197 protein-coding genes, 17 tRNA genes, 3 rRNA genes, 3 pseudogenes, 4 riboswitches and 1 other annotated feature (1 of these 225 only partly in view) are annotated in these 230,686 nt (G+C 35.6%); of the genes and pseudogenes, 57 read left to right on the top strand and 163 right to left on the bottom strand.

Annotated elements, in window-relative coordinates; all coding sequences use genetic code 11:
* A protein-coding gene (locus tag MKX37_RS03045; protein ID WP_002029713.1) for an LCP family glycopolymer transferase crosses the window boundary here: on the top strand, window positions 1-345 show its end. 672 nt of this gene lie to the left of the window's left edge; 345 of the gene's 1,017 nt are visible here — the last part of the coding sequence; its start codon lies beyond the left edge, outside the window; its stop codon occupies window positions 343-345.
* A 234-nt stretch (window positions 346-579) separates the two neighbouring features.
* A complete protein-coding gene (locus tag MKX37_RS03040; RefSeq protein WP_016126541.1) occupies window positions 580-1,842 on the top strand; it encodes a VanW family protein in 1,263 nt (420 codons plus the stop codon).
* Window positions 1,843-1,896: 54 nt separating this feature from the next.
* Here MKX37_RS03040 and MKX37_RS03035 read toward each other — a convergent pair whose 3' ends face one another.
* Both MKX37_RS03035 and MKX37_RS03030 read right to left on the bottom strand, forming a co-directional pair.
* Complete coding sequence (locus tag MKX37_RS03035; protein ID WP_002091014.1) at window positions 1,897-2,169, bottom strand: hypothetical protein; 273 nt, start codon at window positions 2,167-2,169, stop codon at window positions 1,897-1,899.
* Window positions 2,170-2,183: 14 nt separating this feature from the next.
* Window positions 2,184-2,702, bottom strand: a complete 519-nt coding sequence (locus MKX37_RS03030) for an RNase A-like domain-containing lipoprotein (RefSeq protein WP_002125157.1) — start codon at window positions 2,700-2,702, stop codon at window positions 2,184-2,186.
* Between the two features lie 398 nt (window positions 2,703-3,100).
* Between MKX37_RS03030 and MKX37_RS03025 the strand changes: the two genes are divergently transcribed.
* Window positions 3,101-3,649, top strand: a complete 549-nt coding sequence (locus MKX37_RS03025; RefSeq protein WP_078203669.1) for a TVP38/TMEM64 family protein — start codon at window positions 3,101-3,103, stop codon at window positions 3,647-3,649.
* Window positions 3,650-3,712: 63 nt separating this feature from the next.
* Here the strand turns inward: MKX37_RS03025 and MKX37_RS03020 are convergent, their stop codons facing one another.
* From MKX37_RS03020 to MKX37_RS03010, 3 genes are all read right to left on the bottom strand, one after another.
* Complete coding sequence (locus MKX37_RS03020) at window positions 3,713-5,413, bottom strand: M4 family metallopeptidase (RefSeq protein ID WP_078203668.1); 1,701 nt, start codon at window positions 5,411-5,413, stop codon at window positions 3,713-3,715.
* Window positions 5,414-5,579: 166 nt separating this feature from the next.
* Complete coding sequence (locus MKX37_RS03015; RefSeq protein WP_000733136.1) at window positions 5,580-5,708, bottom strand: NprX family peptide pheromone; 129 nt, start codon at window positions 5,706-5,708, stop codon at window positions 5,580-5,582.
* Window positions 5,709-5,722: 14 nt separating this feature from the next.
* Complete coding sequence (locus MKX37_RS03010; RefSeq protein WP_002010467.1) at window positions 5,723-6,982, bottom strand: tetratricopeptide repeat protein; 1,260 nt, start codon at window positions 6,980-6,982, stop codon at window positions 5,723-5,725.
* A gap of 199 nt (window positions 6,983-7,181) precedes the next feature.
* On the opposite strand from MKX37_RS03010, the gene MKX37_RS03005 reads away from it, so the two are divergent.
* Entirely contained in the window at window positions 7,182-8,645 is a 1,464-nt protein-coding gene (locus tag MKX37_RS03005; RefSeq protein WP_002169184.1) for a nicotinate phosphoribosyltransferase, read from the top strand.
* Between the two features lie 226 nt (window positions 8,646-8,871).
* Here the strand turns inward: MKX37_RS03005 and MKX37_RS03000 are convergent, their stop codons facing one another.
* From MKX37_RS03000 to fdhF, 8 genes are all read right to left on the bottom strand, one after another.
* Window positions 8,872-11,226, bottom strand: a complete 2,355-nt coding sequence (locus MKX37_RS03000; protein ID WP_002140336.1) for a heavy metal translocating P-type ATPase — start codon at window positions 11,224-11,226, stop codon at window positions 8,872-8,874.
* Window positions 11,227-11,246: 20 nt separating this feature from the next.
* Window positions 11,247-11,624 (bottom strand): ArsR/SmtB family transcription factor, encoded by a 378-nt coding sequence (locus MKX37_RS02995; protein ID WP_002010461.1) that lies wholly within the window; start codon window positions 11,622-11,624, stop codon window positions 11,247-11,249.
* A 209-nt stretch (window positions 11,625-11,833) separates the two neighbouring features.
* Window positions 11,834-12,385 carry a class I SAM-dependent methyltransferase gene (locus MKX37_RS02990; RefSeq protein WP_002134328.1) on the bottom strand — a complete coding sequence of 184 codons (552 nt, stop codon included), beginning with the start codon at window positions 12,383-12,385 and terminating at the stop codon, window positions 11,834-11,836.
* 126 nt (window positions 12,386-12,511) lie between these two features.
* On the bottom strand, window positions 12,512-13,927 hold the full coding sequence (locus MKX37_RS02985; RefSeq protein ID WP_002063741.1) for an amino acid permease: 1,416 nt from the start codon (window positions 13,925-13,927) through the stop codon (window positions 12,512-12,514).
* A gap of 103 nt (window positions 13,928-14,030) precedes the next feature.
* A complete protein-coding gene (gene ald / locus MKX37_RS02980) occupies window positions 14,031-15,164 on the bottom strand; it encodes an alanine dehydrogenase (protein WP_002010453.1) in 1,134 nt (377 codons plus the stop codon).
* A 370-nt stretch (window positions 15,165-15,534) separates the two neighbouring features.
* The gene (locus MKX37_RS02975) at window positions 15,535-17,406 is read right to left on the bottom strand and encodes a glycerophosphoryl diester phosphodiesterase membrane domain-containing protein (protein ID WP_002169187.1); all 1,872 of its coding nucleotides are present in this window, start codon (window positions 17,404-17,406) and stop codon (window positions 15,535-15,537) included.
* Between the two features lie 154 nt (window positions 17,407-17,560).
* Window positions 17,561-18,043, bottom strand: coding sequence for a DUF1641 domain-containing protein (locus tag MKX37_RS02970; protein WP_002140332.1), 483 nt, complete (start codon window positions 18,041-18,043; stop codon window positions 17,561-17,563).
* 12 nt (window positions 18,044-18,055) lie between these two features.
* Window positions 18,056-20,998: a formate dehydrogenase subunit alpha gene (gene fdhF, locus MKX37_RS02965; protein ID WP_002010447.1), complete on the bottom strand. Its 2,943-nt coding sequence runs from the start codon at window positions 20,996-20,998 to the stop codon at window positions 18,056-18,058.
* 295 nt (window positions 20,999-21,293) lie between these two features.
* On the opposite strand from fdhF, the gene fdhD reads away from it, so the two are divergent.
* Together fdhD and MKX37_RS02955 are read left to right on the top strand one after the other, a co-directional pair.
* Window positions 21,294-22,100 (top strand): formate dehydrogenase accessory sulfurtransferase FdhD, encoded by an 807-nt coding sequence (gene fdhD, locus MKX37_RS02960; RefSeq protein WP_002125147.1) that lies wholly within the window; start codon window positions 21,294-21,296, stop codon window positions 22,098-22,100.
* 502 nt (window positions 22,101-22,602) lie between these two features.
* Window positions 22,603-23,109 (top strand): GNAT family N-acetyltransferase, encoded by a 507-nt coding sequence (locus MKX37_RS02955; protein WP_000405886.1) that lies wholly within the window; start codon window positions 22,603-22,605, stop codon window positions 23,107-23,109.
* Between the two features lie 362 nt (window positions 23,110-23,471).
* Here the strand turns inward: MKX37_RS02955 and MKX37_RS02950 are convergent, their stop codons facing one another.
* Entirely contained in the window at window positions 23,472-23,594 is a 123-nt protein-coding gene (locus MKX37_RS02950; RefSeq protein ID WP_002125145.1) for a hypothetical protein, read from the bottom strand.
* 329 nt (window positions 23,595-23,923) lie between these two features.
* On the opposite strand from MKX37_RS02950, the gene MKX37_RS02945 reads away from it, so the two are divergent.
* From MKX37_RS02945 to MKX37_RS02935, 3 genes are all read left to right on the top strand, one after another.
* Window positions 23,924-24,595 (top strand): response regulator transcription factor, encoded by a 672-nt coding sequence (locus tag MKX37_RS02945; protein WP_016126538.1) that lies wholly within the window; start codon window positions 23,924-23,926, stop codon window positions 24,593-24,595.
* Window positions 24,596-24,660: 65 nt separating this feature from the next.
* Complete coding sequence (locus MKX37_RS02940; protein ID WP_002188251.1) at window positions 24,661-26,124, top strand: sensor histidine kinase; 1,464 nt, start codon at window positions 24,661-24,663, stop codon at window positions 26,122-26,124.
* A 146-nt stretch (window positions 26,125-26,270) separates the two neighbouring features.
* A complete protein-coding gene (locus tag MKX37_RS02935) occupies window positions 26,271-26,783 on the top strand; it encodes a GNAT family N-acetyltransferase (RefSeq protein ID WP_000351210.1) in 513 nt (170 codons plus the stop codon).
* 33 nt (window positions 26,784-26,816) lie between these two features.
* On the opposite strand, the gene pdxR is transcribed toward MKX37_RS02935, so the two are convergent.
* Window positions 26,817-28,217 carry a MocR-like pyridoxine biosynthesis transcription factor PdxR gene (gene pdxR, locus MKX37_RS02930; RefSeq protein ID WP_002169190.1) on the bottom strand — a complete coding sequence of 467 codons (1,401 nt, stop codon included), beginning with the start codon at window positions 28,215-28,217 and terminating at the stop codon, window positions 26,817-26,819.
* Between the two features lie 120 nt (window positions 28,218-28,337).
* On the opposite strand from pdxR, the gene MKX37_RS02925 reads away from it, so the two are divergent.
* Together MKX37_RS02925 and MKX37_RS02920 are read left to right on the top strand one after the other, a co-directional pair.
* On the top strand, window positions 28,338-29,264 hold the full coding sequence (locus MKX37_RS02925; RefSeq protein ID WP_002125137.1) for a DMT family transporter: 927 nt from the start codon (window positions 28,338-28,340) through the stop codon (window positions 29,262-29,264).
* 181 nt (window positions 29,265-29,445) lie between these two features.
* Complete coding sequence (locus MKX37_RS02920; protein ID WP_002010428.1) at window positions 29,446-29,970, top strand: DUF4871 domain-containing protein; 525 nt, start codon at window positions 29,446-29,448, stop codon at window positions 29,968-29,970.
* Window positions 29,971-30,263: 293 nt separating this feature from the next.
* On the opposite strand, the gene MKX37_RS02915 is transcribed toward MKX37_RS02920, so the two are convergent.
* The 20 genes and pseudogenes from MKX37_RS02915 to MKX37_RS02825 all read right to left on the bottom strand — a co-directional run bounded on the left by MKX37_RS02915 (window position 30,264) and on the right by MKX37_RS02825 (window position 50,747).
* Window positions 30,264-31,466, bottom strand: a complete 1,203-nt coding sequence (locus MKX37_RS02915) for an NAD(P)-dependent malic enzyme (RefSeq protein WP_002125135.1) — start codon at window positions 31,464-31,466, stop codon at window positions 30,264-30,266.
* A 59-nt stretch (window positions 31,467-31,525) separates the two neighbouring features.
* Window positions 31,526-32,872 carry a 2-hydroxycarboxylate transporter family protein gene (locus tag MKX37_RS02910; RefSeq protein ID WP_002125134.1) on the bottom strand — a complete coding sequence of 449 codons (1,347 nt, stop codon included), beginning with the start codon at window positions 32,870-32,872 and terminating at the stop codon, window positions 31,526-31,528.
* 122 nt (window positions 32,873-32,994) lie between these two features.
* Window positions 32,995-33,702 carry a response regulator gene (locus MKX37_RS02905; protein WP_078203665.1) on the bottom strand — a complete coding sequence of 236 codons (708 nt, stop codon included), beginning with the start codon at window positions 33,700-33,702 and terminating at the stop codon, window positions 32,995-32,997.
* On the bottom strand, window positions 33,699-35,303 hold the full coding sequence (locus MKX37_RS02900) for a sensor histidine kinase (protein ID WP_002125131.1): 1,605 nt from the start codon (window positions 35,301-35,303) through the stop codon (window positions 33,699-33,701). Before MKX37_RS02900 ends, MKX37_RS02905 begins: the two co-directional genes overlap by 4 nt.
* 78 nt (window positions 35,304-35,381) lie before the next feature.
* Window positions 35,382-36,200, bottom strand: coding sequence for a methyl-accepting chemotaxis protein (locus tag MKX37_RS27395; protein ID WP_434087954.1), 819 nt, complete (start codon window positions 36,198-36,200; stop codon window positions 35,382-35,384).
* Window positions 36,201-36,320: 120 nt separating this feature from the next.
* Window positions 36,321-37,223 (bottom strand): annotated as a pseudogene (locus tag MKX37_RS27390) (HAMP domain-containing protein); the annotation flags it as partial.
* A gap of 409 nt (window positions 37,224-37,632) precedes the next feature.
* Entirely contained in the window at window positions 37,633-38,361 is a 729-nt protein-coding gene (locus tag MKX37_RS02890) for a C39 family peptidase (RefSeq protein WP_003187235.1), read from the bottom strand.
* A gap of 43 nt (window positions 38,362-38,404) precedes the next feature.
* Window positions 38,405-39,226, bottom strand: coding sequence for a hypothetical protein (locus MKX37_RS02885; RefSeq protein ID WP_003187233.1), 822 nt, complete (start codon window positions 39,224-39,226; stop codon window positions 38,405-38,407).
* 233 nt (window positions 39,227-39,459) lie between these two features.
* Window positions 39,460-40,698, bottom strand: coding sequence for a sensor histidine kinase (locus MKX37_RS02880; protein WP_002125123.1), 1,239 nt, complete (start codon window positions 40,696-40,698; stop codon window positions 39,460-39,462).
* 11 nt (window positions 40,699-40,709) lie between these two features.
* Window positions 40,710-41,381, bottom strand: a complete 672-nt coding sequence (locus MKX37_RS02875) for a response regulator transcription factor (protein WP_002091066.1) — start codon at window positions 41,379-41,381, stop codon at window positions 40,710-40,712.
* 212 nt (window positions 41,382-41,593) lie between these two features.
* The gene (locus MKX37_RS02870; protein WP_002125121.1) at window positions 41,594-42,298 is read right to left on the bottom strand and encodes a metallophosphoesterase family protein; all 705 of its coding nucleotides are present in this window, start codon (window positions 42,296-42,298) and stop codon (window positions 41,594-41,596) included.
* A gap of 419 nt (window positions 42,299-42,717) precedes the next feature.
* Complete coding sequence (locus MKX37_RS02865; RefSeq protein WP_002134301.1) at window positions 42,718-44,094, bottom strand: ABC transporter substrate-binding protein; 1,377 nt, start codon at window positions 44,092-44,094, stop codon at window positions 42,718-42,720.
* Window positions 44,095-44,121: 27 nt separating this feature from the next.
* The gene (locus MKX37_RS02860) at window positions 44,122-44,943 is read right to left on the bottom strand and encodes a carbohydrate ABC transporter permease (protein ID WP_078422300.1); all 822 of its coding nucleotides are present in this window, start codon (window positions 44,941-44,943) and stop codon (window positions 44,122-44,124) included.
* Entirely contained in the window at window positions 44,940-45,872 is a 933-nt protein-coding gene (locus MKX37_RS02855) for a carbohydrate ABC transporter permease (RefSeq protein WP_002125116.1), read from the bottom strand. Before MKX37_RS02855 ends, MKX37_RS02860 begins: the two co-directional genes overlap by 4 nt.
* Window positions 45,872-46,969: an ABC transporter ATP-binding protein gene (locus MKX37_RS02850; RefSeq protein WP_002169198.1), complete on the bottom strand. Its 1,098-nt coding sequence runs from the start codon at window positions 46,967-46,969 to the stop codon at window positions 45,872-45,874. The genes MKX37_RS02855 and MKX37_RS02850 overlap by 1 nt, the downstream gene beginning before the upstream one ends.
* Complete coding sequence (locus MKX37_RS02845; protein ID WP_002169199.1) at window positions 46,966-47,532, bottom strand: glycerol-3-phosphate responsive antiterminator; 567 nt, start codon at window positions 47,530-47,532, stop codon at window positions 46,966-46,968. The genes MKX37_RS02850 and MKX37_RS02845 overlap by 4 nt, the downstream gene beginning before the upstream one ends.
* A 307-nt stretch (window positions 47,533-47,839) precedes the next feature.
* Entirely contained in the window at window positions 47,840-48,520 is a 681-nt protein-coding gene (locus MKX37_RS02840) for a GNAT family N-acetyltransferase (RefSeq protein WP_002125110.1), read from the bottom strand.
* 170 nt (window positions 48,521-48,690) lie between these two features.
* A complete protein-coding gene (locus MKX37_RS02835) occupies window positions 48,691-49,563 on the bottom strand; it encodes an ankyrin repeat domain-containing protein (protein WP_002125108.1) in 873 nt (290 codons plus the stop codon).
* Between the two features lie 289 nt (window positions 49,564-49,852).
* Complete coding sequence (locus MKX37_RS02830; RefSeq protein WP_002125106.1) at window positions 49,853-50,356, bottom strand: nitrous oxide reductase accessory protein NosL; 504 nt, start codon at window positions 50,354-50,356, stop codon at window positions 49,853-49,855.
* 136 nt (window positions 50,357-50,492) lie between these two features.
* Window positions 50,493-50,747 carry a hypothetical protein gene (locus MKX37_RS02825; protein ID WP_002169200.1) on the bottom strand — a complete coding sequence of 85 codons (255 nt, stop codon included), beginning with the start codon at window positions 50,745-50,747 and terminating at the stop codon, window positions 50,493-50,495.
* A 255-nt stretch (window positions 50,748-51,002) separates the two neighbouring features.
* On the opposite strand from MKX37_RS02825, the gene MKX37_RS02820 reads away from it, so the two are divergent.
* The gene (locus MKX37_RS02820) at window positions 51,003-52,307 is read left to right on the top strand and encodes a CitMHS family transporter (RefSeq protein WP_002091080.1); all 1,305 of its coding nucleotides are present in this window, start codon (window positions 51,003-51,005) and stop codon (window positions 52,305-52,307) included.
* 66 nt (window positions 52,308-52,373) lie between these two features.
* Here the strand turns inward: MKX37_RS02820 and MKX37_RS02815 are convergent, their stop codons facing one another.
* The 19 genes and pseudogenes from MKX37_RS02815 to MKX37_RS02730 all read right to left on the bottom strand — a co-directional run bounded on the left by MKX37_RS02815 (window position 52,374) and on the right by MKX37_RS02730 (window position 78,318).
* On the bottom strand, window positions 52,374-53,066 hold the full coding sequence (locus MKX37_RS02815; RefSeq protein ID WP_002169202.1) for a response regulator: 693 nt from the start codon (window positions 53,064-53,066) through the stop codon (window positions 52,374-52,376).
* A complete protein-coding gene (locus MKX37_RS02810; protein WP_003187227.1) occupies window positions 53,066-54,676 on the bottom strand; it encodes an ATP-binding protein in 1,611 nt (536 codons plus the stop codon). Before MKX37_RS02810 ends, MKX37_RS02815 begins: the two co-directional genes overlap by 1 nt.
* Window positions 54,677-54,838: 162 nt before the next feature.
* Window positions 54,839-55,699, bottom strand: a complete 861-nt coding sequence (locus MKX37_RS27385; protein ID WP_372361859.1) for a methyl-accepting chemotaxis protein — start codon at window positions 55,697-55,699, stop codon at window positions 54,839-54,841.
* A gap of 81 nt (window positions 55,700-55,780) precedes the next feature.
* Window positions 55,781-56,815 (bottom strand): annotated as a pseudogene (locus MKX37_RS27380) (HAMP domain-containing protein); the annotation flags it as partial.
* 259 nt (window positions 56,816-57,074) lie between these two features.
* Entirely contained in the window at window positions 57,075-58,649 is a 1,575-nt protein-coding gene (locus MKX37_RS02800; protein ID WP_002169205.1) for a flotillin family protein, read from the bottom strand.
* Window positions 58,650-58,661: 12 nt separating this feature from the next.
* Window positions 58,662-59,210, bottom strand: a complete 549-nt coding sequence (locus MKX37_RS02795) for an NfeD family protein (protein WP_002134284.1) — start codon at window positions 59,208-59,210, stop codon at window positions 58,662-58,664.
* Window positions 59,211-59,457: 247 nt separating this feature from the next.
* Complete coding sequence (gene colA / locus MKX37_RS02790) at window positions 59,458-62,355, bottom strand: collagenase ColA (RefSeq protein WP_002169206.1); 2,898 nt, start codon at window positions 62,353-62,355, stop codon at window positions 59,458-59,460.
* Between the two features lie 302 nt (window positions 62,356-62,657).
* The gene (locus MKX37_RS02785) at window positions 62,658-65,585 is read right to left on the bottom strand and encodes a leucine-rich repeat domain-containing protein (protein ID WP_341088729.1); all 2,928 of its coding nucleotides are present in this window, start codon (window positions 65,583-65,585) and stop codon (window positions 62,658-62,660) included.
* Window positions 65,586-65,713: 128 nt separating this feature from the next.
* A complete protein-coding gene (gene yhbH / locus MKX37_RS02780; RefSeq protein ID WP_002010376.1) occupies window positions 65,714-66,889 on the bottom strand; it encodes a sporulation protein YhbH in 1,176 nt (391 codons plus the stop codon).
* A 448-nt stretch (window positions 66,890-67,337) separates the two neighbouring features.
* A complete protein-coding gene (locus tag MKX37_RS02775; RefSeq protein WP_002125087.1) occupies window positions 67,338-69,233 on the bottom strand; it encodes a PrkA family serine protein kinase in 1,896 nt (631 codons plus the stop codon).
* A gap of 403 nt (window positions 69,234-69,636) precedes the next feature.
* The gene (locus MKX37_RS02770) at window positions 69,637-71,706 is read right to left on the bottom strand and encodes a sensor domain-containing protein (RefSeq protein WP_002125085.1); all 2,070 of its coding nucleotides are present in this window, start codon (window positions 71,704-71,706) and stop codon (window positions 69,637-69,639) included.
* Between the two features lie 124 nt (window positions 71,707-71,830).
* Window positions 71,831-72,319: a tRNA (uridine(34)/cytosine(34)/5-carboxymethylaminomethyluridine(34)-2'-O)-methyltransferase TrmL gene (gene trmL / locus MKX37_RS02765; RefSeq protein WP_000538149.1), complete on the bottom strand. Its 489-nt coding sequence runs from the start codon at window positions 72,317-72,319 to the stop codon at window positions 71,831-71,833.
* 58 nt (window positions 72,320-72,377) lie between these two features.
* Complete coding sequence (locus tag MKX37_RS02760) at window positions 72,378-73,265, bottom strand: amidase domain-containing protein (protein ID WP_002029655.1); 888 nt, start codon at window positions 73,263-73,265, stop codon at window positions 72,378-72,380.
* A 44-nt stretch (window positions 73,266-73,309) separates the two neighbouring features.
* Window positions 73,310-74,452 (bottom strand): tRNA epoxyqueuosine(34) reductase QueG, encoded by a 1,143-nt coding sequence (queG, locus tag MKX37_RS02755; protein ID WP_002115986.1) that lies wholly within the window; start codon window positions 74,450-74,452, stop codon window positions 73,310-73,312.
* A gap of 200 nt (window positions 74,453-74,652) precedes the next feature.
* A tRNA-Gly gene (locus MKX37_RS02750) sits at window positions 74,653-74,726 on the bottom strand.
* Window positions 74,727-74,841: 115 nt separating this feature from the next.
* Entirely contained in the window at window positions 74,842-75,495 is a 654-nt protein-coding gene (locus tag MKX37_RS02745; RefSeq protein ID WP_002091101.1) for a DsbA family protein, read from the bottom strand.
* 186 nt (window positions 75,496-75,681) lie between these two features.
* Window positions 75,682-76,458: a transglycosylase domain-containing protein gene (locus tag MKX37_RS02740; RefSeq protein WP_002091102.1), complete on the bottom strand. Its 777-nt coding sequence runs from the start codon at window positions 76,456-76,458 to the stop codon at window positions 75,682-75,684.
* A gap of 529 nt (window positions 76,459-76,987) precedes the next feature.
* A complete protein-coding gene (locus MKX37_RS02735; RefSeq protein ID WP_002010362.1) occupies window positions 76,988-77,449 on the bottom strand; it encodes an NUDIX hydrolase in 462 nt (153 codons plus the stop codon).
* 149 nt (window positions 77,450-77,598) lie between these two features.
* Entirely contained in the window at window positions 77,599-78,318 is a 720-nt protein-coding gene (locus MKX37_RS02730; protein ID WP_002125079.1) for a YebC/PmpR family DNA-binding transcriptional regulator, read from the bottom strand.
* Between the two features lie 660 nt (window positions 78,319-78,978).
* On the opposite strand from MKX37_RS02730, the gene MKX37_RS02725 reads away from it, so the two are divergent.
* Window positions 78,979-79,299 (top strand): DUF3884 family protein, encoded by a 321-nt coding sequence (locus MKX37_RS02725; RefSeq protein ID WP_002125076.1) that lies wholly within the window; start codon window positions 78,979-78,981, stop codon window positions 79,297-79,299.
* Window positions 79,300-79,508: 209 nt separating this feature from the next.
* Here MKX37_RS02725 and MKX37_RS02720 read toward each other — a convergent pair.
* The 19 genes from MKX37_RS02720 to MKX37_RS02630 all read right to left on the bottom strand — a co-directional run bounded on the left by MKX37_RS02720 (window position 79,509) and on the right by MKX37_RS02630 (window position 85,852).
* A tRNA-Leu gene (locus tag MKX37_RS02720) sits at window positions 79,509-79,590 on the bottom strand.
* Between the two features lie 9 nt (window positions 79,591-79,599).
* Window positions 79,600-79,670 (bottom strand) — tRNA-Cys (locus MKX37_RS02715).
* A gap of 14 nt (window positions 79,671-79,684) precedes the next feature.
* A tRNA-Gly gene (locus MKX37_RS02710) sits at window positions 79,685-79,759 on the bottom strand.
* A 5-nt stretch (window positions 79,760-79,764) separates the two neighbouring features.
* Window positions 79,765-79,839 (bottom strand) — tRNA-Gln (locus MKX37_RS02705).
* Window positions 79,840-79,904: 65 nt separating this feature from the next.
* A tRNA-His gene (locus tag MKX37_RS02700) sits at window positions 79,905-79,980 on the bottom strand.
* 19 nt (window positions 79,981-79,999) lie between these two features.
* A tRNA-Trp gene (locus MKX37_RS02695) sits at window positions 80,000-80,073 on the bottom strand.
* An 8-nt stretch (window positions 80,074-80,081) separates the two neighbouring features.
* Window positions 80,082-80,165, bottom strand: a tRNA-Tyr gene (locus tag MKX37_RS02690).
* A gap of 10 nt (window positions 80,166-80,175) precedes the next feature.
* Window positions 80,176-80,251, bottom strand: a tRNA-Thr gene (locus tag MKX37_RS02685).
* A gap of 14 nt (window positions 80,252-80,265) precedes the next feature.
* Window positions 80,266-80,341, bottom strand: a tRNA-Phe gene (locus MKX37_RS02680).
* Between the two features lie 9 nt (window positions 80,342-80,350).
* Window positions 80,351-80,426, bottom strand: a tRNA-Asp gene (locus tag MKX37_RS02675).
* Window positions 80,427-80,429: 3 nt separating this feature from the next.
* Window positions 80,430-80,506 (bottom strand) — tRNA-Met (locus MKX37_RS02670).
* A 57-nt stretch (window positions 80,507-80,563) separates the two neighbouring features.
* Window positions 80,564-80,640, bottom strand: a tRNA-Met gene (locus MKX37_RS02665).
* Window positions 80,641-80,664: 24 nt separating this feature from the next.
* A tRNA-Val gene (locus MKX37_RS02660) sits at window positions 80,665-80,740 on the bottom strand.
* Between the two features lie 5 nt (window positions 80,741-80,745).
* Window positions 80,746-80,820 (bottom strand) — tRNA-Glu (locus tag MKX37_RS02655).
* 19 nt (window positions 80,821-80,839) lie between these two features.
* Window positions 80,840-80,931 (bottom strand) — tRNA-Ser (locus MKX37_RS02650).
* Between the two features lie 2 nt (window positions 80,932-80,933).
* Window positions 80,934-81,008 (bottom strand) — tRNA-Asn (locus MKX37_RS02645).
* Window positions 81,009-81,016: 8 nt separating this feature from the next.
* A 5S ribosomal RNA gene (rrf, locus tag MKX37_RS02640) occupies window positions 81,017-81,132 on the bottom strand.
* Window positions 81,133-81,232: 100 nt separating this feature from the next.
* Window positions 81,233-84,154 (bottom strand): 23S ribosomal RNA (locus MKX37_RS02635).
* A 146-nt stretch (window positions 84,155-84,300) separates the two neighbouring features.
* Window positions 84,301-85,852: ribosomal RNA gene (locus MKX37_RS02630) — 16S ribosomal RNA — on the bottom strand.
* Together the 16S, 23S and 5S rRNA genes with 16 tRNA genes alongside form the textbook arrangement of a ribosomal RNA operon.
* Window positions 85,853-86,299: 447 nt before the next feature.
* Here MKX37_RS02630 and MKX37_RS02625 point away from each other — a divergent pair.
* Window positions 86,300-86,656 (top strand): YgzB family protein, encoded by a 357-nt coding sequence (locus tag MKX37_RS02625; RefSeq protein WP_002125074.1) that lies wholly within the window; start codon window positions 86,300-86,302, stop codon window positions 86,654-86,656.
* Window positions 86,657-86,857: 201 nt separating this feature from the next.
* Here MKX37_RS02625 and perR read toward each other — a convergent pair whose 3' ends face one another.
* From perR to MKX37_RS02595, 6 genes are all read right to left on the bottom strand, one after another.
* Window positions 86,858-87,286: a peroxide-responsive transcriptional repressor PerR gene (gene perR / locus MKX37_RS02620; protein WP_000237831.1), complete on the bottom strand. Its 429-nt coding sequence runs from the start codon at window positions 87,284-87,286 to the stop codon at window positions 86,858-86,860.
* Window positions 87,287-87,587: 301 nt separating this feature from the next.
* The gene (bcp, locus tag MKX37_RS02615; RefSeq protein ID WP_002029647.1) at window positions 87,588-88,043 is read right to left on the bottom strand and encodes a thioredoxin-dependent thiol peroxidase; all 456 of its coding nucleotides are present in this window, start codon (window positions 88,041-88,043) and stop codon (window positions 87,588-87,590) included.
* 44 nt (window positions 88,044-88,087) lie between these two features.
* The gene (locus MKX37_RS02610; protein WP_002125072.1) at window positions 88,088-88,492 is read right to left on the bottom strand and encodes a potassium channel family protein; all 405 of its coding nucleotides are present in this window, start codon (window positions 88,490-88,492) and stop codon (window positions 88,088-88,090) included.
* A 72-nt stretch (window positions 88,493-88,564) separates the two neighbouring features.
* Complete coding sequence (locus MKX37_RS02605) at window positions 88,565-89,350, bottom strand: ABC transporter permease (RefSeq protein ID WP_002125070.1); 786 nt, start codon at window positions 89,348-89,350, stop codon at window positions 88,565-88,567.
* 4 nt (window positions 89,351-89,354) lie between these two features.
* The gene (locus MKX37_RS02600; RefSeq protein WP_002125069.1) at window positions 89,355-90,146 is read right to left on the bottom strand and encodes an ABC transporter permease; all 792 of its coding nucleotides are present in this window, start codon (window positions 90,144-90,146) and stop codon (window positions 89,355-89,357) included.
* Complete coding sequence (locus MKX37_RS02595; protein ID WP_000843656.1) at window positions 90,139-91,152, bottom strand: ABC transporter ATP-binding protein; 1,014 nt, start codon at window positions 91,150-91,152, stop codon at window positions 90,139-90,141. Before MKX37_RS02595 ends, MKX37_RS02600 begins: the two co-directional genes overlap by 8 nt.
* Before the next feature lie 127 nt (window positions 91,153-91,279).
* Between MKX37_RS02595 and hemL the strand changes: the two genes are divergently transcribed.
* The 3 genes from hemL (at window position 91,280) to MKX37_RS02580 (ending at window position 98,571) form a co-directional block, all read left to right on the top strand.
* Window positions 91,280-92,578 carry a glutamate-1-semialdehyde-2,1-aminomutase gene (gene hemL, locus MKX37_RS02590; RefSeq protein ID WP_002125067.1) on the top strand — a complete coding sequence of 433 codons (1,299 nt, stop codon included), beginning with the start codon at window positions 91,280-91,282 and terminating at the stop codon, window positions 92,576-92,578.
* Window positions 92,579-92,776: 198 nt separating this feature from the next.
* A complete protein-coding gene (locus MKX37_RS02585; RefSeq protein WP_078422266.1) occupies window positions 92,777-97,213 on the top strand; it encodes a glutamate synthase-related protein in 4,437 nt (1,478 codons plus the stop codon).
* A 269-nt stretch (window positions 97,214-97,482) separates the two neighbouring features.
* A complete protein-coding gene (locus MKX37_RS02580; RefSeq protein WP_002063696.1) occupies window positions 97,483-98,571 on the top strand; it encodes an aromatic acid exporter family protein in 1,089 nt (362 codons plus the stop codon).
* 14 nt (window positions 98,572-98,585) lie between these two features.
* Here the strand turns inward: MKX37_RS02580 and MKX37_RS02575 are convergent, their stop codons facing one another.
* From MKX37_RS02575 to MKX37_RS02560, 4 genes are all read right to left on the bottom strand, one after another.
* Window positions 98,586-100,346, bottom strand: coding sequence for an ABC transporter ATP-binding protein (locus MKX37_RS02575; RefSeq protein WP_002169212.1), 1,761 nt, complete (start codon window positions 100,344-100,346; stop codon window positions 98,586-98,588).
* Window positions 100,347-100,400: 54 nt separating this feature from the next.
* A complete protein-coding gene (gene ntdP, locus MKX37_RS02570; RefSeq protein WP_000506630.1) occupies window positions 100,401-100,931 on the bottom strand; it encodes a nucleoside tri-diphosphate phosphatase in 531 nt (176 codons plus the stop codon).
* 319 nt (window positions 100,932-101,250) lie between these two features.
* Entirely contained in the window at window positions 101,251-101,505 is a 255-nt protein-coding gene (locus MKX37_RS02565) for a YgaB family protein (RefSeq protein ID WP_002010338.1), read from the bottom strand.
* Window positions 101,506-101,693: 188 nt separating this feature from the next.
* A complete protein-coding gene (locus tag MKX37_RS02560; RefSeq protein WP_002125062.1) occupies window positions 101,694-101,975 on the bottom strand; it encodes a gamma-type small acid-soluble spore protein in 282 nt (93 codons plus the stop codon).
* Between the two features lie 125 nt (window positions 101,976-102,100).
* Between MKX37_RS02560 and MKX37_RS02555 the strand changes: the two genes are divergently transcribed.
* Entirely contained in the window at window positions 102,101-102,277 is a 177-nt protein-coding gene (locus MKX37_RS02555) for a hypothetical protein (protein ID WP_002091123.1), read from the top strand.
* 240 nt (window positions 102,278-102,517) lie between these two features.
* Here MKX37_RS02555 and mutY read toward each other — a convergent pair whose 3' ends face one another.
* Window positions 102,518-103,615 (bottom strand): A/G-specific adenine glycosylase, encoded by a 1,098-nt coding sequence (mutY, locus tag MKX37_RS02550; RefSeq protein WP_002091125.1) that lies wholly within the window; start codon window positions 103,613-103,615, stop codon window positions 102,518-102,520.
* Between the two features lie 149 nt (window positions 103,616-103,764).
* On the opposite strand from mutY, the gene MKX37_RS02545 reads away from it, so the two are divergent.
* Window positions 103,765-104,745 (top strand): metal-dependent hydrolase, encoded by a 981-nt coding sequence (locus MKX37_RS02545; protein WP_078422267.1) that lies wholly within the window; start codon window positions 103,765-103,767, stop codon window positions 104,743-104,745.
* 24 nt (window positions 104,746-104,769) lie between these two features.
* Here MKX37_RS02545 and MKX37_RS02540 read toward each other — a convergent pair whose 3' ends face one another.
* A complete protein-coding gene (locus tag MKX37_RS02540; RefSeq protein WP_002010328.1) occupies window positions 104,770-105,036 on the bottom strand; it encodes a YfhJ family protein in 267 nt (88 codons plus the stop codon).
* A 122-nt stretch (window positions 105,037-105,158) separates the two neighbouring features.
* On the opposite strand from MKX37_RS02540, the gene MKX37_RS02535 reads away from it, so the two are divergent.
* Complete coding sequence (locus MKX37_RS02535) at window positions 105,159-105,317, top strand: small, acid-soluble spore protein K (RefSeq protein WP_002125059.1); 159 nt, start codon at window positions 105,159-105,161, stop codon at window positions 105,315-105,317.
* A gap of 32 nt (window positions 105,318-105,349) precedes the next feature.
* Window positions 105,350-105,502 carry a YpzG family protein gene (locus tag MKX37_RS02530; protein WP_002010325.1) on the top strand — a complete coding sequence of 51 codons (153 nt, stop codon included), beginning with the start codon at window positions 105,350-105,352 and terminating at the stop codon, window positions 105,500-105,502.
* A gap of 62 nt (window positions 105,503-105,564) precedes the next feature.
* On the opposite strand, the gene MKX37_RS02525 is transcribed toward MKX37_RS02530, so the two are convergent.
* Window positions 105,565-105,882 (bottom strand): YfhH family protein, encoded by a 318-nt coding sequence (locus MKX37_RS02525; RefSeq protein ID WP_002010323.1) that lies wholly within the window; start codon window positions 105,880-105,882, stop codon window positions 105,565-105,567.
* A 9-nt stretch (window positions 105,883-105,891) separates the two neighbouring features.
* Window positions 105,892-106,704, bottom strand: a complete 813-nt coding sequence (recX, locus tag MKX37_RS02520; RefSeq protein WP_002125056.1) for a recombination regulator RecX — start codon at window positions 106,702-106,704, stop codon at window positions 105,892-105,894.
* Window positions 106,705-106,785: 81 nt separating this feature from the next.
* Here recX and MKX37_RS02515 point away from each other — a divergent pair, with 81 nt between their 5' ends.
* From MKX37_RS02515 to MKX37_RS02500, 4 genes are all read left to right on the top strand, one after another.
* Complete coding sequence (locus MKX37_RS02515) at window positions 106,786-107,691, top strand: TIGR01777 family oxidoreductase (RefSeq protein WP_002140287.1); 906 nt, start codon at window positions 106,786-106,788, stop codon at window positions 107,689-107,691.
* Between the two features lie 147 nt (window positions 107,692-107,838).
* Entirely contained in the window at window positions 107,839-108,969 is a 1,131-nt protein-coding gene (locus MKX37_RS02510; RefSeq protein WP_002010318.1) for an amidohydrolase, read from the top strand.
* 240 nt (window positions 108,970-109,209) lie between these two features.
* Window positions 109,210-109,767 carry a GNAT family N-acetyltransferase gene (locus MKX37_RS02505; protein WP_002091129.1) on the top strand — a complete coding sequence of 186 codons (558 nt, stop codon included), beginning with the start codon at window positions 109,210-109,212 and terminating at the stop codon, window positions 109,765-109,767.
* Between the two features lie 110 nt (window positions 109,768-109,877).
* Window positions 109,878-109,997 (top strand): YfhE family protein, encoded by a 120-nt coding sequence (locus MKX37_RS02500; protein ID WP_000358484.1) that lies wholly within the window; start codon window positions 109,878-109,880, stop codon window positions 109,995-109,997.
* Between the two features lie 525 nt (window positions 109,998-110,522).
* Here the strand turns inward: MKX37_RS02500 and MKX37_RS02495 are convergent.
* The 12 genes from MKX37_RS02495 to nagE all read right to left on the bottom strand — a co-directional run bounded on the left by MKX37_RS02495 (window position 110,523) and on the right by nagE (window position 124,758).
* On the bottom strand, window positions 110,523-111,689 hold the full coding sequence (locus MKX37_RS02495) for a diglucosyl diacylglycerol synthase (RefSeq protein WP_002125051.1): 1,167 nt from the start codon (window positions 111,687-111,689) through the stop codon (window positions 110,523-110,525).
* A gap of 411 nt (window positions 111,690-112,100) precedes the next feature.
* Window positions 112,101-112,832 (bottom strand): pyruvate formate-lyase-activating protein, encoded by a 732-nt coding sequence (gene pflA / locus MKX37_RS02490; RefSeq protein ID WP_002010313.1) that lies wholly within the window; start codon window positions 112,830-112,832, stop codon window positions 112,101-112,103.
* Window positions 112,833-112,901: 69 nt separating this feature from the next.
* Window positions 112,902-115,151, bottom strand: coding sequence for a formate C-acetyltransferase (gene pflB, locus MKX37_RS02485; protein ID WP_002029623.1), 2,250 nt, complete (start codon window positions 115,149-115,151; stop codon window positions 112,902-112,904).
* 152 nt (window positions 115,152-115,303) lie between these two features.
* Window positions 115,304-115,522 (bottom strand): hypothetical protein, encoded by a 219-nt coding sequence (locus MKX37_RS02480; protein WP_002125049.1) that lies wholly within the window; start codon window positions 115,520-115,522, stop codon window positions 115,304-115,306.
* Complete coding sequence (locus MKX37_RS02475) at window positions 115,494-117,038, bottom strand: glycosyltransferase family 2 protein (RefSeq protein ID WP_078422268.1); 1,545 nt, start codon at window positions 117,036-117,038, stop codon at window positions 115,494-115,496. The genes MKX37_RS02480 and MKX37_RS02475 overlap by 29 nt, the downstream gene beginning before the upstream one ends.
* The gene (locus MKX37_RS02470) at window positions 117,031-117,996 is read right to left on the bottom strand and encodes an NAD-dependent epimerase/dehydratase family protein (RefSeq protein WP_078422269.1); all 966 of its coding nucleotides are present in this window, start codon (window positions 117,994-117,996) and stop codon (window positions 117,031-117,033) included. Before MKX37_RS02470 ends, MKX37_RS02475 begins: the two co-directional genes overlap by 8 nt.
* A complete protein-coding gene (locus MKX37_RS02465) occupies window positions 117,993-119,237 on the bottom strand; it encodes a nucleotide sugar dehydrogenase (protein ID WP_078422270.1) in 1,245 nt (414 codons plus the stop codon). The genes MKX37_RS02470 and MKX37_RS02465 overlap by 4 nt, the downstream gene beginning before the upstream one ends.
* Window positions 119,227-120,774, bottom strand: a complete 1,548-nt coding sequence (locus MKX37_RS02460) for a glycosyltransferase family 2 protein (protein ID WP_078422271.1) — start codon at window positions 120,772-120,774, stop codon at window positions 119,227-119,229. The genes MKX37_RS02465 and MKX37_RS02460 overlap by 11 nt, the downstream gene beginning before the upstream one ends.
* Window positions 120,775-120,787: 13 nt before the next feature.
* A complete protein-coding gene (locus MKX37_RS02455) occupies window positions 120,788-120,982 on the bottom strand; it encodes a hypothetical protein (RefSeq protein ID WP_002125042.1) in 195 nt (64 codons plus the stop codon).
* Window positions 120,983-120,998: 16 nt separating this feature from the next.
* Window positions 120,999-121,400 (bottom strand): hypothetical protein, encoded by a 402-nt coding sequence (locus MKX37_RS02450; RefSeq protein ID WP_002125041.1) that lies wholly within the window; start codon window positions 121,398-121,400, stop codon window positions 120,999-121,001.
* 340 nt (window positions 121,401-121,740) lie between these two features.
* A complete protein-coding gene (locus tag MKX37_RS02445; protein ID WP_002132176.1) occupies window positions 121,741-122,991 on the bottom strand; it encodes a serine hydrolase domain-containing protein in 1,251 nt (416 codons plus the stop codon).
* A gap of 264 nt (window positions 122,992-123,255) precedes the next feature.
* Window positions 123,256-124,758, bottom strand: a complete 1,503-nt coding sequence (nagE, locus tag MKX37_RS02440) for an N-acetylglucosamine-specific PTS transporter subunit IIBC (protein WP_003187209.1) — start codon at window positions 124,756-124,758, stop codon at window positions 123,256-123,258.
* A gap of 324 nt (window positions 124,759-125,082) precedes the next feature.
* On the opposite strand from nagE, the gene glsA reads away from it, so the two are divergent.
* Complete coding sequence (gene glsA, locus MKX37_RS02435; RefSeq protein ID WP_002029606.1) at window positions 125,083-126,012, top strand: glutaminase A; 930 nt, start codon at window positions 125,083-125,085, stop codon at window positions 126,010-126,012.
* Window positions 126,013-126,185: 173 nt separating this feature from the next.
* Window positions 126,186-126,530: a DUF3969 family protein gene (locus tag MKX37_RS02430; protein WP_002125038.1), complete on the top strand. Its 345-nt coding sequence runs from the start codon at window positions 126,186-126,188 to the stop codon at window positions 126,528-126,530.
* 162 nt (window positions 126,531-126,692) lie between these two features.
* On the opposite strand, the gene ytaF is transcribed toward MKX37_RS02430, so the two are convergent.
* Entirely contained in the window at window positions 126,693-127,304 is a 612-nt protein-coding gene (gene ytaF, locus MKX37_RS02425) for a sporulation membrane protein YtaF (protein WP_002125037.1), read from the bottom strand.
* A 137-nt stretch (window positions 127,305-127,441) separates the two neighbouring features.
* Here ytaF and MKX37_RS02420 point away from each other — a divergent pair, with 137 nt between their 5' ends.
* Complete coding sequence (locus tag MKX37_RS02420) at window positions 127,442-128,095, top strand: helix-turn-helix domain-containing protein (RefSeq protein ID WP_002029602.1); 654 nt, start codon at window positions 127,442-127,444, stop codon at window positions 128,093-128,095.
* Window positions 128,096-128,192: 97 nt separating this feature from the next.
* Here MKX37_RS02420 and MKX37_RS02415 read toward each other — a convergent pair whose 3' ends face one another.
* The 3 genes from MKX37_RS02415 to MKX37_RS02405 all read right to left on the bottom strand — a co-directional run bounded on the left by MKX37_RS02415 (window position 128,193) and on the right by MKX37_RS02405 (window position 131,345).
* A complete protein-coding gene (locus MKX37_RS02415) occupies window positions 128,193-129,467 on the bottom strand; it encodes an acetylornithine deacetylase (RefSeq protein WP_002169222.1) in 1,275 nt (424 codons plus the stop codon).
* Between the two features lie 95 nt (window positions 129,468-129,562).
* A complete protein-coding gene (locus MKX37_RS02410; RefSeq protein WP_002125032.1) occupies window positions 129,563-130,984 on the bottom strand; it encodes an amino acid permease in 1,422 nt (473 codons plus the stop codon).
* A gap of 106 nt (window positions 130,985-131,090) precedes the next feature.
* On the bottom strand, window positions 131,091-131,345 hold the full coding sequence (locus tag MKX37_RS02405; protein ID WP_002010281.1) for a biotin/lipoyl-containing protein: 255 nt from the start codon (window positions 131,343-131,345) through the stop codon (window positions 131,091-131,093).
* Window positions 131,346-131,646: 301 nt separating this feature from the next.
* Here MKX37_RS02405 and MKX37_RS02400 point away from each other — a divergent pair, with 301 nt between their 5' ends.
* Window positions 131,647-133,050: a sigma-54 interaction domain-containing protein gene (locus MKX37_RS02400; protein ID WP_002186862.1), complete on the top strand. Its 1,404-nt coding sequence runs from the start codon at window positions 131,647-131,649 to the stop codon at window positions 133,048-133,050.
* A gap of 81 nt (window positions 133,051-133,131) precedes the next feature.
* Complete coding sequence (locus tag MKX37_RS02395; protein ID WP_002125029.1) at window positions 133,132-133,329, top strand: hypothetical protein; 198 nt, start codon at window positions 133,132-133,134, stop codon at window positions 133,327-133,329.
* Between the two features lie 53 nt (window positions 133,330-133,382).
* On the opposite strand, the gene truA is transcribed toward MKX37_RS02395, so the two are convergent.
* The 6 genes from truA to MKX37_RS02365 all read right to left on the bottom strand — a co-directional run bounded on the left by truA (window position 133,383) and on the right by MKX37_RS02365 (window position 139,485).
* Complete coding sequence (gene truA, locus MKX37_RS02390) at window positions 133,383-134,120, bottom strand: tRNA pseudouridine(38-40) synthase TruA (protein WP_002125027.1); 738 nt, start codon at window positions 134,118-134,120, stop codon at window positions 133,383-133,385.
* 83 nt (window positions 134,121-134,203) lie between these two features.
* Complete coding sequence (gene rlmD / locus MKX37_RS02385) at window positions 134,204-135,583, bottom strand: 23S rRNA (uracil(1939)-C(5))-methyltransferase RlmD (RefSeq protein WP_002029595.1); 1,380 nt, start codon at window positions 135,581-135,583, stop codon at window positions 134,204-134,206.
* A gap of 10 nt (window positions 135,584-135,593) precedes the next feature.
* Entirely contained in the window at window positions 135,594-136,457 is an 864-nt protein-coding gene (locus tag MKX37_RS02380) for a DNA-3-methyladenine glycosylase family protein (protein WP_002125025.1), read from the bottom strand.
* A 59-nt stretch (window positions 136,458-136,516) separates the two neighbouring features.
* Entirely contained in the window at window positions 136,517-137,299 is a 783-nt protein-coding gene (gene pdaA / locus MKX37_RS02375) for a delta-lactam-biosynthetic de-N-acetylase (protein ID WP_002029593.1), read from the bottom strand.
* 126 nt (window positions 137,300-137,425) lie between these two features.
* Complete coding sequence (gene fumA / locus MKX37_RS02370) at window positions 137,426-138,949, bottom strand: class I fumarate hydratase (protein ID WP_078422273.1); 1,524 nt, start codon at window positions 138,947-138,949, stop codon at window positions 137,426-137,428.
* A gap of 353 nt (window positions 138,950-139,302) precedes the next feature.
* Entirely contained in the window at window positions 139,303-139,485 is a 183-nt protein-coding gene (locus MKX37_RS02365; RefSeq protein WP_002010264.1) for an SE1561 family protein, read from the bottom strand.
* 213 nt (window positions 139,486-139,698) lie between these two features.
* Between MKX37_RS02365 and yfkAB the strand changes: the two genes are divergently transcribed.
* Window positions 139,699-140,826 carry a radical SAM/CxCxxxxC motif protein YfkAB gene (yfkAB, locus tag MKX37_RS02360; RefSeq protein ID WP_002125019.1) on the top strand — a complete coding sequence of 376 codons (1,128 nt, stop codon included), beginning with the start codon at window positions 139,699-139,701 and terminating at the stop codon, window positions 140,824-140,826.
* A gap of 192 nt (window positions 140,827-141,018) precedes the next feature.
* Here the strand turns inward: yfkAB and MKX37_RS02355 are convergent, their stop codons facing one another.
* Together MKX37_RS02355 and cax are read right to left on the bottom strand one after the other, a co-directional pair.
* A complete protein-coding gene (locus MKX37_RS02355; protein WP_002125017.1) occupies window positions 141,019-141,816 on the bottom strand; it encodes a YfkD famly protein in 798 nt (265 codons plus the stop codon).
* 81 nt (window positions 141,817-141,897) lie between these two features.
* On the bottom strand, window positions 141,898-142,953 hold the full coding sequence (cax, locus tag MKX37_RS02350; protein WP_002125016.1) for a calcium/proton exchanger: 1,056 nt from the start codon (window positions 142,951-142,953) through the stop codon (window positions 141,898-141,900).
* Between the two features lie 179 nt (window positions 142,954-143,132).
* Between cax and MKX37_RS02345 the strand changes: the two genes are divergently transcribed.
* The 3 genes from MKX37_RS02345 (at window position 143,133) to MKX37_RS02335 (ending at window position 144,387) form a co-directional block, all read left to right on the top strand.
* Window positions 143,133-143,549, top strand: a complete 417-nt coding sequence (locus tag MKX37_RS02345) for a pyridoxamine 5'-phosphate oxidase family protein (RefSeq protein ID WP_002010256.1) — start codon at window positions 143,133-143,135, stop codon at window positions 143,547-143,549.
* Between the two features lie 155 nt (window positions 143,550-143,704).
* On the top strand, window positions 143,705-143,851 hold the full coding sequence (locus MKX37_RS02340) for a BH0509 family protein (protein ID WP_000817786.1): 147 nt from the start codon (window positions 143,705-143,707) through the stop codon (window positions 143,849-143,851).
* Between the two features lie 107 nt (window positions 143,852-143,958).
* The gene (locus MKX37_RS02335) at window positions 143,959-144,387 is read left to right on the top strand and encodes an EamA family transporter (protein WP_002029573.1); all 429 of its coding nucleotides are present in this window, start codon (window positions 143,959-143,961) and stop codon (window positions 144,385-144,387) included.
* 14 nt (window positions 144,388-144,401) lie between these two features.
* On the opposite strand, the gene MKX37_RS02330 is transcribed toward MKX37_RS02335, so the two are convergent.
* The gene (locus MKX37_RS02330) at window positions 144,402-144,995 is read right to left on the bottom strand and encodes a DedA family protein (protein WP_002029574.1); all 594 of its coding nucleotides are present in this window, start codon (window positions 144,993-144,995) and stop codon (window positions 144,402-144,404) included.
* 476 nt (window positions 144,996-145,471) lie between these two features.
* Between MKX37_RS02330 and MKX37_RS02325 the strand changes: the two genes are divergently transcribed.
* Window positions 145,472-148,255, top strand: coding sequence for a tetratricopeptide repeat protein (locus tag MKX37_RS02325; protein WP_002125014.1), 2,784 nt, complete (start codon window positions 145,472-145,474; stop codon window positions 148,253-148,255).
* Window positions 148,256-148,298: 43 nt separating this feature from the next.
* Here the strand turns inward: MKX37_RS02325 and lepB are convergent, their stop codons facing one another.
* From lepB to MKX37_RS02310, 3 genes are all read right to left on the bottom strand, one after another.
* Window positions 148,299-148,835, bottom strand: a complete 537-nt coding sequence (gene lepB, locus MKX37_RS02320) for a signal peptidase I (protein WP_002029576.1) — start codon at window positions 148,833-148,835, stop codon at window positions 148,299-148,301.
* A 287-nt stretch (window positions 148,836-149,122) separates the two neighbouring features.
* Window positions 149,123-149,803, bottom strand: coding sequence for a lysoplasmalogenase (locus tag MKX37_RS02315; protein WP_002029577.1), 681 nt, complete (start codon window positions 149,801-149,803; stop codon window positions 149,123-149,125).
* Window positions 149,804-149,926: 123 nt separating this feature from the next.
* The gene (locus tag MKX37_RS02310; RefSeq protein ID WP_078422274.1) at window positions 149,927-150,877 is read right to left on the bottom strand and encodes a DMT family transporter; all 951 of its coding nucleotides are present in this window, start codon (window positions 150,875-150,877) and stop codon (window positions 149,927-149,929) included.
* A gap of 365 nt (window positions 150,878-151,242) precedes the next feature.
* Between MKX37_RS02310 and MKX37_RS02305 the strand changes: the two genes are divergently transcribed.
* Window positions 151,243-153,168 carry a heavy metal translocating P-type ATPase gene (locus tag MKX37_RS02305; protein ID WP_002169232.1) on the top strand — a complete coding sequence of 642 codons (1,926 nt, stop codon included), beginning with the start codon at window positions 151,243-151,245 and terminating at the stop codon, window positions 153,166-153,168.
* A 181-nt stretch (window positions 153,169-153,349) separates the two neighbouring features.
* On the opposite strand, the gene MKX37_RS02300 is transcribed toward MKX37_RS02305, so the two are convergent.
* Genes MKX37_RS02300 through MKX37_RS02290 form a run of 3 tightly spaced genes read right to left on the bottom strand, consistent with a single transcriptional unit; the run spans window position 153,350 to window position 155,258 of the window.
* A complete protein-coding gene (locus MKX37_RS02300; protein ID WP_002125008.1) occupies window positions 153,350-154,219 on the bottom strand; it encodes a YihY/virulence factor BrkB family protein in 870 nt (289 codons plus the stop codon).
* A 5-nt stretch (window positions 154,220-154,224) separates the two neighbouring features.
* Window positions 154,225-154,740 carry a DUF4075 domain-containing protein gene (locus MKX37_RS02295; protein WP_002125007.1) on the bottom strand — a complete coding sequence of 172 codons (516 nt, stop codon included), beginning with the start codon at window positions 154,738-154,740 and terminating at the stop codon, window positions 154,225-154,227.
* A 53-nt stretch (window positions 154,741-154,793) separates the two neighbouring features.
* Complete coding sequence (locus tag MKX37_RS02290) at window positions 154,794-155,258, bottom strand: low molecular weight protein-tyrosine-phosphatase (protein ID WP_002125006.1); 465 nt, start codon at window positions 155,256-155,258, stop codon at window positions 154,794-154,796.
* A 175-nt stretch (window positions 155,259-155,433) separates the two neighbouring features.
* On the opposite strand from MKX37_RS02290, the gene MKX37_RS02285 reads away from it, so the two are divergent.
* Both MKX37_RS02285 and MKX37_RS02280 read left to right on the top strand, forming a co-directional pair.
* Entirely contained in the window at window positions 155,434-155,658 is a 225-nt protein-coding gene (locus MKX37_RS02285) for a DUF1128 domain-containing protein (RefSeq protein WP_002010236.1), read from the top strand.
* 192 nt (window positions 155,659-155,850) lie between these two features.
* On the top strand, window positions 155,851-158,517 hold the full coding sequence (locus MKX37_RS02280; RefSeq protein WP_002125005.1) for a cation-translocating P-type ATPase: 2,667 nt from the start codon (window positions 155,851-155,853) through the stop codon (window positions 158,515-158,517).
* Between the two features lie 34 nt (window positions 158,518-158,551).
* Here the strand turns inward: MKX37_RS02280 and MKX37_RS02275 are convergent, their stop codons facing one another.
* The 7 genes from MKX37_RS02275 to MKX37_RS02245 all read right to left on the bottom strand — a co-directional run bounded on the left by MKX37_RS02275 (window position 158,552) and on the right by MKX37_RS02245 (window position 165,130).
* Window positions 158,552-159,634, bottom strand: coding sequence for a toxic anion resistance protein (locus tag MKX37_RS02275; protein ID WP_002029585.1), 1,083 nt, complete (start codon window positions 159,632-159,634; stop codon window positions 158,552-158,554).
* 18 nt (window positions 159,635-159,652) lie between these two features.
* Complete coding sequence (locus MKX37_RS02270) at window positions 159,653-161,284, bottom strand: YceG family protein (RefSeq protein ID WP_002125002.1); 1,632 nt, start codon at window positions 161,282-161,284, stop codon at window positions 159,653-159,655.
* Window positions 161,285-161,394: 110 nt separating this feature from the next.
* The gene (locus tag MKX37_RS02265) at window positions 161,395-162,186 is read right to left on the bottom strand and encodes a TerC family protein (RefSeq protein WP_002125000.1); all 792 of its coding nucleotides are present in this window, start codon (window positions 162,184-162,186) and stop codon (window positions 161,395-161,397) included.
* Between the two features lie 73 nt (window positions 162,187-162,259).
* Entirely contained in the window at window positions 162,260-162,838 is a 579-nt protein-coding gene (locus tag MKX37_RS02260; protein ID WP_002010227.1) for a TerD family protein, read from the bottom strand.
* 80 nt (window positions 162,839-162,918) lie between these two features.
* Window positions 162,919-163,503, bottom strand: a complete 585-nt coding sequence (locus MKX37_RS02255) for a TerD family protein (protein WP_002124998.1) — start codon at window positions 163,501-163,503, stop codon at window positions 162,919-162,921.
* A gap of 23 nt (window positions 163,504-163,526) precedes the next feature.
* Window positions 163,527-164,123: a TerD family protein gene (locus MKX37_RS02250; RefSeq protein WP_002029589.1), complete on the bottom strand. Its 597-nt coding sequence runs from the start codon at window positions 164,121-164,123 to the stop codon at window positions 163,527-163,529.
* Window positions 164,124-164,251: 128 nt separating this feature from the next.
* Window positions 164,252-165,130 (bottom strand): ROK family protein, encoded by an 879-nt coding sequence (locus tag MKX37_RS02245; RefSeq protein ID WP_002124997.1) that lies wholly within the window; start codon window positions 165,128-165,130, stop codon window positions 164,252-164,254.
* Between the two features lie 233 nt (window positions 165,131-165,363).
* Between MKX37_RS02245 and MKX37_RS02240 the strand changes: the two genes are divergently transcribed.
* Window positions 165,364-166,551, top strand: coding sequence for a cell wall anchor protein (locus MKX37_RS02240; protein ID WP_341089468.1), 1,188 nt, complete (start codon window positions 165,364-165,366; stop codon window positions 166,549-166,551).
* 268 nt (window positions 166,552-166,819) lie between these two features.
* Here the strand turns inward: MKX37_RS02240 and proS are convergent, their stop codons facing one another.
* A complete protein-coding gene (gene proS, locus MKX37_RS02235; protein ID WP_002124994.1) occupies window positions 166,820-168,250 on the bottom strand; it encodes a proline--tRNA ligase in 1,431 nt (476 codons plus the stop codon).
* 45 nt (window positions 168,251-168,295) lie between these two features.
* Window positions 168,296-168,503 (bottom strand) — a binding site (T-box leader).
* Between the two features lie 93 nt (window positions 168,504-168,596).
* Window positions 168,597-168,890 (bottom strand): YesK-like family protein, encoded by a 294-nt coding sequence (locus MKX37_RS02230; protein ID WP_002124993.1) that lies wholly within the window; start codon window positions 168,888-168,890, stop codon window positions 168,597-168,599.
* Between the two features lie 154 nt (window positions 168,891-169,044).
* Between MKX37_RS02230 and MKX37_RS02225 the strand changes: the two genes are divergently transcribed.
* Window positions 169,045-170,358, top strand: a complete 1,314-nt coding sequence (locus tag MKX37_RS02225; RefSeq protein WP_002124992.1) for an alkaline phosphatase family protein — start codon at window positions 169,045-169,047, stop codon at window positions 170,356-170,358.
* A gap of 108 nt (window positions 170,359-170,466) precedes the next feature.
* A complete protein-coding gene (locus tag MKX37_RS02220) occupies window positions 170,467-171,750 on the top strand; it encodes an MFS transporter (protein WP_002169236.1) in 1,284 nt (427 codons plus the stop codon).
* Window positions 171,751-171,825: 75 nt separating this feature from the next.
* On the opposite strand, the gene MKX37_RS02215 is transcribed toward MKX37_RS02220, so the two are convergent.
* The 6 genes from MKX37_RS02215 to MKX37_RS02185 form a co-directional block, all read right to left on the bottom strand.
* A complete protein-coding gene (locus MKX37_RS02215) occupies window positions 171,826-172,077 on the bottom strand; it encodes a helix-turn-helix transcriptional regulator (RefSeq protein ID WP_003187029.1) in 252 nt (83 codons plus the stop codon).
* Window positions 172,078-172,148: 71 nt separating this feature from the next.
* Window positions 172,149-173,366: an MFS transporter gene (locus MKX37_RS02210; protein WP_002124988.1), complete on the bottom strand. Its 1,218-nt coding sequence runs from the start codon at window positions 173,364-173,366 to the stop codon at window positions 172,149-172,151.
* Window positions 173,367-173,432: 66 nt separating this feature from the next.
* The gene (locus MKX37_RS02205; protein WP_002124986.1) at window positions 173,433-174,014 is read right to left on the bottom strand and encodes a TetR/AcrR family transcriptional regulator; all 582 of its coding nucleotides are present in this window, start codon (window positions 174,012-174,014) and stop codon (window positions 173,433-173,435) included.
* A gap of 293 nt (window positions 174,015-174,307) precedes the next feature.
* A complete protein-coding gene (locus MKX37_RS02195; protein ID WP_000394370.1) occupies window positions 174,308-174,559 on the bottom strand; it encodes a hypothetical protein in 252 nt (83 codons plus the stop codon).
* A gap of 13 nt (window positions 174,560-174,572) precedes the next feature.
* Window positions 174,573-174,887 carry a thioredoxin family protein gene (locus MKX37_RS02190; RefSeq protein WP_002063639.1) on the bottom strand — a complete coding sequence of 105 codons (315 nt, stop codon included), beginning with the start codon at window positions 174,885-174,887 and terminating at the stop codon, window positions 174,573-174,575.
* A gap of 10 nt (window positions 174,888-174,897) precedes the next feature.
* Window positions 174,898-175,269, bottom strand: coding sequence for a DnaJ family domain-containing protein (locus tag MKX37_RS02185; protein ID WP_002010200.1), 372 nt, complete (start codon window positions 175,267-175,269; stop codon window positions 174,898-174,900).
* A 372-nt stretch (window positions 175,270-175,641) separates the two neighbouring features.
* Here MKX37_RS02185 and MKX37_RS02180 point away from each other — a divergent pair, with 372 nt between their 5' ends.
* A complete protein-coding gene (locus MKX37_RS02180; RefSeq protein WP_078422277.1) occupies window positions 175,642-177,666 on the top strand; it encodes a glycosyl hydrolase family 18 protein in 2,025 nt (674 codons plus the stop codon).
* A 472-nt stretch (window positions 177,667-178,138) separates the two neighbouring features.
* Here MKX37_RS02180 and MKX37_RS02175 read toward each other — a convergent pair whose 3' ends face one another.
* From MKX37_RS02175 to MKX37_RS02150, 6 genes are all read right to left on the bottom strand, one after another.
* Entirely contained in the window at window positions 178,139-179,671 is a 1,533-nt protein-coding gene (locus tag MKX37_RS02175) for an ABC-F family ATP-binding cassette domain-containing protein (RefSeq protein WP_002167016.1), read from the bottom strand.
* A gap of 445 nt (window positions 179,672-180,116) precedes the next feature.
* Entirely contained in the window at window positions 180,117-180,866 is a 750-nt protein-coding gene (locus MKX37_RS02170) for an ABC transporter ATP-binding protein (protein WP_078422403.1), read from the bottom strand.
* On the bottom strand, window positions 180,863-181,861 hold the full coding sequence (locus MKX37_RS02165; RefSeq protein ID WP_002124979.1) for an ABC transporter substrate-binding protein: 999 nt from the start codon (window positions 181,859-181,861) through the stop codon (window positions 180,863-180,865). Before MKX37_RS02165 ends, MKX37_RS02170 begins: the two co-directional genes overlap by 4 nt.
* On the bottom strand, window positions 181,858-182,631 hold the full coding sequence (locus MKX37_RS02160; protein ID WP_002091231.1) for an ABC transporter permease: 774 nt from the start codon (window positions 182,629-182,631) through the stop codon (window positions 181,858-181,860). Before MKX37_RS02160 ends, MKX37_RS02165 begins: the two co-directional genes overlap by 4 nt.
* Window positions 182,603-182,923: an MTH1187 family thiamine-binding protein gene (locus MKX37_RS02155; protein WP_000082898.1), complete on the bottom strand. Its 321-nt coding sequence runs from the start codon at window positions 182,921-182,923 to the stop codon at window positions 182,603-182,605. The genes MKX37_RS02160 and MKX37_RS02155 overlap by 29 nt, the downstream gene beginning before the upstream one ends.
* Window positions 182,924-183,024: 101 nt before the next feature.
* A riboswitch (TPP riboswitch) is annotated at window positions 183,025-183,126 on the bottom strand.
* Window positions 183,127-183,187: 61 nt separating this feature from the next.
* The gene (locus tag MKX37_RS02150; protein WP_078422402.1) at window positions 183,188-184,927 is read right to left on the bottom strand and encodes a methyl-accepting chemotaxis protein; all 1,740 of its coding nucleotides are present in this window, start codon (window positions 184,925-184,927) and stop codon (window positions 183,188-183,190) included.
* A gap of 142 nt (window positions 184,928-185,069) precedes the next feature.
* Window positions 185,070-185,154, bottom strand: a riboswitch (cyclic di-GMP riboswitch).
* Window positions 185,155-185,436: 282 nt separating this feature from the next.
* On the opposite strand from MKX37_RS02150, the gene MKX37_RS02145 reads away from it, so the two are divergent.
* Window positions 185,437-186,750, top strand: a complete 1,314-nt coding sequence (locus tag MKX37_RS02145; protein WP_002029556.1) for an anaerobic C4-dicarboxylate transporter family protein — start codon at window positions 185,437-185,439, stop codon at window positions 186,748-186,750.
* Between the two features lie 131 nt (window positions 186,751-186,881).
* Here the strand turns inward: MKX37_RS02145 and thiE are convergent, their stop codons facing one another.
* Both thiE and thiM read right to left on the bottom strand, forming a co-directional pair.
* Entirely contained in the window at window positions 186,882-187,541 is a 660-nt protein-coding gene (thiE, locus tag MKX37_RS02140) for a thiamine phosphate synthase (RefSeq protein ID WP_078422401.1), read from the bottom strand.
* Between the two features lie 13 nt (window positions 187,542-187,554).
* Window positions 187,555-188,364 (bottom strand): hydroxyethylthiazole kinase, encoded by an 810-nt coding sequence (gene thiM, locus MKX37_RS02135; protein ID WP_002124973.1) that lies wholly within the window; start codon window positions 188,362-188,364, stop codon window positions 187,555-187,557.
* Window positions 188,365-188,436: 72 nt separating this feature from the next.
* Window positions 188,437-188,546, bottom strand: a riboswitch (TPP riboswitch).
* A 228-nt stretch (window positions 188,547-188,774) separates the two neighbouring features.
* On the opposite strand from thiM, the gene topB reads away from it, so the two are divergent.
* Window positions 188,775-190,964, top strand: a complete 2,190-nt coding sequence (gene topB, locus MKX37_RS02130; RefSeq protein ID WP_002124971.1) for a DNA topoisomerase III — start codon at window positions 188,775-188,777, stop codon at window positions 190,962-190,964.
* A gap of 41 nt (window positions 190,965-191,005) precedes the next feature.
* Here topB and MKX37_RS02125 read toward each other — a convergent pair whose 3' ends face one another.
* From MKX37_RS02125 to MKX37_RS02110, 4 genes are all read right to left on the bottom strand, one after another.
* The gene (locus tag MKX37_RS02125; protein WP_078422400.1) at window positions 191,006-193,867 is read right to left on the bottom strand and encodes a YhgE/Pip domain-containing protein; all 2,862 of its coding nucleotides are present in this window, start codon (window positions 193,865-193,867) and stop codon (window positions 191,006-191,008) included.
* Window positions 193,868-194,172: 305 nt separating this feature from the next.
* A complete protein-coding gene (locus MKX37_RS02120) occupies window positions 194,173-194,964 on the bottom strand; it encodes an endonuclease/exonuclease/phosphatase family protein (protein WP_002113634.1) in 792 nt (263 codons plus the stop codon).
* 4 nt (window positions 194,965-194,968) lie between these two features.
* Window positions 194,969-196,606: a PTS transporter subunit IIBC gene (locus MKX37_RS02115; RefSeq protein ID WP_002029549.1), complete on the bottom strand. Its 1,638-nt coding sequence runs from the start codon at window positions 196,604-196,606 to the stop codon at window positions 194,969-194,971.
* 201 nt (window positions 196,607-196,807) lie between these two features.
* A complete protein-coding gene (locus tag MKX37_RS02110) occupies window positions 196,808-198,472 on the bottom strand; it encodes a glycoside hydrolase family 13 protein (RefSeq protein ID WP_002186833.1) in 1,665 nt (554 codons plus the stop codon).
* Window positions 198,473-198,847: 375 nt separating this feature from the next.
* On the opposite strand from MKX37_RS02110, the gene MKX37_RS02105 reads away from it, so the two are divergent.
* The gene (locus MKX37_RS02105) at window positions 198,848-200,182 is read left to right on the top strand and encodes an FAD-binding oxidoreductase (RefSeq protein WP_078422399.1); all 1,335 of its coding nucleotides are present in this window, start codon (window positions 198,848-198,850) and stop codon (window positions 200,180-200,182) included.
* Between the two features lie 30 nt (window positions 200,183-200,212).
* Here the strand turns inward: MKX37_RS02105 and MKX37_RS02100 are convergent, their stop codons facing one another.
* Together MKX37_RS02100 and MKX37_RS27375 are read right to left on the bottom strand one after the other, a co-directional pair.
* Window positions 200,213-201,139, bottom strand: coding sequence for a methyl-accepting chemotaxis protein (locus MKX37_RS02100; RefSeq protein ID WP_407060706.1), 927 nt, complete (start codon window positions 201,137-201,139; stop codon window positions 200,213-200,215).
* 15 nt (window positions 201,140-201,154) lie between these two features.
* Window positions 201,155-201,340: pseudogene (locus tag MKX37_RS27375) on the bottom strand (HAMP domain-containing protein); the annotation flags it as partial.
* A gap of 376 nt (window positions 201,341-201,716) precedes the next feature.
* Here MKX37_RS27375 and MKX37_RS02095 point away from each other — a divergent pair.
* From MKX37_RS02095 to MKX37_RS02085, 3 genes are all read left to right on the top strand, one after another.
* Entirely contained in the window at window positions 201,717-202,439 is a 723-nt protein-coding gene (locus MKX37_RS02095; protein ID WP_002029539.1) for an amino acid ABC transporter ATP-binding protein, read from the top strand.
* A gap of 121 nt (window positions 202,440-202,560) precedes the next feature.
* Window positions 202,561-203,355 carry an ABC transporter substrate-binding protein gene (locus MKX37_RS02090; RefSeq protein ID WP_002091263.1) on the top strand — a complete coding sequence of 265 codons (795 nt, stop codon included), beginning with the start codon at window positions 202,561-202,563 and terminating at the stop codon, window positions 203,353-203,355.
* Between the two features lie 93 nt (window positions 203,356-203,448).
* Window positions 203,449-204,141, top strand: coding sequence for an amino acid ABC transporter permease (locus tag MKX37_RS02085; RefSeq protein WP_002169270.1), 693 nt, complete (start codon window positions 203,449-203,451; stop codon window positions 204,139-204,141).
* 50 nt (window positions 204,142-204,191) lie between these two features.
* Here the strand turns inward: MKX37_RS02085 and MKX37_RS02080 are convergent, their stop codons facing one another.
* Window positions 204,192-205,277 carry a fatty acid desaturase family protein gene (locus tag MKX37_RS02080; RefSeq protein ID WP_002091268.1) on the bottom strand — a complete coding sequence of 362 codons (1,086 nt, stop codon included), beginning with the start codon at window positions 205,275-205,277 and terminating at the stop codon, window positions 204,192-204,194.
* A gap of 578 nt (window positions 205,278-205,855) precedes the next feature.
* On the opposite strand from MKX37_RS02080, the gene MKX37_RS02075 reads away from it, so the two are divergent.
* Entirely contained in the window at window positions 205,856-207,382 is a 1,527-nt protein-coding gene (locus MKX37_RS02075; protein WP_078422398.1) for an FAD-dependent oxidoreductase, read from the top strand.
* A 142-nt stretch (window positions 207,383-207,524) separates the two neighbouring features.
* On the top strand, window positions 207,525-208,826 hold the full coding sequence (locus MKX37_RS02070; RefSeq protein WP_002016702.1) for an MFS transporter: 1,302 nt from the start codon (window positions 207,525-207,527) through the stop codon (window positions 208,824-208,826).
* Between the two features lie 134 nt (window positions 208,827-208,960).
* On the opposite strand, the gene MKX37_RS02065 is transcribed toward MKX37_RS02070, so the two are convergent.
* Both MKX37_RS02065 and MKX37_RS02060 read right to left on the bottom strand, forming a co-directional pair.
* Window positions 208,961-209,743 carry a nucleotidyltransferase domain-containing protein gene (locus MKX37_RS02065; RefSeq protein WP_002124948.1) on the bottom strand — a complete coding sequence of 261 codons (783 nt, stop codon included), beginning with the start codon at window positions 209,741-209,743 and terminating at the stop codon, window positions 208,961-208,963.
* Between the two features lie 113 nt (window positions 209,744-209,856).
* Window positions 209,857-210,966 carry a PRK06851 family protein gene (locus MKX37_RS02060; protein WP_078422397.1) on the bottom strand — a complete coding sequence of 370 codons (1,110 nt, stop codon included), beginning with the start codon at window positions 210,964-210,966 and terminating at the stop codon, window positions 209,857-209,859.
* Window positions 210,967-211,115: 149 nt separating this feature from the next.
* Window positions 211,116-211,228: riboswitch (SAM riboswitch) on the top strand.
* Between the two features lie 85 nt (window positions 211,229-211,313).
* Between MKX37_RS02060 and MKX37_RS02055 the strand changes: the two genes are divergently transcribed.
* Window positions 211,314-211,946 (top strand): cyclase family protein, encoded by a 633-nt coding sequence (locus MKX37_RS02055; protein ID WP_002091277.1) that lies wholly within the window; start codon window positions 211,314-211,316, stop codon window positions 211,944-211,946.
* Between the two features lie 25 nt (window positions 211,947-211,971).
* On the opposite strand, the gene MKX37_RS02050 is transcribed toward MKX37_RS02055, so the two are convergent.
* The 7 genes from MKX37_RS02050 to MKX37_RS02020 all read right to left on the bottom strand — a co-directional run bounded on the left by MKX37_RS02050 (window position 211,972) and on the right by MKX37_RS02020 (window position 217,775).
* The gene (locus MKX37_RS02050) at window positions 211,972-212,355 is read right to left on the bottom strand and encodes a hypothetical protein (protein WP_033708170.1); all 384 of its coding nucleotides are present in this window, start codon (window positions 212,353-212,355) and stop codon (window positions 211,972-211,974) included.
* 229 nt (window positions 212,356-212,584) lie between these two features.
* Window positions 212,585-213,811, bottom strand: a complete 1,227-nt coding sequence (locus MKX37_RS02045; protein WP_078422396.1) for an ATP-binding protein — start codon at window positions 213,809-213,811, stop codon at window positions 212,585-212,587.
* A gap of 143 nt (window positions 213,812-213,954) precedes the next feature.
* On the bottom strand, window positions 213,955-215,220 hold the full coding sequence (locus MKX37_RS02040) for a hypothetical protein (protein WP_002016709.1): 1,266 nt from the start codon (window positions 215,218-215,220) through the stop codon (window positions 213,955-213,957).
* 232 nt (window positions 215,221-215,452) lie between these two features.
* On the bottom strand, window positions 215,453-216,121 hold the full coding sequence (locus tag MKX37_RS02035; protein WP_002029528.1) for a hypothetical protein: 669 nt from the start codon (window positions 216,119-216,121) through the stop codon (window positions 215,453-215,455).
* Between the two features lie 178 nt (window positions 216,122-216,299).
* Complete coding sequence (locus MKX37_RS02030; protein WP_002029527.1) at window positions 216,300-216,743, bottom strand: hypothetical protein; 444 nt, start codon at window positions 216,741-216,743, stop codon at window positions 216,300-216,302.
* Window positions 216,744-216,763: 20 nt separating this feature from the next.
* Window positions 216,764-217,288, bottom strand: a complete 525-nt coding sequence (locus MKX37_RS02025) for a hypothetical protein (protein WP_002029525.1) — start codon at window positions 217,286-217,288, stop codon at window positions 216,764-216,766.
* 247 nt (window positions 217,289-217,535) lie between these two features.
* The gene (locus MKX37_RS02020; RefSeq protein WP_002029523.1) at window positions 217,536-217,775 is read right to left on the bottom strand and encodes a helix-turn-helix domain-containing protein; all 240 of its coding nucleotides are present in this window, start codon (window positions 217,773-217,775) and stop codon (window positions 217,536-217,538) included.
* 182 nt (window positions 217,776-217,957) lie between these two features.
* Here MKX37_RS02020 and MKX37_RS02015 point away from each other — a divergent pair, with 182 nt between their 5' ends.
* Entirely contained in the window at window positions 217,958-218,326 is a 369-nt protein-coding gene (locus MKX37_RS02015; RefSeq protein ID WP_002029521.1) for a hypothetical protein, read from the top strand.
* Between the two features lie 231 nt (window positions 218,327-218,557).
* Here the strand turns inward: MKX37_RS02015 and MKX37_RS02010 are convergent, their stop codons facing one another.
* Window positions 218,558-219,607, bottom strand: a complete 1,050-nt coding sequence (locus MKX37_RS02010; RefSeq protein ID WP_002124939.1) for an NAD(P)/FAD-dependent oxidoreductase — start codon at window positions 219,605-219,607, stop codon at window positions 218,558-218,560.
* 330 nt (window positions 219,608-219,937) lie between these two features.
* Between MKX37_RS02010 and MKX37_RS02005 the strand changes: the two genes are divergently transcribed.
* The 3 genes from MKX37_RS02005 to MKX37_RS01995 are packed head-to-tail and all read left to right on the top strand — an operon-like array spanning window position 219,938 to window position 222,948.
* Window positions 219,938-220,855 (top strand): iron-hydroxamate ABC transporter substrate-binding protein, encoded by a 918-nt coding sequence (locus MKX37_RS02005; protein ID WP_000732562.1) that lies wholly within the window; start codon window positions 219,938-219,940, stop codon window positions 220,853-220,855.
* A 48-nt stretch (window positions 220,856-220,903) separates the two neighbouring features.
* Window positions 220,904-221,944 (top strand): FecCD family ABC transporter permease, encoded by a 1,041-nt coding sequence (locus MKX37_RS02000; RefSeq protein ID WP_002029518.1) that lies wholly within the window; start codon window positions 220,904-220,906, stop codon window positions 221,942-221,944.
* Complete coding sequence (locus MKX37_RS01995) at window positions 221,941-222,948, top strand: FecCD family ABC transporter permease (RefSeq protein ID WP_016121392.1); 1,008 nt, start codon at window positions 221,941-221,943, stop codon at window positions 222,946-222,948. The genes MKX37_RS02000 and MKX37_RS01995 overlap by 4 nt, the downstream gene beginning before the upstream one ends.
* A 46-nt stretch (window positions 222,949-222,994) precedes the next feature.
* On the opposite strand, the gene MKX37_RS01990 is transcribed toward MKX37_RS01995, so the two are convergent.
* The 3 genes from MKX37_RS01990 to mtnK are packed head-to-tail and all read right to left on the bottom strand — an operon-like array spanning window position 222,995 to window position 225,976.
* A complete protein-coding gene (locus tag MKX37_RS01990; RefSeq protein WP_061676147.1) occupies window positions 222,995-223,636 on the bottom strand; it encodes an L-fuculose-phosphate aldolase in 642 nt (213 codons plus the stop codon).
* Between the two features lie 54 nt (window positions 223,637-223,690).
* Window positions 223,691-224,734 carry an S-methyl-5-thioribose-1-phosphate isomerase gene (gene mtnA, locus MKX37_RS01985; RefSeq protein WP_078422305.1) on the bottom strand — a complete coding sequence of 348 codons (1,044 nt, stop codon included), beginning with the start codon at window positions 224,732-224,734 and terminating at the stop codon, window positions 223,691-223,693.
* 12 nt (window positions 224,735-224,746) lie between these two features.
* Window positions 224,747-225,976: an S-methyl-5-thioribose kinase gene (mtnK, locus tag MKX37_RS01980; protein ID WP_002124934.1), complete on the bottom strand. Its 1,230-nt coding sequence runs from the start codon at window positions 225,974-225,976 to the stop codon at window positions 224,747-224,749.
* A 590-nt stretch (window positions 225,977-226,566) separates the two neighbouring features.
* On the opposite strand from mtnK, the gene ahpC reads away from it, so the two are divergent.
* Both ahpC and ahpF read left to right on the top strand, forming a co-directional pair.
* Window positions 226,567-227,130 carry an alkyl hydroperoxide reductase subunit C gene (gene ahpC / locus MKX37_RS01975; protein WP_000924420.1) on the top strand — a complete coding sequence of 188 codons (564 nt, stop codon included), beginning with the start codon at window positions 226,567-226,569 and terminating at the stop codon, window positions 227,128-227,130.
* A 14-nt stretch (window positions 227,131-227,144) separates the two neighbouring features.
* Window positions 227,145-228,671 (top strand): alkyl hydroperoxide reductase subunit F, encoded by a 1,527-nt coding sequence (gene ahpF, locus MKX37_RS01970; RefSeq protein WP_016126497.1) that lies wholly within the window; start codon window positions 227,145-227,147, stop codon window positions 228,669-228,671.
* Between the two features lie 50 nt (window positions 228,672-228,721).
* Here the strand turns inward: ahpF and MKX37_RS01965 are convergent, their stop codons facing one another.
* Window positions 228,722-229,330: an SAM-dependent methyltransferase gene (locus MKX37_RS01965; RefSeq protein ID WP_002169275.1), complete on the bottom strand. Its 609-nt coding sequence runs from the start codon at window positions 229,328-229,330 to the stop codon at window positions 228,722-228,724.
* A 151-nt stretch (window positions 229,331-229,481) separates the two neighbouring features.
* Complete coding sequence (locus MKX37_RS01960; RefSeq protein WP_003187097.1) at window positions 229,482-230,597, bottom strand: M20 peptidase aminoacylase family protein; 1,116 nt, start codon at window positions 230,595-230,597, stop codon at window positions 229,482-229,484.
* Between the last annotated feature and the right edge of the window lie 89 nt (window positions 230,598-230,686).

Here is a 230,686-nt window from a genome sequence, read left to right as displayed (position 1 = left end):
CGTCATATTGATAGTGATTATATGCGTGGTCAACGACAACAACTTGTTTTAGAGGCTATTGCTGAAAAAGCCCTATCTCTCAATTCCATTAATAAAATCGGAAGCCTATTAGATGCTGTCGATACAGACTTAAAAACAAATTTAACTTTTGATGATATGATGACTATTGCAAAAAATTCAATGGATTCAAATTTAAAAATGGATAAATTGCAAGTGGAAGGTACTGATAAATATATAGGTGGTATTTATTATTACGTTCCAAACGAAAAGAGTGTTAATGATATATCGACAACACTTCAAGAACATCTCGGTGTTACGAATAAAAATGAGCATAAAAAATTATAATAAAAAGGCTGCTAGATTTTTCTAAGCAGCCTTTTTATTATAATTTTCAACATATTTCTCATGCATATTGTGACAAAAAGAGACAATTATTACAGCAGTGTAACATTTTTTATGAAAACATTACACACGTAGTGAAAATAATAGTATACTAGGACGTACATAATGTTATTTTCATCATTTTTATACAAAAAATGTAATACATATATTTATAAAAATTTTTCTGGGGGGAAATAAATGAAGCTAAGCAAAATACTGATTGGTTCCGCTATTGCTGGTGGCATATTACTTTGCGTTGGTGGTATTGGTGGATATCAATATGTATCCAAATTAAATAATCAACTAAATACAACTGCACTACCAAACACTACATTTGAAGGTATTTCTCTTGATGGAAAAAATAAAGCAGATATTCAAGCCCTTGTTAATCAAAAGATGAATGAATTAAATCAAAAATCTCTTAACTACGTATTCCAAAATGATAAGCAAAATTACACGTGGAAAGATTTAGGAGTAGATTATAAAGAGAAGGATATTGTCGACAATATCTTTAAAGAACAAGAAGGGAACGTAATGAATCGTTACAACATGCGTAAGCAAGCTGAAAACGGTGAAGTAAAACGTGACTATAAATTAACACCACAATTAAATACAACAACTTATGAAACCTTTATAAAGGATAAATATAATGAAACATTAAAAAATCCTGTCAACGCCGAATTAAGTGTTGAAGGCTCTACAGTAAATATTACCCAAAGTCAAAATGGAGAAAAAATTGATAAAGGAAAATTAACCGATTTAACAAGCGCAGCTATTACTTCTGGCGCACCCGATGTTGTATTACCAGTTACACTAATAAAACCTGAACGTTCTACAGAAGATATACAACAAATGGGGATTAAAGAAGTGATTGCTGAATATTCCACCCCAATGGCTGGCCGTAATGGAAATCAATCCTATAACGTAAATAAGTCAGCTAATACGTTAAGTGGAGTTATTGTAGCACCTGATGAAACGTTTAGTTTTAATGGCCGTGTTGGCGTAACTGATGCTGCACATGGTTATAAATCCGCAGCAGTATATTCACAAGGTAAAGTTATACAAAGTGCAGGCGGAGGCGTTTGCCAAGTAAGTAGTACTTTATACAGCGCAGCTTTAAGGGCAGATTTAGGAATTGTTTCTCGAAGCAATCATTCTATGCCCGTAAATTATTTACCACTTGGGCAGGATGCAGCAGTGGCAGATTATGGTCCGGATTTAAAATTTAAAAACAATACAGGTAAGCATATTTACATTCAAGCATTTTCAAATGGCGGTAGTATTACTACACGTATTTTCGGTACAAATACTGGTAAAAATGTTGAAGTTTCTTCTCAAGTAATTAGTAATACTGGTGATAAAATAACAGCGGTTACGTATAAAAAAGTAACACAAAACGGTGAAGTACTCTCAAATGGACAAATTTCAAAAAGCGTATATAAAAGTGCCCCAAAACAATGAGATAATATCAAACGGACAAATTTCAAAAAGCGTATACAAAAAGGCGTGATCTACTCACGCCTTTTTCTTTTGCAATAATAGTAAAAAAATTTCCAGATGATCTTTCGTTTCTTCTAAAGACCACACACGATTGCCTTGCTTCGCAGCTAATACGCACGCTTCTTCCCACGCGTTCTTTTTCTTCATATTTACTAATTCATCGCGTAATTTCAAAACAATCTCTTCGTCCTCTTGCTCTATAAACTCTTCCATTACGCTTACTATTTCATCCTCATGAATACTTAACGTACAGTACGATTTAAGAAAGTATTGTAATGTTGGATACATATATACTCCCCCCTTTATTTATCTGATGGATAAGAAGTAATAATCTTAAATCCTAGATTTCCTGATTTATCTCTCGCTAAAACAGTAACAGTCTTTACTAGTTTGTCTTTTACATTCATATTTTTCTTTATTACTGTTTTTCCAACTGGGAATGAATGAGTTGTATTCAATACAAGACGAGCCTCTTTAGAGTTTTTCAACCAATCCTGAATTTCTTTATCATGTTGTTTTAAACTATCTTTCACAGCCTTTGTCGCTGTTTCCTTATCATAGTATGTACTTGCCGCTGAAACTTTATCTGTCTTCAAACGATTCTTCAAATCCTCTTCTGATTTGCCTACATGCCTTTCAATCGTATGACCATTTTTAGGTGGCCCTTCCATTTCATCTAAAATATTATCACTAATTTTTTCTACTGATGTAGAATGATCCTCTTTTGGTTTTTCTGTTTTTTGTTCTTTTCCTGCACATCCACTTAAAATCAGCATTAGTGCCAATAAACTACTCAAGAAAAGACTACTTAATCGTTTCATCGTATCACCTCTTCCATGATTATTATCGTAACTCCACTAAAAGTCAATTTCACAAAGAAAAAATGTATACAGTTTTAAAATCCTCATTCATTTTGCTATATTTTCCATCCCCCTTTCATCAAATCACTGTTTTTCGCCCTTTTTAAAATATACCCCCATGTTTTATAATTATTTCCCAGATGAAAACACCAATCAAAACACTCCATAAACCCTTTAAATACAGGATTTATGGAGTGTTTTTTAAACAAACTAAATATACCCCTACCTTCATATACCTAATACCTATATAAGGTATACAAATCCCTTTCTATCAACTGTTTTCTACATTATGTAAATTTGCACTTGCCTATACAATGTAAATATGGTGTAATGCAAAAAAAGATAAAGGATTTTAAAGAATGGCTGAAACAATTCAAAACTTCTTAACAGACTATTATTCAATCGCAATTCCACTTAGTATCTTAATCAACATCATCATCAGTCTTTTAGGTTTTATCCCTAGTATTTTTTTGACCGCCATTAATATACAGCTCTTCGGTGTAACAAATGGCACAATCATTTCGATCGCAGGTGAGGCATTAGGGGCTATTATCTCGTTTTATATTTATCGTATAGGCCTTCAAAAGTTCACTCACGATAAAGTAAATACGTATCCAAAGGTAGAACGCCTTCTTTACGTAGAAGGCAGAGAGGCATTTCTACTCGTCCTATCTTTTCGTTTTATTCCTTTCATTCCGTCCAGTATCGTTACTTTATTTGCAGCTCTAGGCAAAATGTCAGTACTCTCTTTCAGTATTGCCAGCACAATAGGGAAAATACCGGCTTTATTGATTGAAGTATATTCTGCATATCATGTCATTAACGGAACAAATGAAGCGAAATGGATTATTACAATCGCAGGTTGTGTTGGATTATTTTATTTGTGGAAAAAATGGAGAAAAAAATAAAGAAGGAGCATAGGCTCCTTCTTTATTTTTGAGGTATTTTATTAATAACTATCCCTTAAAGCCTTAGTTTACACCAACAGCACTAAATGATTGCTTAACTGCTGCTACTTCTGCAGAGCTAGCACCATATAAATCAGCTGCAGCTTGTACTGCACCAGCACGTGCTTGACTAAATGTAGTAGATTGCGTGAAATACTGTGTATTTGCACGGTAGTAAATCGCACCTAATTTATCTTTACCGATACCAGTTACAGTTACACCAGAATGCGTACCACCATTTGCTAATAAATAAGCTTGTTTGTTAATAATACCACTGTTTGTATGAACGCCACCGTTATCACTTGAACCAGTGTAACGCTTAGAATAATGGTCTGGGTCACCATATTTCGCTGGATCACTCATAGAACGAAGTGCATCTCCCGCCTGACCAGGTGTATAAATATCTTCACCAATCTCCCAATCTGGGTTACGGTTATCATAGAATTCTACTAAAGTACCAAAAATATCAGAAATTGCTTCATTTAACGCTCCTGATTCATTTTGATAAATTAAATCCGAGCTATTTTCCGTAACAGCATGTGTTAATTCATGGCCAATTACATCAATGCCACCAGATAATGAAGTGAATGTTACACCATCACCATCTCCGTATACCATTTGTGAGCCGTTCCAGAATGCATTATTATACTTACTTCCGTAATGAACTGTTGATTTTAATGGTGCTCCTGCATCATTAATAGAGTTTCTGTTAAATGTAGCTTTATAGTAATCATATGTTTTACCTGCATAGTAATGAGCATCTACTGCCGCTGCATCATACGCTGCATTGAAAACATTATCTGCATCTGCCCATAATGTTCCTGGTAATGTTGAGCGGTTTTTCGCATCATATGTGAAAATTGTTGCTCCGCGCGTATTATCTTGTAAATAGTAAGATGATCCAGATAACGTTGTATTAAGCGATTTCGTATCTCCTAATACACCTTTACCAGTTCCCACTTTATTCGTTCCTGTTACAGGCTTTACAACCACTTTCGCTTCCTGTTTAGGAGCATCTTGCTTAACTGGTGACTTATCATCATTCGTTACATGATCAAGTTTATTATATTTATTTAACACTTTACCGCTTTCCGCTTCAATGAAATAGTAATAGTTTCCTGGATTTGGCTCTAAGAAGTTTAAATTCACAACGTATGCATATGTCGTTTCTTCACCATTTTGATATACATATAAATCCGCTTTTGGATCCACTTCGTATTTAGGTGTTACTCCTAAATCTTGTTGCGCAATTTCAATTGCTTTTGCGCCTTCAATCTTATTTTTGTTTTTTAACTTTTCCTTCTTGTCTAAATCAGGCGCAACTGTTCCAGACAATACTTTTAAAGAACCATCTTTACTTACGTGAGCTACTTGAGTAGACCCCCATACAGGTACTCCCTCGTAAACTTGTTGCATACGTACTACTGTTGAATCAGTTACAGCGTCTTTTTTCACTTGTTTCACTTTAAAAGAATCTTGCGCACTCTTTTCCCCTAACTTATAATCACCTTTTGCCGCGTTTAAGTAATCAAATACAACAGATTCCGCTTTCTTACCAGTCGCACCAGTTAGATCACCAGAAATAAACTCAGGTGACTGTACCGTCTCATTGTACTTCTTAGTAGAGAGCACATTTTTAGAATCCGCAAATGCAGAGCCTGTCCCTCCGAACGTAGTAACTGCCATTCCTGTCGCTAACACTAACGCTAAACTCTTTCTTTTCATATAACCTTCCCCCTAATAAAAAATTTTTGAAAAGAGTAGTTTCATATTAGCATTATGTTTTCACTATTAATATACTAAAAATTCAATTAATTTCTTTCTCAAGTTTTGTAGAATTTTGAGGAACAAATATTGAAAAAAAACCCTTTCCGTTGGGAAAGGGTTTTTTTTATAAATTAATTTGTTCAACTGTTTTAGCTTCTTGCCCTAGAGTATCCGGCTTCCAAGCATACTGAATATCCAATACTACAGCTGCAATTGCCATAACCACAAATGTTCCTGCAATTAACTTTTTCATACTATCCCTCCTCTTTACTCTTCTAATAAAGTAATCGCTAATTTATAATAGCGATTACTTTCTTTAAAATCTGAGCATTCTTCTAAGTATTCAGCTAGTTCTAAGTATACTTTCTTTAAATCTTTTATATTTTCCTCTGTTTTAAAGAAAGGAACTACTTCTGTTTCTAGAAATTTTTTATAGAGGTCTCTTTCTTCAAAATATTTATATCTTAAATTTAACAATAAATATAACATCCCTTTGTATCTATCATCTTTCCTTGCAGCAAGGATACCTTTTTCAATCCATTCAGCCGCTTCCTCAAGTTCTCCTAATTGAATACACTGTAATGAGAGCTCATACATGGCATCAATATAATTCATATCCTCTTCTTTTTTATACTTTAAGCATTCTATATAATACTCTTTCGCCTTGGCATAATTTTTTTGTCGGTAGTATAGATAACCAATATTATTTAAAGCAATAGAAAGAATATTATCTTTATCAGCAAAAGAAGTTGCTTCTCTTATGATATGATTATAGATTTCCATAGCTTCATTATATTGTTTTTTTCTAGTATAACTAAACGCAATTAAAAACTTACAATTAATTATATTTCTAAATTTATATTCACTTTTAAAACCTTCTAATGCCACATTAGCAAAATATAATGTCATATGGTCTATTTCCATCTGACTATATGTCAATGCCAAATTATAATATATTCCTGTTTCATAATATCCTAACTCTTTCGCCATCGATTCCGTCTTTAACAGATATTCTAATGCCTGCGTATATTTGTACTGCACAGAATATAATAATGCCTTATTATACGTATATAACATCTTCTGAAAAGGCGAGTATTTCTTATACACTTTCTTCAATCCGTCCAATTCTTCTTCAACAGCAGGGAGATCCCGCTTCATCATTAAATAACGTGTATACAGCAGTTTATAATAATTTATAATTTCAAAATCCAACACATGCTTCATTTCACCTTGCAACTCTTCGTATATGCGCTCTACTTGTTGCTTGTCCAAATGAACTAATGCATTCAACCACTCGTCCAACTTCACTTTCACATCTTCTTCTACATCTCTCAAATCCGTCACAGCAATTTCTAGTCTTGTGCAGAGCAATTGTAGAATTTCTTCTGATGCTTCAATCTTTCCATTTTCGATCTTACTTAAGTATGAGACAGAACAAATGCCCTGACATAATTCTTCTTGTGTCATTTTTTGCTGTAGCCGTTTATAAAAAACTTGCTTGCCTATTTTTTCTAATGTTTGTTGCATTGTCCTCCTCCATTCTCATTACCCCCACTACTCTAATAATACATAAAATCTAGAGAAATATAAATTGATAAATGTAAATTTTCTAAAAAATATGCATTATTTCATTTTTTTCTCTCTTGACTTCAATCCCCTATTACTTCTTTGCTACGAAAGGGGAAAAATTGGTATACTATAATCAAATTACGGAGGTGTTTTCGCAATGAATCATTATAAAGACGATAGTTACGCCTTACATACAGATTTATATCAAATCAACATGGCTTATACATATTGGAAAGATGGTATTCATACTCGCCGTTCTGTTTTTGATCTATACTTTCGAAAGCTTCCATTCGAAAACGGCTATGCTGTTTTTGCTGGTCTTGAAAAAATTGTAGAGTACATAGAAAATTTCAGCTTTACCGAAAGTGACATCGCTTATTTAGCAGAGCTGCAATTTGAAGAAGACTTCCTTCATTATTTACAAAACATGAAATTTACTGGCACGATTCGTAGTATGCAAGAAGGCGAAGTTGTTTTTAATAACGAACCATTATTACGTGTTGATGCACCGCTTGGCGAGGCACAAATAATTGAAACCGCCCTCTTAAATATTGTAAATTACCAAACATTAATTGCTACAAAAGCTGCACGTATGAAGCACGCTGCAAATAATGATGAGCTTTTAGAGTTCGGTACAAGACGAGCTCATGAGTTTGATGCTGCCCTTTGGGGAACACGAGCTGCCTTTATTGGTGGTTTTTCATCTACAAGTAACGTTCGCGCAGGGAAACGATTTGGCATCCCTGTAGCTGGCACACATGCCCATTCTTTCGTTCAAGCATATCGCGATGAATATGTTGCATTTAAAAAATATGCTGAAACACATAAAAAATGTGTATTTCTTGTCGATACATACGACACATTAAAATCTGGTGTTCCAAATGCGATTCGTGTTGCAAAAGAGTTCGGGGATCGTATCGATTTTTATGGCATTCGCCTTGATAGTGGTGATATGGCATATTTATCAAAGGAGGCCAGAAAACAACTTGATGCAGCTGGATTTACAAACACAAAAATTATCGCTTCTAGCGATTTAGATGAATATACGATTATGCACTTGAAATCTCAAGGGGCAAAAATTGATGTATGGGGTGTTGGTACAAAGCTGATTACATCCTTTGAGCAGCCAGCATTAGGGGCTGTTTATAAACTAGTCGCTATTGAAGATACTGACGGAAAATTAAATGATACGATTAAGATTTCATCTAATCCTGAAAAAATTACAACCCCAGGACTTAAACGAGTTTATCGTATTATTAACCGTGTTAACGATCATGCAGAGGGCGATTATATTGCTTTAGAGTCAGAAGAACCCGGAAAAGAAGAGCGTTTAAAAATGTTTCATCCAGTTCATACATATATAAGTAAATTCGTAACAAGCTTTGAAGCACGCGAACTACATCAAGATATTTTCATTAACGGTAAAAGAGCGTATGAATTACCTAATATATTAGATATTCAAAAGTATAATGAACGCAGCCTCTCACTATTTTGGGAAGAGTATATGCGAACTTTAAACCCAGAAGAGTACCCTGTCGATTTAAGCCAAGAATGTTGGGATCATAAAATGAATTATATTCAAACTGTTCGAGAACAGGTTGAAAAAAACATACAAAAATAAAGTGAAGTTTTAATCAGTGGGGTTTTGTCCCTCCCCCACTTCTCCATTTTTCAATACTATATGGATATTTGTAAAAAATATATTAAAATAATAGGAAGAATATTATATTTTTTTGTAAATTTATATATTAAATTATTTAAAAACAAAATAATATTTGATATTATTTTCTTGAGTCAATTTCAACAAAATAACCAATAAAAAAGAGGACGCAATTGCGTCCTCTTTTTTATAAATCTTTTACTCGTAGTACACGCATTGCATTTAATACTGCAAGTAACGTCACACCAACATCTGAGAAGACTGCTTCCCACATTGTTGCAATACCAAAGGCGCCGAGTAATAACACTAACCCTTTTACCCCTAATGCAAATATAATATTTTGCCATACGATGCTACGTGTACGTTTTGCAATTTTTACTGCTGTCACAATTTTTGAAGGCTCATCAGTCATAATAACGATGTCAGCAGCTTCAATTGCTGCATCTGACCCTAAGCCGCCCATCGCAATACCAACGTCTGCCCTTGCTAGTACTGGCGTATCATTAATACCATCACCGACGAATGCAATCTTTTCTTTACCGCGTTTTGCTGCATCAATTTTTTCGATTTCTTCTACTTTTTGGTGTGGTAATAATTCGGCATGAACTTCATCTAAACCTAATTCTTTACCAACAGCTTCCCCGACTGATTTTGCATCACCAGTTAACATGACTGTCTTCTTAATACCTAGTTCTTTTAACTTTTGAATTGCTTGTTTTGAATCCTCTTTTACCTCATCAGAGATAACAATATACCCTGCATATTTACCATCTACAGCAACATGAACTAGTGTACCTACTGTATTCGGTTGCTTAAATGTAATGTTTTCTTTGCTCATTAATTTAGCATTACCTGCGAAAATTTCTTTTCCTTGTACTTTTACAACCGTACCATGACCAGAAATTTCACTATAGTCTTCAATAGCATTTTCATCGATTGATTTTCCATATGCATTTCGAATAGATTGTGCAATCGGATGATTTGAATATACTTCTGCAAATGCTGCATATTCTAATAGCTCTTCAGCTGTGATACCTTCACTAGGCTCCATCTTCGTAACTTTAAAGACACCTTTTGTTAATGTTCCTGTTTTATCAAAAACGATATATTTCACATCATTCAATGCTTCTAAATAGTTACTTCCTTTTACTAAAATACCACTTTTAGATGCCCCACCAATACCGCCAAAGAATCCAAGAGGAATCGATACAACGAGCGCACATGGACAAGAGATTACTAAGAACACTAAAGCTCTATAAATCCAATCGGAGAATGTAGCACCCTCTAAAATAAGTGGTGGAATAAATGCCATTATTGCTGCTGTTATAACTACAACAGGAGTATAATAACGTGCAAACTTTGTAATAAAGTTTTCTGTTGGCGCTTTTTTGCTACTTGCATTTTGTACTAAGTCTAAAATTTTCGATACAGTGGATTCACCAAACTCTTTTGTAACTTCGACAATTAATACACCATTTTGGTTTACAAAACCACTTAATACGTCATTACCAACTTCTACTTCCCTCGGTACAGACTCACCTGTTAACGCTGAAGTATCCATCATTGATGTTCCCTCAACTACTTTCCCGTCTAACGGTACTTTTTCACCTGGTTTTACGATAATATACTCACCAATTTGCACATCTTCTGGTGATACTTGTTTCGTTTCGTTTCCAACTTTCACATTCGCATAGTCAGGACGAATATCCATTAATGACGTAATTGATTTTCGAGAACGATTTACTGCAATACTTTGGAACAGTTCCCCTACTTGGTAAAATAGCATAACTGCTACCGCTTCTGGATATTGTTGAATCGCGAAAGCTCCTAAAGTTGCAATTGCCATTAAAAAGTTTTCATCGAACACTTGGCCGCGAGTTATGTTTCTTACCGCTCTCCAAACGATATCTCCACCTATTAATAAATAAGCAAGGACGAATAATGGAATTGTTATCATTTGCGGTAATCCGGCTAACGCAGCAATTCCTGTCAAAATTCCACCGACTACTAATCGTCCTATCATCTTTTTCACATTTCCATCACCATGATCATGGTCGTGTCCTTTTTCCTCTTCACGAACAACTTTTACATCAGGCTCTAACTTTTGAACAACATTTTTTATATTTTGTACAGTCGATTCAAGTTCTCGTTTATTTGCAACTTCTACTCGTAATTTCTTTGATACGAAATCAACAGTCGCTTCTGAAATTGTTGGCATTTCCTTTACCTTATTTTCAATCTTCATTGCACAATTTGCACAGTCTAAGCCTTCTAATACAAATACTTCTTTTACTGATTTTGTTTTTTGCTCTTCTTGCACTTTAATATGTGGCTCTAATTTTGTAACAAGTTGCTTCGCTTCCGTAACAACTTGATTTTCTTTATTTTGCGGTGTTTCTAAAAGCATCGTTTTTGTTGCAAAGTTTACGGAACAAGATGTTACCCCTTCTATATTCCCAACACCTTTTTCAATTTTCATTGCACAATTTGCACAATCTAAACCTTCTAGCATAAGTTTCTTTTTCACTAATGCTTCTGCCATCGTTCTCCCTCCTCGCTTTTTTATTCTTCCTCGTTTACGTGTTCAAACGCTTGCTCGAAGATATGAATTACGTGTTGATCAGCTAATGAGTAATAAACTACCTTTCCTTCTTTACGGTTCTTTACAAGCTTCGCTTGCTTTAATACACGAAGCTGATGTGAGATTGAAGATTGCGTCATTCCTAATAAATAAGCTAAATCACAAACACACATTTCAGCTTCAAATAATGCATGTAATATTCTCGTACGTGTACGGTCACCTAATACTTTAAATAATTCTGCTACTTTACTTAAACTTTCATCAGTCGGAATTGTTTGTTTTACTTGATCCACGATTTCCTCGTGAATTACCGTCTGAGAACATGCTTCCTGTTGCGTTTCTACTTTATTTTCAGCCATCACAGCTCACCTCTTTATTTGAACATATGAACAACTATTCATATGTCTTATACCTTTATTATATGAGCGTCCATTCATATGTGTCAATGAATTCTCATACATTTTTTAAAACATTTCGTTCATATTTCAAAATAAACATATAAATATTCTCCGCATCTATCATGCCCTTCATACAAAAAGGATGCACGAAAACTACCGTGCATCCCTTCTTATTTATTAACTTTTACTGCATCCACAATTAACGAAGCAAATCCTAATTTACCATCTTGATTTCTATGATCAAAACGTTTCGATCGATAAATAAATCCACCGTTCTCTTCCCAATCACTATAATGAAACTGGCCATTCTCATCACAGTATTCTAAAAGCTTTACTTGAAAACCTGCTGCTTCAAACATAGATATAATCGTTTTGTAGTTATGTACAATTTTATGACTTGCAGCTGGATGATCTAACGGGCCAGGTCCTCCCACTTGCACACCACGCTGATACTCTTCATTTTGGAAAAATGCATCCGGCACTGCACAGCGAATATATCCACTATCTTCTAAAAACTCATAACAAACTTTAGCTGCTTCTATACCTTCTTCATACGATAAATGCTCCCATACGTGCTCAGCCAAAATTACTGATAAAGAATTAGGCTGAAATTTATTAAGCCACGTTTCTCTTTTTAATAAATGTAATTCTTTTTCATTCGTATGTAACCACCCTGGGTTATTATTATATCCCTCTGCTCCAACGACAACTTTCGTCTCCATCTTTCCACCCCTTCTTATATTCCGACATAAAAATTCGACAACATAACATTGGTCTCCTTTATTTCCCCAAAAGAAAAAGCCTTGCGCGCTCCCTAGACGCACAAGGCTTACTAACTTTATATCCCTTTAATTAGCTTTTTCTAAACTATCTTGCGAACTTCCATCGTCTTTTAAATGACTATGTTTTTTCGAATAAACAAAGTATACAACCACTCCGATTGCTAACCAAACACCGAAGTATATCCATGTTTTTAACGGTAGATTTACCATTAAGAATAGACAGCTTGCAACTGAAATAATCGGTAAGATTGGTACAAGTGGTACCATAAATCCACGTTGTAATTTCGGATGCGTTTTACGAAGAATGATGACAGTTACACCAACCATCGCAAATGTTAATAACGCTCCAATATTCGCTAAATTCGACAATTCTTTTAAATCGATAAATCCGGCAATTAAAGCACTACCAATTCCTGTTAACCAAACTGAAAATGTTGGTGCTTCTGTCTTCTTGTTAATTTTCGCAAAAGATTTTGGCAATAAACCGTCACGGCTCATAGCGAAGAATACACGTGTCGTAGCGTAGATGTATGCGAAAATTACAGCCATAATACCAATTACAGCTCCAATAGCGATTACACCAGCCACTTTATCTTGTCCTACAACTTCTAATACATAGGCCATCGCTTCAGGTACATCTAATTCCTTATAAGAAACCATACCTGTCATAACGAGACAAACTACAACATAAATGATTGTACAAATGACTAATGAAGCAATAATACCAATCGGCAGATCACGTTGTGGATTTTTCACTTCTTCAGCAGAAGTTGCTAATGCATCAAATCCTAAGAAAGCGAAGAATACTGCTGCTCCTCCGGCAAAGACTCCACTTAAGCCATACGGTGCAAATGGTATCCAGTTTTCTGGTTTCACGTAGAATACACCAACTGCAATGAATAAAACAACAATACCAATTTTAATTAATACCATTATGTTATTCACACGCTTACTTTCTTTTGTACCTCGCGATAATAACCAAGTTATCACCAACGTAACGATAACTGCGGGTAAGTTCACCATACCACCTTGCGATGGAATCGTTAACAACGCTTTTGGAATTTCAAGTCCCAATCCACTCACTAAATTATTGAAATAACCTGTCCATCCGCCAGCTACTGCGGCAGTCGTTACGACATATACGGATAGCAATGTCCATCCCATTAAATGGGCAACAAACTCACCAATTGTTGCATATGAATATGTGTACACACTACCTGAAACAGGAAGTGCAGATGCAACCTCTGCATAACATAAAGCTGCAAATCCACAAACAATTGCTGCAATCATAAATGAAAAAATAACTGCTGGACCAGCATCTCTTGCTGCTACTAATCCAGTTAATACTAGAACTCCTGTACCAATTATCGCACCAATCCCTAGCATTGTTAGGTCAAATGCCCCTAGCGTTTTCGTCAAAGTTTTACTTTTACTTTCCCCTAACAATTGCGTAACGGATTTCTTTTTAAATAGGTTGGCCACGATGAATGCCCCCTTTTACCAAGAAGAGCTAAGAGGTATTATCTCTTAGCTCTTATCATGTTGTTTTATATATTGTTCGATTTTGTTTTGTATAATGCTTCTATTAGCAAGATACTGTTTCTGCTTCTAATAATTCTTTAGCACCCTTGTACTCTACACCGTGAGCTTCTGCAACTGCTTCGAATGTTACATAGCCTTCTAATGTATTAATACCTTTTAATAATGCAGTGTTGCCTAGGCAAGCTTCTTTGTAGCCTTTGTTAGCAATTTGTACTGCATATGGTACTGTTACGTTTGTTAATGCAAGAGTTGATGTACGTGGAACCGCACCTGGCATGTTTGCAACTGCATAATGAACAACGCCGTGTTTTTCATAAGTTGGGTTATCATGAGTTGTAATACGGTCAGTTGTTTCGAAAATACCACCTTGGTCAATCGCGATATCTACAACAACAGAACCTTGTTCCATTGATTTAATCATTTCTTCTGTTACAAGTTTTGGAGCCTTTGCACCTGGGATTAATACTGCACCGATTACAAGATCAGATTCTTTTACAGCTTCTGCAATATTGTAAGGATTAGACATTAAAGTTTTTACTTGGTTTCCGAAAATGTCATCTAATTGACGAAGACGTTCTGCACTTAAGTCGATGATTGTTACATCCGCACCTAGTCCAACTGCAATTTTAGCAGCATTTGTACCAGCTTGTCCACCACCGATAATTGTTACTTTACCACGTTTAACTCCTGGAACACCTGCAAGTAAGATACCTTTACCGCCTTTGTTTTTCTCAAGGAATTGCGCACCGATTTGTGCAGCCATACGACCAGCTACTTCACTCATAGGTGCAAGTAATGGTAAAGAACGGTTTTCTAATTGTACTGTTTCATATGCGATAGCAACAACTTTCTTTTCAATTAACGCTTTTGTTAATTCTGGTTCTGGAGCTAAGTGTAAGTATGTGAATAAGATTAAACCTTCGCTGAAGTGTTTGTATTCGCTTTCAACTGGTTCCTTAACTTTCATAACCATTTCCATGTTCCAAGCTTCTTCAGCCGTATCAACAATTTTCGCTCCCGCTTCAACATACTGAGCATCTGTGAAACCAGATCCTACACCTGCGTCCTTTTGAATGAATACTTCGTGATTGTTACGAACTAAATGTACAACACCTGCTGGTGTCATTGCCACACGGTTTTCGTTGTTTTTAATTTCTGCTGGTACCCCAATACGCATAATGAAATGCCCCCTTATAATTAACAGAAAAAAGGAATTCTTTTTTCTTTTTGTAATAATTAATAACTTATGTCCTTATTCTAGCATAACTTAAAAATTATGAAAACGCTAACATACCATTTTTTAAAAGTTTATATATTTAGAATAGTGTAAATATACGAAACATTGATTCCATTGGGTTATTTGTACCATCTCATTATCTATCACTCTATTTACATTATATCCATTCAAAACGCATAGTAATTATTTATTATTTGACAATAATGTAACAATGCAAAAAAACTAAGTAGTTACGTATACATATACACTTATTACTTTGTACAATACTTTAGAAATATATTCTTTCCATAAAAAAAACAGCTACTAGCATTTAGCCAGCAGCTGGATAGATCATAAATAACTTTGAAAATAGATCTTCTGTCGTCTCGGTAATTTTATCAAACATATCACTTTCACGATCTTCTTGCTCTTTTAACATCTTAATTGTTTCACGTGCGTCTTCAGGATAATCGGTAATGATACCATCCACGTTTAACTTATAATATGCCTTTAAACTTTCCATATCATTTACTGTCCATACGTAAATTGGCTTGTTTAGCTTCCTTGCTTCTTTTACTAATTTCTTATTTAACATGTATTCTTCTGCTACATAAAAATCAGCCTTCACATTCTTTAAGTTAGCTCTACTCGCATACAGTATGTATCCTACTTTTATATTTGGATTTGCACGTTTAAACTCTTTAATAAGCGGATAGTGTAACGTTTGAATGACACATTGCTTCTCAAATTCATTATCTTTAATCGCTTTTAATACTTTGTTTACGAAATCTTTTTCGCCACCATGGAGCTTCACTTCAATATTAAGTTTGATTTTTCCTTTTGCCAGCTTAATGATCTCATCAAGTGTACTTATTTGTCCTGAAAACCCATCTTGACTAAGGGTAAGCTGTCTTAACTCCTCCATCGTTAAATCTGACACGTGAACATTAGCATTCGCAAGACGTTTTAGCTTCAAATCATGTATAACTGCTAGTTCACCGTCTTTTGTTTGCAGTACATCAATTTCAGCGTAGTCTGCTTTGGCATCAATAGCCCCCTGCAGAGCTTCTTTCGTATTCTCTACACCTTTTGAAATATAACCACGATGAGCCATAATAATTGGTTCTTTATATGAATTTGAAATAAACGTTACAATGAAGGCAACGACCATTCCGGCAGTAATAATTCCTACAATATATACACCAATAAATTTCCAACGATGTTTTTGGAAGAAACATTTATCTGCTTTTGTTTTCGAATAATCTAATCCTTCTTCTAATAAAACATCTTCAACCGGAACCTTTTGTAAATACAATCGTGTTATTGCCATAATATAAAATGGCGTCACGATAAAACTAAATAAATACAATGTACTCGTTAAAAATACAGACATTGTTGATTCTGCTAATAATGCAAATGTTCCCTGTGGATTTGTAAATTCATACATGCCCCATAGACACAATAAATACATTCCAAAAAATACCCCGTACACAATCCCTATTGAAATAAAAAATCCTACTAAAAAGAATAGTACTTTAAAAAAACTTTCTTTTACTAACGTTGCACTTTTACGTGCTGCTGTGCGAAACGGCTTTTGCTCTAAAACAACAATAGGTAGAACAAAAATCCAGCGAAGGTTCAAATACGCAACTACAGCAAAGAACGTGTAATAACCAACTTGTCCCATCGTTGTCTTAAACAGTTCTCCTGTAATAAAGTTAGGAATTTGAATTTGCGGAATTAATGCCGTTTCATATCCAAGATTTAAAAGAGGTAACAATACGACAGCATATAAAATAAATCCTGGTAAGCAATATGTGAAAAGAGTAGGTAAATACGTTACGGTTTTATATAAAATCGGACGTAATTTCACCTTTTGTCTTTTATGAGCGAAGTACGAAATGATAATAAGCACCGCAAATTCCGTAAAGATAAGAAACAGTGCTAACAATGATAAAATTACGATTGCCAAAATGCCGTATGGTGTCTTTAAAAACGCTAATAATTCATCATTCGTCGCATTTGCATAACCACCAAAATACAATAACTTATTAAAAATGATCCCAAATAGCGGGACAAATACAATCGCTGCTAATAATTTATAAGCAAGTTGAAAGGTTAATACATTCCAAAAAGCAAATCTAACTGTTTGAAAGGAATGTCCCATTACCCCTGGTATAGATAGTCTTTTACGGTGTTGCATATATTCCTCCACATTCTAAAACGATATTTGAGATGGATTCCATATTTCCATTTCCAACCCATCTTTTTAATAATAATATATTCCACTTAACATGAACACTCTTATACATACAATGAAAAAGTGATGGCTACTTGCCATCACTTTTTCATTTACTCTATTTTTTCTCTAACCCTTGACCAAATGCTTTCAAGAAGCTAAAACCGAATGTAATTGCTCTATTGATATCTGGATCTTTTAACACTTTAAAGAAATCCATCACTTTTGTTTTTTTACCACTATTTAATTCCTCTGTTGCAAATTGTAATCCAGTGACTAAACTAGATGTTATTTGTTTCGTTATTTCTGGGTCCACTGAAGATAATGCCTCTCCTGCCCCCATCATATTGTTTAATGCGTTTTTTACTGGTTCACGATTCAATTGTTCAACAGCTATTTTGGAAACATCTTCTTTTGCAGCAAGTAAACTAATTGCTGCATCTAAAATTCCTGCTTTTTGCAACTGCGCTAATAGCTGCATCGTCTCTTCTACTGCTTCTCTATTCTCAGCTAGATCATTTAACAACTCATCTGTTACTTGCTGTTTTTTTTCTTCTTCTGTTACAATCTTCTTTTTAATTAAAGTAATCTCTTTTGCCATTATCTCCGCCCCCTAATTCTGGTCCACAAGTGATACGTATTGTTTTCTTTGCCACTTTCGCTCGATTTCAACACCATTTTGCGGATGACGTTTTTTATCTCTCGGGTTTGAAGATGGTAACGGACGATTTCCTTTTTCACGTAATACGCGCAGTTTCACCATTGTTTGTTTATAAGCTGGTGTACACGTATAAATGTCTGTTGCTGTTCCTGTTAAAATATTGATTGCCTCTTCATTTACTGTCGCATGCATCGGCAAATACAACTCATTTCCAGTTACACGATCTGTAACAAGCGCTTGTACTTTGATTTTTCCAAATGGTGATGCTAACTCTACAAGACCACCATCTTTCACATTGCGTTCTTTAGCAAGTTCAGGTGAAATTTCAACAAATACTTCAGACACTTTAGATAAAATACCAGCCGACTTATTCGTCATATTCCCTTCATGGAAATGCTCTAGCATACGGCCATTATTTAATAGTAAATCATACTCATCTGGTGCTATAACTGGCGGAACCCATTCATCTAGTGATAAACGTGCTAGTTTGTCTGGGAAGTTAAATCCATCTACATATAATAATGGTGTATCACTACCATCATGGCTACCCCAACATAAACTATTCCAGCCTTCTAGACGGTCGTACGTCGCTTGAGAGTATAACGGTGCAAGCGATGCAATTTCGTCCATAATTTCACTTGGACTTCCATAATTCCAGTCTCCGCCCAGTGCACGAGCTACTTTTTGTAAAATCCACCAATCTGGTTTTGAATCACCAAGCGGTTTCAATACTTCGTATAATCTTTGAATACGGCGCTCTGTATTCGTAAACGTTCCTTCTTTTTCTAAGCTTGGTGCTGCTGGTAAAATAACATCGGCGAAACGAGCTGTTTTCGATAAGAACATATCTTGAACAACAAGGAAGTCTAAATTCGCTAAAATATGTTGTACATGGTTGGCATTTGAATCTACTAAAGCCATTTCTTCTCCCATAACATACATACCACGTAGTTTTCCTTCTTCGGCCGCAAGTAACATTGCGATATTATTTAATCCCGGTTCTTTCGGAATGGTAGTACCGTATGCTTTTTCAAATTTCGCACGATGCACATCATCTGAAACAGCTTGGTAACCCGGAAGCCAGTTCGGTAATGTCGCCATATCACAAGCACCTTGTACGTTATTATGCCCGCGTAACGGATACGCACCGGCACCAGGACGACGGTAGTTACCTGTAACGAGAAGTAAATTTGAAATTGCTGCTGACGTTGTACTTCCTCCTGTATTTTGAGTTACACCCATTCCCCAAAGTACACAAGTACCATCTGCTTCATATACCATACGAGCCATTTCTTTTAACTGAGCTTTAGAAATCCCTGTAATTCCCTCAGTATAATCAAGCGTATATTTTTCTAGCATTTTGCTATATTCATCAAAATTCTTTACATTTTCAGCTATGAACTTTTTATCGTGCCAATCTTGATCAATAATGTATTTCGTTATCCCAGCAAGCCATACATAATCCGTCCCTTGACTCGGGTGAACAAATATATCAGCACGCTCCGCCATTTCATGTTTACGAAGGTCTGCGACAATTAGTTTTTGTTCATGTAATTTATGAGCACGCTTCACTCTAGTTGCAAGTACAGGATGTCCTTCTGTTGGATTTGCCCCAACAATAATAACAAGACCTGCCTCAGCAATATCTTTCACTGTTCCAGCATCTCCGCCCATACCGACAGTTTTAAATAAACCGTCTGTTGCTGGAGATTGGCAATAACGGGAACAGTTATCTACATTATTTGTTCCATATATTTGACGAGCTAGTTTTTGCATAAGATAGTTTTCTTCATTTGTTACTTTCGAAGAAGAAATAAACCCAAACGCATCGCTACCATACTCTGATTTAATATGTTGCATATTAGATGCAACAACTTCAAGAGCCTCTTCCCATGAAGCCTCAACAAACATATCCCCTTGGCGAATTAACGGCTTTGTAATACGCTCTTCACTGTTCACAAAGTCCCATCCGAATTTTCCTTTTACACATGTGGAAATACCATTAACCGGTGCATCTGAAACAGGTTGCACTTTTAAAATTTGACGATCTTTCGTCCATACTTCAAATGAACAACCTACACCACAAAATGTACAAACTGTTTTTGTCTTATTAATTTTCGTCTTACGCATCGCGGACTCTACTTCTGAAACTGCTAAAATACTGCTATATCCAGGCTCTACATCTTTTACAAAATCAATCATTGGATTTAGCACATCTGGTTTTAAACCAGTCATAAATCCAGCTTCTCCTAGCATCGTTTTTTCCATTAATGCATTACAAGGACAAACTGTTACACATTGCCCACAGCTAACACAAGACGAGTCATTTATACTCACACCATTGTCCCAAATAACACGTGGACGGTCTAAACTCCAATCAATCGATAAAGTTTCATTTACTTGTAAATTTTGGCATACTTCTACACACTGCCCACAAGCAATACATTGATTTGGATCGTATCGATAGAATGGATGCGACGTATCCACTTCGCATGCACTTACTTTCGGTTCATATGGATATTTCTGTTCTTCAATCTCCATCATATGTACTGTATTATGGACTTTACAGTTACCATTATTGTTATCACATACTGTACAATACAATAAATGATTCTCTAATATTCGATCCATCGCTTCAGTTTGTGCTTCCTTTGCACGTTCCGATTGCCTCTCAATATGCATGCCATCTTCCAACTTCGTCGAACAGGCACGTAGTAAACTTCCATTCACTTCTACAATACATGTATCACAAGTTTGAATAGGATCTACCTCTGGTACATGACAAATTTGAGGATGTTCTAAATTACTTTCGTTAAACAATTGGAGTATCGTCTTTTCACCTGATACGAAAAATTCTTTACCATCAACGGTTACACGGACTGTCTGTTCTGTCATAGTTTCCCCTCTCCTTACAACTAACTGTACAACACAATTATGAATCCGTTTTCATAATTGTGTTGTACATATTTTTGAAGCGCCCTGTTGAAATACTTTCCTTTGGAAGTCGATTCTAGATGTTATAAGGTATAACTACGAAAGCTTGAAAATGTCGCTATTCTACAAATCTATTATATCGTACATATACAATAATAACCAAAATAATCTGCCATCTTCTTGTTAGTAGGTGCTTTTGTTTTTTCGATGTTTTATGATAAATATGGGGAAAAATACATATAAAGGGGAATTTAATATGGGGCCTATTCAAGAAACATATACAATTGTACGTTATCAATCTGGTACATTTTCAAAACAAACCGATGAGGTTGTTACGGAATCTCCCATTACAATTAAATTAAATAGCGAAGAATACGTAACAGTTGTATGCACTCCTAATTACATTGAAGATATGGTAACCGGTTTTTTAATTTCTGAAGGAATTATTTCTTCTTATAAAGATATTGAAGAATTATGGATCCAAAAAGAAAACGGAATTGTCCATGTAAAATCATCAAAAATTAATCCGCTCTATCAAACTTTATATAATAAAAGGTACGTAACTTCTTGTTGCGGGAAAAGTAGACAAGGTTTTGTTTTCGTCAACGATGCAGCAAAAGCAAAAAAGTTACATGATATACATATAACTATTACTCCGGAAGAATGTTTTCACCTAATGACTTCCTTACAACAATCTTCAACTACATTTCGCCAAACGGGTGGTGTGCATAATACCGCTTTATGTGATCGAAATAACATTCTTTTATCAAGAATGGATATCGGAAGACATAATGCGCTAGATAAAATATACGGTCATTGTTTACGAAACAATATCTCTGTTCAAGGGAAAATCATTGCGTTTAGCGGACGCATCTCATCTGAAATTTTGTTAAAGGTTTCAAAAATAGGTTGCGAAATTGTTCTATCTAAATCAGCTCCAACTAAACTAGCTCTGCAACTCGCCCACGATTTAGGTATTACCGTAGTAGGATTTATTCGAAATGGATCTTGCAATATTTATACACATCCGGAACGAATCGATGGCTACAAAATAAACGATTGAATACGTAAAAGAAAGTGAAAATTTAATCAGTGGAGGGTTTTTCCCTCCTCACTGATTATTAGCCCAACCAATCGGGCTTTTACGGGCAATCTGACTCCCACGAATAGTTGGATAAAAATGACTCCTTTACAAAGCGGAAATTTTAGTTATAAAAATGTAACATATTAAAACCTTGAATAGTTAATAAAGTTAATATATAATTTCATTACATAAAGTGAAATTATAATCAGTGGGGGGGGGTTCATCCCCCACTGATTATTAGCCTTCACCAATCGGGCTTTTACGGGCAGCCCGACTCCCACCTAACTTCTTTGCTCCAGCCGAATTTTGAGGTAGGAGTTTTACTGCCCACAAATAGCGGGATAAATAAAATGAAAACATAGTAGCATAATCTTTTCATTCTTTTACAAATTAAGAAAGAATAGTCACAGAATACATTTAACTAAACTTAATCTTACAAAGTTAATGAATTAAATTTGAATCAATCTAGGAGGTTACAACTATGGAAATTCGCTTATTAACAACAGAGGACGCAGAAATTTATTTGAAAGTTTGTATGGAAGGTTTAACGAAAAACCCTGAGGCTTTTAGCTCTTCTTATGAAGATGTTCTTAAACATGAAAACCCTGTCGCTGCTATGGCAAAGCGATTAAGCAATCCGGATAAGTATACTCTAGGTGTCTTCAAAGATAATGATTTAGTCGGTATTGCTACTCTAGAAACAAAGCCATTTATTAAGCAAGAGCATAAGGCAAAAATCGGCTCCGTTTTTGTTTCTCCAAAAGCGCGTGGTCTCGGTGCAGGACGAGCTTTAATTAAAGCGATTATTGAAAATGCCGATAAATTACATGTAGAACAGCTCATGCTTGATGTTGTTGCTGATAACACTGCTGCAAAAAAATTATATGAGTCCCTCGGCTTCCAAACTTACGGCGTGCAAGAACGGTCCTTAAAACATAATGGCCAATATTGGGACGAAGAGCATATGGTTTTATTCTTAAATAATTAACATTTAAATATAATTTTTCAAAAGCATCTTCTTATTAATTAAGATGCTTTTTTCATTACAACAATGTAATCTTCATGTCACCTTTATCGATCGTTCCAATCCTTTCCATTCGTTATACTAAAAATATAAAGTGAAACTTTACTCAGCGAGGAGGATCCATCTCCCGCTAATTATTAAGTAAACGTATAGCAAGCAATTGATATGTAGAGGAGAATGTAACATGAAACAAAACAAACAAGCTATCTTTTTAATATTTGCTACAGCAATTGTAACTTCTGGATTAGCAATTTTACCTTGGTTTATTATATAGAATACATAAAAAAAGCTTATTGCTTCTTAAGAAGCAATAAGCTTTTTTTCTATTATAAAATCCCGAAAAATTTATTTACACAACTTATCATAATAAGCATAGATACCGCAACACACATTACAACCGCATTACGATCTTGCTTTTCTTTTTGTAAATGCTCTACTTTTTTACTCATGTGTACAATCCCCTTTTAAAAAAAGTGTGAGATAGGAAATTTTTCTTATCCGATGCGAGGTGAATACGAAAACCCTCTCTATCTCACATACACAATAGAATGGAATTGTCATTTTATAAATAAAATGACATGACGTTATGTCGCAACATAGGGTATTTGTGTCGCTACGTTTTCCATTATAAAAAATAGTTGTGCAAAACTAGTGCATTTTTTATGTCAATTGCCCTGATTGAAAAAATCAGCCATCCATTCAATCACATAAAAAGAGTTTTTTATTATTTTCATGTAAACTATACAAGTAGAATGAATAGTTTGGGGTGCACAAGATTATGGTGAAAATTTTATTAGTAGACGATGAAGAACGTATGTTACGATTGTTAGATCTGTTCTTAAGCCCTCGTGGCTATTTTTGTATGAAAGCTACTTCTGGCCTTGAAGCGCTAGAATTAATCGAACAAAAGGACTTCGATATTATTTTATTAGATGTTATGATGCCGAATATGGATGGGTGGGATACTTGCTATCAAATCCGTCAAATTTCCAACGTTCCAATTATTATGCTAACAGCTCGCAACCAAAATTATGATATGGTCAAAGGTCTGACTATGGGAGCAGATGACTACATTACAAAACCATTCGATGAGCATGTATTAGTCGCGCGAATCGAGGCTATATTACGCCGTACGAAGAAAGATGGCTTTGTTAGCTTCAATGGTATTGAGTGGGATAAAACGAAACATACTGTTACAGTTTATGGTGAAAGAATCTCACTAACTCCTATTGAATTCTCGTTACTTGGACTCTTTTTACAAAATACAAACCGTGCCTACAGCCGAGACGATTTAATCGAAAAGATTTGGGGCTATCAAACAGACATCGAATACAGAACTATCGATTCACATATTCGTAATATACGGGATAAGTTACGCAAAAAAGGATTTCCAGTTGAAGATTACTTAGAAACAGTCTATAAAGTAGGATATAAATGGAAAAGTGAATAATTAATTTGGTCAGTGGACAATAGTTGACCACTGGCCCTTTATATGAAATAAGGTATGGTGAGAAAATGAGCAAACTTTCCCTTAAAGTTGGGACATACTTTTTAATATTAGCTTTATGTATTGAGACAATCGCTTTCGTATCTTTTTATAAGAACCTTTCAAACATACGCATTGAAGAGGAAACTCTTGCTCTTTTAGAGAAAGGAAATCGCTATAGTAAAATGATTAAAAACCGCGCGAAGTGGGGTGCATATTCTAAAGAAAGGCAACTCACAGAAAGCGCTGAACACAGTAAACGACCTAAACGTGCTGTGTACCCCGAGTTTGATATCAACACTGAGGCTGAACACTTAGTTGAATCAGAATTAATTGCTAACTCTGATATAGCTATCATTATAACAGACAATAACGGCAAAATTATTTCTACCTCAGAACCCGTAACGAAAGAAATGCAAAAACAACTTACTTGTAAAACTGAGACTATCCCAGAAGGTGGATTAATCGTTGAAAAAAACTGGAAAAAATCAAAATTCATCTCAACAGTAAGCCCGCTGGAAATTCAAGGATTTCAAGGTAAGTTATATATGTTATTAAAGACATCTTTCTTAGAAAATATGTTACTTAAACTCATGAATCAATTTCTTATCATTAGTGTTTTGACAATTATTTTAACTACTATTTCTGTCTTTGTTTTTTCTCGTGTTATTACAGAACCGCTTATAAAAATGAAGCGGGCGACAGAAAAAATGTCAAAATTAAATAAGCCGATTCAATTAGGAATTAAACGAAATGATGAACTTGGAAGCTTAGCAAAAACGATTGAAGATTTATCTAGTGAACTTACGTATATGAAAAAAGAACGAAACGAATTTCTCGCTAGTGTAGCGCATGAATTACTAACTCCATTAACCTATATGAAAGGTTATGCAAAGGTAGCAAAAAGAGATTCTCTAACGAAAGAAGAACGTGAAGAATACTTACAAATCATTGAAGACGAAACGGATAGTGTAACCGATCTCGTACAAGATTTATTTATGCTTGTACAATTAGAGCAACACCAGTTTGTTATAAAAAAACAAAAAGTAATTCTTAAACCATTTTTAGAACGAATGGTTGAAAAAACAAAAACAACATTAACAAACAAACAAATGCAACTCCATGTACATTGCAAAGATGATTTAGAAGTTTGCATAGACGAAAGACGTATGGAACAAGTTATGTTAAATTTATTACACAATGCTTATCAACATTCACCAGAAAACACTTCTATAATAATACGTGTACTAACCAGTGCGAATACTTTTACAATAAGTGTACAAGATGAAGGTGAAGGTATTCCAAAAGAAGATATCCCACATGTTTTTGATCGCTTTTACCGTGTCGATAAATCCAGAACACGAGCTACAGGTGGAAAAGGTATCGGACTGGCTGTTGCAAAAGAAATTGTAGAACTTCATAATGGTTCTATTGAAGTTAAAAGCGAATTAGAAGTCGGAACAGAATTTATAATTGAATTACCATTTGTATAATATATGCGTGAAATCACCAGTAGTAGTCAACACTACTGGTGCTATTTTATTTATAAAACCAACTATTATAAGCTAAGCTTTTGAAATTATTCTTATTTCAATATAAAATATAGGTACAACTGTCAAAGATTTGGAGGGTGATATAATTGGATATCCATGTATTAACAAAAGACGAAGCAGAAATTTACTTAGAACTTCGAGTAGAAGGGTTAAAACAAAACCCGGAAGCTTTCAGCTCTTCTTATGAAGATATTATTAATAAAGAGTGTGCTATTGAATATAAAGCCCAAAAATTAGCACAAGATGAGAACTATACACTAGGTGCATTTAAAGATGGAGAATTAATCGGAGTTGCAACACTGGAAACGAAACCATATGTAAAACAAGAACATAAAGCGAAAATTGGTTCAGTATACGTGTCTCCAAAAGCACGCGGACTTGGAGCGGGAAAAGCACTTATTAAAGAATGTCTTGAGCTTGCTAAATCTTTAGAAGTAGAGCAAGTTATGCTTGATGTTGTTGTTGGCAACGATGGTGCAAAAAAACTTTACGAGTCATTAGGGTTTAAAACATTTGGTGTGCAAGAACGTTCATTAAAATATAACGGACAATATTGGGATGAAGAGCATATGGTTCTTTTCCTAGATGAAGAAAAATAATAAAAAACATCCTCGCATTTATGAGGATGTTTTTTACTTTTTTATAAACCATGCCTTATTTAATAATTGAATCGCTTTCGCAATTTCTTCTTCTGATAAAATCGCAAATCCAAGTAGCACTATATTTTCAGGTGCAGTACCGTCTTTATAGTACGTAGACACAGGGTATATTTTGATACTATGTTTCGCAGCTTCTTTAATTAATTCTTCTTCCCGCATTCCATTATGCACCTTTAATAAAATGTGCAATCCTGAATCTTCTCCTATCACTTCAACACGATTTGAGAAGTACTTTTCTAGTTCAAAAACAAGTCGATCTCTCTTCTTTCGATAGACGACACGCATTTTATGAATATGTTTTTCCCAATACCCTTCACTTAAAAACCTTCTAATCACTTCTTGATCCATTCTTGAAACACTTTGTGTATAAAATAAATATTGTTGTTGATACTTTTTAATCAATTTCTTTGGTAACACCATATAGCTCATCCGTAATGATGGCAACAATGCTTTAGATAGCGTCCCCATATAAATTACTTTCCCGTCTGTATCTAACCCTTGCAGTGCCGGTATAGGTTTTCCCGAATAACGAAATTCACTATCGTAATCATCTTCAATAATATACCTACCTTCTTCTTTCTTCGCCCATTGTAAAAGCTGCATCCTTCTCGTGATAGGCATAATCATTCCGTACGGAAACTGATGGGAAGGAGTAACAAATACAACGTTCGCATCACTATTCTCTAAATCTACAATACAAATTCCATCTCTATCCAAAGATAACATTTGAACTCTTTTTTCTCCCTGTTCAAAAACAACCATTTTTCTATGATATCCTGGATTTTCAACTGCATAATTACTTCCCTTTAATAATTGAAACAGTAGTTTCACTAATATTTGTGTTCCCGCTCCTAATACGATTTGACTAGCTGCACAACGCACACCTCTAGATTCATACAAATAGTTCGCAATTTCTTCTCTTAAGCTCCATTCTCCTTGTGGGTGACCAAGAAAGAGCAACTCATTATTATGAGGCTGCCATACGTCATTTATAATTTTCCGATACATATTGAACGGAAAAGCATTTGTATCGACTCCTGTTTGTGTGAAATCAAATTTATAATCCCTCTCCTGAAAGGATACTTCTTCTATTCTCTCTTCGTTTTCTTCTACATGAACCATTTGCTCAACCTTACATACAAAATAACCTTTTCTCGAAATTGACTCAATATAACCTTCTGCAAGTAATTGCTCGTAAGCCGCCTCTACTGTATTTTTACTTACTTGTAAATGTGTTGCTAACTTTCGCTTAGCCGGTAATTTCGTAAAAGATAGAATCGTTCCATCTTTAATTTCTTTTTTTATATACTCATACAACTGCACATACAATGCCTTCTTACTATTCATATTTAAATTAGGCGTTAATTCTAACATAATATCTGACCCCTTAATAAAACTAAAATCTGATACTTTTTACAGTACCAGATTTTATATATAATTCCTTTTATCATGTCACACATAAAAAATCAAATACTAAAGAGGAGATGCATGATCATGAACAAAAGTAGACGTATCGGACTCATTATGATTATTACAGGAGCCACATTATGGGGATTATCTGGACCGATGATTCAATGGCTATTTCAACATACGAACGTATCATCAATTGATTTTTTAACAATTCGCTTGTTGCTTGCAGGAGTATTTATTTTGTCTTTCTTACTAATAAAGAAACAAAACATATTTCAAATTTGGAAACACCCTAGACATTCTATACAGCTTATTATTTTCTCTATTCTTGGCATGCTCGGTGCGCAATACGCCTTTATCGAAACAGTTCATATTAGTAATGCCGTAACGGCAACACTATTTCAATTTCTAGGTCCTGTTCTTATTACAATTTACGTTGCGTTTGAGCAAAAGAAATTCCCTGCTTCTATGCAAATACTCGCAATTATAACTGCTCTAACAGGGACATACTTTATTATTACAAACGGTTCAATTGAAAATATTGTTTTATCTAAAGCAGCTATTACTTTCGGCCTATTAACAGCGATTGGTTTTGCGTTTTATACCCTTCATCCGGCTTCCCTTATTAAAGAATGCGGAACAACTATAGTAATTGGCTGGGGGATGTTAATTGGAGGGATTGCACTGCTTATTTGTAATCGTTCTTTTGGGTGGAGTCAGATTTCGCAAACTTTCACACTTCAAACTTTTTCTATGCTTATTCTTATCATTATAAGTGGCACTCTTTCTTTCCTTCTTTATATCGGGAGTCTTAAATATTTAGCAGCAACAGAAACAAGTATTTTATCTAGCATTGAACCACTTGTAGCTGCCATCGTTTCAATCGCTTGGCTTAATGAATCTTTTGGAGCATATCAATTATTAGGCGGAGTATGTATCGTCCTTTCTGTTATTTTCTTAACAATGCCTCAAAAAGAGAGAGAACCAACCTTTTCAACTGAACAAATATAAAGTGAAACTTTAATCAGTGGGGGGTTCCATCCCCCACTGATTATTAGCCCTCACCAATTGGGATAGAAAATGTCAAAAGAGGTCGTACAAAACTTACGACCTCTTTTTATGATTTAAAGGAATTGTCTCGTCTTCTAGCAAATACAATTACACTAACAATAAAAATTAGGAGTGTGGCACCATGAAAAAAATCGGAACTATGCTACTTTTCTCCTTCCTCATTACTGGCTGCGCGCAATCGCAACCCGATTCAAATGTACCTAAAAAAGAAGTAATAGAAACGTCATCCTCTCAAATTAACGCACCTTCCTTTTTTCACCTTAGTGTCTTAAAAGATGTAAATTGGGAAGAAGCACCATCATTCGTAGAAGGAAAAATACCGTTAAAAGGCATTGAAAGAAAAATTGCAATGGCTGATAGCTCTATTATCGCAAATGAGCAAAATGAAATAATGTGGTTCTTCCTGGATCCTGAAATGCCAACTGGAAAACTATCTATTATCGCGTTAAAACAAGGAACTACAACTCCAACACCAGTACTCTTTCAAAAAGAAACCTCCAAACAAACTTGGACTACTTCAAATACAGTCGATACAACCGTAAAGGAACTCCCTCTCGTAATGTCACTACCTTCATCTGGATTATGGGTATTAAACATATATGTGAATGAAAGATATTATGATCAATTTGTAATCAATGCCGAATAAAGTGACAAAACTGAAACACTTCCTTACAACAATGTAATTTCTACGTCACGTACTTCGATAGGTGGATTATCTCTCTTCTCTTATACTTAAAGTAAGAAATGACGCGAGGAGAGATGAGAGATGAAAAAAATGATAGAAGTGATCGTAGCAGTAACTGAGGTTTTAATAAATGGTAAACAAGTTGCAATGGAGTTAAATAAATAATGAACGGGGCTTGAATAAATTTACACTTCTTCATTATTTTGATTTCTTATCTCAAAAAAAGCAGTGCCTTTTTAAGGCGCTGCTTTTGACTATTTATAACTTGGCATTTTCGTAATCTGTGCCACACCTGAATCAATGGCTGCTTTCGCTACTACTTCTGCAACACTTGGAACAACTCTTTTATCTAATGGATTGGGAATTACATAATTCGCATTACGCTCTTCGTCCGTAATTATGTTAGCGATCCCATATGCTGCTGCTAATTTCATCTCTTCTGTAATATCAGTCGCGCGTACGTCTAATGCACCACGGAATATACCAGGGAACGCTAATACATTATTTACTTGATTTGAATAATCAGAACGACCAGTTCCAACTACAGCAGCTCCAGCTGCTAATGCGTCCTCTGGGAATATTTCTGGGATTGGATTCGCCATTGCAAACACAATTTGTTTCTCGTTCATCGTCTGTATAAGTTCTTTCGTTAATACGTTTGGAGCAGATACACCGATGAAAATATCAGCTTGATGAATCGCTTCCTTTAATGTTCCACGTACATATTCTCGATTGGTCTTCTTTGAAACTTCGATTTGCGCTTCGTTCATCCATGTTTCACCTTCACAAACAATACCTTCTAAACTAACTAACGTAATGTATTTTGCGCCAGCTTTTAATAATAATTTTCCAATTGCAATTCCTGCCGAACCCGCACCGTTAATAACAATTTTCACATCGTCCATTTGTTTACTTACAACTTTTAATGCATTAATAACAGCTGCTAAAACAACAATAGCCGTCCCATGCTGATCATCATGAAATACAGGAATATTCGTTTCTTCTTTTAATCGTCTTTCAATTTCAAAGCAACGTGGTGCTGCAATATCCTCTAAATTAATTCCTGCAAATGTAGGCTCTAAATTTTTAACAAGGGTAACGATTTCATCCACATCAGTCGTCCCTAAACATAACGGGAAAGCATCTACATTCGCAAATGTCTTAAATAAAATACTTTTCCCTTCCATAACAGGCATAGCCGCTTTCGGTCCAATATTCCCTAAACCAAGTACTGCAGTTCCATCTGAAACAACTGCAACCATATTACCACGTGCTGTATAGTCATAAGCTGTTTCCTCATCTGCCGCAATTGCTTTACAAGACTCTGCTACCCCCGGTGTATAAGTCAAACTTAAATCGTCCGCTGTATTCACTTCTACTTTACTTGTAATTTCAATTTTTCCTACTAATTCTTTATGCAATAACAATGATCTTTCATTAATTTGTTTTTCTAACATACTTATAATCTCCCCTTAATTTGACAAGCTAGCTATATGAATATAGCTAGCTTGTTTGATCATGAAAACATTTTTAATAAAATTGTCGCTGTTACGACCATTGCAGCCCCACCTAAACGCGTTGAAATTTGTGCGAACGGCATTAATTCCATACGATTTGAAGCTGATAAAATAGCAACATCTCCAGTTCCACCTAAACCACTATGACATCCAGTTACAATCGCTGATTCAACTGGATACATTTTCATCACTTTCCCTACAAGAAAACCTGACGCTACCATTGTAAGAACAACCGATGCGCACACAACAACATATCCTACCGAAAGAACTGCTGCTACGTCTTTTAACGGAATATATAGCAATCCTAAACCGACCATTAATGGCCATGTTAAATTCTTTGAAATGAATTTATATAAATGGAATGCTCCTTGCTCCATTTTTGCTGGCATTAGATTAAAGTACTTCACAATTGCCGCTGAAAAAATCATAATGATTGCTCCTGGAATACCGATAAACTTAGAAGCGAATCCTCCGAAAATAAAGAATGTACATGCAATCAATAATCCTGCTCCCATTAATGAGAAATCAATTGGTTTTTCTGTATTTTGCTCCTTTAATAAATCTGCTTGATTGTCTGTTTTTACTAATACACCGTTACCACTAAGCTCAGGTCTCTTCTCACCTAAACGCTTCATATACCCTGCACTCACGATTGCAAACATATTCCCAATAATAGCTGCCGGAATAAGCTGTGATACAAACGTTGCTGATGATTCATTTAAAATATCACTATAAGCTAGCGACAATGGTAAAATCCCTTCTCCGATACCACCACTCACAATTGGTACGATGATAAAGAAAAATGTCTGCTTCATTTCAAATCCAAATAGTGAACCGACTAATAAGCCCACTGCTACAGAAGCTAACGTTCCTACTACTAAAGGAATAAACATACGAACGAAACCCTGCACTAACACTTTACGGTTCATTCCTAAAATACTTCCAACTACTAAACAAGAAATATATAAATATAAAAAGTTCGATTTTTTCATTAACATAGTCGCAGCTTCCATTGAAGCTGGATTCATCCAGTTAAAAAATACAAGTAACGATGGAATAAATAATGAGAGAATTGCTGGACCACCGATATTTTTTAATATTGGAATTCTCATTCCAATATCACCTAAGAAAATACCCATGATCATAATAACTGCAAAACCACCAATCATATCTGCTGGTAATTTATTATATACAGATGCTCCATAAATAATAGCAGCCAATACTACATATAACGGTAAAGGTATAACACCGATTTTAACGTTCATAATTTTAGAAGCGAAAGATTCACTTTTCAATTCATTGCCTTCAGAAAATGATACCGCTTCCACATTTTTTTGAATTCCCATATGGCACCCCCTTGTTTTCTTAATAACAATATTAAAACGCTTTCAATAGTAAAAATAGTTTTTGTAAGTTTTGTAATTGGTTTTGTAATTAAAAAAAGTATAAGCGACTTATAATAAGCCGCTTATACGTAAAAGTCTATTTTATTCCGGTCAATACACCTTAATTTACTCACCGGTCTTCCCACATTTTGATACACCATTTCATTCTCTAATACTCCGATTTCAGTCAAAAACATTACATACTTTCGAATAGAAACTCTCGAAACCCCTACTAATTGCGCCATTTCATCAGTTGTAAATGCTTGTCCATTAAGCGATTCGATTTTCTGCCAAATGAGTTGCAATGTTTGCTTTGTTAATCCTTTCGGAAGCTCTTTATAGTCAAAGGACTCTCTTTTTTCTTTTTGTAAAATTAACGAATCTAATTCCGATTGACTAATTTTTTGTTGTTCTTTCATGAAAGTAAATTTTTCTCGATACACCGTTAATGCTTCCTTAAAGCGTTCAAATGTAAATGGTTTAATTAGATAGTCTACAACTCCATATTGTAATGCTTTTTTAATACTTCCCATATCATGTACAGCTGAAATCATCATAATATCAATTTCTTTTTCTTGGTTGCGAATATACATTAAAAGCTCAAATCCAGTTTCTTCAGGCATAAAAATATCAAGTAATACTAAATCTACTCGTGATTCCTCTAATACTTCTATCGCTGCTTTAACTGAGTTAACTGCATGGACAAGTTCAAACCCTCCCACTTGCTCTAAATAATGCGTATTTAACATCGCAACCATCGGATCATCTTCTACAATTAAAACTTTAATCATATTTGCTTCTCATCCCTACCTTTAGGTATTTCAATTGTTATCGTTGTTCCCTCTCCTAATAAGGAGGAGATGTGAATCTCCCCATTTATTCGCTGTATACTTTCTTTTACAAGATACAAACCATAACCGCGATTATCCCCTTTTGTGGAATAACCTTTTGTAAATAATGCATCCACTGCGTCTTCTTCTATACCTTTCCCCGTATCTTGCACTGTAATAGTTAATGCATTCTGATATTGTATCCCAACTTCAACTTGTTTCTTTTTGCAATGTATCACTGCCTCTAATGCATTATCTATTAAGTTCCCTACAATCGTAATAAGTTCATGAGTAATACTTTCATCATATATTTCCGGCAAGTAAGAATCTTCACTTATAATTAACTTTATATTTTTCTCCCTAGCATAGCTAAGTTTACCTAGTAAAAAACCAGCAAATACTGGACTTTTTATTCTTTTCATAACCCCACCAATTTCATATTGATGCTCTGATACCATACTACTTACATATTTCTGCAATTCTTCATACTGTTTCATATGTGTGAGCCCTAATACGACATGCATTTTATTCATAAATTCATGAGATTGTGCCCGTAACGCTTCCGCATATAGCCTAATACCAGTTAGTTCCTCTGCTAATTTTCTAATTTCTGTTTTATCACGAAATGTTGCGATCGCGCCAACTATTTCTCCTTTTACATATAAAGGAACACGATTTGTGACAATCGTAATTCCGTAAATATTTTGTTCTTCGTTTAATTGTACCTCGCCTGTTTGCAACACTTCTTTTATACGTGAATTTGGCATATACAATTCAACATCTTTACCAATAAAGTCTTCTTCCAGTCCACTTTTTTTAAATAGCCGTTTCGCTTCATTATTTATTAAAGTTACATTCGCCTCTTTATCTACAGCAATAATACCTTCTTTCACCGAAAGCAACATCGTATTTCTTTCTTCAAGAATTTTTGCTATCCTATGCGGCTCAAGACCAAATAAACTTTTCTTTATATGTCTAGCTAGCAATATTGCTCCTATAATCCCAACTAATACTCCAACTCCGACACCAATATAAATAATATGTCTACTTTGCTTAACTCTTTCTTTTACATTATCTGCTGAAATACCGACAGCTACTGCTCCAAGCTGTTCCCCTGTTTCAGAAAATATTGGTACAAACACTCGCATTGAAATACCTAAAGTTCCTTCTGCTAGCGATACATGTTCCTTCCCTTTCAATGCAGGTCCTTCATCTCCCCCAATAAAATGATGACCTATTTTTTGAGGATTTGGATGAGATTTTCTTATTCCATCCATATCCATAACTACAATAAATTGAACACCTGTATTTTTTAATATCCTATTTGTATACGTTTGGATTGCTGAAGTATCTGCTTTCCCAATCAAACCATTGATTACAACTGAATCATTCGCCACAATATGTGCAATTGTTTTCGCTTTCTCTGCCTGGCTATCCTCCGTTGTCCGCTCTACATTATGACTAATTAATATATCTGTAACAAGTAAAGAAAAAATTACAACCGTACAAACTAACAATGTAATCGTTTTCCATAAATTCCATAGTCTTTTTCTTTTTTTCATCCCGTTAATGACTCCCCTAATTACTGAATATAAAAATAAGTAAGGTGATATTATTTTCACCTTACTTATTTGCTGTTATTATACTTTAAATTTACTAGTCATTGCTTGTAGTTCTTCGGCCATCTCAGCTAAGTTTTGCGAAGCCGAACTAATTTCTTCCATCGAATTTACTTGTTCTTCTGTTGAAGCTGCAACACTTTGCATACTAGCTGTATTTTCTTCTGCCGCCGCTGCAATTTCATCAATAGCATTTGTTACTTCGTTTGCATCTCCAGCTATACTCTTCGTTGTTTCTACCATTTGATTAACTTGAGAAACAATATGAGTAGTAGAACTTAAAATTTCTGTAAAACTTACTTTCGTTTTTGTTACAACATCTAAGCCTTGTTGAACTTCCCCACTCACATTATCCATTGCCTTAACAGTATGTTCAATATCAGCCTTAATTTCCGTAATTAAATTCGCGATTTCTCCGGATGACTCTCCTGATTGCTCTGCTAACTTTCTTACTTCATCTGCTACAATAGCAAAGCCTCGGCCCTGTTCCCCTGCTCTTGCCGCTTCAATAGCTGCATTTAAAGCTAATAAGTTCGTTTGAGTAGCAATGTTTTGAATTGCTTCAGAAATAGCTCCTACCTGCTTTGATTTCTCATCAAGAAGTTTAATAATAGCATCTGACTGGGATACCGACCTAGAAATAGACTGCATTTGTTTTGCGGTTTGTTCAACTAAATCTTCTCCCTCTTCAGCTCTTTCTCGCGCATGTAATGAGGAAATAGAAATTGACTCTGCGCTTCCAGTTACATCTTGAATTGCTGTATTTACTTGTTGTAATGTAGCCGCGCCTTCTTCAACACCTTGGCTTTGTGATTCAGCCCCACCTGATACTTGTTCCATTGCAATTGTAATTTGATCTGTCGCATCATTCGCTTGCTGTACGCTCGCTGTTAACTCTTCTGCCGATGCTGCAACATGTTCTGCTGAAAAGCTAATTTGGGTGATCACATCTTGTAAAGACGTAGACATTTCATTAAATGCATTCCCTAGTTTCCCTATATCATCCTTGGAATGGATTGTAATTTTTTCTGTTAAATCTCCCTTACTAATTTTATGTGCCGATTCAGCTATTTGTCGTAATGGCCTTGTAATAGAATTTGTAATGAAATAAATTAATACACTACCAAATGCAATAGCGATAGCTATGACAATCAAAGTCTTATAAAACACTGGACTGGCAGCTTGCATAATTTCTTCGTCAAACATAACTCCAACTATTTTCCATCCTATTTTCTCATTTGTTGTAAAGATTAAATTCTTTTTATCATCTTGTTCTGTATAAGATACATTTCCTTGTTTGTCTTCATAAATTGGTTTAATCCAAGGATCAGTAACCTTTGAACCTGGCTTTCTAGACGGATGACTAACAATTTGCTTATTTTGATCTAAAATAACTGCATAGCCTTTTTCACCAATATTAATCATTTTTGAAACCTTGAGGATGTTATCCAAATTCAAGTTAATACCTATAACACCTTTACCATCTTTTACTTCTTTAGCAATTGTCACTACCATATTTTTTGTAGATGCTGATTGATACGGTGCAGTAACAATTACCTTTCCCTTATTTTCATGCGCTTCTTTATACCATGATCTATCTGTTGGGTTATAGCCATCAGACATTTGAATAAATGGTTCTCTTATAAACTTACCCGTCTGCGTTCCAATATAAATACCTTCTACTTCTGGATGAAGCTTTATATATTGTGCTAACTTCGTTCTTACTATTTCTTCTTGTCCATTTGGATATGTATCCTCTGTTAAGATGTCTGAAAAGTACGTCGCATCAACAAATTTCTCTTCTATATTTTGAGAAATAACAGTATTTAAAACTGAAATATTCTCCTTTGCTTTATCGGTCATTTGATGTTCAAAATTTGTTTTGGCAGTTTGATATGAAACACCACCGATAATAAGTCCTGGTATAGTTAAAATAATAAAAAATGAAATGATTAATTTTTTCTTGATACTCATACTTTTAACCCAGTTAAATATATTTTGCATAATAAGCCTCCTTTATGTAATAGAACACTTGTGTAATTTTATACAATCAACATGTATAAAACAATATATAATGATAACATGTAATTTTTTCGTCAATTATGCATTTTTACATATCCACTTCTCCTAAACATTTTAATCCTAAAAAACAAGAGAACTTTAGCATATATAATAAGCTAAAGTTCTCTTGTTTTTTAACAGCTTCTCTTACAATTCCTTAAATCTTTATCCTTCACCTTATAGTTATATAGTTCATTCTCTTCTTCCTAATTTATTTGGGGTTATTTACATAGCTAATTGCCTGACTCCCCATCTGCACCCATGCCTGTTCAAATTTTCCTCTTGGCACTTTTACATCTAAGCTATCATCGAGGGGATCTCGAATATATACAGATTCCTTATCGTACCCAACAAGTACAACACAATGTTCATTATACGTAATAGAAACATCCCCACTATTTGTTTCCCATGTAGTAAATTCATCTTCATCTAAAGGAGCATATGTTGCATTCGTAATCATGACTACCGGGTGCCCTGCTTTTACACTCTTATAAATTTCTTCTATACTCTTCCCTGTTAAGTCCACAGCTTTATTCGGTAAATATTTTTTTGCTAACTGAAAAAGTGGTCCGTGATATACACCGTATCCGGATTCAGAAAAGGTATAAATATTCCCTACAAATCCTTCATTCGGATTCCCACGTACACCATCTTCCATAAAATTAACTTTTTTTATTTCATTTGCTAATTTCATCTTATCTACAGAAACACCTGCGTATTGTAACATCATCGCTAAACTTGTTACTTCGCAGCCTCTATCTAACTCTGGTAATTGCTGAATTAAAGGCACATTTGATAACATGACTTTTTCATCGTTATTACTAAACTCTATTCGTTTTTGACTTTGTACACTTGAAAATAGTACCCCCTTTACTTTCTCCACATACTTTGTAATTCCATTTGTATATGCACCCCATACCCCTATACATAGTAAGGCCATACATATATACCACTTCCATTTTCGTATCACTCTCACGCCCTTTTTAATTCGTTAAATACGAATAAAACGCATCAGCATCTGTTTGAACCATAGGAACAAACTTAAGCTCTTTTCCCTTTTCAGGTTGTTCAAGATTTATCTTCTCCGCTAAATCTTGAATCTTCAAATTCGTTCTATCCATACCTAGCTCATCTGCTATTTCTATTACCTTTTGCTCATTTATTTCTCTTAATACTTGATATATATCTTTGCCATATAAATCAATATGATATTTTTTTGCTTCTTCCTGTACTTTTTGTTCGTACACTTCTTGTGCTAACTCTTCCATCTCTTTTCCTTGTTGAGCAATACCTAGCTTTTCTGCTTCTTCTCTAACTTTCGTTCCGTAGATTTCTTCCTCAATCTCTTCTATTTCTTTTCCTTCAGTTGAAACACCAAGCTTTTCTGCTTCATTATTAATTTTAATCTTATTAATTTGATCAATTAAACTTACAATCGACGTATTCTCTATAGATATTCCTAGTTTCAACGCTTCTTTCCTCACTTTTGTTTCATAAATTTCTTCTGAAAGAATTCCAACATCTTTCCCTTCTGCCGAGATACCTAATTGATTAGCTTCTCTTCCTACTTCCGTCTCATGAATTTCTTTTTCTAACGTAATTTGTTCTTTCCCATCCGTTTCAATGCCTAACTTTTCCGCTTTTTCTTCCGTATGCATTGCATGTATTTTCCCATCATTTAATTGTTCTTTACTACGCTGCGTGTAATCTGTCTTTCCTTTTGTCATTCCAGAAGGGGAGGCACCCCCTAATATACTTAAACTCATTACTCCAATAGTGAATACCATCATCATTTTCTTTTTCAAGACTTCTTCCTCCCTCTCACGCTTTCTTTTTCCAGCTTTCCCATAATTTTTTTTTATACTATACATAAACTTCATCTCTGTTAGAAATAACCTTATGATTTATCCAGTTCATTCAAAAAAACTTACATCTTTTCTTTCCATCACAAGTTTCCATTATGTAATACATGCTACAAGTTATTCCTTAACTTTCCCTTAAAAAAGACGACCTTGTAAAAACAAGGTCGTCTTCTCACTTATAATCTTTGATTTTTTGGGAAAATCACTTCAAAACAAGTTCCTTCTCCCCATTTGCTCTCTACCGATATTTTTCCATAATGCTTTTCTACAATCCAATTAGCGATTGAAAGACCTAACCCAGCTCCTTCTGACATACTTCTTGCTTTGTCTCCTTGATAAAAACGATCAAATAAATTTGGAATATCTTCTTCTTTAACTCCTATCCCATTATCTTTCACCCGTATACGAATTGAATTACTCGTTTGTGTGCAATCAATTTGAATATGCCCATCTTCATTCGTATACTTCATCGCATTATCTAACAATATGACCATCATTTGATGGATTCTCTCTCTATCACCCATAAACGTTATATCATGTTCTACTTTTAATATCATCGCTTTTTCTTGATAAGAGGCAATTTCTTTATATGGATTTATAATTTCTTCTAACAACTTATCCAGTTCAAATGTTTTCTTATCCATCTCAATTTGATTAGAATCCGAACGTGCTAACAACAATAAATTGCTAACGAGTTTCGATAGCCGCCTACATTCTTTTGAAATTGTAGAGATATCCACGGCTTTTTCTTCTATCGTAGCGGATGGGGACTGGAATAATACATCCGTTTTTGATTGAATAACTGCAAGCGGTGTTCTTAATTCATGTGATGCATCGGAAACGAATTGCTGCTGTTTCTCCCATGAATTTTGAATAGGTATGAGTGCCCTGCCAGCTAGGAAAAAACCGATACCTATTGCACATAGACTGCCTATGCTACAACCTATTATGAGAATTAAAAATAAAGTATTTAGCATTTCTTCTTCAGCTGTTGTATCACGTACAATTTGAACTATTTTTCCATCTTCTTGAAACGCAAACATTCTAAAATATCGTCCTTGCACTTCAATATCTTGCAAATCCCCTACCTTTTTTGGAGAAAACTTTTCCAAATCCCCTTCAAAGTTAGAGCGAAATTTATGGTTATCGCCTTCTATCTCCACTATTTTTCCATTCCAAGTTATTATAGTTATCCGTGGGTCTCGAATTTTGATATTCTCTATACGTTTTCTTGGTGGTGGCATTTTAACATCAAATTTTTCTCTATACTGAGTTATCATTTTTATAGATTGATCCACTTCATTATAAGTACGCTTGTATGTGTACGAATAAATAATACTACCTAATACACCTATTAATAGGATAAATACTAACGAATTCAATATAGTTAGACGAATACGTGTCTTTTGAAACATGCTTCCCTTTCTCATTGTTCTTTTAATATATATCCAATACCACGAACGGTTTGAATATCTTTCTGATAACCGAATGGTTCTAATTTTTTACGTAAATGATGTACATACACTTCTACAATTGCTACTGTCGTATCAGAATCAAATCCCCAAACACGATCAAAAATTTGTTCACGCATTAAAATCTTCCCGCTATTTTGAATGAGATACTCTAGTAGCTCATATTGTTTTAATGTCAGCTTAATACCTTGTCCATCTACTTGAATGTCTTTATCTTTTCCGAACAATTCAATCCCTTTATAGCGAATGGTCTGCTGTGTTGTTAAACTACCACTTCTGCGTAGTAATGCACGAATTCTCGCTTTTAATTCAGGGGCCTGAAACGGTTTAACAATATAATCATCTCCACCAAAGTCCAATCCTTTCACTCGATCTTCTAAAGAATCCCTCGCTGTCAAAAACAGGACTGGCGTTTCAATCTTTTCATCACGTATTTTTTGAATCACTTCAAATCCGTCCATTTCTGGCATCATCACATCAAGCAAAATTGCATCATAAATGTTTTGCAGCGCCAAAAACAAGCCGTCTTCCCCATTCATTGCCGTATCCACTTCAAATTCATCACGTAAAATTTGTACGATAGACTCTAATAACGAGGCATTATCTTCTACTACAAGTAAGCGCATATTCTCACCTTCCACAATCTATTTCAACTCTCTTTATTATTGCATCTCTTCTCTTCATAACGAAATAATGTAATCATATTATGTAATTTCATTTTCAACTATTTCCTTCTAAAGTTTTGCTCGATATAAAATTTTGAACCTTTATTATAAAGGCTCTTTCTTAAATTTTGCTTAATAAAAAATTGAAAGAAATAAGATTCCTCTTATCTCTTTCAATTTTTTACTACATATACCTTTTTACTTGGCAACTCCAAACAATTTAACTGACCACCATACACAGCCCCACCATCAATTCCAATAATACGATTACTACCAAAATACACTCCGCAATTCTCACTACCATGAAGCATTTTTGTTTCCGTATGGCCAAATACAACAACCTTTTCGCCGCTATATCCATTATGAAATTCATTACGGATCCACATTAATGTATATGGTTCAGATTCAGAAACTCGGTTCATCGGCTCAACACCAGCATGTACAAAGATATACTCTTCTGTTTCAATGTAATGATCTAATTCTTGAATAAACGTTACATGTTCCTCTAATATATGAGATTGTAAAATCGGTTTTTGGAAGTTTTCCTCATTAACCGCAATGTCTTCTTCTACAAATCCATAGCTATATAACGTTTTATCTCCACCATTCCTTTTTACCCAATGGTTCCATGAACGTTCCTCATCAGTCGTTAACGCCTTGATCATCATATCTTCATGATTGCCCTTTAGAACGAGGGCTCCCGCTTCTTTTAACTCTTTTACCTTTTCAATTACTGCACGCGCATTTGGACCACGATCTATATAATCCCCTAATAAAATCAATTGATCCTGTCCTGCATCGTATTGAGCTTCTTCCAATAACTGTTCGAACTTTTCTATTTCTCCATGAATATCACTAATAACAAGTATTCTCTTCATTTCTTCCCCTTCTTTCTAAACCATTCTCTTTCTAATTATAGATTAAAACGACAGAAATTTCTGAATCATAATTCGAAATAGCATTTATTACAAATAAAACTATTATCCTTACAACACTGTAAGTCTCTTGTCATCCAATTCGATAGTTGCAATTACTATATTTCTTTATACTAAAAGTAAGAAATGAAACAAAAAACAAGGAGAGATGAGATATGAAAAAAGTGATGGAAGTTGTAGTAGCAGTGGCAGAGGTTTTCGTAAATGGTAAACAAGTTGCAATGGAGTTAAACAAATAATGAAAAGGACAATATTCTTTCTAGACCCTTTACTCATATAAAAGAGATAAGACTTCATCATTTCTTTGATCCCTTATCTCCCAATAGAGAAAGCCGCATCCTGAAAAAGGATGCGGCTTTCTCTTATTTTTGACTCGTACGAGCTGAAATACTAATTGCTCTATCTGTTGTTTTTGCAGCTTCATCTAACGCTTCTTTACTATTTTTCCCGTCATACATTGCTTCTAATGCTTTTACGACTGCATCTCTTGATTCTGGGAATACACTAATTAATGCACCTTGAGTTGCTGGAGATTGCTTCGTTGCTTGTAATTGCTCTACCGTTACTTTTAACTGCGGATACTTTTCATACTGCTCTTTTACTAACGGCTCATTATATGCATCTGGATTAATTGAGAAATATCCTGTTGCAGTATGCCATTTTGCTTGTACATCTGGCTTCGTTAAATATTTCATAAAGTCCCAAGCACCTTGCTGCGTTTCTTCTGAAACCATATTCGTCATCCATAATGATGCACCGCCAATAACAACACCATTTTGTTTCGAATCTTCTGGATACGGAATATACGAAACGCCTACATTAAACTTAGATGCATCAATTAAATCACGAACACCAGCTGAAGAATCTAAATACATAGCAACTTGTCCAGACTGGAACGCAGCACGAATATCATCCCAACTTGCTCCATACTTTCCAAGTGCACCAGCTTTATTTAATTCATCTAACATCCCAAACACTTTTTGACCTTCTTTTCCGTTAAATACCGCTTTCTTTGCAGCATCTTTACGGCCGTTTTCGTTGTCTACATATAAAGCACCTTGTGTCGCTAACAACTCTTCAAAGAACCAACCATAATTCAGCATTGAAAATCCATACTGCTTTACATTTCCGCCTTCTTTAATCGTTAACTTTTTCGCCGCTTCTTTTAACTCATCATATGTTTGCGGAGCTTTCTCTGGATCTAATCCAGCCTTCGCGAAAGCATCCTTATTATAAATTAATACTGGTGTAGATGAATTAAACGGCATAGAATACATTTTTTCATCAACTGAATAATAGTTCGTAATTGCTTTTTCTAATTTTGATGTATCGTACTTATCTTTTTTAATCCAGCTATCGATAGGCGTAATCTTTTTGCTATCAATCATATACTTCGTTGTAATTTCACTCGATTGAACAAGAGCTGGCGCTTCTTTCGTTGCAGACATCGTTTTAAATTTCGTTAAAGACTCTTCGTATGTTCCTTGGAACTCTGCCTTTATCTCGTATTTATTCTGCGACTTATTATAGTCTGCAACAAGCCCATCTAGTACACCTTGTGTTTTTCCACCCATTGCATGCCAGAAACGAATTACAGTTTTATCACCATTCTTTTCAACTGGAGCTACTTTTGCCTGTGCTTCAGGTTTCCCCTCTGTTTTACTATTTGAACAAGCTGCGCCGGTTAATGCCATTGTGGCTGCCATTAAAAGAGCAGCACTTTTTTTCAATAAACTCATCTCAATCCCACCTTTTCCTATGTATGCTTATTTAATTGCACCTTTTGTTAATCCTTTTTGTAATTGCTTTTGCCCTAAAAATAGTAAAATCAACGTTGGAATGACGATAACCGTAACACCGGCCATTACACTGCCCCAATCAGTTGCAACTTCTTGAGATTGAAGCTGCTTTACACCAATTTGAACCGTTCTTACTTTTTCATCAGTGGTTACTAAGAGCGGCCACAAATACATATTCCACGTTGTTAAAAAGCTATATACTCCAAGCGTAATAAAACTCGTTTTACAATACGGAATTACAACACTGAATAAAAACCTTACATTTCCAATCCCTTCAATAAAAGCAGCTTCTTTCAGTTCATTCGGAAGTGTCATAAAATGTTGACGTAGTAAGAAAATACCGAAAGCTGTTGCAAAAAACGGCACCATCATCCCAGCAAAACTATTAATCCATCCGAAGTTTTGAATCGTTAAAAAGTTCGGTACCATCGTTGCTTCCCACGGAATAAGCATTGTTGAAATAAACAAGAAGAAAATTAAGTTTCTACCTTTAAACTGAAGAAAAACAAAAGCATAAGCTGCTAAACTGGATACGATAAGTTGTCCAAGCATAACAACTGTCGATACAATTAAACTGTTATATAAGTATGTAAAAAGAGGTACTTTTTGAAAAATATTAATGAAATTATCAAAAGTAAATTGAGTTGGAAATAACCTTCTCATTTGAATATCGTCTGGTGTCATAAAGCTTATTAAAAACGCATACAGTACAGGAAAAAACACCATTACTGCACTAATAATGAGCAGCATGTATAATAGGAAATTTTGTTTCCACTGTTTAACGATCATTTATAATGCACCTTTCTCTCAGCAAACTTAAATTGAATCAATGTAGCAATAAAAATGAAAATAAATAATACCATCGCTTGTGCACTTGCTGTTCCAAATTGATGATTTACAAATGCCTCTTTATAAATCGAGTACACAATTAAATTCGTTGCATCATTCGGTCCACCGTGCGTTAAAATATCAATTTGTCCAAAGCTTTGGAATGCACTAATTAACGTTACTGTCACGATAAAAAATAAAGTTGGTGATAGCATCGGTAATGTGACGCGGCGAAGCTTATGTAAATAACTAGCACCATCTATAGATGCACTCTCATATAAAGACGTATCAATATTTTGTAAACCACCTAATATAACTAAAAATGCAAATCCTGTATTCACCCAAACCGTTGTAACCGATACAGAAAACAGTGCCCAGTCCGGACTCGTTAACCATGCGATTGCCGGAAGATTCATAGAGGCTAATATATTATTAAATAACCCTACACTTGGATGAAATAAAAATAGCCAAATCACTGCACTAGCAGCTACTGATATTCCCATCGTTGAAGAAAACAGTACTCGGAATAACCCGATCCCTCTTACTTTTTCATTTGCAATTAATGCAAGAAATAAGGCGAATACAATACTAGTAGGCACTGTATATAAAACAAATAATAAAGTTGACTTTATACTTTTATAGAAAGCAGGATCCGAAAATAAATATTGATAATTTTCTAAGCCAACGAAAAGATTAGCTTCTCCGTGTATATCTGTTAAATAAAAGCTATAGTAGATCGTCCTAAACAATGGATAGAAAAGAAAAATTGAAAATAACAAAATAGATGGCGCCAAAAACAATAATCCTATTCTTAAATCTTTCGTTCTGCCCCATAAACTCTTCTTTTTTGACACTGTTGTTTGAACTGGTAACTTACCTACTTCAATCATTATTTCGCCACCACTTTCAACTCTTCTTCAGCCACCACTTTTAATCGTTCATTCGTATTTTGGTGAAAGAAGCATAGTTTTTCTTGCGAGAATAATAATTTTACTTTGTCACCTTTGTTCAGGAGTAACTGTCCGATGACTTTCGCACTCCAAGTTGTTCCATTTACCGCAAAGTTTAATATAGATTCATTCCCTAATACTTCTACAGATTGCAGCGTAACTTCTTGTCCTTCCTCAGACAATGCAATATGCTCAGGACGCATGCCGATTCGAATTATTCCTTCTGGTAATTGCTTTAACTGTCCAATAGATAATGGAATTTGCAATTGCCCTATATGTAATATGCCTTTTTCTTTATCCACTTCCCCATCATTTATATTCATAGAAGGAGAACCTATAAAACTTGCAACAAATTCGTTTGCTGGTTCGTTATATATATCAAGCGGTGTTCCAACTTGTTGTATACTTCCTTTATTTAAAACCATAATACGATCTCCCATAGTCATTGCTTCTATTTGATCGTGAGTAACGTAAATCATCGTAATTCCTAATCGTTGCTGAATTTCTCTAATTTCAATCCTCATCTGTGCACGTAATTTCGCATCTAAATTCGAAAGTGGTTCATCCATTAAACAAATCGGTGCTTGACTGACGATGGCCCTAGCAAGTGCAACACGCTGTCTTTGTCCACCTGATAGTTGCCCAGGCTTCATTTTGACATATTCCTTCAACCCTACCATCTCAACAGCTTCCATCAATCGTTTTTGTCGTTCTTCTTTCTGTACTTTTCTTACCTTAAGTCCAAATAAAATATTTTCTTCTACAGATAAATGTGGGTATAGCGCATAATTTTGAAATACCATTGATAGATTACGATCTTTTGGCTCTAAATCATTTGCAACATGTTCATTAATAATTAAATCTCCCGAAGAAATTTCTTCTAAACCAGCCAGCATTCGTAATAATGTACTTTTTCCACATCCCGAAGGTCCAACTAAAACAAAAAATTCTCCTCTTTTAATATGAACTGATACGTCTTTAACTGCTGTCTCTTCCGCATTTTTATATACCTTTGAAACATTTTTCAATTCAATCACAAGGTTGCACTCCTTTTTTCTTCTTGTATCCACACTTCATAATGACTCGTTGAAATTGCACTTGCTCCTGCACGAATTGCGATTTCTGCATCCTCTCGCGTTTGAATCAGCCCACCTGCAATAATAGGGAATTTTATTTCCTCCGCTAGCTGTTTAATAATAGAAGGCATAATGCCAGGCATAATCTCTACTGCATTCGGTTTAGTCGTTTTACAATTTTCAATTGATTTTGTAAGAGATAAAGTATCAACAATAAAAATGCGTTGAATCGTTTTCAATCCAATTTTATTGGCATTTCGAATTGTCGATCCCTTTGTCGAAATAATACCTTGTGCTCCGATAACATCTTGAATATATAAAAGTGCTTCCTCTGTGTTCGTATTTAAGCCTTGTATAAAATCACAATGAAGAAATACATCGTGTCCATGTTTCTGTAGTTCATATACACGCTCTGGTAACTCCAGCATTGAACCAGTCATAAGAAAAACTGTTTTCGGTAATTTTTTGTATGTTTTGTACCCTTCCCAATCCTTTATCATCGCAATATAAGGTTCTTTAAACATTTATTCCACCTAGCTTTTCTATTTTTATCCAAACTAAAAACACCTACTTACATAGAACACCTTTCTCCTTATTTGAACTCTAGGGAATAGAGCACACTTAAGAAAGCGGCACGTTATATGTAAGCGGGTGTTCTCAAATGTTCTCTACCCTAGTTATTTTGTTACCTTTACTATATTACGCATTTATTAAGTCAGTTTTGATAAATTGTTAATTAGATGTTAATCGAATGTTAATATTCACCATATTACTTTTACAATAATCTAGATATACGAATAAACCCCAACAGAACACAACAATGTTTAAAATTCAATCAATATGTAAATTCATTCCATAGTTAATGAGTTTTAGTTTTCTCGCCACTGCTTGCGAAGCAAAGTTATCCCAAGAAGTACTATAAAGCGGAATGCGCTTTTCCTCTTGTATTGATAGTGCCCAGGCTGTAACGACATCAGCACCATATCCATTCCCTTGAAACTCCACTAAAGTTTCCACACTTGCCTCAGCAGCTACGGGCGTACTTCTGGCACTGCAACATATAGAAACTACCTTTTCATTTTTTACAATTGCAAAATAAGGTCGCCTCCATTCCATCTGTTCTATTAGATTAGAAAAATTTTCTCGCAAAAGCTCTTTATTCTTCTCTGTTATTTGTATTGTTCTAGTTGGCTTATGTAAATTATTAGGAAACATGAAAGCAGGACCCACCCAAATATTCTCCACCGTTCTCTCTTCATTTAATACTTTAATGATCTTTGCTATCTCAATGTGATTTGAGCATTCTCGAATTAATTTCTCAATCTTACTTATCATTTCACCATGCAGTTTATAATGATACCTCGTTATATTGCCTTCACGAGTTCTGCTAAGAAAAAAACGTGGTGCTTTCAGATTTCCATTTTCATTTACACACTTTATTCTTCCTACTTGATTATGAACAAATAAAACTTCTGCCTGAATTGCTATTAACTCAAGTTCTGAAAATCGCATTTATACCCTCCTTAATTACTATTTTTAGCCTTCTCGATATAGCATCCATCCATTTTTTCAAAACAAAAATCCCATTTAAATACACATTACTGAATCCATCATACTAAAATGACTTCTTCATTCTGTCTATCTAAATGGGATTATTTCGTGCTTTTTATTTCTTCAGCTTGTTATTCCGCCAGTTGTGGTTGCGGCTGTACTACTTCATTCGCTCCAGCTATCCTCAACATATTCGCAATATCTTTAAAACCTCTTTTTTCAGCATATTGCAGCGGCGTAATATTTTCCTTATTGGCCATATTTACATCTGCCCCGTGGTCAATAAGCATTTGAATTACTTTCTTATGACTTTCACTACCATTTCCTAATACAATTACTTCTAATAAAGCTGTTCCACCACGTTCATTCTTATAATTCACATCAATATCTGTATGCTCTAATAATTCTTTAACAACCTCTACATGGCCACGCTCAGATGCAGAAATAAGTGCTGTTCCACCTGACTTAGTCGTTTCCTTCGTATTAACTCCTGCATTAATTAATACTTTTACAATATCCGTATATCCTTCTCTACTTGCATAAAGAAATGGATTACTTTGTTTTTCGTCTTGAATTTCAATATCAGCACCCGCATCAATTAATGCTTTAACTGTCTCTACATGATTTTGATACGTCGCTGCAAGGACAGGCGTTTCTCCGTTGTCACCTTCTACATTGATATTCGCTCCATCTTGGATCAGCTTCATAGCTGTTTCTGTGTCTCCAAGCGTCGCAGAAAGTAGCAACTGTTTGTCCATTAAATTTATACTTTTTTCTTCTTTAGATTCTTCCTGTTCTTTATGCTTTTCTTTTTTCTTTTCGTTTTTCACATGAACCGGTTTTGATTCTGGCTCCTCTTGCTTATCGCAAGCCACTACCGTCATTAAAAGTCCTAATAACATACATAATAAAATTTTTTGTTTTCTCACAACTACAGCTCCTATGAAAGATAATGTTTTCTTAACCATTCCTCCATCACATACAATAACTCTTCTTGAGTACATTTATCCATAAGCCCTTTAGATTCCTTCTTTAATCGGATTATCTTAAACTTATACTATGTTTCTCAACCTATTGGAATGATACGCCTGATGGCCTCATCATTAACATTATGAAGCAATTAGTTTAGCACGTTTTTACCGCATTTGTATATATTTCTAAAAAGTACATAAATGATTGCTTTAGGTTACTATATTCCATTGTAACCGTTCTTCTAAAATTTTTACACCTTTTCTATATTTGCACCTGAGTAATAATAGAAAAAGACAACTATATAGTTGTCTTTTTCTATTATTAATGATGCCCACCGTGATTCCCTGTTTTCGGTTTTCCCATCATCTCTTTATTCATTTCCCATTTATGCTCTGATAGCTCTTTATACGAAAGAACTTTCCCCTTATAGTTAGATACAAAACTCTCTGCATCTTTTTTATTTTTAAATGAAATGACATTATAAGCCATCGGTGTCGTTATTGTTTTATCATATACGTAAGTAGCATCTTCTAACGAAACCCAATCTTTCGAATCATAATCTCGAACAAATTTTTCTTTCGTCTTTTCACCTGAATTGATCTCCATCCATTTATACATGCAGCCAATATCATCAAATTTTAATGCTTTTCCACTCTCCAAAATAATTTCTGTTGTGAATTGATTATCCATTACCCCTATTTGACAAATATCACACTTATCGTTTTTCTCATCAACTGCAACAACTTCTATTTCCTTTTTTCCACACCCTACTATTGTAAATACGAAACATAAACATATAACAAGTACGACATATTTTATCCTCATCAATATTCCTCCCTAAAAACCGTTTACTCCACGAAAAGAATATCAAAAGGTTGTGTGAGATTTGTGAAAAAACAATGTTTTTTTTGTAATATATGGAACAAAAAAGAGATGTGCAGTTACTTCTACACATCTCTCATCATTCACAACCAGTAATTAATAAATCATCTTCTAACTTAACTAATAATGTGTCCGCATCAATGTTCTGTCCAACTTCTACATTTACTAATCTTATATTTCCACTGATGCCTACTGCGATTTTTTCAATCTCACCGTCATTTTTTCGGATCATCATTAATTTCTCCCATTCATATACGTAAGAGGATTCATTAATACAAATCTCTTCTACTATTCCTGTACATGAACTATAAATCTCTTCTATTCTTGTTTCCATTCAAAATCTACTCCCTACTTCACGCGCTTCTCTATTTCACCTTATTCTACCATTCTTGTATACAGGTATTTATCTTTTTAAAAATTCAAAATTACCTCATGAACAAAATGATCAAAATAAAGATTATGTTTCTAATGATGTTATTTCTTTAATTATTTACCATTCGAATTGAACCTTTTATTATAAATAAAAAACCTTTTATCTGAATTTTCGTTTTATATTGAAAGCGCAATCATTTTTTGAGGGGGAGATTACATGGTAGCATTACTTGGATTTGCAATGGTATTCGTCTTTATGTTTTTGATTATGACTAAACGTATGTCAGCCTTAGTAGCATTAATATTAATTCCAATTACTTTCGCATTAATTGGTGGCTTTTATGCCAATATGGGCCCGATGATGTTAGAAGGAATTCAAAAGCTAGCACCTACTGGTATTATGCTTATGTTCGCCATTTTATATTTCGGAATTATGATTGATAGCGGTTTATTCGATCCTGTTATTAGTAAAATTTTAAAATTTGTAAAAGGTGATCCTTTAAAAATTGTTGTTGGTACAGCTATTCTTACTATTATCGTTTCATTAGATGGTGACGGAACAACAACATATATGATTACAGTTTCCGCAATGTATCCACTATATAAACGTCTTGGAATGAATCCACTTATATTAGCTGGGGTTGTTATGTTAGGAGCAGGTGTGACAAATCTTACACCTTGGGGTGGACCAACTGCTCGGGTTATGAGTGCTCTTGGACTTGATGCCTCAGAACTCTTCACACCACTTATACCAGGAATGATTGCTGGTGCAATTTGGGTAGTTTTCGTTGCCTATTATCTTGGAAAAAAAGAAAGAAAACGTTTAGGAATTATGGATGTACAATATTTAAAACAAATGCAAACAATGGATGAGCAAGCTGCGACAGTTGAAGCTGAAATACATAAACGCCCGAAACTGCTATGGATTAACTTTTTATTAACTGCTTCCCTCCTCGTTTGTCTCATACTAGAGATTATGCCGTTACCTGTTTTATTTACAGTCGCTTTTGCTATTGCCGTTATGATTAACTATCCAAACTTAGAGCAACAGAAAGAACGTATTGCTTCTCATGCTGGAAACGTATTAGCGGTTGTTTCTCTCGTCTTTGCTGCTGGAATTTTCACAGGTATTCTATCTGGAACAAAAATGGTAGATGCGATGGCTCAAAGTGTTGTTACTCTTATACCAGATGCACTTGGCCCACAGCTTCCAATTATTACAGCTTTACTAAGTATGCCGTTCACATTTTTCATGTCTAATGATGCTTTTTACTTCGGCGTATTACCTATTTTAACGAAAGCTGCTGCCGCTTACGGAATTAGTGCCGCAGAAATGGGACGTGCTTCGTTACTCGGTCAACCTGTTCACTTACTGAGTCCCCTCGTTGCTTCCACTTATTTATTAGTCGGAATGGCCAAGGTTGATTTTGGTGAACACCAACGATTTACTTTACTTTGGGCTGTTGGAACAACAATGGTTATGTTGATTACTGGAATTGTAATTGGAATTATTCCAATATAAGATGCAACTAGGAAAAACAGTAGAGGAAATGTAATCCTCTACTGTTTTTATTGTTGTGAAAGTCCCCTATGAAGAAACGCGGAAATACCTTCTTTCTGGTCTCCCCACACTTCCATATATAAGCTCCGCATGCACTTTCTTTCCAGAGATCAAATACTCTAAATAGCGCCTCGCAGTTGATCGGCTTACACCTACCATTGAACTTAGCATCTCTGCAGTAATTCCCTCCTCATTAACAGCTAACATATGCTTTTTTATTTTTGCTAACGTTAAAGGATCGATTCCTTTTGGCGCATATTCTATTGGATTTGCCTGCACCCCTCTTTGGGACCATAGATGTTCAATCTGTTCTGAAGATAATTGAGCATTTTTCTTTAACTTCGTAATCTTCTTTTGATAACCTTCTAAACTTGTTTTAAACCGATCAAATGTAAGTGGCTTTACGATATAATCTGTTACCCCGCCTCGTAAAGCATGCCACACTACATCCGTCTCTGATGCGGCTGTAATCATAATAATATCTGTATCATGCAAATTATGCCTAATATATGTGACGAGTTCTGTCCCTTGCATGTCAGGTAAATATACATCTAATAAAACGAGTTGTGGCTTTACAAACTCTAGCCATTCTTTCGCCTGTTCCCCAGTCGTTGCTGTTCCAATTACTTTAAACCCCTCAATTTTTTCAGTAAAACGACGATGAATTTCCGCAATCCGAATATCATCTTCTACAATCAATACTTCAATCCCCTCATTCATTACAATTCGCCTCTCTCTTTCGGTAATGCAATGATAAATAAAGCACCACCTAAATCCCCTTTTTCAATCGCAATACTTCCATTTAAATCTTCCACTAACTCTTTCACTTTCGCTAATCCATATCCACGTTTTTCGCCCGCCTTCGTCGAAAAACCTTTATAGAATATGCTTGTAATTATTTCATCATGAACACCTTGTCCTGAATCTTCCACTTCAATTAATATTTCTTCGCCAATGTCTGTTACAAACATTCTTACTTTCTTATTATGCTCGTGATTTCTTTCAATTGCTTCAAATGCATTCGTAATCAAATTCCCTAAAATAGAAACAACGTAATTACTCTCAATATGCGGACTTAACTCTTCTAAACTACTTTCCCGATCTAACATAAAATCAATCTTCAACTCTCGCGCCCTATTATAAAATCCAATTAAAATCCCACCTAACCATGGATTTTGAATTCGTTTCATAATAAATTGAACGAACTCTTGATATACTGCCGTTTCCTTATGAATAAGCTCTAAAGCATCTTCATAAGACTCTAATTGAATAAGACCTGAAAGCGTATACAATAAATTGTTATATTCGTGTGTTTGCGCCCGTAATGCCTCTGTATATTGCCGTGTTTGAGATAATTCCGCTGTTAATTGATCCATCTCAGATTTCAAGCGCAAGCTGGATACTACACCAGTTACTTTATTATTAACTTTAATAGGTAGGCGATTGGCAATAACATCCTGCCCCTTTATATTTAATTGGCGATCAAATTGTTCTTCTCCAGTTTGAAGTACATCCAGTATCGATGAATTAGGAATAACATCTAAAATAAATTTCCCTATTATATTTTGTTGTTTATCTAAAGAAAGGATATCGTATGCCGCTTGATTTACTAAACTAACCATACCATTTTTATCGATTACTACAATTCCTTCACGTACAGATTGAATAACTGTACTATGCTCCTCGTATAAAGATGAAATTTCTTCTGGCTCCATTCCAAACATCATCCGCTTAATACTTTTAGCTAAATATACAGAGCCAATTATCCCAATTAACAGACCTGTTATTGTAATCCAAAACACACGCTTTCCATACACTTCTATCGCTCCATGAATATCATCCATTGAAAAACCGACAGATACTACACCAATAATTTCATTATCCTGATTACGAATCGGGACTTTTCCGCGTAGTGAAGGCCCTAATGATCCCGTTGCTTTCGAAACATAAGATTCCCCTTCTAATAGAACCCCTTCATTATCTCCGCCAACCATTCTCTCTCCTATTTTATCTCGCTTAGGATGCGCATAACGAATACCATCTTTATTTCCAACTACAATAAAATCAGCATCTGTTTCGATTCGAATTTTTTCTGCAATTGGCTGAATAATAGAAGCTGGATTTTCTTTTTGAAAAGCTTCCCCGATTTCCGGTATAGCAGCAACTGTTTTCGCAACATACAGCGCTCTTTTTCCGATTTGGTCTTCTACTGTTTCAGATAATATGTAGTAAAATAAATAACTCGTTAACAGCAGTACAACAAGAATAAGTGTACTAATAGTTAATGTAATTCTCGGTTGCAGTTTCAATTTCTTCAATTTCAAAATCATTCCCCTAACATCAATGAAGATAGAATTTAAAGAAAATACAGTCTTTTGTTTTCGTATTTAATCATAACACGATTACTATATATTTCTTCACTTTATCTCATTACCGTTGCCATAAAAAAGAAACGAAGTAAAATGATTACCTCGTTTCTTAACACTTGCCTCTTATACTTTAAACTTGCCAATCATCCCTTGTAATTCTTCCGCCATTTGCGATAGATGAACTGCTGCTGCATTTATTTCATCTACTGAAGCTAATTGCTCTTCAGAAGAGCCCGCGATATTTTGGACGCTTGCTGCGTTTTCTTCAATCGTTGCTGCAATTTCATTAATAGATGCACTTACTTGTTTTGCATCTACCGTCATTTGCTTCGCTACTTCTACCATACTATCAATTTGTACTACTGTATCATTTGTAGATTTCAATATTTCTACAAAGCTTTTCTTCGTTTCATTTGCAACTACAAGCCCTGATTGTACCTCTGTCCCAACTTGATTCATAGAGCTTACTGTTTCTTTTATATCAAATTGTATCTCTTTCACTAGCTTATCAATTTCCGTGGAAGATTGTCCCGATTGTTCTGCTAATTTCCGTACTTCATCGGCTACAATTGCAAAACCTCTTCCTTGTTCCCCAGCTCTTGCAGCCTCAATTGCAGCATTTAATGCTAATAAGTTTGTCTGCTCTGCAATATGTTGAATCACTTCAAGGATTGCTCCAATTTGTTTCGACTTATCATCTAATAAAACAATGACTTTATCTGACTTTGAAACAGACTCATGAATTAATTGCATTTGATTCACAGTTTGCTCAACTAACTTTCCACCATCTTCAGCTTTTTTCTTCGTATACATAGAGGCTGTAGATACTAATGAAGAACTATCTGCAACACGCTGAACTCCTTCTGTAACTTCTTCTAATAATGTTGCTCCTTCTTCAACTTCTCTCGTTTGTATTTCAGCCCCACTCGATACTTGCTCTATCGCCTGTGTAATTTGTTCCGTTGCTTCACTTGTCTGCTTCATGCTAGCTGTTAATTCTTCTGAAGATGCTGCTACATGACTTGCTGAAATATTTATATTTGAAATGACATTATGTAATGATAATGCCATCTCGTTAAAGCTTTCTCCTAACTGCCCAATTTCATCTTTAGAATGAACTGTAATTGATTCTGTTAAATCACCTTCACTAATTTTTTTCGATGATATTACAAGTTGTTTTAACGGTTTAATAATAGAAGCAATTATAAAGTAAATTAAAACCCCGCCGATCATTAATGAAATACCAATAACAGTTATCGTTTTATAGAAAATAGGCTCCGCCGCTTGAATAATTTCTTTTGAAGGCATAATTCCTGCTATTTTCCATCCAGTTTTCTTACTCGTTTTAAAAGTAATATTACGATCTTCACCATCTAATGAATAATGAAAATCACCAGCTTCCTGTTTATAAAATTCCTTACTAAGTTTCTCTTCTAATTTCTCTCCTGGCTTCAGTGTCGGGTGTGCGACTACATTTTTATCTTGATCAAATATCGCTACATACCCTTCCTTACCGATATTAACCATCTTAGAAGTAGTTACAATATCATTGATAATTAAGTCAATCCCGAGAACACCACTTTTATCTTCGTTTTGTTTTGCTAGTGTAATAACAATATTCCCTGTCGTTTTTGACTTATATGGAGCAGTTACAATCACTTCTCCGCTTTTTTTCACTGCCTCTTTATACCAATCTCTTTCTGTAGGATTATATCCTTCGGGCATTTGAATAGCTGGTGATTGAATAAATTGTCCATTACTAGATCCTGTATAGATCGCTTCCATTTCTGGATGTAATTTATTATATTCTTCTAGTTTATTTTGGATGTTTTGAATTTGATCCGCTTGGTAACTTGATTGTGTAAATAATTTCGTAAAATAAGTTGCATCTACTTTTTTACTATCCAATTCCTTATTAATTACATTATCCAAAATTTTTATATTATCTTTCGCCGATTTTAAAATCGTTTCATTAAAATTTGTTTTCGCCTGCTGATAAGATGTCCAACCAATTACAATACTTGGAAGAATTAAAATAATAATAAATGACACAAGTAACTTTGTTTTTAAACTACTACTCCTTAATTTCCTTTGAAACATATTCCTACCCCTTCATACCGTTTTACATGCAATAACTTACGATTAATCTATTTATAAAAATTATAAGATATAAATACGTTAATGAGACTCTTTATTTCTCTTTACTCATCTTTCTAAATTTAAAAGATTATTGCATACATACTTCATTCTATAAAAATTTAATAATTAAAACAATGTATAAAAATGTATATTATTCGAAATATTATAATTCACAGAAGAACCTCTAGTATCCCACTTACTAGAGGTTCTTTCCATCTTACTATTCTTTAGTTTTTTCTACTTCTTTTTCCTTATCTTCTACTACAGATACAACAGGTTTATCATTTGCTAATTGTTGTACTGCCCCTTTTCCTGCAAACCCTTCTAATAACTCTTTTAAATCAATACCAGAAGAAGCTTTTAGTGTTTCTTGCATTGTTGCCATTAAATCAGTCGCATAGCCTGCAACCTTCCCGGCACCGCTATTCTTACCACCGCCGCCTGTATCAACAACTGTAATTTTATCAATATTGCTAAGTGGACTTGCAATTTCTTTCGCATAACTTGGAAGCATTTTAAGAACCATATCCATAATTGCCGCTTGACCATATAGTTCAAATGCCTCTGCAATTTTTTGTTTCGCTTCCGCTTCTGCTAAACCTTTTAATCTGATAACATCTGCTTCTGCTGTACCTTGCGCTTTTTGTACTTCCGCTTTCGCTTGACCTTGCGCTTTTTCAATTTCTGCTTTTGCTAAACCTTCTACACGTACTTCTTCTGCACGTGCTCTTGCTTCTGCTTCAATTTTATATTGATCCGCATCTGCTTTTTTCATTTGTTTTACTTTTTCCGCTTCGGCTGATTGTTCAACAGCATAGCGATCTGCATCTGCCTTTTTCTTTACTTCTGCATCGTATTGCTTTTCACGACGCGCAATCTCTTTTTCTTCTAACTCAATTTGCTTTTCACGCTCAATGATTTTAACTCGCATTTGCTCTTCTGTAACACCTTGTTGCGCTTTCGCTTGTTGTAATTCGTAAGAAAGATCTGCATCTGCACGAGCTTGTTCCTGGTCTCTCTTATAAGATTGTACTTTTAATTCCTTATGTTTTTCAGCTTCAGCGATTTGTGCATCACGCTGGTACTCTGCTTCTTTCGCTTCTTTCTCAGCACGAGCTTTTTCAATTCGTGCCTCTTTTTCACGCTCTGCATTCGCAACTGTTGCATCACGCTTAACCATTGCAATTTGCGGCTGACCAAGTGCATCTAGGTAGCCGTTTTTATCCATTATTTCTTTAATTGTAAAGGAAACGATACGAAGACCCATCTTCTTCAGATCAGTAGAAGCTACTTCATGTACCTTTTGTGCGAATTGCTCTCTATTACTATACGCATCTTCTACTGTCATAGAAGATAAAATAGCACGTAAATGCCCTTCTAAAACTTCTTTTGCTTCTATTTTCAACTCTTCTGTTTCTTTTCCTAAATATTGTTCAGCCGCTGTAGAAACTTCTTCAATTGTCGATCCTACTTTAATAATAGAAACACCGTTTACTGTAATCGGTACACCCTGCTTCGTATACGTATCACGTGTACCAACTTCTAATTTGTAGTTTAGTAAGCTAAGAGGTTCTCCCCTTTGCATAATTGGAACTACGAAAGTACCGCCACCGCGAATAATCTTAATCTTCTTTCCGTCATCAGTGATAACAACATTCTTTCCACCACCAAGCCAGTTCCCTGTCACAATTAATGCTTCATCTGGGCCAACTGTTCGATACTTCGTAATGAATACTAAAATAAGTAGAATTAAAATTGCGAGTAAAACTCCACCGATAATTAATGGAATCGTCATGTAAATTCCCCCTTATAATTTTGGTTTTTTTAAAGAATAAGCGATGTTCTGTACAAGTAAAACACCATCTTGAACTCCCTCAATAATGACCTCGGTTCCTTGTGAAATATCTTTCTTTCCAATTGTTTTCGCTGGTATTGCATTACTTCCAAATGGAGAGGAGATTAACACTTCTCCAAATCCTTCTGTAGGAATTGTCGTAATGACTTCTCCCTTGCGACCAATGAATTCATCCATACGTTGCACCGTATTTTGTTCTGCTTCTGCAATCGGTTTTAAAATTAATATTTTCATTATGAAAACACCGATAAAAGATATAGCAAATGAACCAGCAAAAATAATAGTACTATTAAAGGAAAATAAATATTCTCCTATATAACTAAGTCCACATAACATGGCGAAGAAACTAAGTAGTAAAGTAACAACGGATACAGATCCGCCCCCAAAACTAAATATTGATTCAAATATATCTCCAAAGAAAATATAAATAACAGTGAGTATAGTAGCAATAATAAATCCATATAAATAAATTGTTTCAAGTGGATAACCAAACAAGACCATTTCTTATCCCCCTTTCTTAAACAATCCCTTTTTTTGTTATATGTATGCCCCACCTCTTTCAAAGATTATCGTTCTTAATTTTCAGTTATTTATCTTTTAAAGAAAAGCCTGTAAGACAGGCCTCTAAAAAAGAACAGGAGAAACCTATTGTGACAGGCTCCTCCTAGTAAATAACCGATATATTGTATATCTATATAATATACTATTTTCCACAAAAAGTAAAGTTAAACATACATTGGAAAAGCACTTATTTTACTGATAATGCGTACGCTCCATCGCCATTATCATATTTATATACATACAAGTAATACTTACCTGGTTTTGCATTAAATTTTGCTTCTATATGATTTCCATTAGCTTGACCGTAAGCTGCGTAATTTTGCATATTTGATTCATGGTGAAGTACCCATGTCATCCCGATTCCATGCTCATTTAAAACAGAAATATCGATATCTTTCGCTGATGCCACATTAAATGTATAAACATCGGTGTGATCCCCGCCGATAAGGCTACCTTTTATAGTAGTATTTAGCCCGATACGATTTGCTTCCTCTGGACGATTATTTGGTTCTGATTCTGTTAAACTTCCATCTGTAATCGTAACAGTTGTTTCATTTCTACTCTCTTTACCTTTATCGTCTTTTACTCTTAAGGCTACTTTATAAGTTCCTTCTCTTTCATATGCATGTACTGGATTAACTTCTGTACTTGTACTTCCATCCCCGAAGTCCCATAAATAAGAAACGATTTTTCCATCTTCATCGTTTGACCCATCACTTTTGAATTGAATTCCTTCTTTTACAAGCCCGTTATAAGGTCCGTTTACATTAACCGTCGGGGCTTTATTTTCTCCGTCATCTTTTGCGATACCGTGGAAGACTACATCATATTCAAATTGATTAGAGCTATTCACACGGTAATTGACGAAATATGCTGTAACAGTTTTGTAGCCACTCCATTCTTTTTGCGCCAATTGTTCTAAAGCTTCATTTACTCTTTTACTCATTGCTTTCCAGTCTTCTGACTCACCTTTTGTTACACTACCTGTAAACGTACCTTCTAATGTAAATGTATTAAAGAATTGAGATGTATGCTTTGTCATTTTTGTATCTTTCATAGACAACGTTTCACTAATTTCTTTCTTCACTTCTGTTAGTGCTTTTGGTGCATGTTCAGCTAAATAATCATCTGCTACTTCCGGCACATTGTACTTATCTTGATTATCAATTAACTGCTGCATATACTCTTGATACTCTTTATTTAACTTAGAATCTTTACTTAAAGTCTCACGATACGTATCATAATTTCCCACATCATTCGCACGAATTAAATCTTGAATTTTATCAAACGTTTCAAATTGATGAGTATATAAGTAAGACTGCAATGCGAACGAGTAGTTATAGAAATCCCAAGAACCATATTTAGCAAATAGTGTACGCTCTGCTGTATAACGGCTTGCAGGATCAGATGATAATCCACTAATGATGCTCTTTCTTGGTACAACGTTATTTGTACGAGTAGATCCTGCGAAAAATTCTGCATTCCCTTCTTGGAACCAAGTTAATCTTTCATTTTGATACATATCTCCTCTTCCAAATAAACCGGGAACTTCATATCTCCCTTGAAGATAATGAGTAAACTCATGACGGAATAACTCTTCTAAACTATAAATACTTTGCTCTGGCGTACGCTCATATGTAAAGAATGTCCCTGTCTCTTCAATATAAATTCCACCGTTGTTTGTTTCATATCCATACAATTGTCTATTTAACTGGTATTCGTCTGGAGTATTATAGATTACTATCGTTAATACGTCGTCTGCATTACCTTGTTCTAAAGCTTTGTCATTTCCGATCACACGGTGATATTGCGCTTTTACTTCCTTCGCAGCCCAATATAATCTCTTAATTTTTTCTTCTGACACTTTATCCCCAGTTTTAAATACAATAGATCCATCATCGAATGTATACGTTTTTGGTAAGTATTGCTCTTTTCCTTCTTTACGTATCTTCTCTAAATCTACCGTATTCCCGCTATAATCTTTCCCATTATAGTTTGTTGTAATTTGTTCTACTGCAACAAAATACGACTCACTTAAACGCGGGTACATATGCATTGCTTGTGTAACAACCTCTAATCCTTTATTTGGATTACTATGAAACTTACCTAAACGACTAGCAAAATAAATTCCATTATTAACGAGCCACTTATTTTCTGGCGTTACTTCATTTAAAAGAGCAATACGATTTATTTCATTAATAAACCCATCTACTTTTCCATACCACATCGTTTCATTCGCTTCTTTACGAGCCTCATTTAAGTAAGACTGTATATCATAATCAATGCCTTGCATCATATCGTATACAGCTTGTCCCTTCATACGATCGTCTACATATGCATTAAAATTATCATTATATTGTTTTAAAATATTCGATGCGTATTGCACCGTTTCAACATCACTTGATGCATTACTAATTAATTTTCCGTATGCAGATACGACTGTATCTTGCTCATTTGTTCCAAGCTTAAAGTTGGGATTTTTCGCAATAGCTTTTAACGCTGGTAAACATTTGTCCTGGAAGCTTCTTTCATTTAAGTCGCTTAATTCATTATTATAAAATGCAAGATAAAAAGCTGAACGTAACACTTCAGTAAACGTTTGAATTCCTTTTGAATCATCTTTCGTAAATGTACTACCTCTATGAGCTAATTCGTCTATAATTACTTGCATTTTTCCGTTATCTTTATAAAAGGCTTTTGCATCTTCATTAAACTGGAATAAGTCTGTAATTTGGTGCCACTTAATACTGCCTAACGTTTCAATTAATTCTTGATCATTCATTTTGTTTAAATCAGCCATTGAATAGCTTTCTTTAGCTTGCTTTACTGCCGAGTTCTTCGTAATAGATGCTGGTCGCTGTGAAAAATCTCCTACTTTTAAACGTTCTTGAAATGATAGTGTTTCCTCGGCTTTAGAAGCGTGTCCGATCTCATCTACTGGTTTTTCAATTCCAACTGGTTTCGAATGCAATACATTATACGGTACCTTTTCTTCTGCTGATACATTCGTTTGAATTGCTCCGAGCGATAGCGCCATTGTACTAATACTAAGCAACACTTTATTGATCTTTGATTGCTTGTTCATATTATTGCCCCCTATTTATATATTCCATTCAAGAAATTAACATATTATCTAGATGAAATGATATAAAATGCAATATTTCATATTATTTCTTCATACATTTTGAACATATAGTGAACGAAAGAGACTTACAGTTTCCGCTACAGTTGCTCCATTATTTAAGCAATCGAAACATCCTCGTATTAATATCCTTCCCCTATTCAAAAAGCCCTTATCATAAGCATATTTCAACATGAAATTGCTATAATAAGGTCTTCTCAAAAACTCATATAATCATTTTGTATAATAATAAGATAAAACGTTATTTATTTCTTAAATAATCTCTTTCTAAATACAAACATACTTAATGCTGAAAGAACAAGTGCTAATCCAGAAAGTAAGGTCGGTGTGTTAGCTTGACCACCAGTTGCTGCTAAAGACTTCTGATTTTCCTCTTGCTTATTAGCATGTTGTTTATTTGAATCTTTTTCTTTCGCACTCTCTTGTCCTACCACTTTTACTGGACCAACTTGATTATTCCCTTTTGGCTCTTGATCCAATCCAGTTGCTGATTCTTTTACCTCTTCTTTTGTACCTGCAACTTCTTTCGCCGGCTCTTTTACTTCTTCTTTTGTACCTGCAACTTCTTTTATCGGCTCTTTTACTTCTTCTTTTGTTTCTTCAATTTCTTTTACCGGCTCTTTTACCTCTTCTTTTGTACCTGCAACTTCTTTCGCCGGCTCTTTTACTTCTTCTTTTGATTCTTCAATTTCTTTTCCCGGCTCTTTTACCTCTTCTTTTGTACCTGCAACTTCTTTCGCCGGCTCTTTTACTTCTTCTTTTGTTTCTTCAACTTCTTTTATCGGCTCTTTTACTTCTTCTTTTGTTTCTTCAATTTCTTTTACCGGCTCTTTTACTTCTTCTTTTGTTTCCTCAACTTCTTTTGTTGGTTCTGTCACTTCTTCTTTTTCAACTATATTCTGGATAACTGTTCCATTAAAGCTTATACTAGTTTCATCCGAATCTAAATCAAATTTATATACCTTTTCACCTGGAGTACTCCATTTCATTACTCCGTTATTAAACGTTCCACCCTCACTTGTTAGTTTAATATTCTCAATAGTTTCTCCTTCTAAGTCATATACTGGAACTTGAATTTCTTCATTTACTTTCGCTTCATTTAAAATGATTTTTTGTCTTCCGGCATCAATTGAAAACCATTGACCTAATTGTATTAACGGCCTTACATCACGAATCTCATTTCCAGCTAATTTTAAACTGAGTAGGTCTAACATTGAACCAAGAACTGATACATCTTTAATATGATTATCCGCAAGGTTTAACCACTGTAAATTTTCCAGTGAAGATAACGGCGTTATATCTTCAATTTTATTATGAGATACATTCACGTCTTTCAATTGTTTCAAGTTTGAAATGAACTCAATATTTTTCAACCCTACTCCTTCTAAAGTGAGGTTTTCTAAGTTCGTCATGTATTCTAAACCAGTTAGATCTTTTATCTCTTTTCCTTTTTCTTTAAGTATCTCTAATGTTTTAATCTGTAATAAATCTTCTTTTGTTATAGGGGCATTTAGATTCTCTCTACCAAAATTCTTTTTATTAATATGTTGTTGTAAATTTTTATCAAGAATTACATTTTTACTTTCTGTTTGTTTTTCAACTATACTTTGTATAACCGTCCCATTAAATCTTATTTTACTTTCAGCAGGATTCGTATCTAGTTTAAATTCATATATTTTTTCTCCAGGACTATTCCATTTTATAAATCCGTTACTCAGCGTAGCCCCCTCACTTTTCAATTTAATATTTTGAAGTGGCTCTCCTTTAAAATTGTATACTGGAATTTTTATTTCTTCATCTACGCTTGCTTCATCTAAAAAGATTTTTTGTCTTTGAATATCTATTGAAGTTCGCTTACCCAATTCCTCAACAGACTTTATGTCAGAAATTTCATTCGCTCCAAGATTTATCTCATGTAAATTTGTTAAATTACTCAGTGGCGATATATCAGAGATATAATTCTCTTCTAAATTCAATACTTGTATTTTTACTAATTTAGATAATGATGATATATCTTTTATTTCACTATCAGCAATTTCTAGTTCAATAAGATTACTCATTTTACTAATAGGCTCAATATCACTAATTTTATTATTTCCTATCCATAATAGATTCACATTCTTTAACTTCTCAATACCCGAAAGATTACTAATTTGATTATTTGCTAAGTATACTTCTTCTAACGATAACACTGTAAATAATGGTGTAAGATCCTTTATATTATTACCAATTAAATCTAATATTTTAATCTTTTTCATTTGACTTAACGGTGTAAGATCTGCAATTTTGTTATCTCTTAAAAAGAGCATGTCAAGATTCTCTAGCTTAGAAACGGGTTGAATGCTTTCAATTGGACTAGAGGATAAATCTAAATATTTCAAATGTCTCAATCCCGAGATAACAGATATGTCTGTTACATTAGACTCTCTTAATGTCAACTTCTCTAAGTTTGTCATATATTCTAAACCAGCTATTTCATTTATCCCCTCACCTGAGTATATGGATAATGTTTTAATTTGTAATAAATCTTCCTTCGTTATAGGTTCATTTATATTTTTTCTCTCTAAGTTATATTTATTAATATGCATTTGCAATTGCTTATCTACTATTACATTTCCATCTTGTTGATCCACTGTATCCTCTTTATTTTCCTTTTGATCTTTTGGAACATTGTTTTCTAGATTTAACGCATTTACTTCAAACTGCACCTGGTACTTATTATCATAGGCCATTGTCGGAATATAAATATGCATTTGCATATTATATCTTTTTCCTAATTCTCCAACTTCAAATTGAATAACCTTCGTCCCATTTTTCTTTTTATCCTCTGATATGACTTTTACATCATGGAATACACCAGGAGTATCAATATCCTCTGTTTTCAAGTATTCGAAGAAATCACTATCACTTAACGTTGCCGTTACAATTTTCTTCCCATTCTCAATAGTTAATTTAGGATCTTTTATATAAACAGCTGCCATAGACTCTTCATTCGTTTTATCTTTATACGCTTTAATAACAGCATCATATGTACCATCTTCTAAAGCATGTCCAGTTTTGTTCGCCTCAATTGCTACAGCTGCTAAAGCAGACGTTGAATACGTAGCAAATGGAAGTGATAACGCCGCAGCGATAATCATCGCATTTATATGTTTTCTTTTAGTTTTTTTCAACTTTACATCTCCTCCAAAATATATAAATCGAAATGTAATCATTTCTCGAATAAATGATAATGATTTTCATTATCATTGTCAACTAAAAAAATAAAAAGTTTACAAAAAAATAACCCCTTTACAAGGGGTTATGCCATTTTTTCTCCTGATTCTTCTTTAAAAAAGCTCTTCATCGCATGAAATACATCTGCTTTTTGCTTTAAAATATAATATCTGAAATTCTCGTCTTTAATATTTTTATATGCTGACATAAGCGTACTGTGGCGGTTGTACTGATTCACTTCCCCATACCCAAACATATTACATTTTTTCATCAACTCTTCCACAAGCTTTACGCATCTAGCATTATCCGAAGTTAAATTATCACCGTCTGAAAAATGGAATGGATAAATATTATAACGGTCTGGTGAATATTTATTATCGATTAACTCAAGTGCTTTTTTGTATACGGAAGAACAGATCGTTCCACCACTTTCCCCTTTTGAGAAAAACTCTTCTTCTGTGACGACCTTCGCTTCCGTATGGTGAGCAATAAACTCAATGTCTACGGTTTCATACTTTGTGCGTAAAAATCTTGTCATCCAGAAAAAGAAGCTACGTGCCATATACTTCTCCCATATCCCCATCGATCCACTCGTATCCATCATCGCTAATACAACAGCTTTTGAATCTGGCTTTAACACTTCATTCCAAGTACGGAACTTTAAATCTTCTTGGTGAATTGGATGGAAAGATGCTTTACCACGCATTGCATTTCGTTTATATGCAGATATCATCGTCCGTTTCTTATCAATATTTCCCCATAATCCTGTTTTTCTAATATCATTAAATTCAATATGTTCAATCCGGTTTTCATCCATTTCTTTTCTCTTTAAATTAGGCAGCTCTAACTCTTTGAAAAACGCTTGCTCCAATTCTAAAATTGAGACTTCTGCTTCATAATAATCTTCTCCAGCTGCATCTCCTGCCCCTTGCCCTTTTCCTGGTCCCTTCTGCTTTTGACCACCTGATCCATCTCTTGCAACAACATCACCAACTTTGCTGTCACCGTTTCCTTGCCCAACGTGTTTGTTTTTATCATAATTGTATCTAATCTTATATTCATCTAAAGAACGAATCGGTATTTTCACAACATCCTTGCCATTAGACATAACTATACTTTCTTCTGTTACAAGGTCTGGTAAATTATTTTTGATTGCCTCCTGCACTTTTTCTTGATGGCGTTGTTGGTCGTCATATCCTTTGCGATGGAGGGACCAGTTTTCCTGTGAAATCGTGTAATTTGGTTGGTTTTCTTCGCTCATTCCTTTCCCTCCTTACTGTAATTGTCTTCCCCTATGAACAGCAATCTATAATTTTGTTTTCTAGTGTGCGTAACTAGAATATTTGAAAAATAACTGTTCATCGAAAATCATCCCATAAACATATATAGCGTTTTTCATACAATACTCCGAGCATCCTAAACAAAATTTTGCCACTCACATAATAGAAAGAAACATTCAGCCGTTGATAAGAAAGAAACACAATGCATTGTTGCACACATTTTCGTTTTGCAACATATTGTATTGTGTTGGCTTTTTTGTATGAATGGTTGGTTACTCTATCATATGCATATTGTAAAAATAATTGACAAGAAATTCATAAAATCGCATCTTAATTTATTATATTCGGACAAGCTATGACATTTTTTACAAATATCAATAGATAACAAAACGCCGCCCCAAGAATAAGAGACAGCGTTTTGTTATCAAACTATCGATTTAACAAACTACCTACATATCGTAACAATTCATTCGCAGATGAAGAATTATAGCCATGCTCATCAATTAAGCGTGCAACAACATCATTGATTTTCTTAAGCTGATTTTCGTCTGGTGTTTTCGTTGATGTTGTAATTTTCACTATATCTTTTAAATCGGCAAATAATTTTTTCTGAATCGCTTCACGAAGACGTTCGTGTGAATTATAATCAAAGCGTTTCCCTTTACGTGCGTAAGCAGAAATGCGAATTAAAATTTCTTCACGGAATGCCTTTTTAGCATTTTCTGAAATTCCAATTTGCTCTTCAATCGAACGCATAAGTTTTTCATCTGGGCTCATTTCTTCACCAGTTAACGGATCACGTAATTTTGATTTATTGCAGTATGCTTCGACGTTATCTAAGTAATTATCCATAAGTGTCTTAGCTGATTCTTCGTATGAATAAACAAATGCTTTTTGTACTTCTTTCTTAGCAATTTCATCGTATTCTTTTCTCGCTAATGAGATGAAATTCATATAGCGCTCTCGGTCCTCACTACTAATTGACGGGTGCTGATCCAATCCGTCTTTTAACGATCTCAGTACATCTAGTGCATTAATAGATGGTACCTCTTTTCGAATAATTGTAGAAGAAATTCGGTTAATGACATAACGAGGGTCAATCCCCTTCATACCTTCATCTTGATATTCGCGTTGCAGTTCCTCTACATCAATCGTATTATATCCTTCTACCGTTTCTCCATCATATAAACGCATCTTTTTAATTAAATCAATATCTGGACGCTTCGGGTCTTTTAAACGAGTTAAAATAGTGAACATTGCTGCAACGCGAAGTGTATGCGGTGCAATATGAACATTGGACACATCACTTTCACGAATCATTTTTTCATAAATATGTTCTTCTTCACTAACCCGTAAATTATATGGAACCGGCATTACAATAATTCGTGAATGCAATGCTTCATTTTTCTTATTTGCTATGAAGGAACGATACTCTGTTTCATTTGTATGCGCTACAATTAATTCATCTGCTGAAATAAGCGCAAATCTTCCTGCTTTAAAATTCCCTTCTTGTGTAAGCGATAGTAAATGCCATAAAAATTTCTCATCACATTTTAACATCTCTTGGAATTCCATCATGCCGCGGTTCGCCTTATTTAATTCTCCATCAAATCGATATGCACGAGGATCTGATTCCGAACCGTATTCTGCAATTGTAGAAAAGTCTAGACTACCTGTTAAATCGGCAATATCTTGTGATTTTGGATCAGAAGGACTAAATGTACCAATTCCTGTACGGCGATCTTCAGAGAAGAAAATACGCTCTACAACTACATCCTCAATTCTTGCCCCATATTCTTGCTCTAGACGCATAACATTTAATGGTGATAAATTCCCTTCAATCCTTACTCCATATTCATCAAAGAAATCATTCCGTAAATGTTGCGGAATTAAATGAAGTGGATCTTCATGCATTGGGCATCCTTTTATTGCAAAAATCGCTCCACGATCTGTTCGTGAATATGTTTCTAATCCTCGTTTCAACATCGTAACTAATGTTGATTTCCCCCCACTAACAGGCCCCATTAATAACAAAATACGTTTCCTAACATCTAATCGTTTTGCAGATGGATGAAAATATTCTTCCACAAGGCGTTCTAAAGCATCCTCTAATCCAAATAGCTGATTACTAAAGAAGTTATATTTTCTTCTACCATCAACTTCTTCAATTCCAGCATCTTTTATCATATTGTAAATGCGAGAGTGTGCTGTTTGAGCCACCCATGGTCTTTCTTTCACAAGCTCCAAATACTCCGCAAACGTACCTTCCCATTGTAAACGTTCTTCTGCTTCCCGATATTGTTCAATTTTCTTTAGAATATCCATTATAGCTCCTCCCCCATCTCCTTGTTCAATCGGATTATTATAAAAGGTATGCTAGGATGTCCTTAAACATTCTTTAAATCAAAACGAAATATATAATAGCGCTATAAAATTCTCTCCAAAATTCAAAGAAAATTCTGTATAATAAAGGTATTAAAGTTTTCACGCTGCTATTCATTGTAAATAAATTCTTTTCTTCTGGGAACCTTACATACATTTCGATTCACAAATAGGATTCGTAAACCGAAAAAGTAAGGGGGAAATTAGTATGAAGTTATTATTAATTTTAGGTGTATCACTCACATTTCTTACAGCTATTTTTACATCTGGTTATAACGATAAGTCAGGTACACAAAAAAAGTGATGTGCTTTTCAGCACATCACTTTTTTTCTTGTTTTTTATACACTATTTAAAATAAATATTTTCCACATCGTATATCGATAAAGGGCGATTATAAAAATAACCTTGTACGATTTTCACATTCTTTTCCTTTAAGAACTGTATTTGTTCCGCCTTTTCTACTCCTTCTGCAATTACATTTAACCCTAGAGTATGTGCTAAATGAATAATTGCAGCCGTAATATTCGTATCTCTTTCATCTTTATATATACCTTCCATAAAAGAACGATCAATTTTTAACGTATCAATCGGATATGTTTTTAAATAACTTAAAGATGAATATCCCGTTCCAAAGTCATCTAAATGAATCTTTAAATTTTGTTCTTTTAACTGCAGTAACACTCTTTTTGATACATCTTTATGTATAAGAGCCCCTTCTGTAACTTCTATTGCTAATAAATGAGGGGGAACGTTGTACTTATTTAAAGCACGTGTAATCATCTCTATTAATGTAATAGAACGAAAATGTCTAGCTGAAATATTAACTGCGATTGGTACAACCTCATATCCTTTATTTAACCATTCACGTATCTGTTCACAAACTTGATGTACTACCCATTCATCAAGTTTAATAATAAACCCTGTTCTTTCAGCAAGTGGGATAAATTGATTTGGCGAGACAAAACCTAGCTCCTTATTCTCCCACCTTATTAAGGCTTCCATACTGGCCATCTTTCCCGTTTCAATATTAATTTGAGGTTGATAATAGAGGGAAAATTCATTTTTCTCTATAGCACGATGTAACTGATTTTCTATTATAAACCTTTGTTCACGTTCACAATCTAATCCACTACAATAAAAATGATAATACCCTTTTCCTTTTTCCTTTGCTTTTTCCAAAGCTGCGTCGACTCTTTGGAAAAGCATTTTTTCATCCATTCCATCTTCTGGGGCCATTACAATCCCAATTGATGCACTCAAATAAACATCCTCTTCTTCTATTACAAAATGCCCACTAATTTTTTTTAATATTGTTTGTGCAACTTCCTCTACGTATTCTCTCGTTATATTTTCTATTAACATAACAAATTGATCATCATGTTCTCTAAATAAATGCATATCTTCTATTTTTAGGTCTCGTAAGCATTCAGTAACTTTTTTTAAGACTTGATCCCCTTCTTTATGACCAAATGTATCATTAATAAGGTGAAATTCATCCAAATCTATAAAAACCAATGCGAATTCTTTATTCTCAGCTAAAAATTCATTTAGCTTATTTGTACATGATATTCTATTCATTAACCCCGTTAACTGATCAAAGTAAGCTAAATATTCTGTTTTCATCTCATTTAATACTTGCCTCGTAACATCCCTCGTAACAATGTACACCCCGACGATTTCACTATTCACAATAATGGGGATTGTCCTCACGGAAATATAAAGTTCATATCCTTCTTTATGAATATATTTCTTTGCAACAATTTGTTTTGCTCTTCCCTGTAAAGCATTTTTAAATATAATTTGAAAAGTTTTTTCATATTCTTTATTTATAAACTGACAAATAAATTGGTCCTTTAACTCTTCATATCGATACCCAAAAATTTCATAAGTCGCTGGATTTGCATATGTAATTCTTCCAATAGAATCTACAGATATAATGGAATCATTATTATATTCTAGTAATGACTTAAATAACATTTGTTTTTCTTCTACTTCCACTTTTTTCTTAACCTGTGCTGTAATATCTCTAGTAATACAAATAATAAACTGACATGTTCCATTTACATCGCATACTGGATTAAGTGAAGATTCATAATGTATATCACCAGTTGGCAAACTAATTACATCACAAAATGTAATTGCTCTCGCTTCTCTCATTACTTTTGCATAGTGTCCTTGCAATAACCTTGCCGTATCTTCTGGTAATACTTCTGCAAAAGTTTTCCCATAACATTCTTTCCCTAGCCTGGCGTGATTCATTCCTATTTTATTCACATAAATATATTTAAAAGTTTCATCATCAATAACTTTCACAATAAACACTAAATCTTGAATAGCATGTAACAATCCCTGTCTTACTAAATCCATATCTATCATACTTAAAAAGGTATTTTGATTATTATATTGTTCCTTCATATTTATCTCAACCCGTCTTATCTATTTTTATTCATATATCTCATTCTATATGAATATGTACCTTTTTTAAAATGTATGATTACATATTTTTTTAAAAAATAAAAAAGCCGCCAAATGGCGACTTTTAATACACGATTTCTAAATCTAATCCTGGATAATTTTGTTGACGGAACGCTTCATAAATTAAAATTGCTGCTGTATTAGATAAATTTAATGAACGTACTTTATCCGTCATTGGAATACGTAAACAATGATCGAAGTTTTCTTCAATTACATTAGCTGGTAATCCATTTGTTTCTCTTCCAAATACGAAATAGTAATCCTTCTCACGTTTGCTATAATCAAATGCTGTATGAGCTTTCTCGCCATACTTTGTTAAATAAAAGAATTCACCATCTTTATTTTTTTCATAAAATTCTTCGATTGAATCATAATACGTAACTTTTACGTGCTGCCAATAATCTAATCCTGCACGCTTTAACATTTTGTCATCCGTTGAAAATCCAAGCGGTCTAATCAAATGTAATTCTGTTCCAGTTGCTGCACAAGTACGTGCAATATTTCCTGTATTTGCTGGAATTTCTGGTTGATATAAAACAACATGTACTCCCACGCGATATTCACCTCTATTTTTTATCTACTACGTATTATACCACTTGAACGAAAAATCTCTACCCATTAATAATATGAAAGAATTTATATTTCATTTGTGGTGTATATTTACTAGAATCTTCATAGTTCCAATAACGCCTGCGGCTATTCGCTGAATGTGCATTTACAAGCGGCATACCATCTGCGTCTTTTGCTACTACAATTGTCGTATGATTCCACCTACCATCATCCTCAAAATCATACGCAATTACATCGCCAAGAATAAGGTCTTCTGGCCTTTCTACTGCTTCTGCTCGAAGCCCTGTTGTAGCACCTGACAAATACCAATAAAAAGAGTGTGCTACAGCCCAGCTCCAACTCCACTGGTTTCCCCTTTGCCACCACCCTTTACGAATGTTAGGATGTCCATTCATCGGTACTTCTCCAGTGTGCAGACATTGTGAAATGAAATTTGTACAATTATCCGGAAAATTACGGTATGCAGAATTGCGATCATCCCACCAACGCTCTGCATATTTCACTGCCTCTAAACGATTATATTGATATGAACCGTATTTTTCTTTCGTGACTTCCCGTTCTAACGTTTCACCTATTCCTATTTCTTCTGACACTTCAAGAGCATAATCATCTATTATACAACTATTTTTTAAACAAACTCGTCGTTTTAATTGTTCCTCTTCGATATAAAATAATTCTTTATGCTTAATTAAATATTTCAAGTGTATTTGATAATCAATTTCTTGATGCTCATTACTATTTAATTGTCTAACGAAAGAAATATCTGCAGTTGCTTTCACTATATGTGCACTACGCTTTTGAAACAATTGTTTCTTTCTCTGTACCATTTGTAACAAATCTACTGCAATACCATCTACATCTGTTCGTTTCTCTGTTATATATGCTAAAAACTGTTGCACTTGCTTTTCAATATTCGCTTTTACAACCATTTCGTTTCCCTCCCATATTACAATATGAAAAAGGGAGATATTATCTACTCTTTTTTCTGTGCTAACAATTCAAGTCCACGATTCATTTCATGAAGAACCTCTTCATCTTTCTCACGTTCCATCGCTTTTTCAATCGCTTCTCCTACTCCATCTCCACCAATTTTCCCAAGTGCCCATGCTGCTGTTCCTCGAAGTACTGGTCTTGGATCATCTTTCATAACACCGATTAAATCAGGAATTGCTGCTGTTTCTTTGAAATGTGCAAGTGCTAAAATAGCATTTCGTTGCAATGGTTTTTTACCTCTCCATGAACCAGACATAATTCCATACTTCTCTTTAAAATCACGATTACTAATTGTTAAAAGTGGTGTTAATAACGGTTTAACTAACTCAGGGTCAGGCTCCATTTCAGGATGGTTATGAAAATCCATTCCTTTATTTTTCGGACAAACAGTCTGACACGTATCACATCCATATATACGGTTTCCTATTTTATCGCGATATTCTTCAGGCAGAAACCCTTTTGTCTGTGTTAAAAATGCAATACATTTCTTCGAGTCCAACTGCCCGCCTTGTACTAAAGCACCTGTAGGACAAATATCAATACATTTCGTACAACTTCCACATTGATCTTCTATTGGCCGATCAGGAGGGAATGGAACATTCGTAATCATTTCTCCTAAGTATACATACGAACCAAATTCCGGCGTAATAATAGCGCAGTTCTTACCACTCCATCCAATACCGGCACGCTCTGAAACAGCTCGATCACTTAGCTCCCCTGTATCAACCATTGATTTCACTTCTATATCCGGCAGCTTTTCGATTAAATACGCCTCTAACTTTTGCAAACGATCTCGTAGAACAAGGTGATAATCTTGGCCCCAAGAAGCACGGCAAAAAATCCCACGTCGTTCCCCTCGTTTACTTAATGGTGCATTTTTTAATTTTGAAGGGTATGCTAAAGCAATCGCAATAATTGATTTCGCACCAGGTAACAATAGCTGTGGATTCGTTCTCTTCTCTATATCAGGCTCTTCGAATCCAGACTGATAATTCAATTGTTGTTGCTGGATTAGACGCTGCTTTAATTCCTCAAATGGTGAAGCACTGGCAAAACCTATTTTATCTATACCAATCGTTTTACTATACGCAATTACATCTTGCTTTAATTGTTCAAAGTCCATTTTCAATCGCCTCCACCGATGAATCCATCCCTTATGTAACGACTATATTGGTTATCAATTCACTTTTGGAATAATATTCTTCACTTCTATTTTCGCATACAATTATGATTTTCAAACATTAAAAAACGCAATGCTTCGTTTATCTTAGAAACGAAACACTGCGTTGATCACAATTTATTAGAAAAACATTAAATAAAATTTGGAGCGGGTGAAGAGAATCGAACTCTCGACCAGAGCTTGGAAGGCTCTTGTTTTACCACTAAACTACACCCGCAAATATGAAAAAAATATAAGATATTGAAATAACTTATGTAAAGTAGTATAGCATGTAAAAAAAATCGAAGCAAGAAATTTATCGAAAAAAGTCGAAAAAGTGATGAGATACCTCATCACTTTTTCAATTCTTTATCAATCGCCTTCTTCATACTATCGAAATCAGGGTTTGCAAGATTCCCATTTATATATACTGAAGGAGCACCTTGAACTTTTAATTTTTGAGCACGATCTGAATCTTTACGTACTTTGTCTTTCATTTCTTTACTGTGTAAATCTTTTTTAAACTGTTCTACATTAATTTTCGGAAGCTTTTCTTTCACAATATTAAGAAGTAATTCTTCTGTAATCCATTCTTCCGTATCTTTCTTTTGATTTTGATAAATCTCATCATAGAAAATCCAGAATGAATCTTGATCTTGTTTATAAATTGCTTCACCGGCAGCTGCACCTAAATCAGAGTCTTTTCCGATAAACGGGAAGTTAATAAAATATAACTGCACTTTACCTTTATCAATATACTCTTCTTTTAATCGTGGTAATACTGTTACATCCCAAGTACGACAAGCTGGACATTTAAAGTCTCCAAATTCAACTACCTTAACTGGAGCATCATCTTTCCCTAAAGATTGTTGCGTAGAATAAGCAAACATCTCATTCCCTTTATCTTTCTTGTCATTTATGATGCTATACACAATCGTCCCGATTACAATCAATACTGCGATAGAAAAAACTATACCAAGAGCCATGAGTTTGTTTGATGATTTCATATACATTCCTCTTTAATTTCATATTCTGTATACATCATTGTACACAATACACATAATATCAATACTTACATAGGTCACGCAATGAACACGCTCACATAAATTACAAAAATACAACGTTTGTGACAATATTGTGTCGCCTTTTGTCACAAATTATTAAAAAAAGAAGCTCCTATGTAGGAACTTCTTTTAACTTACTGCTTTTTCACGGGCATTTTTTAACATGGATTGCTCTGTTTTTATATCATGGCGAATTACTAATTTCTCACTAACTGCTTGCACATATTCATCATGATTTATATACCCTTCTTTCTCCATTAGCCTTAAAACTACATTCCGTCTCTCAACTGCTTTATCATAATTTTGTGCAGGTGAGTAATAAGCCGGTGCTTTTACTATAGCAGCCATCATTGCACTTTCAGCCAGTGTTAATTGATCCACTTTTTTACCGAAGTAAAGGTTTGCTGCTTTTTCAATCCCCCATGCGCCTTCTCCGTAGTAAATATTACTTACATACAATTTTAATATCTCATCCTTTGTGAATGTACGTTCAATCTTTTTCGTATAAAAAATTTCTTTCCACTTACGGGAAAATGTACGTTCATTAGATAAGAAAGCATTTTTAGATAACTGCTGTGTAATCGTGCTTCCTCCTTGCACAACACCACCAGCTTTTATATTTTCAATAGACGCCCTGATAATCGCTATATAGTCTAAACCGTTATGATGATAAAACCTTTTATCTTCCGTCGCAATAAATGCGTGTGTTAATGATTCTGGCACCTCTAACTTAGCGGGTACATGTAATTTACTAATATCACTTCGCTCAATCATTACATTTCCAACGAATAATAATGCAAAACTTAACAATAATAATAATATAATGGCTTTATAAAGAAATTTAGTTAATGGATTTAATGCAACTTTTTGATGATAATTCACTCTAGATAATACTCGTTCTTTCATCTCGAACACCTCTTTTCCACACAGCATATAACTCTTAATTTAAGAATACCTTGTTATAAAAGAATATCCCATCGATTTCTCTTACACCTACCTTACAACATTGTAAGGTGTAAAAATGTATTGTATCACAGTCCCTTTTTATCTACTATTCATATGAAATGTTGAATATACATTTATTTATCACACTATTTATAGGAAGTAGGACTCTCCTTAATTTCACTTTATTCTTTTATTATATCAGTTTATACATTTATACTTTTAAACATCTAGCAATCTAATTATATACGATATATCACTATTATACAGAACGAACGTTCTGCAAATCAATACTAGCTTTCGGATTATCTCGCTATTTGTGTGCAGTAAGAATTCTCCCTCAAAACTTGGCTAAAGCTAGGAAATTAGGTGGTAGTTCTGCTTCCTCCACCAATTATTAGCCTACACTTTATTATTGTGACCTTTTTCTGAAACAGTATACATAAAGAAAAGGTTAGCAATTTGAGCTGTCCTCAAATAACTAACCTTTTCTTTACAACCTTCCTATAAGATTATATGGCTGAACTTCCCATGTTTCGTATGGAATAAAATGCATTGCTTTCATCGCATCAAGTGTCCTTGATTTCATATGAGGACGCGTTATATACTCATCAATGTTCTCTTCGTTTAAAGCAACAAATTTAGCCTCTTGTATTTCTTCAGATTGAATTTTTATTTCTCCACTAACATATGCTACTTTAAAAACAACAGCTACAATATGCATAGAAGCATTATAATAAATCCCTGTAACTCCGATAGGCTTCACAGTTAATCCGGTTTCCTCCATTATTTCTCTGCAAACAGCTTGATCGAGCGCTTCCCCTTCTTCTACCTGTCCTCCAGGCATTTCCCACGTATCTGCTCGCCAGTGCACTTTCGTTAAAAGCACCTCATTCTTTTCATTTGTTAAATAACCTGCTACGGCAACAATATGCTTTGGTGTTTTATGCTCCACAGAAATACCTCCTGAAATATGATTATTTAAAATACAAACCTATAACCATATTCCCTAGCAGCTACAAAATACCTTTAATACTTTACCACCTTAATTAACTCCATAAAAAAAGACCCTATCCGTTAAAGGAAAGGGTCTTCTGTCTTATATTATTCCCCTAAGTCTACGTTGTGGTAAACTTGCTGTACATCTTCTAAATCTTCTAATGCATCAACCATTTTTTCAAATTGCATTTGAGCATCTTCAGGAAGTTCTACATCACTTTGTGCAAGCATTGTTAATTCTGCAACTGTAAATTCTTCAACACCAGCACCTTTAAGTGCAGATTGTACTGAATGGAACTGATCAGGTTCAGCATAAACGATAACAGAATCTTCTTCTTCTAGAATGTCACGTGCATCTACATCTGCTTCCATTAAGATTTCAAGAACTTCATCTGATGTTTTACCTTCAAGACCTATAACAGCTGTCGCATCAAACATGTAAGCGACAGAACCGTTTACACCCATGTTACCACTGTTTTTGCTAAATGCAGCACGTACATCTGCTGCAGTACGGTTTACGTTATTTGTCAGTGTATCTACAATTACCATAGATCCGTTTGGTCCAAAGCCTTCATAACGAAGCTCGTCATAGTTTTCTTCTGAACCGCCTTTTGCCTTTTCAATCGCACGGTCAATAATTGTTCTTGGCACGTTGTATGTTTTCGCACGTTCTAATACAACTCTTAACGTTTGGTTTGATTCTGGATCTGGCTCGCCTTGTTTTGCTGCCACATAAATTTCACGTCCAAATTTCGCGTATATACGGCTTGTATTTGCATCTTTTGATGCTTTTTTTTCTTTAATATTGTTCCATTTACGGCCCATACTTTCCACTCTCTTTCCCATTTTAAATCTACATAAAAATATTAATATGAAATATAATGTGTATTCAACACATTTTTAAAAGAAATATAAAAAGTTCATTTTTGATTCATATTACAGACATAATATAAATCACTATCATTTTGTTCTTTCGACAAGTTATATTATACATGAATTCCTAAGTTTATTACGAATTTTAGAATCACATAGCATAATTTAACAAAAAAAACCCTAACATTTCTGTTAGGGTCTTTTTAGGTGACATTTATATAGAGTGCTACCCTTAAAATCCTTTATTTTAAAGCATTTTAAAAATTTTGAGCTTCTTTAAACATGATAAATTAAAATGAAACGGGCCAAAATGGAATCATATTAAATAACTGACACCTTTTACTTTCATTTCTCTCCCTTGATTAAATTTATCATATTTCATTTATTACTGTGATGATTTATTTTATTATTTCTCGCTAAACAATAAGAAACAGGGCAAAGCTGCCATGTCCTTTTAAAGATTTGTTATGTAGTATGTTATGAACTATTCATTATCAAACTAAAGTTATTCCTTTTCATTCCTCTACTAATCCCATAATATTTCCTTAATTACTTTCTATTGCTGTATAATTAAAATAGGAAAAAATTTGAAGAAAAGATGGAGGGAGAATTATGACACATTCAAATGAGAAAAAATCACATGGTTTTAAAGGAATAGGAGAGAAGTTAAACCCAACTATCTATCAAGTGAGATTCATAAAATTGGATGGTCCAATTCAATTTGATTCGTTCCCTAAATTAAAGGAATTAGGGGACTGGTTGAGTACTTCAACGCAAATATGGTCGTGTCACTCAACTATGTACAAGTACAACAGAGAAGAGTTTGAAAAGAAGTTTTTTGAAATTACGAAATTACCAGCTGATAATGTGGTAATTTCAACTGGTGGTATCGGATTTAACTTCATGTCACCAGGGTGGAGAGATTCTCTCTAGAGTGCTCGAAAAAATTCTTGTATATGTAATATTCTACTGAAATTTTATCCTTTTAATACTTCATAGTTTCTTCCAACTGTATCTAAAGTTCGTCACTTACTCACCGCACACTACCCCAACGCACTATTAGTGCTTATTTTGTAGTGTAAAAAAAACACAAAAAAACTCTACACAATTAGTGTAGAGCCTTGATGTTACGCCGTTCGTGATACCGATGGTCGGGGTCGAACCGACACTCCCGAAGGAACACGATTTTGAGTCGTGCGCGTCTGCCAATTCCGCCACATCGGCATAAAAGAAAGGCGGCAACCGGATTTGAACCGGTGGTAAAGGTTTTGCAGACCTCTGCCTTACCACTTGGCTATGCCGCCATATGAAGTTAAAATGGAGCGGAAGACGGGATTCGAACCCGCGACCCCAACCTTGGCAAGGTTGTATTCTACCACTGAACTACTTCCGCAAAAATGGCTGGGCTAGCTGGATTCGAACCAGCGCATGACGGAGTCAAAGTCCGTTGCCTTACCGCTTGGCTATAGCCCACCGAAGTTTTACTTAATTATATGTAAGTATCCATTAATTTATTTGTAATTTTTAAAAAATAAAAATGGGGCGACTGATGGGAATTGAACCCACGAATGCCGGAGCCACAATCCGGTGCGTTAACCACTTCGCCACAACCGCCATGTTGTGTTTATATATTTGGCAGGGGCAGTAGGAATTGAACCCACACTGGAGGTTTTGGAGACCTCAGTTCTACCTTTAAACTATGCCCCTATGTAAAATGGTGGAGGGGGGCAGATTCGAACTGCCGAACCCGAAGGAGCGGATTTACAGTCCGCCGCGTTTAGCCACTTCGCTACCCCTCCGAAACTTACATGGTGCCGGCTAGAGGACTTGAACCCCCAACCTACTGATTACAAGTCAGTTGCTCTACCAATTGAGCTAAGCCGGCATATTTTATTAAAATGGTGGCTCGGGACGGAATCGAACCGCCGACACGAGGATTTTCAGTCCTCTGCTCTACCGACTGAGCTACCGAGCCTTATTAAAATGGCGGTCCCGACCGGGGTCGAACCGGCGATCTCCTGCGTGACAGGCAGGCATGTTAACCACTACACCACGGGACCATTTGGTTGCGGGGACAGGATTTGAACCTGCGACCTTCGGGTTATGAGCCCGACGAGCTACCGTACTGCTCCACCCCGCGATAATATTATTTATATAATTATATGATAAGTGTTAGCAACCACATTACGAGAATGTTTGGTTGCGGGGACAGGATTTGAACCTGCGACCTTCGGGTTATGAGCCCGACGAGCTACCGTACTGCTCCACCCCGCGACAATATTATTCATATAATTTATATGGTGGAGGATGACGGGATCGAACCGCCGACCCCCTGCTTGTAAGGCAGGTGCTCTCCCAGCTGAGCTAATCCTCCAAAAGTGGTGACCCGTACGGGATTCGAACCCGTGTTACCGCCGTGAAAGGGCGGTGTCTTAACCACTTGACCAACGGGCCAAATATTATAAATTCCTTATGGCGGAGAGCAAGGGATTCGAACCCTTGATACGCTTGTGACGTATACACGATTTCCAATCGTGCTCCTTCGGCCAACTCGGACAGCTCTCCAATGGCTCCGCAGGTAGGAATCGAACCTACGACCGATCGGTTAACAGCCGATAGCTCTACCGCTGAGCTACTGCGGAATAATATTGCCTGGCAACGTCCTACTCTCACAGGGACAAGGTCCCAACTACCATCGGCGCTAGAGAGCTTAACTTCCGTGTTCGGTATGGGAACGGGTGTGACCTCTCTGCCATCATTACCAGACATTATTCTTTTGAGACAATCATTATTATAACTTATTCACCCTGAAAGTCAATAAGTTTTTTATATTCTCTCAAAACTAGATAACGTTGCTTCATATTATATGGTTAAGTCCTCGATCTATTAGTATTCGTCAGCTCCACATGTCACCATGCTTCCACCTCGAACCTATCAACCTGATCATCTTTCAGGGATCTTACTAGCTTACGCTATGGGAAATCTCATCTTGAGGGGGGCTTCATGCTTAGATGCTTTCAGCACTTATCCCTTCCGCACATAGCTACCCAGCTATGCCCTTGGCAGAACAACTGGTACACCAGCGGTGCGTCCATCCCGGTCCTCTCGTACTAAGGACAGCTCCTCTCAAATTTCCTGCGCCCACGACGGATAGGGACCGAACTGTCTCACGACGTTCTGAACCCAGCTCGCGTACCGCTTTAATGGGCGAACAGCCCAACCCTTGGGACCGACTACAGCCCCAGGATGCGATGAGCCGACATCGAGGTGCCAAACCTCCCCGTCGATGTGGACTCTTGGGGGAGATAAGCCTGTTATCCCCGGGGTAGCTTTTATCCGTTGAGCGATGGCCCTTCCATGCGGAACCACCGGATCACTAAGCCCGACTTTCGTCCCTGCTCGACTTGTAGGTCTCGCAGTCAAGCTCCCTTATGCCTTTGCACTCTACGAATGATTTCCAACCATTCTGAGGGAACCTTTGGGCGCCTCCGTTACACTTTAGGAGGCGACCGCCCCAGTCAAACTGCCCACCTGACACTGTCTCCCGGGTCGATGAGACCCGTAGGTTAGAATTTCAATACAGTCAGGGCGGTATCCCACCAGCGCCTCCACCGAAGCTAGCGCTCCGGTTTCAATGGCTCCCGCCTATCCTGTACAAACTGTACCAAAATTCAATATCAGGCTACAGTAAAGCTCCACGGGGTCTTTCCGTCCTGTCGCGGGTAACCTGCATCTTCACAGGTACTATAATTTCACCGAGTCTCTGGTTGAGACAGTGCCCAAATCGTTACACCTTTCGTGCGGGTCGGAACTTACCCGACAAGGAATTTCGCTACCTTAGGACCGTTATAGTTACGGCCGCCGTTTACTGGGGCTTCAGTTCAGAGCTTCGCTTACGCTAACCCCTCTCCTTAACCTTCCAGCACCGGGCAGGTGTCAGCCCCTATACTTCGCCTTACGGCTTCGCAGAGACCTGTGTTTTTGCTAAACAGTCGCTTGGGCCTATTCACTGCGGCTTTCCGTTAAGAAAGCACCCCTTCTCCCGAAGTTACGGGGTCATTTTGCCGAGTTCCTTAACCAGAGTTCTCTCGCACACCTTAGGATTCTCTCCTCGCCTACCTGTGTCGGTTTGCGGTACAGGCACCTTTTATCTCGCTAGAAGCTTTTCTTGGCAGCGGGGAATCAAAGACTTCGCTCCATAAGGAGCTTCCCCATCACAGCTCAGCCTTCACGATAAGCGGATTTGCCTACTTATCAGCCTAACTGCTTGGACGTGCACAACCAATCGCACGCTTCTTCTATCCTTCTGCGTCCCTCCATTGCTCAAACGATAAAGAGGTGGTACAGGAATATCAACCTGTTGTCCATCGCCTACGCCTGTCGGCCTCGGCTTAGGTCCTGACTAACCCTGAGCGGACGAGCCTTCCTCAGGAAACCTTAGGCATTCGGTGGACGGGATTCTCACCCGTCTTTCGCTACTCATACCGGCATTCTCACTTCTAAGCGCTCCACCAGTCCTTCCGGTCTGACTTCACTGCACTTAGAACGCTCCCCTACCACTGATACCATTGGTATCAATTCGCAGCTTCGGTGGTGTATTTAGCCCCGGTACATTTTCGGCGCAGAGTCACTCGACTAGTGAGCTATTACGCACTCTTTAAATGGTGGCTGCTTCTGAGCCAACATCCTAGTTGTCTAAGCAACTCCACATCCTTTTCCACTTAATACACACTTTGGGACCTTAGCTGGCGATCTGGGCTGTTTCCCTCTTGACTACGGATCTTATCACTCGCAGTCTGACTCCTAAGGATAAGTCATTGGCATTCGGAGTTTGACTGAATTCGGTAATCCGATGAGGACCCCTAGTTCAATCAGTGCTCTACCTCCAAGACTCTTACACTTAAGGCTAGCCCTAAAGCTATTTCGGGGAGAACCAGCTATCTCCAGGTTCGATTGGAATTTCTCCGCTACCCACACCTCATCCCCGCACTTTTCAACGTGCGTGGGTTCGGGCCTCCATTCAGTGTTACCTGAACTTCACCCTGGACATGGGTAGATCACCTGGTTTCGGGTCTACGACCACGTACTAAACGCCCTATTCAGACTCGCTTTCGCTGCGGCTCCGCCTCTTCAGCTTAACCTTGCACGGGATCGTAACTCGCCGGTTCATTCTACAAAAGGCACGCCATCACCCATTAACGGGCTCTGACTATTTGTAGGCACACGGTTTCAGGATCTCTTTCACTCCCCTTCCGGGGTGCTTTTCACCTTTCCCTCACGGTACTGGTTCACTATCGATCACTAGGGAGTATTTAGCCTTGGGAGATGGTCCTCCCAGATTCCGACGGAATTTCACGTGTTCCGCCGTACTCAGGATACATTCAAGAGAGAACGAAGTTTCGACTACGGGGTTATTACCCTCTGTGACGGACCTTTCCAGGTCGCTTCGTCTACCTCGTTCCTTTGTAACTCCGTATAGAATGTCCTACAACCCCAAGAGGCAAGCCTCTTGGTTTGGGCTAGATTCCGTTTCGCTCGCCGCTACTCAGGAAATCGCATTTGCTTTCTCTTCCTCCAGGTACTTAGATGTTTCAGTTCCCTGGGTCTGTCTTCCATACCCTATGTATTCAGGTAAGGATACCATACCATTACGTATAGTGGGTTTCCCCATTCGGAAATCTTCGGATCAAAGCTTACTTACAGCTCCCCGAAGCATATCGGCGTTAGTCCCGTCCTTCATCGACTCCTAGTGTCAAGGCATCCACCGTGCGCCCTTTCTAACTTAACCAAACTAAAATTAAAAAAATATGAGCTACACTGTTATCTAGTTTTCAAAGAACATACATTTAAACTTGAGAGATAGTTCTCTCAAAACTGAACGAAACAAAACAAGTCAACGTTTATTGATGAACTGCGTTCATCAATTCTCCATAGAAAGGAGGTGATCCAGCCGCACCTTCCGATACGGCTACCTTGTTACGACTTCACCCCAATCATCTGTCCCACCTTAGGCGGCTGGCTCCATAAAGGTTACCCCACCGACTTCGGGTGTTACAAACTCTCGTGGTGTGACGGGCGGTGTGTACAAGGCCCGGGAACGTATTCACCGCGGCATGCTGATCCGCGATTACTAGCGATTCCAGCTTCATGTAGGCGAGTTGCAGCCTACAATCCGAACTGAGAACGGTTTTATGAGATTAGCTCCACCTCGCGGTCTTGCAGCTCTTTGTACCGTCCATTGTAGCACGTGTGTAGCCCAGGTCATAAGGGGCATGATGATTTGACGTCATCCCCACCTTCCTCCGGTTTGTCACCGGCAGTCACCTTAGAGTGCCCAACTTAATGATGGCAACTAAGATCAAGGGTTGCGCTCGTTGCGGGACTTAACCCAACATCTCACGACACGAGCTGACGACAACCATGCACCACCTGTCACTCTGCTCCCGAAGGAGAAGCTCTATCTCTAGAGTTTTCAGAGGATGTCAAGACCTGGTAAGGTTCTTCGCGTTGCTTCGAATTAAACCACATGCTCCACCGCTTGTGCGGGCCCCCGTCAATTCCTTTGAGTTTCAGCCTTGCGGCCGTACTCCCCAGGCGGAGTGCTTAATGCGTTAACTTCAGCACTAAAGGGCGGAAACCCTCTAACACTTAGCACTCATCGTTTACGGCGTGGACTACCAGGGTATCTAATCCTGTTTGCTCCCCACGCTTTCGCGCCTCAGTGTCAGTTACAGACCAGAAAGTCGCCTTCGCCACTGGTGTTCCTCCATATCTCTACGCATTTCACCGCTACACATGGAATTCCACTTTCCTCTTCTGCACTCAAGTCTCCCAGTTTCCAATGACCCTCCACGGTTGAGCCGTGGGCTTTCACATCAGACTTAAGAAACCACCTGCGCGCGCTTTACGCCCAATAATTCCGGATAACGCTTGCCACCTACGTATTACCGCGGCTGCTGGCACGTAGTTAGCCGTGGCTTTCTGGTTAGGTACCGTCAAGGTGCCAGCTTATTCAACTAGCACTTGTTCTTCCCTAACAACAGAGTTTTACGACCCGAAAGCCTTCATCACTCACGCGGCGTTGCTCCGTCAGACTTTCGTCCATTGCGGAAGATTCCCTACTGCTGCCTCCCGTAGGAGTCTGGGCCGTGTCTCAGTCCCAGTGTGGCCGATCACCCTCTCAGGTCGGCTACGCATCGTCGCCTTGGTGAGCCGTTACCTCACCAACTAGCTAATGCGACGCGGGTCCATCCATAAGTGACAGCCGAAGCCGCCTTTCAATTTCGAACTATGCAGTTCAAAATATTATCCGGTATTAGCCCCGGTTTCCCGGAGTTATCCCAGTCTTATGGGTAGGTTACCCACGTGTTACTCACCCGTCCGCCGCTAACTTCATAAGAGCAAGCTCTTAATCCATTCGCTCGACTTGCATGTATTAGGCACGCCGCCAGCGTTCATCCTGAGCCAGGATCAAACTCTCCAATAAAGTTAGTTTGTCTAGCATCTAAAAATAAAAATTGACGTTCACGTTGTTTGTTTCGTTCAGTTTTCAAAGAACTACTTCGTCACTCAATTGCGACTTCCTTATGTTAACATCTTCGTTTTTCGATGTCAACTAAGTTTTTTAAATTTCTTTTTTGTCGTTTACTGCGTTTCCGCATCAGCGACGTTTATTAATATATCACGCAGTATATATAGGGTCAATACTTTTTCTAAAAAAATTTCACATCCCGTTAAAAAACTAAATTAACTATAGAAAAAAATTACTACTCCTCTTTTATAGACATGCTCCTTCCACCTAATCTCTTTCTGTATTTCATCTTAAAAGAAAGCACTACTGTTCTTTAATAAGTGATAAATTTAATCATCACCTTCGTTTTCATAAAATATTCTAAATTGTGTGTTATATTATTCCTATAGGAGTGTGGTGGGAATGGGTATTAAATATTCGAACAAAATTAATAAAATCCGAACCTTTGCATTGAGTTTAGTATTTATCGGCCTCTTCATTGCATACTTAGGTGTCTTTTTTCGCGAAAACATCATTATTATGACAACCTTTATGATGGTTGGTTTTTTAGCTGTCATCGCTAGCACTGTTGTTTACTTTTGGATTGGTATGTTATCTACAAAAACGATACAAATTATTTGTCCAAGCTGCGATAAACCAACAAAAATGCTCGGTCGTGTCGACGCATGTATGCATTGCAATCAACCTTTAACACTTGATCGAAATCTAGAAGGAAAAGAATTTGATGAGAAATATAATAAGAAGAGTTATAAATCATAGGTATATGGAGCTTACAAAACTAAAGAAGTTTCATCTCATTAAAAAGGTGATTTCTTAACTAAGAAATCACCTCTTGTATTTGTTCTTATTAAATTTGATTCTTCACTTAACATTTTAAATCCTCATGAGTCTAACACGATTCCCATATATAATAAAGAAAGAGGTCGACGTATAGCCGTCAGCCTCTTTCTTTATTATATATTACGCCTTATGACACTCTGGACAAACGCCATAAATTTCTAAGCGATGACTATTAATAACGAAGCCTGTCGTTTTTGCAGCTTCCTCTTCAAGCTGTTCCAATCCTCCATAAGGAAAATCAACAATCTTACCACATTTTTCGCAAATCACATGATAATGTTGACTTGTAACATAATCAAATCTACTTGAAGCATCCCCATAAGTTAATTCCTTTACAAGTCCAACTTCTTTAAACACACGTAAGTTATTATAGACAGTTGCAACACTCATATTTGGAAACTTACCTTCTAATGCTTTATAAATGTCATCCGCTGTTGGGTGCGTCATAGATTCCACAAGGTACTCTAAAATAGCATGACGCTGTGGAGTAATGCGTACACCCGTATTTTTCAGCATTTCTAGCGCTTCTTTTAATTCTTCTTTGACCACCGTCATGCACCCCGATTCTATACGGATTATTATTTTATAATTCTTATAAAGAGTGTACTCTTTTTCTTATAAATCGTCAATATTTCTACTATAAGTATGTGGTTTATTTTCGTATATAGCCTTATTCTTATGTATCTTCCCCCATTCCCTATACATTTACATAGAAAAAAGTGCGACATAATCGCACTTGGAATACTATCATCTGAGGAGGTATGCCCTACACTTTCACTTTATGTATCGCAAGAAAATATGTATAGACGCATGCCTTACATATGTATTTTTTCTCCTCATTAATATAGATTTATTTTATATAAGAAAGAACATCCTCAATATGCCCTTTCACTTTCACTTTACGCCACTCATTTACAAGCTCACCGTCTTTATTAATAAGGAATGTAGAACGCTCAATTCCCATGTACTCTTTTCCGAAGTTCTTTTTCAGCTTCCAAACATCGTACAATTCTGCTACTTTATGATCTTCGTCTACTAAAAGTACAAATGGAAGCTCATGCTTCTCAATGAATTTCATATGTCTATTTGCTGAATCTGGACTTACACCAAGTATAACCGTATCCTTCTCTTGAAATAATCCATATGCATCACGAAAATCACATGCTTCAGTTGTACATCCCGGAGTCATATCTTTCGGATAAAAATATAGGACTACATTTTTACCGCGAAAGTCAGCTAAGCGAATTTGTTCTCCGTTACTTCCTTCTAATGTAAATTCTGGTGCCATTTCTCCTACTGTAATCATTGTTATCACTCCTTCTCTTTTCTTTTACTATATCAAATGCGACCTTATTTTTCATTGTCTATTACAGATCTCATCACAAAGGCAAACGGTAATGTATATCCAATTAGCGCTTCTCCAATTGCAATCCATCTTCCGATTCCAATCGGAGCTATATCACCATATCCAACGGACAATAAAGTAACCGCGCTAAAATATAAACATATTTCAACGAGCTGAAAGGAATGAGCACTTAACCTATCCCCATCTTCTTTCAAAACTGCAAAACCCATTTCCTCTAGCACAACATAACTTAATCCAAACGCAATCAGTACCGTTGTATAAATCAAAAACAACGTAGCTAAATTGTACAGCGAAAAGAAACGATTGGAATTTGAATATGAACTCCATAATAATTGGACACTTCTCAAAATAGCGATTGCTGCAATTAATAGAATAAATCCCCATAACATGTCCTCCACCTCGTTTTATATGTATGAGGACTGTAGCTGATTTATCCCTTAGAAACGAACAAGCTTCTATAATTAATTTCCTGCACCACGATATCGTTTAACCCCTTGATTCCAGAGGGTAATTGCAATAGTAAAACAGATAACACCAACAATTGGAGTTGCGAAAGCATAGCTATTCCACTCTGTTTTTCTTAAAAAGTATGCTGCTGGATATACCCCAACAAATGCAAACGGTAAAACAAACGTTAAAACAAAGCGAATAACACGGTTATAAATATCAACAGGGTAGCGTCCATAATTCCCTATGTTATACATAAGCGGCATAATGGAACTTTTCGCATCCGACCAAAAGCCAAAACTTGCAAGCGTAACAAATATCCCGCCGTATACAAGTGCCCCTCCCCCTACCATGAGTAGGAATAAGAAGAAATCATACCAGTAAAAAGATAATTGCAGCTCCATTGCTGCATAACCCATCACAATAATCCCCGTAATAGCTCCAATTAAAGATTCAAGTTCCATTCTTTCTAATATAATTTGAAATAAACTATGAATCGGTCTCGTTAATATACGGTCCATTTCTCCTTTAATAATGTAACGATCATTAAAGTCCCATATATTAAAGAAAGCTGAAAAAATGGCAAACGGTACTAAAAAGAACCCATAAATAAAGATCACTTCTTCTCGGCTCCACCCTTTTAGTGCTTGGGTATGCCCAAACACAACGAGAATGAAGATTAAATTAACAGCTTGTAGTGATAAATCTGAAAGTAATCCGACGATAAAATCGCCACGATACTCCAATTTTGTTTTTATATATTGACTTGCATATTGCAAAAATAATTTTATATATATCATCTCGTCATCCCCCTTGTACGATTAGACGTTTTCTCGCCGTTTTCCACATCAGTACAATTGGAATAATAAGTATAATTGCCCAAATCACTTGAAATAACAAAGCTTCATATAACTTACTTCCTTGTATACCTTCAGAGAAAATCATACTCGGAATATAACTAATTGCTTGAAACGGTAAAAACACCATTGCTTTTTGGGCCCATAATGGATAAAAACTAATCGGTAATAATAAACCAGAAAATAAATCAATCACAACACGTTTTGCATACATAATTCCACTATTATTAAATAAGAAGAATGTAAGCATTCCCGTCATTAAATTTATTTGTGTATTAATGATAAAGCTAAATATTAACGATAAGAAGAAATATAACCACGTTTGAAAATTCGTTGTAATTTGTAATGAAAATAACAATGTAACGATGATCATACCTGGGATTGAAAAGAATGCAAAACGAAATATCCCTTCACCAAGACCTTGCATAACTTTCATTCCTAAATAATTATATGGACGAATTAGTTCTACCGCCACACGTCCTTCTTGAATCTCCATCGCAATTTCTCTATCTATATTATTGAAATAGAAAGCACGTGCCATCCATGCGATCGCAATATACGTAGTCATTTGCGAAATAGATAAACTTTCAATATTCTCTTTCCCGCTATAAATCGCTTGCCATAAAAAATAATACGCACCGATATTAATTGTATAAATTAATATCCCGCTGTAATAATTTGTACGATAAGCAAGCATCATTAAAAAACGAATGCGAATCATTTCAATATACTTACCCATGCTTAATACCTTCTTCATAAATGTTACGAATAATTTCCTCTGTAGACACTTCGTTAATTTTTAAATCTTTAATTTGAAAAGCTTGTACTACTTTAGAAATAAGCATTGAAATAATAATTTCTTCATTCGGGATTTTTGCAACCCACGCATTTTCCTCTTTCGCTTTTGACCAAACGACTTGACTATCTGGCATAACCATCGATAACATCTGATAAGAAACTGGAGCGACAAATTGAAAATGGATTTCCTTCTCTGCTCCCCACTGTGTGCGAAGGTTATTTAACGAACCGTCATACATAATATTTCCTTCATCCAGCATGATAACGCGCTCACATAAAGCTTCAATGTCAGTAATATCATGTGTTGTTAATAAAATTGTTGTTTTATAACGTTCATTCATCTCTTTTAAGAATTCACGTATTTTCAATTTCACAAGAACATCTAGCCCAATTGTTGGCTCATCTAAAAATAATAACGGTGGATTATGAATTAATGCTGCCGCTAATTCACAGCGCATTCTTTGGCCAAGAGATAACTTTCGGACCGGCTTATCTAATAAAGGACCAATATCTAACGTTTCGATTACGTGCTCCATATGTTCCTTATACTGAGCGTCTGAAACACCGTACACTTTCTTCAATAAACGAAATGATTCTTGTACCGCAATATCCCACCAAAGCTGAGAGCGCTGACCAAAAACAACACCAATTGTTCTCACAAATTCTTCTCTCTGTTTGTGTGGATTCATTCCATTCACTGTAATTTGTCCTGAAGTCGGAGTCAAAATCCCTGTAAGCATTTTAATCGTCGTTGATTTACCAGCACCATTCTCACCAATATAACCAACCATTTCACCTTGCTTCACAGTAAAAGACACATCATTTACTGCTGGTACTATTTTATAATTACGATTTAATAAATCGCGAAATGCACCCTTTAATCCCGGACGACTTGAATAGGCTGTAAACTCTTTACGTAACCCTTGTACCTCAATTACCGATTTCATAATCGGACCCCCTTCCTAAATGTCACAACGAATAGTTTACCCAACTGCTCCTTCTATCACAAACAATACGTCTTTTCTAAAAACATGTTAGAATAATACATAGATTTTTGTAAGGAGATGAATTGTAGTGAATTTCACGAAATCAGAAGCATTACATAAAGAAGCTTTAGAACATATCGTTGGTGGTGTTAATAGTCCTTCTCGTTCTTTCAAAGCAGTTGGAGGCGGTTCTCCCGTTGCAATGGAACGTGGAAAAGGTGCTTATTTCTGGGATGTAGATGGAAATAAATATATCGATTATTTAGCAGCATACGGTCCTATTATTACTGGACATGCTCACCCGCATATAACAAAAGCAATTACAACAGCTGCTGAAAATGGTGTACTATACGGAACGCCAACAGCACTAGAAGTAAAATTTGCAAAAATGTTAAAAGAAGCAATGCCTGCATTAGATAAAGTCCGCTTCGTAAACTCTGGTACAGAATCCGTTATGACAACCATTCGTGTTGCCCGCGCTTACACTGGTCGCACAAAAATTATGAAATTCGCTGGTTGTTACCACGGTCATTCCGATTTAGTACTTGTAGCAGCTGGTTCTGGTCCTTCTACTCTTGGAACTCCTGATTCAGCTGGTGTGCCACAAAGTATTGCACAAGAAGTTATTACCGTTCCCTTTAATAATGTAGAAACCTTAAAAGAAGCGTTAGATAAATGGGGACATGAAGTAGCAGCTATCCTTGTAGAGCCAATCGTTGGAAACTTCGGTATTGTAGAGCCTAAACCAGGATTCCTTGAAAAAGTAAACGAACTTGTTCACGAAGCTGGCGCATTAGTAATTTATGATGAAGTTATTACTGCTTTCCGCTTTATGTACGGTGGTGCTCAAGACTTACTTGGTGTAACACCAGACTTAACTGCACTTGGTAAAGTTATTGGCGGCGGACTTCCAATTGGCGCTTACGGTGGTAAGAAAGAAATTATGGAACAAGTTGCCCCGCTAGGACCTGCATACCAAGCAGGTACAATGGCAGGAAACCCTGCTTCTATGGCATCAGGTATCGCTTGCTTAGAAGTACTTCAACAAAAAGGCGTATACGAGAAATTAGATGAACTTGGCGCAATGCTTGAAAAAGGAATTTTAGAGCAAGCTACAAAACATAACATCGATATTACAGTAAACCGCCTAAAGGGTGCATTAACTGTATACTTCACGACAAATACAATTGAAGATTACGATGCAGCCAAAAATACAGATGGTGAAATGTTCGGTAGATTCTTCAAACTTATGCTTCAAGAAGGTATTAATTTAGCACCATCTAAATATGAAGCATGGTTCTTAACGACAGAACATACAAAAGAAGATATCGAATATACAATTGAAGCTGTTGGAAGAGCATTTGCTGCTTTAGCAGACAATAAATAATACTGTCATTACAAGGAAAAAAGAAAGCTTACCTTTCTTTTTTCCTTTTTTCTATTTCATAAATCCCACATTAATAGTATAATTATTCATAATTATCTGTTTTATATTCTTTTAGATCGTTATTATCTCTGTGTACAAGGTGATTTACACCTTAAATAGTAAGATTATTCAATCTTTTAAAAGAGGGGGGATTGACGGATGCTCAATAAAAAAAATACATGGACACCGTCTTTATTTCGAGATTATAGAAATGCAGAACATGATGCGTGTGGAATCGTTTCCGTTATGGAAAAAAGAAGAATTCCTACAAAAGAAAACATCGATCTTTGTATACAATCGCTAGTCAAAATGAATCATAGAGCTGGTTTCATTAATGGCGAAGGAGATGGTATCGGAATTCATATCGACATGCCAAAAGCACTTTGGAATGAAAAACTGAAAAGTAGCGGATATAATCCAACGATTGTGGATCATCCCCACTTTATCGTTGGACATTTTTTTCTAAACAAAAAAGAAAACATTGCTGAGTTAAAAGATTACATTCGTACGCAACTAAACAATGAAAGCTTTACAATTGTTCTCGAAAATGATGATGTAATAAACTCAGATGCACTCGGTCCGCTTGGTAAACAAGAAGAACCTTTATTTTGGCAAATTGCCCTTATCGCCGAAAGTGAAGTTAAAAATATTGAACAAACATTATTTGCTGTAACGATAAAAATAGAGGAAAACGAAGCGATTCACGTTGCTTCATTAAGTCGTGATCATGTTGTATATAAAGTTCTAGGTGCTGGAGATACACTTGTTGCCTATTACAACGATTTACAACACCCACTTATCGCTTCAACTATGACACTAGGACATAATCGCTATTCTACTAATACATTATCTAATTTTTTTCGTGTACAACCATTTAGCATTCTCGGACATAATGGTGAAATTAATACAATTGCCAAATTACGTGATCAAGCCGAAATGATTCATGTACCACTAACTGCAGGGGGAAGTGACTCCCAAGATTTAAACCGCACCTTAGAGACTCTTCTTGTTCAATATAACTACAGCTTATTTGAAGCGATGGATATACTATTCCCACCAATTATTAATGAAATAAAACTATACGAAACAAACTTACAAAACTTATACACTTATATAAGAGAAGCTTGGGGACACTTCGCACAAGGACCAGCTGGCATTGTTTCACGCTATAAAGATGAAGCTGTATTCAGCGTCGATTCCCTTGGCCTACGACCAGTATGGAAAGTAGAAACAGAAAGCTCTTATATTTTCTCTTCTGAACCTGGAGTTGTATCACCAACCGAATATGTAGAAGAACCGAAACCACTCGCTCCTGGAGAAAAGGTCGGATTAAAATGGAATAAACATGATGAACTTGTTCTTTATGAATACGACAAATACCAAATTGAAGTATATAATCGTTTCCAAAAACGAATCGATGTTAGCAATTATCATTTAAACTTATCTATCCCTGAAACAAAAGAAATCCAGGGATTATGTGATTCTGTTCAAGTTGAAACGAAACAGTACGTTTCTTTCGGATGGGATCGAGAGCATATTCAGCTCCTTGAACAGATGGCAACAAAAGGAGTTGAGCCAATTCGCTCACTTGGTCATGACTCGCCACTTGCTGCACTCGATACGGATAGACGAAATATTGCTGACTTTATTAAAGAAAGTGTAGCTGTTGTTACAAACCCAGCAATTGACCGTGACCGTGAAATTGAACACTTCTCTACACGTACTGTACTTGGAGAGCGTCCAAGTTTATCAAGTAAGATGAAACAGCCATTTGTAGTTGAGATGCTTTCACCAATTATTTTAGAAGGAAGTGTTGCACAATCTATTGCAGAGGAATTGCACACAATTACGTACGAACAACTTATACAGTTGTTCGTTACACATAGCTCTATCGCTACAATTTCTGCTACCTTCAGTCCGTCAGAAACTTTACAATGCGCATTAAATCGAATTAGTTCCGAAGCGATAGCTGCCGTTAACAATGGTGCTTCCCTACTATTATTAGATGACACAAAAGCTCATCAAAATGAACAGTTATGGATGGATCCACATTTAGTTACCGCTACAGTACATCAAGTATTAAGTGAAAATAAATTACGCCGAAACTGTTCTCTCGTTATACGTTCTGGTGCTCTTCGCTCCTTACACGATATCGTCACGCTATATGGATTAGGAGCAGACAGTATTAATCCATATTTATTGTTCGCGACCGTAAATGATGGATCAAAAACACCAATTACGAATCTGTATAATGCACTTAATAAAGGACTAGAGAAAGTCATTTCAACAATTGGAATTCATGAGTTACGTGGTTACGGCCGCCTCTATTCCTCTATCGGATTACATGAGGAAATCGCAAATATATTACAAATTACGAATTTCTTCGGTTCAAATGATTTAGCTTTTTCACTTGAATCGCTTGCTAAAGATGCAAAATCGCGGGCAGATGATTATAACAACCCTAAAATTAGAATGCGAAAATCATTTCATATATTCCCGCGGATTTGGAAAGCAATTGGAGATGTTGCAAAAGGAAATTCTTATGATGATTACCGCGACAAGTTAAGTGAATTAGAAGACAATAATCCGATTGCAATCAGACACCTTGTTCAAACGAAACAAACAAAGCATGTCGTTCCAGCTGAAGAAGTGTCTATTAGCATTCAAAATCATGATTTACCGTTTATTATTAGTTCCATGTCATTCGGTTCTCAAAATGAAATCGCCTTTCGTGCATATGCAGAAGCTGCCGATCAGCTAAATATGATTAGTTTGAACGGTGAAGGCGGCGAAATTAAAGATATGATTGGCAAATACCCAAATACACGTGGACAACAAGTTGCATCTGGCCGATTTGGAGTAAACGCTGAACTACTAAATTCATCAAATTTAATTGAAATAAAAATCGGTCAAGGCGCAAAACCTGGCGAAGGCGGACATTTACCAGGTTCTAAAGTAACCGCAAAAATTGCTGAGGCACGTAATGCTACAATTGGATCAGATTTAATTTCGCCTTCTAACAACCATGATATTTATTCGATTGAAGATTTAGCTCAAATGATTACAGAAATTAAAACGGCTAATCAACTTGCAAAAGTAGCCGTAAAAGTCCCTGTCGTTCCTAACATCGGAACAATTGCTGTCGGTATCGCAAAAGCTGGCGCTGATTTTATTAACATTAGCGGATTTGACGGCGGAACAGGTGCTGCACGTATTCATGCATTACAACATGTAGGTCTTCCAGTAGAAATCGGTGTTAAAGCTGCTCACAACGCTCTACTAGAATCAGGTATGAGACATAAAGTAGAGATTTGGGCCGATGGTGGTATTCGAAGTGTAAATGACGCCTTAAAAATCATGCTTCTTGGAGCAAACCGTATTGGGTTTGGCACATTATCAATGATTGCAATCGGCTGTACAACTTGCCGTGGTTGTCATCTAGATACTTGCCATGTTGGAATTGCAACACAAATTGAATCTGAAGCACAAGCGAAAGAACATGGATTACGCCGCTTCGTCCCGCGCGAATTAGAAAGCGCAGTTGCTGGCCTATTAAATTTATTCACCACTTTCGGTGTAGAATTGAAACGGTTAACAGGGCAACTCGGTTATACAAATTTACAAGAAATTGTCGGGCGTTCCGATTTATTAGAACAAGTTCGAGGTCAAGATTTGTTAGAGTTATGTAATTTACTGCAAACAATAGAAAATCCAACTGTTACAACAACAGTATCTGTAAAAGAAAAACAATTTGAAACAGTGCATTCTCCTCACTCAAAAGAATTAGTAGGAGTTGGCGTAGAACAACGAGTTATGGGCGGTTTAGAATCTTGTTATCGCGTTCGCAGTAAATTATATGAAGATACAAAGCTTGAACCACTTACATTAAAGTATACAAATGGCTCTGTTCCTGGAAATGGATTAGGTGCTTACAATAGCGAAAACTTATTTATACACGTAAATGGCGGTGCGCAAGATGGTATCGGTAAAACTTCATTTGGCGGTGGCATTTATATAACGAAAGCAAAAGGTAAAAATGGAACATATTATAACGGATCTGTCGGAAAAGGATTTGGATACGGCGCTCAAAAAGGTGCATTATACGTGCAAGGTAACGCTGATGCTCGTGCTGGCATTCGCCTTTCTGGAGCAGATATGATAATTGGAGGCAGAATTACAAAACCACTCCGCGAAAAAGAACAAGGAAATATCGGAGTATATTCTAATATAAAAGGATTTGCTTTTGAATATATGACAAATGGTCGCGCTCTTGTTTTAGGAGATCCTGGTCCATGGATTTGTGCTGGCATGACTGGTGGTGTTGTTTATTTACATCATGAGCCAAACTTAGGTTTAACAGAACACGCTTTAAAAAGAAGAATTGCTAAAGGTGCAAATGTAACATTGCAGCCAATTAGTAAAAATGGTTTGCAAGATGTGAATGAATTATTATTAGACTACATTCGTGTATTAAATGAGCACGAACAATATGAAGAAGTCGCTTTGTTAACGCCATTATTAGATGATATCCAGCTTCACTTCTATGAAATTATCCCGAAAAAAGAACAGGCGGATCCATCTATTTCAACTGAATGACATGTACAATATTTATTTTCATAAAAAAATTGACGAAGCGAACATCGCATAGTAATCTAGAATAACAATTTGAAACCTGCTGAAATTCAGCAGGTTTTTTTATTAAAGAATAGATGTTTAATGAGAATTTGGAGAAATTATAAATTGATTGTAATTTATTTATTAAACTTTTTAACGTCACTAAAATATCACTTGCTAACATATTGTAATGAATGTATAGTATCATGTTGTACATTCATTATGACAAGAGAAAGGATATCAATAAGGGTATGAAACTTGGTGCTCGCATTTTAAAAACGGGTATTGCCATTACATTAGCTTTATTTGCTTGTATTTTACTTCAATTACCGAGTCCTGTATTTGCGGGAATCTCAGCTATCTTTGCTGTTCAACCGTCTGTATACCGCTCGTATTTAACTGCTCTTGAGCAAATTCAAGCAAACGTAATTGGTGCTGTATTCGCTATCGTATTTGCTACTGCTTTTGGACATAATCCTTTTATTATTGGATTAACGTGTATATTAGTAATTGCTCTTACTTTACAATTACGCTTAGAAAAAACAATATCACTCGCTTTAGTAACAGTTATCGCCATTATGGAGTATCAAGGCGAAGATTTCTTTAATTTTGCCTTACTTCGATTCGCGACGATTATGATTGGAATTATTGCGGCTTCGCTTGTAAATTTAGTATTTATGCCGCCAAAATATGAAACAAAACTTTACCATCGCATCGTTGATAATACAGAGGAAATTGTTAAATGGATTCGTATGAACAGTAGGCAAGCTTCTGATTTTACAACGCTAAAAACCGATATTGATCGCATGAAAGAAAAAATGATTAAACTAAATCATTACTATTTGCTGTATAAAGAAGAAAGAAGCTATACGAAAAAAATACAATTCGCGAAAATTCGTAAGCTCGTTTTATTCAGACAAATGTTAGCGACAACAAGCCGCGCTTTAAGCACGTTAAAATCATTACATCGCACCGAAAACGAACTGCGCTATATGCCAGAAGAGTTTCAGGAATCTATTCAAAACGAACTTGATTCATTAACGCATTATCACGAACAAGTGTTATTAAAATTTATTGGTAAAGCAAAGAAACAACAATCCGTTGAGATGCTTGATGAAGTTGAAACCGGTAAACAAGAATTGATTGATATCTTTATGGATTATCAAAATAAAGACGATGAGGAAGCATATAAAATATGGTTACACCTCTTCCCTCTTATTTCTTCAATTATTAACTACAGTGAGGAAGTAGAGCATTTAGATTTACTTGTGGATAGCTTCTACACATACCATAAACCAGAAAGCGAACTCCAAATCGAAGATAAAAAAGAAGACGAATAAAAAAACAGCTCCTTTTACGCTAAAGGAGCTGTTTCTGTTATATGCTGAAGTTGATATAGATTGTAATAAAACCCCCTCTTTTTCATTAACTCTTCATGAGAACCCTTTTCTTTTATTTCACCATCTTCAACATAAATAATTGTATCAACATGCGTAATCGTCGCTAATCGATGTGCAATAATAATTGTTGTCCGATCTGCAGCTAACGTTTGCAGTGCCTCTTGAATATATCGTTCATTTTCTAAATCTAAAGCGGAAGTTGCTTCATCTAATATAAGTAAAGACGGATTCTTTAGAAAAACCCGTGCGATTGCTACACGCTGTCTTTGTCCACCAGATAATTTCACACCACGTTCCCCAACGACAGTATCATAGCCCTCTGGCAACTCTGTAATAAAATTATGAATTTGTGCAGCTTTGGCAGCTGAAATCACTTCCGCCTCTGTAGCTTTCGGATTACCATATAAAATATTAGCCCCGATTGTATCGCTAAATAATAAATTATCTTGTAGCACAATTCCAATATGACTACGTAAATTTCTCATATTATACTTTCTTACATCTATCCCGTCTATATAAACTGCACCTTCAGAAACATCGTAAAAACGCGGAATTAAACTAGCAAGAGATGACTTTCCTCCTCCACTTGCCCCCACAAGCGCAACCTTCTCTCCCGGGCGCATAGTTAATGACAGATTATGCAATATTTCTTTTTCATCCGCATTATAACGAAAAGAAACATTATCAAATATAACTTCCCCATCTAGCCTTTTCGCTTGCACCGCATTTGGCACATTAACAATATCGTATTTTTCATCCAACAATTCAAACACTCGATCCATCGAAGCGAAAGACTGTGTTAATGTTGTAGATGAATTAACAAGGCGACGAAGCGGACTATATAAACTATCCATATATCCAACAAAAGCAACCATCGTACCCAGTGTTAACGACCCTTGAATTACCTCATATGCCGCAAAACCAATAACAAGTAACGGCCCTAAATCCGTTAACGTATTCACTACCGAAAACGTTCTCGCCGTCCAACTCGTATGAGTTAGTGCTTTCGTTAAAAATTCATTGTTTCTCTTTTCAAACTGTCCTCTTTCATACTCTTCTAATGCAAAACTACGTGTCACTTGCATCCCTTGAATACGTTCATGTAAATACCCTTGCATAGTTGCTAACGCTTGCGAGCGCTCTTTCGTCAATTTTCGAAGGCGCCCGAAAAAATATTTCACTGCAACTACATAAATAGGTAAGATTAATAAAGCAACAAAGGTTAATTTTATATTCATAGAAAACATAACGATAATGGCAATAACAATTGTTGCAGTATCTAACCAGACATTCATAAGACCAGTAATTACAAAGTCCTTCGTTTGTTCTACATCATGGATTACACGTGAAATAAGCTCCCCTGTTTTTGTGTTCGAATAATAACGTAAGCTCAATTTTTGCAAGTGCCCAAAAATGTATTTTCGTAAATCGTATAGTATTGTATTGGCAATGCGCTGCGCGAAATATTGACGATAATATTCTATCGGCGGTCTTACTACTGCAAAAATAAAAAAAGCAATCCCAATTGCGGTTATTAATTGAGACGTTTTTTCTTGAAGCGATCCCGTGCCTTGAATAACATCATCAATAATATACTTTAATAACCATGGCATAATAAGCGGGATACCGAACTTCACAAGACCAATAATAATTGTAATAGCAATAAGCCATCGATATGGTTTAACAAATTGTAAATATCTTTTTATACCTTGCACATAATCCCCCCTCTAATAGGACAAACCTGCCGGGAAATTCCCTGCAGGTTTGTTTTAATTTCTGTACATTAAATATCTTTCGTACCACATATCTACGAAATCCGGTGCGAATGGACCTTTTCTTTGATGAATCCACTGTGTTAAATGTGCTACATTTCGTTTTAAAATTGTATCAATAACAGGTGGATACTGCATGATTTGACTATGCTTTTCATACTCATCTTCATCCAAAAGTGTATATGTCATATCTGGATACACTTTAATGTCTAAGTCGTAATCAATATACTTTAATGCTTCAGAGTCATATGCAAAAGGAGAACTTAAATTACAATAATAATATACTCCTTCTTCTCTCAGCATTCCAATTACATTAAACCAATAATTAGCATGGAAGTAACAAATCGCAGGTTCGCGAGTAACCCATGTTCGACCATCTGATTCCGTAACTACTGTACGATCATTTGCTCCGATCACAAGGCTCTGCGTCCCTTTTAAAATTGTTGTCTCTTCCCACATTCTATGAATGGAGCCATTATGTTTATAACTATGTATTTGTACCTTTTCTCCTTCTTTGGGAAATCCCATATATGCTCCCTTCTTTCAACCGCAAATGCTTTTCTTAAGTTGTCTTAACTACCCCTTGAACTGCATTCACTTTTTTTCTATTATAACTTTTTTGTCAAAATTTTAAAACTAAAGCGATAGGACACTTGTTTTCATGAGGAATATAATGAAGTTTGTATTATTGAATACCACATCACTAACCCTTTTAACGAAGGAACATTTCCTATGAATTAGCAATACGTATTTTAGAAGATTAAACGAAGGTATAACAAAAAGAAAAGCCCCCTCACCTCTGTTTAAGAAAGGACTTTTCACCTAAAATCAACAACATATCTCACCCTTAATTTGAAATTATTTTTTCGGTTTCAAAAGATTGAATCACATTATTCGTTTGCTGTTCAAATTTTTCATGCAAAAGTTTTAATGCTATTTCTGTTCTATATATTTCTTGACGGATAAAATGCAATTCTTTTTTATCGCACGTATCCCTTCCACTCATTTCAATTTGCTGATACTTCTCTAAATGTGATTGTAACTTTAAAAGCTCATCCATCGTTTCCAACTGCTCTCCTACCAACTTATCAAAATCGTTCATCACTTACCCCCTTTTTGATTCATTCGCCAGTTATAATTCCTATTACATATTTTCTAATCGTGAACTTCTTTCTCCTTTGACTATATTTGTTGACTTATTAGAAGTTATGTCGTTCCCTTTATTTTCATTACAGTGACACGCACACAAAGAAAACACTTCTCTCGGATTGGAGAAGTGTTTTTCTTTCATTACTCGTTTGAACTAGAAGATTGTGATTGTTTTGCAGCTGATTGTGCATTTTGTTTTTTCACTGCATGCACATCTGTTTCAGTTGCAAACTCTGTACCATAACTAGCATTTGCACTTTGAGCAGCAGAAGCTTGTGCTTTCTGTGCCTCTGATTGTGCGTTCGCTTGTTTTACTGCTTGTACATTCGTTTCAGTTGCAAACTCTGTACCATAGCTAGCATTTGTACTTTGAATGCTAGCACCAGAAGTTGCCTTATTATAACCTTGTTGTTTTTTACTCATCTTTCTCACCTCCACAATCAATAATGTAACCAATTCACTTAGAAGTTATCCCTAATTTTCTTTTTAAAAATTCACGTATATATCTCTTATCACTCATTCAAACTACATATGATGGAGGTGGGAATATGTATACTGGACGTGATATGACTGAGCTAACTATGATTTCCAAAAATGAATGGAAAGAGGATGAATTAGCTTATTTTCATCATTCATTTCAGCAAATTATGCCTTATCTAAATGTAGAGGGACAAACGATTTATAAAGAAGTTGTGAAAGAAATCGAGTCACGGGGCGGATTATAAACGCGTGGATTTTCAACCTCAAAATACAAATTTATTTTCAATATAAAAAAACGTGTTCCAAAGTTCTGGAACACGTTTTTATTATTTATCCCGCTATTCGCCGGGCAGTAAGACCCCACCTCAAAATGCAGCGAAAGCAAAGAAGTTAGGTTGGGGTCGGGGCTGCCCATAAAAGCCCGATTGGTGAGGGCTAATAATCAGTGGGAGATGAAGAACCCCCCCACTGATTAAAGTTTCACTTTACTGCATTGTAATTTTCTCAACACACTTTTCGTAAATTGTACGATGTGATTTCGAGAAAGGTAACTGTTCAAACGCTTCTTTCGATACAAACTTTAATGTATCCGTTTCGACAATATTACCTGTTACTTTTCCGTAAAATATGAAGATATCCCAAGTACGATGTGTAAAAGTATGTTGTACATTCATCGCGTATTCATCAATAGAAACTGAGAGATCAAAGCTCTCCTTCATATAATCCGTAAGCTGTTGTTTTTGATTACGAATACCTTCACTTAGTTCAATATTCGGGAACTCCCACATATTAGCCAGTAATCCCGTACTTGGGCGTTTATTAATTACGTAACGGCCATCTTCAGTTTGAAGTACTCCCGCAACGAGCGGTACCATTGTAGGTGCTTTCGCTTTACTCTTCACTGGTAGTTCTTTTTGAACACCTTCAGCATACCCTCTGCAATGTTCACGTACAGGACAAAGTAAACAAGATGGATTTTTCGGTATACAAATTAATGCCCCTAATTCCATCAAACCTTGGTTAAAATAAGATGGATTTTCTATAGAAATAATTTCACGCACAATCTCTTCAAAAACTTTTCTCGTTTTCGGTTTTGCAATATCATCCCACACTGATAAAATACGAGATAATACGCGCATAACATTTCCATCAACCGCTGGCTCTGGTATGCCATATGCAATACTTAAAATGGCACCTTTTGTATATGGTCCCACTCCTTTTAATTTTTCAATTTTCTTTACATCGCTCGGTACTGTCCCGCCGTATACTTCTTTTACCTCTTTTACTGCAGCATGTAAATTTCGTGCTCTAGAATAATAACCTAAGCCTTCCCATGCTTTTAATACTTCTTCATCATCGGCAGTTGCTAGCGCTTCAAGCGTAGGAAACTTCCCCATAAAATTTGCGTAATATGGTTTTACAGCCTCTACCCTTGTTTGCTGTAACATAATTTCTGAAACCCAAACACGGTATGGATCTTTATTTTTTCGCCACGGTAAATCACGTTGTTCTTTTTCAAACCAACCAATTAAATCATTTTGAAACTGTTCTATGTTAAACTCATTTAATATTTCAAGTGTCAAACTTGATCCCCCTCATTTTTTTGCATATACGTACTATTATAAAGATTTTAGGAAAAAATTTAAGTAAGATGACATAGGAAATAGAAGGCAAAGGACTTGAGGTATCGAATAAAAAGAGTTACATTAATAAAAAACGGAGGTGGATTTCTATGGACACAGCCACTCACCTTGTTATGGGCGTTACTCTAGGCAGTTTGGCAACATTAGATCCAGCTATAGCACAAAGTGATATTGGGCCACAAGCAGTGATGCTTGCAACAATTGCCGGTTCCAATATTCCTGACATCGATACAGTTTTAAAATTGCGTAATAACGCTAAATATATAAGAAATCATCGCGGGATTACTCATTCCATCCCTGCAGTGATCCTTTGGTCACTCCTTATAAGTGGCATCTCTTTCGCCTTCTTTTCAGACGCTCCCTATCTGCATCTACTACTTTGGTCATTTATTGCCGTCTTTCTTCATGTCTTTGTGGATATTTTCAATGCCTATGGTACACAGGCATTAAGGCCCTTCACAAAAAAATGGGTAGCGCTCGGCATAATTAATACGTTTGATACTGTCATTTTCTTTATCCATATACTTGCTATCACCTGTATGCTTGTCGGAGCACATAAAGGGTATACTGCTTTAGCAGCGTATATATTAATGTTTGTTTACTATATCGGCCGCATTATGATGCATCGAAATATTAAAAGTGTAGTATACAAACGTTTCAAAAATGTAGAGAAAGTAATTATTTCTCCTTCTTACAAATTTTATCATTATCATTTAGCCGTCGTTACAACTGAACATTACTACGTAGCAAGATGGCACCGCGGTAACATCCTTGTATACGATAAATTTAATCGCGTACCGTTCCCGAATACCGCCATTATGCAAGCCGCTGTGCGAGATGAAAATATATCTGCTTTCTTATCTTTCTCGCCTGTATATCGCTGGGATATTTTCGATTATGATAACTATTATGAAGTTCGATTTATTGATTTGCGGTATCGAAGTAAAGATTATTATCCATTCGTCGCAATCGTTCAGCTCGATCAAAATTTAAATATTATTAGTTCATATACAGGATGGATTTTCAGCGAAGAGAAACTTCGAAAGAAACTGGAATTGCTTCCACATTAAAAAAAGCGACCTACGTCGCTTTTTTTAATGTTTCAAATGATCTTCTTGATTGATTAAATGGCTATACTTCGGATTATTTGTACGCATTTCATGAAGGCGCCCTCCATGATTATTAACCCATGTTCGTACCACTTGTTCAGTCATTTCCTCACCTTGGTAACGACCTGATTTAGCATAAGTTGTTCGGAAGTCTTCCCACAGTAATTCAACCCATGCACGAGCTTGTGCGTAAGAAAGGTTGTCATTTTTATCTAATAATTCTTTCGTTAATGTTTCATAAATATCATTCATGTTCTATTCTCCTTTTACCTATTTATTCCCTTAATTTCTAAAGGATAGTTTCTTCTATTTTGCACATTCTATAAGTGATACTTCTTAAAGAGGTATCAACTGATAATGAGGGGGCGTTCTTAATGGGTAGACAAGCCGAATTTTGGTCTGAGTCAAAAAACAACAGCAAAATCGACAGTCAACCGAAAGCGAAATCACGCTTCGCTTCGAAACGACCTAACGGCACAATTAACACGCACCCACAAGAGCGTATGCGTGCTGCAAATCAGCAGGAAGAGTAGTACAAATTAAATTCCTACACGAGGTGATAAAGATGAGCTACCGTGACCATTTAGATCGTCGTTCTGAATTATTTAACCATACGTGGACTCGTCCAAAACATGCGAAGGCGCAAGTTAACGGACAGACGCAACAAACCCAGTCTCTCATTATACTGGCAAACGAATGTAAAAAACGCCAATTTTAGAATCTCCTATCTCCTTTAACGCCTACCAAAGATGAAAACCAGAGAGATTCGCTCTCTGGTTTTTATTTTTCTTGTAGCAAGGAAATTGGTATTCCAATCTCTTCATTATCATGTTGCTTATATCCCCAAGCAAATACCCCATTGAAATACGTAATTTTAAATACCACACCAGGTTCTTCTACTAATTCATATGTCTCACCAATATGGAATTTATTTATATCTATCATATAAGCACGAGCCATAGCCATTTTTCTCATTAATACATCGAATTCATTTACAATTCCAAGTTGCTCAGCCTTTACTGCTTGCTCCTTCAAAACCCCAATTTCTTCCCTTAGCTCATGTGGTGTCATTTCACTGTAGCGTTTTGGCGTACCCATCTTATTTCCTCATCCCTCTTCACGTTTCATTTGTAAAAATATATCTATCTCATCAATAGAGAATCCTTTTCGATATAACGCTTGCTTCACCTTATTTTCGAATGTCCAACCATCATACTTCTTATATTTCTCATAATATTTATTCCCATGATAGTGTAACGCTTCTTCTTGCTGTTCGTCATCTTTTTCGTCTTTCAATTCTTCCAAGCAAATTTGAATCACATCTCTAGAATATCCTTTACGAACAAGCATTTCATCTAACTTTAGCTTCATTTGTAAAAATGAATGCTTTTGATAAGATTTTTTCTTCTTTTCTATAAGAAACAAAGCATTCTCCATTTGCTTCTCCTTTGGATACTCTTGTAAACTATGTGTAATGATTAAATCCTGAACACCTTTACTTAATAGCCCTCTCCTAATAACAGTTGGACCTTTTTGATTCACATTACTTTGCGTTCGCACGTATGAAATAGCGTACTCTTTATCATTAATATATCGATCATGTAATAATTTCGAAACGACTTCAGAGATGATGGCCTGTCCCACTTCTTTTTTTCGTAAGAAATCTTCTATTTCTTGTTTTGTTCTCATTTGATAGGATAAATAGGAAATCGCTTGTAAATATGCTTTTTGTACCTCTTCATTGTACAAAATATTCCCTAACGCTACTTCATCAATTTCTAAGCCTTTTTGTAACCCATGTTTCATTAAGATTGATTGATTCACACTAAACCCGTACTCTTCGCCTTGACCTTTATCAATATAAATATTAAATCGTTCTTTCGATCGTTTTTGCACTTCTATTTTTGTAATGACAGTCATACTCTCACCTCTCTATTATTTTAACATAGTCAAGGAACGTTTTTTCTTTTCAAGAATATATATAATGAGGAGGAAATGATTGTGAAAATCGCAATTTCTGGTGGCTCTGGCTTTATAGGCAAATCCCTTTCTAGTTTTTTTATTCAAAAGGGATTTACTGTTTACATTCTTACTCGAAAAAAAATTGCTGAAACTTCACACACTAACCTTCAATACGTACAGTGGACACCGGATTTACAGACCTTCCCTCTCTCCTCTATCGATGTAGTTATTAATCTAGCCGGAGAATCTATTAATAGTAGATGGACAAAAAAACAAAAAGAATCAATTTTAAACAGTAGAATTCAAACAACAAAAGGACTCATTAAACAATTACAAACACTTGAAACAAAGCCACACACATTTATTAATGCAAGTGCCATTGGATACTATGGGACATCTGAAACCGAATCTTTTACAGAACAGCAAGAGACTCCAGGAGATGACTTTTTAGCAAACACAGTATATTTGTGGGAGCAAGAAGCATCTAAAGCCCGCTCCATTGGAATAAGAACTGTCTACACAAGATTTGGAGTCGTATTAGGCGCAGATGGAGGAGCTCTTCCAAAAATGCTACTTCCCTATCAATTATATATCGGCGGTACACTTGGATCTGGAAACCAATGGTTATCATGGATTCATATAGACGATGTCGTTCGCATGATTGATTTCATCATTCACAAAAAAGAAATTGACGGACCTTTTAATATTACAGCGCCAACGCCAATACGGATGAAAGAGTTCGGTGAAATTATTGCCACTATAACTAGGCGACCTCATTGGCTACCTGTTCCTTCATTTGTACTTCGCGCTTTACTCGGTGAGATGAGTATACTTGTATTAGAAGGGCAACATGTATTACCCAATAAAGCTATTAAACATGGATATCAATACACATTTCCAACAGTTAACCATGCATTACAAAATATCCTCTTGCATACAATGTAGTACTTTTAAAATACAGTTTTACGGGTAGTCTATCTCCTCCAAGACTTCTTACTTTTTAAACACCGGAGCATTACTACACGAAAAACCTTTCAGTTACTTTGTCTAAACCTATTCTACACATTACAAGGTGACGGAAATGAGGTCTCTATGAAAATATTGCTCAAACAAGCCATTGTATATCCTATTACATCCCAAAAGTTTCAAGGAGATGTACTCGTTATAGGAGAACGCATTGCCGCGGTCAAACCTCATATTGATACTACTCAGGATATGACCGTTATAGATGCACGAGCTCTTCATCTCTTGCCTGGATTTATTGATGTTCATACTCACCTTGGCCTCTACGATGAAGGTACTGGTTGGGCTGGTAATGATGCAAATGAAACATCCGAAGTTTCAACACCACATATCCGTTCTTTAGACGGGATTCATCCTTTTGATATTGCATTTCAAGACGCTGTACAAAATGGTGTTACGACTGTTCACGTGATGCCCGGAAGCCAAAACATTATCGGCGGTACTACTTGCGTAATAAAAACTGCTGGAACTTGTATAGATCATATGATTATTCAGGAACCTGCTGGTTTAAAAATTGCCTTTGGAGAAAACCCTAAAAAGTTCCATAGTAACGGTACAAAAGAATCAATAACACGTATGGGAATTATGGGGTTACTTCGTGAATCATTCTATGACGCACAACACTACGGGCATGAAGCTGATTTTCGAATGCTACCTATTTTAAAAGCACTCCGCCGAGAAATACCGGTACGTATCCACGCTCACCGCGCAGATGATATCACTTCAGCTTTACGCTTTGCGACAGAATTCAATCTTGATTTACGTATTGAACATTGTACAGAAGGACACTTTATTGTTGAAGAGCTTTCGAAACACAATTTAAAAGTTTCAGTTGGACCTACTCTTACGCGACGTTCGAAAATCGAACTTAAAAACAAAACGTGGGATACTTATCATATTTTATCGAAAAATGGAGTAGAAGTTTCTATTACAACCGACCACCCTTATACACCAATTCAATATTTAAATGTTTGCGCTGCCATTGCAGTAAGAGAAGGATTAGATGAGAAAACAGCGTTGGAAGGAATCACTATTTTCCCAGCTCGAAATTTACGTTTGGAGGATAGAATTGGAAGCATTGATGTTGGAAAAGATGCTGACCTCGTGTTATGGACACATCATCCTTTCCATTATTTAGCCAAGCCTGTACTCACTATGATTGACGGAAAAATAATTTACAAAAAAAATAAAAAAAACTAGTTTATTTTTTTGACTAGATACAGTATTATACGATTATAAACTGAATGAAACCATAATCAATTTGTGTCGTGATTATCATTTTCAAATTGATGAATGGGGAAGGCAAATGGTGCGCCACCAGCGTTAGAAACTGGTTCTAGTGGGTTCGATTCCCACCCCGAAATTTTTTAAAGATTGATATAAAAATTTCGAGGGTGGGTGCTTTTTCGTCATGCTACCCTCGTGTGAGGAGGAGTTAGTGTGTTGAAAAAACGCGACTTACACGACAGCCACGTTCTATACGAATTAATGGTGGATCCTGCTGTCTTCCCTTTTGTGCGTCAAAAGGCCTATTCTTATGAAGAATATTTATTTTTAACGAAACAAACAATCGAAGCCGAAGAGCGTGGAGAATTAATCTCACGCACAATTTTAGATGAATGGGGTAACCCCATCGGCACAATTACTTTATTTGATGTGCAAGAAAAAGCTGGATTCCTCGGAACTTGGCTTGGCAAACCATATCATGGTAAAGGATATAATAAATTGGCGAAAGATTCATTTTTTAGCGAACTTTTCTATGAATTAGATATTGAAACGATTTTTATGCGTATTCGTAAAATAAATATTCGGTCTATTAAAGCTGCCGAAAAACTACAATATGTAAATCTAGCAAACGAAACAAGAAAAGCCGTTTATGATGAAATTAACGCGCATGAAGAAGTATATAATTTATATGAAATTCCAAAAGATCAGTATACACTTGCAACAATGCGAGATACAACATTCCAAGAAGCACACCAATTAAAAGAAGCGTAATCTAAAAATTCAGAAATAATAATCAATCATTACTAGTTTGACATATATGTATATCACCCCATGTCTTTGGAAACGATAGATAGTGACTTTAGGACACGAGGTGATTTGTAATGGATAAAAAGAAACGTGATAAAGCAAAAAACACATTATCTAGTACACAAGAAGTTCTCTATCAGCGAGAATTTCGAAAAGCAGATCGTGCAGCGGGCTATCGCTCAAAAAGTATTTAAAGTGAAACTGAATAATTAGAAGGTTTCCCCCCTAATTATTCAGTTTCATTACATAAGATTTTCCAATGAATTAGCAAAAAAGGTTCCTTATTTATAAGGAACCTTTTTTGTGGACAACCTTATCCACAAAAACCGTAGAATTGTGCATAAATTACAAAAGTATTTTACGAATTCATTTATTTAAATGAATTCTAAACGTGAGAATTGTGGATAATTTTCTAAAAATTGTGGATTATGTGGATATAGCTGTTAATATTCCGATTTTACTGTCTAATGAAAGCGTAATCCTTTGTGGATAAAGTGAAACTTTAATCAGTGGGAGTTTTGTTTATCCCCACTGATTATTAGCCCTCACCAATCGGGCTTTTGCGGGCAGTTAATCCCCACCTAACTTCTTTGCTTTCGCTGAATTTTGAGGTAGGGGTCTTACTGCCCACAAATAGCGGGATAAGTTAATAATTCACGTTTATTTTTTTTTACAACAATAAAAAAACCCTCTTTAAATGCTTAAAAGAGGGTTTCATATTAAGTAAAAGATTCGGCAAGAACTGGTGATTTAATAGGTATATGATTCGGCTCTGCATGATTTTCTGCCAAAATTGTATCCACAATATGACCAGCTGGCTCAGGACGATAAATACTTTTCATTGCTTCTTTCATCTGAAGAAGCTTCATATCATCTTGTAATAACGCCTCTGTTTTTGCAAAAACTTCACTATCATCACGAATTACAACTGCAGCCCCTTTTTTTTCAAAATACAACGCATTTTCATTCTCTTGTCCTGGGACAGGTTTATATAAAATGACAGGTACTTGTAATGCAGCTGCTTCGCTTAATGTAATACCACCTGGCTTCGTAATCATACAAGAAGTAACACGGAACAATTCATCAATGTTTTCAACATAACCAAATACTTTTAAAGCATCAGAACCTTGTTCCTGTAGTTCCATTAAATCCTGCTTTAAAGCTTCGTTTTTCCCACAAACGACAACTACTTGTAAGTTTGGTACTGACATAAATGACTGGCATAGCTCTTTTACACTCCCTAGCACACCATGAGCACCTGCTACAATTAGTAACATCTTTTTATCCTTACATAACTGATATTTATTATATATAATTGCTGGATTTATCTTTAGCTCAAAACTGCTACGAATCGGAATCCCTGTTTCAACAATTTGTTCTGCAGGTACACCGATATCAACCATCACTTTTTTCACATGATCGGTTGCTACAAAATAACGATCTACTTCTCGATGGATCCATATTTTATGCACGCAAAAATCCGTTAATACGTTATAAACAGGAATAGAAATACCTATTTGCTTTTTCAATTCTGGTACAGCGATGATTGGAAAGGTATTAATAACAATATCCGGTTTCTCCACCTGTAATAGCGTCTTCAAACGCTTTCTCCCAAAATTCGCATACCAAGATGCTATTTTTTTATCATAAATTTTCTCTACACCATAATAAAACAAACGATATAATTCTTTTCCTACCGTATAGCTTTTTAAATATAAATATTTTGTAATATCGGTTATAACTGGATGTGATTCTCCAAACAAGTCGCATACAATTACATCTTCGATTCCTTTTTGGCGAAATGTTTGTTCTAATGTTTTTGCCACTTGCACATGACCGTTACCGTAATGTGCAGTTAATATTAAAACCTTGGGGTTTTTTATCAAACAAATCCACTCCTAGCTTTTTGTTTCTCCATATTGCATATACGACAATAGGAAAAACATTTTCCTTAAAAACTACATACTCGGATTCTAATACTTTCCTGTTAGCTATGTATCTGTCGTGGATATGCAAAGCATATAAGATTGACCCCTTAATCCTATCTGTGCTCATATCTTTACATTATACTTTCCTATAAGAGCTTTCGCAATAACTTACAAATGTTCTATATTCCATAATACTCACTCTTTTACTTCTTAATTCTTTTTACTATTTTGATTTCCCTTTACAATTATGTAAATTTCTCCGCTTATTCTTTACAAAAATATGGATATTCCCTTTTCAGTATACTCTTTTCTAAATATATACTCTAGATTTTATTATGAAGAAACAAAAAGCCTAACCAAATGTTTAGGTTAGACTGCTTGTAAAATATGTTTTGCATGTTCAACATTTTCTTCTGTCGGTGGATTCACATCCGCAAGTGGATACTTATGTCCAAGTGCCTCCCATTTATAAACACCGAGCTTATGATATGGCAACACTTCCACTTTCTTAACATTAGATAGACTTTGAATAAAGTTTGATAATTTTTGCAAATCCTCTTCACCATCGGTAACACCAGGAACCAATACATGTCTTACCCAAATTGGTTTCTTTCTATCCGATAAATAACGAGCAAATTGTAAAATGTGTTCATTTGGTTTCCCTGTTAATTTACGATGTTTCTTTGAATCAATATGCTTCAAATCCAATAAAACTAAATCTGTATACTCCATTAAAATATCTAGCTTATTTTGGAATTCTGGTTCTTCAGAATAACAACCGCCAGAAGAATCGATTGTTGTATGGATACCAGCTTCTTTGCACTTTTTAAACAACTGGGTTAAGAAGTCTAGCTGTAATAGTGGCTCTCCACCGCTAACTGTTATACCGCCTCCAGAAGCTTCAATAAATGGAAGGTAACATGTCACATCCTGCATCACTTCTTCAACTGTTATTTCTTTACCTTTACCGATTTCCCATGTATCAGCATTATGACAATATTGACAACGTAATAAACACCCTTGTGTAAATATGACATAACGAATCCCTGGGCCATCAACAGTACCACAAGACTCTACAGAATGTATTCTTCCTTTTACCATGTTACTTCCTCCTTTATTGAAACAGCCTCCCTCCGCTATATATTAAAAGCGGAGGGACACTTTTTTCACTTACATGCTTTCATGCATTGTACGGTTTATTACATCAATTTGTTGTTCACGAGTTAATTTAATAAAGTTAACAGCGTAACCAGATACACGAATTGTTAATTGTGGATATTTTTCAGGATGCTCCATTGCATCCATTAATGTTTCACGGTTAAATACGTTAATATTTAAGTGGTGTCCTTCTTTTATTGCATATCCATCAAGCATAGATACTAAGTTGCGTACTTGTACATCATCTTCTTTACCAAGTGCTTTTGGAATAATAGAGAATGTATTTGAAATACCATCTTGTGCATCTTCATATGGTAATTTAGCTACAGATAATAATGATGCTAATGCACCTTTTGTATCACGGCCATGCATTGGGTTTGCGCCCGGTGCAAATGGTTCTCCAGTACGACGTCCATCTGGAGTGTTACCAGTTTTCTTACCGTATACAACGTTAGATGTGATTGTTAAGATTGACATTGTATGAACAGAATTACGGTATGTTTTATGTTTGCGAATCTTGTTCATAAATGTTTTCACAAGATTTACTGCGATTTCATCTACACGATCATCATTGTTACCGTATTTAGGGAAATCTCCCTCAATTTCGAAATCAACTGCAATACCATTTTCATCACGAATTGGTTTTACTTGTGCATATTTAATTGCACTTAAAGAGTCTGCTACTACAGATAATCCAGCGATACCTGTTGCCATTGTACGAAGAACATTTGTATCGTGAAGTGCCATTTCAATACGTTCATAGCTATATTTATCGTGCATATAGTGAATTACATTTAATGTATTTAAGTATAGACCAGCTAACCATTCCATTGTCATATCGAATTTACGCATAACTTCTTCATAATCTAATACTTCAGAAGTAATTGGTGCGTATTCAGGACCAACTTGTGCTTTTGACTTTTCATCTTTACCACCGTTAACCGCATATAGTAATGCTTTCGCTAAGTTTGCACGTGCTCCGAAGAACTGCATTTGTTTACCAATTCTCATTGCTGATACACAACAAGCAATACCGTAGTCATCACCGTAGTCAGCACGCATAATGTCATCATTTTCGTATTGAATTGCTGATGTTTTAATAGACATTTTTGCACAGTAGTTTTTAAAGTTCTCTGGTAATTGTTTAGACCAAAGAACTGTTAAGTTTGGTTCTGGTGCTGGTCCTAAATTATCTAATGTATGCAAGAAACGGAATGAGTTTTTTGTTACTAACGGACGACCGTCTAACGCCATACCACCGATAGATTCAGTTACCCAAGTTGGATCTCCAGAGAATAGTTCATTATAATCGGGTGTTCTTGCAAATTTCACAAGACGTAATTTCATAATGAAATGGTCAACAATTTCTTGTGCTTTTTCTTCTGTTAAAGTACCATTTGCTAAATCTCTTTCAATGTAAACATCTAAGAATGTAGAGGTACGTCCAAGGCTCATTGCTGCCCCATTTTGCTCTTTAATTGCTGCAAGATAAGCAAAGTATAACCATTGGAAGGCCTCTTGTGCATTTGTAGCTGGCTTAGAAATATCGAATCCATGAGAAGCAGCCATCTGTTTTAACTCTTGAAGTGCACGCATTTGCTCAGATAATTCTTCACGTAAACGCATTGTATCTTCGCTCATTACACCGCCAGTTAAATTATAATCAGCTTTTTTCGCTTCAATTAAATGATCTATACCATATAGCGCTACGCGGCGATAGTCACCGATAATACGTCCACGTCCATACGCATCTGGAAGACCAGTAATAACACCTGATTTACGAGCCGCTTTCATTTCTGGTGTGTATGCATCAAATACACCTTGATTATGAGTTTTACGCCAGTCTCTGAAAATCTTGCTAAGTTCTTTATCCATTTCATATCCATACGCTTCACAAGCTTGTTCTGCCATACGAATACCACCATATGGTTGTAAAGAACGTTTAAATGGTTTATCAGTTTGGAAACCGACCACTTTTTCAATATCTTTATTTAAATATCCTGGTTCATGTGATGTAATAGAAGAAACAATTTTTGTATCCATATCAAGAACGCCACCGTTTTCACGTTCCTTTGTTGTTAAATCCATTACTTGATCCCAAAGTTGTTTCGTTGCTTCAGTTGCTTCCGCTAAGAAAGAGTCTTCTCCTTCGTAAACGTTTACATTATTTAAAATGAAATCGCGAACATCAATCTCTGCTTTCCATTTTTCACCTTTAAAGTTTTCCCACGCGCTTTTTACATTTTCTAATACTTGAGTCATCCTAATCTCCTCCATTTTTGATTAGTACAGGACTACGTTTTTTTATATAACAGCTTACACACTTAGAATACTACTTTTTTTCGGAAGTGGACGAAATAGTTGTGACATGTTTGTGAAATATTGAGCAAACTACTACATACATAGTGTTAACCTCATATAAAACTCTTTAGAATTAACCCTTTCTTTAATTGTATTTTTTTGGTATTCTTATATACGAGTCCTATTTTGTAATATAAGAACGATACCCATTGTAGAGCTGTAATACTCTTATCTCCTAATCTGTTATAGTTTTTATAACAGAGCAAAAAAGTGTACATACGTTGTACACTTTTTTTGTTACCACTATAAAACATCTCTTTTTCTATTTCCATCGTAAAATCCACCACGACTGTTTGTTAATACAATTAATTGCTCTAATCCTTCTATATGATCACCAATAATTCGAAGGACAGCTGGAGGATGACCTATTTTTGCGAAATGTTCACTAGGACGAATACGGTTCATCTTATCAACATCGACACGACTTACACAAGCGATTTCAAAACCTGAAAGTACAGCTTTCACTTGTGCTACACAAGGTGACAATAATGATTTATACCCTATTTCCTTCAAACAAGTACGACTAAACGCATTAGGTACAGCAATAAGAGAGCCTACTCCTAAATCTTTTCTATCACAAGCTAAATTTACTGCATATTTAAATGCTGTTACAAGATGAAGTGGTACTCTCAAATCTAAATAATGATTTAAATCATTTAATGCGACATCCGTTCCATCTGCAATAGCTTTTGCAAAGGGATATAGCTCACTAGCTGGAATAACAAAGTCACCGTCTATAAATAAAACAATTTCTCCTTTTGCAAAATAAGTTCCAAGCGAACGCCCCACATCGTTTCCAAGTGCTTCTTTATACACAATTGTTGTTGCTCCCTTGTCTTTTGCAATTGTTGCCGTTTTATCGGACGAACCATTTACAACAACGATGATTTCAAAAGGTTCAATTTTGCGAAGCTCTTCTATAACGTTTCCAATTGTTTTCTCTTCATTTTGCACAGGAATAATTACCGATAATTGCTCTCCTTTATACAAATTAGATGTAACGCCCCATCCTTGATAAAAATCTTCAAAATTTAGAGTATGATAGACACTCTCTCTTTTCCTATTTCCATCATAATATCCTCCGCGCCCATCGCTGCCTAATATCCGCTCTGCTACAGCTTCTATATGATCACCTATCATTCGTTTTTCAGATTGAGAAAGATCCGTGCCATATGCAGCATGCTCGAATGGACGAAATTTATTTGGCGTAATAACGTCAATTGCACAATGACGACTAATTCTCCATTTACTTTGTGCTAGGCGTAGATGAGCCACAATAGGATTAACAAAACATTCGTCTCCAATACTTTGCACAACTTCCTTCGTCAGCGCATGAGGTACAGATAATAAAGAATCAATTTTTAATTCTTCACGCTCTAACATTGCATTTAATATTTGGCGCCATACTGTCACGGAGTGCGGTTTTTGTTTCTTTAAAAATAATGCGTCCAAATTATTTAAAACGATGTCCGCCTGATCATGTAAAATCGGATTAAGGAATAATTGTAATTTTGAAGTTTGAATAGCAAAATCTCCATCTACAAACAGTAATACATCACCTATCGCATGTTTTGCACCAACTGCGCGTCCAACGTCGTTACCAAGTGACTCTTTATGCTGGATTACTGTACATCCTAAGCTCTCAGCAATCGCTTCTGTACCATCATTACAACCATTTGCTACTACAATAATCTCTACTGGATTCAATGGTTTTACCGATTGAACCACATCTGAAATCGTATCCACTTCATTACATACGGGAATAATAACTGATAACGACTTAGCCATTGTTTTCTTCACGAAACCATTTAATAGTTTCTTTCAATCCTTGTTCCCACGTTACTTTCGCTTGAAACTGAACGAGTTCTCTTAATTTCGTTACGTCTGGTCTTCTATTTGGAATCTCTTCAAATCCATGTGGATATACTTCCTCAAATGGAACGTGCACAATTTTGGAAATAGACTTCGTTAATTTTTTTATATCTTCCGCTACTACCCTTATATTTTTTTCATTCTCAGAACCTATATTAATAATTTCACCATTTACCTTCTCATCCATTGCACGAATTGTTGCCTCGACCGCATCACTTACATACGTAAAGCAGCGTGTCTGCTTTCCATCTCCATACACGAGAATATCGTCACCTTGCAAAGCCGCACGAATAAATCGTGGAATTACTCCTGCGTACGGACCATCTTTCGCTCTTGGACCATAAATATTAAAATAACGAACAATCGTTACAGGTAAACCTTCTAATGCGTACCCTAAACATAATGTTTCCTCTAACGTTTTACAAATTGCATAACTCCAACGTATTTTGGAAGTTGCACCGTATAAACGATCTCCTTCTTCAGAGAATGGCGGCTCTCCCTTTCCATATACTTCAGAAGTAGATGCAAATACTACTTTCTTCTTCCCTTTTAACGCTGCTTGTAAAATATTTCTCGTTCCATCGAAATTTGTTTCAATAAGCTCTACACTTTTTTCCATTGTAGTTTTGACTCCCAAAATTGCAGCTAAATGAAACACCACATCATGTTGATTCACTAATTCATAAATTGAATTTTTATCTAAAACGCTTATTGAAATAACCCGGAGCTCTTTCATTAACTCATTATGATATTTATTTTTTCCTTTATAGAAGTTATCCACAATAGTAACTTCATAACCTCTTTTCACCAACTCTTCAGCTAAATGCGAACCAATAAATCCTGCTCCACCTGTAATTAAACATTTTTCACTCATACACTCACCTTCTTTACGATTCCACGTGTATCTATTAATCGCTCAATCCCTTTAAAAAGATTCCAATCGATGCTAGAGTGATCCGTTACAATTAAAATACAATTTGCTTGTTTAATTCTTTGTTCATCTAATGGAACAGATTGATATAGTGTATCTCCAATTTTCGCTGTAGAAATATACGGATCATGATATTCTATCTTGTATCCTTCTTTTATTAATAATTGAATAATTGGCAACGCCGGTGATTCTCTCAAATCATTTACATCTTTCTTATATGCAATCCCTACTATTAAAACCGTTGCGGGTGATTGCACCACACCTTTTACTTTCCCGATTATTTTCGCTGGCATTTCTTCATTAATTACATGTGCTGCCTCAATTAATTGACTAATTGCTCCAGCCTTTCTTATTCTCCATTGAAAATATAAAGGATCTACCGGAATACAGTGTCCTCCTATTCCTGGTCCTGGCCAATACGGAGTAAATCCAAACGGTTTTGTAGATGCCGCTTCAAGCACCTCATAAAAATTAATATTCAAACTTTCACAAAGTATATTTAACTCATTTACTAATGAAATATTAACTAAGCGCTGAATATTTTCAAATAGCTTACACATCTCGGCCACTTTCGGAGAGCTAACTGGAACGACTACATCAAATATAGTGCTATACAAATCCTGTACTTTTTGTTTACACTGCTCGGTTTGTCCACTAATAACTTTTGGAATCGTTTCAACTGAATACTGGCCATTCGCTGGATCAATTCGCTCTGGAGAATACCCAATATAATAATCTTCTCCTACCTTTTTACCTGTTTGAGAAATAATCGGAATGATAACTTCCTCCAGTGTACCTGGATATGTGGAGCTTTCAAAAATGAAGGTTTGTCCTTCTTGAAGGTGTTGTTGTATATAATGGGAGGCTGAAACGAGTGCACTTAAATCGGGTTCTTTATTCTCATTAATTGGCGTTGGCACAGTCACAATAACATACTCACTATTTTGGAACTCCGCAACACCTTTATCTGGTGTATTTACTATTAATTTTCTCTCGTTCAATAAATTTTGTAATACGTTAGAAGAAACATCAGGAATATAACTTTCTCCTTTAATTATTGATTCTATCTTCCTAGTATCTTTATCTAATCCAAGTACAGCATGTCCTTTTTCTGCAAAAAGGACCGCTAAAGGAAGGCCAACATATCCTAATCCAATAATGGTGACTTTACTACTAGCACTCATCTATATTCTCTTCTTCCCTTCTCAATTGTAGTATTATATCTCTATCCCTTTCTCCGTCTGTAAAACTCCCGCGCCCATTCGTATGTTGTAATAAATAAGCAATCGCCTCAAGCTGATCACCGAAAATACGATCGAATGCAGGAATTCTTCCATTTACAAACCCATGTTGCTCTGGACGTACTCGATTTGTTTTTATAACATCTACAAATTCCACTGCTGTAATAGAGCATTCTTCTAAAATAGCTTTCATTTGAGCTAATGGTGGAATGATAAGGGAATCATATCCAATTTTCTCTATTACCTTTTTATGCATAGCATGTGGCACTGCCGTTAATGAGTTGTTCCATAAATCTGGTCGTTTCGCTACCAAATTCACGAAATATTTCCCCATACTAATTGGATCTGCCGGGTGAAACATATCTAACAAACATTGCAAATCATTTAACGCCACATCATTTCCGTCTTCAATAGCATGCAAAAATGGAATTAGCTTTTTTGCCGGAATAGCAAAATCACCATCAACAAATAAACAAATATCTGCCGTAGCATGCATAGCCCCTATCGCTCGTGCTACATTATGTCCAAGTGCCTTCGCGAATTCAACTACAATAACATTCTCTAGCTTTGCTTGTTTAATTGTCTCGGCATCTGCTCCATTCGCAACAACTATAATTTCATCTACACCTGCCTTTTTCACTTCCTGTATGACAGATCTTATAGTCATTTTTTCTTCTGATACGGGTATAATAGCACTGTATTTCGCTTTTTCCTTTTGTAATAAAACTGGTTTATACTTCCCTATAAACTCTCTATCCCTGTTTCCCTCCGAAAAACCGCCACGTTTACCATATGTTTCGATTGCGTATTGCAAAGCACACAAATGATCACCCATAATACGACTAGTCGCCTTCGGATAAGGAGAACCAGGTGATGTACCCGTATGCACAGGACGAACCTTATTCGTGTGAATTACATCGACCGAAGCCATATCGGCAATATCTACTCCTCTAGACATCGCCATCGCTTGAAATAGTGCTGGATCTGCTAAATTCCACCACCCAAGATTCTCAATAACATCCCGATTCATCGCATGTGGAATTGCGATTAAAGAACCAACAACAAGCTCTTTTTTATTCAAATAACGATTCAACATGAATTTTCCAACTGTCGTATAGTGTGGTCTCATCTTTAAATAAACAGACCATGTTAAATTATTCACAACAATTTGGTGCCCTTGCTGAACTCCTTTCACGAAACGTTGTAGCTCTTTACTCTCAATAACGATGTCACCATCTAAAAACAATACAATTTCACCTTTTGCTTCTCTAGCTCCAATTGCCCTTCCTACATCATTACCAAGAGAATGTTTATAATAAATTACATGGCAACTATGCTGTAATGCGACTTCATTCGTTCCATCTGTCGATCCATTATCTACTACAATAATTTCATACGGCTTCAGCTTCTCCACTTCTACTAAAACTTGTGATAAAGTACTTGCTTCATTATGCACTGGAATAACAACTGATATTCTCATACTTGTATCACTCTTACCCTTCCAAGCGAACATAAGCAATAATAGGAATACGCACAAGTACATCTTCAGGTGGTCCATAAGAAGGAGATGTACGAACACTTACTGCCCCGTCCGTAACAGATAAAAGAATACCTGCAACAATTTCGGCCGCTGTCACAACTTGCACTAATTCACCAACATGGTTACGCAATTCATCAGTAAATAACATATATAAGTCTCCTTTCTTACACTTCTTTCATTGATATAATACTTGTAAATGGTAATAAAACTTCAGTTCCTATTCCTTCTTGCAGCGTTAAGAAATCGTCACCAACTGCTACAATAACACCTATTAACTGTCCAACTGTCACAGTAATTTCTACGTTTTTACCTAAATATTGCTTTGCAATTTCCTTAAAAGGTGATGTATTGCATTCTTTTAAAATGTTACAAATAATAGATTGAAATTGACTTGATTCTATAAACTCTTCCGTAGCTTGCTTAGAATTTCTTTGAATAAATCTCGCAAAGTTTTGTGAAAATAAAAGTCGTTCCACAGCAGGCAGTAACTTGTCATCTAAAAAATAGCCTAATTGTCTATTAAACAGTCTGGATAATTTATGCCAATATTTTCTGAACAGACACATATGCTTCTCCTCCTATTATTTTTAAAGTATAAAAATTTACATCCATACATCTTAATTTATACAAAGCAGACTTTTTTTGTGATAGGTAAGGCATACATTTTCTAAAAGAAATAATTGTTTCAGAGCATAAAAAAAGATCGATAGTTTCCCATCTGTCTTTATATATATATTAATTTTCAATTGTCACAATGGCAGCTACGCCGTAATACACAAAATTCGTTTCGCATTGCGTGCATGATGCTTATGTATACTCATAAACCTCCCATTTTCCATTTATTTCATCATCGAACCACACATATATTTCCTCAATACAAAAAAGACTATCCAAAAGGATAGCCTCTTACACTTCAATATTCCGCAACATCGTATAAATGTCGTTATTCACTTTACCAAATGATTTAATGTTATTTTGAATGTTAGATAATAAAACCACATATACACTACCATTTTTACTAAAACCATTTAAGCAATTCCAACCTGGCATTACACCGTGATTTGAATAGCTTCCTGGATCTACATACCAGCCAAATCCGTAATCCTTTTTCACAGCTGTAAACATTTGATCATAACTCTCTTTTGAAATTAATTTTCCAGAAAAGAGTGCTTCATTAAATAAATATAAATCATGCGCGCTTGTATATATATCACCGCAACCATATAGTTGTGACATGCTCGGAATGTTAGGTGTTGTCATGTTATTATTCACTATTTTATAACCTGTCGATGGAAACCTTGTTTGCTCTAACGCTTTACCGAAACCAGAATGCTTCATACCAGCAGTAGCAAAAATATGTTGTTTAATATATTCTTCTAATGGTTGTCCACTTACCTTCTCAGCAATGTAAGCAAGTATAGAGTAGTTCGAATCTGAATACTTCCATTTCTCTCCTGGTCCTGCAATACGCTTTTGGTTTCCTATTCGTTTTATCAACTCTTCATGAGAAATATCTTCTTTTCCCTGCTCATATTCCGGAATGCCTGATGTATGTGTTAATAGATGTTTTAACTGAATGCTATTACCTTGAGGAAAGTCTGGAATATACTTTGCAACTGTATCCTCTACTTGTAACTTATTTTGATCTTTTAATTGCATAATAGCAGTCGCCACAAATGCTTTTGAAATAGAACCAATATAAAAGGTCGTCTCTGAATTATTCGGCACTTGCTTCTCTTTATTAGCCATGCCGTATCCTTTATTCACAAGAACTTTCCCATTCTTCACAATAACAGCTGTCCCACTAAATCCCATGCTCTGTAAATATTGATCCAATTGAGCGTTTTCATTAATTTCTTGAGGCGGTCCTTCAGCAGGTTTCTCTATAACTTGCGCCTGTTTTATCTGTTCTTCCTGTTCTTTTTGTTTTCTTTGTTTTTCAGCTTCTTGCCTTTTCACTTCTTCTATCTTTTTTATCTCTTCTCGCTTCTTCATTTCTGCTGCTGCTTTTAAAGTTTCTTCTTTTTTATTATGCGCAACAATTTTTGTATACATGAAATATACAAGTGAAAATAGTAGGACGAGAATGATTGTTCTTTTTATGTATACAATCGGACGACGTACTTTCCCATTAACAGTATTTTTTTCCTGATCCATGATTACCTTTTTCCCCTTATTTACCGATAATTTAATTCATCTACACAAGACTTTCTCCAAATCATTTCAGTAGATTATAGACATTCCATTCTATGTCATCCCTACTTTATCATGCGCTGAACATATTACCAACCTATATGTATAAAAAAGAAAAAGAAAATTTACAAAAGTAAGATTCCCTTTAAAATTTCAACATAATAAAAGAGGATATCCTGTAAAAGACTGGTGTTATCAATCTTTTTGGATATCCTCTTATCTAACTATTTATACGTGTTTTTTCATATCATCGGCAACAGATTCAACATTTGTACCTACGATAACTTGTACACTTGTGTTACTTAATTTCATAACGCCTTTTGCACCTGCGCGTTTTAATGCTGGTTCATTTACTAAACCTGCATCTTTCACTTGTAAGCGTAAACGCGTTGCACAGTTATCAATAACTGTTAAGTTTTCTTTTCCGCCTAAAGCTGCTACGTAAGTTTCACCAATTGAACCTGCAACTGGTGCATCACCCTCTTCAGCTAACTCATCGTCATCTTCACGACCAGGAGTTTTTAAGTCGAACTTCTTAATTAAGAAGTAGAATACTACGAAGTAAATTGCTGCGTAAATTAAACCGATTCCTGCTAGTAACACTGGTTTTGTTGCAATACCAAAGTTTAAGAAGTAATCAATTGCACCGGCACTAAATGTGAAACCATCGTGAATGCCAAGTGATGTTGTTACGAATAAAGATATACCTGTTAACACGGCATGAATACCATATAATAATGGTGATAAGAACATGAATGAGAATTCAATAGGTTCTGTAATACCAGTTAAGAATGAAGTTAATGCTAGGCCACCTAACATACCTGTAACCATTTTACGTTTTTCTGGTTTAGCAGCTGCAATCATTGCAAAACATGCTGCTGGTAAACCGAACATCATAACTGGGAAGAAACCAGTCATAAACATACCTGCTGTTTTATCCCCTGCAAGGAAGCGAGCGATATCACCATTTACAACATTACCTGCTGCATTTGTAAAGTCACCAAATACGAACCAGAAATATGTGTTCATTACATGGTGTAAACCAATTGGGATTAATAGACGGTTTAATAAACCAAATAGACCTGAACCAACTGCACCTAAATTAACAATTCCATGAGCTAATGCATCGATACCATTTTGAATTGCTGGCCAAATTTGTGCGAATAGAATTCCTAATATTAGCATTACAACCGATGTAACAATCGGAACAAAACGTTTTCCAGCAAAGAAACCTAACCATTCTGGAAGTTTAATTTTATGGAATTTATTATAAAGGAATCCTGCTATAACACCGACAATAATACCACCTAAAACTTTCATATCCACTTTAGTCGATAATTCGGCTGCCTTAGATACTTGTGTCATTGTATCTGCAAGCTTAGATGGATCTACATTTGCGCTATTTCCTATTAAATCTTGGACTTTACCTAATTTATCTTGTAATTCTGCAGTAGAATATCCCTTACTAAGTGCATCAATACTGTTTTTCATAACTAGATAACCAATTGCACCTGCAAGACCTGCTGCACCACTACCATCAACTGAAAGACCGATTGCAATACCAATTGCAAAAATAAGTGCTAAATTATCAAAAACCGCTGCGCCGGCCTGTGCCATAACAGGAATATTAAATACATCTGGTTGCCCTAAACGAAGCAATAATCCTGCTGCTGGTAGTACGGCGATTGGAAGCATTAACGCTTTACCAATACGTTGTAAAAACTGCAACATCTTAATTCCCCCTATCAAATTTATGAAATCGTTATCATTATAAGTACGCTTTAGAAAACGCTTTCTATTTACATAACCATAATAACATATAGTTGTATAGATGTGTAGTTTTTATTTCCGAACTTTTTATGGATAAATCTCCTATTTCCAAACTGTTATATAAAAGGAAATTTTTCCTTTTATAACACGGAATAATCGAAACTGAAGACTCACTATAGAACATTCAACTTTCGTTTTATCATTCCACTTTTTCATGTTATTATTTATTTCCGAGCATATCGGGAAAAGTAAACTTAGCTAATTCTAAATAGGAGCGTTGGTACTATGCAGTGCATTGAAACAAACAACTTACAGCAGTTGTTAGAACAAGTAAAACCATATACGAAAAAAGGAAAACTTGCTACTTATATCCCCGAACTAGGAAATGCAAATCCAAATGATCTAGGGATTGCCATTTTCCATAAAGAAACAGAATATATCCATGCTGGTAACTCACAAACACTATTTACTCTTCAAAGTATTTCTAAAGTAATTACACTTGCTCTTGCCCTTTTAGACCGTGGTGAAGAATATGTATTTTCTAAAGTTGGAATGGAACCAACTGGTGACCCATTTAATTCTATTATTAAGCTTGAAACAACAAGTTCTTCCAAGCCTCTTAATCCAATGATTAATGCGGGTGCATTAGCTATTACAAGTATGCTAGCTGGTAATGATAACGAGGAGAAGATGGAACGCATTCTTCAATTTGTGCGTGATATAACAGACAATCCTACTATTAGTTATTCTTCTAAAGTTGCCACTTCTGAATTAGAAACAGCTTACTTAAACCGTTCTCTTTGTTACTATATGAAACAAAATGGCATCATCGATAACGATATTGAAGAACTTATGGATTTATATACGCGTCAATGTGCAATTGAGGTTAACTGTATCGACCTAGCACGTATTGGTTTAATCTTTGCAATGGATGGATATGATCCTTATAAAAAGAAACAGATCATCCCTAAACATATTACGAAAATTTGTAAAACATTTATGGTTACTTGCGGGATGTATAATGAATCTGGTGAATTTGCAATTCGTGTTGGAATCCCTGCAAAAAGTGGTGTAGCGGGCGGCATTTTCGGCTGCGTAAAAGGCGAAATGGGAATCGGTATTTTCGGACCAGCTTTAGATGCAAACGGAAATAGTATCGCTGGTTTTAAAATTCTTGAATTACTTTCTGCCCAAGAAGGTTGGAGTATGTTTTAATTTAGAAGTTATCCTGCTATATTGGCAGGATTTTTTATTTCACAAAAAATCCGTTCTACTAGGCATCAACACAATTCAAAAAACAGTAATAAAAGTTCTCTTTATTATGCATATTTGCTCCCCCCTCCTGAATAATATAGTACAACCTAGCGCTGTATGTGGAGGTGTAAAAGATGAAACTCATATTTCAAATGGAGAAACAACCTGTTCTCGAAAAAACAATTCTTCTTTTTATATTGAGTATTGTAGAAAGTTTGAAACTAAAAGTTGTTTCACTCGATGAATCTCACCGATACATATTCAATTTAGAAGTGCTTGAACTATTAATGGATCGGAACATCGATGATCAAGTATTAGAACTTATTCATTTCGGAATGGGACTTGAAGACATTTACCATGTACTTCCCGAAGAACTTGAGCATAGTATTGAAGAACTGAAATGGCTTTGTATTCAAGTTTTAAGTGAGTACAGTATGCATGATGAAGAATGTGCACAACTAATTGAAGATATACGCTAAAAAGCACCTATGCAGGTGCTTTTACTTTTTTAAACCTTTTTACACCAAAGATTTGTATAATACTTACAATCTTTCATTACCGTGAAAAGATTTCACGTCGATATATGCAATTTTTTAGTGTATTTCCAAGGAAATACTCGAATACTGTTTTCCCTATCCTTCTTACAACAATTGATCAATTCCAATAAGAATTAATAACACACCTGCAATTATAGTTGCCCATTTCCCTAAGTATTCAGCTAAAAATCTTTTACCAACATACGTAAAACCACTAATACAAATAAAACTAAAAACTCCAGAAATACATGCCGTAAGCCAAAGATTTAAATTTGTTACTCCAGCATCAAATCCACCTGCAATATTGTTTATGGACAATGCAACTCCTAAAACAATTGCTTCAGAAAAACTAATTGTTTTAGAACCATCAAAATCTGCTTTTTCTGGATCACGTAAAACCCCCATAAGTACACTACTATCTTTAGATTCTACGGTATCTTTTTGACTCAAGAAAGGCTGACATAAAATAAACACCCCGATTATTCCTAAAACGACTGCTCCAATAATGTTTGCTGTGAACTCTGAAATAAATAATGCGATCCAATTCCCAAAAAATCCAGCTAGTAAAGTAAATAAAAATCCAAAAAATGCGATGATAAAATTGTTAAGCCACGAAATTCGAATTTTACGAATGCCATATGCAATCCCAACACCTGCATTATCTAAATTAGACGCAATCCCGATTAAAAAAATTGAAAATAAACCTGCCGTACTCATCGTACAGTCACCCCTTTTCTCACTTTTCGTTGCATATTATGAAAATGTTGAGCAACTGTGCCTGTCTGTTTCATATACTTGTAATAAATGCTCAACATTTTTTCAACGATAGACAATAGAAAAGGAGTGCCTACATTATGCCCAATGGAAATCCAAATGAGCGGCTCGGTAAATTAATAAAGAAACTGTTAAAGGAGCGTGCTCTATCTATGCGCCAACTAGGAACACTTACAAATATTGATCCTGCAACAATTTCAAGAATAATTAATGGCAAACAACAACCGAAGCAAAACCATTTACAAAAATTCGCAAACTGTCTACAAGTTCCACCGCAATTATTACTTGATGAAATGTACCCTAACTCTCCACACATAAATAAGGAAAAAGCAGATATGTACACATCTCTCGATACAATTCAACAAACATTACAATCCTCTAACCTATTCGACTTCGAATACACAACAACTCGTGTAAAACAAGAACTTGAAAATTACGAGCGCTATGCTCAAACTACTGAAGGCGAAAAACGTATTCACGAGAGTTTCAAAAGTAAAATAGAACAAATTGATAGTGCTGGTCCTTTCATTGAGCAATTAACAAATATGTACCAACAATTTTGTACAGAAACCATTTCAACCGAAGAGCGTGCAATTATTGGGGGTGCCTTACTATATTTCATTTTATCAACAGACATTATCCCCGATTATCTTTTTCCAATCGGCTATTTAGATGATGCGATTGCCGTTGAATTAGCTAAAGAGAAATTAATTGAAATAAAACGAAAAACATAGAAAAATAAAGAACTATTTCAGTTGTTTATGTTCAACTCTGAAATAGTTCACTAAAAAAGCGTACAAGTACATACCTGTACAATTTCAATATACTAATCTATTTTTTTGTATGACACCATTCATATATGAACGCTGTTATTACTTTTGTAAATTCAATTAACTGCTCAACTTCAACTTTCTCATTTATTGAATGAGCTTCTTCTAATGTACCTGGTCCGTAAATAACAGCTGGAATGTTAAACTCACTAAACCATCCGCCATCAGTTACCGTTGCTGACATATCTAAAATTGCATTTTTAGATAAAATAGATTCATGTACTGAACTTAGCGTTTTGACAGCAACATGTTCGCTATCTACTTCTAAAGAAGGAAAAATTTCGCCACGATCCACAATCATTGATTCTCCGCCCCACTTAAATTGTGGTGGGTTCTCTCTTAACCATGGATCTGCTGCTGCCACTTTTCCTAAATACTCTTCTATTTCTTCTATTATTTGTTCATGCGTTTCATTTGGATAAAAATGTACGGTTATCCACAATCGGCACTCATCCGCAATAAATGCCGCATGACGTCCTCCTTCAATAACAGCTGGATTAATTGTTGTTGTTCCAGATGGATAGCCTTCATATGTTTTCATGACTGCCCAATGACGCTCTAATTCTTGTAAGCTTTGGACAATCTTCATCATTTTCTCAATCGCACTCGCTCCAAATAGACGTCCTCCAGCATGGATCATTTGTCTACGTGTTGCATCATGAAACGTTTGCGGGCTTTTCACTGTAATCCATCCAGTAATTACGCCGCCCTGCCCTTGCATATGTAAATTACTTGTATCAACTACTACTGCAAAATCAGCATCATAACCACGCTTACAACATTGAAGTGTCCCTGCTTCTCCTACTTCTTCGCCAATTACCGATTGAAAAATTAAATCTCCAGGTAATTCAATCCCCACTTCTTCTAAAAGCTGAATAGCAAATAAGGCTCCAGCTAGTCCACCTTTCATATCTGCCGCGCCTCTCCCAACTAACCAACCATCTTTTATAAACGGCTCAAACGGCTTTGTTTCCCACGGTTCGTCCTTTGATACTTCTGCAACATCTATATGTCCATTAATAATGAGACTTTTATGTGACTCACTTGCTGTCCCCTTTTTCACTCCAACAACATTCGGATCATTTGGATATACATCCCATTTATCAATACTAAAATTTCGTTTTTTTAGAAACTCCGCAACAAATTCTTGCGCCCCATTTGTATTTCTTGCTGGTGGTGCTGGTGTTTCAAAACGAATTAAAGTTTTTGTAAGTTCTAGTAGCTCCTCTTTTCGTAAATCAATCTGTTCTAATAGCTGTGAAACTTCTCGATTCATTGCTAATTCCCCTTTGCATACGTAGTATGTTTCCAGCTTTATTTTTACAAAAAAAGAGACTGTTTACAATCTTACAGTCTCCAAATTAATCACTATTATAAACTTTCTAATTCGGTTGTATTTGTCTTTTCAGTATGTTCTACTTTACTTCTCTTATTTCTAGTAGCACGATAAAACAGTAAACAAACAATCATAAATGGAATACCACAATACAATGCCATTCTTTGTTCTGGAATAAAAGCCATAGCTACAATTACTGTTAAATTTAACACTAAAGCAAGAATTGGAACAAATGGATACAGTGGTGTTTTAAATTTCAAATCCTTAATATCTCCCCCTTGCTTCACGTATGTCCTTCTAGCTAATAGGTTAGATAAAGCAATAGATGCCCAAACTAATATCGCTCCAAACCCAGCAATAGAAAGAAGCCATAAATAAACTGTATCTTCCGCATAAATACCTGATAGTAATGAGAGACACCCTACAAACGTACTTACAATCAATGCATAAATAGGAACACCGTTTTTAGATAACTTACCAAAAATCGGGCTAATCATTCCTTGATTAGACATAGACCATAGCATACGGGAAGTTGCATATAATCCTGAATTCGCAACTGATAGTACAGCTGTAATAATAACGAAATTTATAATATCAGCCGCATAAGGAATACCAATTTTATCAAATACAACTACGAATGGACTTTCTATCACTCCTGCTTGCTGCCAAGGAAATAGTCCCGCAAGAATAAAAATAGATAGTACAAAGAAAATAAGTATGCGCCAAACTGTATTATTAATTGCCTTTGGGATAGTTTTCTCTGGATTTTCACTCTCACCAGCTGCAATACCAACTAGTTCTGTTCCTTGGAAGGAAAAATTAACTGCAATCATCGTAATTAAAATGGCTGATAACCCATTTGGGAACAATCCACCATAATCAGTAAAGCTAGAAAACATCGGCGCTGGTTCATTTCCTTTCATATCTAAAAAACCAAACATTGCTGCCCCGCCCAAAATGATAAATGCAATAATTGTAATTACTTTAATACTTGCAAACCAGAATTCAACCTCCGCAAAACTTCTTGAAGATAACGCATTAATAACAAAGAGCAATACGGCAAACACTACGCACCAAATCCATGATGATACATCTGGAAACCAACGTTTCATTAATATACTAACTGCAATTAATTCAATGCCTATCGTAGCCGTCCAGTTTAGCCACGACATCCATCCCACTACATAACCCGCTGCAGGTGAAATATGTTTTGTAGCATATGTTTGATACGATCCTGCATCAGGCATCGCAACCGCTAACTCTCCAAGACAGAGCATCGTTAAATACATAACAAATCCACCGACAAGATACGCTACAATCGCTCCTCCAGGTCCAGCTTCATGAATTGTATAACTGGATCCTAAAAAAAGCCCAGTACCAATAACCCCTCCGAGTGCAATCATAAATATGTGCCGACTTTTCAATTCTCTTTTTAATCCCTGGTTTTGATCCATCATATAAATCCCCCCTTTTCACTTTGCAAACCCATTTAATGTAAGCGTTTTTAAAATTCTTCATAGTAAAAATAATTATTTAAAAGAGCAAAAATACATACTACTTATATTAATCACTACCTGTTATTAAAAGGTCATCCCTCACTGTTATTAATAGTTTTTGATCAGCGATAGCTTGTCCTTCTACCACTTCTAATGATTCGATATAACCACTGATTCCCACTTTAATTTCCACCTGCTGCTTATCTATTGTTTCAATTAACGCTAATTTTTCCCACTCATATACGTAAGAACTTTCAGTAACAAATAATTTCTCTACTTTCCCGTAACAAGGACTATACACGCCTTCTATAACCGTCTTCACTTTATAAATTCCTCCCTCTTATTAATTGAAACTGAAACGTTGCATACACTATAAAGATTCATAATCCCCCTACTCTTTAAATTTAGAGATCTTAACTACTATTCATGCAAAATACGTACCAACCTCAATACCTATGTAAAATTAGTATTTCTTACGAAAAAAATCTGCATAACCGCAAAAATTTTCTATCATTTGAAAATTTTTAAGAGAAAATAGCAAAAAAATTTTGCGATTTTATGAGAATTTTAATAAAATTATAAAAAGTCAGTCTTCATAGGGTATAACGAGGAGAAGATAATACATGCATACAGAAGAAATCAATTTTAAAAAGATTATTGAAATGAATGTGCTATACGAAACTTTACTCAATGAACTAGATATTGGGATCCATATTATTAATGAGGAAAGTAAAACGATTATCTATAACCGTAAAATGATGGAAATTGAATCAATGGATCGCTTAGATGTGCTAGATAAAAATCCTTTAGAAGTATTTGCATTTGAAGAAAATAAAAATAGTACTCTTATAGAGGCTTTAAAACTTGGAAAAACAAACAAAAATATAAAACAAACGTATTTTAACAATAAAGGACAAGAGATTACGACGATTAACGATACTTTTCCTATAATAGAAAATGGAAAAATTAAAGGCGCTATTGAAATTTCAAAAGAGATTAGTCATTTAAAGCAAACAATGAAAACGAACCTTTCTCGAAAACAAAATACTAAGTTTACCTTTGATCACATAATTGGTGATTCTAGAGCTATTCAATCGGTCATTACAGAAGCAAAGAGAGTAATACGTACGCCATCCTCCATACTTATCATCGGGGAAACAGGGACCGGTAAAGAGCTATTTGCGCAAAGCATCCATAATGAAAGCCAGCGTTCAACAAAACCATTTATTTCGCAAAACTGTGCCGCTATACCAGAAACCTTAATGGAAAGTTTACTATTTGGTACAAATCGAGGTGCTTTTACAGGAGCAATAGATAAACCTGGTTTATTTGAAGAGGCAAATGGGGGAACTTTGTTATTAGATGAAATCAACTCATTAAGCCCAGCACTTCAAGCTAAATTGCTGCGGGCTATACAAGAAAAAACAATACGAAGAATCGGAGGCACACAAGAAAAAGAAATTGATGTTCGTATTATAGCAACTATTAATGAAGATCCTCTTGAAGCCATAGCACACAATCGATTAAGACAAGACTTATATTACCGATTAAGCGTTGTTACTTTATGTCTTCCACCTTTACGGGAACGAAAAGAAGATATTGCATATCTTGTTCAACACTTTATTGAAAAATACAATATCCAATTTGATCTTAGCGTAAAAGATGTAGATTTAAACGTAAATAACTTCTTCTATAAATACGATTGGCCTGGTAATGTGAGAGAACTAGAACATATAATTGAAGGCTCCATGAACTTAATAGAAGATGAAGATATCATTACAGCGTTCCATATGCCAACGCACTTTCGCGAACTAGCAAAAAAGGAACTGAATATGCAGACTCCGCTAACTAGTCACAATACTGATACGCCACAAACTTTAAAACGTATAATCGAAGAAGTGGAAAAGAAATATATCCATCAAATTCTTAAAGAAAATAAAGGTAATATCTCACAAGCCGCAAAATTTTTAGGATTGAGTAGACAAAACTTACAATATCGAATTAAAAAATTGCACTTACACATATGAAATGAATCTTTCTCCAAGCGCAAAGAAACTGGTAAAATATGTTATAATAAACGTATAATATGCTAGAAAGGGGCAATGTATATGAGTAATGATAAGAAGTTGAAGTTATTACACTACTTAGGTCTTTTCCCTACCATTCTATGTATAATACTATTCATTGATATGAGCAGCTTTCCTCATGCAAAGCTCTTAGGCACAATTAGCGGCTCCTTTGCAGCTATTATGCTTGCTGCTTTTTGGAATTTGAAGCTACGTATGAAGAAAGAGAAATCTTCTTAATTTCAGAGTGCAAAAAAATCGAGCCTTATCAGCTCGATTTTTTTTACTTATTATTAAAATTCAACATTCTCCAAATACAATCCACTCGCCTCAGCAAGACAATTAATTTGATTACGTTGTTTTTCCTCTAAAATGTTTGGAATTGCGTCCGCCTCTAATTGCCCTAATCCAACTTCAATTAATGCTCCAACAATTTTCCGCACCATGTTATGAAGGAATCCGTTACCACTTACTCTAATTTGTACAAATCCTGATTCTTCGGAAACATCAAGTGTATACACTTCTCGAACCATAGATTTTTTCTTAGACTTTGCATTTGAAAAGGCAGTGAAGTCATGTGAACCAACTAAATGTTTCGCAGCTTCTTTCATGCTTTTCACATTTAATTGTTTATTCACGTGCATGCTGTATTTACGCATAAATGGGTTCGTATGCTCTTCATTCCAAATTTTATAAAGATATGTTTTTGCTTTAGAATTGTAACGAGCATGGAAACGATCTGGTACTTCTTCTACACTCGTAATACTAATATCATTTGGTAAATATTGATTTAAATACTTTTTCACTTTATGTTCTACTAACTTCTCATCACTTTGAAAGTTAGCTACTTGATTCAAAGCGTGTACACCAGCATCCGTTCTACTACAGCCGATAATTTCAATTTCTTTTCCGACCATTTCAGATATTATACTTTCGATTTTCCCCTGAATCGTATTGTCATTATTACCAAGACGTTGCCACCCTTTATAACGCGCACCATCATATTGAATCGTCAATTTATAATTGTTCATTATATTCTCCTTACTTCCATTCGCTAAATAAAATATACCCTCACATAGCTCCTGCTTTGTGAGGGACATATCCTTATTGAATGTTACTTTCTAACAAGTTTCACTACATTTTCTACATGCGCAGTATGCGGGAACATATCAACCGGTTGTACATACTCCACTTCATAGCTCTCCATTAATGTTTCCACATCACGTGCTAATGAGGAAGGGTTACAAGACACGTAAACAACTTGTTTCGGTTTCACTTTTAAAATCGTTTCAAGTAATTTATCATCACAACCTGTACGCGGTGGGTCGACAACAATGACATCTGGACGCCAGCCTTCTTTTACCCACTTTGGTAACCATTGTTCCGCTTTACCAGCTTCATACTTTGCATTTGTGAATCCGTGGCGTTTTGCATTTTTCTTTGCATCTTCAATCGCTTCTGGAATTACATCCATACCACGTACTTCCGCTGCATCATTCGCAAGCCAAAGTCCAATCGTACCGACACCACAATACGCATCCACAATCTTCTCGTTTCCTGTTAAAGCAGCTGCTTTTTTCGCTTCATCGTATAAAACAACTGTTTGTTCTGGATTTAATTGGAAGAATGCGCGTGCTGATAATTCAAATGATAAATCACCTAGTGTTTCTTGAATTACTTCTTTTCCAGCTAATTTAAATGTTTTATCACCGAAAATAACAGATGTTTTACGCCAGTTTACGTTTTGCATAATTGATTTAACACTTGGCATTTGTTTTTGCACTTCTGCGATAAATTGATCTTTATTTGGTAATTCTTCTTTTGTTGTAATAAGTGTGACTTGCACTTCCCCTGTTTGAACTGCAGTACGTGTCACAATTGTGCGTACTAAACCTTTTTGTTTTTTCTCATTGTAAATAGAAACATTTAATTTTTCTAATATACGTCTTACAACTTTTGTCGCTTCATTCGTTGCTTTATGCTGAATCATGCAATGAGAAATATCAATTAACTGATGTGAGTTTTGCTTATATAACCCTGTAATAACCTTTTCGTCTTTACGCCCCACTTGCAATTGACTTTTATTACGATAATGCCATGGATTTTCCATACCAAGCGTCGGACGAATTTTCTCTTCCAGACTGTTATTCATGTACTTCTCAAATGCTTGTACAACGATATCACGCTTTTGATTTAATTGTTCTTTATAATCTAAATGCTGCAATTGACAGCCACCACACTCCTCGTATACTGAACATGGTGCTTTCACACGATGTGGTGAGGATTTACGAACTTTTTTCACTTTCGCTTCAGCGAAGCCACGCTGAATTTTCGTTGCTTCAGCAACAACTTCTTCTCCTGGTAATGCCCCTGGAATGAAAACAACTTGTCTCTTAAAATAACCAACGCCTTCTCCGTTAATCCCAAGACGTTTAATTGTCACAGGAAACGTTTGACCAACTTCCAACTTACTCTCTTGTTGCTTTTGTATCATTATTACACCTCTACTCTATACTTTTCCATAAATATAACGCTGCATAACTGCAATATGGTTCACACTCTTGTTTCACTTTTTCTAAAAATGCATCATCAGGCTTATTATCTAATTGAAATACACCTTGCACTGCGCGCTGAATTCCAATGTCTGCTTTTGGAAACATATTTTTCCGACCAAGCCCAAACATTAAAAAGTTTTGCACTGTCCATGCTCCAATACCCCTTATTGGTAACAATTGTGCCGATACTTCTTCTTCTGTTTCGTTTTGTATCCTTGCTAAATCTAATTTACCGCCTACAATATGTTTTGCTAATCCTACTATATATTCGGCTTTTCGCTGACTAAACTTCTGCTCTCTCAATTCTTCTATTGAAATGTTTGCTACTCTTTCTGGTGTTGGGAAAAAGAAAACGCCGTTCTTCTCTGTCCCATATCGTTTTACAAATTGATCTGTTAGCACAGTAGCAAATTTCAAATTTATTTGTTGATGAATAATACAGCGAAGAAGACAAGCGAAATAATCAAATTCTAAAATAATTGGAGTATAAGCATATGTTTCAAATAGTGGACGTAATGATGTGTTTAAAAAATGATTTTGTATATTTTGAAACGGTTCATTCCAGTGAAAAATGGATCTCATTCGTTTCATTACTTTCTCTTGATCTCCTGCCTGACTAGAGATCCAAAACTGTGGATTTTGAACAGTACCAATCCCTTGCAAACGAACAACAATCTGTTCTTCGTCTATAAAAAGCGGGACATAAATTACTTTCTCGTCTAATTGAATAACGTTTAACGGGTCGAAAGATAAACGCTTTAGTACTTCCTCAAAATGGTACGGATATTCTAACGTAACATGTTCGCTCCACATACGTTTCCCCATCCTTTTTACACATCATTATAGCATGAGAAAACCGCAAGCATACATGCTTACGGTTGATTGCTTTTTACTAAATCATCTAGGCTTTTAAAATGATACCCTTTCTCGCGCAAATCATCAATGATTTTCGCAAGTGCTTCTGCATTATCTTTTGATATTGCATGAAGTAACAAAACAGATCCTGGATGAATCATAGTCATTACATTATTATGAGCGTATTGCCATCCTCTTTGCTGATCTACTTTCCAATCAAGAAATGCAAGCGACCAAAACACGTTATAATATCCCATGTCTTTCGTAAGCGCTAGCGTTCTTTCACTAAACACGCCTCGCGGAGGGCGTACATATTTCACTTCTTTTTGCCCAGTAACTTTTTTAATCTCTTCCGTTACGCTCGTTAATTCTTCACGAAGTTTTGCATCATTTACTGTTGTAAAATCTGGATGACTCCAAGAATGATTACCAATAATATGTCCTTCATTTTTCATTCTTAATAATAAATCTTTTTGTGTTTTTATATAATGTCCCGTCACAAAGAAAGTTGCTGGTACTTTTTTCTCCTTCAGTACATCTAAAATCTTTCCTGTATATCCATTTTCGTATCCATTATCAAATGTTAAATAAATATCTTTTTTCTTCGTATCTCCTAAATAAAACCCACCATTTTTTTGTAGTAATTCTGTATATAGTTTCCCTGCATCTGGCACCGTTTCATTTTTAGGACGTGGGATTCCCCAGTTATGTGGTGTATTCGTATAAGCAAATGTTGAAACTGGAACAAGTGCCATCATAATTGAAAAAATGAGACCTATATATAACCATTTATATTTCATAAATAGTCTCCTTTCCATATATAATCGTACCTGTAGTTTCTGTTTCCCTGCTTTCTTTCATGCTGAACATGTTTTTCTATATATACCAAAAAAATGCACCTCGAATAATTCGAGATGCACTTCTCTTTACTTAAATACAGGTTCTTTAAAGCTCGCCAATTTTTCAAGTGATGTTTTATCAACATCAGCATGTAGACTTTTACCATGAGAATCCATCGTTACAACTGCTTTAAAACCATCGATACGTAAATGCCACATTGCCTCTGGGATACCGAATTGTAAGAAATCAACATCTTTCACTTCTTTAATACATTCAGCATAATATTGCGCTGCACCACCAATTGCATTTAAGTACACACCACCGTGTTCTTCTAAAGCTGCTAATGTTTTAGCACCCATACCACCTTTACCAATTACAGCACGAATACCGAACTTTTTCATAATATCGCCTTGATATGGCTCTTCACGAATACTTGTCGTTGGACCTGCCGCTTTAATTTGCCAATTATCATTTTCATCTTTCACTACAACTGGACCACAATGATAAATAATTTGTCCCTTTAAATCTACTGGACAATCGTTATCCATTAAATGTTTATGAATCGCATCACGTCCTGTATACATCATGCCGTTAATTGTAACAACATCACCAACACGAAGTTCACGAATTTGCTCTTCTGTAATTGGAGCTTGTAATACGATTTCACGCTGCTCTGTTTGTTCTTGCGCAGCATCTTGCTGAAGTGTATCTTCACCTTCCTGGTACAACCAATCCATAATTTCACCTGTTTCAGGATGAATTGTTACACCAAGACGACGATATGCCCAACAATTATACGCAACAGATACGTAGAAGCTCGCTGGCAAACGATTATATACTCCAACTTTGCAACCTAATAAAGTTGTTTCTCCGCCAAATCCCATCGTACCAATGCCAAGCTTATTCGCATTCTCTAATACATACTCTTCAAGCTTGTGTAATTCTGGAACTGGATTTACATCATCTAATGTACGGAATAATTGATTTTTTGCTAATTCGTAACCTGATGTGCGGTCTCCCCCGATACCGACGCCGATTACTCCTGCGCTACACCCTTGACCTTGCGCTTGATATACTGCATGAAGAAGGCATTTACGAATTCCTTCTAAATCACGCCCAGCTCGTCCAAGTCCTTCTATTTCACAAGGCAGGCTATATTGAATATTTTTATTCTCACAACCGCCGCCCTTTAAAATTAAACGTGCATCAATGTAATCTTTTTCCCATTGTTCAAACTTAATAACAGGTGTACCTGGTCCTAAATTGTTTCCGCTATTGTCTCCAAAAAGAGAATCAACAGAGTTTGGACGAAGTTTACCATCTTTTGTCGCCCGCTCAAGCGCACTATAGATAGCTTCCTTCAGTTTTAATTGATTCACACCAACTGGTGTATAAATTTTAAACGTTGGCATCCCTGTATCTTGGCAAATTGGCGAGATATTATCATCTGCCATTTTAATGTTATTCGTAATTGTGCCAAGTGCCATCGCTGAACGAGTCCCTGCATTTTCTCGCTCTTTCGCTTGTTGAATCGCACGACGAACATCCTTCGGTAAGTTCGTTGACGTTTCAACAACTAGTTGATACATGCTTTCTTGAAGCTTTTCCATTGTACTTCCCCCTCAATTGTGAACGCTACCAAAACGTTATGAGATGAAAATTCCATTGTTATGCTCTTCAGCTTTTTATTTATCCCGCATTAACGGGCAGTAAGACTCCCACCTCAAAATTCAGGTGGAGCAAAGAAGTTAGGTTGGAGATCAACTGCCCGTAAACGCCCGATTGGTGAAGGCTAATACTCAGTGGGGAATGCCCCCCCACTGAGTAAAGTTTCACTTTATTTCATGCTATTAAAGTATAAATGAAATTTTTCACAATTTGATTATACCTTTTTTTCTATATTCCTTCTATTATCCGTACAGAAAAAGGCTGCCAATTTTGTAGTGGCAGCCTTTTTAATATATTATTCGTCTTTTTTAAATTGCTCACATTTCAGTTCTAATTCATCTAACATTGCAAGAAGACGATCTACATCTTCTAATTCTACCTCTTCTGGTTCAATCGTATCAATTACTTCAATGAACATATTTAAACGTTCTTTCAAATATACTAGTTGTGAATCTTTACCTTGAATTGCTTTTCCCATGAAGGCACTCTCCTTTTAATTCGAGTTGCTTTTATTATACCGCAAAAATGATTGCTATGGGCATGTAATTTCATCAATTTCGTCACAGTAATTCATTATAATGTAAGCCCTCTCTCTTTTTTCACAAAAAAGTTTCACTTTATAAAAAGCACATATTCTTCTATTATAGAGAATGGACAAATTGTTATTTCAATAGTCAAAGGAGTATTTCATATGACGATATCACAAATAATGAAGCCGATTACTCCTTCTTACGATCCATGGGAAGCGTATATGGACCTTGAAGAGTACGGCAAACTACTATTAACAAACGTTGAGTTTACAACGACGACGTTATGCAATATGCGTTGCGAGCATTGCGCTGTTGGTTACACATTACAGCCGAAAGATCCAAACCCGCTTCCGATGGAGCTTTTATTAAAACGATTAGATGAGATTCCTCATTTACGTTCTTTAAGTATTACAGGCGGAGAACCTATGCTTTCAAAAAAATCCGTCGACAACTATGTAACACCACTCTTAAAATACGCCCATGAACGAGGCGTTCGCACTCAAATCAACTCAAACTTAACTATAGATTTAGCACGTTACGAACAAATTATTCCCTACTTAGATGTATTGCACATTTCACATAACTGGGGAACAATCGATGACTTCGTTGAAGGCGGATTTGCAATGATGGAGCGTAAGCCTACTTATGAACAGCGCGCTAAATTATTTGAAAGAATGATTACAAATAGTAAAGCTCTATCAGAGGCAGGTGTACTCGTATCAGCCGAAACTATGTTAAACAAACGAACTCTACCACATATTGAACATATTCACCGTCAAATCGTTGAAGAAATGGGCTGTAAACGTCATGAAGTTCACCCGATGTATCCGAGTGACTTCGCTAGCACACTTGAAATTTTAACAAAAGAAGAAATTCGAAATGCAGTTGAACATTTATTAGAGATCCGTGATGAAAATGTGTGGATGTTATTCGGAACATTACCTTTCTATGCATGTAGTGATAATGAACACGATTTAGCTACACTAAAGAAATTACATGAAAGTAAAAATGTAACTGTCCGCAATGATCCAGATGGTCGTTCTCGTTTGAACGTAAATATTTTCGATGGAAATATTATCGTGACCGACTTCGGTGATGTCCCGCTTCTAGGTAATGTACAAACAAATACACTACAAGAAGCTTACGACAAATGGTGTGACTCAAAAACAGCAAAATCATTAAGTTGCCATTGTCCTGCCGTGAAATGCCTTGGACCAAACGTTCTTGTAAAAAATAGCTACTATCCAAAAGAAGATTTCTTATCAAAAACATCAAACATTATGTTATAAAGTGAAACTTTAATCAGTGGTTGTTTTGTTCATCCCCCACTGATTATTAGCCCACACCAATCGGGAGTTTACGGGCAGCAGGGCCTCCCACCTAACTTCTTTGCTCCAGCCGAATTTTGAGGTGGGAGTTTTACTGCCCGCAAATAGCGGGATAAATAAAAAACGTCAGCTTATAGGCTGACGTTTTTTATTTCATTGTGCATGCGATGAAGAAACAAATTTAAAAAATAAATGATCATGAATTGGAATAGCGGCTCCAATTCCTTGAGATGTAATATTTTTCACGACAAGCTTTTTTTGATTCCCTTTTAACACAAGGTAGACTTCTCCAAATGTTACTTTTCCTTTTTCATTTACTGCTGGTGTATACGCATATAAATATCCAAGTTGACTTGGACTAATATTATAAACACGCTCATGTCCGGTACCATAACCAATGGTTGTTTTAAATGAAAGTGGCAATTGTACTTTTTCAAGCGCTTTTAGAAGCATCATTTTTTTCACATCTGTAGTATCTTTCATATCTGCTGTTAAATCACCTTCGATTGTCTTTTGGGTTTCTTGCTTATAGCGAAGTGGGTATAAGCGATCCCCTCCGCGATTATCATATACATTTCGATTTACTTGCTTATATTCCCAATTAATCGATGTGTCTATTGACTCATAATTTAATGCCCATTGCCCTAAATAAATTTTCGCTCGGTACCCTACTGCAAGCGGTGCATTCGAAATTGTCGTTTCATTAAACATTCGAATTAAATCTGGGTTTTCAATTTTGATATTTGCTGTTTTCAATAGTTCTTGCGCAAACTTACTCGGCTGTAAACGCGGTAAATCTTGTGCGTCATTTGGAAATGTATTATCCTTTGAAATATTTAAAACAGATGAAGGCATTTTTACTTCTACCGTTGTCTTTGCAAAACTACTGTTAGGAAATAATAAAATAAACGAGACCATGGTTGAAAGACATATGCTGTATACTCGTTTCACCTGTCTGGCTCCTTCCTATGTAAAGGTATATAAATTACTGTATTTAGTGTTTTCCCTCTGAAGCATTGTTATCCCTATTTTTCATAATAAATAAAAACCAATTCCCATAATGACATACGCAGCTAATAAAGTGCCTCCTTCAAACCAGTTTGTATCCCCATCATTTGAAATGGCGATAGTTAAGAAAACAGCTGTAATCATAGAAACAAGTTCTGGTATTGTAAATACTAGAGGCATCTTTTGTGCAAAAAGCATCGAAAGAAGTACTAATACAGGAGCAACAAACATGGCGATTTGTAATGTAGAACCTACTGCAATTTCTACTGCGATATTTACTTTATTTTTATATGCCATAATAATCGCAGATGCATGTTCTGCTGCATTACCAACAATTGCAACGATAATAACCCCTATAAATAACTCTGACCAGCCAAACGACTTTGCGACCGTTTCAAAAGTATGTACGAGTGCCTCTGACACATAAGCAACTGCAAGTGTTGCTATCGCTAAAATGAGTAGCGCTTTACCTTTGGACCACTCTGGCTCTTCCTCATGCGCTACTTCATCACTTTTATGTTGATATACACCACGGTGCGTAACTAACTTAAATAGCAATGCAGCAAGATACATAATGATCATGATAATAGAAACACCAATACTTAATTGATACGTCTTTCCAGCATCCATCTTCATTGAAAAAATCTCTGGAATAACAAAGGCTACGACAACAGCAAATATTAATAAAGCTGAATTATGTCTTGCATCATAAACATTGAAACTTTGTCTTTTATACTTAAGGCCACCTATAAAGAAGGATAACCCTCCTACCAGTAATAAGTTTCCAAGTACAGAACCAGTTAAGGAAGCTAAAACAACTTCTGTTAATCCTGCCTGGAGTGCAAAAATTGAAATGATAAGTTCCACGGCATTACCGAAAGTTGCATTTAATAAACCACCTATCCGAGGCCCAGAAACAATTGCTAAACTTTCTGTCGCCCTCCCCATAAAACCAGCTAATGCAATAATAGTAATGCAGTATACAGCAAACATAATAGTTTGTGGCCAATGAAGTGTTTTTCCGATCACAGAAAGTGGTACACCTATAAGCGCTACTATAAGAAATATTTTATTAAACATGCTTTTCATCCTTCCATCGTATGTATTTCTCCTCGATATTATTATTATTCATCTCCTAACTTGTCCGATTTCATCACAATTACGTTTAAAAAATCGGATTGAAGAAAACAGTATGAAAGATATTTAAATTATCTTGTCCAGACAGAAAAAATTATGAATTATGAAAAGAGGCTAAAAATATGCACTTAAAAGAAAAAATCGCAACTATTATTCAAGGTCAACGCACTGGTGTATTATCTACTGTACGTAACGATAAGCCACATAGCGCCTTTATGATGTTTTTCCACGAAGATTTTGTACTATATGTTGCAACAGATCGAAATTCAAAAAAGATAACAGATATTGAAAAAAATTCCAATGTACATGTACTACTTGGACGTGAAGGAAAGAAATTAGATGAGGATTACATTGAAGTTGAAGGTATAGCTTCCATCGAAGAAGATCAAACATTAAAAAACAAATTTTGGACTAATAGCTTAAAACGCTGGTTACTCGGTGCGGAAGACCCTAATTACGTACTAATAAAAATCAATCCCGATACAATTTATTACATCGATGGTGCTGGTACAACCGAGCCCGAGTTTTTACGACTATAAAATAAAAACAAGCCCCCTTAGGTGGGCTTGTTTTGTCGAAAGATTCTTCTGAAAAAAACAATAAAATAGGTGGAACTTTCTAAAGATTCTGTTATATAATAGCAGTAACTTAAATAAACTGTATTAAAACAGATTGAGGGGAGAAATTAAAATTGATGAAAAGAGAAGAACGAAAAAACATGATTGAGTTTATTGAAAAGAAAAAAGGGATTGAACGTGACGAATTATTATTTATGACGGATGATGAAGTAGAGCATATTTATAATGTAACGTACTTTTTATATGAAGAAATAGCAGAGTAGTATAATAAACCCCCACCTTATTAAAAATATAGGGCGGGGGTTTATTTCGTTTTTATACATGAGAATGATTTTCATGTATAATAATGTAAGATTGGAGGAGTTTCACTATGAGTTCATGGCTATTATTCGCACTATTATCAGCAATTGCTGCTGCCCTCGTATCTATTTTCGGAAAGATTGGCTTAGATGGAATCGATGCCAACGTCGCAACAACGGTTCGCTCTATTATTATGGCATTATTTATGGTAGGAGTTATTATTATACAAGGTAAATTTCAAAATATCGGTGATGTCCTCCTAAATAAAAAAGCACTGCTATTTATCACATTAAGTGGAATCGCTGGTGCTTCGTCATGGCTATTTTATTTTCTTGCGTTAAAAACAGGAAAAGTTTCACAAGTAGCACCTATCGATAAATTAAGTGTAGTATTTTCCATTATTCTCGCGATGATTATATTAGGTGAAAAGTTAAACTTTATGACCGGTATTGGTGTAGTCTTTATTACAGCTGGTGTATTATTTATTGCTTTCAGCTAAAAAAACCGCTATTATTAGCGGTTTTTTCTTTTCCTTATGTAAATCCACACAATCAATATTACAATTGCCGAAACTAATAAAATCCATATTCCATAATGATGTAAACTATATTCAACAAAGCGCCACTTCTCTCCCAGTTTCCAACCTAAGCCAATAAAAACACTTATCCAAATTAGTGCACCACCGTAAGCATACAAACAAAATCGCCACAATGTTAAATTTGAAACTCCAGCAAAATATGCTGTTAAATGACGTACTCCCGGTATAAAGTAGCCAATCATTAAAAGAAATGGACCGTATTTTTCAAATAAAATATGTGTTTTTTCAATATGATGTTCCTTAATTCTAACTTTCGGACCATATTTTTTTAAAACAGGGAGCCCAAGTTTTAAACCTAATATGTAACTTAATGTAATGCCAAGCATTGCACCTGCCATTCCACTTAAAAAAGCAGCTGTTCCTGACATAACTCCTTTTGAAATGTTATATCCAATAAAAGTCAATAAAAACTCATCCGGTATAGGTAATCCAACAATCCCGCCAGCTAAAGCTATAATAATTCCAAAATATCCATAATGTGCGATTAACTCGCCAATATGTTGTTCCATTCGGAAGACACATCCTATACACGATCGTTATCCCATATTGTGCCCATTCTATCTTTAAGACAAACATGGTATACATATTCACTATACATTGTTTTTATAATGAACTCTACTTCTATTCCATTCCTTAAATAGAGATTTAATCGGTGGTTTTTTATCCATCCCCACTGATTATTAGCCTGAACCAATCGGGATTTTACGGGCAGCAGGTCTCCCACTTAACTTCCTTGCATTCGCTCAATTTTGGAGTAGGAGTCTTACTGCCTATAAATAGCGAGATAAAAAAATAAAAATTCATAGGCTTATTTTTTTGTTACAATAAAGGGAAGTTACTTTTTGCAACGGTTTAACTCTCAAGAAAAATGATATATCTAGCAAAAACATAGTTTGGTCTATATAATGCAACTTCTACCTATTAGAGTAACATGCACCCTTTTACATACAACATCATTTTTCTAAATTATACAGGGGGAACGAACATGACCATTGAAAAACAATTTATCCAAAAGATTTACTATAAAACATTTTTAACAGAAGACTCTTCCATTCCGGTAGCGGAAGTACTCGGTGAAGCATATATAAATGAATCAAAAAATGAATTCTCCAATATATCTAATATTCGCTTTGCACAAGGTGAAGTTTATTTTCAAACTAACGACTTTGAAGCCGCTATATTCAAATGGGAGAAAGTAAATAATGAACTTGCTCTCTGGGCTATGAAGAATATTGCAGATGCTTATTTCGAATTAGATTTCTTGCCAAAAGCAGAAGAAATTTATACATCTATCCAAACAGAAGATACAACTCTTACAATGGAAGTTTCCCTACAACTTCTTTCCCTTTATATAGAGCAAAATCGTTTAGGACTAGCATTTAAGACGATTAGCGAGGCTGTTGCATTTCAACCAGACTATCCAAATATTACTGCAATCGCTCGATCGTTCTATGAAAAACAAGAAGATTGGAATAATGCTATTGAACTCGCTGTTCAAGAAGGAATTCGAACAAAATCATTACACTGGTTCGATACTTTAATCAATTATGTGAACAGAGGCTTTACTAAAAAAATTAAACCTGAGTATTTCTATGAATCTTTAAAAGCCTTATATACAATTGATCAAGTTCAATTTAAAGAGCTTGTTATCTCACTTTGGAACAGCTATGAAAATGAATCATTCCATCTCCCTTGGATTCAAACAATAAATCACCTATTCTTACATGTTGAAGTAGATGCTCATGACGATTGGAATGAAATTTCTACTCGCTATCAAGAGACGTACTTCGAATTGATTACTGGACAACATTTCATGCACGAATTACAAGGACTTGTACCAGATTTATTAACAAATTGGTTTAGTTTAATGAGAGCGGAAGATTCTTTACTTGTCTCCGCAGCAGTATTAGCATGGAATGAAGTTTCACCGACAACTCTAGAATCATTACTCGTAAAAAGCGCAGGTGCCTTACTTTCAAATGCATCAGCTCATGCAAATGTTGATATGGCAGACGTATCAGCATTATTTGAAACGATTGCTGTATGGGCTGAGAAGAATGATGTAGATTTAGGTCATCAATTCACACTACTTGTTCGTGAGTTATACGATTTAACTGTTACACAACTTCTAGTAGCAGGAGCTAGCGATTATGATAAATCAGCCTTTATTAACTCTATACTAGGAGAAAATATATTAAATGAGGCTATAACAACTTCAATTACATTTAAAGATGATAGTCAAACTGAAATAACTGAGCTTACAGAACTAGATATACGAAATATACCAAACTTTGACGAACTTCATAACATACTAGCGGTACCTTCTCAGTCAAAACTAGAAAGAAAATGTATTGAAGTTAAATTACCAAGTAGATTTTTACGAAAAAATAAGTTTTCATTCCTTGTCACACCTACTGTGCATGGACAACTTGACAAAAACAGCTCTCACTTTGAATACTTACAGGCAGCAGATAGTCTCATCTATGTCCTAAATTCAGCTTCACCATTACATGATGAAGAGCTCGATACATTATTATATATTCGTGAGCAAGTACCAAATTTACAAATTAAATTCGTCTTACAAACAATTGATACGAATACTAGTGAAAATATCACGAACAGCATTAAAAAGAAAATACTCGTACATTTCCCAGAAGCACACTTTTTCCCTTACTCTCCTTCACAAGAGAGTAGTGAACAGCTAGGTAACGTAACAGACTCTATTCTTTCTAACCTTACTAAGCGTAACGTGGAAAAAGAACGCATTGAAAAATTATTATGGTTTATCCAAAAAACAATTGCATACCTTGTAAATGAGCGTGTGGAATTAGAAAATACGTTAGTGAAATCCGTTCGCTGGAATAAACATATTTTAGTAAAACTTGATGGTTTTATTAATAATCTTACTGCCATTCAAAAAGATAAAATTCGTTCTATTACAGAATCTTATCTCTTAACGAAAGAAGAGATTACGCAGGATATACATTCTCAAATTCCTGAATTGTTGCAGAGTTGCTCTGACCTCGTTCAAGAAGATAGTGATTTCAAACTGGTCCATGAAGAACTAAATGTAGCAATGAATGAAAGAATTCAAAAACATGTACAGCAAGTGCTTCTTCCTAAATTTACTGGGTCTATTCAAGAATGGATTGAAACTGCTCATAATGAATTCATTCAAGCTCAAGCTTATTTAGATGAAATGAGCGATACCTTTAATAAGCTTTATGAGGAAGAGCGTATTAAACTTCCTTGTGATTTCAAATTACTAGATGACTGGGATAGAGATGTTGCAAGAATGACGAATAGAATTACAGTAGCTAACATCAATATTTTATTACGCTTTACACCGACACAATTTTTCTTAAAGAGTGCAGGGAAATTATTCGGTAATATGCAAAAAAATCAATCTATGCTATCAAATAAATATAAACAATATATTGAAACAGAAGATTATACAGAAGTTGCTCAGATGATTTCAAAACAATTCTTCCTTCAATTTGAAGTATTTGAAGGTGCGCTAGAACGGGATATCATGATGTTCTTTAAAGACCCTCTTAGCATATTGAAACAAACCGTAGAAGCGGCCCAACTTGAAATACAAGAAGATGAGCAAACATTAACAAAGCTAAGAACAAACCCAGAAACTTATCATGATCCTTTAACACTCTTTAAATTGCAATTGTTACAACGAAAATTCATGTTAAATATCGACCAAAATAATGAACATATTGCTTCACAAGAAACAATAAATAAAACACCAACTGTTTAAATAAGAAAAACCAAGCAACTAATTCGCTTGGTTTTTCTTATTTTTAATCTACAATTTTCACATGTTCAAATGGATAATATATCGCCATGAACTTTCCTAATACTTCTGTTCTATCAATGAGCCCTAAACCGTTCCTACTATCCCTACTAACTAAACGATTATCTCCCATCACAAAAATTTTATTTTTAGGAATTGTAATCGGTCCAAAATCTTCAGTTAAATTGATAAGTAATTTTTCTGCCTGTTTTTTATTATTCTTTAAATACTCTTCATTTTTCACTTGATGATTAACATATAATTGATCATTCTTCATCTCAATTACATCTCCTGGTAATCCAATAACTCTCTTCACATAGAAATTATCTGTCTTCACGACAATAATATCCTCTCTCTCATAACTTTCAAATCTCTTTGCAAGTTTATTAATAATTACTTTATCTCCATCTTGTAACGTCGGCCTCATCGATGCTCCTTTTACAGTCGTAGGGAAAAACAAAAAGATTTTTGCCAAAAACACTAATAAACATGCAATTGCAATTATTTCAAAGAATTCACGCAAACATTTTTTCTTTTGCATCATTCCACCATCTCATCATCTTTTTATTTTTATTATAAGTACTCCGACTGGTTAATTTCCACAAAATTCTGAATTATAACATCAGAATATTACAAATATAAAAATAATAATCCCTATAAATTCACTATTTTTATATACTATGTTTTCCATCTATCAAACAGGACTTTTCCTATGAAATTTATGCTTAGAAAGTATAAGATACTGCACAAATTAAACAAACAAATATAATAGCATAGCAATAAAAAAGATACTCTCAAAATAGTCTATCAACTATTTTTGAGAGTATCTTTTTATAATCCTACATATACAATACACATCTGCGCTGCGACATATGTAAACCAAATCCAAAGCGGTTCATACTTCAGTTTGCGCCCTCCGATATCTGTCACGCCGATAATAAAATCAGAAATCACAAACAGTAAACCACCAAGTGCTGGTATCCACCATATTCCTATATTCTCGTAATATAAGGCGAATGCAAAACATGCCATTCCTCCAACCCACAAACCGTAAATTAGAGCGCCTATTGTAAAAAGTTTGTCTTGTTTTTCATTTCGAATAAAGAAAAACCACCCTATAATTAGAAAGAGTCCGTATACGAATAAACCGATCCAAAAACCATTCCATGAAATACCTGTTTGTAAAAATGCTTTCACATAGAAACAATGTGCAAGAGCGAAAGTAACCATTCCTCCAATTAATCGATGACCAATTGGAATTAATCCTGCCATAAATAAATCCCCTACAGTTGATAAAGTCATACCGAGTGCAACCCACGTACTGTACTCAGCCGATGGATCTTGTAACCATATCCAAATTGCACTTCCTGTTAAAGAAAAACTAAGAATAAGACGAACTGCTAAAGGTAACGGCATATTATTTCTCGTTCTCTTCGTCTGTCCTATTGCATAAATTGCTCCCATTAAAAAAAGAATAATTTGCCCGACTAACACAATGTAAAGTACATTCATAATATGTTCTCCTCAATAAATGCTTTATTCTATCTTTTTTCGTTACATATATCACGTTCTCCTTTTTCTATGTAAAAAAAGAAGAACAATACTGTTCTTCCATTTTAATCGTTTTTCTGTTCTCTATGCTACTTGTTTTTCTTGCTCAACTTTCTTTTTAACCGGGTTACGATTTACTACAATAATTCCCGCTGCGACACATGCTAAACCAAATAGTACAAAGTAATGGATTGCTTCCCCTAAAATTAGACTTGATAGTAGCACACCAAACACTGGTATAAAGAACATATACATCGAGACTTTCCCTACTTTGTTATACTTCATAATTGTATTCCATATACAGAATCCGGCTGCTGATAAGAACGATAAATATAAGAGCATAAGTATTGCATGTAGATTAAATGTGAATGGCATCATTCCAACTTGAAATGCACCTATACATAGCAACCCAATTGATCCGAAAATCATCTGATATGCTGTCATATACCCAATATCTAATGTTTTACTACCTTCTTTCGCTAATATGTTTCCATACGAATACATCATGGCTGCCCCAAGAAGTAATAAGCTACCTATTCCAAAATGAAATGATAAACTTCCATCACTCGGTACATTCACTAAAATCACACCGCAAAAACCGATAGCTACTCCAATTACTTTTCGCCTATTTAGAGCATCATCTTTATATAAAAAGTGTGCGAGTAAAATTTGAAAGAATGATGATGTTCCTGAAATAATCGCTCCTTCAATTCCTGAGCTGTAACTCATTCCAATATAAAAACATATATATTGAAGAAAAGTTTGAAACAAGCCAATTTGAACTAACTGCTTTCCTGTTCCTTTTTTGAACTTCATATCTTTTCCTAACGCTTTAAAAAATAATAAGAGCATTACACCAGATAAGAAAAAGCGATAGCCAGCAAATAATATTTGTTCCCCGACTTCTTGTGGCTGAATTCCAAGTTCAGCATAGCTTAATTTAATAAAGGGAAATGCGCTTCCCCATAAAAATGTTGCTACTATTGCAGCAATAAACACGCCAATCGGATGGGTAAAAAATTTCTCTGTCTTCAACTTGATGTCTTCCTTTCCGACCTTTTTATGAACAATATTCATATATACCAAAGGAAATGCGAAAACACAAGTTTTCAGTTTATCCCGCTATTCGCCGGGCAGTAAAAGCCCGATTGGCGAGGGCTAATAATCAGCGTGGGATGAACAAAACCCCCACTAATTAAAGTTTCACTTTATACTAAAACAAAAACATATCATCTAAGAAAAACATATGCTATACTATAGAATAATTACAACATAATAACTATTAAAATCAGATTCAACAGAAATGCTGCTATCCATTATGGATGGCAGCTTTCGTCGTTTTATAGGGGTTTCGATTTTGATTCTTTTTCTCAATAAGAATTCGGAAGGAGCGAGTATTAATGAACGCAGAAGTAAAAACATTACAAGCACAAAAAGATATTTCTCATCCCTCTTTATGGGATACATTAAAGAAACATTATGAACTTATATTTGCAATCACATCTGGTATTTTTATTTTAGCTGGTTGGTTATTCACAAAAAATGATGCAATAAGTGCAGGTATTACTTTCTATATCCTTGCTTATGTAATTGGAGGATTTGCAAAAGCGAAAGAAGGTATTGAAGACACAATTGAAGAGAAAGAGCTAAATGTTGAAATGCTCATGATTTTTGCAGCTATCGGTGCCGCAGTTATCGGTTACTGGGCAGAAGGTGCTATTTTAATCTTCATCTTTGCATTAAGCGGTGCAATGGAATCTTATACATTAAGTAAAAGCCAAAAAGAAATTTCAGCGCTTCTTAATCTACAACCGGAAGAAGCATTACGTATTTCAACTGGAACCGAGGAACGTATTCCAGTTGGACAATTACAAATTAACGATATTATTTTAATTAAGCCAGGTGAGCGTGTTCCTGCTGATGGCACAATTCATAATGGTGAAACAAATATTGATGAAGCAGCTATTACAGGAGAACCTATTCCGAATGAGAAAAAATTCGGCGATGAAGTATTTGCCGGCACTGTAAATTTACGTGGTGCTATCGAAGTTAAAATTACGAAGCCGAGCGATCAAACATTATTCCAAAAGATTATTCGTCTCGTTCAAAGTGCACAAAGCGAAAAATCACCATCACAACTATTCATCGAAAAATTTGAAGGAACATACGTAAAAGGTGTGCTGCTCGTTGTTGCGCTTATGATGTTCGTTCCTCATTTCTTACTTGATTGGAGTTGGAATGAAACGTTTTATCGCGCTATGATCTTACTTGTAGTCGCTTCTCCTTGTGCTCTAGTTGCAGCTATTACACCAGCAACTTTATCAGCAATTTCAAACGGAGCGAGAAACGGTATTCTCTTTAAAGGTGGTATTCATTTAGAACGTCTAGCTTCAGTAAAGGCGATTGCCTTTGATAAAACGGGAACATTAACACAAGGAAAACCTACTGTAACAGATGTATATGTTCGAGAAGGCATAGCAGAAAGTGAAGTACTTTCTATTACAGCAGCGATTGAAAGTCACTCTACACACCCTTTAGCAGAAGCGATTGTTAAATATGCAAAACATGCTTACGACATTACGATAAAAAAACCAGAAAACGTTGAAGATGTAACTGGTTTTGGATTAAAAGGAATATTAGAAAACAAAGCTTATAAAATTGGTAAAGCTGATTTTATCGGAGAAGAAATAAAAACATTTCATAATGGCATTTCTGCTTCACTTGAAAAAGAGGGGAAAACTGTCGTTTATATTAGTGATGAGGATGGTATTCTTGGACTGATTGCTTTAAAAGATACCCTTCGCCAAGAAACGATAGCGGCTATTCGTGATTTGCAAAGCATTGGTGTCGAAGCAATCATGATTACTGGTGATAATGAAGAAACAGCAAAAGCAATTGCCAATGAAAGTAATATAAAAGAATATTACGCATCATGTTTACCGGAAACAAAAGTTGAAACGATAAAGCAGTTAAAAGAAAAGTACGGCATAGTCGCCATGGTTGGAGATGGTATAAACGATGCACCTGCCCTCGCTACTGCTAGTATTGGTGTTGCAATGGGTGAAGGAACAGACGTGGCATTAGAGACTGCAGACGTTGTTCTTATGAAAAACGAATTATCTCGTCTCTCTCAAGCAATCCGTTTATCAAAACGAATGAACCGTATTGTGAAGCAAAACGTTATCTTCTCTTTAGCTGTCATTGCAATGCTGATTTGTTCAAATTTTTTACAGTTTTTAGCGCTTCCCTTCGGTGTTATTGGACATGAAGGAAGTACCATTCTTGTAATTTTGAATGGCTTACGATTATTAAAAGGAAATAATTAAAACGGGTCCCTCATAAAGGACCCGCTTTTTTTAATGGTAGCTATTGTGACCGTTCGCACTGCTGCTCGTTTTATGCTTTGGATGCGAACTGCTCTTTTGTTTGTTATTTTTATTATTGTGGTTCTTTTTATTATTACTCATGAAATATCCCCCCTGTTCCCTTTTATTATGGAACAAGAGCTCATTTTTCATTACGGGAATTATTGTCACCCGTTCTATAATGATGGAGTAAACCATTAATTTCACCGCCAAGTAAAATTACCCATCCAGTTAAGTAAAACCATAACATTAAAATAATAATACCACCGAGACCACCATATGTATTAGCGTAATTTGCAAATTTATCTACATAATAGGCAAATGAGTACGATACCACAATCCATCCTATAGTAGCAAATAACGCCCCTGAAACAACTTCTCTTCTCTTTAACTTACGATCAGGCGCAAATGTATATAAAAAGCTAAACAAAGCGATTAAAACGAAGAAACTTGCTACTAAACGTGTAATGCTCCAAACATAAGAAAAACTATCCGATAAACCAATTGCTTTAAACACGGCTGCCCCAATCACTTGTCCAAATACTGGGACGATTAGTGCAAACACGATCATAAAAATTATTGCTAACGTGAACACGATAGATAAAGCTCTTGTTTTAATAAAGGAGCGTGTTTCTGTTACATCATAAGCGCGGTTAAAAGCATTCATAACCGCATTAACACCATTTGAGGCAAACCATAACATCGATAATAGACCAAATGATAATAAACCACCATTTTGCTGATTTACAACTTTATCTACATTTACCTCAATTAAGTTCATCGCATCATCTGGTACATAAACCTCTAATAAACTAAGCACATCCTCTGTTTGAATGGGAATAAAGCCAAGAAGCGTAATTAAGAAAACAAGCCCAGGGAAAATCGCAAGCAAGAAGAAATAAGCGAGCTGTGCTGCTAAGCCCGCTACATCATCGCGCATCGTCCGGTCATATAAATCTTTCCCAAACGAAAAAGTGCGATTTCTTTTTGCTTTTTCTAGAAATTTTCTCATATTTTTTAGACGCTTTTCTTCTCTTCTTTATTTTGCTTTAGCTCAATGTATGCTTCAGTTTTTTTTTCCTCTGCATTTGAGTCCTTCATAAATAATTCACGCGCTTCTTTCATACCACCATCTTCAGCTACCACTGGCTCTTCTTCTGCTTTAAGCTCATCTACCTTTGGAGATACAGCTTGAATTTCAATCGTTTCCGGCTTTTCTACTGGCACAATCTTTTTCTTACTAAACATTTCTTTCGTTTCTTTTAACGTTTCTACAACAGACGGCGTCAATTTTTTAATTTCTGCTACTTTCGCTTTCACTACATTGAAATCAGCAAGTTCGCGTCCTTTATCTGTAACAGTTTGCACTTTTTCTTTTATCTTCGCATTTTCACCAATCTCAATCATCTTTGTTTTTGCTTTTTCTGCCGTATTTTTTACTTTTTCACGGTTTTCTTTCTTTAACATAGATACAGCTACACCTGCAGCTACACCAATCGCAATGTTTCGAGCAATATTATTTTTCTTTGCCATATTCCTTCACCCTTTCATTTCTTATATTAGAAAGTATTACTTTCTAAGCTTCCTCATATTCCTTGTTCATTTCGAATGAAAGCTAATAGCTTTACACACCCTTCTGTTACAAGGTCATACACTTCTTGGAAGTTCCCTGTAAAGTAAGGGTCAGGAACGTCTGTCCAGCCACCGTCTGGAACAAAATCGGACAGCCTACCAATATAGCCTCCAGTTTTACCAAAACTTTTTAAATCCGCTATATTCTTGTTGTCCATGGCAATAATATAATCAAACTTTGTTAAGTCTTCTTTTTCTACTTGCCGTGCTTTAATTCCTTCAAAAGAGACTTCATTTTCTTTTAAAATTTTTTGTGTTCCTTTATGTGGTGGATGACCAATATGCCAATCTCCAGTTCCTGCAGAATCAATGACAATTTTCTCTTCGAGTCCCTCTTTTACGACAAAATCTCGAAAAATTGCTTCTGCCATTGGAGAACGACAAATGTTCCCAAGACAAACAAACAATACTCGGACCATATTTTTGTTTCTTCCCTTCTTGGTGCATTTCTAAATATATATCTATAGTATAAGCAACCAATTATTAATTATAAAGGAAATCCCTACTAATTTAATAGGATTGAAAAGTTTCATTAACGAAAATGATAAAAAAATGTTAAGATAACCTTATGTTATTTTAAAGGGGGACACTTCGGTGGATTTATCCGTGAAATCAGAAGCAAACGTTGAATATATGGTAGAAGCTATTAAAGAAAAATTACGCATGGTTAATGCTGGAGCAATGAGAGCTGCTAGTTTTAACGAAGAAATGTACGAGGACTTACGTGACATTTATGAGCATGTTATGAAACGTGAAACATTCAGTATTAGTGAAATGCAAGCTATTACTGAGGAACTAGGTACATTAATTAAAAAATAACAAAGAGCCTCACGTATGCGAGGCTCTTTTAATTTCAACAAATTCATGACAACTCTTCTCTTTTCCTCATCACATTCTAAAATACTGTACAATGAAAGTAGAATCTCACCTTAGATTTTTTCTCCATACATACTACTCTAAAAAAATTGCCACACTACCATTGCTAACTGTTTTTACTGGGGGTGCTTACTTATGAGCAATTGGTACAGTAAGACGAAAAATCAAACATTAATCGACCTAGAAACAAATGAACAACACGGTTTAACAGATGAAATCGTAAATGAACGTTTAAAGCAATATGGTTATAATGAATTAGCTACCAAACAAAAACGTACTTTATGGCAACGCGTTTTCGCCCAAATTAATGACGTCCTCGTATATGTCCTTATTATCGCTGCCCTTATTTCCGCCTTTGTAGGTGAATGGGCTGATGCAAGTATTATCGCGCTCGTTGTAGTTTTAAATGCCGTTATCGGTGTAATCCAAGAATCGAAAGCAGAACAGGCTTTAGAAGCATTGAAAAAGATGGCAACACCTAAAGCTATCGTAAAGCGAGATGGTGAACTAAAAGAAATTCCATCTGAGCACGTCGTTCCAGGTGATATCGTTATGCTTGATGCTGGGCGGTATATCCCCTGCGATTTACGCCTTATCGAAACTGCAAATTTAAAAGTTGAAGAATCTGCTCTAACTGGTGAATCCGTCCCTGTCGATAAAGATGCAGTCTACCACCCTTCCATGCAAAGTGATGAGCAAGTACCATTAGGCGATCAAAAAAACATGGCATTTATGTCGACGTTAGTAACGTATGGACGTGGCGCTGGTGTTGCTGTTGAAACTGGGATGAACTCACAAATTGGCAAGATTGCTACCCTTTTACATGAAGCAGACGATGATATGACACCACTTCAAAAAAGCTTAGCACAAGTAGGAAAATATTTAGGTTTTGTCGCTGTAGCTATTTGCGCTATTATGTTTCTCATCGGTTTTTTACAAGGACGAGATACTTTGGAAATGTTTATGACTGCAATTAGTTTAGCTGTTGCAGCCATTCCAGAAGGCTTACCAGCTATTGTTTCCATCGTTCTTGCAATTGGTGTTCAGCGTATGATTAAACAAAACGTTATCATTCGTAAACTACCAGCTGTTGAAGCTCTCGGTTCTGTCACAATTATTTGTTCAGATAAAACAGGTACATTAACTCAAAATAAAATGACCGTTACTCACTTTTATAGTGATCGCACATACGACCAGCTAGAAAATTTGAATATAAATAATGATGTACACCGTCTATTATTAGAAAATATGGTTTTATGCAACGATGCCTCTTACAGTACCGACTCACAAACAGGGGATCCTACAGAAATTGCCCTTCTTGTTGCCGGAAGCTCTTTTAACATTCAAAAAGATCATTTAGAAAATAAACATGAACGTGTTAACGAATTACCTTTCGAGTCTGATCGTAAAATGATGTCAACTGTACATACGTACGATGAAAGCTACTATAGCATGACGAAAGGTGCAATTGATAAACTTTTACCTCACTGTACCCATATCTTTATAAATAATAAAATTGAGATCTTAACAGATTCTGATAAAAATCAAATATTAGAAGCTGCCGGGTCAATGTCACAAGAAGCCTTAAGAGTACTTTCATTCGCATATAAAAGATACGATTCAAACGATGTGAATATAAATCACCTCGAAGAAAATCTTATCTTTATCGGTCTTGTCGGTATGATTGATCCACCACGCACAGAAGTAAAAGATTCAATTACAGAATGTCAAAAAGCTGGTATTCGCACAGTTATGATTACTGGTGATCATAAGGATACCGCCTTTGCAATTGCCAAAGAACTTGGTATTGCTGAAGAAAAATCTGAAATTATGATTGGAACTGAATTAGATACCATTTCAGATACAGAACTAGCAAGTAAAATTAATCACTTAAATGTATTCGCTAGGGTCTCTCCAGAACATAAAGTGAAGATTGTAAAAGCATTACGTGCTGAAGGAAATATCGTTTCCATGACTGGTGACGGTGTAAATGATGCTCCTTCTTTAAAGCAAGCAGATGTTGGAGTAGCAATGGGAATTACAGGAACAGATGTCGCAAAAGGCGCAGCAGATGTAGTTTTAACAGATGATAACTTCTCATCTATTGTGAAAGCTGTTGAAGAAGGAAGAAATATTTATCGTAATATTAAAAAGTCTATTCTCTTCCTACTTTCTTGTAATTTCGGCGAAATTATAGCTCTCTTTTTAGCTATTTTACTCGGCTGGGCAACACCACTACGCCCGATTCACATTTTGTGGGTAAATTTAATTACAGATACACTGCCTGCATTATCACTCGGTGTTGATCCTGAAGATCCAGATGTGATGAAGGAAAAACCACGGCATGCGAAAGAAAGCTTATTTAGCGGTAGCGTTCCTTTTCTTATTTTCAATGGGGTTGTAATTGGACTTCTTACTTTAACAGCCTTTATCGTTGGGGCAAAGCTCTATACAGGAGATACAAATTTATTTCCTCTCTTCCCAGACCAAATTGATGAAGACGCGCTATTACACGCTCAAACGATGGCATTTGTCGTTCTTAGTTTTTCTCAGCTCGTTCATTCATTTAACTTACGTTCAAGAACGAAATCAATTTTTTCAATTGGGATATTTACAAATAAATATTTAGTCTTCTCACTTCTAATCGGTGTTCTTATGCAAGTGTGTATTATCTCCATCCCACATCTTGCCAATATATTTGGTGTGCATGCATTAACAATGCGAGATTGGGGATTTGTTCTCTTGTTAAGTATCATTCCGCTTGTTGTGAATGAAATCATTAAATTAGTTAAGAGAAACTAAAAGGCAATGAGGACTGTTCCTCATTGCCTTTTCTTTATCCTTGTAATTCTTTTTTGATGTTCTCTGTTAATGTAGCCATGCGCTTGCGGCTTTCTTCACGCTCACGTTTATTTTGCTCTTCAATTTGTTGTGTTTCTTGCATACCTCTTGAAATAATGTTCCAAGTTTCCTCAAGTGTTTCCATCTTAATACTAGAAGAACCTGATAATCTCGCTACTTCCACACTTTGAGTTGCGATATTTTGTGCATTTTTCTTAAGTAATTCATTTGTACGGCGATCAAGTTCAGCCATAGAGTCCGCAACAAGCTTTTGACGTTTCGCATTTACCGCTTGAATGATACCATTTTTAAAGATAGGAATCGTTGTAATAAATGCTGTATTGATTTTACCGATTAATTTATTGTTACCGCGTTGAATCATACGAATTTGTGGTGCCGTTAATAGAGCAACCATACGTGCTTTTTCTAAATCATCAATACGTTGTTCTAAAATTTCAACAGAGTTTTTAAGCGATTCTAATTCAATACCCGCTAACTGATCATTATTACGTATGCGCTCTTCGTACATCGGAACTAACTCTGTATTTAAACGCTCTAATAACATTTCCCCTGCTACTACGTATTTTTCTAAGTCTAAATAATACTTTAAGTTTTGCTCATATAAACCATCTAACGTACCAATTGATTTTTTCATTTCATCTTGATACTTCGTAATTTCTACGTATACTTTATCCATTTCGCGACCCATCGTCTGATACTTACTAAAGATTTGTTCAATCATTTTATCTGCTTTTTTGAACATACGTGAGAAGAAACCACTTTTCTCTTCCGCAAAGTCTTTACTATCAAATCTGTCCATAATTTTACCAAGCTGTTTTAATAATTCACCAGAGTCTTCTACTTTCGATAAAGACATTGTATGTAAAATTTGATCAGCGAAACGTGAAATTTCCATAGAAGGTTCTTTTCCGAGTTCAATTAATTCTAATTGATCTTTAATGTCTACTGCGTTATAAATACGTTGCACTTCTGCATCTTGTCTAAGTTGCAAGCGAACATCTTGTGCGGTTTGCTCATTCAATTCTGTTTTCGAATCTAGTACGACTGGGTTATTCATATGGTATTCTCCCTTTCCTTATAAAAATGGACGAAATAGTCCTTTTATTGTTTGTGATAAATTTTTATAGGCTGATGAACCATGAAATTCAAGATCGAAATTAACTTCTTCAAGCCAATGTGAATCAAATGCTCCTGATTGAATATACGGTTCAATATCGTTTCTCCCCGTTGGATTAAAGTGGAATACATCTACTCCAATTTGATTTAAAAATAGTAATAACACAGCATCAGAACGACTTAATTCTCCGCTCTTCTCATTATTAAATATAACAATTTTCGGTACTTCTTGCGAATAATCAAATTTCTCAAGCTGCTCTAAAATGTTCGGTGGTATTTGAGAGAGTTGTGCGAAAACATACAGTGCTACATCTTGTTTCGTCTCTTTCGCAATTGGTTTACACATTTCACTTTCGCACGTATGGATGATTGCTTCTGCAATACCATGTTGTAATCCTTCTGGTAAACGCTTATGCGGCCACCAATGGCTGTTCATAATTAAATCCGGATGTAACTTCCCTGCGCGGTCCAATGCATCTCGATAATGATATTGGAAATTCGCTTTTTGTTCTTTCGTGAACGGGAATGTATTAATCAAGAAACTGTTATCAAATGATGTAACAGCCTTTAGTCGCTGAAAATATTCTTTATCATTCTTTGAAACACCTGATATTTTTGCAAATAAAGAAGGAATATAAATATGCTTATTTTCAACAAAGAATGTTGGGCGTACAAATGCCTTTTCTTTCGTAATTAAAAAGAGTTCATCGTACGTTGTTTTGAGCGTACGGGCTACAGGTGTATACGAACGGAATTGCCACGGTTTGTATAATAATGAATTATCGTGGTGAAGTACTTGCTCGATTTCTTTTGAAGCTTGATAAGCTACTGTTGCGACGCGTTCACGACGCCGATCAGGAAATGGTTCCAATGAAATACGGCCTGAATGAGATACGACAAAGGTCTTTCCTTCCTCATCTACACTCTCAAATCCATCTTTTCCTTCTGGGTGATAATAAAGCACATCACAGCCGAGCATAATAAGAAAGTATAAGAAATATATACGACTCTCCGTCGCATCACCGTACCAAACGATACGTGGCATTTGTTTCTTATAATTAATCGTAGAGAACCACTTCGCTACGTAATTTTCACTTAATTTAATCATATCGATTAAGAAACGCCGGAATCCTTCTGTTTTTAAAGATTGATTATGTTGTTTCTCATACAATTTCAATACAGAAATAAACGTCGTATGTATATAATGCTGTAAATCAGGATTGTCTACTTGCGGTAATAGTTGTTTTCCAGACAAATGTGCTACAAGCCTATTTACTGTAAGTCCATTCGGCGCTTCTTGATGTAATGCAAAAACTTCTTGAATATGGCGCAGTTTTTCGGGATCAATCACCTTATTTAAATTTTGTTCATGCAAAACCTCGATCCCTTTTGCTTCATTATAATCAAATAGTTCATTGAAATATTCATCTACATCATTCGGAACACCAAGAATGCGACTTGCTATATAACTAAATTTCATCTCATTCTCTGTCAGTTCATATTGTGGACGTTTTTCTAAAAGCGCTTCAAATTGCTTTAAATCTGATTCATCTTTTAATGCATATGGTTGAAGTGTAAAACGTGAAAACACAACAGTTCACCTCCAAAAACATTTACGTTTTTTATAAAGTCTCTCTTCTATTATAAACTATTTCTAGTTATAAAAAATGGGCGCTCGCATAACGAGCAAACCCATTTCAACTATTTATGTTCATTTTTAGTAGCTGCAACTTCTTCTTTAGCTTGTCCAGAATTCTTCATGTAGTGAAGTATAAATGTTGCTCCAAACGCTATAACTAAAATAATAAAGAACAGCGTATGACTTACCTCAATATGAATGACAGACAGTAGCATTTTTGCTGCAATAATTAAGATTAAAATATATGCTGTCGTTTCAAGTTCTGGAATACGCTCTAACAATTTTAAGAATACGCCAGCAATACCGCGCATCATTAAAATACCGAGCATTCCACCTAATAGTAAAATCCAAACTTCATTCGATACACCAAACGCAGCAAGTACACTATCTACAGAGAATGCGATATCCATTAATTCAACCATCGCAACCGTCCCCCAGAAAACACCGAACATTCTGAAGAGAATACTATTTTGGTTCATACCATGGGCTTCTTCTTCTTCTGAAGTGCCTTTTCTTTTATCAATGAAATATTTAATTGACAGCCAAGCTAAGTAAAGCGCACCTAACACTTTTACCCATGCCAATTTAATTAAGAACATTCCGATTCCAATTGCAATAAAACGGAATACATAAGCTCCAATAAGTCCATAGAATAATGCTTTTTTTCGTTTTTCTTCTGGAAGATGTTTTACCATTACCGCTAACACAAGTGCATTGTCAGCAGATAATAACCCTTCAAGTACAACAAGTGTACCTATTAACCCCCAAGATACTGGATCTTGTAACACTTTAATCCACATGTCCAAGTCGAAAAACTGAGCATACGTATCAAGGATTCCTTGCAAAATACTCATCTTACCTTTATCCCCTATTCTTTGCTAGATTTATAGAAAGGTCAAAAAAAGGAAACGAATACCGTTTCCCTTCTTATGCATCCAAGCCATACGCTCTTACAAGCGCACCTAATCCACCTTGGAATCCACTTCCTACTGCACTAAACTTCCACTGTCCATTATGACGATATAATTCACAAAAGACAACTGCTGTTTCAATGGAGAAATCTTCCCCTAAATCAAAACGAAGAACTTCTTCGTTTGTTTCTTCATTTGCTAAACGCACGAATGCATTTGCAACCTGTCCAAAGTTTTGATTACGGCCTTCTCCATCATAAATTGTAACTGTAATAGCAATTTTATGAACATCTGCTGGAACCTTTTTCAAATCGACAACAAGTTGCTCATCATCACCGTCACCTGCACCTGTACGGTTATCTCCTGTATGTAAAACTGATTCACAAGGAGACTGTAAATTATTATAGAAAATAAAATCAGTTTCCTTCGTACATTTCCCGTTCGCATCTAATAAAAAGGCAGATGCATCTAAATCGAAATCAGATCCACCATCATAAGATTTAATATCCCATCCAAGACCAATTACTGCTCTTGATAAACCTGGGCTTGTTTTAGCTAAATCTATTTTCTGTCCTTTTTGCAATTGAATAACCATATATTTTCACCTCTATATTTTAATTTCAAAAAATATATCCATCAGTAAATACGCGTTTCACCGATGGATATATAAATCTATTACTCTACATCTAAACCAAAGTTATTACATAGAGAACCTAATCCACCTTGGAATCCACTTCCGATTGCATTGAATTTCCATTCACCTGCGTGACGGTATAATTCACTTACTACTACTGCAGTTTCAATAGAGAAATCTTCTCCTAAATCGTAACGAATTAATTCTGCATTCTTTTCTTCATCCATAATGCGTACGAAAGAGTTAGAAACTTGTCCGAAGTTTTGGCTACGGCCTTCTCCATCATAAATTGTGATTGTGAAGCAAATACGCTCGATATGTGCAGGAACATTTTTTAAGTCTATTTTAATTGTTTCATCGTCGCCTTCACCTGCACCTGTACGGTTATCTCCTAAATGCTCTACAGCACCATTCGCACCTTTTGGATTATTATAGAAGACGAAATCCTCTGCTCCTGAAACTTTACCGTTAGCACCTACTAAGAAGATACTAACATCTAAATCGAAATCGCTTTGTCCGTCATAACGATTCGTATCCCAACCAAGTCCTACAAGAACTTTCGAAAGACCTGGATTTGTTTTTGTTAAGTCTACCTTTTGTCCTTTTTTCAATGAAATTGATGCCATATACAATTCCTCCTTGGTTTATCTTATTGGTAACGTGATACAATCTCACTTAAGTTTTTATCTTGTGTTCCTTCTCCAACTGCTGAAAACTTCCATTCGTTTCCGTCTCGATACATTTCCCCTGCAATTAAAGTCATTTTGCCAGCGTAATTATCTGACAAGTTATAACGTGCTAATTCTTCACCTGTTTGTGGGTTTTGAATACGAATATATGCATTGCGAATCATCCCAAAATCTTGACGACGATTTACACAGTCATAAATATTTACAACGAATACTAAACGATTAATACGGCTCGGAACTTTATGTAATTCTACGAAAATTGTTTCGTCGTCACCAGCGCCTTCACCTGTTAAATTATCTCCTGAATGAATGATACTACCACAAGTAGAAAGTTTGTTGCCGAAGTAAACTAGATCATTTTTGTTTAAAAAACGATCCCCTTCTAACATAACAACAGATGCATCACAATCTACACTTGGTTTACTTCCAAATAAAGAAGACAGAAACCCACCTGATTGCCCAATTGGATCCCAGCCTAAGCCAACCTGCAGTTTCGCTACTCTCGGTTGTCCTTTTGTTAAATCAATCTTTTGTCCTTTTTCTAAAATAATAGGCATGAAGTTTCTTCCTTTCTACAAAGCATTTTCCAAATCGGAAAACATTGTATTCTCCTCTTATATTGTAGCATTATTTATCTAATGAGAAAAAGGATAAATTCTCAATTATATGAAAACAGATACTATATTTATTTATACTGATGTAATAAGTGGTAAATAGAACCAATCATTCCTGCACAATTGCCGCTTTGCGCAAGTTTAATCTCACAATTACTATAAATATCTTGATTTAAGTATGTTCCTATCTCTTCCTTCACTTCATTTAAAAAATCATCTCCTCTTTCAGTAATTCCCCCACCAATAATAATCATTTTCGGATTAAAAATATAAGCAAGGTTACTAATTCCAATCGCCAAATGTTTAAAGAAAATCTTCACAGCTTGAATAACACTGCTATCACCCTTATCATATAATTCGAAAATTGTTTTACCATCCCACTCCTTTTCACCTTTATATCTTCGTACGAGATGAATTAATCCCGAAATTGAGGCAACCTCCTCAAAAGTATTCCCTTCTATTAACATGCTCCCCCATTCCCCAGCGCCAAACGAATGTCCACGGTATAACTCCCCATTTATAACAATTGCTCCACCAATGCCCGTTCCAAGCGTAAGCATAATAAAATCGCTTTCTCCCCTCCCTGTACCTTTCCATTTCTCGCCTAAGGCCGCACAATTAACATCATTTTCAATAGATACAGGAACTTTTAATACTTCTTGTAGTCTCTCAACAATAGAAATATTAGCATAACGCGGAATATGATCCACACCTCCCGTTATAACTCCTTTATCAATATCAACAATTCCCGCTGTACTAATACCAATTCCGGAAATAGTATGTTCAGTCATTAACTTTTTTGATAAATATATAAGCTTTTGAACAATTTGTTCCCCTCCCAAGTGAATTTCTGTTGGGACCTTTTTATGTATTAGTACTACCCCTATTTCTGAAACAATTCCATATTTAATTTGCGTACCACCAATATCAAATGCAATATACTCTTTCATCCGTTACCACTTCCTCTACTATTATGAGTGTAAATTCTCCATCACTCTACTATATTCACATTAACTCTTTTCTCCCTTTAGAAATACACCTCCTTTTTCTTATGAAGTGGACTTGTTCAGTGCCCTCCCTTTTTCTATATATAGTTTTTTTGCATAAAACTCTTTTTCCTATGAAATATTACAAAGGGGTGTATTTTAGATGGAACAATAATTTTTTCTTCAGGAGGAAAACAATGACAAAAATCTTCATTTTAGCATCAACACTTTCTTTATCCTTTTTTAGCGGCTTAAATATTGGTAATGCTGCAACTGAAAACTTCAATCCAATAACAAACGCTATTGTACAAAATAACGATAATTTAGCAGAAGGTAATTCAAAAGATAATAATAAACCTCCAGGAAACAATGGTTCTCAGGACGATAGTGGTTCTGACGGCAATGGTTCTGGTGGCAACGGCTCTGGTGGCAGTGGTTCTGGTGGCAACGGTTCTGACGGCAATGGTTCTGGTGGCAACGGTTCTGGTGGCAGTGGTTCTGGTGGCAGTGGTTCTGGTGGCAATGGCTCTGGTGGCAGTGGTTCTGGTGGCAACGGTTCTGACGGCAATGGTTCTGGTGGCAACGGTTCTGGTGGCAGTGGTTCTGGTGGCAGTGGTTCTGGTGGCAGTGGTTCTGGTGGCAACGGTTCTGACGGCAGTGGCTCTGGTGGCAGTGGTTCTGGTGGTAACGGTTCTGACGGCAATGGCTCTGGTGGTAGTGGCTCTGGTGGTAACGGTTCTGGTGGCAACGGTTCTGACGGCAATGGTTCTGGTGGCAACGGTTCTGGTGGCAATGGTTCTGGTGGCAACGGTTCTGGTGGCAACGGTTCTGGTGGCAACGGTTCTGGTGGCAGTGGTTCTGGCGGCAGTGGTTCTGGTGGCAACGGTTCTGGTGGCAACGGTTCTGGTGGCAGTGGTTCTGGTGGCAGTGGTTCTGGCGGCAACGGTTCTGGTGGCAACGGTTCTGGTGGCAGTGGTTCTGGCGGCAACGGTTCTGGTGGCAGTGGTTCTGGTGGCAGTGGTTCTGGTGGCAGTGGCTCTCAGGGAGGCAACCGTGTTAAAGGCGACAGCAGTTCTCAAGGTGGCAATGGCTCTCAGGGAGGCAACCGTGTTAAAGGCGACAGCAGTTCTCAAGGTGGCAATGGCTCTCAGGGAGGCAACCGTGTTAAAGGCGACAGCAGTTCTCAAGGTGGCAATGGCTCTCAGGGAGGCAACCGTGTTAAAGGCGATAGCGGCTCTCAAAGCGGTAACGCAAAAGATAATGCAACAAAACAAGGCAATAAATTGCCTAATACTGCAACGCATTATCCTGCATCTATTTTAATTGGTCTTTCGACATTCCTAATTGGTGTGTTACTATTTATTCGTCGTAAAAACGCAAAATAAAAAAATCATCCTTCCATCTAAAAATACATGAAACAGATTATAAAGTGAAACTTTAATCAGTGGGGATTTTGTTCATCCCCCACTGATTATTAACCTTCACCAATCGGGCTTTTACGGGCAGCAGGGCTCCCACCTAACTTCTTTGCTCCAGCTGAATTTTGAAGTGGGAGTTTTACTGCCTGACAAATAGCGGGATAAAACTAAAAAGGACTTTGATTGCATTTTATTATGCAATCAAAGTCCTTTTTGCCATCTAGTAGAAAGAGCATTAATACGCTTTTCCCCAATACACCATCTGCTTCGCTTTTTTACTACAGCAAATACATTCGTCAGCTAAACTTTCTTGTTCGAACGGAATACAACGTGAAGATACTCCAACTTCTTCTTTTAATTTTTCTTCACAAGCTAGTTCTCCACACCACATCGCTTTAATAAATCCTTGCTTTTCATCAGCCGCTTTTTTCATCTCTTCGAAATTCGTCACACTATACGTATTCTCATCGCGAAATACTTTTGCTTTGCTAAATAAAGAATGGTGAATTTCCTCAAGTAGTACTGGAATGCGTTCTTCTAATTGATCCATTGATATAAACTCTTTTTCTTTCGTATCTCGCCTTACAAGTACAACTTGATTCTTTTCAATATCCTTTGGACCAACTTCTAATCTAATTGGAACACCCTTCATTTCATACTCATTAAATTTCCAGCCAGGTGTTTTATTGCTAGCATCTATTTTTACACGTGCAACCTTCTGAATACGTCCTTGCAACTCTGTTGCTTTTTCTAACACACCTTCTTTGTGCTGAGCAATAGGAACGATAACAACTTGTACTGGAGCGACTTTTGGCGGCATTACAAGTCCGTTATTATCGCTATGAACCATAATAAGTCCACCTATCATTCTTGTTGATACACCCCAAGATGTTTGATGTACGTATTGCCATTTACCGTTACGGTCTAAAAACTTAATATCAAATGCTTCAGAGAAATTCGTTCCAAAGTTATGAGATGTTCCTGTTTGAAGTGCTTTTCCATCATGCATTAAACTTTCAATCGTATAAGTTGCCTTCGCTCCTGCAAACTTTTCTTTTTCTGTTTTTTGCCCTTTAATAACCGGAATCGCTAAATACTCTTCACAAAAAGCAGCATATAGATTTAAAATATTTAATGTTTCAATTTGAGATTCTTCTGCCGTTTCATGAATCGTATGACCTTCTTGCCATAAAAATTCAGTTGTACGAAGGAATGGTCTCGTCGTCTTCTCCCAACGAACTACTGAACACCACTGGTTATATAACTTTGGTAAATCATTATATGATTGAACAATTTTTGAAAAATGCTCACAGAATAGAGTTTCAGATGTAGGACGTATACAAAGTCTTTCCGCCAATTTCTCATCTCCGCCATGAGTAACCCATGCTACTTCAGGAGCAAATCCTTCAACATGATCTTTCTCTTTTTGTAATAAACTCTCTGGAATAAACATTGGCATGTACACATTTTCATGACCAGATTCTTTTAATTTTTCATCCATCACTTTCTGCATATTTTCCCATAATGCATAACCGTATGGACGTAAAATCATACAACCTTTCACACTTGAATAATCAACAAGCTCCGCTTTTTTTACAATATCGGTATACCACTGAGCAAAGTCTTCTTCCATTTTCGTAATGGCTTGTACTTGTTCTTTTACCATAGTTATTCTTCCTCCTTTAGAAAATAGAAAAAGCCCGCGTCCCCAAATAGGGACCGAGCTTTGTCGGCGTTACCACCCTGATTCATACACAAAAAAATTGAGTATGCTCTCTTTTTGATAACGGGAATTTCCCGCTGCATATGCAGAACTCAAAGGTAGGTTCCATATCGCCTCTTTAAGAATCTTCCAGCCAAAAGGATTCTCTCTCTGCCAAAAGGTAAGACATGTACTATTCCTTTTTCATCGTTATAACAAAATAAATTTGTTGAATATCATAATATAAATTTTATTTCAAAACAAGAGCCAATTTTCTTATTTTTATACATTATTTTCAATTATCACTGTTTTATACGTAACTTTTCCGAACTATTTTTACAAGTTGATGAGCAACCATACCAATTAGTGTACCAATTAAAACGAAGAAACAAATAAATCCGTATCCCATTCCTTCCCAACCACCAATAGCGATCATTGTTACAGGAAAGAAAGCTAAACAAAGAAGTACTAAACTAAGTGCAAATATAATATCAAACTGTTTGTCTGGAAAACGTTTCTTTAGTAAATATGACATAAAAAATACAAGGAGAACGGTGACTCCACCAATGATGTAAAAGATACCAAATCCATCTAGCCAATCCATAGTATTCCCTCCTTCCATTCATTCCCTTATACTTATTATATGTTTAATTTTTCTGAAAATAAATAACGAAATTTTATTCAAAAATATATTTTTATTACCAGGTATTAATAGTAATATATAAGAATAGGTTTTATATAATCAGGAGGGAAACTTTATGGATAAAGCATTAACAAATCGCGTCATTATTTTATCTTTTGACTGCTTATCAGCTTTAGATTTTCCTATATTACAAAAACTACCTAATTTCCAAACTTTAATAAAAAGGGGCGCAATTGCGAAAAAAGTGGAGCCAATTTATCCTTCTGTAACATATCCAAGCCACTCAACAATCGTAACCGGTAATTATCCTAATAAGCATGGCGTTGTCAGCAATACATTACTTCAACCAGGACGTGAGTCACCAGATTGGCATTGGTACCGAAAGTCCATTAACGGGACAACTTTATATGATGAAGCACGCAAAGCAAATTTAACGACAGCAGCCCTTCTATGGCCTGTTACTGGAAGAGCAAATATCGATTACAATTTACCAGAAATTTTTCCAAATAGACCGTGGCAAAATCAAATTTTAGTTTCATTATTTAGCGGTAGCCCGCTATATCAATTAGATTTAAATCGTCGTTTCGGCCATATACGAAATGGATTGTCACAGCCTGAGCTTGATAATTTCGTCCTTGCTTCTGCCGTACATACAATTCAGACGAAAAAGCCTAATGTTATGTTTGTACATTTTACTGATTTAGATACTCAAAGACATTACCATGGCTTCGAGTCTGAGGAAACAGTAGCTGCAATCCACAGACACGACGAACGCCTCGGAAAAATTATCCATACATTAAAAGAAAGTGGTATATACGAAGAAAGTACAATTATTGCACTTGGTGACCATAGCGCTTTAAGTGAAAACAAAGCAATCCAATTAAATGTCCTATTCTGTCAAAAAGGGCTTATATCCGTAAATAAACGTGGAAAAATACACGATTGGAAAGCTTATTGCCAAAGCTGTGATGGATCTGCCTACGTACATGTAAAGGATAAAAATGATACTGAAACGATTAAAGAGATTCAACTTCTTCTTGAAGAGCTTCTTCAGGATAAACAAAATGGAATTGAATTTATTCTGCACGATGAAGATGCAAAAGAACGTGGCGCTGATGGTAATTGCTTATTTATGCTAGAGGCCATGGAAGGTTATTACTTCATTGAAAATTATACAGGTGATTTCATAAAAGAAATTAATAAAGAAGATGTTAATTCTAGTAAGAAATATACATTTGGAACACATGGATATTCCCCAACAAAACCTAACTATGAAACAATTTTTATGGCTGCTGGGAAAGGCATTCAAAGCGGCGTTACAATTCCGTATATGAGACTGATTGATGAAGGTCCGACTATCGCTAGGTTACTCGGTTTGCACTTAGGTGAAACAGACGGCGCAATTGTAGAGGATTTACTTCAATTGTAAAGAACTGTGTATATATGTAAAAGTTATGTAAAAATCATCACTGTTTCTCTTTTTATAATTTTTATTTTTGTACACTGTTAGTAGAACAAATTTAAGGGGGAACATTATATGAAAAAAATGTCCAGACAAGAAAAAAGCTGGATATTGTACGATTGGGCGAACTCGGTATATTCGCTCGTCATTACAACTGCATTATTTCCAATTTACTTTAAAGCAGCTGCAAAAGAAGCTGGACTATCTGGCGCAACTTCAACAGCCTATTGGGGATATGCAAACTCGGTCGCTACACTTTTAATTTCTATACTCGCTCCTATTCTCGGCACAGTTGCTGATTATAAGGGATTTAAAAAACGATTTTTCACATTCTTCTTTGGACTCGGTATCGTATTTACAAGTATGCTAGCAATTGTTCCAACATCTCAGTGGTACTTATTACTAGGATGCTATATGCTCGCATTAGTTGGCTTTGCTGGAGCAAATATTTTTTATGATGCATTTCTAGTAGATGTTACCTCTGGAGATAGAATGGACCGAATTTCTACGCGAGGTTTTGCATTAGGTTACATTGGGAGCACAATTCCTTTTATCGGTTGTATTGCTCTTATTATTCTTGCTCAAAAAGGAACTATCCCCTTATCAGTCGGAATTGCTAGTCAAATTTCCTTTGCAATAACAGCTCTTTGGTGGGGACTATTTACGATACCAATGCTAAAAAATGTAGAGCAAACACACTATATTGAACGTCATCCAAGACCAATTGCAATGAGCTTCAAGCGCCTTGCTAATACGTTTAAAAATATTAAAGAATATAAAACTGTATTTATGTTCCTAATAGCTTACTTTTTCTACATTGATGGGGTAGATACAATTATCACTATGTCTACTGCTTACGGAACAGATCTCGGTATTAGTGCAACCAATCTATTAATCATCTTATTTGTAACACAAATTGTCGCTTGTCCATTTGCTTTATTATATGGAAAACTATCGGAAACATTTACCGGTAAAAAAATGCTATATGTCGGCATTATCATTTATATCATTATTTGCACATATGCTTATTTCTTAAAAACGACGTTTGATTTCTGGATTTTAGCAATGTTAGTTGCTACTTCTCAGGGCGGGATTCAAGCACTTAGCCGTTCTTATTTCGCAAAACTAGTACCGAAAGAATCTGCAAATGAATTCTTCGGATTTTATAATATCTTTGGTAAATTCGCAGCAATTATGGGTCCGGTATTAGTAGGTGTCACAACACAATTAACAGGAAAAACAAACGCTGGTGTCCTTAGTATTATTGTCCTATTTATTATCGGTGGATTCTTATTAACTAGAGTACCTGAAAATGATACGTCCGTTACACCACCTAATCCGAAAACTAAAACAATATAAGAGAAAGATCCCCTTCACACAAGAAGGGGATCTTTCTCTTATATTTTTAACGATAACGCCCTACAATTAAAAACTCTAAAGCTTGTACAAAAATAGTTTATCGACAGTTGTTCCTAATACTTCTGCTAACCGGAATGCTAGTGCTAAGCTTGGATCATATTTATTATTCTCAATTGCATTTATCGTCTGTCTTGATACGTTACACTTATCCGCTAATGCACCTTGTGAAATATTATTTGCAGTGCGCAATTCATAGATTTGATTTTTCACACCGTTTCTCCTAACCTGTAAAATCGTTTTTACATCATCAGTATATAGTTGGGGCATGTCATTGTCAAAAGATTGCCACAAGAAAAGGGAGCAATTCTGCTCCCTTACAATAGCTATTTCGAAACTAATCAATTCGTCATTTCCTCTCGATTCACAATATCTTCTTTCTTTATTTGCATACGTAAAACCGGACCTATCGCAAATAAAATAAGTGCCATTGCTATACAAAATACAGTAACTAGTGAGGTCATCTCCTTCAATCCTCCAGCTAGTGAAGTTCCAATTAACATTGCCCCCATGAACAGTGGTAAAATCGTTCCATTTACTCTGCCAATCATATTTTCTGGTACAAGTTGAATCATAAGCGTACCGACAACTATATTGACACAGGCTAAACAAATACCTGTTCCAAATCTCATGAAACTAGTAATCCAAAATGATGTAGATAACCCTTCTACTAAAAATGACATCGCTAATATGCTCATACCGAATACAAACATCTTTTTCGGATTCACTTTTGAAGCGAAAACTGCAGCAACAATACCACCAATTAACATACCGATTCCATCAGCTGCGGCTAAATATTGAACGGCTTCTTTTTCCATTCCAAGCCGTTCTATTACAAGAAACACTTCTAATGGATTCGTTAGTCCAACAGCTAAGCCCATAATGGTGAAAGTGATCGTAATCATACGTAAATTTTTCGTATGAAGAACGTATTTCCAACCTTCTTTTATATCATTTTTTAATGAACCTCTCGCCACTTGCTCTTGTTCCACCCATTTTGGTAAAAATGAAAGAGCGATAGCAGATAACAAAAATAAAATAATTAAGCTATATAGTGACGTAAATAAACCAAGTTGTGTGTACACAAGCGATCCTACCACTGGTCCAAAAATCATAAATAGCGACTGTAATGTTTGATTAAATGCAATCGCATTTGCTACCTGTTCTTCTTTTACATAGCGTTTAAATATACGCGAAGATGATGGCTGGGAAAACTGACCTACAATCGCGGAAATGAGTGTTGCAAAAAATATAGCCTGCCAATAATCCAGCTTTAACAACAAGACAATTCCTACAATAGACAGTACACTTAATACATCTCCAGCAACCATCGTTCTTTTCGGATTCCAGCGATCAGCTAGCGCCCCACCGATAAACGAGAAAATAAAAATAGGTGCATATTCCATAACCGATAATAAAGAAACTGAAACTGGATCATTATTCGTTCGCTCCATTATGAAATACAAAAGAGCCATATTTCTGATCCAAATTGCAAATTGTTGTAAAATATCAGATGCCATAACGAGCATAAATGCTCGGTTTTTAAATAAAGCGTTCATTTTCATTCCCCTTTCATAAACCGACCGTTCGGTCTAATTTATTTTGTAAGAAAAGCAACTGACCTATTATTCAGCTGCCATTCCTTTTAACAATACATCTATTGCCTTTTTATAAATACGTTTCAGCTCTTTATAATCTAACTCGTAGTAAAGTACTCCAAGCCCCGATAATAATCCATTCACAATATACATAAGATCACGCGTATCATCTTCTTGAAACTCTCCAGACTGTATACCTGCTTCAATTAATTTCTCAACCATAACATATGATTCTCTAGTTAAAGCTAACAGTTCATCCAGAATTTCTTTACTTACAACTTGGCTCATAGAGAATTCCTCTATTGCATTTGAAATGGGTTGCTGTATGTCCTCTACATAATATTCCGCGAGACCATATAGTTTTTCAGTACTAGTACTATACAACTTCTCTTTTTCATTCCATTTTTCAAGCCAATCATACGTATGCTGTTTCACTACAAATAAAAATAATTCTTCTTTACTTTTAAAGTGATAATAAATGCTTCCTTTACTTCTCTCTGTAATTTCACAAATCTCTTCCATAGATGTAGCTGCATAGCCCTTCTGTGAAAACAGACTTTCTGCTTTATAGGCAATTTCTTTCTTTATCTCTTCTGCGCTTCTTCTCATATTCACACCTCTTTAAACCGACCGTTCAGTCTAATAATAACAAATAAAAAACCTCTATCGCAAGAGGCTATACTCCTTATTTAAGAAAACGTACTTTCAAACCACATTCGAATCATATGTATTATTCCAAATTTAAATCCTCATTTAGTAAGAAATACGGTTCCCTTTTCATTTCCCCTAGCATGTTAAAAATATTTAATCAAACGTTTGTTTAACTGTTTTTATGCATATGTAAGCCAACTAATCAAACGTTTGTTTAAAAAGAAATACGCCCCCTATAAGGCGTATTCTCATCAATCACCACCGCCTCCACCACCGCAGCTACCTCCACTATCTCCACCAAAAGAACCTCCGCAATCATGTGAACCTCCATCGTGCGAGCTATCATTATCCGATCCAGCAAAGAAAAATAATGGTGATGAGCTGTTGGATGAATTATGAATGTTATTTTGTTTTGTAAGATTTACCTTCTTTTTGTTTGATCGAACTGCTGTTACGATCGTTCCAACTACAACAAATAATAGTATGACAATAATAAATTCCATATAAAAGCCTCCCTTAATCTTCGAATAATTGAATGGTTCTCTCTAAATTTTCAAGTGAAATGAAGCGCGATTCACGAAGGATCTCTTTTCCATTATAAAATAATAAAACTGTTGGCCCTGTAAATACTGCATATCGCCCCGCAATCTCTTGCATGTCTTGTAGTAATATTTCTACTTTCTCTACGTAATCATAATTCTCTAATACGCAATTTACTTTTCTTAACATAACATCACAAACACCACAATTTTCCGTTTTAATAAACAGCAGTACTAATTGTTGTCCTTCAATATATGTCGCTAATTCTTCTATCGTTTCAAATGTATTCATCTTATCCCTCTTAGCGTAATTTACGAAATACTTTACCCTGATACATACGAAAAGCTGAACTATCTTTAATCTTTCTCTTTTCCATTACCTGCTGAAAACGCAGCGTTTTTGCTGTTAACTCTTCTTGTAATTCTTTTCTCTCTACTTCATCATAACAGCACGCAATTAAGTCTTCTATTTTTAATATATCTTTTTGTAGTTCCATTTCTGGTGGAATCATACCTGCATTTTTCAAGATTTTATAACTCATTCTAAGTTCTGGAGGTACCATTGAAAGGTCTTCTAATTGTAGTGGTTTTCCTTTCCCCGGAATATGATCGAGATCACCATTCCGTATTGCTTGTCGAATTTTTTCTTCAGCAATGTTCAAAAAGACATCCACACCATTCGCCCCTTTACATATTTTTACTATTATTTTACATGATATTTTCTCATCTTGCTACGCTATTACAAATTGACTTTATACAATTTTTTCTCAAATTTAATTACAAGGAGCCTTTTCCTCCCTAATCAATATTTTATTTTCATGTGTAGTCTGTATTAGAGCCATTTAATATTGAGAAAATCTTTGTGAATCCAATAAAGCGTTTACACCAAATCTTGCATTTGCTACGATTTAATCACCCCCAGCTCCCTTGTATAGACTTCGTGATGTCTGATCATTTTTATCTAGACGTTTCATACGTCTAGATTCACTTTGGTTTATTGGCGCATGCCTTTAAATATATCTTTTATTTTGAAAGGAGAAATGACTATGAGATCAAAAAACTTTACGCTGCTATTACTATCCCTACTACTTTTCTTACCTCTTTTTCTCACAAACTTTATTACTCCAAATTTCGCATTAGCAGATTCACCAAAGCAAGGTCAAAAAATTGTTGGGTATTTTCCTTCATGGGGCGTTTACGGACGTAATTATCAAGTTGCAGACATTGATGCATCAAAGCTAACTCATTTAAACTATGCTTTCGCTGATATTTGCTGGAATGGAAAACATGGAAATCCTTCTACTCACCCCGATAATCCAAATAAACAAACGTGGAACTGTAAAGAATCTGGTGTACCACTGCAAAATAAAGAGGTCCCTAATGGCACTCTCGTACTCGGTGAACCATGGGCTGATGTCACAAAATCTTATCCGGGATCGGGTACAACTTGGGAAGATTGTGATAAATATGCCCGCTGTGGAAATTTCGGAGAACTGAAACGATTAAAAGCTAAGTATCCTCACTTAAAAACAATTATTTCAGTTGGTGGCTGGACTTGGTCTAACCGCTTTTCTGATATGGCCGCTGATGAAAAAACAAGAAAAGTGTTCGCTGAATCTACAGTAGCTTTTCTTCGCGAATATGGATTTGACGGCGTTGATTTAGACTGGGAATACCCGGGTGTTGAAACGATTCCTGGTGGTAGTTATCGTCCTGAAGATAAACAAAACTTCACCCTTCTGCTTCAAGATGTTCGAAATGCATTAACGAAAGCTGGTGCAGAAGATGGTAAACAATATTTACTAACAATCGCGTCAGGTGCAAGCCAACGTTATGCGGATCATACAGAGCTAAAGAAGATTTCTCAAATACTGGATTGGATTAATATTATGACATACGATTTCCACGGTGGATGGGAAGCTACTTCTAACCATAATGCTGCACTATACAAAGATCCAAATGACCCCGCAGCGGATACGAAATTTTACGTAGATGGTGCGATAGACATTTATACAAATGAAGGGGTTCCAGCGGATAAACTCGTATTAGGTGTACCTTTTTACGGACGTGGATGGAAAAGTTGTGGAAAAGAAAATAATGGGCAATACCAACCTTGTAAACCAGGTAGTGACGGAAAGCTCGCTTCTAAAGGTACTTGGGATGATTATTCTACCGGTGACACAGGTGTGTACGATTATGGTGATTTAGCATCTAATTATGTGAATAAAAATGGTTTTGTTCGCGGATGGAACGATGTAGCGAAAGTACCTTATTTATATAATACGACTACAGGAACCTTTATTAGCTATGATGACAATGAATCTATGAAATATAAAACAGACTATATAAAGACAAAGGGTTTAAGTGGCGCAATGTTTTGGGAACTAAGCGGGGATTGCCGTACAAGTCCAAAATATAGTTGTAGTGGACCAAAATTACTTGATACGCTAGTAAAAGAATTACTTGGTGGACCTATTACTCAAAAAGATACTGAACCACCAACAAACGTAAAAAATATTGCTGTTACAAATAAAAATTCAAACTCAGTTCAATTAAACTGGACTGCATCTACTGATAACGTAGGCGTTACTGAATATAAAATTACTGCCGGAGAAGAGAAATGGAGTACAACAACAAATAGCATTACAATTAAAAACTTGAAACCTAATACAGAATACACATTTTCAGTATTAGCAAAAGATGCTGCTGGTAACAAATCACAACCTACTTCTATTCTTATAAAAACAGATGATGCTAACACAACACCTCCTGGTGGAAATGGCAATGCTACCTTTTCAGTCACTTCAAATTGGGGAAGTGGTTACAACTTCTCAATTATAATTAAAAATAGCGGAACGACCCCTATTAAAAACTGGAAATTAGAATTTGATTATAACGGCAATTTAACACAAGTTTGGGATTCTAAAATTAGTAGTAAAATAAATAATCATTACGTAATTACGAATGCAGGATGGAATGGTGAAATTCCTCCTGGTGGATCAGTTACAATCGGAGGGGCAGGAACAGGCAATCCCGCCGAACTTGTAAATGCATCCATTAACGAAAACTAAACGTAACCTCCATTAATTATTTCACTAAAGTTTGAATTTAGGTTTGAGTGCTCTATCCTAAATTCAAACTTTTAATTTTATGAAAAATCACAATTCATATTACAATAACCTATTATAATTATATTTAGTTTCTAATATGAAGTTCGCGTGAAGTTCATCTGAATTTTACATGAATTTCCTTTAAGTTCTATTGTCTTCCCATACTAATCACATTATCCTTTACATATAGGAATCATTTCCATTCCATTTCAAACTATCTATATATATAAAAAAGATAGTAGCCTATTAGGGAAAGGCATCTAGTATTATTATAAATATAACCAAAGAAAAAGAACTCTTATGGTGCGCTTATAAGCGCACCATAAGAGTTCTTTTTCATACAATTCTCATTTGAGAGTTCTCGAAAATCATGTTAATCACAAAGAAAAGGCATTAACTCATAAAAGCTAATGCCTTTTCTTTGTGATTATTGTTAAACGTTCCATTTTTCGATATTCCATATTTTCGTTATCCATGCTTCATAGAAAGAGGGCTCATGTGAAACAATTAAAACTGTACCTTTATATTGTTTTAACGCTTCCTGTAAATCCGTCTTAGTCTCTGTATCCAAATGGTTAGTTGGTTCATCTAAAATTAAAACATTGCTTTTAGTTACGATAAGTTCGCATAATCGTACTTTTGTTTGTTCTCCTCCACTTAATAACTGGATAGGTTTTAATACATGTTCTTCTTTCAATCCGCACTTTGCTAATGCTTGTCGGATTTCTTTTCTTGTCATATCTGGTCTCCCTGCCCATACTCTTTCTAGTGCAGTTATTTCTGAGGAAAATTCCTCTTGTGCAAAATAAGCGGGTTTTACTCGTTCCCCAACAGAAACTGAGCCGCCTAACGGTTTTATTTGTCCTAGTAATGTTTTTAACATTGTTGTTTTTCCAATCCCATTATGACCAATAATCGCAATCTTTTCCCCTTTTTTCACTTGAAAATCCAATTCCGGAAATAACGGTTCACCATAACCAATTTTCAGTTTCTCTACCTGTAATATACGGCTCACTGGCTCAGTATAAACATTAAAATCAAAACGGGCGCGAGGTACATCGTTAACCTTTTCAACCTTTTTCATTTTCTCTAATACTTTTTCACGACTTTTCGCTTGTTTCGCTTTACGAATTTTATTTTTTTGAATAAAACCCTCTAAATGTACAATTTCTTTTTGTTGTTTCGCATACGCCGCTTGTAATTGTTTCCTTTGTAATTGATAACTTTGCAAAAAGGTTTCATAATCTCCCGCATAGCGCTTAACCTTTCGTTCTTCTAGATGATAAATAACATTCGTAATATTGTTCAAAAATATTTCATCATGCGAAATGATAATATAAGCTTTTTCATACATTTGTAAATATGATTGCAACCATTCTATATGTGCTGTATCTAAATAGTTAGTTGGCTCATCTAATAATAAAACATCCGCTTTTTCTAAAAGGAGTTTCCCAAGTAACAACTTTGTCCGCTGACCACCACTTAACTTTGAAACATCCTTTTCCAATCCTATTTCAAACAAGCCTAAGCCTGTTGCTACTTCCTCAATTTCTGTATGAATTTGATAAAAATTAGAATTCTCCAATATAGTTTGTAACTCTCCATACCTTACTAACAATTTCGCTACTTCTCCTGCTCCAGCCATCTCTTCTGTAAGTTTTAACATGTCACGTTCCAACTCATACAGGTTAGAAAACGCACTTTGCAAGTATTCTTCAATTGTTATGCCTTCTTGTAAATCTATATGCTGTTGCAAAAAGCCAATCTTCACATGTGGAAACCATTCAATTTTCCCATCATCATGTATAAGTTCTCCCGTTAACAAGCGTAATAATGTTGATTTTCCAATTCCATTTTTCCCTACTAGCCCAACATGTTCGCCCTTTAATAATCGAAAGCACGTATTATATAAAATGGTTTTCTCACCATATGAATGACTTACATTTTCTACTGTTAATATACTCATCTTTTCTCTCTCCTTTTCTTATGATCCATAAGCTAAATAGAGAGAACAACAGTATAAAGCCTTATTTAGTTATACATATAAAAATGGGTAAGGTGAATACACCTTACCCATTACATATTATCGTAAGAAAGGATTAAGGTTCTTTACCTGCTGTCTTCAATTTAGCTTCATCTTTAAAAATGGGCAGACTTCTCCCGTATCAAGCTAAAACCATTTGAAGAACAGTTGATAAAGTCATTTTATCCTTTCACTCCTTTAACGTTTGTTATATTAAGAGTATAAATCACTCTGTTATATTCTATTCTCTACTTTTTCTTTTGTTCCTTCTTCCAATTTATCCGATGTTAATGAACCCACTATTTCCCCTATAGATTTCATCTTTCTCCTTCAATAGAAAAAAGCCTCTTAACAGCAATTATACAAAAAACTGTTAAAAGACTTTTTTCTATTTTTTCATGTAAGGAGCCAATACTCTTAAAATTTCTTCCTTATCCTTCTTTAACTCAAGAGATGTTAACATATCCATCGTTCGCGGCCTAGGTAATTCCACTTGGACCTCGCCAACTATTGATGCTGGTCTTTGAGATAAAATAAATACGCGATCAGAAAGTAAAATTGCCTCATCTAAGTCATGTGTAACCATAACAATTGTTTGCTTTTCTTGATGCCAAGAATTTAAAAGCCAACTGTGTACTTCCATTTTTGTAAATGCATCTAATTTTCCAAAAGGCTCATCCAGCAGCATAATTGGCTTTTCACATAAATACGTACGAAGGAAACTAATTCTTTGACGCATTCCACCTGATAACTCATCTGGATAATGATCTGCGTATTCATCTAGCTCAAATTGCTTTAATGCTTCCATTCCTTCTGTCAGCCTTTGTCTTTTAGGCTTCCCTTCGATTTCCAATGGAAGAACGATATTTTGCAAAGCCGATCGCCACGGTAGTAATAAATCTTGTTGCGGCATATAACTAACAACATCTTGTTTTTTTACATACTCCTCGTTATAAAACACTTCTCCGCTCGTTGGCTCTTCAACACTTGCAATCATATTTAATAATGTACTTTTTCCACAACCACTCGGACCTACAAAAGAGACAAACTCTCCCTCTTGTATAGACGCACTAATATTTGCTAATACATTCTTTTCATCGAAAGCTTTTACAATATCTTTTATTTGTAATCCACTCATTTTTCACTTGGAAGGAATTCATTTGTAAAGGCATCTTTTACATCGATTTTCTTTTTAATAACTTTGTTGTCATATAAGAAATTCATGTAATTCGTCCAAATCTCTTCCTTCTGTACTCCCCACGCTTTTGCATCATCTTGATACTTTGTACTTAACCACTTTTGGCTTTCTTGTACTAATTCTTTATTCACATCTGGAACAGCTTTAATTAAAATATCCGCAGCTTCTTTCGGTTCTTTAATTGCAAAATCATAACCTTCTGTCGTTGCCGTCATAAATTTTTTCACAAAATCTTTATCTTGCTTCGTATGTTTTTCACTTGTAATAATAACAGGACTATAGAAATCAAGCGCTGGATCTAAGTCTTTTACCATAATTGTATTTAACTCTTTTCCTTGACGCTTCGCTTCAATTCCATCCCATCCATAATAAATCCATTCAAAGTCTGCATCACGACCGATTGATTTAAAGAAATCTGTTTGTCCAAGAATAATTTTTTCAACTTTATTAAAATCAGCTTGATGTTTCTCCATAATCGTCTTTAACGTCGCTTCTTCTGCTGGTCCCCCCCAGCCGCCATAACGTTTACCTTCAAAATCTTTCGGTGACGTCATATTATCTTTTTTTAGAGATGCAAAAGCAGAGGTATTATGCTGAATAATTGCACCAACAGAAACAACTGGGATTCCTTCAACACGAGCTAATGTTACATTTTCTTGTGCGCTTATCGCAAAGTCTGCTTTCCCAGAAGCAATCATCTGCTCTGCCGTTACATTATCACCAGGCTGGATAATTTCTACATCAAGCCCTTGCTTTTTGTAATAATCTTTCGTTTGCGCTACATATAAGCCAGTATGATTCGTATTTGGAAACCAATCTAAAACGACTTTTACTTTTTTATCTTTACTTGAACTTTCTTCTTTCTTCGCCGGATTACATCCAGCAACAGTTACTGCTAATAATGCAGCTAACATAATTTTTAAACCTTTTTTCATTTTCTGCCGCCCTTTCTGTATATCCATGGTGCTGTTATTCTTGCCATAAATTCAACAATAAAGTACAGACATAATGTCACCATGACGATAATCGCTGCAACACCAAATACTCGAGCCGTTAAAAAGGATTTTGTTGCTCTTGTAAGCATAACTCCTAATCCTTCGCTGGCACCAAGCCATTCCCCAATAATCGCCCCCATCACACTATATGTAACAGCAATTTTTAAACCTGAGAAGAAGTATGGGAGTACTGCTGGAAACTTTACTTTCTGGTAAACTTGCCATTTCGTTGCCTTCATTGTTTGTAACAGTTTCAGCATATTTTTATCTACCGTTTGGAAACCTTCTAAAATGCTAAGCGCAATTGGGAAGAAACAAACAAGAATAACAACCATTACTTTTGGCAACATTCCGTATCCAAACCAAATAATAAATAATGGTGCGAGCACAACGATTGGAATTGTTTGCGAAATAACGAGCAATGGATTCATTAAAATCCGAAATAAAGGGATGACATCCATAATGATAGCAATACTCGTCCCAAGTAAAATTGCAAAAAACAACCCAATTATTACTTCCTGTAACGTTTGCACTGTATTCGGTAATAGTAAATCTTTCATTCCAATTAACTCTTGCACAATTGCAGACGGCTTCGGTAAAATCCACGGCTCAATTTTAAATAATGAAACAGATCCTTCCCATATAGCAATGAGAAGGATAAGCCAAATTGTTGTGATTATTTTAGATCGCTTCTGGTTTTGCATATTCATCACGGTACTTCCAAACTTTTTCGTCAATCGTTACGCCTGTACTTGGACGATAGTGAATTTTAATAGAAGTGATTACTTCTTCTGCTCCAGCATCGACGCAAGCTTGTTGCGCGCGTTTAATGACGTCAAGAAGTACATCTAATTCTCCTTCCAACGTTGTTTCCATTGCCCCTACTTCATAACGAACTCCCGACTGTTGTACAACTTCAATTGCTTTATCAACAACGGAATACACATCTTTGTTCTTCGCTTGTGGTACTACTGAAAATGAAATTGTAACTTGTTGTGACATAATAAAATCCCCCTTACAAAATATGGTTTCAAAAAAAGAAAAGGCTTTCCTACCATGTAGGAAAGCCTTGTATACAAGTTATTCTATAATAACTTATGCTACATCACTTTAAAGTAACTCCCTACGCTGGCATTATCCAGATCAGGTTGAGGGTCGATGTATACTTACATCCTCTCAGCCAATTGGCTCCCCGGTTCTTAATTCGTTTTCATTGTAGCATGATTTATTTTATTGAACAAACAAAAGCATGCATAATCACTTCATTTAACTTTTGAATTCCCCAATTAACTCTTGTAACTCCTGTGAAAGCCAACTTAAAGAACTAGCTAATTCAGCAATATCTTGTACAGACATTTCCTGTTCTTTCATACTTTCTTGAACATTACTACTACTATTCGCATACTTATTTGCGATAAGTGATAGTTCATTTACAACACGAACAATATTTTGGCTATTTTGCAATATATCACTTGAATTGCTAGAAACAGCTCTAACTTGATTGGTAACAGTTTGTGCTGATTTCGAAATTTTTTCAAAGAAAGCACCACTACTTTCAACAAGTTTAATTCCTGATTCTACTTCTTTTGAAGCTTTTTGCATTGAAACAACAGCTTCTTCCGTTCCAGCTTGTGTTTCCCCAATTAATTTTGCTATATCTTTTGCTGATGCTTCCGTCTGCTCTGCTAATTTACGCACTTCATCAGCAACAACGGCAAATCCCTCTCCAGTTTCCTCAGCACGTGAAGCTTCAATAGTAGCATGTAAAGCTAGCGAATTAGTTTGATTTGAAATACCTGTAATTTCAGTTACAATATCATTAATTTCTTTTGATCTTGCTTCCAAAGAATAAATAATAGAAGATAAATCTTGTACTGCATTTTGTATTATGTTCATTTGATTAATCGCCTGTTTAATAACACCATTTCCTTTTCCTGAATGATGCTCTATACCTTCAGACTCTTTCGCCATTTGTTTTGCAGCATTCGTTATCTCTTCCATCTTATCTTCCATTTCATATACAATACCTAAATACTGTGGTACTGAAGTTTCTTGTGACTGGGCGCCAGCTCTTAACTCAACCATAGAACTTACGATTTCTTGAACTGCCATGCTATTCTCTTTCGTACTCACTGACAATTCTTTTGAAGATGAGGAAACCTGTTCTGCTGTCTGCTTCACTTTATCTATAATTCCTTTAAACTTCTCGATGGTATTATTAAAATACGCATTAATAATACCAATATCATCTGGTCTTTCCTCTAATTTAATACTTAAATCACCTTCACCGACTTTGCGCAACCCTTCACGTAAATCCCGCAATGGAGCAAGTGCGTTACGTACGATTAAGAATTGAATAACAGTTGCAATTAAAACAGAAATACAAATAAACATTAAACCTTGTATAATGAATTTTCCCTTTGTAATAGGAACAATAGAGGCATCTACATCGGCTGCAACAATTGCCACAATATTATCTTCTCCATCTTTAATTGGCTCTAATATCGTTACCCATGATCCTAATGCGTCTTCATATACTACTGTCATGTTTGCTTTTTTCGTGCTCATTACCTTATCATATGCTTCCATCCAAAGATCTGGTTGTTTATAATAGTCCCCTGGCTTTACTTCAACAACATTTGCTAAGTCTGTAGACAAGTCGACGATTTGTAACTCACCTTTTTCATTTTCTTTTGCTCCAACAATATACGTTTGTCCAACACTGTTCAATTCTTCCGTTGATTCATCTAATTTCTCTGTTAACTTCTCTCTCTTTTCTCTTTCTGCCGTTGGATCTTTTGCAACATCTCTCACTATTTCTGCGTCTAATTTATGTAATACCGTATCTCCTGTTTCAAAAGAATGCCTTTCAAATATAGACATCATACTATTTTGAAACATGTTAAAACTTAACGCCCCCATACTACCAACAAGCGTCAAAATAACTAATACAGTTAACAATACATTTTTTTGAAGAAATGATAGCTTGCGCCAATACTTTCCCATTAACATCACCTTTCTAAATTAACTTAGTATAAAGTAAAACTATTAAAATATAAACCTCATCAATAAATGATAACAATTCTCATTTGTTTACAAATAAAAAAAAGACCAATGAAAAAGCATTGGTCAAAACCAACCCTATCCGTCCGGTAACTGGCTAGCATAGTCATTTGACCTTAGCCCCTGTAGTTTTGCGCCCTCATGTTTCCATCAGTTTGCCTTTCTCGCTGAACGAGTTGAACGATATGGGAGTTCTATGAGAATTTAAATATTCTCTTTCAAAGATTACAACATAAAAATTAAAATGTCCACTTATTTAGAGATTTAAATATAAAGTTTTAATGTATTATTTTTTCGAAATAATTTAACAAAGTTCGTGAATGTTACATTTCTTGTGTTATATAATAAAAAACGTATACAACACAAGGATTATTCCGGATATTAATTTAATTTTCTTTCAAATTAAATTATTCGAATATATCTTAACTTACGAATTTCGGAGGTAGTTTATCATGTTTTGGCTACAATTTCTTACGTTACTACTCTGCATTTTTATTGGTGCACGCTTAGGCGGCGTTGGTCTAGGAGTAATGGGTGGCGTTGGTATGGCAATACTTGTTTTCGTCTTCCACTTACAACCTACAGCTCCTCCTATTGATGTAATGCTTATGATTTTAGCAGTAATTACAGCTGCCGGTGCTTTGCAAGCTGCTGGAGGAATGGATTACCTTGTCTACCTTGCTGAGAAAGCATTACGAAAAAATCCAAAGCGTATTACATTTTTTGCTCCTATTGTTACTTATTTATTCACGCTATGCGCGGGAACTGGTCATGTCGCTTATTCTGTACTTCCCGTTATCGCCGAAGTATCTCGCGAATCAGGAATTAGACCTGAACGACCAATGTCAATTGCCGTTATCGCTTCCCAGCAGGCAATTACAGCTAGTCCAATATCGGCTGCAACAGTTGCACTTTTAGCAATGTTAGCCGACTATAAAATCACCTTGTTAGATATTTTAAAAGTCAGTATCCCTTCTACTTTTATTGCTTGTATGGTAGCTGCATTCGTTGCTAGTAAAATGGGAAAAGAATTAAATGAAGACCCTGAATACTTGAAGCGATTAAAAGAGGGAATGATCCCTAAACTTGAAGAGAAAAAAGAATTTGCGGGTGTAAAAGGCGCTAAATTATCAGTTATCCTTTTCCTAGTAGGAACTTTCCTTGTCGTACTTCTTGGTTCATTTGAAGCCCTTCGTCCGGGATGGATGGTTGACGGGAAGTTAGCTCGTCTTTCCATGCCAAACACAATTGAAATGGTCATGTTAACCATTGCTGCTCTCATTATTATTTTCTGTAAACCAAATGTGGAAAGCATTGTAACTGGTAACGTCTTTAAAGCAGGCGCAACAGCAGTTGTTGCTATTTTTGGTATCGCTTGGATGGGAGATACTTTCTTCAACGGAAACTTAAATATAATTCAAGGATCAATTCAACACTTAGTGACAAGTGCACCATGGCTATTTGCTATTGCACTATTCATTCTATCTATTTTACTGTATAGCCAAGCAGCAACAGTTCGTGCTTTAGTGCCACTCGGACTATCACTTGGTATTCCGCCGGCATTACTTATTGCGATGTTCCCTGCAGTAAATGGATATTTCTTCATTCCAAACTACGGGACAATCGTTGCTGCAATTAACTTTGACCGTACTGGTACAACAGGAATTGGTAAATATGTTTTAAATCATAGCTTTATGATTCCGGGCCTGATCGCAACCTTTACTTCTATCGGAATTGGAATGCTCTTAATTTCAATTATGTTTTAAATAAAGTGAAACTTTAATCAGTGGGGGGTTTTGTTCTTCCCCCACTGATTATTAGCCCGCACCAATCGGGCTTTTACCGGCGTAAGACTCCCACAAATAGCAGGATAAACGAAACAACTCATTTTGCGACTCTACAAACTCTTATTTACTTCCTCAACTAATTTCTTCGTATCTTCATACGCAGATTCCGCTAAGCTAATCGCTGAAATAACTGAAACACCATCCGCACCCGCTTCTATAACAGAAGCTGTATTTTCAATTGTAATCCCACCAATCCCAACGATCGGTATTGTAATCTCTTGTTCCCTAAAATACTTTAGACCTTCCGTTCCTTGAACCGCTTTTGTATCTTTTTTCGTACTCGTCGGGAAAATTGGACCAACTCCTAAATAATCAGCTCCATTTTCAATCGCCCAGCGTGCTTCTTCAATTGTATGTGTAGATACACCAACAATTTTATCACCCATTTTTTCACGAACAGAAGTAATTCCTTCATCATCTTGTCCAACATGCACGCCATCTGCATCTAACTCGAGGGCTAGTTCCACATCATCATTTACGATGAATGGTACACCGTACTCCTTGCAAAGCGCTTGTAGTTCTTTCGCAAAATCAATACGTTTCTCTCCCGTTAAAGCCCCTTCTCCCTTTTCACGAAGTTGAAAAATGGTTATACCACCTTCTAGTGCATCTCTCAATACTTGTAGTGGCTCCTTCTTACAATTGTTACTTCCCATAATAAAATATACTGGTAATAACCTAGACATTTCATCCATTGTAATGCGCGACATCTAGTTCCTCTCCTTACTGTATAACCTCAATCTTTCCATACTTCTCAATATCATCTGAAGTTGTATTCGCTAACTGATTTAAAAATTCAATTTGAAAGCTTCCTGGTCCATTCTCTACTGTTTTCGAAGCCGCTACTTCTGCTGCTACTCCATAGAATGTTAATGCGGCTACTGCTGCCTTTACATAATCCTTTTCTACCGCTACAAATGCTCCTATTACAGAAGTTAGTAAACAACCTGTTCCAGTAACTTTCGTTAAAATAGGATGGCCATTTCGAATAAGAATAGTTCGCTCTCCATCTGTAACAACATCTTCTTGTCCAGTAATTATCGCAACTGTATTTAATTCATCCGCTGCCTGTTTTGCAATATTTAAAACATTACCGTTTCCAGTACCAGCATCTACACCTTTAATTTCCCATTTCTCATTAATAACGTTAGCTATTTCAGCCGCATTTCCGCGGATAACAGCTAAATCGATTTCAGCTGGAATATATCTCGCAACTTCTGTTCGATAAGAAGTTGCTCCTGCCCCAACTGGATCAAACAATACTGGTACATCATTCTTATTTGCTGATTTACCAGCAAGTAACATCGCTTCTACCTCTTCAGGACGAAGTGTACCCATATTTAAAACAAGGGCTCCCGCAATGCTAGCCATTTCTGCTACTTCTTCTTTTGCATACGCCATTATAGGTGATGCTCCTAATGCTAACAAACCGTTTGCTGTAAAATTTGTTACAACAACATTTGTAATATTATGCACGAGTGGATTAGACTCTCTCACCAAATCCACTACTTTACTAATTTCTTTCATATTCATCCTTTTCATCTCCTAACTATAGTAATGGGAGATACACAAAAAGGCACTTTGCGCGTACGCAAAGTGCCTGAACATGTGCTTTTACACTCTCCCTACGCTGGCATTATCCAACAGGTTCAAATGGTCAATGACGGACTAGTCATACTCTCAGTTTGCATCCACAAACTCCCATGTGTTTATTATTCATCTACTTCAAAGTCTACTCTTATTCTAGTAAAATAACAAGTTCTTTACTTTTATAGAATGATAGAGATCAGAACTCTCCTGGTTCAACCATTCTTCGCCTTTATATAAGTAAAACTCTCACACGTATATTTCACCACAAATAACTCAAACCGTCAGCAAGACTGAATAGAACAAAGATGTATGCTATATTTAACGTATGGAAATTTGAAAGGATGTTTTTAAATATGGCAAAAAGTATTGTAATTGCTGAAAAACCTTCTGTTGCACGTGATATCGCACGTGTACTGAAATGTGATAAAAAAGGGAACGGCTATCTTGAAGGTAGTAAATATATTGTTACTTGGGCTTTAGGTCATCTCGTTACATTAGCTGATCCAGAAAGCTATGATGTGAAATATAAACAGTGGAATTTAGAAGATTTACCAATGCTACCGGAGCGTTTAAAACTAACCGTTATTAAACAAACAGGGAAACAGTTTAACGCTGTAAAAAGTCAGCTTCTTAGAAAAGATGTAAATGAAATCATTATAGCTACTGACGCCGGTCGTGAGGGCGAGTTGGTCGCACGCTGGATTATCGATAAAGTTAAAATGCAGAAACCGATTAAACGTCTATGGATTTCATCTGTTACCGATAAAGCAATTAAAGATGGCTTCGCAAATTTAAAACCAGGAAAAGCATATGACAATCTATACGCTTCAGCTGTCGCACGTTCAGAGGCTGACTGGTATATCGGACTTAATGCGACTCGAGCATTAACTACTCGCTTTAATGCCCAACTAAATTGTGGTCGTGTTCAAACACCTACTGTAGCCATGATTGCAAGCCGTGAAGATGAAATCAAACATTTCAAAGCTCAAACTTACTATGGTATCGAAGCTCAAACAGCTGAGAGATTAAAGCTAACTTGGCAAGATACAAAAGGAAATAGCCGTAGCTTTAATAAAGAAAAAACTGATGCAATCGTGAACAAAATTAGTAAGCAAAATGCTACTGTTGTAGACATTGATAAAAAACAAAAGAAATCGTTCGCCCCTGGTCTTTACGATTTAACTGAGCTACAACGTGATGCGAATAAAATATTTGGTTACTCTGCGAAAGAAACATTAAACATTATGCAAAAATTATATGAACAGCATAAAGTTTTAACGTACCCTCGTACAGATTCACGCTATATTTCATCTGATATTGTCGGAACACTTCCAGAGCGTCTGAAGGCTTGCGGAGTTGGAGAATACCGTCCTTTAGCACATAAAGTATTGCAGAAACCTGTAAAATCTAATAAATCATTTGTTGATGATAGTAAAGTAAGTGATCATCACGCAATTATTCCAACAGAGAGCTATGTAAACTTCTCAGCTTTCACAGATAAAGAACGTAAAATTTATGACTTAGTTGTAAAACGTTTCTTAGCTGTTTTATTCCCGGCCTTTGAATATGAACAACTAACATTGCGCACGAAAATTGGTGACGAAACGTTCATCGCACGCGGAAAAACGATTTTACATGCTGGTTGGAAAGAGGTTTATGAAAATCGATTTGAAGATGATGATGCAAGCGATGATGTAAAAGAACAAATCTTACCTCGCATCGAAAAAGGCGATACATTAAACATAAAACTAATTGTCCAAACATCAGGTCAAACGAAAGCACCTGCACGTTTTAATGAAGCAACATTACTTTCAGCGATGGAAAACCCAACAAAATACATGGATACGCAAAACAAACAACTTGCTGACACGTTAAAGTCAACTGGTGGATTAGGTACTGTAGCTACACGAGCTGATATTATCGACAAGTTATTCAATTCGTTCTTGCTTGAAAAACGTGGTAAAGATATTCACATTACTTCAAAAGGCCGTCAGTTACTTGATTTAGTGCCAGAAGAACTGAAATCTCCTACACTAACTGGTGAATGGGAGCAAAAGTTAGAAGCTATCGCTAAAGGAAAATTAAAGAAAGAAGTATTCATTTCAGAAATGAAGAACTATACGAAAGAAATTGTTGCTGAAATTAAATCGAGTGATAAGAAATATAAACACGACAACATTTCAACGAAGTCTTGTCCAGACTGTGGTAAACCAATGTTAGAAGTAAACGGTAAAAAAGGTAAAATGCTTGTATGCCAAGATCGCGAATGTGGTCACCGTAAAAATGTATCCCGCACTACAAATGCACGCTGTCCTCAGTGTAAAAAGAAACTAGAACTTCGTGGTGAAGGAGCAGGCCAAATTTTCGCATGTAAATGTGGCTATCGTGAGAAACTTTCTACATTCCAAGAGAGACGTAAAAAAGAATCCGGCAGCAAAGCTGATAAACGCGACGTTCAAAAATATATGAAACAGCAGAACAAAGAAGAAGAACCATTAAACAATCCATTCGCAGAAGCATTAAAGAAATTAAAATTTGATTAAACAAAAAGGTTCCTACCACTATCGGTAGGAACCTTTTATTTTTAATGAATAATTTTACTTCCTTTTGCGTTCTCAACAAACTTTTCACTTGATTTGTTAATTGGTGTTTTCAGTAATAACGCAGCCACAATCATAACTACTACGAAAACACTTAACACAAGTAAATCTCTAGTTACTATATCCCAAAGCATTCCGCCAACTGTTTCACGAATTGCACTAATTGCATATGTGAATGGTAAGAACGGATAAATTGCTTGGAAGAACGGTGGTGTCATTTGAATTGGGAATGTTCCGCCTGATCCCGCTACTTGCAGTACAAGTAAAATGATCGCCATCGATTTCCCAACGTTTCCGAAAATAGAAACGAGTGAGTATACGATACAAACAAAGACTCCCCCAATAAATAAACTAAATAACACAAACCAGAACTTATCGACTACGTACGTACCGAGTAAGAATATATCTCCCATTGATACGATAAACGCTTGTGAAAGACCTATCGTTAAGAATGTTAATAAACGTCCGAAGTAAACTTCATGGCTCTTATAATTCGCGCCCTCTTCGTGTACTTCTACCGTTAATAATGAAACCATCAATAATGCGCCTACCCATAATGCAAGCACTGTATAGAATGGTGACATTGCTGAACCGTAGTTCGGCATTGCAAATAATTTATTCTCTTTTAAATTTACTGGATTTGCAAAGTAGTCACTTTGCTTTTCAACATCGTTTTTCAATAAGCGTATGATGTCTTTTATATCCTCTTCAGATTCAAAATCACGAATTTTATCTGCTAATTCTTTAATCTTTTTCTCAGTCTCCGGCATTTCAGCTTTAATGTCTGCTAATTTCTTTCTACCGTCTACTAAGCCTTTGGATGAATCTTCTAGTAATTTTTTAACATCTGGAAGCTTTTTGTCTGCATCATTTAAAATTTGAGTTGTATTTTTCGACATCTCTTTTGTACGAGCAATTGCTGTATTAAAGTTAGGTACAATTTCTGAATCATACGTCGATAATACATCTGTTAATTGAGCTGATCCGCCCTTCGCAGCGTTGTTAATACTTTCAATTACATCTTTTGTAGGTTTTTGGCCATTGTTAAGAAGTGTAATCCCCTTATTCGTTGCCTCTACACCTTTTTGTAAGCTGCTTTTCGCTTTGTTTAATTTTGTAATTCCATTATTAAGGTTTTTATCACTATTTACATCCGCTAAAACCTTATTTGTACTTTCTAGAACTGGAATCATATCATCAATCAAACCAATTCCAGATTGGAATTGACCATTTAAGCTATTTAAAGCTACTTTCGTTGAATCTAAACCGTTAACACCTCTATTTTGTACATCTTCTTTCGCTTTTTGTAAATCTGCTTTTGCACCTTCAAGGCCATTTTTTGCTTTATCGTAATCTGCTTTTGCATTGTCATATGCTGCATTTGCATCAACTTTAGCTTGATCTACTGTACTAACTGCTTTTTGATAATCTGCTACAAATGTTTCATTATAATCTTTTTCAGCTCGATCGATTAAAGCATTTGTTTCATTTAGTTTCTGATTGATTCCATCTCGCACATCTTGTTTTACTTCTTGACCTGTGCTAATCAAATCATTTAAACGTTTAAATCGATTATTTAAATCTTGTTGTCCATCTTTAATAGCTGTTAAATGCTCTTTTCTTGTTTTAAAGAAATTTTGCCCAAACTCAGTTTGAGCTCCTTGCTCTAAACGAGCCATAACATCAATTACATAAGAGAGATTGTCAATATGCGTTTGAAGATTATTAGATATAGTTGAAATATTTTTCTTAGCTATCTCTGGGTCAACGCTCCCATTTTGCAATCCATCCATAACACTTTGTGCATAAGCTGTTCCTGCACGGGATGAACTTAAAACATTATTGACTGTTTGATTAATATTTTGCGCTATATTTTTATAACCATCACTATTCAACTTAGAAAGGTCCGGTCTTGCAGGGAATTCAGGTAATCCATTCATTCCAGACAAATCAGGAATATTTAAGTCTACACCTGGATTCATTAAAAAGTCAGTAAATGCAGCTGCACTATCCATAACGCCTTTTGCTACTACTAAATCATTTCTTATCGTTCCTGGAGCATTCTTTAATGTTTGATCTTGTCTTGCAAAGAACTTATCTAAATTTGCCAACGCTTCTTGCCCATCATTTATTACACTCTCTACAACAGGTAGATCTTTTTGTGCTACTTTCACGATATCTTCCGCTCGAGTTGCATCATCTAACGCCTTATCCATAAGTGTATTCATTTCTGGGAACTGCGCTTCTAACTTAAATACAAGATCTTTTACCTTCTCGATACTTGGTAAGTTAGTTTCTAAATCGATTCCAAGGTCATTGAAGATTTTAAAAATCTCACCGTTTGCTGTTTTAACAAAGTTTTTACTAACCTCTTCTGTAAGACCCGATGCACCTTTAGCTGTAATCTTCGGTGCAATGGCATTCACCTTTTCATTTACATAGTAATCAATTTCCGGCTTCTGTGGATTTTCATTCAAGACCGTTGCAATCTTTTCAGAAAAATCTTTTGGAATAGTAATACTTGCGGAATAATCTCCACGCTCTACTCCATAAATTGCTTGCTTTTCATCAACAAACTTCCACCCGAAATTTTTGTCCTTCTTAAGTGAATCTACAATTTCTTTCCCGATATTAATATCTTTCCCTCTTAAATTTGATCCAACATCTTGGTTAGAAACTGCAATCTGGATTCCTTTCGTATTTCCGTAAGGATCCCAAGAAGCTTTGATGTTAAACCATGCATATAACGATGGTAAAATCATTAACCCTAAAACAATAACAATTGCAGCCCAATGTTTGGCTACATTCCGTAAATCTGTCTTATAAATACGCCAAATCTGTTTCATATAAGCAATCACCTAATTATATATTTTTCTTTCTTTAGAAAATGATACATACATTTTGCAATTATATCACTTTCTACATCGTGGATTAAACGAAAACATACTATTTTTCCCATTAAATATTTCACTTACTTCATTATATAACGAAGTAAAAAAAGTATGCATACAAAATGACCAAATTAGTTTTACATTCAATAATAACAAATATATAGTAAATGTCATAAAAAATACAAGTATTTTCTCTTGGGAATACTTGTATTTATCAAAAAACCCTCCCAGCTTTTCATTATCTGTGAGGGTTTCTTCTATTATATATCTAATTGTACTTCTACACCGAAATGATCAGAAATTACATTTCGATTTGTTCCATTAAAAATGACTTTTGAAGAATTAACTGTTTTACTTTGATTGCTTAATATTAGGTCGATTCGTAAGTTTTGTTTATTTTCATCCCAACCAGCAATCTCTCCTTGGACAGTTGTTCCTTCATCCTTCTCTATCGCTAGTTCATATGTGTCATATAAACCTTTTTGCATCGTATACTCATAACCCTCTCCTTCCAAACGAGCATTGTTATTAAAATCACCCATTAAGAAGGAAAGTTCATTGCTATTTACACGCTCCATTAAACGATCAACTTGGTCTTTGAATGATTCTTCTTCATCATTCCACCAACCGAGATGGCAAGAATAAAACGTTATATTCTTATCATTATAAGCAATTGTTGCACTTACAATTTTGCGTGTTTTCCAATACGTTGTATCCTTATTTTCTGAGACAAAGAACGTATCTTCCTTTACAATGTTGTGCTTTGTTATAATTGCTAATCCTTCTTCGTACACATCATATCCAATATGAGAGAAATCCCAAATAATATTGTATTCTTTTACATTTAATGCTCTTAACTCTTCTAGCAGTAAAAGCCCAAAATTATCTTTTTTCTTGTTACCGCATACATTTTCAGCTTGTATAGACTGACTTACTTCTTGCAATGCGATCACATCATAATCTTCTTCTTGAATTGCTTTAGCAAGATACTTTATTTTTTCAATTTGATTCTCTTCTTGCCAAGAGTGACAATTTAAAGTTAGCAATTTCATATTATTACGCACCTAACATATCTTGAATGTCTGACTTTAATACGTCAGCTTTCGGGCCATATACGGCTTGTACACCTTTATCTTTAACAATAAGTCCTAAAGCACCATTTTGTTTCCATTGTGCTTCTGGTGCAACAACATCTAAATCTTTTACTGTTATACGTAAACGTGTCATACAAGCATCTACGTCAGCAATATTATCTTTTCCGCCCAATAAATCAATAACTTTTGTTGCTAATGAACCATCTTGTACATTTCCTGTTCCTTCTGTTGACTCATCTTCATTATCAATATAGTTACCTGCACGCCCTGGCGTTGGTAAATTGAATTTTTTAATTAAGAAGTTGAATAACGTAAAGTTAAGGCCGAAGAACACTAATGAAACAATGACAAAGTTGATTAAATCTCTCGTTAAACCTGCATTGATCATCATTGGTGTACGTGTAATTAACTCAATAAATCCAAATGCATGAACACGTAAATTAATTAAATCCGCTAATGCGAATGCAAGTCCTGTTGTAATTGCATACACAACATATAATACTGGTGCAATAAACATGAACATGAATTCAATTGGTTCTGTTACACCTGTTAAGAATACTGCTAATGCAGCTGATAAGAACATTGGTTTATATTTTGCACGTTTTTCTTTATCAACATTACGGAACATCGCAAACGCAATCCCCATTAACGCTGCCGTTGAGCCGATAACTTGTCCAGCTTTGAAACGAGCTGGTACAACGTTATTTAATAAATCGTTATATGCTTTCGTATCTCCATTTGCTAATAAGTTATTTAAATCTGTAATCCATGCAAGCCATAACGGATCTTGTCCCGCTACAATTTGTCCAACCTTTGAGCCAGTTAACATCGTATATGTTCCGCCTAGCTCTGTGTAGTTCATCGGAATTGTTAACATATGATGTAATCCAAATGGTAATAATAAACGTTCTAACGTTCCATATACAAACGGTGCAATAACTGGTGCACTATCTTTAGATGCTGCAATCCAGCGACCAAATTCATTTAATCCACTTTGGATAAATGGCCATACAAGTGATAATACAATCGCAGTGACTGTAGACCAAACAATTACAACGAATGGTACGAATCGTTTTCCATTAAAGAATGCTAATGCCTGTGGCAGTTTATTATAATTGTAGTATTTGTTATATAAAGTAGCTCCTAAGAAACCTGTGATAATCCCTACGAAAACTCCCATGTTTAATGCTGGTGCACCAAGTACAGAAGTAAAGTAATCTTTTACAAGTAAATCTCCTGCTAAAAATGAAGAAACTGTCGCTTTTGAATCCGTTAACATTTGAGCGTTTACGCCAAATATAGCTCCTGTAATTCTGTTTGTTAAAACGAATGCTAATAGTGCTGCAAATGCACCACCTGCTCGATCCTTCGCCCAAGATCCCCCAATTGCTACTGCGAATAAGATGTGTAGATTTGTAATAATTGCCCAACCGATGTCTTCCATTACTCGAGCAATGGTATGAACTGCGTTAACATCCCCAGCAGACATCCCAATTAACTTACCGATGGAAATCATTAAACCAGCTGCTGGCATTACAGCTACAACAACTAGTAACGCTTTCCCGAACTTTTGCCAAAAATCAAAAGACGTAATTTTCATCTGTTTTTCCTCCCCTTTATTTATAACAACATAATGATTTAAATTATAATTTCTGTTTCTCTTATGAAAACGATTCCTTATGTTTCTTTTTCTCTTTGCGCAACCGTTTTCATAAATCTATTTTAATAAAAGCGTTTTCACATTGCAATAGAAATTTATTTTTTTTCATAAAAAAAGATGCTCAAAGAGCATCCTTTTTCATTATAAAATGCGATAAACCCTTGTTTCATAAGGTTTCAACGTGATTGTAGTTACTTTTTCATGTTCCGCAACTTCATAGTTATTTAAAAGCAAACGTTTGCGTTCTAGTGCGAATAAAGGCTCATTATACACAACTTCCTCTTTTGAGATATTACTAATTACAATGACTTTTTCATCCTGTAACGTACGTGTATATGCATAAATTTGTGGATCGTCTTCTAAAAGTAAATCATACGTACCGTAGTTCAGTACATCGTGCTCTTTTTTCAAGGCAATCATTTTCTTATAGAAATTGAAAATAGACTTCTCTTCATTTTTTTGCTTTTCAACATTAATTTCTTTGTAATTTGGATTCATGCCAAACCAAGGTGCATTTGTTGTAAAACCAGCATTCATCTCATCGTTCCACTGCATAGGTGTACGTGAATTATCGCGGCAAGAAGCCCATATAATTTCCATCATATCTTGATGCGATACTCCTTCTGCAATTTTCTCACGATATAAATTTTTAACTGCTACATCATCGTAATCTTCAATATTTGGGAACTGAACATTTGTCATACCAATTTCTTGTCCTTGATAAATAAACGGTGTGCCGTGCATAAAGAAATACATCGCACCTAAAGCCGTTGCACTTTCACGCCAATATTCTTTATCATTTCCCCAAGTAGACACAATACGTGGCTTATCATGATTTTCAATGTATAAAGCATTCCATCCCTTATTTTCTAAACCTTTTTGCCACTTTGTTAATACTTTTTTCAACTCAACAACATCAAGATCTTTCTTCTTTTCTGCATCCCATAAGCTTAAATGCTCAAATTGGAATACCATATTGAATTTACCATTCTCTTCTCCAACCCAAAGATCAGCATCTTCAACTTTCACACCATTTGCTTCTCCAACAGTCATAATATCGTATTTAGCAAATGTGTTTTCTTTTAATTCTTCTAGTAATGGCTGAATACCATTTACATTCATATGTTTGTCAAAAGAAGGCACATACTTTAACCCTTTTGGGTTTGGCATATCCTTGAGGCCATCTTCTTTTTTTATATGACTAATCGCATCGACGCGGAAACCATCAATACCTTTATCAAGCCACCAATTAACAGTATCATATAAAACTTCACGAACTTCTTTATTCTCCCAGTTCAAATCTGGTTGTTTACGCGAGAATAAATGTAAATAATATTGCTCTGTCACTTCATCATATTCCCATGCAGAACCATTAAAGATACTTTCCCAATTGTTTGGTTCCGCGCCGTCTTTACCATCCTGCCAAATATACCAATCACGCTTCGGATTGTCTTTAGAAGAACTTGATTCAATAAACCATGGATGTTCATCACTTGTATGATTAATAACTAAATCAATAATAAGCTTCATGTCACGCTTATGAACTTCATCTAGTAGCATATCAAAATCTTCCATCGTACCAAATTCATCCATAATATCTTGATAGTCACTAATATCATAACCATTATCGTCATTAGGTGATTTATACATTGGACAAATCCAAATTACATCTATACCTAAATCTTTTAAATAATCCAGCTTTGCAATAATCCCCTGTAAATCTCCAATACCATCACCATTTGAATCCATAAAGCTACGTGGATAAATTTGATAAGCGACAGCTTCTTTCCACCATGTCTTATTCATACTAATTCTCTCCTTTTGCATCCCATCGGATTTTTTATGCAAACGTTTTCGTAACACTATCATAACAAAATATGAATAGTTTGCAACTGTTTTCATTGAACTCTATGTAGTTTCCTTATTCTTATGCCTTATTTATTTCTCACAAAGATAAAGTGAAACTTTAATCGTTAAGGAGATGTCCATTCCCCGCTGATTATTAGCCCTTACCAATCGAGCTTTTACGAGCAGCCCTATCTTCTTTGTTTCAGCCGGATTGTCTTACTGCTCGCAAATAACGGGATAAATCTAACCCTTCTCTTCTTCTCGTCCATGCGTGTTAAATACACTCTTCATATACTAATACAAGCTCATATTATTTCAGAAAGGAGATATAAATTGAAACCAACAAAATTAACTGGTCGTATCGTCGTTCCCTCGGATCCTAGGTATGACATAGCCCGAATAAATTTAAATTTAAGCATTCCAAAATTCCCTTGTATTATTGTTTTTTGTCAAAATAAAAATGATGTGTGTAACGCCTTAAAATGGGCACGTGAGCGTCATATACCATTTCGCTTAAGAAGTGGACGACATAGCTACGAAAATTTCTCTCTTTTAAATGGCGGGCTTATTATTGATGTGAGTGAAATGAAGCAAATTACGGTTAGTACAGGAAAATTAACAGCAACAATTGAAGCGGGTGCAAATCTTGGCACTGTGTATAAAGAACTTTGGAAATATGGTGTTACAATACCAGCTGGCACAAGTGCAAGTGTCGGAATTGTGGGGTTAACACTCGGCGGTGGCATTGGCATGCTTTCACGCTTATTTGGACTAACATGTGATCAATTAGTAGAAGTCGAAATGGTACAAGCGTGCGGGAAATTTGGTGCAAAAATCATTCGTGCAAATGAACAAGAAAACCCTAACCTATTTTGGGCATGCCGTGGCGGTGGCGGTGGAAATTTCGGGATTATTACTTCCTTAACCTTTCGAGTCCACCCTATTAAAAACGTATCAATTTTCTCACTTACATGGGAATGGAAAGACTTTATTGCTGCATTTCAAGCTTGGCAAAACTGGGCACCTTATATAGATGAACGTCTCACTTCATCAATTAAATTATTCTCTAAACAACGAAATAAAATCGAGGTGAAAGGTGAATTTGTCGGCTCTCCTTCTGAACTCTATCCTCTATTATCTCCTCTTCTTGAAACTGGTAATCCTTCTCTCTTTATAGATGAAGTCCCGTATATAAAGGCTGTTCAATTCTTTAATAGCGGCAATATTCCTGAAAAATTCAAACGCTCTGGTTCCTACGTATATAAACCTATCCCTCTTAAAGGTATTCAAATCTTACAATATTTTCTTTCTCATGCACCAAATAAAGATGCGAGTATTTGGCACCAATCACTCGTAGGTGCTGTAGAAAACATTTCGCCTAATGAAACAGCTTATTTCCACCGCAAGGCAATTATTGCTCAAGAATATATTACTTCTTGGAAATGCAACGATGAAGAAAATCGAAATATACGCTGGGTTAAAGATTTACGGGAAAGCTTAGATCCTTACACACTAGGAGACTATGTCAATTGGCCCGATATCGACATAAAAAATTGGCAAACTAGTTATTATGGCTCTAATTTTCAAAGATTGCGTAAAGTGAAGACAGCATATGACCCTTGTAATGTTTTTCGTTTTCAACAAAGCATTCCTCCTTTCCATATGTAAAAAGGAAGAACAGAATTCTGTTCTTCCTTTTTACATTGAAAATCGTTCAATGGTTTGTTTCAAGTCCGCTGCTTGCTTCTCTAAATCCTTTAATAATTGATCGATTACTACCATATTTTTAGATTGTTGCAACGTCACACGTGCCACTTCTTGTGAACCAGCTGATGTTTCCTCAGCAATTGCTGCTACAGCCTTCGTCTGTGCTCCTGTTTGATGAATGTGACTCACTTGCTCGTTCATATAGCTACTAATTTGCTTAGTTGCATCGGCAACTTCCATAATGCTTGATGACATTTCTTTTAAAATTAATTCAGTAGCTTCTCCTCGTTTTGCCTCTTCTTTAGCTGTTTTCACTTGCTCCGTCATTTTCAATGCGACTTGTTGCACTTCCTCTTGCATATTTCGTAATAACTGCGATATATTTCTTGCAGAATGATCGCTTTCATCAGCAAGTTTACGTACTTCTTCAGCTACAACTGCAAAGCCCCTTCCATGCTCTCCAGCACGAGCTGCCTCAATAGAAGCATTTAATGCTAATAAATTCGTTTGACTAGCAATCTCACTCACAACAGAAACAATATGTTCTACTTGTTTCATTCGTTCTTCTAACTTCTGTACATTTTGCATCGAATCTTCATTCTCTTTTGCCAATGTTTGAATGCCTTGAATTAAAGAAGTAAAGACACGTGTACTTTGTCCTAAAGCTTGAACCATTTCTAAAGACAATTCGTCGGACTTTTTTGCTTTTTCTTCTACTTCACTCGCAATAGAGGTTGTTGTATCGACAGTTGAAACAATCGCCTGAATGGAAGCTGCTGATTGCTCGGCGCCAGAAGAAATCTCTGCAAGAGTTTCAGACACACCGCGTGCTTGCTTTGTCGCTTCCCCTGTTTGTCTTCTAATTTGCTGAACTTGATTATTTGTATACGAAAATGTAGTATCGATATTTTTTACCATGCCCCTTAAGTTCCCTAGCATCATATTAAATGCAACACTTAAAGATTTAATCTCATCATCGGTCTTTGGCAATGGGACATCTTCACGAATATCACCTTCAGCCGCTTTCCTTGCTGCTTCTTCCAACTTTCGAAGTGGTTTAATTAAAAATATTGCTGCCCCATACGCTAAAATTCCAGACCATACTACACCTAATAACATAACGATAATATTATAAACAGTTTGACTTACATAACTTTGAAAGTAATCATATATAACGTAAATGAAAATTAAACTTGTTGAATATGTAATGAAAGCTAAAACTGTAGTAAATAACATAAGCTGTATACGCAAGCCAAAGGAAAATGTTTTTCTTTCTTTTCCCATCTCTTCTTTCCCCCTTCTTATAAGCAATATAAGTACTACCTATATATTATTATCCATTTTTTCGTTATAGAAAGATATAAGGATTTTAAAAATCATTATTTCTTTGAATATTAAATCCCCCTGAAAAAAATAAAGGATTCTGACAATTTATGACTAATAACAGAAATAAGGGGCAACATTTGTAAAATATATTTTTGACTGGGGGTTTTGTATGATTCAAGTTCGAAATCTAGTAAAATCATTTGGCTCACTTGATGTTTTAAAAGGAATTGATTTAGAAGTAAAAGAAAAAGAAGTTGTTGTTTTAATCGGTGCCAGTGGTTCCGGCAAAAGTACATTACTTCGCTGTCTTAACTTTTTAGAAATGTACGATGAAGGTGAAATTCACTTACAAGGTGAACGAATTGATCCGAAGCATTCAAATTTAAACAAAGTCCGTGAAAATGTCGGTATGGTTTTTCAACACTTTAACCTCTTTCCTCATATGACCTCACTAGAAAACATCATAGAAGCACCTATTCACGTAAAAAAATTGGAGACAGCAGACGCGAAGGATGTTGGGAATCAACTCCTACAAAAAGTCGGCCTACAAGATAAGGCGGATGTAACTCCTCACCTACTTTCAGGTGGTCAAAAACAACGCGTTGCGATTGCACGAGCTCTTGCTATGAACCCTAAAATTATGCTATTTGATGAACCTACCTCAGCCTTAGACCCTGAACTTGTTGGAGAAGTATTGCAAGTTATGAAAGAACTTGCTGAAGAAGGAATGACCATGATTATTGTTACTCATGAAATGAATTTCGCAAGAGATGTAGCTGATCGCGTCATATTTATGGATGACGGAAAGATTGTAGAGGACGCTCCGCCAGCACAATTCTTTTCAGCTCCATCACATGAACGAGCAAAACAATTTTTACGCAACGTTTTATAATGTAACTTCTGTTTCAAATGAAAAGAAATACATCCATACGGTGCACAACTAATTGTCCAAATAAAATATCTCAGTAACATACTTAAAACCATCCGTATGATCAATATATAGGAGGGGTTTTATGAAAAGAAAACTATTAACCATTGTTGCGAGTATTACATTATGTACATCCTTCATACTAGGAGCCTGTAGTAAGGAAAGTGCTACTACTTCTTCAAATGGTGAAAAAGAATTTCGTTATGCGATGAGTGGATTATATAAACCTTTTAACTATAAAGAAAATGACGGAAAGCTTGCCGGTTTTGATGTGGAAATTGGTGAGGCACTTGCGAAAAAAATGAATATGAAACCCACTCCTATTACAAATCCATGGGAAACGCTAATTCAAGGTCTACAATCGAAAAAATATGATGCTATATTGGGCAGTATGGCAATTACAGAAGAACGCTTAAAAGCTGTTAGTTTCTCCAATCCTTATTATCGCTCTGGTGCCCAAATTTTTGTGGCTAAAAAGAATACATCTATCTCTTCTCCAGAAGATTTGAAAGGTAAGAAAATTGGGGTTGTAAAAGCTAGTACCTTTAAAGACCTTGTTGCAAAACATACAGATCAAATCACAGAATATGATAGCGATATTACTGCACTTATGGACTTAGAGCCTGGACGTATTGATGCAGTAATCACTGATCAAATGGTCGGTTTACGTATGATCAAAGAAGGTAAATCAAATATAAAAGAAGCTGGAAAACCATTAAATCTTGATGAAATGGGAATTGCTATTCGTAAAGATGATAAAGAAATGGTTGAGAAAGTAAATAAAGCTTTAGATGAAATCATTAAAGATGGTACGTATGAAAAGATCAGTAAAAAATGGTTTGGGCGTAATATTCTTGGAGACGAGGCAAAAACAAAGTAAGTTAGCCATTTAGAGATTTCATAAATCATGCCCCACTTTGTATGTGGGGCACTTCATTCACTACTAAAATCCATACAATATGAGGTGACACATATGTTTGAAATTTTTATCTCTACCTATCCCACACTCTTAAAGGCTACTATTGTCACATTACAATTAACATTAACATCCCTATTACTCGGTTCACTAATTGGATTACTAGTCGCTTTCTTTCGAATCTCTAACAATAAGGTTTTAAATAGTATTGCTCATGTATATATCGCCATTATTCGTGGTACACCTTTAATTGTTCAAATTGCCATTCTCTATTTCGGTATTACATCGATTATTGTCTTCACTCCTTTTTGGGCAGGAGCAATTGCTTTAGCAATCCATAACGGTGCATATATTACTGAAATTTTCCGCGGATCCATTCAGTCCGTTGATCGTGGACAATTGGAAGCTGCTCGCTCTTTAGGGATGCCTTACCCTTTAGCGATGCGCCGGATTATATTACCACAAGCATTTCGTCTGTCTCTTCCCCCTCTAGGGAACCAATTTATTATTGGATTAAAAGATTCTTCACTTGTCGCTTATGTAGGAATGTCCGAATTATGGGGATCCGGTTTATCAATTGCCGCAGGTAACTTCCAGCAATTAGATACATATATCATTGTTGGTGTATACTATCTCGCACTAGTTCTTCTATTTACTTATCTTGTCAGTCTTCTAGAAAAACGACTACAACGAAAAGAAAATAACTCTGTCCAGGTCAAGACGAAGAACAAGAAAGAAGTCTCTTTATAACAAAAAGCAAGCTCTAAGAGAGCTTGCTTTTTCATCGTAAGATATGTCTATTATTGATTTACTTTTTTTATAGTCTCTTTTTCCTCTATATGTTCCTCACGATATGAAATATTATGAGGATCCAATCCATTTCCTAAAGAACCATAGAAATGCTCCCTATGCGGATCAACTAATTCACTTCCGTGATAATACACACGTGGTGTATTCCAAAGTGCTGCCAAAGCTTTTGTCATCGGCATTTCGTGATAGCGTTCCGGCCACATTTCTTTAATTTTATCTTTTACTAATGGATAGTATTTAGAACTCATAGCAGGAAACAGATGATGTTCTGTATGGTATGAGAAATTGAAATGTAAAACGTCTACCCAGCGCGGTACTGTTACTGATAAACAGTTTGCTAAAGGATCATTTACTGGAACAATAGGATTTAAGCGGTGATTTGTTGCGATATACGCCATTACAATAAAGTTAGCAATTAACAACGGAATCACGTATGCAAAGAACCACTTTGTAGGTCCCATAATAAACAATAAACTAATCCAAACTGTCCAGGGCAAAAGAAGTTGAAGCCATACAGATTTTTGATTGGATGACTTAAATTCTTTTATAAAATGAAAGAACATTCGAGTCGAATGTAACGTAAATTGAATTGTTAGTGACAGGAAACTAAAGAATGAACGTACATGAAGAGGCATGCGATATACCCAACTCAAAAACTTACTCTTTTTCAGTTTCTCAAATGTCGGCCATGCATCTGGATCATTCTCTTCATGCTGTGTGTGAACATGATGCGTTGCATTATGCCACTTTCTCCAAAGTTTTGGGCCAGTTGATAATGGCATAAATGCTATCGCACCTAAAAAATCACGAAGCCATGCCTTTCTTACAACTGTTCCATGTAAAATTTCATGTCCTAAAAATCCAAGTGAAGCAAAACATAATCCAAGAACAATTGCAATTCCTAGATTTGCCCACACATTCAATTCAAATACACCGATCGTTATTAAACCAGCCAATGCCACAAGTAAATAAGCCAGTCCACCAAATAATCGATTAGGAACTGGTTTAAATGCTTTTTTCGGCAAATGTGGTGCTACACGTGCTGCATACCACCCAAACGTATGAAGCTCCTTCATCCTTTTGCCCCTTTCTTATGCCGCGCCCCGCGCAACTTGCATATATCAATTCTTGCTTCCAGATTGATTTTACTACGTGATCCAAAAAGCATTTATCATAAGGAAAATATACTCACTCTATCGTCACTTAATTTTCGCTTTTATTATCAATGAAAAACATTTCTCTTTTTACTCTCTATCAACCTTTCCACATGATGAATCATAACAATAGAATTTCTATATTGTCAACAACTTTTATGACCTAGTAATAAAAGTTGGTTATATTTTTATAATTATACTTTATTTCACTAAAGAAAAAGCATAGATTTCATAAGGCTTTATCAGGTATATATACATATCCACTTAAACAACATAGACTCTATCTTATTCAAGAACTCTCTATGTAATCAACAAATGGAATCACTTGAATTTAGCTTTATATAAATCCTACTTCTTCATACTGCCCCAATAAAATAATTATATTAAAATATTTTTTCTTTCATTTAGTAAGAATAGAACGCTACGAAAACAACATACATGAATTCCATATAATATGGAAATATTAAAAGGAAAATTGTTCTAATTTGGAGGTTTTCAAAATGACAGATAACACATTTCCGCAGTTACCATCATCCTATTGGATTGAATCTACTCAATTTCCTACTTTTCCTCATTTATCCGAAAATATAAAGACAGAAGTTGCTGTTATCGGAGCTGGTATTACAGGCATTACCACCGCCTATTTACTCGCTAAAGAAGGAATGAAAGTCGTTTTAATTGATTCTGGTTCTGTTTTAAATGGAACAACTGGGCATACAACCGCAAAAGTAACAGCTCAACATGATCTTATTTATGATGAATTAATAAACAATTTTGGTGTTGAAAAAGCCAGGCTTTACTACGAATCAAATAGTAAAGCTCTACAATTCATAAACGAGACTGTACAAACATATAAAATCGACTGTAATTTCACAAATGAAGATTCGTATTTATATACAACTACCAATAATGGCCTGCGAAATTTAACGAAAGAATATGAAGCCTATCAAAAATTAAATATTCCTTGTGACTATGTTCAATCCCTGTCGATTCCTATTCCCGTACAATCTGCACTTGTGATGAAAAATCAAGCGCAATTCCATCCCCTCCTTTATTTAAAAACACTTTTAGAAAAGTTTGTGGAAATGGGCGGAAAAGTTTATGAGCAAACAACAGCCATTGATGTGGAAAAAGGAGATTATCCACAAGTTATTACAAAGGGTGACCATCGCATCACTTGTAAATATATTGTCTCTTGTTCACATTTTCCTTTTTATGATGCTAATAGCTTTTTCTTTACGCGAATGTACGCAGAACGCTCCTATGCCCTCGCAATAAAAGCAAAAACGGATTATCCAGGGGGCATGTATTTAAGTATCGATGATCCAAAACGCTCCATACGTTATACGACAAGCAATGGAGAAAAGTTGATATTGATTGGCGGAGAGAGCCATAAAACAGGCCAAGGAATTAATACGATGCTTCATTATGATGCACTATATTCCTTTGCTGAATCTACTTTTGGAGTAGATGAAATTCCTTATAGATGGTCAGCGCAAGATTTAATCACGCTAGATAAACTCCCTTATATCGGACATATTAACGAAAGGAATCCAAATATATTTGTGGCAACTGGATATCGTAAATGGGGAATGACGACTGGAACTGCAGCAGCTCATTTACTGAAGGACTCCATTCTAAAAGTCCACAGCCCATATAAAAAACTGTTTGCACCATCACGCTTTCATGCAAATCCGGATATAAAAACTTTCCTCTCTCAGAACATTGATGTTGCTAAACACTTAATTGAAGGAAAAATTGAAACCGCATTACGTAAGCCAGAAAATCTTGAAGTTGGCGAAGGTTCTGTTGTACATGTCAACGGTAAACGAGCAGGTGCTTATAAAGATAAAGAAGGAAAATTACATATCGTCGATACAACTTGCACACACCTCGGCTGTGAAGTTGAATGGAATAGCGGTGATTGTACTTGGGATTGCCCTTGTCACGGTTCCCGTTTTTCAATTGATGGGGATGTTATGGAAGGTCCAGCAGATCAACCATTAAAGCGAGTTGATAACGAATAAAAAAACAAAGAAGTTCAACGGGAATCCTGTTGAACTTTTTTATTTTTCATGACACCTTTTCATATAAATTTCGACATACGCAGGGAAATATTAACATTAAATAAAATAATATATTCATCTACAAATAAAAGGAGTGAATACTATGCAACCTTCTGCTCCACCTCATCTAGAATCTACAGAAACTATCTTTTCAAGTTCTATTACAAAACTTGTTGTTTTTATTTGTTGGCTAGCCATTCTAGCTGACGGATATGATTTAGGTATTTACGGCGCCGTTCTGCCAAAGCTCCTAGAAGACAAAAGCTGGGCACTATCACCAGCCCACGCTGGAACAATTGCCAGCTATGCTTTATTTGGGATGTTTATTGGTGCTATTCTAGTTGGAACCATTACAGATCTAATTGGACGAAAATGGACACTTATATGCTGTTTAGCCCTTTTTTCTATCACAATGGGCTTAGCTGCAATTGCTCCTTCTCCTGAATTATTTGGGTTATCTCGATTTATCGGAGGAATCGGATTAGGCGGTGTTATCCCAACGGCTTCAGCACTTACTGTTGAATATTCACCAAAAAAACGGCAATCTTTTATTTATGCTCTTATGTTTACCGGCTATCCTTTAGGTATCGTGTTAGGCGCTATTTTATCCATGTTTATGCTAGAAGATTTCGGATGGAGAATTATGTTTGGCATCGGAATGATTCCGCTACTCCTCATTCCTTTCATTATTCGTTATTTACCTGAGTCCATTCAATTTTTATTATCGCGAAATCGACAAGAAGAAGTGAATAAAATTCTTAATCGCTTTCAAATTGAATTCCATGTAAAAGATGAAATTCCTGAAACACCATCTAATATACAAAAGAAAAATGGATTTCTTACGTTATTCTCAAAAGATTACATAAAAGCAACACTACTTTTTTGGCTCACTTATATAATGGGAATGTTTTTAATATACGGTTTAAATACTTGGCTACCACAGATGATGCGCCAGGCAGGATACCCTCTTGGATCTAGTTTATCATTTCTACTTATACTAAATATTACTGCAGCTATCGGTGCATTATTTGCTGGGGCGATTGCCGATCGTATAGGAGCAAAAATTGTTATTAGTATCTCCTATCTTATGGCAGCCATATGTATTGGACTATTAACAATTAAACCATCTGTTACAATCATTTATCTTTTAATTGGTCTTGCTGGAATTGGATCAGTCGGTATTACTCAAATATTAAATGCTTATGTAACACAATACTTCCCATCACATATACGAGCTACCTCCTTAGGCTGGGGACTTGGACTTGGCCGAGTTGGTGCGATTGCTGGCCCTATTCTTGTCGGTATTATTATGACAATGCAATATGACTTGGCGTGGAATTTTTACTTATTCTCCTTTGCAGGTCTTATCGCAGCTATATCTGTTTTCTTTATTCCTACAAAATAAAGTGAAACTTTAATCAGCCCTTACCAATCGGGCGTTTACGGGCAGTTGACCTCCCACCTAACTTCTTCGCTCCAGCCGAATCTTGAGGTGGGAGTCTTACTGCCCGTTAATGCGGGATAAAAAAGAGCACAAACTCATTTGTGCTCTTTTTCATATACTTCAAACAATATATCTCGAAATAATGTATTCAAACTCTCAATATCAATCCCTAATCCCTTTTCAATCCCTTTCACGTATTGCTGATAATAATCAATTTGTTCTTCTAAAAATTGATTTAACGCCTGAACTTTCAATCCAACATCTAATTCCGTACCCGCTTTTTTCTTTACTAACAACTTCTCAATCTCATTCAATACACTACGTTCTATAGATAGTTCTATAAGTAATCGGTCAAATTCTACTGGAGGTAATGTCCCTTTCTCTTCTAGCCACTGACAAGCTAAAATAGGACGTAATACATAAAAGTACTTTTTCAACTTTACATTTTCACCTTGCAAAAATTCACGATAATTTTTTGAAGCCATATGTAAGTAATGATATATCGTTGCTTTTGGATCAAAATTCTTTTCACTCTTTTGCTGAAGCTGCTCTGGAAAGTTAGAGTTTTTCGAATAAAAAATTGGTGATCGAATCCACTCAAGTAAAGCTGGATTTGACTTCGCGAATAGTTGCAATGCCTTTTTAATATCCCAACCACTTATGTCTAAATCATCACTAATTGGATATTCGATTACATCACGCTTATCATGGATTGATAAATACCATTCTACAGGGTGTATATAAACAAACCTAACATCATAATCACTATCTTTCGATGGAAACCCCCACGCCCGACTCCCTGATTCCACAGCGAATAAAATTTTCACACCATTCTCTTTTTCAATTCGCTCTAGTTCTAATTCAATTTTCTCTCTCATTTCATACCATCTCCATTTTTTGATTATTTCCCTGGGAATTCGACAAATATACGACTAATTTTACTATATACCAAAACAGCTGTCAGACAATTTCTGACAGCTCAATAAAGCACTTATTTTTTCTTTTCAATTACAGTAGCAGTAATTCGTTCAAACTCTTTTTGAATTTCCTCTTTATATGCATCCACTTTTGAAAAATCCATAGCAGCAATATAAATTCGTTCTAATTTATCACGAACTGATTTTGCTTTTGCTAAGAAAGACATTGCCTCATTCATTTTTGTTTTATATTGAATGGAAACGTCACGAATTTCTGTAGCATACTTCTCATCCGTCCCTGGTTTAACAATAAGAGTATACATATCTATAATCTCATCACCTTCGCGACTTGGAAAATATTCATGTGGTGCGGTACTATCAAAAATTGCAAATCCTAATTCTCTTACGATAACCATATCAAGACTATTCGGGTCAAACCCGCAATGATATACTTCAACGTCAAAACCTTTTTCTTCTGCTGCCTTCGATAACTTTTTAAGCATTGTTGATTTTCCAGAACCCGGGCGTCCTTTTATAAAATAACGATGTGGTAATCCTTCTGTTAAATTAGGAACAAAATCAACTGCTCCTTTCGGTGTAGCAGCTCCTAAAAAACGATGTTTCACAATCGATTGTTCTCCCTTTTTATCTGCAAATAATTTCTGAATTAGCTGTTCTGTTAGTTCATTTGCTTTATTAAAATCAATGTTATTAATATATATTTTCTCCCACTCATCATGTATAACTAACGCCTCTTTAAAACATCCGTAAGCAGATTTGAAAGCCTTGCCCGCTTCTAATACAAACCGTTCAATTTCTAACTTCTGCTTTCTTAATTTATCTGAGTCCCAAGCAACTCCTAAATTTATATACTCTTCAATAACTCCTGGCATTTTCGGCTCAATAACATGCGGTGATGTTCCATCAACAATTCCTACTTTTAATTTCGGAATAATCACCCCATCAACTGACTTATTATCAGAAGAACAATGCAAAAGTTCAATATCATATCCTTTTTCAACCCATTCACGACCTATTGCCTTAATTAAAGAAGATTTTCCCGTTCCTGGGCCTCCCTTTAAAATAAACAACCTGTCTAGCCCCTTCAAATTCTCTTCGTATAAGCTGTGAAATCCTCTAGCTGTATTTCCACCGGCATAATAATTTAATACATTCCCTGTCACTGCACTCACTCCTTCGCAACAGTCTACTTACATAAGCTACAATATGCGAGCAACTTTATTTGGGTGAACACCTAATTTGTATTGCGCGAAAAAAGGAAATGAATTACAATTTAAATATCGCGAATATTCCGAATTTAAAATCGAATAAACCTTTATCAAGAGAGGCAGAGGGACCGGTCCTTTGAAGCCCAGCAACCTCAGTTTATGCAAACTGAATAGGTGCTAATTCCTGCAAAATGCATTGCATTTTGGAAGATAAAACTCAACTAGTATGTAAAGCTCATCTTTCTTGATTATGAAGGATGGGCTTTTTATTATTTGAAAAAAATATATTGGAGGTATGTAAAATGAAAGTAATTGATCTATCACAAACGTTTGAAAATAATATGTCTCAATTTCCTGGAACACCAAAAATCCAACTAGAAGCCATTACAAGCGTTGAAGAAACAGGTTATCAAGTTACGAATTTTCATTCTGTCGTTCATGTTGGTACGCATTGTGATGCGCCTGCTCATTTCATTTCAGGCGCAACCACTATTGATCAATTACCCCTAAATCAATTTGTAGGCGAAGCTGTTCTTATCGATGTGACTCATGTTCAAGAGCGAAAATTACCTAAGGAAGTATTACATACTGTCGACATAAAAGAAGGCGATATTGTCATTTTCCATTCCAATCTATCTAATAAATGGAATACCGAAGCTTATGAGAAAGAAGCGTTTTATCTTTCCGAAGAATTAGCTGAAGAACTAGTTCAATTAAAAGTAAAATCTGTCGGTTTAGATTTTATTTCTCCTGATGAGGTAACGACAGAAACATCACCGATTCATCACATACTGTTAGGAAATAATATTTACTTAATTGAAAACTTAACAAACTTAGATGCCATTAAAGCTAAACGATTCTTTTTCTCAGCAGCACCTTTAAAAATTAAAAATAGTGACGGTGCTTTCGCAAGGGCATTCGCTGTTATTTTTTAAACATGGTCTACAAAAAAAGCAAAGATCACTTTTGACCTTTGCTTTTATATTTTTTATTTAAGTTAAAAAAGAATTGCTCCACCCTTGGTCGTATCCAAGCTAAATAATCTTTATCTTTCTTCTTTGTACAAGCTATCTCTTCTCCATCTACCATTTCGACAAGTTCTAGCTCTAACAGTTGCCTCGTAAATGCTACCATATTTACTTCTTCTGCTGGATATTCTTCTTTTAATTTCTCCTCAATTTCTCCCAATAAAAAACCGTCACGCATCATTGCTAGTGCATCAATCCAAAGTGGCGGCATTTCATATGTCTCTCCTGTAATCGTATCTTTTACAATATAGTTCTTTTGCTCTTTTCGAAATTGAATCGTGTGTAAACATACAGTCGAATTTAATGTTAATTCCATCATACCACCCCTTTCATCATATCCGCATAGAAAAAAGGATGCGCGTGCACCCCTTCTTTTCTTTTCATAACACTACTGAACCGTTACATGAGCTAAAAGCTCTATGTCGATATTTTCCTCCATTATAAACGAAGTTTTTTATAAAAAAAACCCTTCTTGAAACATTTTATAAAATGTTTATATTTACACAACAAGAACACTTTTCTGAAAAGTAATTTCGTCTAATGCACTACACTGTTGGTAAATAAATTTCCACTTTCGTTCCTATCCCCATACTACTTTCAATCGCGATACTCCCTTGATGTTCTTCAATAATTTTATATGTAATCATTAATCCAAGACCTGTACCATTCTCTTTTGTTGTATAAAAAGCTTTTCCGATCTTTTCTATTTTCTCATTTTCTATCCCAAGACCTTGATCTTCAACAGAAATACACAAGTTCTCTCCAGCTTTTTCATATGCCAGAATCTGAATATTCCCGCCTCCTGGCATCGATTCAATTCCATTTTTGATGATGTTTAACAACACTTGTTTTAATTGCTTATCATCACCATTTATAACGGGTAAATTTCCATCTACTTGCAAATTAAATTTCACTTTATATTGAGTCGCATAGCTTTCCATTAACTGTACAACATATAAAAGGATTTCCCCTATATTACACCATTCATAATTTGTTGGTTTCGGTTTTCCTAATAACATCAATTCACTAACAAACCCATTAATTCTCTCAATTTCTTGCAGCATAATCTCATAGCTCATCGTATCTTCAGGATTTCTTTCTTTTTGAATTTGTGTAAATCCTTTTAAAGCTGTTAATGGATTTCGAATTTCATGAGCGATTGTTGTAGACATAGTCCCAATAACCGCTAAATTTTCTGTCTCTTCCATACTGTTCATCATCTCAACAACTGTCCTTACATAAGATTGAAATCTCTTTAATAAAGAATGCGAAATGATGAAAAAGAATATACATAATACAAGCGGAATCACAACTTTTACATCTTGTAATATCAAAGTAAAAAATACATATTTTCCAATTACACTACAGGACACGAAATAAAAATATTTTCTGTTCACGAAAATCGGTGCAAATAAAATTAAAAATATTTCAACCATATTTCCATTTTCAAAAACACGATCACTGTGTAAATAAATCATTAAGTTATTAATAAGATCAATAAGCATATACCCAATTAAAAATAAGTATTTCACAAAATATACATAACCTTGTTTTTGAAGATATATTGAAATAGGAAATAAAGATATTACTAATATATATACACCTATTCCCATACCACCTTCTGGCCACCCTACCCTTGCTTCATTAATATTGATAGCGGGATAAATAAAATAATAGATAACGTCATATAAAAATAATATAATATAGAATAATAATATAAATACTTTTAAAGCTTCTCTTTCTTCATAAATCAAGCTCTTGTATTTGTTCATATAAAAACTCCTCTTGATCAATACAAAAAAACATTTCAAGTATTATCTCTTTAAATTATAATTATGAAATTGCTTTCAGGGCAACATGTAACCTTCTAATACTAAAAGGAAGGAGATACATCTCCTTCCTTTTCAGTTACAATTTATATCCATCTTACCCTATCATTTAGCAATCCATCTGTGAAATTATTATGTCCTACTACAAAATCCTTCATATATAAATTTAAATATTCCCCATACTTACTTTCAGTATTTAATAATAATTCTTCTACATAATAAGCGCCTTGTCCAAAAGTATCTAACAGTAAACTACATAAGCCAGCATAAATTCCACACCCTACTTGGAAGTACGTCGCATTTGTTTTATATTTTTGAAAAACTTGGCTACTATTCATTACATTATACATGTATGTCTCATTATGTTCATAAACGAGTAACACACCGACTAAATCTTCTCCTATAATATCATCTTCTGCTGGATTAAATACTTTACGATTCCAATTCCATAAATCTTCCACTTTGTCTAAGTTCTGTCTAATTAAGTTTGTTGTATACTCATTGATCCGATAAAGAAAACCCACTTCCATATTAAAAGATTTCCCTAAAATTAAAACTTCTTCATGTGGCATTAAGCAACCATAAAATTCTTTTTCACCTAACTTTACTTTATACTCTGAAGCATATACATCCTCATAAAAGTAAAGTGGACGATGATGACTCATATACATAGGATAACTCCATATCGCTTCATCAAGAAAACGCTCAACTGCCCATGATGCATAAAGTGTATGAGGTTTTATAAGCTCTTTATCATTCAAAAATGAATTATCATGTTCTACAATATAGCATGCTCGCGGCTTTTCATTTGGACGTTCTTTCATAAGCTCAACAACCATCCATTGAACAACACCAGGATTCATACCTGAGCCTATAATCGCTCTTGTATTTGTAAATGTTTCTTTCTCCTTCTCAAACCTCGTATACCTTTCCGTAAGCTGAAAACCAAGTAAACTATCGTCTTGATCTACTGCCTCATTTTCCAAAGCCGAATTAATATAACAAATGCCAAGGTCATTACAACAACTCAGTACCCTAATTGTATCTGCACCTGAAACATCAATAACAACCTTCGTTCTTTTTTCCTTTAAATGATGTTTAAATTTGACTACATCTTGAAGGTTTATTTCATATAAAAAAAATTGCTCTTTCAAATTTGGAAACAACTCATCATAATAACTTTTATCTTTTTGTTTTATATCCACCAAATGGAAGTTCACATTCTTTATCACTTCATAAATTGGATCTTTTTCATTTACTACCGCTTGATTCAAAATTGCTAACACTGCTTTTGCTGCTCCACCCGCACTGCCAAGTAATGTAATCGAAAACGAATCTGGAAACTGCTCCACAAACAAAACCCCTTTAATAAAGTAGTTGAGCAGCACTTCCTCAAAAGTGAGTTGAATACACAAAAAGGTAGCTCGTACACCTTTAGTACAAGATTGCCCCTTCAAAGATCACACTAACATACCTATATGATATTCAATTCATTTTCCCCCTCATATCCAAATCGAATTAAACAAATAGGCTCGACCTTTTCTTCCCTATATATAAAAGAAAAAGCCAGCCCTCTCAACTAGTCTACGGACAATGGACAGATTTTACATGTTGAATATTTACATACATTTTTGCATCACGTGCTTTTAATATTTCAATATGCCCTTCATCAATTTTCGCCATCTTTCCGATTTTGTTAGATTCTTCACCTAAATCAAACACCATAATTTTCCCAGACATTTTAATAAGCTGTTCTTCGAACGTTCTCGCTAAAGTAATATTTAATGGATTTACGGGGAGTTCATTTTTATTGAGGGAATAAGGGACTTGGTTCTCTTTATAAGGAATTAGCCATTTCAAATGCTTTAAAGATATATATACCGTTTTATAAACTGGACTATAAAAAACAATATAATCGTTCATTACACTTGTAACATAACCGTGTATCGGAACATTTCCTGCCACATAAATTTCTGTAAAAATCCCTTTAGATGTGATTAATACTTTTCTCAAAGAAATTGAAGGTGATTCCCTCTTAATTACAGAGTCCACACCAGGCTTTAATATTTCTTCATCATGCTCTCTTAAAAATTTATAATATTGGATATGGTATAAAGATATATATACATAGTCTTGTCCATTGTAAAGAACAACAATATCATTCCCTACATCAATTAATATACCTCTAAACTTTCTTTCACCGATTAATTTAACGTATATATTTTCCCCAATGTTCTTGTTTAACTCATTCATCTATATCCTCCTTTCTATGAAATTGCGCTTTTCTGTCTTCCATTTCAAAAAAATAATCAGGGGCAATGTTCCGTCTTTTAATAGTAAGAATTCTTTTTCATATACCGCGAAATTATTGCAGCAAAATATGAAATCGTTCTTCACTTTCAATCATAATGCCCCTTTTATTTATTAAACATTATTCTTCTTCATTCTTTTTGTTTTTAACTATTTGACTCACACTCTTAATATGAGAATTAATTATATAAATGACCTCATCACCGTTTACTAGTGTAATACTTCCATCATGTATATCACTTAATAAACCTTCCACACACTCTGGTCCACCACGATTAATCTTTATCCATTTATACTTCAAGTCATTTAATACATCTAAAAAAGTATCTTCATCAGCATAGAAATATGAACCATATTCTCCCGGTGCTTCTTTCACTTTCCTAACTAGACTCTTCACATGTTTCAACTGGTAATATACTAATTCTCCAAGAGGCAATTGTAGTGTAAGGTAATCTTTTCCTAATGATACGAGTACACCTACTCTACTTTCTGGTCCGCGAAGATTTACTTTTACATTTTCACCGACTAAACCTTTAATTTGATCACAGCATAATACACTCTCCAATTTTGTACCCTCCTTTCTTATTATCTTCCTCTACTTGATTGTCTTTGTGCACGAGCGCGACTTGAATTATTACTGTTTTCATTACTTTTCTCATCGCTACTCTCATCACTATTCTCTCCACTTACTGGTGCATTATAATTAACACTCTTAATATGAGATAGTGCAATTAATACCACTTCTTCTTTTATAATTAACGTTACATAATCGCAAGAAACATCTTGTAAAATACCTTCAACTTTCTCTGGACCACCACGATTAATTTTCACCCAGCGGTATTTGAAGCCTTGAAGTAGCGTTTCAAAGTCTTCTGCACTGTCTTCTTCCGACCATACAGAATCACCTATCCCACCATCTTTCGTATTTTTTGTAATGCTTTTCAGATGGCGAAGCTGGTAGTAATGGTACTCTCCTTTTTCATTCTGTAATACGACGTAGTCCGTACATACTGACACTATTATTCCTTTTTGAGATTCCGGTCCACCTCTGTTTACTCTTACATAAGATCCAATTAATTCTTTCAAAAAATCCCAATGAAATAAACTCACGAGAAAACCCCTTCCATTAATTTATAAGCTTTTGCACTGATAGTATATGTATCTGTACAGGTTACGTTCTCTATGTTTGTCCCCTGTATAAAAAAATATGCTTTTAACTAATAGTACTAATCCCTATAAAATCTTCTTTTCCTTAAAGTAACTCTGGGATTTCGGATGACTTTTTCATCCCTTAATATAAAAAGCCCCCGTATTAAGATACATTTCTGCATATCTTAATACGGGGGCTTTTATAAATTTAATCTTCGTCTTTAACATCCATATCTTCTGGAATTGGTTCGTTTAATATTTCTTCCACTAACTGCTTATATTTCTCCATTTGTTCTAAATGTGTATTAAACTGTTCCTTGTTTATTAAATATTGCTCTCCATCAAACAGTGCACGAATTTTCTTTTGCTGAATTAAGTCTTCAACATACGATTTTGGTAATTTCAAATACTCCGCAGCCTCTTCTATCGTTATATACAATGTGTTCATTCCTTTATTATTTTTTCATATATATACTGTATCTTACTTTATTTTTGTAAACAAATAAAAAAGATTTTGTAAATACAAATTAAAAAGCAGGTAGATGCATTCCATATATTGTATAATAGTATAGTAAGTATTTTTTTAAATATAGAATGGTATTACCCATTTACACAAAGGAGAGTTAACATATGGCTACTCGTCACATCATTACAATGTTAGAAAAAACATTACAAGTTGAAACAGAAAACACAATTTCTCATCTATCTAATTCTTTATCCGATCGTATTCTTTCACAAAGTGCAGCAGTACATGAAAACAATTGCTATCATACAATTGGCGAATGGTACAAAAATCATTTCTTATTCCAACAAGATGATTTCCTTTGGGCTAAATACGTTTTCTATGACGCATATTGTGAGTCTATAAAAAAACAGGGTCATCTTACAAAACGCGTTCGTCAAATATTAGAATCATTAGCTCGAAAACATGGAAAACAATACATTGCGTCTATACTAAATATTCCATTTCCTAATGAACAGGAAAAAGGGACAGCATAATTTAATAATGGTCCGCACAAACCAACTATAGATTCATTGTTCTCTGGAAATATTCACAAATAAAATGTTCAAGTCTTTGTGTTCCCTTTTTATAGAAATACATTCATATGACATGAACTAATGAAAACGGTGTCATGAAAATGATTGAAAATATAGTAAACAGGAAAAACCCCATTTGTATCTCTCGTCCATAGAAATAGAGATGTAAATGGGGGTATACTTGTTCCTTTATTATTTCATCATCTGCTTAATCAATTCTCGATTTCTCTTCTTAAATACTTCATTATGGGAAGAAACCATTCCGTACTCACTTGCATCAGGTTGAATAAATTGTTTCGCTTTATTCACAGCGTTTCCAGCATCTTGGAATGCCCCTGCAATTAAATGTAATTTCCCGTCATGCTTTAAAATATCTCCAGCAGCATATAATCCATCTACAGACGACTCACTATTTGCATTACCTGCAATATAAAAATTATCTATAATTGCAACATCTAGCTCACTATTTTCTAATAATGTTATATCACGTTCATATCCATGATTAATAATAACTTCATCGATAGATAAATGAGAAATCTCTCCTGTTTCATGATTTGTTAATTCTACATATTCAATCGCTTCATGGTTATCACCAGCAATTAATTTTGTAATCGATGTATTAAAGAAACATTCTGCCGAACTGTTCATAAGTTGTTTTACTTGTGCTTCATGACCAGATAATTCTTCTTTTCTATATGTTAAATAAACTTTTTTCGCAATCGGTTCTAATTCATTTGCCCAATCAATTGCAGAGTTCCCTCCGCCTGAAATAATTACCGTTTTATCTTTGAAACGTTTTAACGATTTAACTGTATAATTTAAATTTGAGACTTCGAATCTCTCAGCACCTTCAATTGATAACTTTTGTGGATTCAATATACCACTCCCAGTTGCGACGATCACTGTTTTTGAAAAATGTTCTTCCCCAGAGCTTGTTTTCAACGTAAAAATACCCTCTTCATTACGAATAATTGATTCTATTTTTGTATTCAATACAACTTCAGGCTGAAATGTTAATCCTTGTTGTACAAGTTGCTCAATTAATTTCTCACCAGTGACCGGTAATAATCCGCCAATATCCCAAATCATTTTCTCCGGATAAACATGTATTTTTCCACCTAACTGTGGTTGAAATTCTATTATTTTCGTTTTCATCTCTCTTAGTCCACTATAAAAAGCTGAATAAAGCCCTGCAGGTCCTCCGCCTATCACAGTTACATCAAACAATTCTTCTTGATTCATTCGTGTCACTCCTCAGCTACTAATAATTGATTATCATTCTCAATAAAATATAACTTGTTTTTATAAATTTTACAATCAAAATCACTATTGACAATACACCTATATAAAATTATAGTATTTAAAGAATCAATAGTGATAATCATTATCAATTTGTTAATTATTAGCAACTGTGAGATTACATCTTCTTCTATTACTATGGTGAATACTACATGGTAAAATCTCAAGTTCAAGATTGTTAATAAGACTTTTGTATTACCACTAACTTTTCAAAAGATCAAAGCTAAACAATTTATTGTATATCACATATCATCTATCAAAAGGAGAAAGACGATGAAAAAATTATTTATTTCACTAACAGTTCTGTTCGTCCTTGTTATGAGTGCTTGTAGCAACGGTTCAACAGACAAGAAGAACGACGCAAAAGGTAAGAAATCAGAAACAATTACATACCAATCTGAAAATGGTAAAGTAGAAGTTCCAGCAAATCCACAACGTGTTGTTGTCCTATCATCATTCGCTGGTAACGTAATGTCATTAGGTGTAAATCTTGTTGGGGTAGATTCATGGTCTAAACAAAACCCACGTTTCGATAGCAAACTGAAAAATGTCGCTGAAGTATCAGATGAAAATGTTGAAAAGATTGCAGAATTAAATCCAGATTTAATCATTGGTTTATCAAATATTAAAAATGTTGATAAGTTAAAGAAAATCGCTCCTACTGTAACATACACTTACGGAAAAGTTGATTACTTAACACAACACTTAGAAATCGGTAAATTATTAAATAAAGAAAAAGAAGCAAAAACTTGGGTTGATGATTTCAAGAAACGCGCACAAACAGCTGGAAAAGACATTAAAGCGAAGATTGGTGAAGATGCAACAGTTTCTGTTGTTGAAAACTTCAACAAACAGCTTTACGTATACGGCGAAAACTGGGGCCGCGGAACAGAAATTCTTTACCAAGAAATGAAATTAAAAATGCCTGAAAAAGTAAAAGAAAAAGCTTTAAAAGAAGGATACTACGCATTATCTACTGAGGTATTACCTGAGTTTGCTGGTGATTACTTAATCGTAAGTAAAAACAAAGATACTGATAACTCATTCCAAGAGACAGAATCATATAAAAACATTCCAGCAGTAAAAAATAATCGTGTATATGAAGCAAACATGATGGAATTCTATTTCAATGATCCACTTACATTAGATTTCCAACTAGACTTCTTCAAGAAGAGCTTTCTTGGTCAATAATACAAACATGAGGAATTCTTAATTTAAGAATTCCTCTTCCTTTATTCTATGAAAAGAAAAGATGTGAAACGAATGAAAAAAGAGCAAGACAACCTACGTTCCAACGCTTTTACATACAAATTAATTTTGAGTATCATTGCATTCTTTCTTATTTTTATGTTTGCAATGGTGTTAGGCGCTGCAGATACTTCTATAAAAGACGTATGGTTAGCACTTACTTCCTCTGCTAAAGGAGATAAGCTATCCATCCTTCGTGAAATACGTTTACCACGTGAAGTTGCTGCTATTTTTGTAGGGGCTGGACTCGCTGTTTCTGGTGCAATTATGCAAGGATTAACGCGAAACCCACTTGCCGATCCTGGATTACTTGGCCTAACTGGTGGCGCAAATGCTGCACTTGCACTAACACTTGCCTTCAATCCTTCTATAAGCTATCTTTACTTAACACTAGCTTGCTTTATCGGTGCTGCAATTGGCGCTATTATGGTATTTGGAATTGGCATGGTGAAAAAGGGCGGACTTTCCCCTCTTCGAATTGTATTAGCTGGTGCTGCTGTTTCAGCATTTCTACTTGCAATCTCAGAAGGTGTTGGCATTTACTTTAAAATTTCACAAGATGTATCAATGTGGACGGCTGGGGGCGTAATTGGAACGAGTTGGAGCCAATTAAAAATTATTATTCCGGTTATTTCAATAAGTATATTTATCGCTATCTTACTTGCAAAGAAATTAACAGTTCTTAGTTTCAGTGAAGAAGTTGCTGTTGGACTCGGTCAAAAGATTATCGTCATTAAAACAATTTTATTTATCATTATTATCTTGCTTGCAGGTGCTTCTGTAGCGCTTGTCGGAAACATGGCATTTATCGGCTTAATGATACCTCATATGGTTCGTCCAATCGTTGGACCAGATTACCGTTTTGTTATACCGATGTCAGCGATCGCTGGTGCTTCCTTTATGCTGCTCGCAGATACAATCGGACGCACAATTAACGCTCCGTATGAAACACCAGTTGCTGCAATCGTCGCAATTGTAGGATTACCATTCTTCCTATTTATTGTACGTAAAGGAGGAAGATCTTTCTCATGATGCAATCTATTCTAAAGAAACAACGCCTTATCATACTTGCATTACTCATACTTACCATCACAACAATTGTAATTGGAATGGGGCTCGGTTCTGCCGCTCTCTCCTATGACAGATTAATCCCAACACTTATGGGACAAGGTTCATTTAAAGAAGAATTCGTTTTATATTCTTTAAGGCTACCTAGAATCGTCATTACATTATTAGCCGGTATGGCACTCGCTTTATCAGGTGCTATATTACAAGGTATTACCCGAAACGATTTAGCTGAACCTGGTATTCTCGGCATTAACGCTGGTGCTGGTGTTGCAGTTTCTGTTTTCTTTCTATACTTCCCGATAGACGTAGGTTCATTTCTTTACCTACTACCAGTCGTTGGATTTATCGGTGCGTTTCTAACAGCTGTTCTAATTTACGTATTTTCATATAGCAAATCCACAGGCCTTCAGCCAATAAGATTAACATTAACCGGCATCGGTTTTTCCTTTGCACTATCTGGCGCGATGATTGTACTTATTTCATCTGCAGATCGTATGAAAGTAGACTTTATCGCTAAATGGATTGCCGGAAACATTTGGGGAGATGACTGGACATTTGTTTTAGCAATGCTTCCTTGGCTAATCGTATTAATCCCATTTGTTTTCTATAAGGCAAATAGATTAAATATACTAGCATTAAACGAGCCAGTAGCAATCGGTGTTGGAATTGAAATTGAAAAAGAACGAAGATACTTATTAATCGCAGCCGTTGCACTTGCTGCCGCTGCTGTTTCCGTAACAGGAGGCATTAGCTTTATCGGACTTATGGCTCCTCACATCGCCAAATCTTTAGTAGGTCCAAGGCATCAAATATTCATCCCTATCGCCGTTTTAATCGGCGGATGGTTATTACTACTAGCGGATACAATTGGACGAAATATCGTCGAACCTAGCGGTATTCCAGCTGGTATTGTCGTTGCTTTAATTGGTGCACCTTACTTTATGTATTTGTTATTGAAGAAGGCATAGAGAAACACCCTCAAGATTTTTTTCTTGAGGGTGTTTTCATTTCATTTTACTGCTGCCCATACCCTTCAAACTTCTTCGCCAAATTCTCCATCTCGTCTTCTGGCAGTAATTTCGGTTCTCCGACACTTTTCGTTTGATAATAAATTTGAGCACAAAACTCTATTTCTTCTGCAATAGTAAACGCCATTTTTATATTATTCGCTCCGGCCATTAAACCATGGTTCGCAAGTAAAACTGCACGGCGATCAATCATGCCCTCGAAAGCTGCCTCTGCTAATTGCTTCGTACCAAATGTTTCATATGGTGCACAGCGTACATTCGGGCCTGCGAAAGCAATTAAATATGATACAGCAGGAAGTTCCCATCCTAATGATGCGATTGTCTTCGCATAAGGAGAATGTGTATGTACAAGCGCATTTATATCTTCACGATTTCTATAATAGATAAGGTGCATATCTAATTCGCTTGATGGTTTTCTCTCTCCTTCTATCACTTCACCATCTAAATTCAATATAACTACATCTTCAGGCGTCGTTTCATAATAATCTAGACCACTTGGGCTAATTGCAACAAGACCTTGTTCACGATTGAAAATACTAATATTACCGCCAGTCCCCTTTGTTAAACCACTAGAAATCATTTTCTTTCCGTACGCTACAACTTCTTCTCTTTCTTTTTGCAGTAACATATACATCCCCCTAGTAAGAAACTTATGATGACTATTTTTCTAAAAACTATCTACTTATTGAAATAACTTTTTTAAATTCTCCATAAACGGTGCTCTCACAATTCCTTTTTCCGTAATAATCGCTGTTACATTTTCATATGGCGTGACATCAAATGCCGGATTGTATACTTTACTTTCTTGAGGAGCAGAGTATTGTCCGAAACGATTGATCACTTCAGAAGCATCCCTTTCTTCAATTGGAATTTCTTTTCCTGTCAGTGTTTTCAAATCAATTGTCGGCGTTGGTGCTGCTACATAAAACGGAATGTTATAATATTTAGCCAAAATCGAAACACCTAATGTTCCAATTTTATTTGCTACATCCCCGTTTGCTGCTACACGATCACATCCAACGATTACTGCATCGATTTTCCCTTGTGACATGACCATTGCCGCCATATTATCTGTAATGACCGTTACATCAATTCCCGCTCGCTGCAGTTCTAATGCCGTTAACGTTGAACCTTGTAATCTAGGGCGTGTTTCATCGGAATAGATTTTTAAGTCCCATCCTTTTTCTTTCGCTAAGTACATTGGAGCTGTCGCAGTTCCATACTTAGTCGTTGCTAACGCACCTGCATTACAATGCGTTAATACCCCCATGCCATCATGGAATAATGTTAATGCATGTTCTCCAATTTGACGGTTAATTTCTTCATCTTCTCTATGAATCTCTTTTGCTTCTTCTAATAATCTATCTTTCAACTGCGCAATTGATAAGTGAGCATTCTCTTTCGCGACACTTTCCATTCTTTCAAGCGCCCAAAATAAATTTACTGCCGTCGGTCTTGATGTCGCTAAGTATGCACATACCTTTTTTACTTCCGCTATGAATTCTTCCGCCGAACTTTCCGCAACTTCCTTTACTCCTAAATACACACCGTAGGCTGCTGAAACACCTATTGCCGGCGCTCCTCGTACTTTCATTACTTGAATCGCATCCCACACACCCTCAGCCGTTTTAAAAGATTCATAGACTACTTCGTTCGGTAATACCGTTTGATCCAATAACACTAAAGCATCATCTTTCCACTGAATTGATATTAATTGCTCTGCCATCATCTTCTCCCCTTATTTCGCACTATGCATTGACTGTTTTTTTAACGTTTCTACAAAGCTGCTACCTGTTTTATATTGATTCGCTTGTAAAATAAACTTCTTCGCTGTCTGAAGACAAATTCGCTCCGCTCTAGCACGCGCCTCTTCATTCTCAATACAAGTCATATCCTTTACCTTCGCTAGACCAACAATACGACGAATTAACTCAAGACCCGTCACTGCAGCTGTATCCTCTAATACAGATTGTAAATAAACTCGGTTAAAGCCTTCTTCCTTCGCCATAATCTCTGTCACATGAATATCCCAAGCATCTAAAAACTTCTTCTTAAATAAATCAATTACATCTATCATGGTAGATTCTATCCAGTTCATATATGTATCTTTCTCAATACCAGATTGCATCACTGCATCTGCATTCACCCATGCAAACATTAAATTCGCCATTATATTCCCAACGTCATATCCCATAGGTCCATAAAAAGCAAATTCAGGATCAATAACCTTTGTAGAATCACTTTTTACAAAAACAGAACCAGTATGTAAATCACCGTGAAGTAGCGCTTGTGCATTCGTCATAAACGAAAACTTAAGTTTTGCTACTTCCATACGAAGCTCTTTATCACTATAAATATGCTCCCTAATCCATCCTTCATTTAATTGAAACAATTCGTTGCGTTTATTATGGTTTGTGAATGGCTCTGAATATACGAGGTCCTCTGTAATCTCACATAACTCAGGATTTATATAATTCTTCACGAGTTCCTTCTTCTCTTTATGATTCATTACAACATCTGATGTTAATAGAAGGGTATTTACCATAAAAGTAGTTAAATCATCAGCAAGCCTCGGAAACATTTGATGATTTATGAGTGCTGTACGCAATATTGTGTGATCTGATAAATCTTCCATCACGCAACAATTCATCACACTATCAAACAAATATACATTTGGCACGAGTCCAGATGCTAACTCTCCTTCTAATCGCAAAACATCTGATTCTATACGGATTCGATTCGTCGACAACTTAAACTCATCTGAAATACGCGCTGTATCCCCAGCTTGCTTTACAATGACAGAAATGTTCTTCTGTTCATCCCAAACGCGGAACACATAATTTAAATTACCATCACCTATTTCTTTACACTTTAGCCCCTTTGCATGCTCGAACTTAGGTAATTTCTCTTGCACATATGCAATCACATCTTTAGCTTCCATTAAAAAATACTTCGTGAACTTAGACATGGTTTCCCCTCCACACTAAATGTAAACGTTTTCTAAAAGCCGTAAAAAATAATAGACTGAAACTTTTTCAATCTATACTATATCTTCTCTATTGCAATACATATCTCGCTTTTATTATATCTTGTTAGAAATGAGCGTCAATGTTTCTATTTCTCATTGCAATATACTTCTTATTATATATATTTATGATGACAATAATTGTTCACAAAGATTCCGATACATTTTGTTTTATTTATTGCACAATTCTTTGTAAAATAGAAGTAAGCAGTTCCTTTTCAAATCCACAACTTCTAAGAAATATTTCCTTCCTAAGAATTTATACTTACACCATGTCTCTAACATACACACTACTCTCTCAAACACTCATTGAAAATTTATGACTTGAAAATTACCTTTTAATTCCCTAGCAGCCTTAATTGAGAATAAATATTAATTAAATTGGTATAAAGTTGGTTTATTCTCTTGACAAAATAACCACTTCTATATGATAATTAATATCGAATTAGAATTATTATAGTTAATTAAAAAATATATTTTATGAGCAAACTAATTTCCGATGCTCAAAACCAACCTTTAGGAGGAATTTTAATATGTTATTAATCGGCACAGAAGTAAAACCGTTTAAAGCTAATGCTTACCATAATGGAGAATTTATCCAAGTTACTGACGAAAGTTTAAAAGGAAAATGGAGCGTAGTTTGTTTCTATCCAGCAGACTTCACATTCGTTTGTCCAACTGAACTTGAAGACTTACAAAACCAATACGCAACTCTAAAAGACTTAGGCGTTGAAGTATACTCTGTATCTACAGACACTCACTTCACTCACAAAGCATGGCATGATAGCTCAGAAACTATCGGCAAAATCGAATACATTATGATTGGTGACCCAACTCGCACAATCACTACAAACTTCAACGTTTTAATGGAAGAAGAAGGTCTTGCTGCTCGTGGTACATTCATCATCGATCCAGACGGCGTTATCCAATCTATGGAAATCAATGCTGACGGTATCGGCCGTGACGCAAGCATCCTTGTTAACAAAATTAAAGCAGCTCAATACGTACGTAACAACCCAGGTGAAGTTTGCCCAGCTAAATGGCAAGAGGGTTCTGCAACACTTAAACCAAGCCTTGACCTTGTAGGCAAAATCTAAGGAGTTCGATCAAAATGATACTAGATGCAGATATAAAAACACAACTATCCCAATACCTTCAGTTAATGGAGAACGATATTTTACTTAAAGTAAGCGCAGGAGACGATAACGTATCTAAAGATATGTTATCTCTAGTAGATGAATTAGCTACTATGTCATCTAAGATTACAGTAGAAAAAGTTGAACTAGAGAGAACACCAAGCTTTAGCGTAAATCGCCCTGGTGAAGACACTGGTGTCGTATTCGCTGGTATTCCATTAGGACACGAATTTACTTCATTAGTGTTAGCTTTACTACAAGTTAGTGGACGTGCTCCAAAAGTTGAACAAAAATTAATCGATCAAATCAAAAACATTCAAGGCGAATATCATTTTGAATCTTATATCAGCCTAAGTTGTCATAACTGTCCTGATGTTGTACAAGCTCTTAACGTGATGAGCGTTCTAAACTCTGGTATTACACATACTATGATTGATGGCGCTGCATTTAAAGAGGAAGTAGAAAGTAAAGACATCATGGCAGTACCAACTGTTTACCTAAATGGCGAATCTTTTGGAAGCGGTCGTATGACACTTGAAGAAATTTTAGTTAAAATGGGTAACGGTCCAGATGCATCAGAGCTTTCTGATAAAGATCCATACGATGTTCTTGTTGTTGGTGGCGGCCCAGCTGGTGCAAGTGCAGCAATTTATGCAGCACGTAAAGGCATCCGCACTGGTATCGTTGCTGAGCGCTTCGGTGGTCAAGTAATGGATACTATGGGTATTGAGAACTTCATCAGCGTAAAACGCACTGAAGGTCCTAAGCTAGTAGCAAGCCTTGAAGAGCACGTAAAAGAATACGACATCGATGTAATGAATCTACAACGTGCGAAACGTTTAGAGAAAAAAGAACTTATTGAAGTGGAACTTGAAAACGGCGCTATTCTGAAAAGTAAGAGCGTAATCGTTTCAACAGGTGCTCGCTGGCGTAATGTTGGCGTACCGGGTGAAGCTGAGTTCAAAAACAAAGGTGTAGCATACTGCCCACACTGTGACGGTCCATTATTCATCGGAAAAGATGTAGCGGTTATCGGCGGTGGTAACTCTGGTATTGAAGCAGCTATCGACTTAGCAGGTATTGTTAAGCACGTAACTGTTCTTGAATTCATGCCAGAATTAAAAGCTGATGCTGTATTACAAGAACGTCTTAACAGCTTACCAAACGTAACTGTTCTGAAAAACGTTCAAACGAAAGAAATCACTGGTACTGATAAAGTAAACGGTATTTCTTACATCGATCGTGAAACTGAAGAAGTACACCATGTTGAATTACAAGGTGTATTCGTTCAAATCGGTCTTGTGCCAAACACAGACTGGTTAGGCGAAACAGTTGAACGCGTTCGCGGTGAAATCGTAACAGACAAGCACGGCGCTACAAACGTACCAGGAGTGTTTGGTGCAGGTGACTGTACAAATAATCCGTACAAACAAATCATCATCTCTATGGGTTCAGGTGCGAATGCAGCTTTAGGTGCATTTGATTACTTAATCCGTAACTAATTATATAGACGTGAGTTTTAAAAAAGCAGGTGCCAAGGCACCTGCTTTTTTTATAATCCTAATGTATAAACTAAAAATCTCTCATTCCCATTCTTCTCATAAGCACCCGGCAATCTAACCTCTCTCTTCAATTCAAACGCAGTCTGGTTCTCTAAGAAGAAAATATAATCTTCAGAAGGATAGTATAAAATAATATCCACTTCCCTCTCTATTTCCTCTACCGAAAGCAAAATGTTATTCACTACGTTCATAAACACTTGTACAGAAAATGGATTGAAGAAATAAAACCGGTTATCACGTGGATCAATCTCATATTCCTGCGCTAAACAACATTCAAACCGAATTTTATCTTTACTGTTTCTCACTTTTCGCGCATAACGATCACGATTATCCATTGCTTCTTTATAAAACTCTTCATTCATTTCAATTCCAACCGCTAATGCATCGCACTTATGGTGCATGTAAAAATTCAATCTCCCTTTTCCGCACCCAAAGTCTACAATTCGATCGCTACTTGTTATTTCATATTGATTCAATAACTCATCTAATCCGCTATATGGCGTCGGTTCATAACGGTGATAATGCATAGACTTATTAAATCCTTTTTGCTCGCCGACAGTTTTTATATTTAATACAGCATCGTAATATTGTTCGTTCATTCGTTTGCTCCTATTAAGAAATATTACTATTATTATACACCACGTACTGAATGCTCATTTTTATCAAATTAATTGGTACGTGAAATTATATTATCGCGAAATCAAATATATCGACTTAACAACAAATTCCTACCAAAAAAACAGGAGCTTTCTAGCCCCTGTCTTCTAATACTTTCAATACAGTTTGTTTCAATATTTCTACTCCATCCATTATACAGCTATGATCAAACTTCATATACGGATGGTGTAATCCAGGTTGTAAGTTCGCCCCTAGTCCAAGCATGACAGCTTTTAAATGGGGTCTTTTCACTGTATAGTAATGGAAATCATCGCTTCCTGTCGTATACAGTGGTCCAGTACATCCCTCTTCCCCGTACACTTCAAGAATGCCTTTCCGCATGAAACGCTCAGCTTCTTCTGACACTTCAGCTCCTGGTGCGAGATCAATCCACTCATAAGAAAGTTTAGATCCCATTGATTCAGCTGACTGAATTACTTGCTCTATTCTTCGCTTCAATTCATCTAGTAATATGTTATTTTCTGCTCTTACATCTAAACTAAAATGCCCGTTACCTGGAATAATATTTAGATTATCACCACCAGCTTGGCATCTCGTCATCTTAACAGAATAAGACGTCTGCGGCGGTAACCATATATTTTTCAATCCAATATTGATCATCGAAATGACATCAATTGCATTTATACCTTGATGTGGGCGTGCACCGTGTGCATCATCTCCATGAATCATCCCTTCTAAAAATGCTGCAGCTCCGTGACGAATAGATGGGGCTGCTTGTTTCAAAGGCAGTTCTTCAATCGGCCTTAAATGAACACCAAATAAGAAATCAGCATCATCCACGGCGCCCTTCTCTACCATCTTTAAGGAACCATTTCCTTTTTCCTCTGCCGGCTGAAAAATAAATCTAACAGTACCACTATCCCATCTCATATTTTTCAATTGTAAAATAAGGCCCATCACAATTGTCATATGAGCATCGTGGCCGCACGAGTGATTCGCTTTAAATTCTCCGTCTACTTCTTGCCATAGTGCATCCATATCAGCACGAATCGCGATAACTGGATTCCCTCTTCCGATTTCAGCAATCACGCCAGGGCAATCATCAAATATTTTATATGAAATTCCTTCTTCTTTTAGAAAGTTAGTAATATAAGCTGTCGTTTCATATTCCTTCCAGCTTACTTCAGGGTTTTCATGTAAATGCTGAAAAATTTCAGTTAAACGCTCTTGTAGTTCTAATGTTTTCAAAGCTTCATTCTCCTTCCCCTAATTACAAACCATTCAGATTAATTATACTTATGAAAAACAGATGTTTTTATGAACATATTGAATTTTAA

The organism is Bacillus sp. FSL R5-0709, from assembly GCF_038004785.1.
Lineage (GTDB): Bacteria > Bacillota > Bacilli > Bacillales > Bacillaceae_G > Bacillus_A > Bacillus_A mycoides.
This window is presented reverse-complemented; position numbering and strand designations above follow the sequence as displayed.

What these genes read in the sequence shown, in the direction of transcription:
- MKX37_RS02475 (WP_078422268.1), bottom strand. Translation starts at nt 117,038, where the DNA reads ATGGCTAAGTCGTTATCAGTTATTATTCCCGTATGTAATGAAGTGGAT.
- MKX37_RS02835 (WP_002125108.1), bottom strand. Translation starts at nt 49,563, where the DNA reads ATGTACTCAAGAAGAGTTATTGTATGTGATGGAGGAATGGTTAAGAAA.
- MKX37_RS02800 (WP_002169205.1), bottom strand. Translation starts at nt 58,649, where the DNA reads ATGACGATTCCATTAATTATCGGTGGAGTTTTACTCGCAATTTTAATT.
- MKX37_RS27385 (WP_372361859.1), bottom strand. Translation starts at nt 55,699, where the DNA reads ATGAAGCAGACAAGTGAAGCAACGGAACAAATTACACAGGCGATAGAG.
- MKX37_RS02795 (WP_002134284.1), bottom strand. Translation starts at nt 59,210, where the DNA reads ATGGTCTTGTTTGGTTATCCACTTGAAACAATTTATTTATATGGATTT.
- topB (WP_002124971.1), top strand. Translation starts at nt 188,775, where the DNA reads ATGGCAAAAAGTATTGTAATTGCTGAAAAACCTTCTGTTGCACGTGAT.
- fdhD (WP_002125147.1), top strand. Translation starts at nt 21,294, where the DNA reads ATGGGGCCTATTCAAGAAACATATACAATTGTACGTTATCAATCTGGT.
- MKX37_RS02280 (WP_002125005.1), top strand. Translation starts at nt 155,851, where the DNA reads ATGAGCAATTGGTACAGTAAGACGAAAAATCAAACATTAATCGACCTA.
- MKX37_RS02330 (WP_002029574.1), bottom strand. Translation starts at nt 144,995, where the DNA reads ATGGAACAACATATTGGCGAGTTAATCGCACATTATGGATATTTTGGA.
- MKX37_RS02190 (WP_002063639.1), bottom strand. Translation starts at nt 174,887, where the DNA reads ATGAATACATTTGAAACGATAGAAGAATTAGCGACATATATTGAAGGA.
- MKX37_RS02445 (WP_002132176.1), bottom strand. Translation starts at nt 122,991, where the DNA reads ATGGATCAGGAAAAAAATACTGTTAATGGGAAAGTACGTCGTCCGATT.
- queG (WP_002115986.1), bottom strand. Translation starts at nt 74,452, where the DNA reads ATGGACTTTGAACAATTAAAGCAAGATGTAATTGCGTATAGTAAAACG.
- MKX37_RS03015 (WP_000733136.1), bottom strand. Translation starts at nt 5,708, where the DNA reads ATGAAAAAGTTAATTGCAGGAACATTTGTGGTTATGGCAATTGCAGCT.
- MKX37_RS02275 (WP_002029585.1), bottom strand. Translation starts at nt 159,634, where the DNA reads ATGAATAACCCAGTCGTACTAGATTCGAAAACAGAATTGAATGAGCAA.
- MKX37_RS02525 (WP_002010323.1), bottom strand. Translation starts at nt 105,882, where the DNA reads ATGGGTACGCCAAAACGCTACAGTGAAATGACACCACATGAGCTAAGG.
- MKX37_RS02110 (WP_002186833.1), bottom strand. Translation starts at nt 198,472, where the DNA reads ATGAATAAGACATGGTGGAAAGAAGCTGTCGCTTATCAAATTTATCCA.
- MKX37_RS01995 (WP_016121392.1), top strand. Translation starts at nt 221,941, where the DNA reads ATGATGCAATCTATTCTAAAGAAACAACGCCTTATCATACTTGCATTA.
- MKX37_RS02470 (WP_078422269.1), bottom strand. Translation starts at nt 117,996, where the DNA reads ATGAGTGAAAAATGTTTAATTACAGGTGGAGCAGGATTTATTGGTTCG.
- MKX37_RS02560 (WP_002125062.1), bottom strand. Translation starts at nt 101,975, where the DNA reads ATGAGTAAAAAACAACAAGGTTATAATAAGGCAACTTCTGGTGCTAGC.
- MKX37_RS02460 (WP_078422271.1), bottom strand. Translation starts at nt 120,774, where the DNA reads ATGAGAATATCAGTTGTTATTCCAGTGCATAATGAAGCAAGTACTTTA.
- MKX37_RS02090 (WP_002091263.1), top strand. Translation starts at nt 202,561, where the DNA reads ATGAAAAGAAAACTATTAACCATTGTTGCGAGTATTACATTATGTACA.
- pdxR (WP_002169190.1), bottom strand. Translation starts at nt 28,217, where the DNA reads ATGTTAGAATTAACGCCTAATTTAAATATGAATAGTAAGAAGGCATTG.
- MKX37_RS02595 (WP_000843656.1), bottom strand. Translation starts at nt 91,152, where the DNA reads ATGAAATCGGTAATTGAGGTACAAGGGTTACGTAAAGAGTTTACAGCC.
- MKX37_RS02155 (WP_000082898.1), bottom strand. Translation starts at nt 182,923, where the DNA reads ATGTCACAACAAGTTACAATTTCATTTTCAGTAGTACCACAAGCGAAG.
- MKX37_RS02290 (WP_002125006.1), bottom strand. Translation starts at nt 155,258, where the DNA reads ATGGTCCGAGTATTGTTTGTTTGTCTTGGGAACATTTGTCGTTCTCCA.
- MKX37_RS02925 (WP_002125137.1), top strand. Translation starts at nt 28,338, where the DNA reads ATGAACAAAAGTAGACGTATCGGACTCATTATGATTATTACAGGAGCC.
- MKX37_RS03030 (WP_002125157.1), bottom strand. Translation starts at nt 2,702, where the DNA reads ATGAAACGATTAAGTAGTCTTTTCTTGAGTAGTTTATTGGCACTAATG.
- ahpC (WP_000924420.1), top strand. Translation starts at nt 226,567, where the DNA reads ATGTTATTAATCGGCACAGAAGTAAAACCGTTTAAAGCTAATGCTTAC.
- MKX37_RS02945 (WP_016126538.1), top strand. Translation starts at nt 23,924, where the DNA reads ATGGTGAAAATTTTATTAGTAGACGATGAAGAACGTATGTTACGATTG.
- MKX37_RS02875 (WP_002091066.1), bottom strand. Translation starts at nt 41,381, where the DNA reads ATGCGCTTACTTGTAGTAGAAGATAATGCCTCGTTATTAGAGTCTATC.
- MKX37_RS03025 (WP_078203669.1), top strand. Translation starts at nt 3,101, where the DNA reads ATGGCTGAAACAATTCAAAACTTCTTAACAGACTATTATTCAATCGCA.
- MKX37_RS02530 (WP_002010325.1), top strand. Translation starts at nt 105,350, where the DNA reads ATGAGCTACCGTGACCATTTAGATCGTCGTTCTGAATTATTTAACCAT.
- MKX37_RS02180 (WP_078422277.1), top strand. Translation starts at nt 175,642, where the DNA reads ATGAGATCAAAAAACTTTACGCTGCTATTACTATCCCTACTACTTTTC.
- MKX37_RS02395 (WP_002125029.1), top strand. Translation starts at nt 133,132, where the DNA reads ATGAGTAATGATAAGAAGTTGAAGTTATTACACTACTTAGGTCTTTTC.
- MKX37_RS02990 (WP_002134328.1), bottom strand. Translation starts at nt 12,385, where the DNA reads ATGGAGACGAAAGTTGTCGTTGGAGCAGAGGGATATAATAATAACCCA.
- MKX37_RS02055 (WP_002091277.1), top strand. Translation starts at nt 211,314, where the DNA reads ATGAAAGTAATTGATCTATCACAAACGTTTGAAAATAATATGTCTCAA.
- MKX37_RS02605 (WP_002125070.1), bottom strand. Translation starts at nt 89,350, where the DNA reads ATGATATATATAAAATTATTTTTGCAATATGCAAGTCAATATATAAAA.
- MKX37_RS02070 (WP_002016702.1), top strand. Translation starts at nt 207,525, where the DNA reads ATGCAACCTTCTGCTCCACCTCATCTAGAATCTACAGAAACTATCTTT.
- MKX37_RS02415 (WP_002169222.1), bottom strand. Translation starts at nt 129,467, where the DNA reads ATGAATCGAGAAGTTTCACAGCTATTAGAACAGATTGATTTACGAAAA.
- ald (WP_002010453.1), bottom strand. Translation starts at nt 15,164, where the DNA reads ATGCGTATTGGGGTACCAGCAGAAATTAAAAACAACGAAAACCGTGTG.
- MKX37_RS02295 (WP_002125007.1), bottom strand. Translation starts at nt 154,740, where the DNA reads ATGGCAAAGAAAAATAATATTGCTCGAAACATTGCGATTGGTGTAGCT.
- MKX37_RS02115 (WP_002029549.1), bottom strand. Translation starts at nt 196,606, where the DNA reads ATGAAAATTACGTCTTTTGATTTTTGGCAAAAGTTCGGGAAAGCGTTA.
- MKX37_RS02610 (WP_002125072.1), bottom strand. Translation starts at nt 88,492, where the DNA reads ATGTTATGGGGATTTATTCTATTAATTGCAGCAATCGCTATTTTGAGA.
- MKX37_RS02815 (WP_002169202.1), bottom strand. Translation starts at nt 53,066, where the DNA reads ATGAATGAGGGGATTGAAGTATTGATTGTAGAAGATGATATTCGGATT.
- ntdP (WP_000506630.1), bottom strand. Translation starts at nt 100,931, where the DNA reads ATGGGATTTCCCAAAGAAGGAGAAAAGGTACAAATACATAGTTATAAA.
- MKX37_RS02065 (WP_002124948.1), bottom strand. Translation starts at nt 209,743, where the DNA reads ATGAGAGAGAAAATTGAATTAGAACTAGAGCGAATTGAAAAAGAGAAT.
- MKX37_RS02975 (WP_002169187.1), bottom strand. Translation starts at nt 17,406, where the DNA reads ATGCAACACCGTAAAAGACTATCTATACCAGGGGTAATGGGACATTCC.
- MKX37_RS02565 (WP_002010338.1), bottom strand. Translation starts at nt 101,505, where the DNA reads ATGAACGATTTTGATAAGTTGGTAGGAGAGCAGTTGGAAACGATGGAT.
- MKX37_RS02555 (WP_002091123.1), top strand. Translation starts at nt 102,101, where the DNA reads ATGTATACTGGACGTGATATGACTGAGCTAACTATGATTTCCAAAAAT.
- ahpF (WP_016126497.1), top strand. Translation starts at nt 227,145, where the DNA reads ATGATACTAGATGCAGATATAAAAACACAACTATCCCAATACCTTCAG.
- MKX37_RS02170 (WP_078422403.1), bottom strand. Translation starts at nt 180,866, where the DNA reads ATGAGTGGATTACAAATAAAAGATATTGTAAAAGCTTTCGATGAAAAG.
- MKX37_RS01990 (WP_061676147.1), bottom strand. Translation starts at nt 223,636, where the DNA reads ATGTTACTGCAAAAAGAAAGAGAAGAAGTTGTAGCGTACGGAAAGAAA.
- ytaF (WP_002125037.1), bottom strand. Translation starts at nt 127,304, where the DNA reads ATGAGTACGGCAGGTTTATTTTCAATTTTTTTAATCGGGATTGCGTCT.
- MKX37_RS02995 (WP_002010461.1), bottom strand. Translation starts at nt 11,624, where the DNA reads ATGGCTGAAAATAAAGTAGAAACGCAACAGGAAGCATGTTCTCAGACG.
- MKX37_RS02450 (WP_002125041.1), bottom strand. Translation starts at nt 121,400, where the DNA reads ATGTGTCTGTTCAGAAAATATTGGCATAAATTATCCAGACTGTTTAAT.
- MKX37_RS02035 (WP_002029528.1), bottom strand. Translation starts at nt 216,121, where the DNA reads ATGAATGAGTTAAACAAGAACATTGGGGAAAATATATACGTTAAATTA.
- MKX37_RS02510 (WP_002010318.1), top strand. Translation starts at nt 107,839, where the DNA reads ATGAAAATATTGCTCAAACAAGCCATTGTATATCCTATTACATCCCAA.
- MKX37_RS02315 (WP_002029577.1), bottom strand. Translation starts at nt 149,803, where the DNA reads ATGAATGTACTTTACATTGTGTTAGTCGGGCAAATTATTCTTTTTTTA.
- MKX37_RS02145 (WP_002029556.1), top strand. Translation starts at nt 185,437, where the DNA reads ATGTTTTGGCTACAATTTCTTACGTTACTACTCTGCATTTTTATTGGT.
- MKX37_RS02220 (WP_002169236.1), top strand. Translation starts at nt 170,467, where the DNA reads ATGAAAAAAATGTCCAGACAAGAAAAAAGCTGGATATTGTACGATTGG.
- MKX37_RS02820 (WP_002091080.1), top strand. Translation starts at nt 51,003, where the DNA reads ATGGTAGCATTACTTGGATTTGCAATGGTATTCGTCTTTATGTTTTTG.
- pflB (WP_002029623.1), bottom strand. Translation starts at nt 115,151, where the DNA reads ATGACTCAAGTATTAGAAAATGTAAAAAGCGCGTGGGAAAACTTTAAA.
- MKX37_RS02600 (WP_002125069.1), bottom strand. Translation starts at nt 90,146, where the DNA reads ATGGGTAAGTATATTGAAATGATTCGCATTCGTTTTTTAATGATGCTT.
- MKX37_RS02855 (WP_002125116.1), bottom strand. Translation starts at nt 45,872, where the DNA reads ATGATTGAAGTAGGTAAGTTACCAGTTCAAACAACAGTGTCAAAAAAG.
- MKX37_RS02545 (WP_078422267.1), top strand. Translation starts at nt 103,765, where the DNA reads ATGGACACAGCCACTCACCTTGTTATGGGCGTTACTCTAGGCAGTTTG.
- MKX37_RS02100 (WP_407060706.1), bottom strand. Translation starts at nt 201,139, where the DNA reads ATGGTAAAAAATATCGATACTACATTTTCGTATACAAATAATCAAGTT.
- MKX37_RS02335 (WP_002029573.1), top strand. Translation starts at nt 143,959, where the DNA reads ATGAGTTCATGGCTATTATTCGCACTATTATCAGCAATTGCTGCTGCC.
- MKX37_RS02430 (WP_002125038.1), top strand. Translation starts at nt 126,186, where the DNA reads ATGAAACTCATATTTCAAATGGAGAAACAACCTGTTCTCGAAAAAACA.
- MKX37_RS02775 (WP_002125087.1), bottom strand. Translation starts at nt 69,233, where the DNA reads ATGGATATTCTAAAGAAAATTGAACAATATCGGGAAGCAGAAGAACGT.
- MKX37_RS02175 (WP_002167016.1), bottom strand. Translation starts at nt 179,671, where the DNA reads ATGAGTATATTAACAGTAGAAAATGTAAGTCATTCATATGGTGAGAAA.
- MKX37_RS02955 (WP_000405886.1), top strand. Translation starts at nt 22,603, where the DNA reads ATGGAAATTCGCTTATTAACAACAGAGGACGCAGAAATTTATTTGAAA.
- MKX37_RS03005 (WP_002169184.1), top strand. Translation starts at nt 7,182, where the DNA reads ATGAATCATTATAAAGACGATAGTTACGCCTTACATACAGATTTATAT.
- rlmD (WP_002029595.1), bottom strand. Translation starts at nt 135,583, where the DNA reads ATGATACAAAAGCAACAAGAGAGTAAGTTGGAAGTTGGTCAAACGTTT.
- MKX37_RS27395 (WP_434087954.1), bottom strand. Translation starts at nt 36,200, where the DNA reads ATGGAACAAGTATCAGGTGGGGCTGAATCACAAAGCCAAGGTGTTGAA.
- MKX37_RS02845 (WP_002169199.1), bottom strand. Translation starts at nt 47,532, where the DNA reads ATGTTTAAAGAACCTTATATTGCGATGATAAAGGATTGGGAAGGGTAC.
- MKX37_RS02195 (WP_000394370.1), bottom strand. Translation starts at nt 174,559, where the DNA reads ATGGAATTTATTATTGTCATACTATTATTTGTTGTAGTTGGAACGATC.
- MKX37_RS02245 (WP_002124997.1), bottom strand. Translation starts at nt 165,130, where the DNA reads ATGAAAGAGTATATTGCATTTGATATTGGTGGTACGCAAATTAAATAT.
- MKX37_RS03040 (WP_016126541.1), top strand. Translation starts at nt 580, where the DNA reads ATGAAGCTAAGCAAAATACTGATTGGTTCCGCTATTGCTGGTGGCATA.
- MKX37_RS02880 (WP_002125123.1), bottom strand. Translation starts at nt 40,698, where the DNA reads ATGTTTCAAAAGACACGTATTCGTCTAACTATATTGAATTCGTTAGTA.
- MKX37_RS02255 (WP_002124998.1), bottom strand. Translation starts at nt 163,503, where the DNA reads ATGGCATCAATTTCATTGAAAAAAGGACAAAAGGTAGACTTAACAAAA.
- recX (WP_002125056.1), bottom strand. Translation starts at nt 106,704, where the DNA reads ATGACTGTCATTACAAAAATAGAAGTGCAAAAACGATCGAAAGAACGA.
- MKX37_RS02865 (WP_002134301.1), bottom strand. Translation starts at nt 44,094, where the DNA reads ATGAGTTTATTGAAAAAAAGTGCTGCTCTTTTAATGGCAGCCACAATG.
- MKX37_RS02890 (WP_003187235.1), bottom strand. Translation starts at nt 38,361, where the DNA reads ATGGCCTTACTATGTATAGGGGTATGGGGTGCATATACAAATGGAATT.
- MKX37_RS02465 (WP_078422270.1), bottom strand. Translation starts at nt 119,237, where the DNA reads ATGAGTGCTAGTAGTAAAGTCACCATTATTGGATTAGGATATGTTGGC.
- MKX37_RS02540 (WP_002010328.1), bottom strand. Translation starts at nt 105,036, where the DNA reads ATGAATGATATTTATGAAACATTAACGAAAGAATTATTAGATAAAAAT.
- MKX37_RS02810 (WP_003187227.1), bottom strand. Translation starts at nt 54,676, where the DNA reads ATGATTTTGAAATTGAAGAAATTGAAACTGCAACCGAGAATTACATTA.
- MKX37_RS02340 (WP_000817786.1), top strand. Translation starts at nt 143,705, where the DNA reads ATGAAAAGAGAAGAACGAAAAAACATGATTGAGTTTATTGAAAAGAAA.
- MKX37_RS02840 (WP_002125110.1), bottom strand. Translation starts at nt 48,520, where the DNA reads ATGCGATTTTCAGAACTTGAGTTAATAGCAATTCAGGCAGAAGTTTTA.
- bcp (WP_002029647.1), bottom strand. Translation starts at nt 88,043, where the DNA reads ATGATTACAGTAGGAGAAATGGCACCAGAATTTACATTAGAAGGAAGT.
- MKX37_RS02625 (WP_002125074.1), top strand. Translation starts at nt 86,300, where the DNA reads ATGGGTATTAAATATTCGAACAAAATTAATAAAATCCGAACCTTTGCA.
- MKX37_RS02215 (WP_003187029.1), bottom strand. Translation starts at nt 172,077, where the DNA reads ATGCCCCAACTATATACTGATGATGTAAAAACGATTTTACAGGTTAGG.
- MKX37_RS02205 (WP_002124986.1), bottom strand. Translation starts at nt 174,014, where the DNA reads ATGAGAAGAAGCGCAGAAGAGATAAAGAAAGAAATTGCCTATAAAGCA.
- MKX37_RS02260 (WP_002010227.1), bottom strand. Translation starts at nt 162,838, where the DNA reads ATGGTTATTCAATTGCAAAAAGGACAGAAAATAGATTTAGCTAAAACA.
- MKX37_RS02165 (WP_002124979.1), bottom strand. Translation starts at nt 181,861, where the DNA reads ATGAAAAAAGGTTTAAAAATTATGTTAGCTGCATTATTAGCAGTAACT.
- MKX37_RS02225 (WP_002124992.1), top strand. Translation starts at nt 169,045, where the DNA reads ATGGATAAAGCATTAACAAATCGCGTCATTATTTTATCTTTTGACTGC.
- MKX37_RS02410 (WP_002125032.1), bottom strand. Translation starts at nt 130,984, where the DNA reads ATGATGGATCAAAACCAGGGATTAAAAAGAGAATTGAAAAGTCGGCAC.
- thiM (WP_002124973.1), bottom strand. Translation starts at nt 188,364, where the DNA reads ATGAATATGAAAGAAATTAGTAAAGTAGTGGATTTGGTGAGAGAGTCT.
- MKX37_RS02010 (WP_002124939.1), bottom strand. Translation starts at nt 219,607, where the DNA reads ATGAATCAAGAAGAATTGTTTGATGTAACTGTGATAGGCGGAGGACCT.
- MKX37_RS02160 (WP_002091231.1), bottom strand. Translation starts at nt 182,631, where the DNA reads ATGAATATGCAAAACCAGAAGCGATCTAAAATAATCACAACAATTTGG.
- MKX37_RS02210 (WP_002124988.1), bottom strand. Translation starts at nt 173,366, where the DNA reads ATGAACGCTTTATTTAAAAACCGAGCATTTATGCTCGTTATGGCATCT.
- MKX37_RS02535 (WP_002125059.1), top strand. Translation starts at nt 105,159, where the DNA reads ATGGGTAGACAAGCCGAATTTTGGTCTGAGTCAAAAAACAACAGCAAA.
- MKX37_RS02940 (WP_002188251.1), top strand. Translation starts at nt 24,661, where the DNA reads ATGAGCAAACTTTCCCTTAAAGTTGGGACATACTTTTTAATATTAGCT.
- MKX37_RS02325 (WP_002125014.1), top strand. Translation starts at nt 145,472, where the DNA reads ATGACCATTGAAAAACAATTTATCCAAAAGATTTACTATAAAACATTT.
- fdhF (WP_002010447.1), bottom strand. Translation starts at nt 20,998, where the DNA reads ATGACAGAACAGACAGTCCGTGTAACCGTTGATGGTAAAGAATTTTTC.
- MKX37_RS02770 (WP_002125085.1), bottom strand. Translation starts at nt 71,706, where the DNA reads ATGAAGGAACAATATAATAATCAAAATACCTTTTTAAGTATGATAGAT.
- truA (WP_002125027.1), bottom strand. Translation starts at nt 134,120, where the DNA reads ATGAACAATTATAAATTGACGATTCAATATGATGGTGCGCGTTATAAA.
- colA (WP_002169206.1), bottom strand. Translation starts at nt 62,355, where the DNA reads ATGAACAAGCAATCAAAGATCAATAAAGTGTTGCTTAGTATTAGTACA.
- MKX37_RS02910 (WP_002125134.1), bottom strand. Translation starts at nt 32,872, where the DNA reads ATGGGAATTCAAAAAAATGTGGAAGCGGTATCATTTTCTGAAGGCAAT.
- MKX37_RS02005 (WP_000732562.1), top strand. Translation starts at nt 219,938, where the DNA reads ATGAAAAAATTATTTATTTCACTAACAGTTCTGTTCGTCCTTGTTATG.
- MKX37_RS02380 (WP_002125025.1), bottom strand. Translation starts at nt 136,457, where the DNA reads ATGTGGAGCGAACATGTTACGTTAGAATATCCGTACCATTTTGAGGAA.
- MKX37_RS02725 (WP_002125076.1), top strand. Translation starts at nt 78,979, where the DNA reads ATGACACATTCAAATGAGAAAAAATCACATGGTTTTAAAGGAATAGGA.
- MKX37_RS03000 (WP_002140336.1), bottom strand. Translation starts at nt 11,226, where the DNA reads ATGGCAGAAGCATTAGTGAAAAAGAAACTTATGCTAGAAGGTTTAGAT.
- MKX37_RS03035 (WP_002091014.1), bottom strand. Translation starts at nt 2,169, where the DNA reads ATGTATCCAACATTACAATACTTTCTTAAATCGTACTGTACGTTAAGT.
- fumA (WP_078422273.1), bottom strand. Translation starts at nt 138,949, where the DNA reads ATGGAAAAGCTTCAAGAAAGCATGTATCAACTAGTTGTTGAAACGTCA.
- MKX37_RS02400 (WP_002186862.1), top strand. Translation starts at nt 131,647, where the DNA reads ATGCATACAGAAGAAATCAATTTTAAAAAGATTATTGAAATGAATGTG.
- nagE (WP_003187209.1), bottom strand. Translation starts at nt 124,758, where the DNA reads ATGTTGCAGTTTTTACAACGTATTGGTAAAGCGTTAATGCTTCCAATC.
- MKX37_RS02900 (WP_002125131.1), bottom strand. Translation starts at nt 35,303, where the DNA reads ATGAAAAAAAGAAAAAGACTATGGAATTTATGGAAAACGATTACATTG.
- MKX37_RS02050 (WP_033708170.1), bottom strand. Translation starts at nt 212,355, where the DNA reads ATGGAATTAACATTAAATTCGACTGTATGTTTACACACGATTCAATTT.
- MKX37_RS02950 (WP_002125145.1), bottom strand. Translation starts at nt 23,594, where the DNA reads ATGAGTAAAAAAGTAGAGCATTTACAAAAAGAAAAGCAAGATCGTAAT.
- MKX37_RS02905 (WP_078203665.1), bottom strand. Translation starts at nt 33,702, where the DNA reads ATGATTAAAGTTTTAATTGTAGAAGATGATCCGATGGTTGCGATGTTA.
- mtnK (WP_002124934.1), bottom strand. Translation starts at nt 225,976, where the DNA reads ATGTCTAAGTTCACGAAGTATTTTTTAATGGAAGCTAAAGATGTGATT.
- MKX37_RS02230 (WP_002124993.1), bottom strand. Translation starts at nt 168,890, where the DNA reads ATGGATTGGCTAGATGGATTTGGTATCTTTTACATCATTGGTGGAGTC.
- MKX37_RS03020 (WP_078203668.1), bottom strand. Translation starts at nt 5,413, where the DNA reads ATGAAAAGAAAGAGTTTAGCGTTAGTGTTAGCGACAGGAATGGCAGTT.
- MKX37_RS02730 (WP_002125079.1), bottom strand. Translation starts at nt 78,318, where the DNA reads ATGGGCCGTAAATGGAACAATATTAAAGAAAAAAAAGCATCAAAAGAT.
- MKX37_RS02000 (WP_002029518.1), top strand. Translation starts at nt 220,904, where the DNA reads ATGAAAAGAAAAGATGTGAAACGAATGAAAAAAGAGCAAGACAACCTA.
- MKX37_RS02830 (WP_002125106.1), bottom strand. Translation starts at nt 50,356, where the DNA reads ATGAGGATAAAATATGTCGTACTTGTTATATGTTTATGTTTCGTATTT.
- MKX37_RS02080 (WP_002091268.1), bottom strand. Translation starts at nt 205,277, where the DNA reads ATGAAGGAGCTTCATACGTTTGGGTGGTATGCAGCACGTGTAGCACCA.
- MKX37_RS02420 (WP_002029602.1), top strand. Translation starts at nt 127,442, where the DNA reads ATGCCCAATGGAAATCCAAATGAGCGGCTCGGTAAATTAATAAAGAAA.
- MKX37_RS02020 (WP_002029523.1), bottom strand. Translation starts at nt 217,775, where the DNA reads ATGAACACATTGTATATAACGATAGAAGAGGCTGCGGAGTATTTGAAA.
- MKX37_RS02825 (WP_002169200.1), bottom strand. Translation starts at nt 50,747, where the DNA reads ATGGAAACAAGAATAGAAGAGATTTATAGTTCATGTACAGGAATAGTA.
- MKX37_RS02580 (WP_002063696.1), top strand. Translation starts at nt 97,483, where the DNA reads ATGAAACTTGGTGCTCGCATTTTAAAAACGGGTATTGCCATTACATTA.
- MKX37_RS02250 (WP_002029589.1), bottom strand. Translation starts at nt 164,123, where the DNA reads ATGCCTATTATTTTAGAAAAAGGACAAAAGATTGATTTAACAAAAGGA.
- MKX37_RS02970 (WP_002140332.1), bottom strand. Translation starts at nt 18,043, where the DNA reads ATGGCAAAAGAGATTACTTTAATTAAAAAGAAGATTGTAACAGAAGAA.
- MKX37_RS02095 (WP_002029539.1), top strand. Translation starts at nt 201,717, where the DNA reads ATGATTCAAGTTCGAAATCTAGTAAAATCATTTGGCTCACTTGATGTT.
- yhbH (WP_002010376.1), bottom strand. Translation starts at nt 66,889, where the DNA reads ATGAGCGAAGAAAACCAACCAAATTACACGATTTCACAGGAAAACTGG.
- MKX37_RS02920 (WP_002010428.1), top strand. Translation starts at nt 29,446, where the DNA reads ATGAAAAAAATCGGAACTATGCTACTTTTCTCCTTCCTCATTACTGGC.
- MKX37_RS02870 (WP_002125121.1), bottom strand. Translation starts at nt 42,298, where the DNA reads ATGAAGAGAATACTTGTTATTAGTGATATTCATGGAGAAATAGAAAAG.
- yfkAB (WP_002125019.1), top strand. Translation starts at nt 139,699, where the DNA reads ATGACGATATCACAAATAATGAAGCCGATTACTCCTTCTTACGATCCA.
- MKX37_RS02480 (WP_002125049.1), bottom strand. Translation starts at nt 115,522, where the DNA reads ATGGAAATAGAAAAAGAGATGTTTTATAGTGGTAACAAAAAAAGTGTA.
- MKX37_RS02455 (WP_002125042.1), bottom strand. Translation starts at nt 120,982, where the DNA reads ATGTTATTTACTGATGAATTGCGTAACCATGTTGGTGAATTAGTGCAA.
- MKX37_RS02585 (WP_078422266.1), top strand. Translation starts at nt 92,777, where the DNA reads ATGCTCAATAAAAAAAATACATGGACACCGTCTTTATTTCGAGATTAT.
- MKX37_RS02740 (WP_002091102.1), bottom strand. Translation starts at nt 76,458, where the DNA reads ATGAAAGAACGAGTATTATCTAGAGTGAATTATCATCAAAAAGTTGCA.
- MKX37_RS02240 (WP_341089468.1), top strand. Translation starts at nt 165,364, where the DNA reads ATGACAAAAATCTTCATTTTAGCATCAACACTTTCTTTATCCTTTTTT.
- MKX37_RS01965 (WP_002169275.1), bottom strand. Translation starts at nt 229,330, where the DNA reads ATGAACGAACAATATTACGATGCTGTATTAAATATAAAAACTGTCGGC.
- MKX37_RS02915 (WP_002125135.1), bottom strand. Translation starts at nt 31,466, where the DNA reads ATGTTAGAAAAACAAATTAATGAAAGATCATTGTTATTGCATAAAGAA.
- thiE (WP_078422401.1), bottom strand. Translation starts at nt 187,541, where the DNA reads ATGTCGCGCATTACAATGGATGAAATGTCTAGGTTATTACCAGTATAT.
- pdaA (WP_002029593.1), bottom strand. Translation starts at nt 137,299, where the DNA reads ATGAAATATAAATGGTTATATATAGGTCTCATTTTTTCAATTATGATG.
- MKX37_RS02345 (WP_002010256.1), top strand. Translation starts at nt 143,133, where the DNA reads ATGCACTTAAAAGAAAAAATCGCAACTATTATTCAAGGTCAACGCACT.
- MKX37_RS02745 (WP_002091101.1), bottom strand. Translation starts at nt 75,495, where the DNA reads ATGAAATCATCAAACAAACTCATGGCTCTTGGTATAGTTTTTTCTATC.
- lepB (WP_002029576.1), bottom strand. Translation starts at nt 148,835, where the DNA reads ATGATGCAAAAGAAAAAATGTTTGCGTGAATTCTTTGAAATAATTGCA.
- MKX37_RS02760 (WP_002029655.1), bottom strand. Translation starts at nt 73,265, where the DNA reads ATGGTTGTAAAAGCGAATATTGAAAAGCAAGTGCAACAGTTTTTAGCA.
- MKX37_RS02150 (WP_078422402.1), bottom strand. Translation starts at nt 184,927, where the DNA reads ATGGGAAAGTATTGGCGCAAGCTATCATTTCTTCAAAAAAATGTATTG.
- cax (WP_002125016.1), bottom strand. Translation starts at nt 142,953, where the DNA reads ATGTTTAATAAAATATTTCTTATAGTAGCGCTTATAGGTGTACCACTT.
- pflA (WP_002010313.1), bottom strand. Translation starts at nt 112,832, where the DNA reads ATGGTAAAAGGAAGAATACATTCTGTAGAGTCTTGTGGTACTGTTGAT.
- glsA (WP_002029606.1), top strand. Translation starts at nt 125,083, where the DNA reads ATGCAGTGCATTGAAACAAACAACTTACAGCAGTTGTTAGAACAAGTA.
- MKX37_RS02045 (WP_078422396.1), bottom strand. Translation starts at nt 213,811, where the DNA reads ATGAACAAATACAAGAGCTTGATTTATGAAGAAAGAGAAGCTTTAAAA.
- MKX37_RS02075 (WP_078422398.1), top strand. Translation starts at nt 205,856, where the DNA reads ATGACAGATAACACATTTCCGCAGTTACCATCATCCTATTGGATTGAA.
- MKX37_RS02305 (WP_002169232.1), top strand. Translation starts at nt 151,243, where the DNA reads ATGAACGCAGAAGTAAAAACATTACAAGCACAAAAAGATATTTCTCAT.
- MKX37_RS02265 (WP_002125000.1), bottom strand. Translation starts at nt 162,186, where the DNA reads ATGAGTATTTTGCAAGGAATCCTTGATACGTATGCTCAGTTTTTCGAC.
- MKX37_RS02125 (WP_078422400.1), bottom strand. Translation starts at nt 193,867, where the DNA reads ATGAAACAGATTTGGCGTATTTATAAGACAGATTTACGGAATGTAGCC.
- MKX37_RS02015 (WP_002029521.1), top strand. Translation starts at nt 217,958, where the DNA reads ATGGCTACTCGTCACATCATTACAATGTTAGAAAAAACATTACAAGTT.
- MKX37_RS02860 (WP_078422300.1), bottom strand. Translation starts at nt 44,943, where the DNA reads ATGATCGTTAAACAGTGGAAACAAAATTTCCTATTATACATGCTGCTC.
- MKX37_RS03010 (WP_002010467.1), bottom strand. Translation starts at nt 6,982, where the DNA reads ATGCAACAAACATTAGAAAAAATAGGCAAGCAAGTTTTTTATAAACGG.
- mtnA (WP_078422305.1), bottom strand. Translation starts at nt 224,734, where the DNA reads ATGGCAGAGCAATTAATATCAATTCAGTGGAAAGATGATGCTTTAGTG.
- MKX37_RS02300 (WP_002125008.1), bottom strand. Translation starts at nt 154,219, where the DNA reads ATGAGAAAATTTCTAGAAAAAGCAAAAAGAAATCGCACTTTTTCGTTT.
- MKX37_RS02500 (WP_000358484.1), top strand. Translation starts at nt 109,878, where the DNA reads ATGGATAAAAAGAAACGTGATAAAGCAAAAAACACATTATCTAGTACA.
- proS (WP_002124994.1), bottom strand. Translation starts at nt 168,250, where the DNA reads ATGGTAAAAGAACAAGTACAAGCCATTACGAAAATGGAAGAAGACTTT.
- MKX37_RS02085 (WP_002169270.1), top strand. Translation starts at nt 203,449, where the DNA reads ATGTTTGAAATTTTTATCTCTACCTATCCCACACTCTTAAAGGCTACT.
- MKX37_RS02365 (WP_002010264.1), bottom strand. Translation starts at nt 139,485, where the DNA reads ATGGGAAAAGCAATTCAAGGTAAAGATTCACAACTAGTATATTTGAAA.
- MKX37_RS02120 (WP_002113634.1), bottom strand. Translation starts at nt 194,964, where the DNA reads ATGAAATTGCTAACTTTAAATTGTCACTCTTGGCAAGAAGAGAATCAA.